This window comes from Saccharospirillaceae bacterium, from assembly GCA_022448365.1.
Taxonomy (GTDB): Bacteria; Pseudomonadota; Gammaproteobacteria; order Pseudomonadales; family Oceanobacteraceae; genus Bacterioplanoides.
Genome location: JAKVCS010000003.1, coordinates 864220 through 1094905, shown reverse-complemented (window position 1 = coordinate 1094905; position 230686 = coordinate 864220). Strand labels below are relative to the sequence as shown.

The 230686-nt window shown below is 48.0% G+C and carries 205 protein-coding genes, 1 tRNA gene, 1 other RNA gene and 1 riboswitch (2 of these 208 running past the window's edge); of the genes, 116 read left to right on the top strand and 91 right to left on the bottom strand.

Annotation, left to right across the window (positions count from 1 at the left end; all coding sequences use genetic code 11):
- The 6 genes from MK185_08660 to MK185_08635 all read right to left on the bottom strand — a co-directional run.
- Positions 1–5075, bottom strand: partial view of an OmpA family protein gene (locus MK185_08660; GenBank protein MCH2040691.1) — the 5' portion only. The gene continues 829 nt to the left of window position 1, outside the view; the window shows 5075 of its 5904 coding nt (coding positions 1–5075); its start codon is at positions 5073–5075; the stop codon falls past the left edge of the window.
- Between the two features lie 4 nt (positions 5076–5079).
- On the bottom strand, positions 5080–6330 hold the full coding sequence (locus MK185_08655; GenBank protein ID MCH2040690.1) for a hypothetical protein: 1251 nt from the start codon (positions 6328–6330) through the stop codon (positions 5080–5082).
- A 19-nt stretch (positions 6331–6349) separates the two neighbouring features.
- A complete protein-coding gene (locus tag MK185_08650; GenBank protein MCH2040689.1) occupies positions 6350–6811 on the bottom strand; it encodes a DUF11 domain-containing protein in 462 nt (153 codons plus the stop codon).
- Between the two features lie 10 nt (positions 6812–6821).
- On the bottom strand, positions 6822–7853 hold the full coding sequence (locus MK185_08645) for a hypothetical protein (protein MCH2040688.1): 1032 nt from the start codon (positions 7851–7853) through the stop codon (positions 6822–6824).
- Positions 7854–7863: 10 nt separating this feature from the next.
- Positions 7864–10962: a DUF11 domain-containing protein gene (locus MK185_08640; protein ID MCH2040687.1), complete on the bottom strand. Its 3099-nt coding sequence runs from the start codon at positions 10960–10962 to the stop codon at positions 7864–7866.
- Positions 10963–11460: 498 nt separating this feature from the next.
- Positions 11461–12588: a DcaP family trimeric outer membrane transporter gene (locus MK185_08635; GenBank protein MCH2040686.1), complete on the bottom strand. Its 1128-nt coding sequence runs from the start codon at positions 12586–12588 to the stop codon at positions 11461–11463.
- A 245-nt stretch (positions 12589–12833) separates the two neighbouring features.
- On the opposite strand from MK185_08635, the gene acs reads away from it, so the two are divergent.
- The 3 genes from acs to MK185_08620 all read left to right on the top strand — a co-directional run bounded on the left by acs (position 12834) and on the right by MK185_08620 (position 16140).
- Complete coding sequence (gene acs, locus MK185_08630; GenBank protein ID MCH2040685.1) at positions 12834–14786, top strand: acetate--CoA ligase; 1953 nt, start codon at positions 12834–12836, stop codon at positions 14784–14786.
- Between the two features lie 154 nt (positions 14787–14940).
- The gene (locus tag MK185_08625; GenBank protein ID MCH2040684.1) at positions 14941–15612 is read left to right on the top strand and encodes a response regulator transcription factor; all 672 of its coding nucleotides are present in this window, start codon (positions 14941–14943) and stop codon (positions 15610–15612) included.
- A gap of 201 nt (positions 15613–15813) precedes the next feature.
- On the top strand, positions 15814–16140 hold the full coding sequence (locus MK185_08620; protein ID MCH2040683.1) for a hypothetical protein: 327 nt from the start codon (positions 15814–15816) through the stop codon (positions 16138–16140).
- Here MK185_08620 and MK185_08615 read toward each other — a convergent pair whose 3' ends face one another.
- Positions 16141–19605: a hybrid sensor histidine kinase/response regulator gene (locus MK185_08615; GenBank protein ID MCH2040682.1), complete on the bottom strand. Its 3465-nt coding sequence runs from the start codon at positions 19603–19605 to the stop codon at positions 16141–16143.
- A gap of 294 nt (positions 19606–19899) precedes the next feature.
- On the opposite strand from MK185_08615, the gene MK185_08610 reads away from it, so the two are divergent.
- On the top strand, positions 19900–20757 hold the full coding sequence (locus tag MK185_08610; GenBank protein MCH2040681.1) for a sterol desaturase family protein: 858 nt from the start codon (positions 19900–19902) through the stop codon (positions 20755–20757).
- A gap of 62 nt (positions 20758–20819) precedes the next feature.
- On the opposite strand, the gene mqo is transcribed toward MK185_08610, so the two are convergent.
- The 4 genes from mqo to MK185_08590 all read right to left on the bottom strand — a co-directional run bounded on the left by mqo (position 20820) and on the right by MK185_08590 (position 25923).
- A complete protein-coding gene (gene mqo, locus MK185_08605; GenBank protein MCH2040680.1) occupies positions 20820–22292 on the bottom strand; it encodes a malate dehydrogenase (quinone) in 1473 nt (490 codons plus the stop codon).
- Positions 22293–22789: 497 nt separating this feature from the next.
- Entirely contained in the window at positions 22790–23275 is a 486-nt protein-coding gene (locus MK185_08600; protein MCH2040679.1) for a GNAT family N-acetyltransferase, read from the bottom strand.
- A 12-nt stretch (positions 23276–23287) separates the two neighbouring features.
- Complete coding sequence (locus tag MK185_08595; protein MCH2040678.1) at positions 23288–25132, bottom strand: ABC transporter ATP-binding protein/permease; 1845 nt, start codon at positions 25130–25132, stop codon at positions 23288–23290.
- A 158-nt stretch (positions 25133–25290) separates the two neighbouring features.
- Positions 25291–25923 (bottom strand): hypothetical protein, encoded by a 633-nt coding sequence (locus tag MK185_08590; protein MCH2040677.1) that lies wholly within the window; start codon positions 25921–25923, stop codon positions 25291–25293.
- Positions 25924–26092: 169 nt separating this feature from the next.
- Between MK185_08590 and MK185_08585 the strand changes: the two genes are divergently transcribed.
- The 10 genes from MK185_08585 (at position 26093) to MK185_08540 (ending at position 39407) form a co-directional block, all read left to right on the top strand.
- Positions 26093–27067, top strand: a complete 975-nt coding sequence (locus MK185_08585; protein MCH2040676.1) for a LysR family transcriptional regulator — start codon at positions 26093–26095, stop codon at positions 27065–27067.
- A 107-nt stretch (positions 27068–27174) separates the two neighbouring features.
- Positions 27175–29058 (top strand): GAF domain-containing protein, encoded by a 1884-nt coding sequence (locus tag MK185_08580; GenBank protein MCH2040675.1) that lies wholly within the window; start codon positions 27175–27177, stop codon positions 29056–29058.
- A 272-nt stretch (positions 29059–29330) separates the two neighbouring features.
- A complete protein-coding gene (locus MK185_08575) occupies positions 29331–32231 on the top strand; it encodes a TonB-dependent receptor (GenBank protein MCH2040674.1) in 2901 nt (966 codons plus the stop codon).
- A gap of 98 nt (positions 32232–32329) precedes the next feature.
- Positions 32330–33910, top strand: coding sequence for a hypothetical protein (locus MK185_08570; protein ID MCH2040673.1), 1581 nt, complete (start codon positions 32330–32332; stop codon positions 33908–33910).
- 246 nt (positions 33911–34156) lie between these two features.
- On the top strand, positions 34157–34933 hold the full coding sequence (locus MK185_08565; protein ID MCH2040672.1) for a DUF3450 domain-containing protein: 777 nt from the start codon (positions 34157–34159) through the stop codon (positions 34931–34933).
- Between the two features lie 12 nt (positions 34934–34945).
- Positions 34946–36322, top strand: coding sequence for a MotA/TolQ/ExbB proton channel family protein (locus tag MK185_08560; GenBank protein ID MCH2040671.1), 1377 nt, complete (start codon positions 34946–34948; stop codon positions 36320–36322).
- 19 nt (positions 36323–36341) lie between these two features.
- Positions 36342–36863, top strand: coding sequence for a MotA/TolQ/ExbB proton channel family protein (locus MK185_08555; protein MCH2040670.1), 522 nt, complete (start codon positions 36342–36344; stop codon positions 36861–36863).
- A gap of 140 nt (positions 36864–37003) precedes the next feature.
- The gene (locus tag MK185_08550) at positions 37004–37414 is read left to right on the top strand and encodes a biopolymer transporter ExbD (GenBank protein MCH2040669.1); all 411 of its coding nucleotides are present in this window, start codon (positions 37004–37006) and stop codon (positions 37412–37414) included.
- A gap of 1 nt (position 37415) precedes the next feature.
- The gene (locus tag MK185_08545; GenBank protein ID MCH2040668.1) at positions 37416–38054 is read left to right on the top strand and encodes an energy transducer TonB; all 639 of its coding nucleotides are present in this window, start codon (positions 37416–37418) and stop codon (positions 38052–38054) included.
- A 12-nt stretch (positions 38055–38066) separates the two neighbouring features.
- Positions 38067–39407 carry a tetratricopeptide repeat protein gene (locus tag MK185_08540; GenBank protein ID MCH2040667.1) on the top strand — a complete coding sequence of 447 codons (1341 nt, stop codon included), beginning with the start codon at positions 38067–38069 and terminating at the stop codon, positions 39405–39407.
- A 118-nt stretch (positions 39408–39525) separates the two neighbouring features.
- Here MK185_08540 and MK185_08535 read toward each other — a convergent pair whose 3' ends face one another.
- The 6 genes from MK185_08535 to MK185_08510 all read right to left on the bottom strand — a co-directional run bounded on the left by MK185_08535 (position 39526) and on the right by MK185_08510 (position 43929).
- Positions 39526–40233, bottom strand: coding sequence for an ABC transporter permease (locus tag MK185_08535; GenBank protein ID MCH2040666.1), 708 nt, complete (start codon positions 40231–40233; stop codon positions 39526–39528).
- A complete protein-coding gene (locus MK185_08530) occupies positions 40230–40940 on the bottom strand; it encodes an ABC transporter permease (protein ID MCH2040665.1) in 711 nt (236 codons plus the stop codon). The genes MK185_08535 and MK185_08530 overlap by 4 nt, the downstream gene beginning before the upstream one ends.
- Positions 40941–41018: 78 nt before the next feature.
- Positions 41019–41777, bottom strand: a complete 759-nt coding sequence (locus tag MK185_08525) for an ABC transporter substrate-binding protein (protein ID MCH2040664.1) — start codon at positions 41775–41777, stop codon at positions 41019–41021.
- Between the two features lie 104 nt (positions 41778–41881).
- Complete coding sequence (locus MK185_08520; GenBank protein ID MCH2040663.1) at positions 41882–42655, bottom strand: ATP-binding cassette domain-containing protein; 774 nt, start codon at positions 42653–42655, stop codon at positions 41882–41884.
- 256 nt (positions 42656–42911) lie between these two features.
- Positions 42912–43400 carry a DUF4442 domain-containing protein gene (locus MK185_08515; GenBank protein ID MCH2040662.1) on the bottom strand — a complete coding sequence of 163 codons (489 nt, stop codon included), beginning with the start codon at positions 43398–43400 and terminating at the stop codon, positions 42912–42914.
- A gap of 106 nt (positions 43401–43506) precedes the next feature.
- Positions 43507–43929, bottom strand: a complete 423-nt coding sequence (locus MK185_08510; GenBank protein ID MCH2040661.1) for an N-acetyltransferase — start codon at positions 43927–43929, stop codon at positions 43507–43509.
- Between the two features lie 170 nt (positions 43930–44099).
- Here MK185_08510 and MK185_08505 point away from each other — a divergent pair, with 170 nt between their 5' ends.
- The 4 genes from MK185_08505 to MK185_08490 all read left to right on the top strand — a co-directional run bounded on the left by MK185_08505 (position 44100) and on the right by MK185_08490 (position 50328).
- Positions 44100–45137, top strand: a complete 1038-nt coding sequence (locus MK185_08505; GenBank protein MCH2040660.1) for a metallophosphoesterase — start codon at positions 44100–44102, stop codon at positions 45135–45137.
- An 81-nt stretch (positions 45138–45218) separates the two neighbouring features.
- A complete protein-coding gene (locus tag MK185_08500) occupies positions 45219–46850 on the top strand; it encodes an alkaline phosphatase D family protein (protein ID MCH2040659.1) in 1632 nt (543 codons plus the stop codon).
- A 191-nt stretch (positions 46851–47041) separates the two neighbouring features.
- Positions 47042–48565: a hypothetical protein gene (locus tag MK185_08495; protein ID MCH2040658.1), complete on the top strand. Its 1524-nt coding sequence runs from the start codon at positions 47042–47044 to the stop codon at positions 48563–48565.
- A 101-nt stretch (positions 48566–48666) separates the two neighbouring features.
- Entirely contained in the window at positions 48667–50328 is a 1662-nt protein-coding gene (locus tag MK185_08490; GenBank protein ID MCH2040657.1) for a hypothetical protein, read from the top strand.
- 75 nt (positions 50329–50403) lie between these two features.
- Here the strand turns inward: MK185_08490 and MK185_08485 are convergent, their stop codons facing one another.
- Positions 50404–51117 (bottom strand): hypothetical protein, encoded by a 714-nt coding sequence (locus MK185_08485; protein ID MCH2040656.1) that lies wholly within the window; start codon positions 51115–51117, stop codon positions 50404–50406.
- 424 nt (positions 51118–51541) lie between these two features.
- Here MK185_08485 and trxB point away from each other — a divergent pair, with 424 nt between their 5' ends.
- Positions 51542–52498 carry a thioredoxin-disulfide reductase gene (gene trxB, locus MK185_08480; protein MCH2040655.1) on the top strand — a complete coding sequence of 319 codons (957 nt, stop codon included), beginning with the start codon at positions 51542–51544 and terminating at the stop codon, positions 52496–52498.
- A 72-nt stretch (positions 52499–52570) separates the two neighbouring features.
- Here the strand turns inward: trxB and MK185_08475 are convergent, their stop codons facing one another.
- From MK185_08475 to bioF, 5 genes are all read right to left on the bottom strand, one after another.
- Positions 52571–53599, bottom strand: a complete 1029-nt coding sequence (locus MK185_08475; protein ID MCH2040654.1) for a cyclic nucleotide-binding domain-containing protein — start codon at positions 53597–53599, stop codon at positions 52571–52573.
- Positions 53600–53667: 68 nt separating this feature from the next.
- Positions 53668–54375 carry a dethiobiotin synthase gene (bioD, locus tag MK185_08470; protein ID MCH2040653.1) on the bottom strand — a complete coding sequence of 236 codons (708 nt, stop codon included), beginning with the start codon at positions 54373–54375 and terminating at the stop codon, positions 53668–53670.
- 20 nt (positions 54376–54395) lie between these two features.
- Entirely contained in the window at positions 54396–55259 is an 864-nt protein-coding gene (bioC, locus tag MK185_08465) for a malonyl-ACP O-methyltransferase BioC (GenBank protein MCH2040652.1), read from the bottom strand.
- Complete coding sequence (locus MK185_08460; GenBank protein ID MCH2040651.1) at positions 55259–56005, bottom strand: hypothetical protein; 747 nt, start codon at positions 56003–56005, stop codon at positions 55259–55261. Before MK185_08460 ends, bioC begins: the two co-directional genes overlap by 1 nt.
- Positions 56002–57171, bottom strand: a complete 1170-nt coding sequence (bioF, locus tag MK185_08455) for an 8-amino-7-oxononanoate synthase (GenBank protein ID MCH2040650.1) — start codon at positions 57169–57171, stop codon at positions 56002–56004. Before bioF ends, MK185_08460 begins: the two co-directional genes overlap by 4 nt.
- A 222-nt stretch (positions 57172–57393) precedes the next feature.
- Here bioF and bioA point away from each other — a divergent pair, with 222 nt between their 5' ends.
- The 3 genes from bioA (at position 57394) to MK185_08440 (ending at position 60117) form a co-directional block, all read left to right on the top strand.
- Positions 57394–58698, top strand: a complete 1305-nt coding sequence (gene bioA, locus MK185_08450; protein ID MCH2040649.1) for an adenosylmethionine--8-amino-7-oxononanoate transaminase — start codon at positions 57394–57396, stop codon at positions 58696–58698.
- 91 nt (positions 58699–58789) lie between these two features.
- Entirely contained in the window at positions 58790–59599 is an 810-nt protein-coding gene (locus MK185_08445) for a hypothetical protein (protein ID MCH2040648.1), read from the top strand.
- 11 nt (positions 59600–59610) lie between these two features.
- Positions 59611–60117 carry a DUF1456 family protein gene (locus MK185_08440; GenBank protein MCH2040647.1) on the top strand — a complete coding sequence of 169 codons (507 nt, stop codon included), beginning with the start codon at positions 59611–59613 and terminating at the stop codon, positions 60115–60117.
- 15 nt (positions 60118–60132) lie between these two features.
- On the opposite strand, the gene MK185_08435 is transcribed toward MK185_08440, so the two are convergent.
- Both MK185_08435 and MK185_08430 read right to left on the bottom strand, forming a co-directional pair.
- Positions 60133–60753 carry a TetR/AcrR family transcriptional regulator gene (locus MK185_08435; protein MCH2040646.1) on the bottom strand — a complete coding sequence of 207 codons (621 nt, stop codon included), beginning with the start codon at positions 60751–60753 and terminating at the stop codon, positions 60133–60135.
- 642 nt (positions 60754–61395) lie between these two features.
- Positions 61396–62175: an SDR family oxidoreductase gene (locus MK185_08430; GenBank protein ID MCH2040645.1), complete on the bottom strand. Its 780-nt coding sequence runs from the start codon at positions 62173–62175 to the stop codon at positions 61396–61398.
- Positions 62176–62288: 113 nt separating this feature from the next.
- Here MK185_08430 and MK185_08425 point away from each other — a divergent pair, with 113 nt between their 5' ends.
- The gene (locus MK185_08425) at positions 62289–62627 is read left to right on the top strand and encodes a helix-turn-helix transcriptional regulator (protein MCH2040644.1); all 339 of its coding nucleotides are present in this window, start codon (positions 62289–62291) and stop codon (positions 62625–62627) included.
- A 70-nt stretch (positions 62628–62697) separates the two neighbouring features.
- Here MK185_08425 and MK185_08420 read toward each other — a convergent pair whose 3' ends face one another.
- Positions 62698–63222, bottom strand: a complete 525-nt coding sequence (locus tag MK185_08420; GenBank protein ID MCH2040643.1) for a DUF1439 domain-containing protein — start codon at positions 63220–63222, stop codon at positions 62698–62700.
- Entirely contained in the window at positions 63219–64031 is an 813-nt protein-coding gene (locus tag MK185_08415; GenBank protein ID MCH2040642.1) for an ion transporter, read from the bottom strand. Before MK185_08415 ends, MK185_08420 begins: the two co-directional genes overlap by 4 nt.
- A gap of 548 nt (positions 64032–64579) precedes the next feature.
- Here MK185_08415 and mraZ point away from each other — a divergent pair.
- The 20 genes from mraZ to mutT all read left to right on the top strand — a co-directional run bounded on the left by mraZ (position 64580) and on the right by mutT (position 88201).
- Positions 64580–65035, top strand: a complete 456-nt coding sequence (gene mraZ, locus MK185_08410) for a division/cell wall cluster transcriptional repressor MraZ (protein ID MCH2040641.1) — start codon at positions 64580–64582, stop codon at positions 65033–65035.
- Positions 65032–65982: a 16S rRNA (cytosine(1402)-N(4))-methyltransferase RsmH gene (rsmH, locus tag MK185_08405; GenBank protein ID MCH2040640.1), complete on the top strand. Its 951-nt coding sequence runs from the start codon at positions 65032–65034 to the stop codon at positions 65980–65982. Before mraZ ends, rsmH begins: the two co-directional genes overlap by 4 nt.
- Positions 65982–66266, top strand: a complete 285-nt coding sequence (locus MK185_08400; protein ID MCH2040639.1) for a cell division protein FtsL — start codon at positions 65982–65984, stop codon at positions 66264–66266. Before rsmH ends, MK185_08400 begins: the two co-directional genes overlap by 1 nt.
- Positions 66267–66306: 40 nt before the next feature.
- Positions 66307–68034 (top strand): penicillin-binding protein 2, encoded by a 1728-nt coding sequence (locus MK185_08395; protein ID MCH2040638.1) that lies wholly within the window; start codon positions 66307–66309, stop codon positions 68032–68034.
- The gene (locus MK185_08390) at positions 68031–69515 is read left to right on the top strand and encodes a UDP-N-acetylmuramoyl-L-alanyl-D-glutamate--2,6-diaminopimelate ligase (GenBank protein ID MCH2040637.1); all 1485 of its coding nucleotides are present in this window, start codon (positions 68031–68033) and stop codon (positions 69513–69515) included. Before MK185_08395 ends, MK185_08390 begins: the two co-directional genes overlap by 4 nt.
- Complete coding sequence (locus MK185_08385) at positions 69505–70887, top strand: UDP-N-acetylmuramoyl-tripeptide--D-alanyl-D-alanine ligase (GenBank protein MCH2040636.1); 1383 nt, start codon at positions 69505–69507, stop codon at positions 70885–70887. The genes MK185_08390 and MK185_08385 overlap by 11 nt, the downstream gene beginning before the upstream one ends.
- Position 70888: 1 nt before the next feature.
- On the top strand, positions 70889–71971 hold the full coding sequence (gene mraY / locus MK185_08380) for a phospho-N-acetylmuramoyl-pentapeptide-transferase (GenBank protein ID MCH2040635.1): 1083 nt from the start codon (positions 70889–70891) through the stop codon (positions 71969–71971).
- Between the two features lie 23 nt (positions 71972–71994).
- Positions 71995–73392: a UDP-N-acetylmuramoyl-L-alanine--D-glutamate ligase gene (gene murD, locus MK185_08375; GenBank protein ID MCH2040634.1), complete on the top strand. Its 1398-nt coding sequence runs from the start codon at positions 71995–71997 to the stop codon at positions 73390–73392.
- Positions 73385–74656, top strand: coding sequence for a putative lipid II flippase FtsW (gene ftsW / locus MK185_08370; protein MCH2040633.1), 1272 nt, complete (start codon positions 73385–73387; stop codon positions 74654–74656). Before murD ends, ftsW begins: the two co-directional genes overlap by 8 nt.
- Positions 74649–75713, top strand: coding sequence for an undecaprenyldiphospho-muramoylpentapeptide beta-N-acetylglucosaminyltransferase (gene murG / locus MK185_08365; GenBank protein ID MCH2040632.1), 1065 nt, complete (start codon positions 74649–74651; stop codon positions 75711–75713). The genes ftsW and murG overlap by 8 nt, the downstream gene beginning before the upstream one ends.
- Before the next feature lie 31 nt (positions 75714–75744).
- On the top strand, positions 75745–77160 hold the full coding sequence (murC, locus tag MK185_08360) for a UDP-N-acetylmuramate--L-alanine ligase (protein ID MCH2040631.1): 1416 nt from the start codon (positions 75745–75747) through the stop codon (positions 77158–77160).
- Positions 77161–77192: 32 nt separating this feature from the next.
- The gene (locus MK185_08355) at positions 77193–78086 is read left to right on the top strand and encodes a D-alanine--D-alanine ligase (GenBank protein MCH2040630.1); all 894 of its coding nucleotides are present in this window, start codon (positions 77193–77195) and stop codon (positions 78084–78086) included.
- A gap of 5 nt (positions 78087–78091) precedes the next feature.
- Positions 78092–78844, top strand: coding sequence for an FtsQ-type POTRA domain-containing protein (locus tag MK185_08350; GenBank protein ID MCH2040629.1), 753 nt, complete (start codon positions 78092–78094; stop codon positions 78842–78844).
- Positions 78841–80076, top strand: a complete 1236-nt coding sequence (gene ftsA / locus MK185_08345; GenBank protein ID MCH2040628.1) for a cell division protein FtsA — start codon at positions 78841–78843, stop codon at positions 80074–80076. Before MK185_08350 ends, ftsA begins: the two co-directional genes overlap by 4 nt.
- 63 nt (positions 80077–80139) lie before the next feature.
- Complete coding sequence (ftsZ, locus tag MK185_08340; GenBank protein MCH2040627.1) at positions 80140–81300, top strand: cell division protein FtsZ; 1161 nt, start codon at positions 80140–80142, stop codon at positions 81298–81300.
- Positions 81301–81412: 112 nt separating this feature from the next.
- Entirely contained in the window at positions 81413–82321 is a 909-nt protein-coding gene (gene lpxC / locus MK185_08335; GenBank protein ID MCH2040626.1) for a UDP-3-O-acyl-N-acetylglucosamine deacetylase, read from the top strand.
- Between the two features lie 170 nt (positions 82322–82491).
- Entirely contained in the window at positions 82492–83442 is a 951-nt protein-coding gene (locus tag MK185_08330) for a peptidoglycan DD-metalloendopeptidase family protein (protein ID MCH2040625.1), read from the top strand.
- A 101-nt stretch (positions 83443–83543) separates the two neighbouring features.
- Positions 83544–86288 carry a preprotein translocase subunit SecA gene (secA, locus tag MK185_08325; protein ID MCH2040624.1) on the top strand — a complete coding sequence of 915 codons (2745 nt, stop codon included), beginning with the start codon at positions 83544–83546 and terminating at the stop codon, positions 86286–86288.
- Positions 86289–86484: 196 nt separating this feature from the next.
- On the top strand, positions 86485–87702 hold the full coding sequence (argJ, locus tag MK185_08320) for a bifunctional glutamate N-acetyltransferase/amino-acid acetyltransferase ArgJ (protein ID MCH2040623.1): 1218 nt from the start codon (positions 86485–86487) through the stop codon (positions 87700–87702).
- 88 nt (positions 87703–87790) lie between these two features.
- Positions 87791–88201, top strand: a complete 411-nt coding sequence (gene mutT, locus MK185_08315; protein ID MCH2040622.1) for an 8-oxo-dGTP diphosphatase MutT — start codon at positions 87791–87793, stop codon at positions 88199–88201.
- Positions 88202–88205: 4 nt separating this feature from the next.
- Here the strand turns inward: mutT and MK185_08310 are convergent, their stop codons facing one another.
- Positions 88206–88571: a DUF6164 family protein gene (locus tag MK185_08310; protein ID MCH2040621.1), complete on the bottom strand. Its 366-nt coding sequence runs from the start codon at positions 88569–88571 to the stop codon at positions 88206–88208.
- 317 nt (positions 88572–88888) lie between these two features.
- Between MK185_08310 and MK185_08305 the strand changes: the two genes are divergently transcribed.
- Entirely contained in the window at positions 88889–89731 is an 843-nt protein-coding gene (locus MK185_08305) for a GntR family transcriptional regulator (GenBank protein ID MCH2040620.1), read from the top strand.
- Here the strand turns inward: MK185_08305 and lnt are convergent.
- The 6 genes from lnt to MK185_08275 all read right to left on the bottom strand — a co-directional run bounded on the left by lnt (position 89655) and on the right by MK185_08275 (position 96213).
- Positions 89655–91217: an apolipoprotein N-acyltransferase gene (lnt, locus tag MK185_08300; protein MCH2040619.1), complete on the bottom strand. Its 1563-nt coding sequence runs from the start codon at positions 91215–91217 to the stop codon at positions 89655–89657. The genes MK185_08305 and lnt overlap by 77 nt on opposite strands.
- Positions 91218–91262: 45 nt before the next feature.
- On the bottom strand, positions 91263–92105 hold the full coding sequence (locus tag MK185_08295) for a CBS domain-containing protein (GenBank protein MCH2040618.1): 843 nt from the start codon (positions 92103–92105) through the stop codon (positions 91263–91265).
- Entirely contained in the window at positions 92102–92587 is a 486-nt protein-coding gene (gene ybeY / locus MK185_08290; protein MCH2040617.1) for an rRNA maturation RNase YbeY, read from the bottom strand. Before ybeY ends, MK185_08295 begins: the two co-directional genes overlap by 4 nt.
- 4 nt (positions 92588–92591) lie before the next feature.
- A complete protein-coding gene (locus MK185_08285; GenBank protein MCH2040616.1) occupies positions 92592–93650 on the bottom strand; it encodes a PhoH family protein in 1059 nt (352 codons plus the stop codon).
- Positions 93651–93738: 88 nt separating this feature from the next.
- Positions 93739–95088 carry a tRNA (N6-isopentenyl adenosine(37)-C2)-methylthiotransferase MiaB gene (miaB, locus tag MK185_08280; GenBank protein MCH2040615.1) on the bottom strand — a complete coding sequence of 450 codons (1350 nt, stop codon included), beginning with the start codon at positions 95086–95088 and terminating at the stop codon, positions 93739–93741.
- Between the two features lie 180 nt (positions 95089–95268).
- On the bottom strand, positions 95269–96213 hold the full coding sequence (locus tag MK185_08275) for a hypothetical protein (GenBank protein MCH2040614.1): 945 nt from the start codon (positions 96211–96213) through the stop codon (positions 95269–95271).
- Positions 96214–96412: 199 nt separating this feature from the next.
- On the opposite strand from MK185_08275, the gene MK185_08270 reads away from it, so the two are divergent.
- A complete protein-coding gene (locus MK185_08270; GenBank protein MCH2040613.1) occupies positions 96413–97009 on the top strand; it encodes a hypothetical protein in 597 nt (198 codons plus the stop codon).
- A gap of 13 nt (positions 97010–97022) precedes the next feature.
- Here the strand turns inward: MK185_08270 and MK185_08265 are convergent, their stop codons facing one another.
- The 12 genes from MK185_08265 to MK185_08210 form a co-directional block, all read right to left on the bottom strand.
- Complete coding sequence (locus tag MK185_08265) at positions 97023–97166, bottom strand: hypothetical protein (protein MCH2040612.1); 144 nt, start codon at positions 97164–97166, stop codon at positions 97023–97025.
- Between the two features lie 98 nt (positions 97167–97264).
- Positions 97265–97828, bottom strand: coding sequence for a TetR/AcrR family transcriptional regulator (locus MK185_08260; protein ID MCH2040611.1), 564 nt, complete (start codon positions 97826–97828; stop codon positions 97265–97267).
- 96 nt (positions 97829–97924) lie between these two features.
- Positions 97925–99097, bottom strand: a complete 1173-nt coding sequence (locus MK185_08255) for a Bcr/CflA family multidrug efflux MFS transporter (GenBank protein MCH2040610.1) — start codon at positions 99095–99097, stop codon at positions 97925–97927.
- Positions 99098–99272: 175 nt separating this feature from the next.
- The gene (locus tag MK185_08250; GenBank protein MCH2040609.1) at positions 99273–102080 is read right to left on the bottom strand and encodes a hypothetical protein; all 2808 of its coding nucleotides are present in this window, start codon (positions 102078–102080) and stop codon (positions 99273–99275) included.
- 188 nt (positions 102081–102268) lie between these two features.
- Positions 102269–103363 (bottom strand): redox-regulated ATPase YchF, encoded by a 1095-nt coding sequence (ychF, locus tag MK185_08245; protein MCH2040608.1) that lies wholly within the window; start codon positions 103361–103363, stop codon positions 102269–102271.
- 53 nt (positions 103364–103416) lie between these two features.
- Entirely contained in the window at positions 103417–104001 is a 585-nt protein-coding gene (gene pth / locus MK185_08240) for an aminoacyl-tRNA hydrolase (GenBank protein MCH2040607.1), read from the bottom strand.
- Positions 104002–104087: 86 nt separating this feature from the next.
- Positions 104088–104723, bottom strand: coding sequence for a 50S ribosomal protein L25/general stress protein Ctc (locus tag MK185_08235; protein MCH2040606.1), 636 nt, complete (start codon positions 104721–104723; stop codon positions 104088–104090).
- Positions 104724–104857: 134 nt separating this feature from the next.
- Positions 104858–105799, bottom strand: coding sequence for a ribose-phosphate pyrophosphokinase (locus MK185_08230; protein MCH2040605.1), 942 nt, complete (start codon positions 105797–105799; stop codon positions 104858–104860).
- 51 nt (positions 105800–105850) lie between these two features.
- Positions 105851–105925, bottom strand: a tRNA-Gln gene (locus MK185_08225).
- 4 nt (positions 105926–105929) lie between these two features.
- On the bottom strand, positions 105930–106811 hold the full coding sequence (gene ispE, locus MK185_08220) for a 4-(cytidine 5'-diphospho)-2-C-methyl-D-erythritol kinase (GenBank protein ID MCH2040604.1): 882 nt from the start codon (positions 106809–106811) through the stop codon (positions 105930–105932).
- Complete coding sequence (lolB, locus tag MK185_08215; GenBank protein MCH2040603.1) at positions 106804–107385, bottom strand: lipoprotein insertase outer membrane protein LolB; 582 nt, start codon at positions 107383–107385, stop codon at positions 106804–106806. The genes ispE and lolB overlap by 8 nt, the downstream gene beginning before the upstream one ends.
- A gap of 5 nt (positions 107386–107390) precedes the next feature.
- A complete protein-coding gene (locus tag MK185_08210; GenBank protein ID MCH2040602.1) occupies positions 107391–109151 on the bottom strand; it encodes a tetratricopeptide repeat protein in 1761 nt (586 codons plus the stop codon).
- Between the two features lie 170 nt (positions 109152–109321).
- On the opposite strand from MK185_08210, the gene hemA reads away from it, so the two are divergent.
- Genes hemA through moeB form a run of 4 tightly spaced genes read left to right on the top strand, consistent with a single transcriptional unit; the run spans position 109322 to position 113362 of the window.
- Positions 109322–110620, top strand: coding sequence for a glutamyl-tRNA reductase (hemA, locus tag MK185_08205; protein ID MCH2040601.1), 1299 nt, complete (start codon positions 109322–109324; stop codon positions 110618–110620).
- 16 nt (positions 110621–110636) lie between these two features.
- Positions 110637–111722 carry a peptide chain release factor 1 gene (gene prfA / locus MK185_08200; GenBank protein MCH2040600.1) on the top strand — a complete coding sequence of 362 codons (1086 nt, stop codon included), beginning with the start codon at positions 110637–110639 and terminating at the stop codon, positions 111720–111722.
- A gap of 18 nt (positions 111723–111740) precedes the next feature.
- Entirely contained in the window at positions 111741–112604 is an 864-nt protein-coding gene (gene prmC, locus MK185_08195; GenBank protein ID MCH2040599.1) for a peptide chain release factor N(5)-glutamine methyltransferase, read from the top strand.
- A complete protein-coding gene (gene moeB / locus MK185_08190) occupies positions 112601–113362 on the top strand; it encodes a molybdopterin-synthase adenylyltransferase MoeB (protein MCH2040598.1) in 762 nt (253 codons plus the stop codon). Before prmC ends, moeB begins: the two co-directional genes overlap by 4 nt.
- Positions 113363–113471: 109 nt before the next feature.
- Here the strand turns inward: moeB and MK185_08185 are convergent, their stop codons facing one another.
- From MK185_08185 to MK185_08175, 3 genes are all read right to left on the bottom strand, one after another.
- Positions 113472–114008, bottom strand: a complete 537-nt coding sequence (locus MK185_08185; protein MCH2040597.1) for a phosphoheptose isomerase — start codon at positions 114006–114008, stop codon at positions 113472–113474.
- Positions 114009–114148: 140 nt separating this feature from the next.
- A complete protein-coding gene (locus MK185_08180) occupies positions 114149–114568 on the bottom strand; it encodes a YraN family protein (protein MCH2040596.1) in 420 nt (139 codons plus the stop codon).
- Between the two features lie 41 nt (positions 114569–114609).
- Entirely contained in the window at positions 114610–116403 is a 1794-nt protein-coding gene (locus MK185_08175) for a penicillin-binding protein activator (GenBank protein MCH2040595.1), read from the bottom strand.
- Between the two features lie 64 nt (positions 116404–116467).
- On the opposite strand from MK185_08175, the gene rsmI reads away from it, so the two are divergent.
- From rsmI to hemH, 4 genes are all read left to right on the top strand, one after another.
- A complete protein-coding gene (rsmI, locus tag MK185_08170) occupies positions 116468–117328 on the top strand; it encodes a 16S rRNA (cytidine(1402)-2'-O)-methyltransferase (GenBank protein MCH2040594.1) in 861 nt (286 codons plus the stop codon).
- Positions 117329–117412: 84 nt separating this feature from the next.
- Positions 117413–118357, top strand: coding sequence for a DMT family transporter (locus tag MK185_08165; protein ID MCH2040593.1), 945 nt, complete (start codon positions 117413–117415; stop codon positions 118355–118357).
- Between the two features lie 105 nt (positions 118358–118462).
- Positions 118463–118818, top strand: an RNA gene (gene rnpB / locus MK185_08160) — RNase P RNA component class A.
- Between the two features lie 241 nt (positions 118819–119059).
- Complete coding sequence (gene hemH / locus MK185_08155; GenBank protein ID MCH2040592.1) at positions 119060–120055, top strand: ferrochelatase; 996 nt, start codon at positions 119060–119062, stop codon at positions 120053–120055.
- A gap of 140 nt (positions 120056–120195) precedes the next feature.
- On the opposite strand, the gene MK185_08150 is transcribed toward hemH, so the two are convergent.
- Positions 120196–120642, bottom strand: coding sequence for an acyl-CoA thioesterase (locus MK185_08150; protein MCH2040591.1), 447 nt, complete (start codon positions 120640–120642; stop codon positions 120196–120198).
- Between the two features lie 336 nt (positions 120643–120978).
- Here MK185_08150 and MK185_08145 point away from each other — a divergent pair, with 336 nt between their 5' ends.
- The 3 genes from MK185_08145 to MK185_08135 all read left to right on the top strand — a co-directional run bounded on the left by MK185_08145 (position 120979) and on the right by MK185_08135 (position 123681).
- Positions 120979–121794: a crotonase/enoyl-CoA hydratase family protein gene (locus MK185_08145; GenBank protein ID MCH2040590.1), complete on the top strand. Its 816-nt coding sequence runs from the start codon at positions 120979–120981 to the stop codon at positions 121792–121794.
- Between the two features lie 149 nt (positions 121795–121943).
- Positions 121944–122603 (top strand): hypothetical protein, encoded by a 660-nt coding sequence (locus MK185_08140; GenBank protein MCH2040589.1) that lies wholly within the window; start codon positions 121944–121946, stop codon positions 122601–122603.
- Complete coding sequence (locus MK185_08135) at positions 122593–123681, top strand: rhomboid family intramembrane serine protease (protein MCH2040588.1); 1089 nt, start codon at positions 122593–122595, stop codon at positions 123679–123681. Before MK185_08140 ends, MK185_08135 begins: the two co-directional genes overlap by 11 nt.
- A 103-nt stretch (positions 123682–123784) precedes the next feature.
- Here MK185_08135 and MK185_08130 read toward each other — a convergent pair whose 3' ends face one another.
- A complete protein-coding gene (locus MK185_08130; GenBank protein ID MCH2040587.1) occupies positions 123785–124648 on the bottom strand; it encodes a LysR family transcriptional regulator in 864 nt (287 codons plus the stop codon).
- Positions 124649–124816: 168 nt separating this feature from the next.
- On the opposite strand from MK185_08130, the gene MK185_08125 reads away from it, so the two are divergent.
- Both MK185_08125 and MK185_08120 read left to right on the top strand, forming a co-directional pair.
- A complete protein-coding gene (locus MK185_08125) occupies positions 124817–126013 on the top strand; it encodes an MFS transporter (GenBank protein ID MCH2040586.1) in 1197 nt (398 codons plus the stop codon).
- Positions 125997–126596, top strand: coding sequence for a glutathione S-transferase (locus MK185_08120; protein ID MCH2040585.1), 600 nt, complete (start codon positions 125997–125999; stop codon positions 126594–126596). Before MK185_08125 ends, MK185_08120 begins: the two co-directional genes overlap by 17 nt.
- Positions 126597–126834: 238 nt before the next feature.
- Here MK185_08120 and MK185_08115 read toward each other — a convergent pair whose 3' ends face one another.
- Both MK185_08115 and MK185_08110 read right to left on the bottom strand, forming a co-directional pair.
- Positions 126835–127950: an NADH:flavin oxidoreductase gene (locus MK185_08115; protein MCH2040584.1), complete on the bottom strand. Its 1116-nt coding sequence runs from the start codon at positions 127948–127950 to the stop codon at positions 126835–126837.
- 54 nt (positions 127951–128004) lie between these two features.
- The gene (locus tag MK185_08110; protein MCH2040583.1) at positions 128005–128622 is read right to left on the bottom strand and encodes a TetR/AcrR family transcriptional regulator; all 618 of its coding nucleotides are present in this window, start codon (positions 128620–128622) and stop codon (positions 128005–128007) included.
- A 205-nt stretch (positions 128623–128827) separates the two neighbouring features.
- Here MK185_08110 and MK185_08105 point away from each other — a divergent pair, with 205 nt between their 5' ends.
- From MK185_08105 to MK185_08095, 3 genes are all read left to right on the top strand, one after another.
- Positions 128828–129094, top strand: coding sequence for a type II toxin-antitoxin system Phd/YefM family antitoxin (locus tag MK185_08105; GenBank protein ID MCH2040582.1), 267 nt, complete (start codon positions 128828–128830; stop codon positions 129092–129094).
- A 3-nt stretch (positions 129095–129097) separates the two neighbouring features.
- A complete protein-coding gene (locus tag MK185_08100; protein MCH2040581.1) occupies positions 129098–129388 on the top strand; it encodes a type II toxin-antitoxin system RelE/ParE family toxin in 291 nt (96 codons plus the stop codon).
- Between the two features lie 105 nt (positions 129389–129493).
- A complete protein-coding gene (locus tag MK185_08095; protein ID MCH2040580.1) occupies positions 129494–129793 on the top strand; it encodes a hypothetical protein in 300 nt (99 codons plus the stop codon).
- A 469-nt stretch (positions 129794–130262) separates the two neighbouring features.
- Here MK185_08095 and MK185_08090 read toward each other — a convergent pair whose 3' ends face one another.
- Genes MK185_08090 through MK185_08075 form a run of 4 tightly spaced genes read right to left on the bottom strand, consistent with a single transcriptional unit; the run spans position 130263 to position 136573 of the window.
- Complete coding sequence (locus MK185_08090) at positions 130263–131864, bottom strand: dipeptide ABC transporter ATP-binding protein (GenBank protein MCH2040579.1); 1602 nt, start codon at positions 131862–131864, stop codon at positions 130263–130265.
- Between the two features lies 1 nt (position 131865).
- Positions 131866–133347, bottom strand: a complete 1482-nt coding sequence (locus MK185_08085) for an ABC transporter permease (protein MCH2040578.1) — start codon at positions 133345–133347, stop codon at positions 131866–131868.
- Complete coding sequence (locus MK185_08080; protein ID MCH2040577.1) at positions 133344–134315, bottom strand: ABC transporter permease; 972 nt, start codon at positions 134313–134315, stop codon at positions 133344–133346. The genes MK185_08085 and MK185_08080 overlap by 4 nt, the downstream gene beginning before the upstream one ends.
- Positions 134315–136573: an ABC transporter substrate-binding protein gene (locus MK185_08075; GenBank protein ID MCH2040576.1), complete on the bottom strand. Its 2259-nt coding sequence runs from the start codon at positions 136571–136573 to the stop codon at positions 134315–134317. The genes MK185_08080 and MK185_08075 overlap by 1 nt, the downstream gene beginning before the upstream one ends.
- Before the next feature lie 127 nt (positions 136574–136700).
- Between MK185_08075 and MK185_08070 the strand changes: the two genes are divergently transcribed.
- The 8 genes from MK185_08070 (at position 136701) to MK185_08035 (ending at position 144172) form a co-directional block, all read left to right on the top strand.
- Positions 136701–137222, top strand: a complete 522-nt coding sequence (locus MK185_08070) for a DUF3087 domain-containing protein (GenBank protein ID MCH2040575.1) — start codon at positions 136701–136703, stop codon at positions 137220–137222.
- Positions 137223–137328: 106 nt separating this feature from the next.
- The gene (thrC, locus tag MK185_08065; protein MCH2040574.1) at positions 137329–138738 is read left to right on the top strand and encodes a threonine synthase; all 1410 of its coding nucleotides are present in this window, start codon (positions 137329–137331) and stop codon (positions 138736–138738) included.
- A gap of 224 nt (positions 138739–138962) precedes the next feature.
- A complete protein-coding gene (locus tag MK185_08060; protein ID MCH2040573.1) occupies positions 138963–140237 on the top strand; it encodes a diguanylate cyclase in 1275 nt (424 codons plus the stop codon).
- 76 nt (positions 140238–140313) lie between these two features.
- Complete coding sequence (locus MK185_08055) at positions 140314–140790, top strand: DUF2947 domain-containing protein (GenBank protein MCH2040572.1); 477 nt, start codon at positions 140314–140316, stop codon at positions 140788–140790.
- A 249-nt stretch (positions 140791–141039) separates the two neighbouring features.
- Positions 141040–141504 (top strand): bacterioferritin, encoded by a 465-nt coding sequence (gene bfr / locus MK185_08050; GenBank protein ID MCH2040571.1) that lies wholly within the window; start codon positions 141040–141042, stop codon positions 141502–141504.
- A 21-nt stretch (positions 141505–141525) separates the two neighbouring features.
- Positions 141526–141993, top strand: coding sequence for a bacterioferritin (bfr, locus tag MK185_08045; GenBank protein MCH2040570.1), 468 nt, complete (start codon positions 141526–141528; stop codon positions 141991–141993).
- Positions 141994–142485: 492 nt separating this feature from the next.
- Complete coding sequence (locus MK185_08040; GenBank protein MCH2040569.1) at positions 142486–143412, top strand: NAD(P)-dependent oxidoreductase; 927 nt, start codon at positions 142486–142488, stop codon at positions 143410–143412.
- Complete coding sequence (locus tag MK185_08035; GenBank protein MCH2040568.1) at positions 143375–144172, top strand: TIM barrel protein; 798 nt, start codon at positions 143375–143377, stop codon at positions 144170–144172. The genes MK185_08040 and MK185_08035 overlap by 38 nt, the downstream gene beginning before the upstream one ends.
- A 21-nt stretch (positions 144173–144193) precedes the next feature.
- Here the strand turns inward: MK185_08035 and MK185_08030 are convergent, their stop codons facing one another.
- Positions 144194–144667, bottom strand: a complete 474-nt coding sequence (locus MK185_08030) for a DUF1289 domain-containing protein (GenBank protein MCH2040567.1) — start codon at positions 144665–144667, stop codon at positions 144194–144196.
- A gap of 171 nt (positions 144668–144838) precedes the next feature.
- Positions 144839–145048 carry a cold shock domain-containing protein gene (locus MK185_08025; protein ID MCH2040566.1) on the bottom strand — a complete coding sequence of 70 codons (210 nt, stop codon included), beginning with the start codon at positions 145046–145048 and terminating at the stop codon, positions 144839–144841.
- 360 nt (positions 145049–145408) lie between these two features.
- On the opposite strand from MK185_08025, the gene MK185_08020 reads away from it, so the two are divergent.
- A complete protein-coding gene (locus MK185_08020; GenBank protein MCH2040565.1) occupies positions 145409–146296 on the top strand; it encodes a class I SAM-dependent methyltransferase in 888 nt (295 codons plus the stop codon).
- On the opposite strand, the gene MK185_08015 is transcribed toward MK185_08020, so the two are convergent.
- The 6 genes from MK185_08015 to MK185_07990 form a co-directional block, all read right to left on the bottom strand.
- Complete coding sequence (locus MK185_08015; protein MCH2040564.1) at positions 146293–147261, bottom strand: bile acid:sodium symporter family protein; 969 nt, start codon at positions 147259–147261, stop codon at positions 146293–146295. The two genes, MK185_08020 and MK185_08015, sit on opposite strands and share 4 nt — an antisense overlap.
- Before the next feature lie 110 nt (positions 147262–147371).
- Entirely contained in the window at positions 147372–147569 is a 198-nt protein-coding gene (locus MK185_08010; GenBank protein ID MCH2040563.1) for a hypothetical protein, read from the bottom strand.
- A gap of 19 nt (positions 147570–147588) precedes the next feature.
- Positions 147589–148395, bottom strand: coding sequence for an ethanolamine ammonia-lyase subunit EutC (eutC, locus tag MK185_08005; protein MCH2040562.1), 807 nt, complete (start codon positions 148393–148395; stop codon positions 147589–147591).
- Positions 148396–148428: 33 nt separating this feature from the next.
- Entirely contained in the window at positions 148429–149814 is a 1386-nt protein-coding gene (locus MK185_08000) for an ethanolamine ammonia-lyase subunit EutB (GenBank protein MCH2040561.1), read from the bottom strand.
- 85 nt (positions 149815–149899) lie between these two features.
- Positions 149900–150070, bottom strand: coding sequence for a hypothetical protein (locus tag MK185_07995; protein MCH2040560.1), 171 nt, complete (start codon positions 150068–150070; stop codon positions 149900–149902).
- A 65-nt stretch (positions 150071–150135) separates the two neighbouring features.
- The gene (locus tag MK185_07990; GenBank protein MCH2040559.1) at positions 150136–151482 is read right to left on the bottom strand and encodes an ammonium transporter; all 1347 of its coding nucleotides are present in this window, start codon (positions 151480–151482) and stop codon (positions 150136–150138) included.
- Positions 151483–151840: 358 nt separating this feature from the next.
- Between MK185_07990 and MK185_07985 the strand changes: the two genes are divergently transcribed.
- The 8 genes from MK185_07985 to MK185_07950 all read left to right on the top strand — a co-directional run bounded on the left by MK185_07985 (position 151841) and on the right by MK185_07950 (position 161530).
- Complete coding sequence (locus MK185_07985) at positions 151841–152452, top strand: flavin reductase family protein (protein MCH2040558.1); 612 nt, start codon at positions 151841–151843, stop codon at positions 152450–152452.
- A 243-nt stretch (positions 152453–152695) separates the two neighbouring features.
- Positions 152696–153856, top strand: coding sequence for a fatty acid desaturase (locus tag MK185_07980; GenBank protein MCH2040557.1), 1161 nt, complete (start codon positions 152696–152698; stop codon positions 153854–153856).
- 188 nt (positions 153857–154044) lie between these two features.
- A complete protein-coding gene (locus tag MK185_07975) occupies positions 154045–154725 on the top strand; it encodes a hypothetical protein (GenBank protein ID MCH2040556.1) in 681 nt (226 codons plus the stop codon).
- A gap of 108 nt (positions 154726–154833) precedes the next feature.
- Positions 154834–156111 (top strand): DUF2236 domain-containing protein, encoded by a 1278-nt coding sequence (locus MK185_07970; GenBank protein MCH2040555.1) that lies wholly within the window; start codon positions 154834–154836, stop codon positions 156109–156111.
- A 222-nt stretch (positions 156112–156333) separates the two neighbouring features.
- Positions 156334–157068 carry a TetR/AcrR family transcriptional regulator gene (locus MK185_07965; GenBank protein MCH2040554.1) on the top strand — a complete coding sequence of 245 codons (735 nt, stop codon included), beginning with the start codon at positions 156334–156336 and terminating at the stop codon, positions 157066–157068.
- Between the two features lie 38 nt (positions 157069–157106).
- The gene (locus tag MK185_07960; GenBank protein ID MCH2040553.1) at positions 157107–159437 is read left to right on the top strand and encodes an MMPL family transporter; all 2331 of its coding nucleotides are present in this window, start codon (positions 157107–157109) and stop codon (positions 159435–159437) included.
- Positions 159438–159455: 18 nt separating this feature from the next.
- Positions 159456–160259, top strand: a complete 804-nt coding sequence (locus tag MK185_07955) for an outer membrane lipoprotein-sorting protein (protein ID MCH2040552.1) — start codon at positions 159456–159458, stop codon at positions 160257–160259.
- 23 nt (positions 160260–160282) lie between these two features.
- Entirely contained in the window at positions 160283–161530 is a 1248-nt protein-coding gene (locus tag MK185_07950; GenBank protein ID MCH2040551.1) for a hypothetical protein, read from the top strand.
- A gap of 89 nt (positions 161531–161619) precedes the next feature.
- Here MK185_07950 and MK185_07945 read toward each other — a convergent pair whose 3' ends face one another.
- Positions 161620–162075, bottom strand: a complete 456-nt coding sequence (locus MK185_07945; protein MCH2040550.1) for a hypothetical protein — start codon at positions 162073–162075, stop codon at positions 161620–161622.
- Positions 162076–162545: 470 nt separating this feature from the next.
- Here MK185_07945 and MK185_07940 point away from each other — a divergent pair, with 470 nt between their 5' ends.
- Positions 162546–163217 carry a DUF4334 domain-containing protein gene (locus MK185_07940; GenBank protein MCH2040549.1) on the top strand — a complete coding sequence of 224 codons (672 nt, stop codon included), beginning with the start codon at positions 162546–162548 and terminating at the stop codon, positions 163215–163217.
- A 391-nt stretch (positions 163218–163608) separates the two neighbouring features.
- On the opposite strand, the gene MK185_07935 is transcribed toward MK185_07940, so the two are convergent.
- Positions 163609–164070, bottom strand: a complete 462-nt coding sequence (locus MK185_07935) for a hypothetical protein (GenBank protein MCH2040548.1) — start codon at positions 164068–164070, stop codon at positions 163609–163611.
- A gap of 219 nt (positions 164071–164289) precedes the next feature.
- On the opposite strand from MK185_07935, the gene MK185_07930 reads away from it, so the two are divergent.
- The 3 genes from MK185_07930 (at position 164290) to MK185_07920 (ending at position 166268) form a co-directional block, all read left to right on the top strand.
- Positions 164290–164961: an SDR family oxidoreductase gene (locus tag MK185_07930; protein MCH2040547.1), complete on the top strand. Its 672-nt coding sequence runs from the start codon at positions 164290–164292 to the stop codon at positions 164959–164961.
- Between the two features lie 218 nt (positions 164962–165179).
- Complete coding sequence (locus tag MK185_07925) at positions 165180–165539, top strand: hypothetical protein (protein ID MCH2040546.1); 360 nt, start codon at positions 165180–165182, stop codon at positions 165537–165539.
- Between the two features lie 57 nt (positions 165540–165596).
- On the top strand, positions 165597–166268 hold the full coding sequence (locus MK185_07920; GenBank protein MCH2040545.1) for a hypothetical protein: 672 nt from the start codon (positions 165597–165599) through the stop codon (positions 166266–166268).
- A gap of 46 nt (positions 166269–166314) precedes the next feature.
- Here the strand turns inward: MK185_07920 and MK185_07915 are convergent, their stop codons facing one another.
- Positions 166315–167205 (bottom strand): LysR substrate-binding domain-containing protein, encoded by an 891-nt coding sequence (locus MK185_07915; protein MCH2040544.1) that lies wholly within the window; start codon positions 167203–167205, stop codon positions 166315–166317.
- A gap of 128 nt (positions 167206–167333) precedes the next feature.
- Between MK185_07915 and MK185_07910 the strand changes: the two genes are divergently transcribed.
- Complete coding sequence (locus MK185_07910) at positions 167334–168107, top strand: hypothetical protein (GenBank protein ID MCH2040543.1); 774 nt, start codon at positions 167334–167336, stop codon at positions 168105–168107.
- A gap of 90 nt (positions 168108–168197) precedes the next feature.
- Here the strand turns inward: MK185_07910 and MK185_07905 are convergent, their stop codons facing one another.
- The 5 genes from MK185_07905 to MK185_07885 form a co-directional block, all read right to left on the bottom strand.
- Positions 168198–168674, bottom strand: a complete 477-nt coding sequence (locus MK185_07905; GenBank protein ID MCH2040542.1) for a hypothetical protein — start codon at positions 168672–168674, stop codon at positions 168198–168200.
- A 64-nt stretch (positions 168675–168738) separates the two neighbouring features.
- Positions 168739–170919: an adenosylcobalamin-dependent ribonucleoside-diphosphate reductase gene (locus MK185_07900; GenBank protein MCH2040541.1), complete on the bottom strand. Its 2181-nt coding sequence runs from the start codon at positions 170917–170919 to the stop codon at positions 168739–168741.
- Positions 170920–170991: 72 nt separating this feature from the next.
- Positions 170992–174177: an efflux RND transporter permease subunit gene (locus tag MK185_07895; protein ID MCH2040540.1), complete on the bottom strand. Its 3186-nt coding sequence runs from the start codon at positions 174175–174177 to the stop codon at positions 170992–170994.
- Positions 174167–175657, bottom strand: coding sequence for a hypothetical protein (locus MK185_07890; GenBank protein MCH2040539.1), 1491 nt, complete (start codon positions 175655–175657; stop codon positions 174167–174169). The genes MK185_07895 and MK185_07890 overlap by 11 nt, the downstream gene beginning before the upstream one ends.
- 67 nt (positions 175658–175724) lie before the next feature.
- Positions 175725–176387, bottom strand: coding sequence for a TetR/AcrR family transcriptional regulator (locus MK185_07885; protein ID MCH2040538.1), 663 nt, complete (start codon positions 176385–176387; stop codon positions 175725–175727).
- 380 nt (positions 176388–176767) lie between these two features.
- Here MK185_07885 and MK185_07880 point away from each other — a divergent pair, with 380 nt between their 5' ends.
- The 5 genes from MK185_07880 (at position 176768) to MK185_07860 (ending at position 181472) form a co-directional block, all read left to right on the top strand.
- Positions 176768–177883, top strand: a complete 1116-nt coding sequence (locus MK185_07880) for a DNA alkylation repair protein (GenBank protein ID MCH2040537.1) — start codon at positions 176768–176770, stop codon at positions 177881–177883.
- A gap of 162 nt (positions 177884–178045) precedes the next feature.
- The gene (locus MK185_07875) at positions 178046–179380 is read left to right on the top strand and encodes a response regulator (GenBank protein MCH2040536.1); all 1335 of its coding nucleotides are present in this window, start codon (positions 178046–178048) and stop codon (positions 179378–179380) included.
- A 3-nt stretch (positions 179381–179383) separates the two neighbouring features.
- Complete coding sequence (locus MK185_07870) at positions 179384–179917, top strand: heme NO-binding domain-containing protein (GenBank protein MCH2040535.1); 534 nt, start codon at positions 179384–179386, stop codon at positions 179915–179917.
- A gap of 22 nt (positions 179918–179939) precedes the next feature.
- Positions 179940–180875, top strand: coding sequence for an ATP-binding protein (locus MK185_07865; GenBank protein MCH2040534.1), 936 nt, complete (start codon positions 179940–179942; stop codon positions 180873–180875).
- A 180-nt stretch (positions 180876–181055) separates the two neighbouring features.
- Complete coding sequence (locus MK185_07860; protein ID MCH2040533.1) at positions 181056–181472, top strand: GNAT family N-acetyltransferase; 417 nt, start codon at positions 181056–181058, stop codon at positions 181470–181472.
- Positions 181473–181646: 174 nt separating this feature from the next.
- Here the strand turns inward: MK185_07860 and MK185_07855 are convergent, their stop codons facing one another.
- The 3 genes from MK185_07855 to MK185_07845 form a co-directional block, all read right to left on the bottom strand.
- Complete coding sequence (locus MK185_07855) at positions 181647–182486, bottom strand: peptidoglycan binding protein CsiV (GenBank protein ID MCH2040532.1); 840 nt, start codon at positions 182484–182486, stop codon at positions 181647–181649.
- The gene (gene mfd / locus MK185_07850) at positions 182483–185956 is read right to left on the bottom strand and encodes a transcription-repair coupling factor (GenBank protein MCH2040531.1); all 3474 of its coding nucleotides are present in this window, start codon (positions 185954–185956) and stop codon (positions 182483–182485) included. The genes MK185_07855 and mfd overlap by 4 nt, the downstream gene beginning before the upstream one ends.
- A gap of 285 nt (positions 185957–186241) precedes the next feature.
- A complete protein-coding gene (locus MK185_07845) occupies positions 186242–188254 on the bottom strand; it encodes a beta-propeller domain-containing protein (GenBank protein MCH2040530.1) in 2013 nt (670 codons plus the stop codon).
- A 176-nt stretch (positions 188255–188430) separates the two neighbouring features.
- Here MK185_07845 and MK185_07840 point away from each other — a divergent pair, with 176 nt between their 5' ends.
- The gene (locus tag MK185_07840; GenBank protein MCH2040529.1) at positions 188431–189117 is read left to right on the top strand and encodes a hypothetical protein; all 687 of its coding nucleotides are present in this window, start codon (positions 188431–188433) and stop codon (positions 189115–189117) included.
- A 30-nt stretch (positions 189118–189147) separates the two neighbouring features.
- Here the strand turns inward: MK185_07840 and MK185_07835 are convergent, their stop codons facing one another.
- Positions 189148–189450 (bottom strand): hypothetical protein, encoded by a 303-nt coding sequence (locus MK185_07835; protein ID MCH2040528.1) that lies wholly within the window; start codon positions 189448–189450, stop codon positions 189148–189150.
- A complete protein-coding gene (locus MK185_07830) occupies positions 189440–190270 on the bottom strand; it encodes a DUF6502 family protein (protein MCH2040527.1) in 831 nt (276 codons plus the stop codon). The genes MK185_07835 and MK185_07830 overlap by 11 nt, the downstream gene beginning before the upstream one ends.
- Positions 190271–190497: 227 nt before the next feature.
- On the opposite strand from MK185_07830, the gene MK185_07825 reads away from it, so the two are divergent.
- The 3 genes from MK185_07825 to MK185_07815 are packed head-to-tail and all read left to right on the top strand — an operon-like array spanning position 190498 to position 192932.
- Positions 190498–191553 carry a DUF3080 domain-containing protein gene (locus tag MK185_07825; GenBank protein MCH2040526.1) on the top strand — a complete coding sequence of 352 codons (1056 nt, stop codon included), beginning with the start codon at positions 190498–190500 and terminating at the stop codon, positions 191551–191553.
- 40 nt (positions 191554–191593) lie between these two features.
- The gene (locus MK185_07820; GenBank protein MCH2040525.1) at positions 191594–192064 is read left to right on the top strand and encodes a DUF4124 domain-containing protein; all 471 of its coding nucleotides are present in this window, start codon (positions 191594–191596) and stop codon (positions 192062–192064) included.
- Complete coding sequence (locus tag MK185_07815) at positions 192057–192932, top strand: hypothetical protein (GenBank protein MCH2040524.1); 876 nt, start codon at positions 192057–192059, stop codon at positions 192930–192932. The genes MK185_07820 and MK185_07815 overlap by 8 nt, the downstream gene beginning before the upstream one ends.
- Positions 192933–193845: 913 nt before the next feature.
- Here the strand turns inward: MK185_07815 and MK185_07810 are convergent.
- Positions 193846–194682, bottom strand: coding sequence for a pseudouridine synthase (locus tag MK185_07810; protein MCH2040523.1), 837 nt, complete (start codon positions 194680–194682; stop codon positions 193846–193848).
- Between the two features lie 158 nt (positions 194683–194840).
- Here MK185_07810 and MK185_07805 point away from each other — a divergent pair, with 158 nt between their 5' ends.
- Together MK185_07805 and MK185_07800 are read left to right on the top strand one after the other, a co-directional pair.
- Entirely contained in the window at positions 194841–195983 is a 1143-nt protein-coding gene (locus MK185_07805) for a major royal jelly family protein (GenBank protein MCH2040522.1), read from the top strand.
- 31 nt (positions 195984–196014) lie between these two features.
- Positions 196015–196329 (top strand): DUF2007 domain-containing protein, encoded by a 315-nt coding sequence (locus MK185_07800; GenBank protein MCH2040521.1) that lies wholly within the window; start codon positions 196015–196017, stop codon positions 196327–196329.
- A gap of 53 nt (positions 196330–196382) precedes the next feature.
- On the opposite strand, the gene MK185_07795 is transcribed toward MK185_07800, so the two are convergent.
- Positions 196383–196910 carry a DinB family protein gene (locus MK185_07795; protein MCH2040520.1) on the bottom strand — a complete coding sequence of 176 codons (528 nt, stop codon included), beginning with the start codon at positions 196908–196910 and terminating at the stop codon, positions 196383–196385.
- A gap of 113 nt (positions 196911–197023) precedes the next feature.
- Between MK185_07795 and MK185_07790 the strand changes: the two genes are divergently transcribed.
- The 4 genes from MK185_07790 to MK185_07775 all read left to right on the top strand — a co-directional run bounded on the left by MK185_07790 (position 197024) and on the right by MK185_07775 (position 202840).
- The gene (locus MK185_07790) at positions 197024–200005 is read left to right on the top strand and encodes a hypothetical protein (GenBank protein ID MCH2040519.1); all 2982 of its coding nucleotides are present in this window, start codon (positions 197024–197026) and stop codon (positions 200003–200005) included.
- 43 nt (positions 200006–200048) lie between these two features.
- Positions 200049–201341 carry an FAD-dependent oxidoreductase gene (locus tag MK185_07785; GenBank protein ID MCH2040518.1) on the top strand — a complete coding sequence of 431 codons (1293 nt, stop codon included), beginning with the start codon at positions 200049–200051 and terminating at the stop codon, positions 201339–201341.
- Positions 201342–201365: 24 nt separating this feature from the next.
- Positions 201366–202259, top strand: a complete 894-nt coding sequence (locus tag MK185_07780) for a class I SAM-dependent methyltransferase (GenBank protein ID MCH2040517.1) — start codon at positions 201366–201368, stop codon at positions 202257–202259.
- Positions 202260–202345: 86 nt separating this feature from the next.
- On the top strand, positions 202346–202840 hold the full coding sequence (locus MK185_07775; protein ID MCH2040516.1) for a thioesterase family protein: 495 nt from the start codon (positions 202346–202348) through the stop codon (positions 202838–202840).
- Between the two features lie 8 nt (positions 202841–202848).
- Here MK185_07775 and MK185_07770 read toward each other — a convergent pair whose 3' ends face one another.
- A complete protein-coding gene (locus MK185_07770) occupies positions 202849–203574 on the bottom strand; it encodes an SDR family NAD(P)-dependent oxidoreductase (protein MCH2040515.1) in 726 nt (241 codons plus the stop codon).
- A gap of 331 nt (positions 203575–203905) precedes the next feature.
- Here MK185_07770 and MK185_07765 point away from each other — a divergent pair, with 331 nt between their 5' ends.
- Positions 203906–204844, top strand: a complete 939-nt coding sequence (locus MK185_07765) for a Dyp-type peroxidase (GenBank protein MCH2040514.1) — start codon at positions 203906–203908, stop codon at positions 204842–204844.
- A 63-nt stretch (positions 204845–204907) separates the two neighbouring features.
- The gene (locus tag MK185_07760) at positions 204908–205444 is read left to right on the top strand and encodes an isochorismatase family protein (protein ID MCH2040513.1); all 537 of its coding nucleotides are present in this window, start codon (positions 204908–204910) and stop codon (positions 205442–205444) included.
- Positions 205445–205449: 5 nt separating this feature from the next.
- Here the strand turns inward: MK185_07760 and MK185_07755 are convergent, their stop codons facing one another.
- A complete protein-coding gene (locus MK185_07755; GenBank protein ID MCH2040512.1) occupies positions 205450–206382 on the bottom strand; it encodes a fructosamine kinase family protein in 933 nt (310 codons plus the stop codon).
- Positions 206383–206665: 283 nt separating this feature from the next.
- Positions 206666–207568 carry an alpha/beta hydrolase gene (locus tag MK185_07750; protein ID MCH2040511.1) on the bottom strand — a complete coding sequence of 301 codons (903 nt, stop codon included), beginning with the start codon at positions 207566–207568 and terminating at the stop codon, positions 206666–206668.
- A gap of 395 nt (positions 207569–207963) precedes the next feature.
- On the opposite strand from MK185_07750, the gene MK185_07745 reads away from it, so the two are divergent.
- The gene (locus MK185_07745) at positions 207964–209115 is read left to right on the top strand and encodes an iron-sulfur cluster-binding domain-containing protein (GenBank protein ID MCH2040510.1); all 1152 of its coding nucleotides are present in this window, start codon (positions 207964–207966) and stop codon (positions 209113–209115) included.
- 22 nt (positions 209116–209137) lie between these two features.
- Positions 209138–210304, top strand: coding sequence for an acyl-CoA desaturase (locus tag MK185_07740; GenBank protein ID MCH2040509.1), 1167 nt, complete (start codon positions 209138–209140; stop codon positions 210302–210304).
- 133 nt (positions 210305–210437) lie between these two features.
- Here the strand turns inward: MK185_07740 and MK185_07735 are convergent, their stop codons facing one another.
- The 3 genes from MK185_07735 to norR form a co-directional block, all read right to left on the bottom strand.
- The gene (locus tag MK185_07735) at positions 210438–211091 is read right to left on the bottom strand and encodes a cyclic nucleotide-binding domain-containing protein (protein ID MCH2040508.1); all 654 of its coding nucleotides are present in this window, start codon (positions 211089–211091) and stop codon (positions 210438–210440) included.
- Between the two features lie 248 nt (positions 211092–211339).
- Positions 211340–212659 (bottom strand): aminotransferase class III-fold pyridoxal phosphate-dependent enzyme, encoded by a 1320-nt coding sequence (locus MK185_07730; protein MCH2040507.1) that lies wholly within the window; start codon positions 212657–212659, stop codon positions 211340–211342.
- A 92-nt stretch (positions 212660–212751) separates the two neighbouring features.
- Positions 212752–214380 (bottom strand): nitric oxide reductase transcriptional regulator NorR, encoded by a 1629-nt coding sequence (gene norR / locus MK185_07725; protein ID MCH2040506.1) that lies wholly within the window; start codon positions 214378–214380, stop codon positions 212752–212754.
- A 205-nt stretch (positions 214381–214585) separates the two neighbouring features.
- Between norR and MK185_07720 the strand changes: the two genes are divergently transcribed.
- From MK185_07720 to MK185_07695, 6 genes are all read left to right on the top strand, one after another.
- Complete coding sequence (locus tag MK185_07720; GenBank protein ID MCH2040505.1) at positions 214586–214894, top strand: hypothetical protein; 309 nt, start codon at positions 214586–214588, stop codon at positions 214892–214894.
- A 61-nt stretch (positions 214895–214955) separates the two neighbouring features.
- Positions 214956–216137, top strand: a complete 1182-nt coding sequence (locus tag MK185_07715; GenBank protein MCH2040504.1) for an NnrS family protein — start codon at positions 214956–214958, stop codon at positions 216135–216137.
- A 59-nt stretch (positions 216138–216196) separates the two neighbouring features.
- Entirely contained in the window at positions 216197–217381 is a 1185-nt protein-coding gene (hmpA, locus tag MK185_07710) for an NO-inducible flavohemoprotein (protein MCH2040503.1), read from the top strand.
- A 422-nt stretch (positions 217382–217803) separates the two neighbouring features.
- Positions 217804–218232, top strand: coding sequence for a diaminobutyrate acetyltransferase (gene ectA / locus MK185_07705; protein ID MCH2040502.1), 429 nt, complete (start codon positions 217804–217806; stop codon positions 218230–218232).
- Between the two features lie 24 nt (positions 218233–218256).
- Positions 218257–219522 (top strand): diaminobutyrate--2-oxoglutarate transaminase, encoded by a 1266-nt coding sequence (gene ectB / locus MK185_07700; GenBank protein MCH2040501.1) that lies wholly within the window; start codon positions 218257–218259, stop codon positions 219520–219522.
- 37 nt (positions 219523–219559) lie between these two features.
- Complete coding sequence (locus tag MK185_07695) at positions 219560–219955, top strand: ectoine synthase (GenBank protein MCH2040500.1); 396 nt, start codon at positions 219560–219562, stop codon at positions 219953–219955.
- A gap of 82 nt (positions 219956–220037) precedes the next feature.
- Here the strand turns inward: MK185_07695 and MK185_07690 are convergent, their stop codons facing one another.
- Positions 220038–220493 carry a DUF1772 domain-containing protein gene (locus MK185_07690; GenBank protein MCH2040499.1) on the bottom strand — a complete coding sequence of 152 codons (456 nt, stop codon included), beginning with the start codon at positions 220491–220493 and terminating at the stop codon, positions 220038–220040.
- 175 nt (positions 220494–220668) lie between these two features.
- Here MK185_07690 and MK185_07685 point away from each other — a divergent pair, with 175 nt between their 5' ends.
- Positions 220669–221115 carry a MarR family transcriptional regulator gene (locus MK185_07685; GenBank protein ID MCH2040498.1) on the top strand — a complete coding sequence of 149 codons (447 nt, stop codon included), beginning with the start codon at positions 220669–220671 and terminating at the stop codon, positions 221113–221115.
- 71 nt (positions 221116–221186) lie between these two features.
- Complete coding sequence (locus tag MK185_07680) at positions 221187–222038, top strand: alpha/beta hydrolase (protein MCH2040497.1); 852 nt, start codon at positions 221187–221189, stop codon at positions 222036–222038.
- Positions 222039–222503: 465 nt separating this feature from the next.
- Here the strand turns inward: MK185_07680 and MK185_07675 are convergent, their stop codons facing one another.
- The gene (locus MK185_07675; GenBank protein MCH2040496.1) at positions 222504–222902 is read right to left on the bottom strand and encodes a hypothetical protein; all 399 of its coding nucleotides are present in this window, start codon (positions 222900–222902) and stop codon (positions 222504–222506) included.
- Between the two features lie 36 nt (positions 222903–222938).
- Positions 222939–223361, bottom strand: coding sequence for an MAPEG family protein (locus MK185_07670; protein MCH2040495.1), 423 nt, complete (start codon positions 223359–223361; stop codon positions 222939–222941).
- 42 nt (positions 223362–223403) lie between these two features.
- On the opposite strand from MK185_07670, the gene MK185_07665 reads away from it, so the two are divergent.
- Entirely contained in the window at positions 223404–224045 is a 642-nt protein-coding gene (locus MK185_07665; GenBank protein ID MCH2040494.1) for a TetR/AcrR family transcriptional regulator, read from the top strand.
- A 232-nt stretch (positions 224046–224277) separates the two neighbouring features.
- Here MK185_07665 and MK185_07660 read toward each other — a convergent pair whose 3' ends face one another.
- The gene (locus tag MK185_07660; GenBank protein ID MCH2040493.1) at positions 224278–224634 is read right to left on the bottom strand and encodes a hypothetical protein; all 357 of its coding nucleotides are present in this window, start codon (positions 224632–224634) and stop codon (positions 224278–224280) included.
- A 592-nt stretch (positions 224635–225226) separates the two neighbouring features.
- Here MK185_07660 and phnW point away from each other — a divergent pair.
- The 3 genes from phnW to MK185_07645 are packed head-to-tail and all read left to right on the top strand — an operon-like array spanning position 225227 to position 227789.
- A complete protein-coding gene (phnW, locus tag MK185_07655) occupies positions 225227–226345 on the top strand; it encodes a 2-aminoethylphosphonate--pyruvate transaminase (GenBank protein ID MCH2040492.1) in 1119 nt (372 codons plus the stop codon).
- Between the two features lie 30 nt (positions 226346–226375).
- Positions 226376–226969: an HD domain-containing protein gene (locus MK185_07650; GenBank protein ID MCH2040491.1), complete on the top strand. Its 594-nt coding sequence runs from the start codon at positions 226376–226378 to the stop codon at positions 226967–226969.
- Complete coding sequence (locus MK185_07645; GenBank protein ID MCH2040490.1) at positions 226962–227789, top strand: phosphonoacetaldehyde hydrolase; 828 nt, start codon at positions 226962–226964, stop codon at positions 227787–227789. The genes MK185_07650 and MK185_07645 overlap by 8 nt, the downstream gene beginning before the upstream one ends.
- Before the next feature lie 83 nt (positions 227790–227872).
- Here MK185_07645 and MK185_07640 read toward each other — a convergent pair whose 3' ends face one another.
- A complete protein-coding gene (locus tag MK185_07640; protein MCH2040489.1) occupies positions 227873–229231 on the bottom strand; it encodes a DUF4397 domain-containing protein in 1359 nt (452 codons plus the stop codon).
- A gap of 349 nt (positions 229232–229580) precedes the next feature.
- On the opposite strand from MK185_07640, the gene MK185_07635 reads away from it, so the two are divergent.
- Positions 229581–230078, top strand: coding sequence for a DUF2147 domain-containing protein (locus MK185_07635; protein ID MCH2040488.1), 498 nt, complete (start codon positions 229581–229583; stop codon positions 230076–230078).
- A 102-nt stretch (positions 230079–230180) separates the two neighbouring features.
- Positions 230181–230290: riboswitch (TPP riboswitch) on the top strand.
- Positions 230291–230468: 178 nt separating this feature from the next.
- On the top strand, positions 230469–230686 hold the beginning of the coding sequence (thiC, locus tag MK185_07630) for a phosphomethylpyrimidine synthase ThiC (protein MCH2040487.1). Its footprint extends 1681 nt past the window's final position; the window shows 218 of its 1899 coding nt (coding positions 1–218); it begins with the start codon at positions 230469–230471; the stop codon falls past the right edge of the window.

The following is a 230686-nucleotide window of genomic DNA, read 5'->3' as shown; positions in this document are numbered from 1 at the left end:
CTTAAACCAGACACACTGAATAAGCGGTAGGCATCGTCTTGTTTAACCTGCTCGATAGATTGCTGCGCTTTGGCTCCGGCCCAAGGAGTTGCACGCAAACCAATAATGGTGCGCTGGGGTGCATTCTTCTCGAAGCCCAATTCGTGTTCGCCAAATACACTGTAGTCGTTGTTTATCCGGTAATCGGCTCCAAGGCGCAACTGATCTTTTGCATCAGAGCGAGCGGAGATACGCGCTAATAACTGTGCATTCAAAGTAATACGATCATTGAAGAAGCGATTACTGAAACCTGCGGTAAGCTGATCGCTGTATAAGTCGCTACCTTCATTTTCTTCGGCTGACGATAACGCGCCAAAAGAGAATTGCTGGTCACTGTTGAGACGGTGAATCCAGTCCAGTTGAGTCTGATACTTATCGTCACCTGTGCTGATTTTATAATGGTGGAATGCGTTCAGTTTCAGACGATCACGATCAGACAGGTACCAGGTACCTTCGATGCCTTCTTTTCGGAAGTCATTTTCCGCTGAAGAGGATTGATCGACACCAAAGTTTTCTTCCTGACGACGAACATAAGCTTTGGCTTCGATGTTGTCTGTTCGGTGAGTTGCTTCCAGTAAATGTGCTTTTGCCGAAGTTTTCTCACCCTCAACCATACGGTCACTGAACGCGGTTTCAGCTTTAATCTCAGTGTTTCCCAGTTTCAACTTAACATCGGCTGCCTGCAGCGCACGACCATCGCCTTGCTGGTTTTGTTTGATGACAGTGACACCGGCCTTTACGGTGTTATCGAGTAACTTAATGCCTGCCCGACCACCGGCAATGTGGCCAAGCTCACCGCCTTGATCAACATCATATTCGGCAATTATAAAGCGGGGATTAAAGCTATCATCGGTACTCAGTATTGGCTGTTTAAAATAAACCGTACCGTCCTGATAATCGATTACATAGTCGCTGTCGCGTTGCAGCTCCTGACGTGAGATAACGATTTCGCTACGGAAACGATCACGTATTTCAAGATGAATTTTTTCGCTGTTGGCAACAAGCTGTTGGTTGCTGAAACGATAGAGACCGGAAGTTCCGTCACCCTGAATTTCGTCACGTGCATAACCGTTATCACTTTCAGCTGCGAATGCTGAGAATTCAAACACTTCACCCTGATACGCTGTTTGTGCACCCGTCATTTTACGGCTGTAGCGGCCCAATTCGGTAACGGTTAAATCCGTATTGATGTCGCCGAATAATGCATAAAAACGTTCGCGCTCGATTTTCACATACAGTTTTTTGGCTGAGCTGGCGTCAAGGCGTTGCTGGCTGGCATCACCATATAAGGTGTAATACCGGTTGGGTTCGATCGTGCGAGCAAATGCTTCAGCTTCTGGTTTTCCTGAGTCATAAGCGGCAGTAATTAACCAGTCGCCAGGTATTTGTCCCTGAGTGAAAAATGCTAAGCGTCCATCATGATAAATATTATCGTCGATACCTTCTGCTTTGCGACCAGCAGAATCACCACCGCCTGCATTGTAACCGACGGCCAAATCACCCAATCCCACAAGAATCCAATCGCGTTTCGGCGCCTGCATCCAGATACGTAGTTCATCTTGTTGGCCATTGTTATGGCGGAAACGCAGAACAGCTTCACCCGAGGTACTGGTAGGAGCTAAACGAATCAATGCGATACCATCTGCGCCAATGCGGTAGCGCGGCTTCGTGGTACGACCTAACGGGTTGGCTTCGATTTCAGCATTTTTATCGTACAGTTGATAAGGTGCCTGAATCTCCAGCTCACCTTGTACGTCTGCCCGAATCGGGAATCCGTCCTTATCCGTCAGTTTGACCGCAATCACGGCCGGAGTAATACCATCGGCGATTGCGCTGGATTGGTCTTCTACTAATTCGGCTTTGGCCGGGTCCTGTGCGTATTGTACGGTACGGTTAAATTGGCTGATGATATCGCCGTCTTTATCAATTACGAATACGCTGAAACGGTTTGGGCCTGGTTCAATATCAACACCACGCCAGGTACTGACGGCCAGGTCCCGTTGACGACCTTTAACAACGCCATCAAAGTTCAGTGGGCTGACCGGTTTATTGTCCAGCAGCAGCTTGATACGTTGACCTTTCTGGTGAGAAATGGCGATTTTTACTGAGCCAATACTTGGGCTACGATCAAGCGGTGGCCATAACCATTGTGCGTTATCAGCCGCGCTGTTAAACCAGTTATCATCAAATTCCGGCATCAGTGGCTCAACAGGCAAAGCAGCAGGGTTTCCTGAAGCGGTTGCCGGCAAGTCACTGAGGAACCCCTCAATATCTGTTTGCACACTTGCGACCTGAATGTCGCTATCGATGCTGGCCAGCTGGATATCCGGATCGCCGGATAATACTTTGACTTCAACACGGCGGTTCAGCGCACGACCATTTCGTGTGGCATTGGACGCAACTGGTCGCGTTGCTCCTCTACCGGTGAAAATAACCTGCTCTTGGGTAACGCCCAATTCAGCAGCAACGTATTCCGCGACCGATTTCGCACGTGCTTCCGACAATACCTGGTTATTCTCAAAAATATGCCGATTACGTCGTGCGATTGGGGTGCTGTCGGTATGACCCACAACTTCGACTTTCAGATTACGTAGCCCAACCAAACGATCAATGACTGATTTCAGGTTAGTTTTATCCTGTAGCGTGAGCACGTCAGAAAAATTATCGAACTTTGGCGGTTTAATTGGCTTCACTACGCCATCGTCTGGTGGCAACTGCAGCACAGCCGTCGTACTTGCTGGTTTAATTTGCTGAGTACTTTTACCTTTTACGTTAAAACGGGTAATGGCTTTGGTTTCTAAAATACCACTTTTGGCTTTATCACTCACGACCGCAGTAAATTGCAATTGATGTTGCCACTCTTTCGGTTTGTCACCCAGCTTATAAATCAAAGTGCCATAAGTAATACGCGGATCTTCCCAGGGTACGTTGTCCAATACCGAGCTTCCCGGTTCATAAATCACACCGTCTGGCAGAGCAATCATCTCCATCAGGTTGAAGATATCCAAACCGCTACCATCGATGTCGAGAGTAAACTTCAGTTTTTCAGGGACTGGAGAGTTGTAGGGCATACTGCCATCGGCCAGTGTCGACAGTGGCACCAACTGGTGGCTCAGGCGCTGGCGAACTTCCCCTTTCTCAGGTTCTTTGACTTTTAAAGCAAAATCAACGCGCCAGAAGCTGCCAGGCTGTACATCGACAAATTGTGAATAGGCACGACCTGCATGGAAACCGCGATTGTCGCAGGCAACAGCTTCCATGTAAGGTGGAATGGTTGAGGTATCAAGCTGCACTACATGAGTGCCCGGGCGCACATCTTCAATATGCCATTCACCGGATTCATCGGTAACCACGTAAGTGCCATCTTCCATATACAGACGCACGTTAGAAACGGCCTCCGCATCCAGATTGCCGTTGCAATCATCGAGATAAACCCGGCCGAACAAGCGTGACGTATCTTTGAAGAAGTCATCACGTATCAGTACTCTTGCCTGAGCAATATTGGAGCTGACATTATCGTCCTCCAACCAGGCTTTATTAATTAACTCACCTTTGGCGAGATTTGTTACCTGAGTAACATAAGACAAAGTAACGCTTTGTTCTTCGGCAATGTTGCCAATATCAAATGTAAGCTGTTGTGCATTGCCACTGATGACCGGATCGGCAATTTTCTGACTGTTCAGTTGTACTGAACCAGGTTGGAAGCGCAGCCCCGAGGGGAGTTGGTCAATAATTTTACCATCGGTAATTTCAACTTCATTGTTCTTGAGCACGATGCTGTATTGCAGAAAATCACCAATACCGACTTCGTTTTTACTGGCGCTTTTAGTAACCAAAGCACCGCTGGTACGAATGTCTACAGGCACATCGGCAATAAAAATATTCTGCTGAATGACAAACGGCTGACCGCGGGAAATTTCTGTTAAACGAAACGGATTGTCAGTGTTCGAAGGTACTTCGGATAATTCATCGTTGGATCTTTTCGATGGAACACGAAGATCTACCGGGGCTTCGAACTGCAACTGGTAGCTGCCAGGTCTGACGAATGGGAAACGGAATGAACCCGCCGGTACATCTTCCTGATTATTGAGTGTCATCAGGTTCTGAGTGCTGGAAGGGCAGGATGGTTGACCTGCTACAGCATCCGTTGGTCCCTGGCCGCTGATAAAGGCATTTTGATAACAAACCGCTGCGTTATCATCCAACACTTTGCCTTGAGCTGGTTTGCCGGTATTGGTGTCGATCAGGGTTACTTTAATGCCGTCTATCGGCGTACCCGTCTGAGAGTTAAAAATACGACTGTAAGGATCGAAACGGGTTTGCAGGCTAACGCTATCCGTGTTGTCGTTTGCGTCGATGTAACTAACTTGCAATCGGTCATTGCGGTCTAATGTTAAAGCGCAATCATAAGATTGTGGGGTATTCAGTCGGGTTTGAATAAAGCCCACAAATACACCGGTATTAATGTCGGTCTCGGATAACCGAATGGTTTCCTGATCTGAACCTTTGGTGTTTGTTACGGTAACGGTAATCTCATCATTACGTAACGGATTCAGATTTTTGTCCGCCTCAGTTACCTGAATAAATAACGGTTCGCCAACTTTAAAGCCAAACTGAGAATCGGCCAGCTGGTAATTGCCTGGAATATTATGCGGTGCTGCGTCACCCAATTGGGTAAAGCTGGTTTGTTCAGTAAAGCTGTCAGCTGCTGCGCTGGTCGCACAGGCACTGTTGGTAATTGGAGTGCTCTGGCTGCCGCCCCCAGCAGACTGGAAGTGTTTAATTTCTATTGTTGCTTCGGTTGGAGCAACCGGGCCCGGAAAAATTTGTTCAGTAACAAAACGGGCTGAATCTTGTTCGGTTCTTTCAACGCCATTAACTTCATACGTTGCTTTGGCGATGTTGGTGATTTCGGTATTAACCGGTGTAACTGCTAATACCGAAACCGGCGTTACCGTCACGCACGCGCATGCAAAAGCCCGAAGCCAGTTGGCTCCGGTCTTTTGCAGGCGAGTGAGTGGGGTAATTACTCGCATTGTCTTACTTAATCTTAACCGTGTACTTAATCACAGCTTTTTGATCAGCCGGGTAAGTAGCGAATACTGCTGAGATATTTCCACTTGGTGTAGTAATAACAGCTTCAACAGGAGTGGCTGGGTTCAGGGCCGGCGCCGTTGTATCGGAACTGATTTGTTCGCGGGTTTGGTCTGCCGCGGTACCGTTTTTATTGTCGTGTACAACATCGAAACATGTACCACCTGTAGTTTGAGCACTATTGTCTGCTGATTGACAAAGTTCAGTGTCTGAATCCAAAGTATCACTGATTGTCATTTGGCCAGCTACGCTACCAAAGTTTCGTAGTGTAATGGTGTACTCGACAACAGCGCCAGGAATTGCTTTTGGATACACCTCACTGCCTGAAGTTGTATTCAATGCTCCATTGATCGGATCCCAGATTACACGAGAAGACTTAAATAAACCCTTTTCAGTTTCCGGGGCGGTAGGATCTGTTGGTTCTGGGAAATACGGTAAATCAAGTTGTACTGCTTCCAGAACTTTTTCCGAGTTATCTCCTAACACACCATTGCCATCATCAGCAAATACAATCTGAACATCACTTGTGTCAGCAGTGCCGTTATTATCGCTGGCACCGATAGCTTGAGTGCTGTTGTCGGCGAGCGTTACTTGTACTGCTTTTGCTTCAAATTCTTGAATTGCAACAGTAGAAGAGTTCAGGCCATTGCCAGTGAATGCTGCTTTTGCGACGGTTACATCAATACTGATATTTGTGTCTACCGCAAGGCCGCTAACAGTAATGATTGACGTTGAGTCATCAACACTGATTGTTGCACCGCTGCTGCCACCTGTCGTGTCTTCAGTCACGCTGTAGTCAGCTGATACCAGATCATAGGTATCTTTTGTTGTATTGGGCGCAGATGCACCATACAAAAGATGGTCTGAATTCTCAGCCAAGTCAGTAATCTTAATTTCAAAGTTACCTGCAGCGTTACCGGTGTTGCCGAGCTTGATACTCGCAATTTCGACACTAGAACCAGAGAGGTCATCGGTATAAATAACTGAGTTGTTGGTCTCTAAGTTGAAATCAATTTTGACGTCGACTGCAAAATTATTAGTCGAGTTTGTAGTTTGATTTGAACCATTAACGCTGTAGCTCAAGTTCGCTTGGTTTGTGATAGTCGTGCCTGCGGTAGTTCCCGCAGCATGAGCATTTGCCACTGCCAAACTTAATGCACCGAAGACTACCGGTGCGACCATATTTCTTAGTTTCATCGTTTTTGTCTCCTAGAAGTTATTTCACACGCACTTGGAATTCCACTGAACCGCTTGCTTTCGGCGCAACTGCTTCTGGCAGCGTCCAGCGGATGTGGGTGATATCTTCGGCGCGGGCTTTTCGTTCTTTGCCGTCTTTAATAACGACTAATTCAGCAGTGCGGGCAAATTTGTTACCCGCGTCTGCAGAATAAGTAATCTGGCTGCCAGCACCATCAGCGCTGTTAGCCACGTATAACGTATTTTCAGGTACCGGGTTATTAATCACTACGCCAGTCGCTGGCTGATCACCGGTATTCTGATAAGAAATTTTGTAACCTACTTTGTCGCCAGGAATGATTTCCTCGGCGGCTACCCATTTTTCCGAAACAGAGCCATCATCGTTCTGAACAGGAACAATTTTAAAGGCTTCCGTCACCAGAGTAACCTGGGCAAATGCAAAAGCAGGTAAAAATAACAAGGCCGTTAACAGAAAACGCATAGTGCTTTCCTTATTTAATTTCAGCTTGTAACTGAATGTTGAAGTTATCACCGGCATTAGCCGTACCCAGGTTCACAATGACTTCGCCGTCTTTGAATTCACCCTGGTCGTCGTTGAGTGCCGGTGTAAGTGTCGTTGCAACCGCGCCATTTTTGGCTACTGTGAAGGTGCCCGCAGCGGTGACAAAATTCATTTCATTCGGAATCTGGTCGGTAACGACTAAGTTATTTACTGAACCGGTAGAACCTGCCACAGAAACAGCGATCTGATAAGTAACGATGGAACCCGGAACGTACTGGTTAACACCACCTGGAGCAGAAGGGTTACCGACGTGGAAAGGGTCCTCAATTTGCAGAATTGTCTTGTTGATATTGACTGTCAGCGGAGTGGTCGGTGTACCAACAACAAAGGTATCTGTCTTGTTGTTAAACGGGTTGTTACCAACTACTTCACCGGTCGGGAGCAAGGTACCAGCAATTGCAGTTGTGGCTCCGCTTGTATTCGAACTCACTTCCACTTTTACTTTGGCTTGTTGGTTCGACGTTGCGCCAGCAGGAATATCATTCAGGATGAATATTTTACGCGAAGTTTCTGCTGGAAGAGTCAGCAGATCACTGACGTTGTAAACAATGTCGTTCGCATCATACACACCTTGCTCGACTGAAGTGCCATTAGGGTTATCAATGAATACACGGATATTGTTTACGTCAAAGTTATCGGAAACTTCGTTAGTCGCAGAGATTTTAAAGCTCTCTTCGCCGTTACCATTATTGGTTACGGTGTATGTCAGAACTTGATCATCATCGCCTGCGTCAACACTTTGGTTACCGCTGTTATTCGAAGTTACGTTCACTTCAATTCTTTCGAGTACCGTGAACTTTGCTTCATTACTGGTTGCTGTTACACCAGAAGCACCACCAGGGATATCGTAGGTGGCAACTGCCTGGTTGATAATTTCATCGCCCGCAGGTGTTAACGAGAATGCAGCCGAGCTGGCAACTGCTCCGATAGCAAACAGGCTTGTTTTTACCAGGTTCTTCATAGGTTTCTCCTTATTGAACCTTCACTTTATAGTTAAATTGAAACTGTGGCTGAATTGTGTCCGCGGCCTTAAAGATTCCTTTCGGCTTTAAGCGGATATGAGTTACGTTGCCGTCATAACCATCACCGGAGGGGGTCGGGGTATAACTGAACGTATTTCCATAATCGTTTGAAAAATCGATGTCGTCATTGGCGGCATCTAACGAAATAAATGTATAACTTAATCCACTGCTATCGGGGGCAGTACCGTCGATAAAGTCAACCGGACCTAGCAGGGACAAGTCACCAACAAACAACGGGAAGCCCTCAGGGATTTGTTCATCAATAATGACGGTGTCAGAATCCGGGCTGCCTTCTCCTGAATTAATGGCCAGTAGTTGATAGATAATTTCCGCACCTGGGATCGCTTTAGGATTATTCGTACCATTAATCGGATCGTTTACCACCGTTGATGATTTTGTGAGCGCGACGTTGGGCATTAATTGAAGAATCTCTATCAACTGCTGTCGCTGATGGCTGATTTCATTTTCCGTTCCCTCTTTTGCGGTAACGGAGAATCTCCAGTCGCCCGGATGATCGATCAACGCAGGAATGCTGTAGTTGTACTCATAGATTTTTTGACCTGAAACCGTATCGTCGACAATAGTCATATCGGTTGCCGCCAGTATTTCTTCATCAGCCGTATCATTAATAGCAACATTGGCAGAGGTGATATCGAACCGGCCGAATGGATCAGAAACTGTGGCATTAATATAAATATTTCGATTCAGGTTACTGCGACTGATTTGCTGTCGGGTATTATCGGCGAACGGTTTATCGAAGAACTGAATCTGATCAACATTAATCACATTGCTGACGGGAAGAATCAGTTTGGATGTATCGAAGCCGTCATTAATCTGGATTGCCATACCATCCGGAATACCAACACCATTGTCCGGACTCGACATCAGGTCCTGAGTTATTCTCAGCGTGAGAGTATCTCCGGCCGCAATGGTTAAATCCTCAACCGTTGGCGCAGTGCTGGTGTAAGGGATGTGGAAATCGAATACCGTCAGTTGCTGATTAGCAGGCAGGACACGATCACGAACGGCACTGGCTAATAACGTACCATCGCTTTTTTCCAGGCGGAAAGTGATATCGTGATTACGCCGGATTTGACCGAGCCGTCCGTTGCGGTTGGAGCCGGTATGACGTAAATGCAGTCTGACAACGACCCCTTTTGCTGTGGGCGATAACTGCAGATCTTTTTCAAGAGCGGGTGTGATCACCCAGCTTCGTGATTCGCCTCGGGCAAAACTGATTTCAGGCAGTGCGCCATAAGGCGTGCGTGTCATAGAGGTGACATTATTTAAATACAGCGCTTTATTTCCCGGTTCGGCTGTAAACTTGGCAGCAACTGTCAGATCGGGTGCCTGAATCCAATGTTGACCATCACTGATGCTGAGCAGCGCACTGTTACTGATTACTGTTCCGGTGGCTATATCATTTTTAATTACGGCATCTATTTCAATGGTGATTGTATTGCCAACTCCAGCCGGAATGGTGATGCCAGAGCGAGTGAATACATTCCCTGAAATTGGTCCGGTGGTACCACCCTGAGAAGAAACAACAGCAATCTCGCTGAATGCATCTTGAAAGGTATCCTGAATCGTTACGCCGCTGAGGCTGGCACCATTGGCTTCATTCAAAGTAATGGTGTAGCGCAGAATATCTCCCTCTTCGACGTTACCACCATTAAGGTCCGTTACCTGCTTAGTCGATAAGCTGAGGTCAACAGCACTGACATCAATGCTGGTTGTTGAACTGTTATTCAGCGGAATATTATCAAACTGACTGTTACTGGCCGTTACCTCAATATTGTGGGTGCCAACGGAAGCAACGGTGGTATTCAGAATAATAGAGAGGTCTTCACTCTGATCGTTGCTGTTAATGATGGGCGCGTAAGTACAGGTCACCAAACTGGATGTTGCAGCACAAGACCAGCCACTTCCGGTTTGAGAATTTAACGACAAGCCTGTAGGCAGGGTGAATTGAATCTGCGAATTCGCCAATGTTGCATTGGGACCGTTGTTACTCAGGGTTAAGTCGATGGTGGTTTGGCTATTAACCAATGCATTGCCTGATGATAACGATGAGATAGAAAGATCGGCAACTTCGAGGTTGGGTACACTGATAATTTCGGCAGAGAGAAAAACACGGTCTTGCCCGGTTGCATAGGTGGTGGAAACGGAGGTTGCTCCAGAAATCAGGTAGTTACCAATTTCATAGACATCCAGATCCACGCCGTCAGTGTCTCGAGTCGCCGCACTGATATTAGCATTCGAGTAGGAATTAAATTGATTGCTGCTTGGGTTGTTGGCATCCGAAAGTGTTTGACCATTGAAGGTAAGTGTTTCTGTGGTGCCAGTCGACGGGTGCTGATACGAATTCCCCTCGTCACCTTCCCATGTTATGTGAGCGTGTTTTCCTCCCAATGCAGCTGGGTTATCGGCAATGACAAAATTGTTCGGTGTCAGTGTGATTGATGTACCCCAAAAATTTTTGAAGCCATCAAATATATTCACAATTCGCAGCGGTTCTAGGCTGTTTTCATAAATAACAACCGCTGCCCAGCCGCCATAGGCGCGACCGCCATTACAGTAAGAGGATGAGCCGTCAAAGTTCAGACCGGATACTTGATAGCTTTTGTTCCCGGATATGCGACTCGTAATGTCTGCGCGGTTACTGTAAAAATCTTGCGTACCCACCTGCTCGGTATAGCGTTTATCGAAGCTGGCTGTAACGGATTGGCCATCAAAAGTTACGGTGTTGTCCGCACTACCAGATCCTGACCAATAGAGGTATGCAGCTTTAACTGTCGAGCCTGTTGGCAAACTCAAAGAGGCTGAAGAGCTACCCAAATTAGAACATCCGTTACGCATTGTATTGCCAAACATGGCAAACGAAATATTACCTGCGAAGCTCTCTCGTAACAGAATTTCTTCTTCAGAATTGGCGGTTAGCGAAATGGTCACAAAAAACAGCCACACAAACCCCTGAGTCGTCAGCTTATAAAAGCCGAGCCACTGCCGCGTTGGGTTGTTGCTGTGAATTGTGATGCTGTGAACCAAGCCGCAATTCCTATTAATGAGGTTTACAAAAATCAACCGTTACAATTAGTAATTTTGCGCAATCAGTGAATGGTATTGCCCCGTCATGGAACAGTCAATTTACCGACAAGGTACGTTATAACCAAAAAGGGGGGGCGCTAAACCTATGATTTTGTAAAATATTTTTGAATAGACCGAAAAACCCCGCTAAAACAGCGGATTTAGGCCTGAAAAGGATGAAAAACACATTTCTGACGCAAAAACAGCGTCAATAATCGGGATTAAGTGACGTTTATTGTCACCGATCGGCATGAAAGTCAGGTTAAATGAAAGATGTTAAATTATGTAAAAGCTGTTACAGGAGAGCGCAATTTTCACTGCAGGGATGCGGTTGCGTTAAAAAAGACCGGAAAATGGTAAACCTGGTACGATGGTGCTTGCAATAGGCATTGGTATTTTTTCCGCGCGTTAACGGTAAAAAATAGCGGCTCAATGGCCGCCTTATTTAACAATAAAAAATCAGAAAGCGTATTTTGTTGTGAAGTGAACACGGGTTAAATTGCCTTCTTCGTCGGTATCCAGTTTATGAGTGGCCTGGCTCAATTCGATGCCGTAAGTCAGTTTATCAACCGGGGAGAACATCAGATTTAAACGGACGCTGTAGGATGATTCTGTGTCACCGGTGTTATCCACATCGTAATCTGCTTTCAACATGGAATAAGCAAGCGTACTGCGCAGTTGTCTGTTCCAGAAGTGACGGTAGCCAACAAATGCAGCGGTTACATCAGTCGCTGATAAATCACCGTCTTTTATAACGGCATCTGCAGCTTCACTCAGGCCGACATAACGACCAATGGCACCTTTGTTCACTGCAAACTTAATATCATCTCTGCCCAGTGCGATCTTACCCGACAGGCTGATACCAAAGCCAAGAGTGGATTCGGCTAATTTAGGCACATTGCCGTTTGCCGCGGTGTAGGTATTCAATTGGCGACCGATTGCTGCCAGGGCAAAAGCACTCTTACCAGCTCGGAAATTATAACGCGCGACAACGTCGGGCACAGTGCCATCATCGTTGGCGTCAGGAGTGGTTGTTTCCGAATTCTCTAACGCGAACTGAAAGTTTCCATTGGTGTAGCGGATCATCGCCTGGCGGTTGAATACCGTGCCATCACTTACACCCACAAAATCAACGGTTTCTGGCAGCGCGACAATGTTCATAAAGGTTGACCAGGTTTGACCAAACAGCCAGTTTCCTGTCTTGATGAAAGCATGGCGCAGACGTGGGTTGTAGGAGTTGGAGACCACTTCATTACCGCCCGGCGCCAGCATAAAGTCTAATTCGACAAAGCTGGTGATTCTCCTGCCGTGTGCAAAATCGGTGACGGTTTTGAAGTTGAATCGCGAAGTTTTGGCGTGAATATCGAAGTTGGTCACTGAATCCCCATCGCCACCCTTCGGGCTGGTGGGGATCGTCGCCGGTACATAAAAATCACGACCAGCGCTTGCGGCAGCTATTTCGCCTTCGGAGTACTGGCTGATGGTTGCATCCAGCTTGATGTAACCGCCATATGAAAACTCTGTGTTTGTTGCATGAACAGCCATCGGAAGGGCTGCGGCCATTAGGACTAGAGGGGTCTTGCGCATGTTCGCTCTCCGTTTATTATTGGTGTGCATCACCACTATGGTGCACGGATTCCACCGGTTGAAATTAGCCAAAGGTCGAAACGCAGCGAGATTTAAGTATAAGTACTTAGCATTGATCGGCGACGTATTGCGTGAATAGACCATTGTCTAATACTTAGAATAGCCAGCCGTGACCAATATAAAGAACAAGAAAAACATCAGCTGTGATTCACACACGGCAAATCTAATCAAATAGGGGATTCGCTATGAGCGAACAGAAAGTCTATCCGGTGAAGCCAGAGTTCTCAGACTCGGCATGGATTAACACCGAAAAGTACCAGCAAATGTACCAGCAGTCTGTTAGCAATCCAGAGGGTTTCTGGCGCGAGCAGGCTGAACAGCGTATCGATTGGATACGTCCGTTTACTCAGGTTCGCAATGTATCCTTTGATGATCACAACGTTGATATTCGGTGGTATGAAGACGGTACTCTGAATGCTTCGGTTAATTGTTTAGATCGTCACCTTGAAGCGCGTGGCGATCAGACCGCAATTATCTGGGAAGGGGATGATCCGAATCAGGATAAGCACATTACCTATCGCGAATTACACGAGCAGGTGTCACGTTTTGCCAATGCATTACGTAGCCAGGGTATTCAGCGTGGTGATGTCGTCTGTATTTATATGCCCATGATTCCTGAAGCCGCTGTTGCCATGCTGGCTTGCACCCGAATTGGTGCCATTCACTCGGTCGTATTTGGTGGATTTTCTCCGGATGCACTGGCAGGACGTATTGAAGACAGCAACGCAAAAATTGTCGTGACGGCTGATGAAGGCGTGCGTGCTGGGCGTGCTGTTCCGCTGAAGGCGAATGTCGATGAAGCGCTGAACAACCCGAATGTCTCTTCATTGGAAAAAGTCATCGTGGTTAAACGCACAGGTGCAGACGTTGCCTGGCATGCAAGTCGTGACGTCTGGTACGAAGAACTGGTGGCTCAGGCTTCATCAAACTGCCCGGCAGAAGAAATGAATGCCGAGGATCCGCTGTTCATTCTTTACACCTCAGGTTCCACCGGCAAACCAAAAGGTGTGGTGCATACCACGGGTGGTTATATGGTGTGGGCTTCGATTACTCACCAATATGTATTCGATTACCACGACGGTGATGTATATTGGTGTACTGCCGACGTCGGTTGGATTACCGGTCACACCTATCTGTTGTACGGACCGCTGGCCAATGGCGGCATCACATTAATGTGTGAAGGTGTACCAAATTACCCGTCTGTTAACCGTGTATCTCAGATCGTTGATAAGCATCAGGTTAATATCCTTTACACCGCGCCAACCGCTATCCGTTCTTTGATGGCTGAGGGGAGCGCCGCAATTGAACAAACTCACCGCGAATCGTTACGTTTGCTGGGTTCCGTAGGAGAGCCGATTAACCCGGAAGCCTGGGAGTGGTATTACCGCACCGTGGGTGAAGAGCGTTGCCCGATTGTAGATACCTGGTGGCAGACTGAAACCGGCGGCATCATGATTACACCACTGCCCGGTGTCACGGATATGAAACCTGGCTCGGCAACCCGACCGTTCTTCGGCGTACAACCAGCACTGGTGGACAACTCGGGTATGTTGTTGGAGGGCGCCACTGACGGCAACCTGGTGTTGCTTGATAGCTGGCCGGGACAGGCACGAACCGTTTATGGCGATCATGAACGCTTTGTTCAAACTTACTTTTCAACTTTCCGCGGCATGTATTTTACCGGTGATGGCGCGCGTCGTGATGAAGACGGTTACTACTGGATTACCGGTCGTGTCGATGATGTGATCAATGTATCCGGTCACCGCATGGGGACCGCGGAGGTTGAAAGCGCCCTGGTTGCCCATGAAAAAGTTGCTGAGGCTGCGGTCGTCGGTTATCCCCATGACATTAAAGGCCAGGGTATCTACGTGTATGCAACGCTCAATGCCGGTGAAGCAGCCACTGAAGAATTGGCTCAGGAGCTACGCGGCTGGGTACGACAGGAAATTGGTCCGGTGGCGACGCCAGATCTGATCCAGATTACTGCGGGGCTACCAAAAACCCGTTCAGGAAAAATCATGCGTCGAATTCTGCGTAAGATTGCTGCCAACGAGCATGATACTTTAGGTGATACTTCGACATTGGCCGATCCGTCGGTGGTCGACATTCTGGTCGAAAATCGCATGAACCGTGACTAAAGCGGGTCGTGTTGTGAGGTGAAATGCAAGGCTACTCAGGTATGGTATCTGAGTAGTTTTTGTTGTTTTAACCCGTTAGAAAACGCACTTGGGCCGGTCTTGGCATTGTGTATAAAGCGTGTCACGGCAAAGGCTGATGAGCAGGAGGGGAACTATGCAGCTCGCAAAAAAAATAATTATCGCTGACGATCACCCATTGTTTCGTACCGCGATGCAGCAGGCGGTAAGACAACTGGTGCCGGATGTTGTTATTGAGCAGGCAGAGTCATTGCCGGAACTTCAGCGGCAGGTAGAGCAGCATAAAGATGCGGATTTGGTTTTACTGGACCTGCAAATGCCTGGTGCGCACGGTTACTCCGGGCTGGTATTTTTGCGGTCCCATTTTCCTGAAATCCCGGTCATTGTTGTTTCAGCCTGTGAAGATCCGGCGATTATGTGTCAGGCGATTGATCATGAAGCATCGGGCTACATTGCCAAATCCTCGAGATTGGAAAGCATTGCCGACGCCATCGAACAGGTATTACAGGGCGATATCTATCTACCGGAACAAGCCAGACGCCATCAACATCAGCCTGATCAGAGGGCGTTGGATATGGCCGAACGCCTGGCTAGTCTGACACCGCAGCAGTTCCGGGTTTTAACCATGATGACCGAGGGGATGCTGAATAAGCAGATTGCTTACGATCTGGAGGTCAGTGAAGCCACCATCAAAGCGCACGTGACGGCTATTTTCCGCAAGCTGGGTGTGCGTACCCGGACTCAGGCGGTGATTGCTGTGCAGGCACTGGATATCGAAAAACCGGATGCTCTGATTGCTCAAGGTTAAGCCTTTTGCTTTCAGTGGTGACGTGAAGGTTCGGAGGATGGGTGACAACTCATGTAACCCATGAGTCGCGCAAGATTCGCTGGCACGGCTTATTCCCTGCTGTTGTATCAGTCGGATGGGTACAGAACTGAGTGCTACATCGCAAATATTGAGACGCACATACACTATACTGGCCCATTAAACATTCTTACGGATTAATACGTGTTTCGACATCTCGCCAGTATCTGCCTGTTAATCATCCTGACGCTGCCATCGGGTTGCGCTTTTTATCCGCAGGTGGCAGAACACCAGTCTTATTCCGAAAACTGCCAGATGATTACCCGCCAATTGACACTGGAATCCCAAGTGTTGGGTGCGCCTGAGTGCGGAGACAGCGCTGAGGCCTGTTTGGTGCTGTACATTGGAATACCCGCTGCCTCTTTGGTGGTTTCCGGTAGTGCGGTACTGGCTGGCAATACTCTCCATTGGCTGGAATATCATGGGCGCTGTGAGGAGGGCATGGTTAATACAGCCCTGTCAAAGTTCTGATCACTGCGTTTTCACCAGCCGTCGGATCAATGCCCGCAGTGCCGCAGGCCGAACCGGTTTGCTGAGGAAATAGAAGCCGAGACTCTTTGCCTCCAGGGCGACTTCAGGACGTGGATCGGCTGAGATTAAGATCCCGGGTAATTGTCTGTCGTTAAACTTCTCCTGCAATAGTGACATGGTCTGAATACCAGTTTCGTCATTGTCGAGCTGGTAATCACACAGCATGATGTCGGGTTTAAACGGGACTTCCATGGCAGAAGTGATATCGCTGCAACTGTATACATTACACATCCAGCTGCTCAGTAACGCAGTCATCCCGGTTCGTACTTCCGGGTCATTATCAATACAAAAGATTTTCATCCCTTCAACGCTGCCCGCTCCGGCTGCCATATTCGTTTTAACTGGTTTGGCCTGATGCTCGGCTGCGGTCAGCGATAAACTGACACTGAAGCGGGTACCCTTGCCGATAGCGGATTTAACCGCAATTTTATGCCCCATTTGTGTTGCCATTCGTTCGACAATCGCCAGCCCAAGACCAAGTCCTTTTGTATTCTGGCCTTCTTGATTCAAGCGTTTAAATTCGCCAAATATTTCGCTCAGTTTCTCTCTTGGGATACCTGGGCCAGTATCCCAGACTTCGATCGACAGCAGGTCACCGCGTTTGCGACAGCTCAGAAGCACACCACCAATCTGGGTGTAACGCACAGCATTGCTAAGTAAATTCTGGATGATACGCCGCAACCAATGAGCATCACTCATGACCCAATGGTTGCAGTCGCGGAAACGCAGCTCCAGCCCTTTGTCTGCTGCCAGCGCTGTAAATTCATCGCGCAATGGTTTTAGTACGGCGCTGAGATTGATGGGGCGAATGTCTGGCTCCATGGCTCCGGCATCCAGTTTTGATATTTCAACGAGAATAGATAACACGTCTTCCGATGATTGCAGCGAGCCTTCGAGGTGTTCCAGTAATTGACGCTGTTCATCAGTGAGTTGGTGCTGCGCCAGCGTAGAGGCAAACAATTTTGCGGCATTCAATGGCTGCATCAGATCATGGCCGGTCGCGGCGAGGAAGTGACTCTTACTGGTATTGGCTTCAATCAGCTGTGAAGTCAGATCTTCCAGTTCCTGACTGCTTTCTTCCACCCGGCGTTCCAGTTTTATATTGGCCTGTTTAAGGGCCTGCTCCGCCCGGCGATGGGCCGTAATATCGGTAAAGCTGGTGACAAAACCACCGTCTGGCATAGGATGTCCCTGCATTGAAATAACCAGGCCACCGGGCAGCGTGCGTTCGAACTGATGAGGCGAGCCATCGCGCAGGAATTTCATGCGACGGCTGATCTGCTGCTCTGTGTTGCCAGTGCCACAGAACCCTCTTTTGGCATTAAAATCGATCACTTCCTGAATGGGTTTACCAACGTGGATAAAGCCCGGTGGATAATCAAACAGCTGCTGATAACGGCGATTCCAGGCCACTAAATTGAGATGGCGATCAACCACACTGACTCCCTGGTGCAGGTTTTCAACAGCGGCCTGCAATTGTTCACGGCTCATTGAAAATGCCTGACTTGCCTCACTGGCGATAAAGGTGAGATCCCGAATCTGTAGTTGTTCACCGCCTAATAACGTGGAGAAAATAACTCGGGCGGAGGAGGCGCCAACTACCGAAGCCAGGGTTTTTTCCGCTTCGGACAACAGTGCACTGGTCGATTGAGAATGATCGTATTGAACACCGTTACGCTTCTGATAATCGCTGAAAAAAACCTCTGTTTTCTCTAAACCTAATACGCGTTCAAGCACTACCCGTACATCATCGACTTTACAATCAAAGCCAGGGGCAATGTCGTTGCTTTGCATTATTGGTTTAGCGCTGCTGAAATCACTGGCCAGCATACGTTCTCGAACGGAGGCATTAGTGACCACCGAAAAGAACACAAAGCAGCACAGATTAACCGTCAGACTGAGAATCACACCAAAGCTGAAGTCATCCATATTGCCATTAATGAAGGAAGCACTGGTTGCCGCCAACCCCTGATCTGAGTGGCTGGTGATGACCGGTAACAGCAGCGCATAGAACCAAATAAAGGTACCGCTGATAATACCCGCAAGGGCCCCTCTGAGGTTGGCGCCCTGCCAAATAAGACCGCCAATTAATGCCGGGGTAAACTGGGCAACGACGGCAAAAGATAACAAACCGATCGCTGCCAGAGATTCAAACTCGCCGACGCTGCGATAAAACAAGTAGGAACCAAAGATCATGACGACAATGACCAGTCGACGGACGGTCAATACCAGAGCCCGAACGTTGGACGACAACTGCAGCTCGGTTTTTGGTTGTGACCTGCGAAATACCACTGGCAGAATCAATTCATTGGAAACCATGGTGCTGATGGCAATGGTTGCCACAATAATCATACCGGTGGCTGCGCTACCGCCGCCAATAAAGGCAATCACGGCCAGCGCATCCTGGCCAAATGCCACTGGCAGGCTGAGTACATAAGTATCGGCAGTGAAGCCCAGGTCTTTCATAAACAGATGGCCGGTGAGCGCAATGGGTACCACAAATAACAGCATCAATACGAGGTAAGAGGGGAAGAGCCAGCGGGCTGTTTGTACATGGCGAACGGATTCGTTTTCGATTACACCGACCTGAAACTGACGGGGTAAACATAGCATTGCCATACCCGCCAGAAATGTCTGCAATACGAAGGCAAGCGAGATTAGATTGCTGCTCAGCAGCGGGTGATCGGGAGCAACGCTGTTACCCAGTTCAATCACATCCAGCGGGCTTTCAAATAAATAGGTGACGACCCAGATGCCAACCGCCATAAAGGCAATCAGCTTCACCAGCGATTCAAACGCGATCGCCAGCATCATGCCCGGATGCTGCTCGCTGGCATCAATATCCCGGGTGCCGAAGATGATGACAAATACCGCCATCGCGGCGCTGATGTAAAAAGCGGTGTCCTGCCAGAAAAATGCCGTCACCGATGAGCCGCTGACCAATGGCGTTGTGATCAGTGTAAAGCTGGTGGTAATGGCTTTGAGTTGCAGGGCGATGTACGGCACCACGCCCAGAATAGCCACCAAGGTGACCAGAATCGCCAGGCTATGATCGCGACCGTAGCGGGTTGCAATAAAGTCGGCAATTGATGTCATGCGTTTTTCATTGGCGATGCGAATAATTTTGCTCAGCAAACGCCAGAACAACAGCATAAACAGAATGGGTCCAGCGTATACCGCTAGAAAACTCCAGCCGCTGGTTGCCGCTTGTCCAACCGCACCATAGAAGGTCCAGGAGGTGCAATATACCGCCAGTGATAAGCTGTAGACCAGGCCGGTATTATGAATCGGACGACCCTGATGCGCTCTCCGGTCTCCAAACCAGGCAACCCAGAACAACACGCCAATATAGAGTACCGATATCGATATCAGTTGCCATGCCGGAATCATAATTGTCCTTACCATTGTCAGACGATACTGCTGGAATACTAGCACTGAGTCCTGTCAATCCGGTCAGCTTTCTGGTGCAAATTGTCTGTGTATAAGACTAAGGTCTGTGCGATTCAACCGGCACTTTGTCGCCAGAGAAAGTGAGATGTCGGCGATGATGGGGTGACCTAATTGGCGGAAGTCCGCGTCCATAACAACAAGGAAAATCAAATAGCTGGCAGGAAATGTCAAAAAAAAAGGCGGTTTAAGTCAATCTCTGCTGGATACTCAGGGTTATTATTTCGAGCATAACAACAAGAGGTATTCACAATGGAAGATTTGATTCGTGCATTAGCATTCATATTCGGCGCTGGTGCTGTTTTTATCCTGCTGATGTTTCTCGAAGCCTGGTATATGCACCGCAAGACCGGCCACTCCGGATATTACATTAAAGAAACCCTGGCTAATCTGACCACCGGTGCTTCTTATAAAATTGTTGATGGCATCGCCATCGCGCTTTTTATCACCGCGTTTGCCGATGTTATCGCGCCTTACGGATTGCAATGGAACCCCGAACCTTCATTGCTGACCTTTATCATCCTGTTTGTGCTTGCTGACTTTTTTATGTACTTCAATCACCTTGCTATGCATAAATTACGTTGGTTCTGGGTTGTACATGTTACCCATCACTCATCGGAACATATGAATCTGTCTACGGCGTTACGTCAGAATTTTCTGAATGCGTTAAATGGAAACTGGCTGTTAATGTGGGTACCACTGGCATTGATAGGTTTTGATAAAGACTGGATTCTGATCGCGATTGAGGCCAACCTGTTCTATCAGTTTTTTATGCACACCGAAGCCGTTGGTCGCTTGGGGTGGATTGAAAAAATCTTTAATACGCCCTCTCATCATCGGGTGCACCATGGTAGTAACCCGGAACAGATCGACCGTAACTTCGGCGGTGTATTTATTATCTGGGATCGCTTATTCGGCACTTTTCGTGACGAAGATGATGCGGGTGAGATTAAATACGGTGTTACCCGGATGCCAGAGAAGCCTCTGAACCCGTTTTTTATCCAAACCTACGAGCTGGCATCGATGCTGAGAGACGTATGGCGCCATAAAGATCTGCGCATTCTTTATAAACACCCGGAATGGGTATCAGAAAAATACGGCGAGCAATAACGACCGGCATAAAAAAACGGAGGTATGACCTCCGTTTTTTTATGCTTTCACTGAGTCTGAGATTAGCCCAGCTGAAGGGTATCGAGCGTTTTTTCACGAACCTTTGTCAGTAACTCGCCATCATCAACCAGCGATTGCCCATAGGATGGGATCAGCTCTTTCAGGCGTTCAGACCAACCGGATTCCATTTTTTCGGAGAAGCATCTTTCCAGGACTTCAATCATTGCCTGCGCCGCCACCGAAGCGCCAGGGGATGCACCTAACAGGGCAGCAATACTGCCATCCTCTGCGGCAACCAGTTCGGTGCCAAATTCCAGTTTGCCTTTGCCCTGTTCGTCTTTTTTGATGATCTGAACACGTTGCCCGGCTGCGGCCAGTGTCCAATCTTCGTCTTTACAGGAAGGGAAGTAATCACGTAAAGAGGCAACCCGTTCGCTGTGAGACTGACGAACTTCGTTGATCAGGTATTTGGTCAGGTCCATATTATGCAAACCAACCGACATCATTGGCATCAGGTTGCTTGGGCTGACAGATTTAAGCAGATCCAGTTTTGAACCTTTCTTCAGGAAGCGCATGGTGAAGCCGGCAAACGGACCAAACAGCAGTGCTGGCTCACCGTTAATAATTCGAGTATCCAGGTGCGGAACGGACATTGGAGGTGCACCAATCGCAGCTTTGCCGTAAACCTTCGCATGGTGTTGTTTTACGATCTCCGGATCTTTACACACCAGCCACTGGCCACTCACCGGGAAACCACCATAGCCGTTGGCTTCCGGAATACCGGATGCCTGAAGCAATGGCAGTGCGCCACCACCGGCGCCAAGGAAAACAAATTTTGCTTGAACCTGGCGTGGGTTGTCACCGTCACGGCTGTTCAGAGTGACCTGCCAGCCATTATCCAGTTTTTTGAACTCGTCCACTTCGTGATTCAGAATCAGCTCGAAGTTATCGTTTTGTTCCAGATTGGCGACCATATTACGGGTCAGAGAACCGAAGTCGACGTCAGCACCGTAGTTAACCCGGGTTGCAGCAACTTTTTCGGCTGGGTCGCGGCCTTCCATAACCAATGGCATCCACTCACGCAGTACTTCATGGTCTTCGCTGTATTCCATATCTTTGAACAGATGATGGGCATTCAGCTTCTCGAAGCGCTCACGCAAGAAAGCAACGTTGTCTTCACCCCAGACAAAGCTCAGGTGCGGTGTGGTGTTAATAAAGTTTGTTGGTTCAGGTAAGCCACCCTCACCAACCAGACTGGTCCACAGCTGCAGCGAAATTTCGAAGTTAGCGTTGATCGTTAATGCACGATCAATTTCGACGCCGTTGTCGCCTTGCGGTGTGTAGTTAAGCTCGCAGTACCCTGCGTGGCCGGTACCGGCGTTGTTCCAGCCGTCGGTGCTTTCATGGGCAACACGGTTCAGGCGCTCTACCATTGCCATGTTCAGGGATGGATCCAGGCGCTTCAGCAGGGTACCCAGTGTGGCGCTCATGACGCCGCCCCCAACCAGAAGCACATCGACTTGTTGCATCGTCATACGTTCCGCCTTTAACTCAAATCAAATCTGGTGCGTTTTGTTGCGTCTCACAGGGTGGCTTTTGGCCAGTTTCATGTGAGTGAGTACGCGAAATCCGGGCTGTTTTATACGGTTACTTTGCGGCTGACAATTGCAAAGCATTCAATGTTTACCAGTATAGTTTCAGTCGCCGTCTTTCCTGAATTATCTGCGCTTATTGGCGTGTGGCCCTTGGCAGATAGTCGCAATCCTGGTCCGTCGTTTGGGTTTACCAACAGACGTCCCCGGTGTTGTCTGTTTGCCTCATTACCGCCTGAACTGTTGCTCTTTCAGGGTGTTTTATGAGGCTGAATTTCTCTGCCGGAGAAGTAAACCGGAGAAGAATTCAGGGCGCGCATTCTAGGGAAAAAACCCTTGTAGGTCAATGATCTGGCTCCTTGTAAAGCGCCAGAAGAGGACAAGATGTTACTGAAGGTGACAGCTTTATGATCAAGGGTTGCTTGCGGTTTGATGGGTGATTAATCGAGGAATTTTTGCCAGAACATGGCGTTACCCATCTCCGGATCCAACTCGTAGCCGGCAAAACCCGATTTGCGATAGCTGGCCTGAGCCGCCAGGTTGCCTTCCAGAACTTCCAGTGTCAGTTTGCAGCAACCACGCTGGCGCGCGACATCTTCAACTTTGTCCATCATCTTCTGAGCGATACCCATACCGCGGCACGCGCTGCTGACAATCACATCGTGGATATTGATCAACGGCTGGCATTTAAAGGTAGAGAAGCCCTGCATGGCATTAATTAAGCCAACCGCATTTCCTTCGGCTATCGCCAGCACCGTAAAGGCATTGGCGACTTTGGCCAACTCAATGGCGAGATTATCGATTACCTGTTGTTTCAGGGCTTCGCCACCGCCCATTGGGTCCTGAGCGTACTGGTTCATCAACTGACCAATAATCTGTTGATGCTCTACATAGTTATAGTCAGCAATAATGATATCTGCTTGCATGTCATCTTATTCCTATTCTTCGCCGATAAACCCGCCGGTCTGGTGAGTCCATAATTGAGCGTAGATACCACCAAGCTCAAGCAGTTGTTGGTGGCTACCTTGTTCAACAACTTTCCCCTGATCCATTACGATCAGTCGGTCCATTGCCGCGATGGTAGACAAGCGATGCGCGATGGCAATGACGGTCTTGTTCTCCATCAGTGTGTAGAGACTTTTCTGGATCGCGGCTTCGACTTCAGAATCCAGCGCTGAGGTGGCTTCATCGAGAATCAGCAGTGGCGCATCTTTCAGTAACACCCGTGCGATGGCAATTCTCTGACGTTGACCACCCGACAATTTAACACCACGTTCGCCTACCTGAGCTTCCAGGCCGCTGTTACCCATCGGGTCGTATAGCTCCTGAATAAACTCGTTGGCTTCGGCTTTTGTGATGGCATCCATGAGTTGCTGTTCTGTGGCATCCGGTCGTCCATAAAGAATGTTATCCCGCACTGACCGGTGCAGTAGGGAGGTATCCTGAGTCACCATGCCGATCTGTGCGCGGAGACTATCCTGAGTCACGGTCTTAATGTCCTGGCCGTCAATGCGAATGCTACCGCTACTGATGTCGTAAAAACGCAGCAGCAGATTCACCAGACTGGATTTACCGGCACCTGAGCGACCAACCAGGCCGATTTTCTCACCCGGTTTGATGTTCAGATTGAGGCCTTCAAATACCGGTTTATCCTGGCCACTCTGTTTACCCGGATAACTGAAGTGGACATTATCCAGTTCAATATGCCCTTGTGTGACTTCAAGTCGGGTGGCGCTATCGGCATCCTCAATGTGTTTTGGCTGCGACAGGGTATTCATGCCATCGGCGACTGTGCCGAGGTTTTCAAACAGAGCACCAACTTCCCACATGATCCACTGGGCCATGCCGTTAATACGCAATGCCAGACTGATAGCGATAGCAATAGCGCCGACGCTGATAGCGTTATCGTGCCACAGCCAGATGGATATGGCGGCAACGGCAAATGCCAGCAGATAATTGATCAGGTTAACGCTGAAATTCAAGCCTGTTGCCATACGCATCTGACGGTGTACGGTTGCCATAAAGTTGTCCATGCTGTCACGGGCATAGCTGGCCTCTCGCTGGGTGTGCGAGAACAACTTGACGGTTTGAATATTGGTATAGGAGTCCACCACCCGGCCAGTCATCGCTGAACGCGAATCGGCTTGTTCAGTGGCAATCTGTTTTAACCGGGGAACAAAGTACATTTGAATCAGGACATAACAGCCCAGCCAAATGACAAACGGAACCATCAGGCGAATATCGGCGGAAGCAACAATGGCCAATACCGCGGTGAAATAAACCAGAATGTACATCAGCACATCAAGTAACTTCATCACCGTTTCACGAATCGACAGTGCCGTTTGCATCACTTTGGTTGCCAGACGACCGGCAAAATCGTCCTGATAGAAGCTCATGCTCTGGCTCAGCAAATACCGATGCCCAAGCCAGCGTATCTTCATTGGGTAGTTACCCAGCAGTGTCTGATGAACCAGCAACGCATGTAGCAAAACGATGGCTGGGAGACCAATAATCACCAGTGCCGACATCCACAGCAGCTTGTCACCTTGTTCATCGAACAACGTCTCTGGGTTTTGTTTGGTTAGCCAATCAACCAAATCACCCATGAAACTGAACAATGTTACTTCCAGTATTGCCAGCAGTGCGGTCAGCACTGACATAACAATCAGTGGTGCCTCCATTCCCTGAGTGTAATGCCGACAAAAAGCATACAGACCAGTAGGGGGTTGGTTGGGATGTTCTGGTGGGAAAGGATTAATGAGTTGTTCAAAAAAGCGCAGCATAACGAGGTAACAGAACTATCAAAATAATCCGGCACAGTAGCCGATAATCTCAGGAATTGTAAGCCTCATGCCCGGCAATCAATGATTGTTGCTGCGGAAACAGAGAGCATGAGCCACTGCAGACCTGCTTAGCGCTGAACACAGATCCGGCGATTAACTCAGATACGAAACGAGCGAATGGATTTGGGCATGCCATGCGGAAGTGGCGCTGGATTATTGTGAGCAACAAGGAACTCAAGTTTGCTGTCGATGACCGGATTCAGATCGGCAATTTGGTTGTTGTCAGCATACAGCTTTTTCAGGTTTTGCATGTCTGCTACGTCGCCAATTTCAGTCACCTTGTTGTGGGTAATAGACAGCGTTTTCAGACTTTGTAACGGACTAATGGGAGAGAAGCTGGAAATCTCATTATGGTTGATCGTCAGAGACGCCAGTGTCTTAAGAGCGGCGACAGGCGCTAAGTCGGTGATGTTGTTATTGGAGAGATTGAGCACCACCAAGGATTGAAATTGCTCCAGACCCGACAGGTCGGAAATGCGACTGTCAGTACATTCAAGAATCTGCAATTGATCAACGGTTTGAACACCGGTTTTCTCGACACAGGATTTTAAGGCAGCGTCGCTGATCAGCGCAGGTTGTACCTGCTTGTCGAGAGCCACAGGCAAAGATGTATCGGGACCTTCTGATGTATCAGAGGTTGCGTCGTTTGATTGGCTTTTGGAGCCTCCACACGCAGTCAGCATAGTAACAACGAGCAGTGACAATCCAGCGTTGACCGGAGAATGTCGCATCAGAATTTACCAATTATTATTTTTGTGGGACTAGAGTATCACAAGGCAGTTTTCAAACCTATATCTGGCGTTAACTGACCGAAATAATCTAAGTGATTGATTTCCAGAGGTAATTACAGATACTCGGCGGAAAAGTTGTTGGCTCAGTGTAAATGGAATGTAAGACGCAATGCTCGATATTAATCAGTTGATGGTATTTATACGTGTGGTTGATGAAGGAAGCTTTACCTCTGCAGGTAAGTCTCTGGGTATGCCAAAATCGCGCGTCAGCCGCATGGTGTCCGATCTTGAAGCCAGCCTTGGTTCGCGTTTACTGCAGCGAACAACACGTCAACTGAGCCTCACTGAGGTTGGCAACGACTATTACAACCGCTGTCGCCATTTGATTCATGAAATTCTCGAAGCACATCAGGTGATCTCTGACCGCGAACATACCCCTCATGGCGTGTTGCGTATTATGGTGCCTATGGTTGCAGGCAGCGGTTCAATGGGACATTTTATTGCCAAGTTCCAGGCATTGTATCCTGAGGTTCGGGTTGAGGTCGTCCATACCGACCGCGAAGTAAATATGATCCAGGAAGGATTTGACATCGGCTTTTTTCTCGGAGAGTTGCCGGATTCCTCGCTGATTGCCCGAGTACTCACCGAAACTGACAGTTTATTGTGCGCCAGTCCAGATTATCTCAAAGAGCATGGCAGACCACAGGTTCCGCAAGACCTGATTTCTCTTAATTGTGTGAAACTGGGGGAAGGGATCCAGCCAGAGATATACAACCTGATTAATACCGAGACGGGTGAAACGATGGAGGTAAAAGTTGAGCCGACCATTGTGACCAATATGATGGCAGGTATGGTGAACAGTATTATCAACAGTGCGGGCATTGGACGGGTACCTTACCTCTTGGCAGGCGAATCGATTCTCAACGGCGATCTGGTGCCGTTGTTCAGCAATTGGGTCAATCGTCCGGAGCCCATCTCACTGGCTTACCCATCGCGCCAGTATTTGCCGAAAAAAGTCCGTATGTTCATCGATTTTATGGTGGATGAAGTTGATGAACTCAATCGCCTGCTTGATGAGCTGCCAACGCCTGAAGAACAGCTATCTGCGTTTTCCAAACGGGTTAAAGCTTCCCAAGGGATCTGATGGTGTTTTCCAACAAGCGACAATCTATTCAATCAATGACCGCAACTGGTATTTAAGGGGTGTCCTGCTAGGCTGAAACTTAAGTATTCGGCGTACGGAAAAAACCTGTGGCGGAAGCAATTTCACTATACTGGTCCGGCTTGTCAGAACAGGCTTCAGACTGCTTACGGGGGCTTGCCGGCGAGCAGGGTTTCAGTCGGTCTGCTGAAGGCGACGCAAGCCTGTGCATTTATGGTCAGGGTGCATCGGTGGATGCAATTGAGCCTTCGCAGAGTGCGGTGATTATTGCCGAACAGTCCTCGCCGTTTTCCGACTCCCCAATTATCGACTTCTTACTACCTTGTGATGCGCCTGTGGCAGTGCTGCGTCAAATTCTCAATCAGGCAATCAGACAGCTGCAGCTGAAACGTGATAACGAGCGGTTTCAGTCGCGAGTTCTATTTCAGCAAGAACAATTTCAGAGACTCATGGATATTGGTCTGGCCTTATCGGCAGAGCAGGATCACCAACGCCTGTTGGAACGGATTCTGGCCGAAGCTCGTCGGTTTGGAGAATGTGATGCAGCGTCAATCTTTCTCGTCGACCGCAGTCATGATGAAGCGGAACTGGTGTTTAAATTGACCCAGAACGATTCACTCGAGGTGGATTTTAAGGAGCAGCATTTCCCGCTGGATGAATCATCCCTGGCAGGCCATTGCGTGTTGTCGGAGGAGATTTTGAATGTCGAGGATGTTTATCAGATCGATCCTGACAGTGGCTTCCATTTTAATCGGGACTTTGACCGTAAAACCGGGTACCGGACCCGATCCATGTTGGTGATTCCGATGCGTACCCACGATGGCAAAATCGTTGGTGTTATTCAGTTTATCAACCGCAAGCGCGCTAATGTTGGTGTGCTGGATCCGACCAAAGCAGAAGAACAAACGCTGGCATTCAGTGCATCTCTGGTAGCGTTATTGAAAGCAATGGCCAGTCAGGCGGCAGTTGCCATTGAAAATAATTTGCTGATTGATCGGGTAAACCAATTGTTCGAGGGTTTTGTGCAGGCGTCGGTTCGTGCCATCGAGCAACGTGACCCCACGACCAGCGGCCACTCATTTCGAGTAGCGGAGCTCACCACATCATTAGCTCAGGCTGCCAGTGATGCGGTTGCTTCAGAGTTTCAAAGTGTTCATTTTTCGCCCCCTGAACTGCGTGAGTTACGCTACGCCGCTCTGTTACATGACTTTGGCAAAGTAGGGGTGCGTGAGCATGTGCTGGTGAAAGCGAAGAAGTTAACCCCTCAGGAACACATGCGCTTTCAATATCGGGTAGCGTTGCAACGGGAAACACTGAAAAATCGCTATCTACAACGACGTTTGGCACTGAGCCGCGGCGGCGAGCTGACTTCAGAAAAAGAGGAACAACTGGCGTTGGAAGAAATCGGCCAGTTACAGCATCTTGAGCAGATGCGCCTGGCTGTTGAGGAAGCGAATGAGCCTAACATTCTTGATGACGGTACTTACGAACATCTGCAACAGGTAAAGGAGCTGATGTTGCAGGATATTGATGGGACGGAAAAGCCACTGCTCAAAGATCGGGAGTTTCTGGCTCTCGCCGTTAAAAAAGGCAGCCTGACACAATCCGAGAGGCTGGAAATTGAAAGTCATGTAAAACACACAATTAACTTCTTAGAGACCATCCCCTGGACGCCGGAACTGTCCGGTATCCCCAAAATTGCCGGAGCCCATCATGAAAAACTGGATGGTAGTGGCTATCCCTACGGCCTGCAGGAACGAGAGATTCCGGTTGGCGCAAAAATCATGACCATCTGTGATATCTTTGATGCGCTGACAGCCTCAGATCGTCCTTACAAACCCGCGCTACCGCTAACAAGGGCGCTGGACATCCTTGGCTATGAAGCCGCTGACAAAAAAATTGATAACGACCTGTACGCGCTGTTCTGCCAGCTGCCCCATCAAATAATCGTGCCGTCACTGAAATCTATCTGACAATTACGCGTCAGCTCGTTTCGGTTTTCTGTAATTTTACTGTCACATTTTCGCAACATACTGCCCGCCATTAATGTGCAGGTCAGCATCGGCCTGCCTGAATCCTGGTATTCCTTTTAGGGGGCAAAATGAAACGCAATCGACTATTGCTGGCAATGGCTTCAGCAATGCTGGCTTCAAGCGTTATGGCTGGCGAAGCGGTTTTCTACGTAACTGAAGATGGTGAAGCGGTACAGGATCTGGCTGTATCGGTTAACGGTAAGAAAAAGCTGGTGGGCAAATCCGGTTTCGTTTCTTTTGCTGTTCCGGCTGGTAGTCACAGTGTGGAGCTGTCTCAGTATGGTGAATTTTTGGGTGAGTTCGATTTCGCAACTGCCACTGCAGATCAGAATGCAGAAATTCAGGTAGAGATGATTGGTGGTGAAGCCCTGCCGGAAGTAAATCTGTATACGCCGGGTCAGGAGCAAGCTGCTGCGTTAGGTCAGATTTCCGGATACCTGGAGTCTGAAGACACCGGTGGTGCGATTTCCGGTGCACGTATTTCTGTTACTGGTACTGAACAAGCGGTTGTTACCGATGAAGATGGTTTCTTCTCATTCGAATTACCCCGCGGTGAGTACGATCTGGTTATCTCCGATCCGAATTACGGTAAGCGTGATGTGAGTGGCGTTCGTGTCATGAGCAACGTGAACACCGGCGTTAATTTAAACCTGAGCCTGGAAGGTGAAGGTGTTATCGAAGAAGTGGTTGCTGTTGGTTCTTATATTCCTTCAACAGCCACTGCTCAACAACGTGACGCCTCTGCAGTACTTGATGCAATTGGTTCAGAACAGTTTTCTCGATTCGGCGATTCTAACGCTGCTTCTGCATTAAAACGTGTCACTGGCGTGACGGTAGCTGATGGTAAGTATGCGGTTGTTCGAGGTTTGAATGAACGTTATACCTCTGTTTTATTTAATGGTGGGATGGTACCAAGCCCAGACCCTACACGTCGGGTAGTTCCTCTGGATCTTTTCCCTTCCGGTATTATTTCTTCCGTAAATGTTGAAAAAACTGCTGTTGCAAATAGGCCAACCGATGCTGCTGGTGCAACGATTGATATTTTAACAAAAGACGCACCGGAAGAGTTTGAAGGAAAGTTATCTGTTTCTCTTGGCTATACCGATGGAACAACTGGGGAATCAGTCAATGCTCAAAAGACATCTGGTAATGAATTCCTTGGTTTTGGTAGTTCAGACCGAGATCTTTCTTCCTCAGCGAAAAACCTAACCGGTGAAGCTTTAGGAAAGGACGGTGCAGATACTCTCGAATTATCACAATGGAAAACCGCCAAAAAGGATATCTCTCCTGATGTCGGCATCGAATTGAGTTTAGGCGATTTAATTGCTGAGACTGAGACCGGAACAGTCGCTTACAAGGTTACTGGTCGTTACTCTAATAGCTGGGAATACAACGAAACTGACCGGGCAAACTACCAAGCAGCGAGTCGAACGAAGGTTCAGGAAGCCGATGAATATATTCAGTATCGCTTGGTTAATCTTATTGATCTAAGCTTTGGTGGAACATTATCTTTGGTCTCTGATAATTACACCATAAACTCTAATACATTAATGCTGCGCCAAACACAGGCAGATAATGTTGAAGAAGTTGGTGTTCGAGGTGAAGACCGAGACTTTGTGATTGAACGCGAGTACACATGGCAAGAGCGCAAGTTCTTCACACAACAATTTGTTGGTGAACATTTCTTTGATGATTTCTATGGTGCTGAATTAGGCTGGGGCTTAACTCTGGCAAATGCGTCGATGTACGTGCCAGACAGTCGTTCTTATCGCTTGTTTGATGCAGATGTTAACAACCCGATTGATAATAGCTTTAATCCACTGGCTGATGATCGAAGCGCAACATCCGAAATCGATTTTTCTACGAAGCCTAAGCGTGACTGGACGGATTTGGATGATGATTCTGTTCATTTCAGGTTAGATGGCCTGATTAATTTGATCGAAGAATCTGAATATCAATTAAAGCTGGCCAGTGGTCTTAGTGTATTAACCCGAGAGCGTGACGTTGAAAGTCATTCCTTTCAATATGACCGTGAAACAGCTTTACCTGAAGCTGTTAGAGCAGAGCAAGATATCGCCAACGTATTAACAAATAAAAACTTCGAGGCAGGTTACTTCAGCGTACGTAATAATTCTGATGACAATGCTTCTTACACAGGTAATTGGGATTATTCTGCTTTATATCTGATGCCAACGCTGGAGTGGTATGACGTATTTACTGTCGAACTGGGTGTTCGCTTGGAAGACAGTAAGATGGATATAAAAACTGCAGGCGATACACCAACCATTGCAAAGATCGAGGATAATGATGTTTATCCTAGTTTGAATAGTACTTACTCCGTTACTGAAGACTCCCAGGTTCGATTCGCTTTTAGCACTGCTGTTAACAGACCTGACTTCCGTGAAGTTGCACCTGCCCAGTTTACAGACTCAGTTTCAGGTGATCGGTATGTTGGTAATGAATCATTAACAGAGTCTACTGTGACAAGTCTTGACTTACGTTATGAGTATTATTTTTCAGACGATGAAAGTATTAACGTCGCTATCTTCAGAAAAGACTTCGAAGATGCCATTGAACGAACTTCTACCGTTATTTCGGGTAGCTCAAATGATGTCTTATATTCGTTTGATAATAATGGTGATGCATACGCCCAGGGAATCGAGTTTTCAGCATCGAAGAGTATTGATACCGAAAATATAGGATATCGATTAACAGGTAATTTTGCTTACTTCGACACCGAAATTGATATCTTTACTGATTCCGGAAATTTCGATCGGAGCCGTCGAATGCAGGGGCAGCCGGATATGTTGGGTAACCTACAGGTTGCAATGGATGAGCTTGAGTCCGGGCGCGAATATACATTGGTTGTTAACTACACGGGTGAGAGTTTAAGTGCTGTAACTACCAGCGATGTTCTCAAGGATGAATTCAGAGAGCCAAGAATGGTTGTTGATGCAAACTTTAAGCAGCCATTGCTTGACGATCAATTGGCTCTAAAACTATCTCTAAAAAATATTACTGATTCTGAAGTTAAGGAAACTCAAGGTGGATCTTTGACCAAGAGCTATAAGCCAGGTCGCGAGATTAACCTGAGCCTTTCTTACCAGTTTTAATATTTCTGTATTCGTCACATAAACGTCATATGCTGCGCATAATATTGCGCAGCAATTAAAATTTAGACATTAATATTGCCTTAATAAGGAAGATTCTAATGAAACAAGAACTGCTGAAAGCTTTATCTGTAAGCCTGTTGGCTGCAGCTGTTGTTGGTTGTGGTAGCGACGACAATAGTGATAACAATAAAGATGATAATAAAGGTGGTGGCAACGCTGCAGAATACAATACCAGCGCTAACCCTAACTTCACTTTTGACCAAACGACTTATGTAGGTGCTGTAGATCCAGCGGCAACTACTGAGTGGTACAGCTTCGCGCTGCCGGGTTCTTACCCTGCAACTGCTGCGGCAATCGATACTGCTTCAGGTTCAGCAGGTACATTCACTCCGAATGTTACTTATTCTCCAAGCATGGCTGGTATTACACCTGCAACTGCATGTCCTTCAATCGCTGGTGACCTGGTTGAGGTTCAGCAATCAGAAAGCACTGCAACGGTTACTTTAGATGGCAAACAATTCGTTGTGTGTGAAGTCTCAGGCACACTGACTTCAAATGCGACTCTGAACAACAATGTTGTTTGGTCTATGGTTGACCGTGTGAATGTTGGTAATGGTAATGGTGCGCAAACCTCATCTACTAAATTTGCAAACGTTACTTTGACCGTGGAAGCTGGTACTCAAATGATGAACAAAGCAGGTTCATCACTTGTAGTTACTCGTGGCTCGAAAATCATGGCTGAAGGCACAGCATCTCAGCCTATTGTAATGTCTGGTATCACTACCACAGATAACTTTGGTGCTGATGAAGAGTGGGGCGGTTTAGTTCTGCAAGGTTATGCCTACCATAACAAATGCGGTGATTTCAAAACTGAAACTGTATGTAACATCGCTGGTGAAGGTGCGTCTGGATTCTTTGGTGGCTTCGATAACTCAGATAGCTCTGGCTCACTGAAATACGTAATCGTAACAGAGGCTGGTCTTGAGATTGCCAATGGTGATGAGCTGAATGGTATTGGCTTTATGGGTGTTGGCTATGGCACAACCATCGACTATGTCCAGGTACACAACAATAAAGACGACGGTGTTGAATTCTTCGGCGGCGCTGTAGATGCTAAACACTTAGTTCTGACGGCAATTCGCGATGACAATATCGACTGGGACGAAGGTTACGTTGGTAACATTCAATATGCACTGATTGTTCAGACTCAAAACCAGAGTAAATCTAGCAACCATACATTTGAAATGGATACTGCTGGCGATGCAAATGAATCTGACTACCAAGAGTCTAACCCGACAGTTGCAAACGTGACTGCTATTGCTGACCTTAGCACTGCTACTTACGGTGCAGGTAACATTGGTGATGGCATCCACTTGAAGAAAGGTTCTGAGGGTGTATTTGTAAACACTTTGATTGTTGGTGATATCGACAAGTGTGTTTATATCGATGATGACACTGTTCAAAGTACTGTGGCAAAAGCTAACAGCAACGCTATCGATAAAGCATTCGTTAACGTTTACTGTGGTACTACCGCTACTTTGGAGAACGGTTCTAGTTACACTTTAGGTAGTCTGAACTCTCTGACTTCTGTAACTCTGAATGACAATCTGGCTGAAACTGCTATTGGTGCAGTATCCGCTAATATCGCTTCTGTTGAAGTTGACGGAACTGCTAAGTAATTCAAACTTACTGAATGACTGAACGCTGATAACCCCATCCTCACTTGAGGATGGGGTTTTTTTATTGCCTGTATTTCTAATCGTTTTTCACCTTATTTCCCGTTTAATTTGTCCCCAATAAAGCCTGTCATATATCTGAAATCTAACTGTCATGTCACATAAGTGTCACAGAACTGCAGTATCGTGCGCTCTGAATTTGGGGGCCTGCCAATGCAGGCAAAGAACAGTTTTAACGGGTAAAGAATTATGCCTACGCAACTGCGAACTCGTAATATCCTGGCAGCCGCTGTATTAACCGCAGGTGTTACTTTCGGTGCAACTGCAGCCAACGTTGATAGCGCTCTGGATAAAGGCGTTAAGCGCGTAAACAAAGCGCAGCAGTCTCAGCAAAAAATCGACAACATCGATAACAGTATTCGTTCCAGTGAGCGTGAATACCGCGGACTGGTAAAAGAAGTTGAAGGGCTGAATGTATATGTAGAACAGCTGAATAAGCAGCTGGCGGCCCAGGAAAAAGAGCTGGTTTCAATCGAAGCCAGTATTAAAAACGTGACGCTGGTTGAGCGTCAGATCACGCCATTGATGCTGCGTATGATTGATGCGGTGGATCAGTTTGTGCGCGCCGATGTGCCGTTTCTGAAAGAAGAACGTGCTGAGCGTGTTGAAAAGCTGAAGCGCATGATGGGCCGCAGTGACGTCACGGTTGCGGAAAAATACCGCAAGGTTATGGAAGCCTATCAGGCAGAAATCGATTACGGTCGCACCATCGAATCTTACCGCGGTACGCTGGATGTGAACGGTCAGCAACGTGAGGTAGATTTCCTGCGCGTTGGTCGTATCTCTCTGATGTACCAATCTCTCGACGGTCAGGACCTGGGTGTCTGGAACACCGTAAACAATGCCTGGGAAACATTAGACCCAGCTTACAAGAGCAAGCTGATGGCGGGTATTCGTATCGCCCGTGAGCAGGCTGCTCCGGATCTGATCAAAGTGCCGGTTGCTGCACCATTGGCTGCAAACTAAGAGGAAAATGTCATGAAAATTAAAGCATTATTTTTATCTGCCGCTCTGGCATTTTCTTTCAGTCCAGCCACTCAGGCTACCGATTCTGTATCTGTTGATGAGCTGCTGAATCTGGTTAAACAGGGACAGGCACGTGATGATAAAGAGTTCAATCAACGTCTGACTCGTTTCAACCGCTCTAAGGCTGAGCAGGAGCGTATGGTTGCAGAAATGACTGCAGAGCGCGCGCGTCTGGAAAGCCTGAGTGCGCAAAAAGAAAAACAATTTCAGGAAAATGAAACCAAAGTTGCCGATGCTCAGGAGCGTCTGACTAACCGTTTAGGTTCGTTAAAAGAATTGTTTGGTGTGCTGCAGCAAGTGGCTGGCGATACCAAGGCGGTATTTGAAGGCTCTGTGGTTTCCAGCGAATTACCCGGCCGTAATGAATTCCTGACTAACTTGATTAAAACCGCGGGTTCTTCTTCTGAATTACCGTCGATTGATCAGCTGGAACGTCTGTGGTTTGAAATGCAGCGTGAAGCGACGTTCTCTGGTCGTATCGCACAATATAACGCTGATGTGGTTATGCCTTCCGGTGAAACGGTTAAAAAAGAGGTGATCCGTGTTGGTGGCTTTAACGTTGTATCCAACGGCAACTACATTAACTGGGATCTGGAGTCCGCACGTCTGGTAGAACTCGATAAGCAACCGGGTTCCCGTTACAACGGTCCGGCGGCCGAATTAGCAGGCACCTCCGGTTCCGCTCTGACCGGTTTCTGGATCGATCCTTCCCGTGGTCAGTTATTAAAAATTATGGGCCAGTCGCCTGAGCTGGGTGACCGTGTAGATCAGGGCGGTGTGGTTGGTTACATCATTCTGGGTCTGGCCGTTATCGGTATTCTGTTGGCGGTATGGCGCATGATTGTTCTGTTCGCTGAGCGAAGCCGTGTTTACAAGCAAATGCAATCGGACACACCGGACGAAGGCAATTCACTGGGCCGTGTCATGGCGGTATTTAAAGCCAACCAGAGCGCTGACACTGAAACACTGGAATTACACCTGGGCGAAGCGATTGCCGCAGAGATTCCTCGTCTGACGCGCGGTATCGGCTGGATCAAAATCATCTCTGTCGTGGCACCACTGCTGGGTCTGCTGGGTACGGTAACCGGCATGATCGATGTATTTGAAACCATGTCTCTGTTCGGCACGGGTGATCCGAAACTGATGGCCGGTGGTATTTCTCAGGCACTGATGACCACGGTTCTGGGTCTGGTTGCAGCAATTCCATGTGTATTCCTGCATACCTTAACCAACAACCGCTCTCGTGAACTGATGATGATTCTGGAAGAGCGCGCCACCGGTATCCTGGCGCGTCAATCTGAACAGCAAACGTCTGCGAAAGCAGCTTAATAGCGGATTGGTGAGATAGATGTTCACTGAAATTTACGAACCGGTCTATCTGTTTATGGAGCGTGGAGGAATCATCCTCTACGGCATCTTCGGACTGATTTTTATCCTGTGGCTACTGATTTTAGAGCGTGTGGTGTTCTTCTCTTTTGTACACCGTTCTGATTTGAAAAAAGCCGTTTCAGAATGGGAAGGCCGTGCAGAGCGTACTTCCTGGCATGCCCATCAGATTCGTCAGGATCTGATCGGCAAGCTCAGCAGCGATCTGACTGCCAACATGAGCACCATCAAAATGGCGATTGGCCTGGCACCGTTATTCGGTTTGTTAGGCACAGTAACCGGCATGATCGAAGTTTTCGATGTGATGGCGTTTATTGGTAACGGCAGTCCGAAAGCGATGGCATCCGGTATTTCCAAAGCAACGATTCCAACCATGGCAGGTATGGTTGGCGCCATCACCGGGGTATTCGCCCAATCGTTATTAGACCGTTACATCAAGCGTGAAAAAATTCACCTTGAAGACCAACTAACTTTTGACCACTAAGTAAAGGGAGCTACCTGCGTTGCTGCTATGGCGTTAAAAATTTCTCGAAATTTTTGTCTTGTATCAACTGCCTCGGAAATGCTCCTTAAACAAAGGTTATAGGCACTGAATCAGAAGTGCTTAAAAATGAGAATGAAATTATGAGACGTAGTTTTTCAAACATCGCTCAGGAAGCTGAAGACGGCGAAATCGACATCACTCCAATGTTGGACGTGGTTTTTATTATGCTGATCTTCTTTATTGTTACCGCTTCTTTTGTAAAAGAATCCGGTATTGAAGTGAATCGTCCGGATGCCAGCACTGCGCAAGCTAAGCCACGTGCCAACATTCTGATTGCGATTAATGACATTGGTGAAATCTGGATTGATAAACGCCGGGTGGATGAATCTCAGGTTCGCGCCAATATCGAGCGTTTACGTGCTGAGAATCCACAAGGTTCGGTGGTTATTCAGGCTGACGAAGAAGCCAAGACGGCTAAATTGGTTGCGGTAATGGATGCTGCGCGGGCAGCTGGTGTCTTCGACGTGTCGTTGTCCACGGAGGCAAACTAGCATGTTGCAGTCCTCCCTGGTTCGTTTTGGTTCAGCGCTGGCGGTTGCCGGTGCAGCAACCTTCGCGGTGTTTTGGGTGATGCAAAGCCTGATCAGCAGCGGAGGCTCGGTACTGAATGAACAGGATTTCGGTCGCATTGAGAGTTTTGTAATGCAAAAGCCGGATGATGACGTTCAGACCAAAGAGCGCAAACCACAAAAGCCACCGGCGCCGCCACAAGAGCCGCCAAAACCGGATATGCCAGCGCCGGATCTGGCCCAGGCATCGACCGACGGTTTTGATATTGGTGGTTTTGATATTGGCACTGACCTAAATGTTGATGCCGGTTTAGGTGGCGGTTCAGGGGATGGTGAATATTTGCCCATCGTCAAAGTTGCGCCCACCTATCCACGACGCGCTGCGCAAAAAGGCATCGAAGGTTATGTGGTGGTTGAATTTACCGTATCCAAGCTGGGTACTGTGATTAACCCAATGGTGATCGAAGCGGATCCAGCAAATATTTTTAATCGCGCTGCGTTAAATGCCGCGAAGAAGTTTAAGTACAAGCCAAAAATCGAAAATGGAAAAGCCATCGAAGTGACCGGTGTGCGTAACATTATTCGCTTTGAGCTTGATAAAAGCAGCAAAAAGAAAAGGTAACAGGAGGCCGTTATGAAATTTCCGGTTGCTACCGTGTCATCAAAAGCTCTGTCTGTAAAAGCACTCGTCGCCATGATATTGGTGCTGATTTTTGCGACAGCGCCCGTCAGTCAGATTCAGGCCGCTCAATCGGGCGGTGAAAATGCTGAGAAGCAGGTTGAAAAAAAGAAGAAGCGTCGCGTAAAGCGCGCTCAGACTTTACGGCCGAAAATCTACAAGAAGCTTGAAGAAGCTCGTGTACTGGCGGACGAAAAAAAATACGATGAAGCCTTGGGAAGTCTGACGTCTCTGGAAAAGCGTAAGCGTAACAGTTATGAAAAAGCGATGACGCATAATATGTTCGCTTACGTTTACTTTAACCAGGAAAACTACGACGCTGCAATTCAGTCGTATGAAAAGGTGGTTGCGAGTAAGAAAATTCCTGACAGCCTGATGCAGGGCACGTTATACAGTATTGCCAAGCTGTATCTGATGCAGGAAAACTATCAAGCAGCACTGAAACCGCTGAATGAATGGTTCTCTCTGGTTGAAAAGCCAAGCGGTGAAGCACACATTTTACGTGCTCAGATTTATTTCCAACTCGAGCAATACCAAAAAGCGTTGCCAGACGTAAAAGTGGCGATTGCCGGTGAAAAAGCCAAAGGCAAAAATCCACGTGAAAACTGGCTGATGCTGGAACGTGCGGTGTATTACCAGAATAAAGACTTTAAAGCGCTGGCACGTTGTCTTCAGGATCTGGCAACGCTGTACCCAAAGGCTCAGTACTGGGTGCAGCTGGCGGCGGTGTACAGTGAATTAAATATGCCATTAAAGGAACTGTCAGCGCTCGAAGCGGCACACGAGCAGAACCTGCTCACCAATGAGTCTGAACTGGTAAATCTGGCCCAGGCTTTGTTAGGTCAGGAAGTACCTTATAAAGCGGCTCAGATTATGGCTGATGGTATGAAAGCCGAGCAGATCGAGATTAATGCGAAAAATCTGTCGCTGTTAGGTGATGCGTGGATGATTGCTAAAGAATACGACAACGCCATCAAGGTTATGACTCAGGCGGCTAAAATGTCATCCTCCGGTAAAGACTTCTACAAACTGGCACAAATTCATACCGAGCGCCAGGAGTGGGATGAGGCACTGAGCAATGTCGACTCAGCGTTGAATGATGCAGACTTTAAAAAGAAGGCCGATGCTCAGGTGTTGCGTGGATTGGTTCTATTTAATCTCGATAACCTAGCGGATGCCCAGGGAGCATTTGAAGCGGCTTCTGAGTTTGAAAGCGCTGAGAAAATGGCAAACCAATGGTTAGCTTACATCGAAGGTGAGCGTAAACGCCGCGAATATATGGCAGGCACGTTATAAGCCATCGTAATAGCGTAATCATGGTTATGCATCATGGGTTACAGAGCACTTATCTGTAGCGCATACAAAAACACCCCTTACGTCGCAGACGCAAGGGGTGTGATAGGTTTCAGAAAACCTATTTTGCCGTATCCGGATTATAAAATTGATAGCGATTAATTTTATGCTCCAGTAATTTAAAACAGCCAATCATCACTGCAGCAATAATTAAGTACACCATGCCTGCAGCAAAGAACATTTCCAGTGGCGTGTAAGTACGGGCAATAATGGTCCGGGCCATGCCAGTCAGATCCAGTAGTGTGATGGTTGAGGCCAGAGCACTGCCTTTCAGCATCAGTAATAACTCGTTGCCATAGGCTGGGAATACAATACCAAATGCACGCGGCAGGATAATTCGGCGAATCATAGTTGGCTTGCTCATGCCCAGTGCCTGGGATACTTCAATCTCACCTTTTGGAATCGCCTGAATGGCACCTCGGATTAGTTCAGCACTGTAGGCCGCGGTATTCAGTGAAAAAGCAATAATGGCACACCAATATGGTTCACGCAGAATCGGCCATATCCAGGATTCTTTAACCACGTCAAACTGTGAAGCACCGTAATAAATCAGGAAGATTTGTACCAGCAGAGGCGTGCCACGAAAGAAGAAAATATAACCCACCGGAAGAACACGTAACCAGACATTTTCAGACGCACGCATTAATGCCAGAGGCACGGCGAGAAATACACCAATCAAACCTGAAACAAAAACCAGCTCCAGTGTTAACCAGGCGCCTTCCATCAGTTTTGGCAGGTACTGCCAGATAATTTCCCATTCCCAGTTCATACTTTACCTCCGCTGAGTTTGGCCTGTTGGTATTGCTCCGGTTTACTCAGACGCTCAAGATACGTCGTTACGAACGTCGCAATTAATGTCAGGCCCAGATACAGCACTGCCGCAGCCAAATAAAAATCAAAAGGCTGTTTGGTGTTCGCAGCCCCGACCGCGGCCTGACGCATTAATTCGTTTAAACCCACTACCGAAACCAGCGCAGTATCCTTTAATAAAACCTGAAATAAATTGCCCAGACCGGGCAGGGAATAACGCCACAATTGCGGCATAATAATGCGGAAAAAAGTCTGGATGCGAGTCATACCAATAGCCTGGGCAGATTCCCACTGACCTTTTGGAATTTCCAGCATTGCCATGCGGAATACTTCGGTGGCGTAGGCACCAAAAGCGATCGCCAGTGCAGCAACACCGGCGGCAAATGGTCCGACTTCAATATACTCGTCGTAGCCAAAGTAGCCCGCAATCCACAGTAAAATCTGTGACCCGCCAAAATACAGAGTCAACACCAGTAACAGTTCAGGTACACCCCGGACAACGGTGGTGTAAGTTGTGGCGATACCGCGGGCAATACGATTGTTTGAAAGTTTTGCTGAAGCACCAATCAAGCCGATGATCAGACCAATAACAAGGCTGGCGAGTGCCAGTTGTATCGTCATCCAGGCGCCGCTGAGCAGCAAATGGCCAAAGCCTTGTAGATCCATAGTGGAATCCTGCAGATAAATGAAAAAAATCAGCCCGACTCCTGTTAAGAAGCCGGGCTGATTTTTGTTCAGTGGAACTTAGTAAATGTCGAACGGGAAGTATTTAGCGTTAATTTTTGCGTAAGTACCGTTGTCCACAATGGCTTTAATTGCAGCGCTCAGTTTGCCTTTAAGCTTGTCGCCCTTACGGACTGCGATACCAATCTTATCGTCGATATCGATGTCTGCGCCTTTAAATTCAAAGCCTTTTCCGTCTTCAGTACGCAGCCAGTCATAAGCAGGGAATTTATCGGACAGGATTGCATCCAGACGACCAGAGTTCAGATCCAGATAAGCATTATCCTGAGTGTCATACAGTTTGACGTTCACTACGTCAGCGTAAACATCTTCCAGACGCTGACCAGCAATAGTGGCACGCTGGGCACCAACAGTCAGGCCTTTCAGACCTTCTTTGGTTGTCTCGAGTGTTTTACCTTTGGGAGCAACAAATGCCAGTACGTTGGAGTAGTATTTTTCAGAGAAGTCGACAACACGAAGACGCTCTTTGGTGATCGACATTGAAGCAATGATGGCATCGTATTTACGTGCGCGCAGACCCGGAATGATGCCGTCCCAGTCCTGGGCAACAATTTCACATTCTGCCTTCATTTCTGCGCACAGAGCGTTGGCGATATCTACATCGAAACCAATCAGCGCACCATTCTTGTCAACCATATTGAAGGGGGCGTAAGCACCTTCCGTCGCGATACGAATCTTATCTGCAGCCAGCGTTGCTGGTGCAGAAATTAGAGAAGCCAGTACGATACCGGCAGTCATCAGTTTACGGATCATATTCATTCCTCAGAGTGTTATTTGCTTTCAAGCTATTATTAAGCGCCAATCAGGCTGGCGCGATGTATTTCAACAACAGCGACTACCACATTGCCTGTTGCACCAACAGATTACTGGTGACTGGCCATAAAGTCGCGGACACGCTGCGACTGTGGGTTATCGAATACCTGTTCCGGTGTGCCGATCTCTTCGATCTGGCCCTGATGTAAGAATACCACTTTACTCGATACTTCCCGGGCAAAGCGCATTTCATGAGTTACAATCAGCATCGTTCGGCCTTCAGCGGCGAGGTCACGCATTACCGCCAGCACTTCGTTCACCAGCTCGGGATCGAGTGCTGATGTTGGCTCGTCAAACAACAAAACCTGTGGTTCCATGGCCAGGGTGCGGGCGATGGCTACACGTTGTTGCTGACCACCTGACAGATTGCCTGGATAAACGCTTTCTTTGTCAGCCAGGCCGACTTTTTGCAGCAATTCGCGTGCTCGTTCAATGGCTTCAGCTTTTGGCAATTTCAGAACGTTGATCGGCGCTTCAATGATATTCTGCAGGATGGTCATGTGTGGCCACAGATTAAACTGCTGGAACACAAACCCCAGTCGAGAGCGCATATTCTCCAGCTGCTTATGATTGCTGGCATCCAGCTCACCTTGCTTGTTGACTGCCAGACCTAACTCTTCACCGCCAATGAAGATCTTGCCCTTATTAGGCTTCTCAAGCAGGTTGATACAACGTAGCAGGGTACTTTTGCCTGAGCCGCTGGAACCGAGAATGGAGATTACGTCGCCGGTATTGGCTTCCAGGCTGACACCTTTCAGAACATCAAGTTCACCATAGGATTTATGGATGTCTGTCAGTTGAAGGGCCGTTTTCGAGTCGTTCATTCACACTATGCCGTAAGTTACTGGAATCTGGAAAGTTATCTGACCAGTTCGTCAAAACCCGCTATTGTCGGCGGTAACTGCTGAGAACACAATACGCAGAAGCCGCAAGTGTGTGTGACATTGTCGCTAATGTGCAGAAAATGGTCGCGAGCGACCTGAGATAGGAAAAATCGGGCGATTCGTTAATATTTGCTGACATTTTATGCGCTGGTAAGGTCAACACCCGGCATGCAAGCCGGGTACTGATTACGAGGCTTTATTTCTTCTTCGGCGTCCAGGCCCAAACCATCGTTGCTTTAACGGTTTCGGTGCCGGTGGCGTCAGTAATAACAACCGGTACTGAGATATCACCTTTTGGGTTGTCTTGAATAAATTGCAGTTGTTCATCTGAAAAACTGGCAACAGCTTTCATATCGCCAGTAGCACGCTTTTGATATTCCAGTTCCATGGTGCGGATTACAATAATGCGATCATCAGGAACCGTCATGCCGGTCATAAAGCCGGTGGCGGACTCTGCCAGCAGTCCCATGGCGGCCGCGTGAACTGAGCCAATGTGGTTCTGAACCTTCTTTTTATTGCGCATCACGATGACACATTCGTTCGGTGTCAGTTTTTCAACGCGGGTACCAGAGGTACCGGCAAAAGGAATGACTCTGCCCATTACGAAGGACAGGGCTGGCGTTTGCCAGGACTTTGGTAGCTTCTGAACGAAGCCAACGACTTTACTGAGTTTGTTGTTAGCCATAGCGGATGTCTTCTGCTTAATCTGATTTCAATGGTATTGCTGAATGTTTCTGCACATGCATAAACAAGGTGGATCACACGTGAAACAGCGGCGGAGTCTATCCGAGTTATGGCTGGCTTACCATGACTTGAATGCCGCTGTGATGGCGTCGGATTTGCCGCAATAGCTGTTGCAGTTCGGAGCAAAGCTGTTGTTGGTCGTAGCAAACGAACCCGTACTTGAGATAAAAAGCATCGAGATGCGGAAGCGGAAACGTAACGATTGGTTTGCTGAGCTTCAGCCGTGGCAATTGTTGCAACAGCGAACCGGCCAATCCCTGCTGACGATTCGATGGCAGTGTGCATAGATTGCGCAGTAGCCAATGTTGAGGGTACTCCACTAACCGGGCTCCGCAAACTAACTCTTCCTGTTGCTGCAGACCAATCAAACGATTATGGGGCGCAGCGCGCCCCTTATCATGACTGATTTTATAAAGGCGGTTCAGTGCTGCGACCGAAGCATTCTCAAGGAAAGTGGCACGAGTGTTCATATTGGCTCATGACGTCCTTTAAAGGTGTTAGCTGATATGCTCAGATTCTGTCCGATGACGTTCTGTCTGATCACACTTTTATCAGAAGAATGTATGAAATATAACAATAACATTGATGTAACAATTGGCCGCTAATCTGCGCCGCATCAAAACTCACCGGAGATAAAATAATGAACCACGTGATCTTGTCTAGCATGATCGCTGCGACCTTGATGAGCTCAACGGCTGTCGCCATGTCCAACAAACCAGCACCTGCGCCGGAACCGACACCTGCGCCGGGTAAGGTAGTTCGCTTCATTGCCATTGGTGATATGGGCACTGGTGAAGACGGTCAGTACAAAGTGGCTGCGGTTATGAAAGACGTGTGTGATCAGCGTGGCTGTGATTTTGCTATCGGCCTGGGTGACAACGTGTATGAATCCGGTGCAGATTCAACTGACGATATTCAGTTCAAAACCAAATTTGAAGATCCTTATAAAGACCTCAACTTCCCGTTTTATATGGCCCTGGGCAATCATGATAATAGCTGGATCATTGGTGGTGATGGCCTGAATAATGACAAAGGTGACGTACAAGTCGCATATCATTACAAGTCTGACCGCCCCAGTGATAAATGGAACATGCCAGCTCGTTACTACAACTTCAGTGCGCCAAAGGGAGACGTCAATCCATTGGTTGAATTTTACGCATTGGATTCTAATCCATTGGCCGGTGTGGCAGATGCCGATCCTGAATACTGGCAATTCCCATACCGTAATAAGCAGGCTAACTGGTTTAATCTGGGCATTCAGAACTCCACAGCACCATGGAAAATTGCCTTCGCTCATCACGCGTATTTATCGAATGGTAAACACGGAAATGCCGGTATTTATGATGGGTTTCCGGGGGCCGGTATCATTTACCGTAACTTCTTAAAGGACAATGTGTGCGACCGCGTCGATGTGATGATCGCGGGTCATGACCATGAACTGCAGTGGCTGAAACCAACCGAAAGCTGCGGTAAAACCTTCCACATCGTTTCGGGTGCTGGCGCAAAAACCCGTGATCTAAAAGGTACAAAGAACCCTCACTACTGGCAGAAAGACGGCGTGTTAGGTTTCTTTTACATCGAAATTGAAGGCGACGAGTTCCGTGGCACCGCTTATACCGTCAATAAGGTAAGCGGTGAATACGAGGCTGCCTTTAGCAAGACACTGACCCGCCAATAAGCGGTTCAGAGCACCACGTAAATAATCACCATAAGTAAAAAAACAGCGGCATTTTGAGAGAGTGCCGCAAAGGGAGTTGTTATGTCTGTTTCTCGTCGTTCGTTATTAAAAAACCTGGGTTTGGCCGGCGCTGCTGCTACGGTTGCCGGTCCAACGGCTGCTATGTCCTCGAAGCCAACACCCGATCCACTGGCTGATAAAGATATCGCCGATTTTGGTCATGGTGTTGCTTCCGGTGATCCACTTGCTAACAGTGTGATTATCTGGACCCGTATATCACCAAAAGTAAATGCAGCGATCGATGTGACATGGCGCATCTGTCGTGATGTAGAGATGACCGATGAAGTGAACAGCGGTATTTTCTCAACCAATGCGGATCGCGATTACACCGTTAAAGTCGACGCTGATGGCCTGATGCCAGATAGCTGGTACTACTATCAATTCGAAGCAGGTGACAAAAAGTCAGCGATTGGCCGCACCAAAACTGCAGCAGAAACCGGGCTGGATCGACTGCGTCTGGCGGTAGTTTCCTGTTCCAGTTTCCCGCACGGTTTCTTCAATGTTTATAAAGTGCTGGCTGAGCGTAACGATCTGGATGCGGTGGTTCATCTGGGCGATTACATCTACGAATATGGCGAAGGTCAGTATGATGATAAAGACCTGCGAGCTGAACGAGCGCTGCTGCCTAAGCACGAGATCATTTCTCTGTCGGATTATCGCCAGCGTCATAATCTGTATAAGCGAGACCCTGACCTCCAGGCGGTGCACCAGCAATATCCGTTTATCGTAACCTGGGACGACCATGAATTTGCCAATGACACCTACAAAGACGGTGCCGGTAATCATGATGACAGTGAAGGGGATTTCTACGCACGTAAGCGAGCTGCGAAAAAGGCCTATTTCGAATGGATGCCAATCCGTAACCAGCCAGATGATCTGGAAGCGGTCTACCGTAAACTGCAATTCGGTAATCTGGTGGATCTGATGGTTCTGGATACTCGCGTTGAGGGGCGTGATGAACAGGTTGGCTTCTTCACGCAATCGGAGCGTCATGATCCAAACCGCACATTACTGGGTTTTGATCAGGAGCAATGGCTGCATAACCAGCTGTCTGTTTCGACTGCTAAGTGGAAAATCTGTGGCCAGCAGGTTCAGATCCAGCATATTGGACCAGTGGCTTTGCCGGATAAACTGGGTGGCGGTGCGTCGTTCTTCCTGGACACCTGGAATGGCTACACGGAAACACGTCGTCGCTTATTTAATCACCTTGAAGACAATAATATTGATAACTTTGTGGTGCTGACTGGCGATATCCATTCGACCTGGGTGGCAGACCTGGCTCAGGACCCATACGATCGCCACAAGTACAACGGTAAAACCGGTGACGGTTCATTGGGGGTGGAGTTTGTTACACCGTCGGTAACCTCTCCGGCTTTACCGCCGGTTATCGGTGATGTCGCAGCGGCGGCTCTGAAAGCATCCAGTCCACATCTGAAATACTGCGATATGGTTCATCACGGTTTCTTTATCCTCGATGTCACTGAAGAACGTGCACAGGCTGACTGGTACTTCGTTAACACCATTGAGAAGCAAAGCACTGCTCACTATCACAAGGTTTCCTATAAAACTGACAACGGTGCTAACCGTGTCAGCAAGGCTGGTAGCCCTGTGACCGGAGTCGGCAATCCGGTGCCTCTGGCACCAAAAGCGTAAAAACAAGGCCACAGTGATGTGGCCTTATTTTTTGCTCATTCGATAAAAGTGGTACTAAAGTTCAACGTGGCATATTTTGTCCTTTGGATGATAATAATTATCATTTGTTGGCGCATATTCACACCTCTGATGATAGACTCAGCCCCTTTGTGCGACTAACTTCTTGCCTCAAACTGTGGAGGATAAAAATCATGAACATCGTCATACGCCTGTTCGCCATCTGCTCATTAACATTGTTGACTCAGCTTAGTTTGGCTGCCACCGATGCTGCTAAGGGTGCAATTTACCCGGTTGAAGTCGAAGCGGTTGGTGGTGAGTCTGAGGGCAGCAGGTTTCTGTCTGTTATTGGTAAGGTGAAAGATAAGATCGATACCAGCGTTGCTAAAATAGAACGTCCGTTTGAAGAGTGGGCGTACAATCGCGGTGTGGGGAAAATTCCGAGCGTTTGTCCCGTGGGCTACAGTAATAACGCTGGCCTCTGCGCGAAAGATTGTCCGGCAGGTTTCAGCTCTGTGGGAGGTGTGTGCTGGCAACAGTGTCCTCCTGGTTACTCCGACACGGGTGCTTTTTGTACCTTGTGGAAGTGGTGGCCGAAAACCATCACTAAGCAATCCTGGATTCAGGAACGCAAAGTTAAACAGTGTCCATCCGGCCAGGTGAATGAAGCGGGTCTGTGTTACCAACCCTGCGCAGATACGTTCAAGGGTGTCGGTCCGATGTGTTTTGGTCGTTTTGGTGCTGGTATGGCCAGTCTCATTCGTAATCAGGCGGATGCTCAACACCAGACTGCATTGGCGAATGCCGGTCAAGGCGGCATCCTGGTGCCGAACGGTCAGACTCCGACTCTGAAAACCGATATGTCTTTTGCACCAATCGTCTGTGGTCTGGATGCCATTGAAGGTTTTGCCGGTGTTCCGGTTCCTGATGCAGCTAATCTTGGTGCTTTAGGTGTTGATGCTGCCGGGGGCGCGATTATTGGTGCGATTTCGGATCAAACTAAAGATGAAAATAAGGCATGGTTTGTTCCTACTCTGTCTGAAACCGTGTTGTTCGACTTCTCTGCCGAACTGAGCTGTGAAGATGACGGCACGGTCGCCACGGCGGGTCTGATGATGAAGCCGAGTATTACGGTTAAAGCCTCTACCCGAACCTTCGACCCTGCTTTGCATGCGTTGGCAGGTGTTGATCTAGGGATAATGACGGTATCCGTGTATGAGCTGATTCCATTCCGCATCTACGGCACCGTTGGCACGACTTTGAGCGCCGAGACGACTCTTGAATCGGTTGTTGATCGTGCTCAACCTGCTGTCATTATCAACGACGTGCAGCATGCGAACAGCACCAGTCTGGAAGTAATTCCGCGCATGGAGCTGTGGTTGTCTTCTACCGCATACCTGCGCATCACCTCCATTCTTAACTTCCTTCCTGATCTGCTGCAAATTGGCGCTGACTTTAAATTATGGGTGATGGATCTGGCGATGCCTTACGCTGTTGAAGAGGGTGTTCGTGAGTCTTCAGAGGGGGGCTATGAAACCTATAAAACGGAAACTCTGAAGCGTGAGCTGAGTTCAGGTAATGGGTATGTGAACACATTCCTGAAAGTCCTGGGCATCGATATCAACGCCTTTGGCGACGAAGCGGATCTGAAATGGACCGGCGTCGAAGACAATGCGGTTGAGTTTGTGCGTGAAGAATCTCAGGCGATTGCACAGTAATCAACTACAGCACGTTTAATACATCACTGTATTAGTCATGATATAAAGCCCTTTGGCGCCCAAATAAGGCGCGAAAGGGCTTTTTTGTATCAGGTTTTGGCATGGCTATTTTGAAAAGAATAACAATTGTAATTATCTCTCTGCTGCTGATATCGGCTGGCGCGCTGTATCTATACATCCAATCGCTACCAACCGGAGCGCCTGAATATGTGAACGTACAGGATTTGAATGATTCCGGGCAGCTAATGGCTTTTTCCTGTTCTGCCGGGCAGTCTCTGAATGTGGCTTACCAAGTCACTGTGACGGTCGCGTCTGAATTAAATGGTCACGCCGTTTACGACTCACGCTTAGGTTTTAATATTCATCTGCAGCAAGCCAATGATAATGTCGTTAAAGGTCTTGCTGGTGATATCCGTGTGAATGAAGGTGAGGGAGACTTACCCTTGCACGACGTCTTGTTTCTTACGAAAGCCAATGCTGATCAATATCTGGTGTTTTCCTCGTTTAATTCGCTGGGGTTGATTGAGCGTCATCCCATGGCGATTTTGTCTCAGCTGATGAAAGCACTGTCTGTCGGTAATGATCGGGATAACTATTTTTTCCCATATGACGCGATGCAGCGCACCTATCGTTATCGTCACGATGCCGGGCGTGTTGCGCGTGCCGTGTTTCCGACGACTGCCAACATCGATAAATTTCTGAATTCCTTTAACCAATATCAGAGCGATTGGCAGGTTACTCTGGATAATCACTGTTTGCCGAAAAAAATGCTATCCAACGAGCAACAGCCAATTAGCGCGGCCGGACAACAGGGCTTTATTCGTTTTCGTATCGAAGCTGAGCGTATTGCTGCGACAAAAGATCTGGATCAACTTGAATACAGTGCTTATGCGAACAGTGGTAATCACTGGAATGTTAAACAGGTAAACGGCGATGAGTTCACAGCTGATATCGACGATGAGCAGCAGATGTGGGACGCCATTGCAGGCTTTGGTAACAGTAAAAATGTTGCAGCCCTGAAACAGGCTGCTGATTATATGCTCGACAATTTTTCGGCGTACGACACACGCGATGCTTTGATGGAGGATAATCTTGATGATGCAACCAAGCGCGACTTAATTTTTGCGCTTGGGCTGACAGGCCGCGAGGATGCTGAAGCATTTATGCTCGATATTCTGGCAGCAATGCCACTCAAGGCAGGAACAGCAGTGGATCTGCAAAAAGTGAGGTTGATGGTCTCTTTGTCGAGCAACGATAAGGTAACGCCGCAGACGTTTGATCGTTTCTCGGTATTGGCTAATCAAGTTGATGAATCGGCAAACGTGCGCAATAACGCTTTGATCAATATGGGTACGACGATTCAGACTTTGGAAGTAGCAGGTGAGAGCACAGCAGATCTGCGTGATCGTCTGACAGGTCAACTTAGTAATACCATCGGTCAGGGTGGTAGTCAGTCTGCCAGCGCAATTCTGGCGGCGGGAAATGCTAAAATCTCGGGATTAGAAAATAAAATGGTGGCTGCCCTGGCGAATGGTTCCGATAAGGAGCGTTATGCATCCGGCGCGGTGTTAAGTCGTAACCCTGATTACCGTCAGTCGCTGATCGATCACATCGCGGACGAACCTTCGAATCTTGTAAATAATGCAATTTTGTCGAATTGGGAAGTCAGTGCATTAACGCTTACTCAACGTCAGCAATTAGTCAGTATTGCGGCGAGAGCCGATGCTGAAAAAGCGCAGCTGATTCAACAATTCCTGAATTAACGGGTTGCTATCCGGCATAAAAAAGCAGGGAGTCCGCTAGGGTGTCTCCCTGCTTTTGCCCGGTATGGCTAAACCTTAAGGGCGCAAACGAATTTTCACGTCAACTCCTTCGAGGTTGATATTACTCATCGTAACGTCCCCAAAGTGGGCCCCGGTTGCGCCAGCAACCCGAACATTCTTAAACGCGATCTGTTTAATTTTGGTGGGTACCTTAACATCCAGAGAGCCATCAGCATTGAGCGAGGTCTTTGGGCCTGGTTCGTATTCGATGCCAGTGATTTCCATATCTGCGTCGAGCAAATTAGTCCCCGGAATCAGCGCGCCGGCAAGAGACTCCAGGCTGGTTAAAGCCAGATCATCCTCTGCCGAGGAACTGCCGTTGATAATATCGATCAATTTGTCGTAGTTGGAGCCGACCGCTTGGCCCGTGACGGCACTGAGGTCAGAGTCGGGTATGGATTGAAGCCCGATACGCTCAGATAAGGTTTGCTCGGCGATGGCACGATTGTTATCGATCGCGGCATTGGCGCTGGCTACGAAAGGTTGAATCGGACCTAGCAGTATTGCGCTCACAGCTGCAACCAGACGGTAGCGTGATTGCTTTTTCAATACCCTGCTAAGTTGTTTTTCGGTGATCCAGTTGTGTTCAACTAACACTTCACCCAAACGTTTACCGCTTTTGGCCTGATGAGTCAGGGCCTGATCCAGCTGTTGGCGAGTAATCAGTCCTTTATGAATTAACAGTGTTCCCAATCTGGACTTCTGCTGGATTTCTTGCCGCTTTTGCATGTTGAGGCAACCCTTTTATTGTTGGTTTTTGCTGCGATGTTATGGTGCAGCACAAGCTGAACGACAACAACACATAAAAATTGACGTATCCATTTCGGCTCTGCTGATATCTTTTTAAGCTACTGAAATACATGCAAAAAAATCTATCTGATTACTTTGTAACCTTCGTCAAAAAGGTTCCTGAATCCAGTGTCGGAGTGGACACTCTGTGTATTCTCTCAATTATAGAAGTCGGATACATTTTTGCTCAGCAATAGCTTGTCTATATAGATAGATTAGGAATATTAATTTAACGCTAGAAACCAATAGCGATAAGCTTGGACAAGATTAGTCTTGATCAGACCGGGAAAGTCATTGGGCCAGGCCATCAATACCCCTATAATGCTGATCAAATTTTGAATATTGTGGATTTGGAGACACCAAGGTGAGCGAAGCACGTCATGTTAAGTTATTGATTCTCGGTTCAGGACCAGCGGGCTACACCGCGGCAGTGTATGCAGCGCGCGCCAATCTGAATCCTGTGATGATTACCGGTATGCAGATGGGTGGTCAGCTGACCACAACAACCGATGTTGATAACTGGCCGGGTGATAACGACGGTGTTCAGGGTCCTGCACTGATGGAGCGGATGAAAGCTCACGCAGAACGCTTTGATACTGAAATTATTTTTGATCAGATCAACGAAGTAGAGCTGCAGCAACGGCCGTTTCGTCTGAAAGGCGATAGCGGTGAATACACCTGCGATTCTCTGATTATTTGTACCGGCGCTTCTGCTAAATACCTGGGTCTGGACAGTGAAGAAGCCTTCAAAGGCAAAGGGGTCTCCGCTTGTGCAACTTGTGATGGATTCTTCTACCGCAATAAGCGAGTTGCAGTGATTGGTGGCGGTAATACGGCGGTCGAGGAAGCTCTGTATCTGTCGAATATTGCCAAAGAAGTGGTTGTGATCCACCGCCGTGATAGCTTCCGCAGCGAAAAAATACTGGCCGACAAATTGTTAGATAAAGCGGCAAACGGCAATGTGACTATCAAGTGGAACAGCGAGCTTGATGAAGTACTGGGTGACGATATGGGTGTCACCGGCATGCGTATTAAGAACCGTGATAGCGGCGATACCGAAGAAATCGATCTGGAAGGTATCTTTGTGGCAATTGGTCATCAGCCAAACACCGGTATTTTTGAAGGGCAGCTGGACATGAAAGATGGCTACCTGAAAGTGCAGAGCGGTTCTGAAGGAAATGCGACACAAACCAGCCTCGAGGGTGTTTTCGCTGCCGGTGACGTAATGGATCATATCTACCGTCAGGCAATTACTTCTGCTGGCACTGGTTGTATGGCCGCATTGGATGCTGAGCGTTATCTGGATAATCTGGAAGATTGATTACCCTGATTGCAAAAAACCCGCTAAGGCGGGTTTTTTTGTGCTCTGAATCATGGTTGCAACAGCGGACGACTAAGACTGTTCTGTTGCCGGTTCTGCCAGTGTCAACACTTTCGCCTGGAAGCCGGCTTCGCTAAGAATATAAGCCGCCGCCTCGCCACGTCCTTCCCCCATCAGAACGTGTACGAATTCCTTCGATAATTCGTCGAGATGACCTCGTAATTGTGCCAGAGGAATATTTCGTGCCCGGGCAACGGGATTGGCGGATGCTTCCTGCCGGGTTCGCACATCGATAATCACCGTGCCGGTATCACCATCATCGATCAATTGCTTCAGTTGTTCTTCATTGAGATATTCCAGTACCGGTTGTTTCAGCAGGGTATCAAAGTCTTCTTTGGTTAATACCATCAGTTCGCCATCGCTGCTCATGGTAATGCTGGCATTCCGTGGCATGGCACTGACCAGTGCATCCTCACCAAACAACTGACCTGTGGATAAAGCCGCGAGTGTCTCCTGCTTGTTGCCTTGCTTCCGGCTCACTACGGCTTTGCCGGTTTTGATAACGTAGCACTCGGTACCTTCATCACCTTCTTTAATGATTTCTTCACCCAGTGTTGTGCTGCGCTCCTGAAACTTGGCCAGTAATTGTTGGATGTTCGCCGGAGGAATACGATTGAACAGGTTGGACGTCAGCAGCGCTTCAAGCCAATCTGCTTGTTCGTCTATCTGTTCATAAGATTGGCGCAGCTCTGCCCAGGTGGTGATCAATTCCAGATACTGACGCTTGATCGAGAAGAAGGTACAAGCCGATTGGGTAATACCCGAGCAGCGATGAATCGGATGACTGCTATCCAGAGCCAGAAAGTTCTCATCATCATTACCGGTTACTGTGGTGATGTTAAAACTTTCGTCCGCCAGATCGATTTCCCCTGACAGCAAAAAATGGCATTCATCGTCATGAACGCCGCGTTTAAACAGAATCTTTTTTGCGCCCAGTTGATGTTGACGGAAATGAGGCAGCAGCTCTTCGATAGCGTGTTCGGATAACTCGTCGAACGGCACAAAGTGCTGAATCTGTTCAATATTAATGGCATCTTCCATGGATAAGCTTCACGGTTGAAAGTTCGCCCATGATAGCAAAGCCGTGAATTAATCGTCACGTGCAATATTTACGGCAGTGTCAGGCAATCGGTGATTTGTTGCAGTTGTTCCGGATCGGTGCGATCAATCGCTGCAATAAAAGGCGTATGACCAAGAAAGCTGATACCCTGTTCAGTAAACCATTGCTTTAGAAAAGCCAGGTTTCCGGCCTGAGCTTCCATATTTTCGGACAGGCTATTGGCGACCCAGCCAATCAGTCGGGCGCCACTGTTTTGAACCATGTGTGCGGTCAGTAATGCGTGGTTTATACAACCGAGGCGGAGGCCGACAACCAGAATGATCTCGGCGTCCAGCTCGCAGGCAAAGTCTGCCAGGGTTTCAGTGTTGTTGAGAGGCACCAGCCAACCGCCTGCCCCCTCAACCAATTGAAAATCGACAGTGGCATCTAAACCGGGTTGGCAGGCTTCAAATAATGACGCCTTTGATAGCGAGTTATTCTCTAACTCAGCGGCAATATGGGGAGCAATGGCGGCTCTTAAGGCAACCGGATTATGGGTCGAATAAGGGTGTTGCTCGGAACTGTAGCGACGTAGCAGCTGAGCATCCTCGTTCTGCCACTCTTTGCTGTTATCACCATCGGTTAATTCACAACCAGCAGCAACCGGCTTTAAACCAAACGTGGTTTGGCCTTGTTGTTGGGCTTTTTGTAGCAGGGCAGAGGAAACAAGGGTTTTACCTGCGTCAGTGTCGGTACCGGTAACAAAATAGCGTTTCATGATTTCCCTCGTGAATATGGTTAGCTTTTGCGTAAAACCAGCCAAAATACCTGATAACTCACCGGTAGCTTGCCGTTATTGTCGCGCGGATAAAACTGATCCAGTTGTTTTAGGGCTGCTCGGCCACCCAAACCGGATTTACGACCAGAGTTAACATTAGTCGCCCCAATGGCTTTTAAGCTGCGCAATAATTCCGTTAATGAATCATAATGCTCTATCAGGCGCTCCTGATGCTGGGTAATAATTTCCAGGTTCAGCTGAGCACAGATATCCACCAGGCGCTGTTTTTCGACAAACTGATTTACATGCGGTCGTTCATCAATCTGGTGCCAGGCGTCACTTAATTCCTGCTGTGTTCCGGGCAATAATGTAGCAATCGCCATCATGGAGCCTGGTCTTAATACCCGTTGCCATTCGTTCAGGGTGTGTAACGGGTTTTCACTCCACTGCAGCATCAGGCTGGAAAAAATACCGTTTTTACTATCGTCGTGGAAAGGTAAGTCGTCAGCATCCGCCTGAACAAATTCAAGGCGGTTAATAATGTTGGAATCTGCTGTTTGTTGCTGGGCAAACTGCAACATCCCTTCGGCTAAATCAACACCGGTTAAATGTCGAATGCCTCTTTCCAGCAATGGCTCAAATGCTGCACCCGTTCCACAGCCAATATCCAGCCAGTGACCCAGGTCTTGATTAACCACAGCAGGCAGAAACGTTAATAAACGCTCAATGGCTTGTTGCTGAATCGTTGCGGCACTGTCATAACTTGCCGCAGCACGACTGAACTGTCGGGCAACCTGTTTTTTGTCACGACTGCCACTGTGAGCAGAATGACCCTCAGTATTTTTTTTAGGAGAAGACCGCGAATCAATATTGACAACATTCATTAACAGACTTCTCCCGAATTCAGCTGATATTGCAGTGACTGTATCACTTTGAACAACTCTTTCTGGCTAGGCTCAGCTAAAAAGAAAGCATGGCTGCTTTGCGATGATTCGAAGGCCGGTATTAAACGTCGAGGATTAAAGCTGTCCTGTTGTGCATACCAGTGTTGTTGCGGTATTTCTATTGCTGGAAGCCTGGCGTAATTCAGCCAGTTTAAAGACTCGATTAATATTGTTGCGTCACACAGTTGAGTATTCGACAGCTCACGCATGAATGCTCTTGGTGCGTCTGCATATTGAGTACACAGACCTAAAAAGCGTTTGCCAGTTTTTGCCGGAAACTTTTCCAGATTTTCTGAAAACGCCGCAAAGACTTCTTGCTGCATTCCTTGTGTTGAAATCTCTGGCTGCTGCACAAAGCGCTCACCGGTTGCGAGGGTAATCAGAGCAGTTGGAATATCAGAAACCATCTGAAATTGTTTCAAGGTATGAATGGCTAATGCGCCCCCTAGTGACCAGCCAATACAGATGATTTTTTTGATCGATTGTTGATGACAAATTTGGTTTAACTGATCGGATAGATTCAGGGCGTGAGGCTCCAGGTTGGTTCCCGCAATGTAGTCTGCCCCCAGATGCCTGCCCGACAATTGCTGGTAAAGCGGCGAGAATACTTCAGCAGAAAAACTCCAGCCGGGAAACCAGCAATAAAGCATGTCGGATTCGCTAGCGTTTAATTCTGTCCAGCTCATTGCGTTACCTCAGCAAGCGCTTTTAACAGTCGGTCGATTTGTTCACGAGTGTGACCAGCCGTCAGGGTAATGCGCAAGCGAGCACTGCCAGCCGGAACGGTTGGCGGACGAATGGCACTTACCCACAAACCGCGCTGTTTCAGTTGTTCGCTGATTGTTAGGGCTTTATCGGCATCACCTATTAATAAGGGTTGGATCGCTGAATCGGATGGCATTAACGCCAATCCCAGTTGTTCAGCTTGCTGGCGGAAATACGCAATATGCTGGCTCAGGGTGTTACGCCGCTCAGGCTGTTTCATCAATTCCAGATTAAACAACATGGCTTCCGCCAGAGCAGGGGGCAACGCGGTGGTATAAATATACGACCGGGCAAACTGAACTAAATAATCGATCAGCTCTTCACTTCCCGCAACAAAAGCACCATAGCCACCTAAGGCCTTACCGAGCGTACCGACATAAACCGGCAATTGTTTGTCGCTCAGACCAAAATGATCACGAACGCCATTGCCTTGATTCTTTTCTTCACCACCGAGAATACCCAAACCATGGGCGTCATCGATCATTAAGAGCGCCTGATGCTTATTGGCAGTGCGGGCGAGTTCAGCAACGTTCGCCAGATCACCATCCATGCTGAAGATGCTGTCGCTGACGATCAGTTGCTCTGCGCTGTCCTCGGACACATGTGCCAGCATGTCATCAAGCTGGGCGTAGTCACAATGGCGGTAACGCAACAGTTTCGCGCGGCTCATTTGTGCGCCATCCAGCAGCGATGCGTGGTTTAACTTATCCTGAAAAATCAGATCACCGCGTTGTGCCAGCGCTGAGATGGTTCCCACGTTCGCCATAAAGCCACTGGAGAACAGCAGAGCACGGGGATAGCCAGTGTAATCCGCCAGCGCCTGTTCGAGTTCATGGTGAGCACTTGAATGACCACACACCAGATGCGAAGCGCCACTGCCAAGATTCCACTTGCTGGCGGCTTTCGCCAAGGCATCGCCACCCTCGCTTGCAAGGCCCAGATAATCGTTGGAGCAAAAGTTAATCAGGCGCTGACCATCGAGTTTGACTTCGGCATGTTGCGGGGTTTCCAGCGACACCCGGCGCCGTAACAAATGCCGCTCGTTGCGTTGCTCAAGGGCCTGATGGATACGTTGATTCCAGCTCATAATGATTGCATTGGGTTGGACTAACTCGGTACTGAGCCTGATCAACAGGCAGGGTGATTAATCAAAGAACCGACATCATAAGCAGCACTGAACAGCGGTCAACTAGACAGTAGTTTCCCGGTTTACTGCTTGTGGCAATACAGTCATTATGTCCGCGGTTATTGTTCCACCATGTTTTGTAACCTGGTTTTATTGCTTGCTTTATTGTTTTAGGAGAGCGTTATGTCTGCCACTGAATCTAACTTTCACTCAGCGAATGTGGACCTGGCGTTTGATCGCGAACATATCTGGCATCCCTACAGCTCCATGACCTCACCAGGAAATATCTGGCCGGTAAAAAGCGCCTCGGGTGTGCGTTTGATGCTGGAAGATGGCCGCGAGCTGATTGATGGCATGTCCTCCTGGTGGTGTGTGGTTCACGGCTACAACCACCCGCGCTTAAATGCAGCTGCAACCGAGCAACTGCAGCAAATGAGTCATGTGATGTTTGGTGGCCTTACCCACGCGCCGGCGGTTGAGCTGGCTAAACGTTTGGTCACATTAACCCCAGACGGTCTGGATAAGGTATTTATTGCCGATTCGGGTTCGGTCGCGGTGGAAGTGTCAATTAAGATGGCGATTCAGTATCAGCATGCCCGTGGTAAACCGAATAAAAATCGGATGCTGGCGCTAGAGCATGGTTATCACGGCGATACGTTAGGGGCGATGTCGGTGTGTGACCCTCAGCGCGGCATGCACCATTTATTCTCTGGCATTCTGCCGCAACAGTTTTTTGTACCAGCCCCACAAACGGGCTTTCACGATGACTGGAACCCTGACGATATCGGGCCATTGCGCCAAAAACTGCAACAACATCACGATGAAATAGCTGCGTTAATCCTTGAGCCTATCGTTCAGGGGGCGGGTGGTATGCGTTTTTATCACCCGGAATACCTGCGCCAGGCCAGAGTGTTGTGTGATGAGTTTGATGTGCTGCTAATCGCTGACGAAATCGCTACTGGGTTTGGCCGCAGCGGTAAGTTGTTTGCCTGTGAACACGCAGGAATCACACCGGATATTTTATGTGTCGGCAAAGCCATCACGGGTGGTTATATGAGCCTGGCAGCAACGATGGCCACCGCCCATGTGGCAGAAACCATCAGTAATGGAGAAGCGGGTTGTTTTATGCATGGCCCGACCTTTATGGGTAATCCACTGGCGTGTCGGGTGGCGTGTGAAAGCATCGATTTATTGTTAGAAAACGATTGGCAGGCTCAGGTCGGCCGTATTGAGCAAGGCCTGGAAAAAGGTCTGGCGCCAGCCCGAGAACTCGATTCTGTCGCTGATGTACGTGTATTGGGTGCGATCGGTGTGATTGAAATGAAGCACCCGGTGGATATGGCGACGTTGCAGCCGGCTTGCGTTGAACGTGGCATCTGGATTCGACCATTCGGTAAGCTGGTGTATGTCATGCCACAGTTCATTATGAGCGATAATGACGTAGCGCTATTAACGGCGGGTATGGTTTCTGCTTTGCAGGCTGAATAGTTTGTGTAGATCAATCTGGTTTCTATTTTGCAAAAATTCGTTTTAATGCGTGGATTTTAAGGTCATTAAATAAAAATTATAAAGGTATAGCGTGCTGAGTTTTTTTAAGTCCAAACCTCTGGTGGATCAGAGAACAGCTGATTGGGTTTTTGATACCTTTGCCTGGGCATTACAGCATTTTGATGCGGATGAGTTTTTTAACCGCACGCAACTGGTATTGCCAAGCAACGATTTTTTCCCAGGCAGAGTCTCAAGTGTCGAAGAAAAAGCGGCCAATATTTTTCAACATAGCCAGCGTTATGCCGGTTTGAATCGTTGGCCATTTCAGCTGTTATCGAGTCAGCAGTTGCGGCAGGAGCCTCAGTGCCAGATACCGCCAGCACCTCAACCTGGGCTGGAAAAAATTCAACGCAACTCGCTATCCGTTTCAAACCCCGTTGAAATGAATAACGAACGGATTCAGTCACAACAACCGCTACAGGTTTTTTATAATCCTCAACAAACGTTGAAGCCGGAAGACATGGCCGCCAGTTACGCCCATGTGTTGGCGCAACATCTGGTTATTCAGGGGCGGATATTACCACCGGGTGGTCAGAATCTGTTTATGGAGGCCAGTGAGCTGTTAGCCGGGTTTATGGGCTTTGGTGTGTTACTCGCTAATTCTGCTTACACCATTCGCGGTGGCTGTGGCAGTTGTTATAACGCCATGGCCAATCGTCAACCAGCACTCACAGAGTATGATAGTGTTTTTGTGCTGGCGCTGTTTTGTCAGCTAAAAAGCATTGATCGTAAAAGCGCTACTCGTTATCTGAAAAAACACTTACACGGCCCCTACAAGTATGCGGTGAAGCAAATTGAAGCCGAGCCTGATAAACTGGCAGCCTTGCAACAGTTGCGTTAAAACCCGGGCCTATGACTAATAACGATATTCTGCGTCGCTTGCGTTACAGCTTTAATCTGAATGATACAGAGATGACGGCAATTTTTTCTTTGGGTGACTGTAAAGCCAGCCAGGAGCAAATAACCGGATGGCTGAAAAAAGAAGAGTTGGAAGGTTATATTCGCTGCGACGACGATAGCATGAATGCGTTTCTCGATGGTTTTATTATTGAAAAACGAGGTCCGCGTGAAGAGCCTGAAGCTGCTGATAAATCGGCTAAGAATACGAAGTCTGCTGTTGATCCCTGGAACAAAGCCCATGCTCGCATCAATAATAATATTATTCTGAGGAAGCTGAAAATCGCGTTAAACCTGCGCTCCGAAGATATTCTAAAATTACTGGCACTGGCCGGGTTTAAACTGGGGAAATCCGAGTTGAGTGCATTCTTTCGTAATCCCGGCCATCGCCACTATCGCGAATGCCAGGACCAGGTGTTGCGTAATTTTTTGCAGGGAGTGCAGAAAAAGTACCGCAGCTAAATAGGCAGACGAAAATTATTTGCTGCTAATGCCCAGACCCCCGATCACAAACTGAATAATTTCCTGGCGCCAGCTCTGCATTTCATCATCGCCAAATTGGCCAATAGCTACCTGTTTGACCGCCTCCATTAACATGGAGGTAATCAGATTAGCGGCAATTTTCTGATCCATGCTGGCGCGTAAGAAACCCTTATCAACGCCATTTTTCATATACGCTTGGGTAAATTGCGCAAATATTGAGATAAAGTGCTCGACGGAATCCCGAATATCACCATCGACGCCGAGTGATTCGTAGAAGGCGATCTTTGCCAGACGTGGATCACGATTAAAAATCGCCATCATGTGATCTGCAATTCGCTCCAGTTGAGCCTGGTAATCGTCGAGTGAATTGGTGATAGGAGGCTCTTGCTGCACAACTGCTGCCATTTCTGCCAATAAATCAGCCAGAATTGCATTAAAAATATCGCGCTTATTTTTATAATATCGATAGATAGTACCGTGACCAATATTCAGGATTTTAGCGATATCAGCAACACCGGCGGCGTGAAAGCCCTTGCTGGCAAATACTTCAACCGCTGCTCCAAGAATTTCTGAACGGCGTTGGGCTATTTTGGCTTCACTGGCGATATTGGCCATATCAATCTCTTTCTACTAAAACGGAATGGGCTGTCACTTTCAGACAATAGCATATTGAATACGGATTTGTGACTTGGTTATCTATTAATAATTCAGCAGAATACGCTGCTGATATCGGTGTAGTTAGTAAGGGAGGTTATGATCAAGTGCCCAAGCAGGGAAGAAATTGACGCTATTAAGTTACCTTACGTTACCCGTAGGGATGAATATCGGGATGCAGTTGAAACCTATATTTCGCCCTGAGCTAATGCACAGCGCGAAAAGCTGGCGGTATTTGCATTCAGACTGCTATTGCGAATCAGTCCGTTATTGTTGAATTAAGCGGTTATTGTTGCCCTGCTGGATGGGCTGCTGGCCTCTGCTGGTATCGGGACTAAGGTTGCAACGTATCCAGCAGGGTCGCGCCAGCCGTTATGATATTCCCGTATTACAGCAGCAGCCGTCACAGGCGTTATGATCCGATTCGTTATGGGCAGGCGATACATTTAAGTACACGAATGCATAGACTCTATGGCAACAAGATCAGTGGAATCACTGACCGCATATGCCGGATATAAACGGACGTCAGGCGCTGCTGTTGTGTTTGTTGTTCTCCTCGCTGGGGATAGTCTTACCAGAGCATGTTTTAGATGTATTGGAGTTCTAATTGCGACCCGCCATAACACCACCATCAATATCCCACACGGCGCCGGTTACCCAGTTGGCGTCTTTACTTAACAAGAAGTCGATGGTTTTGGCTACTTCTTCCGCCTGGCAAATACGACCAATTGGATGGAAGTCGTTAAAACCGGCTAATGCTTCGTCCACTTCATCCGGGTTAATAAACGCTTGATAAATCGGTGTGGCGACCACTGCCGGAGAAACCGCATTTACACGAATATTATGCTCAGATAGTTCCATGGCCATATGTTGAGTTAATGCATTTAAACCGGCTTTCGCCATGGAGTAGGCCGAAGAGGGTGTCGCTTTAATTGCTTGTTTGGCCCACATGGAACCAATATTAACAATGCTACCACCACCGTGTTTTACCATATTGCGGCTAACTGCCTGGCTGATAAAAAAGGTCGCCTGGTTTAAGTCCATATAAATGCGGTAATCCTGTTCTTTGTGCTCGAGAAATGGTGTCGGGTTAAAATAACCGGCTGCGTTCACCAGGTACTGAATCGCGCGGGGAGACTGATCAATAGCATTTATTAACTGCTGTACGTCCTCCTTCTGGTACAAATCCACCTGAGCAATAAACACCTTAGCTGTTGCTGTTGATAACTGCTGTGCAACAGTCAGTTTTTCTTGTGAACGTCCTACGATTAATACATCTGTGTTACGTTCAATTAATGCATGAGCAGTTGCCAGGCCCATGCCGCTGGAGCCGCCAATAATAATGGCCAGTGGGTTGTTGGAAGCAGGAATTGAAATTGTCATTGTAAACCTCTATGGGTGTGTCTGTGTATTCAGTATGAAAGAGGTTAATGCAGTGCTGGTTTTGGTAAAACCGGGCACAAATTCGTGGGGTAGGTACTTTTGGGTACAGTTTTATGAAAACTAACGAAAAAATATTTTCCAGAAAATCGGCACCGGAACGCAGTGCCCGTATGGTGGAAACCATTTATGGCTGTAAATGGTCGTTAACGGTGTATCAGTTGTTGGCCAACGGTATTAACCGTCCGGGAGAAATGGTGCGCAGGGTTGAAGGTTTAACCACTAAGGTGTTAAACGAATGTCTGCGTAAGAATATTGAGTTTGGCATTTTACACAAGCAGGAGTTTGCGGAAATTCCGCCGCGGGTCGAATATCAGGTAACAGAATTTGGCCAGAAGTTTTTGCGGATATTGGATCAGCTGGAAATGCTGCAACAGGAAATTGACCGGTTGTAACACCGGTCGCTTAACCAGGGATTTGGGTATTGAGGGTGCTGGTACCGCGAGTATGAGTATCTGAGTGTACTCAGAACGCACTCAGCGTTGCTTTTAATATCTGGTTTTCAACGTTGATCGATTTCAGCATCGATTTCGCCAGTTTCTGTTTCAGATCTTGGTCATTGAGCGTATAAACCGGCTGCTTTACCAGAGATTTTGCCACGGCGTTTTGTGCCAGTTTTTTCATCGTCGGCATGAGGCCAGGGTCTAACTGATCAATTTCGATTTGTTTGATCTGCGGATTGTTCAGATAAAACGCACCTTCTTTAGCTTTGTAGACCAGGGTGCCCGCTATTTCGGCTCTGCCGGTAGCACGGATGTTATTGGGGGCATCCAGGCGCACCTGACTAAACAGGCTGATTTCGTTTTTACCTTCGACCAGGTCCACTTTGGCATCACTTAAGGTCACCAGGAAAAACAGCTTCTTACGCTCCAGCGGCATCAGCGCATCAATTTTTTGTTGAATCTGTTGTTCGCTGATTTCCACTGTATAACTGAAGCCCCAGCTCAGGCTGCTTAGGAACAGCAGGGCGGTTGTGAGTAACGCTTTCATGAAGACTTTCCCTGCTGGTTGATAATCAGTTGTTTCAGTTCCTGAATTTCGGCCTGCAGATCTTCGATAGTGGCTTTGCCTTCTGCTTCATCCTGCTTGGCGCGCTCGCGGGCATGCTCGTCTTCCAGCACATTTACCACAATACCAATCACCATATTGAGGAAGGCAAACGCAGTAAGGAAAATAAAGGTGAGATAATAAATCCACGACAGTGAGTATGTGTCCATGGTTTCGTACATCACGTCAGTCCAGTCTTCAAAGGTCATGACACGAAACAGGGTCAGCAGCGATATTGAAATATCGCCCCACAGCTCCGGATTGATGGGAGCAAAAAAAGTCGCTCCAACGGCGGCATAGATGTAAAAAATGATGAACATCAGTAGCAATACATATCCCAGTTGAGGTAAGGCGCGGAACAGGGAATTCAGTAACGTGCGCAATTCAGGGATAATCGATACCATCCGCAGTACCCGGAATATTCTCACCAGCCGGCCAATCAGAGCCATGTCGCTGTTTTCAATCGGCACCAGGCTGACCACCACCACCAGAGTATCGAACACGTTCCAGCCATTGTGGAAGAAGCGTTTCTTGTTTGGTTCGGCGATAAAGCGCACAACGATTTCGAACAGGAAGATAAAGGTGATACCGACATCCAGCCAAATCACCACCTGCATGACGGTATCCGGAATTGGATGGGTTTTGGCACCAATCAGCAACGCTGAGATGACGATGACGGACACAACAAACAGTTCAAACAACTTGTTATCGCGTAATTTTAGGGAAGCAGCCTGGATTTGTTCGATGGTCATAGCACAGGAATTGGTTGTGGTTCACAGAGGAACGGTGGTTGATGTCAGCGCGCATGTTAATCAAGCAGAGCGGGCTTGGCGACTGAAATTGAGTAGAGTGCGATGCGACTTTGCAGTTCTTTATTCTCAGTGAATGTTTTACTATTACATTAGTGTTCACTAACTAAAGTAATGAGGCGAAAGTTAGTAATTACTTCATATAGCTAAAATTTCTAAAAGAAAAAGTTAGTGGGTGCTAACTTCATAAATTACTTTAACTATGCGCGTTAGATGGAACACTCTGTTCAGGTTTTGTTCACCACAATTCCCCACCATTCTCTCCCACTTAGCTAAGTCATTGTGAAATAACGCAAAATTGTACAATTTCGTCCAGTTCATTAGCTTGCAAAAGGCTAGGGTGATTCCTATAGTGTCAATATGTGGAAGATAGTGGGTATTTGTGGAGTCTCCTTGCGCTGCATGAGAGATTCACAGGATGTTAGTACTTACTATCATTGCCAGAAAGAGTTACCCAATAAACAAACAACAGGTCAGAGACGGGCAGACGCATGTTTCGGGGGCTACATACGATCAATCTGGATGCTAAAGGGCGTCTGGCGATCCCGACTAAATACCGGGAACCGCTGACGGAGCTCTGTGGTGCCCGTTTGGTAGCCACCATTGATACTGAAGAACGTTGTCTGTTGGTGTATCCCATTAATGAGTGGGAAGAGATTCAAAAGAAAATTGAGGCGCTACCCAGCTTTAATCCGGTTGCCCGGCGTATTCAGCGGCTGCTGATAGGTCATGCAACAGATTTGGAGCTGGATGGCAGTGGACGAGTGCTGTTACCGCAACCTTTGCGGGAATACGCCGGTTTAGAAAAAGAAAGTGTGCTGGTCGGTCAGGGTAAAAAGCTGGAACTTTGGAGCAAGGCGCAATGGGAAAGCCGTCGTGATGACTACCTGGATATGGTGAGCCAGCCAGATCAGCTGCCGGAAGAATTACAGAGCTTGTCGCTATGAGTTTGACAGACACAAATTTAGAACACTTTTTACACACCACGGTATTGCTGGAAGAAACGGTCGACGGTTGTCTCACTAGACCCGACGGTGTGTATGTGGATGGCACTTTTGGCCGCGGGGGCCACAGCCGTTTGTTATTAAGCAAGTTATCCGATAATGGTCGCCTGATTGGGTTTGATAAAGATCCTCTGGCGATTCAGTCGGGCAAAGAGTTAGAGCAGGAAGACAATCGCTTTCAGATTGTGCAGTCCAGTTTTGCCGAGATGAAAACCGAATTAGCGCGCTTAGGTATTTCTGAGGTAGACGGGATTTTGCTCGATCTGGGGGTGTCGTCTCCCCAGCTCGACGATGCTGAGCGTGGCTTCAGTTTCTTGCGCGACGGTCCGCTTGATATGCGTATGAATCCGGATGCCGGACTCAGTGCAGCCCAGTGGCTTGAGCAAACCCCGGAAAAAGAAATTGCCCGGGTATTAAAGGAATACGGTGAAGAGCGTTATGGCAAGCGTATCGCAAATTGGCTGAAAAAAGCGCAGGCGGAAGAGCCGATTACCACCACTTTGCGTTTGGCTGAAATTGTAAAGGCAGCCAACCCGAATTGGGAGCGTCATAAGCATCCGGCCACCCGTGCATTCCAGGCGATTCGTATTGCCGTGAATAACGAACTGGGTGATTTGGAAAATGTATTGAATGAATCAGTGGATCTGCTCGCTGCTGGTGGGCACCTGGCGGTAATCAGTTTTCACTCACTGGAAGATCGCATGGTGAAACGATTTATTCGTGCGCAGGAAAAAGGTAAGGATGTTCCGGTGGGTATTCCGCTAACGGATGACCAGCTGGGTAAAACCATGAAGCGGGTTGGCAAAGCCATTATGCCAACTGAGGAAGAAGTAAAACGCAACGCTCGTTCCCGAAGCGCCGTGTTGCGAGTTGCTGAGCGTTTGGCCTGATGACAACTGTCATTAACATCAAAGCCGGACTAAAAATTGTGCCGCTCCTTTTGTGGTTGTTGGTATTGATCACTGCGGGTATTCAGGTGGCGCAAGTGCATCAGCATCGCAGCTTGTTGGTTCAGTGGCAGAAGCTTGACCGTATGCGCATGGATTTAATGCAGGAGCAGACCCGATTGTTGCTGGAAATCAGCACGCTAACGGCTCTGGGGCGAATCGATCAGCGCGTACGCAAACAACTCAATATGACTGAAGCGACCGATATTCAGATGTTGCAACAGTAATTATAACAAAACAGACAGAAACAAAAGACGGAGCCAGGCGGTGACGGAACAACAAGAATCAACAACACGCGGAATTGCCCGCTGGCGCTTTGCGCTGGTGATGGCGGTTTTTGCTGCTTTGTTGTTAGCGATTCTGGCACGACTGGTTATGTTACATACGGTTGATCAACCGTTCTTATTCGAGCAGGGCGAAAAACGTACGGTGCGCTCTGAAGTTCAGCCTGCCAGTCGCGGCAAAATTCTCGATCGGCATGGACGACCCCTGGCCATCAGTACGCCGGTAATTACATTATGGTTGAACCCACAGCAGGTGAATTTGCAGCAACTTCCGCTATTGGCAAAGCCTTTGGGTCTGAAAAAGAAATCGCTACTGGAAAAAGTAGAAAGAGCGGCCACTCAGGGCCGCTCTTTCATTTATTTAAAGCGCCAGGTTGAGCCTGAGTTGGCGCAGCGCGTCCTGAAAATGGGTATTAATGGCGTGTATGGTGATGACGATTTCCGTCGTTATTATCCCGCAGCGGAAGTGACAGCGCATACGTTAGGTATCGTGAATATCGATGGTAAGGGGCAGGAAGGTCTGGAGCTGGCATTTGATGATTACCTGAAAGGCACCGAAGGTTCCCGTCAGGTCGTGAAAGATTTATATGGCAATGTCATCAAACAATTAAATGTGGATGAAGTTTCGCAGCCAGGCAGTGATCTGAACCTGACGATCGACCTGCGATTGCAGTATCTGGCTTACCGCGAATTAAAAGCAGCCGTTTCCTCCCACAAGGCAAAATCCGGATCTGCAGTGTTATTGGATGCTCGCAATGGTGAGGTATTGGCTCTGGTTAATCAGCCATCCTATAACCCGAATAATCGTGCCAAATTAAAAGCGGAGTTCATGCGGAATCGTGCTCTAGCTGATCTGATTGAACCCGGTTCAACCATGAAGCCATTTACGGTGGCAGCAGCGCTGGATTCCGGTCGTTACTCGCCGACCACGAAAGTAAATACAGCGCCGGGTTTTATGCGGGTTAAACATAAAACCATTCGTGATCATCGTAATTATGGTGAGCTGGATGTCACCGGTATTATCACTAAATCCTCCAATGTTGGAGTGACAAAATTAGCTCATAACCTTGGCGCCGATCATATCTGGCGCTTTTTTCATGATACGGGCATGGGTACTGCAACGGCTTTGGGTTTTCCGGGTGAAGCTGTGGGACGCTTGCCCTATCCGGAGCAAATGGATGATCTTCGTTTAGCCACCATGTCTTATGGCTATGGTTTATCTGTCACTCCTTTGCAGTTGGCCCAAGCTTATACCAGCTTAAGTCAGCAGGGGTGCCGTCAGGCTGTTCGTCTACTGATGCAGAAAAATATTGAAAACAGCCCGGAATGTCAGCGGGTGATGAAGGCTCGTACGGCCAAACAAGTATTAAATATGCTGGAGACAGTGACGTCAGCAAAAGGAACAGGTCGTCGCGCCCGGGTTGAAGGTTATCGTGTAGGTGGAAAAACCGGCACAGCACACAAAGTGGGTAGTGAGGGCTATGAAGACTCCGAATATACCGCCATTTTTGCCGGAGTTGCGCCCATTTCAAACCCGGAACTGGTGTTGGTGGTTGTGGTGGATGAGCCTCAGGGTCAGGAATATTATGGCGGTGAGGTTGCGGCTCCGGTTTTCTCAAGAATTATGGAGCAATCACTGCGTCTGCGCCAGGTCGCTCCGGATAACAGTAATATCAAAAAAATTATTATAAATGAGCGAGGTGCAGCATGAAGTTATCTGCATTAACTCAGGGTGTTCCATTTATTCCGCCGGAATGGGATCGTGAAATCAATCATATTCACGTTGATAGTCGCGACGTACGGGCGGGGGATTTATTCATAGCCCGTTGTGGTTCCCAGCAAGACGGTCGTACGCATATTAATGATGCTATTCAGCGTGGCGCAATCGCTGTGCTGGCGGAAGGACCAGTTGCATTCGAGTGTATTGGCTACGAATTCGTCAGTGGTGGTGTGCCGGTATTTTCTACACCGGATTTAAAATCAGAAACACCAGGCTGGTTGCAGCGTCGTTATAACACCAATGGTGAATTACCTTTAATTGCAGTCACCGGAACCAATGGCAAAAGCTCAGTTACTCAGTACATCGCCCAACTGGCAGTGGCCATTGAGAAAAAAGCTGGTGTGTTAGGAACATTAGGGAACGGCGTCTGGCCAGAGCTTGCAGAAACCCGCAACACCACGCCGGATTTATCCGTAGTGGCGCGTTTATTAAATGACATGCAACAAAAACAAGCTGACCTGGTGGCGATGGAGGTGTCATCGCATGGCATTCATCAAGGCCGTATTGACGGGTTAGTTTTCGAAACCGCAGTGTTAACTAATCTCACTCAGGATCATCTGGATTATCACGGTGATATGGAGGCGTATTTTGCCGCTAAATCATCTTTATTCACCGATTTTTCAGTTAAAAATGCACTGATTAATATCGATGACGAATACGGCGTCAGATTGGTAAAAAGCACGGCAGCAGATACCAGGATTATAACCTATGGTGCAAGTAAAGATGCTCAGGTTCGTTATGACGATATTAAATATTGTGATGGCTTACTAACGGCAAATTTGTATTCGCCTTGGGGTGACGGTGTTGTTCGTTTACCACTGATTGGTGATTTTAATCTGGCCAATACGGTGGCGGCGATCAGTGTTTTATGCCTGCATGGCTTCAATTTTAATCAGTTATTGTTGGCTGCGGAGAAGTTACAGCCGGTCGCAGGTCGCATGGAACTTTATCGTCGTCAGGTAAATGCTAAAACGCAGCAAGCGGTGGTGGATTTTGCTCATACTCCGGATGCTTTAACCAATGTTATGCAGGCGGTGAATCAGTCAGCCGACAATATTGCTCTGGTCTTTGGCTGTGGCGGAGATCGCGATCGTACAAAGCGTCCGCTCATGGCGCAGGCGGCTTTGGACAGTAAAGCTCAGGTCTGGTTAACCGACGATAATCCTCGCACCGAGAGCGCAGAGCAGATTTTTTCTGATGTGCTCAGTTGTCCTGGATCGGAACATTTCTCTTGCGAGCATGACAGAAGTGCTGCCATTCAGCGGGCTTGCGAATCTGATGTCGAGCTTATTGTGATTGCGGGTAAGGGCCATGAGAACTATCAGGATATCGCCGGGGTAAAACAGCCTTACAGTGACGAAGCGGTTTTGCTGAAGCTGGGATTTGAGAAGGCGGGAGGTCATGATGCTTAAGTCTTTTACAGTCAGCGAGATTCTGCCGGTCATCAAGGGTATTTTGACTCAGGGTTCAGAGACTGAAATCAGGGGTATTTCAACCGATACCCGTACTATTTCAAAAGGTGATTTATACATCCCGTTAAAAGGTGAACGTTTTAATGGCCATGAATTTATTCACCAAGCAAAAGCGGCAGGCGCTGTTGCCGCCCTGATTGACGAAGATATAAATACTGATGGGCTGAACAGTTTCCCGTTAATCCGTGTATTTGATTGTTTATTGGCACTTGGCCAGATTGCTCAGTATCAGCGTCGTCAATTTACAGGTCAGGTCGTTGCTGTTACTGGCAGTGCTGGAAAGACGAGTGTGAAGCAGTTGATGGCGAATGTATTGCGTCAGCAATTCAGCACCTGGATGACACAGGGAAATCTGAATAACCATATTGGTGCACCGCTGACATTATTAGCCATTCAGCCTGAACATGAAGCGGCGATGATTGAATTAGGTGCCAGTGGCTTAAAAGAAATTGCTTACACCGCGCAGTTTGTTGAACCTGATATCAGCATACTGACCAATGCCAGCGAAGCGCATCTCGAAGGTTTTGGCAGTCTTTCGGGGATTGTACAAACCAAAGGGGAAATAATCGATTATGTCCGCCCTGGCGGGCGTACTATCTTAAATCGCGATGATGAATTCTATGATGTTTGGCAACAGCGTGCAGAGCGCCAAGGTATTGCCGTAACCAGTTTCGGGTTATCGGTTAATGCAGATATTCGAGCTGTGAATATAGAGACTAGCCTCCAGGGGTGCCATTTCACGCTGGTGGTCAATGGTGATTCGTCGTATTCCGTCGATTTGCCTTTGTTAGGCGAGCATAACGTCCGTAATGCGTTAGCCGTAGTTGCTGCTGCTTTAGCCGTTCCCATGCCTATTGAGAAAGTTATTTATGGTCTCGAAACTGCTGAGGCGTATAAGGGTCGTTTGCGCTGGTGTGACGGTGCCCAGAATCAACGTATTTTGGATGATAGTTATAACGCCAGTCCTGCGTCTGTTTATGCTGCTATTGATGTACTGGCCAACGCTGAAAATAGTTGGTTGGTGCTTGGTGATATGGCGGAGCTTGGTGATGACGCAGAGAGTATTCACTACAAAATAGGGCAGTACGCTCAACAACAGGGAATTAAGCGCCTGGTTGCTACCGGAAAATACAATAAAAACACTGTAGCGGCCTTTGGTGATAAAGGAATCTGGTACGAAAAGCGTGACGAATTGGTTCATTACTTAAAACAACAGACCTCTGCAACCGATGTGTTGCTGGTGAAAGGGTCTCGTAGTGCAGGCATGGATAAAGTCGTTACTGCATTACAAATTGGGGAAGAGGAAAACTAGTATGTTGCTATGGCTAGGTGACTGGTTGGCACAATTTCATTCGGGCTTTGGTGTGGTTAACTACCTAACATTAAGGGCTATTTTGTCGGTAATTACTGCGCTGTTGGTATCGTTACTCTTGGGTCCCGTTGTTATTCGCAAATTACGTGAATACCAAATAGGTCAGGCTATTCGTGAGGTTGGTCCTAAATCGCATTTAAGCAAGGCCGGAACACCCACTATGGGCGGTGCATTAATTCTGCTTTCTATTGCGATCAGTACGGTGATTTGGGGAGACCTCGAGAATCGCTTTGTCTGGGTTGTGCTACTGGTTACTCTGGCATTTGGTGCAATTGGCTGGGTCGATGATTATCGCAAAGTGGTTGAAAAAAATTCCCGGGGATTACCAGGCCGCTGGAAATACTTCTGGCAGTCGGTATTCGCCATCATAGCGGCTGCGTATTTGTTTTATAGCGCTCAAAGTCCACAAGAGACACAACTGGTGGTGCCTTTCTTTAAAGACGTAATGCCACAGCTGGGTCTGATGTTTCTGGTATTAACCTATTTTGTAATCGTTGGGTCCAGTAATGCGGTTAATCTAACGGATGGTTTGGATGGTCTGGCGATCATGCCAACAGTGATGGTTGCAGCGGCTTTAGGCGTTTGTGCCTATTTGGCGGGGCACGTAAATTTCGCTGATTATCTACACATTCCTTATATTGCTGGTGCTGGTGAGCTGGTGATTTTCTGCGCTGCTATTGTCGGCGCTGGTATTGGTTTCTTATGGTTCAACACGTATCCGGCTCAGGTGTTCATGGGTGACGTTGGCTCTCTGGCTTTGGGAGCCGCGTTGGGTGTTGTTGCTGTTATCGTTCGCCAGGAAGTCATCCTGTTCATTATGGGCGGAATATTTGTAGCGGAAACCGTCTCGGTTATTTTACAGGTAGCATCTTTTAAAATGACAGGTAAGCGAATTTTTCGTATGGCGCCTTTACACCATCACTATGAATTAAAGGGTTGGCCTGAGCCTCGGGTGATTGTCCGGTTCTGGATCATCACTATTATTCTGGTGTTAATTGGTCTTGCGACGTTAAAGATTCGATAACCAACTAAGGGATAAATTGAGCAATGAATCTGACGAAAACATCCGCAACTAAACGTATGATTGTTGGACTGGGTATGTCCGGACTGTCGTGTGCGCGTTTTTGTCAGCGTCGTGGTTGGACCTTTGATTTATGTGATAGCCGCGACGAACCCACAAACCTTGATTCCATTCGACAAGAGTTCCCTGAAAGTACGATCTCCTGCGGGGTCTTAGATGGCGAGTTGTTAAGCCTGTACGACGAGTTAATTGTCAGCCCGGGGGTAGCTCTGGCAGAACCTGCGATTCAGCAAGCGATAAAGGCCGGGGTTAAAATCTCCGGCGATATCCAGTTATTTAAAGAGTTCGTGACCAAGCCTGTAATTGCTATTACCGGATCCAATGGCAAAAGTACGGTGACTTCACTGACTGGTGATATGTTAAATAGCTGCGGTGTTAAAGCTTTGGTTGGTGGGAATATTGGTTTACCAGCTTTGGATCTGATTAGCGATGTGGCGGCTGACGGTAGTGATAAAGACAGCGATGTTGATGTCTATGTACTGGAGCTTTCAAGTTTTCAACTGGAAACGACGTCTCAGTTAAATGCGGCTGTCGCCACTATTTTAAACCTGAGTGAAGATCATATGGATCGCTACTCAGGCATGGAAGATTATCTGGTTGCTAAACAACGCATTTTTGCTGGTGCTTCTGCGATCGTTGAAAATAAGGATGATGATATGACTAAAGCATATTCAGATTCTTCAGTGGTTCGCTTTGGTTTGAATTCACCAGAAACCGGTGAGTTCGGCCTTCGTCTGGTGGATGGGCAGGATTGGATTTATTTCGGTAGTCAGCCGTTGTTGTCAGCAGACCAGATAAAAATCAAAGGGCAACACAATTTGGCGAATGTGATGTCGGCTTTGGCGCTGGTGCAGGCAGTAGTATCGACGCTTAATATTCAATTGACCGATAGTTTTTCAGCCATCAAAACCTTTGCTGGTTTAGCTCATCGTTGTCAGTGGGTTGCTGATATTAATGGTGTGGCTTGTTACAACGATTCCAAAGGAACCAACGTTGGCTCGACCCTCGCAGCGATTACTGGTCTGGGGGCAAGCAGTAAAGGAAAAATATGGCTGTTGGCTGGCGGCGTTGATAAAGATCAGAATTTTTCCGATCTGACTCTGCCTTGTAAAAAGTACGTGGCAGAGGTTTTGTTATTTGGTCGCGATGCGATCAATATTCAGAAGGATCTGGGTGATTGTAAAACCGAGATTTTTACAACCATGGATCAGGCCTGGAGTTACGCATTGCAGGAGGCTGAGCCTGGAGATCTTGTCTTGTTATCACCAGCTTGCGCGAGCTTTGATCAATTTAAGAATTTCGCAGTGCGCGGTGAGTATTTCCGCCAGCTGGTGATGAGTTCGCAAGAGGTGGTAGATGATTGAGCTGACTCAAAAATTACAAGCATTGCCGCTTCAACGCTTATCGGCACGGTTGTTGTGGCAGCTTAAAGAGACGCTCTTTCTGCCCTGGTTTGGACTGATGTTTCTTGGCTGGCTTATGGTTGCTTCAGCGTCAACGGGTATTGCCGAATATTACACCGGAAATGAACAATATTTCGCCATGCGTCACGCTGCGTATTTATTGTTGGGTGTGACGGTAACTTTTGTTGTGAGTCAAATTCCATTGCGTTGGTGGAGCCAGACGGAGCCATTATTTTTATTGTTTGCCTTTATGGGGTTGATTCTTGTTTTCGCACCTGGGATTGGTCATGAGGTGAATGGTAGCCAACGCTGGTTAAATCTGGGGCTGATTAAGATTCAGGCATCGGAGATCGCCAAGCTTGCTGCTGTTTTTTTTGTTGCGGGTTATCTGGTTCGTCGAAAAGAGGAAGTTCAACGACATTGGAGAGGGTTCCTAAAGCCTTTTATTATCCTTGGCGCCATGGTTGTACTGTTGCTGTTGGAACCAGATTTTGGTGCGGTCGTTGTATTGATGGGTGCAGCATTGGTTCAACTGTTTTTGGGTGGTGTAAAAGCCGGTCAGTTTTTTCTGTTACTGATTGGCACCCTGATAATCAGCGGTTTTGTTCTAACGGCAGAAACCTATCGCATGGAGCGCTTGTTAGCCTATCTGGACCCGTGGGCTCCAGAGCATGTCTATGGCACGGGCTATCAGCTCACTCAGTCTTTGATTGCTTTTGGTCGTGGTGAACTGTTTGGTGTTGGTCTGGGGGAAAGTGTCCAGAAACTGTTTTATTTACCAGAGGCTCATACTGATTTTGTTTTTGCAATCTGGGCTGAAGAAACGGGGTTATTCGGCGGTATTGTCGCCTTGTTACTGCTCGCTATTCTGATTGGTTTTATATGGCAGGTTGCCTGGAAAGCGCAGCAGGCAGGGCAGCTTTATGGTTCATACATTGCTATTGGTATTGGCGCATTGCTTGCACTCCAGATCATTATCAACCTTGGGGTTAACATTGGTCTTTTACCCACAAAGGGACTCACTCTTCCATTTTATAGCTATGGGGGGAGTAGCCTGCTGGTGTGCTGCGCAATGGTGGCTGTGGTAATGCGCATATCTTATGAAATCGAACACCCCTCAATTGATATTGAAGATGAGAAACCTGTTGCTGGTTCGAGAACCAAAAAAGCGAAAGCGATGACCAAGAAAAAAGATAGTGTGAGTAAGGAGTCGTTTGATGTCTAAAGCGATTCTGTTTATGGCGGGTGGTACCGGTGGGCATGTATTCCCTGCCCTTGCCGTTGCCAAAGAAATGGCTGAAAAAGGGTATGACATTCATTGGTTGGGCACTTCTGGCGGTATCGAAAAAGACTTGGTACCTGCTGCTGGTTATCCATTGCATTGCATCGATATTGCCGGGCTGCGGGGCAAGGGTAAATTGGGTTTGCTGAGCGCGCCATTTCGCATTTTGAAAGCGATCTGGCAGGCTAAAAAAGTTATTAAAATGGTGAAACCTGTTGCCGCGCTGGGCATGGGTGGATACGCCACTGGTCCAGGTGGTGTAGCAGCTCGTTTAACGGCAGTGCCTTTGTTGATTCATGAGCAAAATGCGTTTGCCGGTATGACCAATAAGCTATTACACAAAATTTCGCAGACTACGATGCAGGCATTCCCCGGCGCATTGGAAAATGCCTTGGTTACAGGTAACCCTGTACGAAAAGATGTTCAGCAAATCAGAAATCAGATTTCGGCTTCCGAGCAACGTTTAAAGGTACTGGTTGTTGGTGGAAGTCTCGGTGCTGTTGCATTAAATCAGACAGTTCTGGAAGCCATGACTGGTCTGGAAGAAGCGCTTCAGCCAGATTTATGGCATCAGGCTGGTAAACGCAATATTGAGGATGTTCAAAAGCAATACCAGTTGGCAGGTATCGATGCCAGAGTAACTGCTTTTATCGATGATATGGCAGCCGCATACGAATGGGCTGATCTGGTCGTTTGTCGCGCTGGAGCACTAACGGTGTCCGAAGTAGCTGCTGCAGGTAAAGCGGCTATTTTTGTACCTTTTCCGTTTGCTGTGGATGATCATCAGACGGCCAATGCGCAATACCTAGCGGATAAAAATGCTGCGCTGATCTGTCAGCAAGAAGATCTGTCTGCTGGTTGGTTAGCCAGTCAATGGAAAGAATTCAGCAACAATAAAATGGCACTGCAGCAGATGGCGGATACTGCTCGTCAACTGGCAATGCCCAACGCTACTCAGATGGTAGTGGAACAGATTGAGAGATTTAGTCGTGAGTCATAAAACAAATACACTGACCCATTTAATTCCTGAGATGCGCCGGATCCGTTGTATCCACTTTGTTGGTATTGGTGGTGTAGGCATGTGTGGAATTGCCGAAGTGTTGTTGAATCAAGGGTATCAAATCACCGGCTCTGATTTGCGTCAGAGTGCTGTAACAGAGCGTTTGGTGAGTATGGGTGCGAAGGTATTTATTGGTCACGATAGTGAAAATGTTGAGCAAGCTGATGTGCTGGTTGTATCGACTGCGATTGACGAAAATAATCCGGAGATTAAGTCAGCACTTGAGCAGCGGGTTCCGATTGTTCGTCGTGCTGAAATGTTGGCGGAACTAATGCGTTTTCGTCATGGTATCGCGGTCGCTGGTACTCATGGGAAAACGACAACAACAAGCTTAGTCACGTCCATCCTTGCGGAAGGGAACTTTGATCCAACATTCGTGATCGGTGGCAAATTAAATAGCGCGGGTACTAATGCTCGTCTCGGTGCAAGCCGTTATCTGGTAGCCGAGGCCGATGAAAGTGACGCCAGCTTTCTGCATTTGCAGCCAATGGTTTCTATTGTCACAAATATCGATGCGGATCATATGTCAACTTATGATGGTGACTTTGAAAAGCTAAAAAATACCTTTGTTGAATTTCTACATAATTTGCCATTCTATGGTTTGGCTGTTGTGTGTATTGACGACGAAAACGTCCGTTCTATATTACCGCGTATCAGTCGCCAGTTTGTGACTTATGGATTCTCTGAAGATGCGGATTATCAGGCCGTTAATTTGACACAAGACGGTATGTACACTCGCTTTACTGTTAAACGTAATAGCGGAAAAGCAGATCTTGATATTCGTATGCGTATGCCAGGAAAACATAACGTACTGAATGCACTGGCTGCGATCGCTGTATCAGATGACGAAGGTGTTAGTGATGACGCTATGCAGTCTGCACTGGAAAAATTCGAAGGCGTTGGTCGTCGTTTTCAGGTGTGCGGTGAATTTCCGCTAGCTGATGGTGATGTCATGCTGGTGGATGATTATGGTCATCATCCACGAGAGCTTGAGGTCACACTTGAAGCAATTCGCAGTGGCTTCCCCGAACGACGACTGGTCATGGTCTTTCAACCACATCGTTACACCAGAACCCGTGATTTGTATGAAGACTTTGTGCGTGTGCTGTCACAGGCCGACGTTTTATTATTAATGGACGTGTATCCTGCAGGCGAAAAGCTGATTGCAGGTGCTGATGGTCGTGCGCTTTGTGGCTCGGTTCGGCAGCGTGGCGTTGTTGATCCTGTATTTATTGCACGTGATGAATCCGTTGAGCAATCTTTAAAAAATGTACTGAGACCGGGCGATCTATTGTTGACCCAAGGCGCCGGTGATGTGGGCGCTTTAGCACAGACGCTGGTGAACAAGTTACCTGACTTGTTAAAAGATATAAGAGGTGATCAGTGAATATCACTTCTTTAGGAAAAATTGCTGTATTAATGGGCGGTAATTCTGCAGAGCGTTCAGTATCTCTGAATAGTGGTCGTGCAGTATTTAATGCATTACAGAATGCCGGAGCAGATGTTATTGCAATTGATATACAGGGACATGCGATTGCTCAACTGACCGAAGCTGATTTTGATATTGCATTTATCGCATTGCATGGTCGAGGTGGAGAGGATGGCACCATTCAGGGTGTCCTTGAATGGTTGGATAAGCCTTATACCGGAAGCGGCGTTATGGCTTCAGCATTGGCAATGGATAAATGGCGGACCAAGCTGATTTGGCAAGCTGCAGGGTTAGCAACACCAAAAGCAGTATTGTTGGATAGCAATTGTGATTGGCAAGCTACCACTGAAGCTCTGTCAAACAATGCCATCGTGAAGCCAGCCCGAGAGGGTTCAAGTATCGGTATGCGCCGTGTATATACAGCTGAGGAACTGAAAAAGAGTTATGAGTTTGCCAGCGACTATGATGCTATGGTTCTGGCCGAGCAATGGGTAAGTGGTCCTGAGTTCACGGTTGCTATTGTTGATGGTATAGCTTTGCCCGCTATTCAATTAAGAACGCCCCATGATTTTTATGATTTTGATGCGAAATACCAAGCCAACGATACTGAGTATTTGTTGCCATGTGGGCTGAGTTCTGAAAAAGAGTCGGAATTGCAGGAATTGGCACTAAAAGCATTTGATGTTCTTGGGTGTCAGGGGTGGGGACGAATCGATGTCATGCAGGATGCGGATACGGGTAATTTTTGGTTACTGGAAGCTAACACCAGTCCAGGTATGACGGATCACAGTTTGGTACCCATGGCTGCGCGCGCGAGTGGCGTTGATTTTCCGCAGCTGGTCGTAAAATTGTTAACAGAAACCAGAAACCGTCAGGCTGGCTGATACGTATGAGAAGGAATAAAGCAACGGGCGCGACCAGAATTGTTGAGAAGCAGCCAATACAATTTCGTTTTCCTCGTGTGAACGTTTATTGGTTTGCTGTGCCGCTGCTATTTATTGCCTTGTTTTTTTGTGGTCGTTGGGTATATCTCAGTTGGCCAGTGAACACTGTTGAGGTTCAGGGTCAGTTTAGTCTGTGGAAGCCGGAACTGATTGTGGAGCAGCTTGACTGGTTAAGGGATGAAAGTTTCTTTTCTGCGGAGTTGCAGCAAGTATTTCAGCAAGTTGATGATTTGCCATTATTAAACGTGGTTAATGTGAAAAAACGTTGGCCAGATACAATTTTAATTAATGTACATGAAGATGTGCCAATGGCAATTTGGAATGGCGAAGAAATATTGACGGTTGGTGGCGATATTTTGCCACGGCCAGGATTTGTGACCGGCGAAAAATTGGCACGAATGCGCGGGAATACTCATTATTCAGAAAGTGTGATGCGGAATTATCGAAGATTGCATCAAATGCTTAAAAACACTGGTGTTTCGGTACTGGAACTGGAAGTATCAGATGTAGGTTCTATCACTGGCAAATTATCAAATGGCTGGAACGTTGTATTTGGTCGTCACTATTTCGAAGAGCGTATGAAGCGTCTCGAATTATTATTAAAAGCCTTGCCCCATAAAAATGTGGCAGGGATAGATTTACGTTATGTCAAAGGTGCTGCAATTGAGTGGTTGCCAGTTGGGGAGATGGAAGCATGAATCAGGTACAACAAAAAAATATGGTGGTTGGCCTGGATATAGGAACATCAAAAATTGTCGCTATTGTTGGTGAAGTGGGTGAGGACGGACAGATTGATATTGTTGGTCTCGGTAGTTGTCCGAGCCACGGTCTGAAAAAGGGCGTTGTAGTAAATATTGACTCCACAGTGCAATCAATTCGGCGTGCAGTTGAAGAAGCGGAACTTATGGCGGGTTGTCGTATTCATTCGGTAAACGCGGGTATTGCTGGCAGTCATATTCAATCAATGAATTCACACGGTATTGTTGCCGTCAGGGATCGTGAAGTTACTCATACTGATATCGAACGTGTCATTGATGCTGCTCAAGCGGTTGCAATTCCGCAGGATCAGAGAATCCTTCACGTGTTACCACAGGAGTATGTTGTCGATTTTCAGGAGGGCATTCGTGAACCGGTGGGAATGTCTGGTGTTCGTCTTGAGGCAAAGGTTCATTTGGTGACAGGGGCTGTAAATGCGGCACAAAATATCGAGCGTTGTATTGAGCGATGTGATTTACAAGTAGACGACCTGGTTCTTGAGCAATTAGCGTCGAGCTATTCGGTACTCACAGATGACGAACGCGAACTTGGTGTTTGTATGGTAGATATTGGTGGCGGGACTACTGATATTGCGATTTTTATTGAAGGTGCAATTCGGCATACGGCGGTTATTCCAATTGCCGGCGATCAGGTTACCAACGATATTGCGATGGCATTGCGGACACCAACCCAGCATGCAGAAAAAATTAAAATTAAATACGCATGTGCACTCACTCAGTTAGCCAAAGCAGACGAGACCATTAAGGTACCAAGTGTGGGGGATCGTCCACCGCGAGACTTGTCGCGCCAGGCGTTGGCCGAAGTGGTTGAACCACGATATGACGAGTTATTTACGCTGATTCAATCTGAGTTACGACGCAGTGGTTTTGAAGATCTTGTTGCTGCTGGAATTGTATTAACCGGTGGCACCGCAAAAATGGAAGGTGTTGTCGAACTGGCTGAAGAAATTTTCCATATGCCGGTAAGATTGGCACGTCCTCATGGGGTTTCTGGACTGCAGGATGTGATTAACAACCCGATTTACTCAACGTCCGTTGGCTTGCTGCTTCACGCAGTTAAGCAGCAAGAAAATAAAGCGCTGAAAAAACTCGATGAAAATCAGGAAAAAAACGGTTTTTCGCGCATAAAAGATTGGATTAAAGGCAACTTTTAAGATTAAATATTGATCGCGCGCGCGGAAGGAGATAAAGCGATGTCTCAACAAAGAGAAGGGGATATGTTCGAATTAGCAGATGACTTACAGCAAAACGCCGTTATTAAAGTGATTGGCGTTGGCGGTGGTGGCGGAAACGCTGTGCAGCATATGGTGGATGGCCAGATCGATGGTGTCGATTTCATTTGTGCCAATACTGATGCTCAGGCACTGCGTAACGTCAGTTCCCGTTCCATTATTCAGCTGGGTAATGGTTTGACCAAAGGTCTGGGTGCTGGTGCGAATCCTGAAGTTGGCCGGCAGGCCGCACTGGAGGATCGTGAACGTATCGCTGAAGCCTTAGACGGCGCTGATATGATTTTTATTACAGCTGGGATGGGTGGCGGTACAGGCACTGGCGGTGCGCCGGTGGTTGCCGAAGTAGCGAAAGAAATGGGTATTCTTACTGTTGCTGTTGTCACTAAGCCATTTCCGTTTGAAGGTCGCAAGCGCATGACGATTGCTGATCAGGGGTTAAAACAGTTGGCAGAAAATGTCGATTCTTTAATTACCATCCCAAATGAAAAGCTGCTGTCTGTTATGGGAAGCGGTACTACGCTGCTGGACGCTTTCAAAGAAGCGAACGATGTTCTGCAAGGTGCCGTTCAGGGGATCGCTGATCTTATTACCCGGCCAGGTATGATCAATGTCGACTTTGCCGATGTTCGTACTGTTATGTCCGAAATGGGTCAGGCGATGATGGGTACGGGTGCTGCAAGTGGCGAAAATCGTGCCCGCGAGGCAGCTGAAAAGGCGATTGGAAGCCCGCTGCTTGAAGACATCGATTTGCAAGGAGCACGTGGCATTCTGGTAAACGTGACCGCTGGCTTTGATTTGTCATTGGGTGAGTTCAGTGAAGTGGGCAGTGTTGTCGAGGAGTTTGCCTCTGATAACGCTACCGTCGTAGTCGGCACTGTTATGGATCCTGATCTGTCCGATGAGCTGCGTGTCACTGTGGTGGCAACGGGTCTCGGCCAGGAAGAAGCTGCTGTTGCTCCGATGCCAACTGAGGCAAAGGTTGTGGTCGATAATACTCCTCAGGTAAAACCTGAGCGGATGAATCCGATGGACCACCCCGCAGCAGTATCATCAGATATGAGTAACGCGGTTAAAAAACCCGCCGCTGATATGGATTATGACAGTATTATGGATATCCCTACGTTCCTGCGTCGTCAGGCCGATTGAGTCATAATGTAGCAAATTGCAAACAGCCACTGGTAGCTTTGCAATTTGCTGTTATAATCCCGGCCATTGTTAAATTGTTTAAAAATTGCTCAGTATTGGCAGGAATGTCCAGATGATCCGACAGAGAACACTTAAAAATACAATCCGCGCAACGGGCGTTGGTCTCCATTCAGGTGAAAAAGTTTACCTGACCCTGAAGCCAGCACCTGTTAACAGTGGCATTGTGTTCCGTCGTGTCGATCTGGACCCGGTTGTTGATATTCCTGCAAACGCACTAAGCGTCGGTGAGACAACGTTATCCACAACTCTTATCAAAGAACACGCCAAAGTCGATACTGTGGAGCACTTGCTGTCAGCCATGGCTGGTCTAGGCATTGACAACGCTATTGTAGAACTCAGTGCTCAAGAAGTGCCTATTATGGATGGGAGTTCAGGACCATTTGTTTTCCTGATTCAGTCGGCAGGCCTTGCAGAGCAAGAGGCTGCTAAGCGTTTCATCCGCATCAAACGCAAGATTGAAGTTCGCGAGGGGGATAAAGTTGCCTCTTTCGTTCCCTATGAGGGGTTTAAAGTCAGCTTTGAAATCGACTTCGACCATCCTGTACTCAGGCAAAGCGTGCAGCGTGCTAGTCTTGATTTCTCTTCCACTTCTTACGTGAAAGAAGTTAGTCGCGCCAGAACCTTTGGTTTTACCAAAGATATCGAGTACATGCGGTCTAAGAACCTTGCCTTGGGCGGCAGCGTAAAAAATGCCATCGTCGTTGATGATTACCGCGTCCTCAATGAGGACGGTCTGCGTTACGACGACGAGTTCGTTAAGCATAAAATTCTTGATGCAGTGGGTGATCTCTACCTGTTAGGCCACAGTTTGATTGGCGAGTTTGTAGGTTATAAGTCAGGCCATGGCCTGAATAACCAGCTTCTGCGTGAGTTATTACAACAGGAAGATGCCTGGGAATTCGTCGAATTCACAGAAGAAACAGCGCCAATTTCTTACATGCGCCCAGCCGCAGCTGGATGATCCAGGTTAACTAAAATACACAGGATTCCGTTGGAGAATCCGTACACAAAGGCCATACTTATATGGCCTTTGTTGTGTCTGGATGATTGAATTCAGACGAGTTTGTAAAATTATTGGTAAAAACACACACAAATGAGTAGGGTAAGCCCGAAAATTTTGAACCTGATCCTATGAATATAATAATCGTCGGTCGTCGCCATGGAGAGTCCAGAACCTATACGCTTAGCAGTACTGCTAAGGCGGTGATGTTCGGGTTTTTGTTTGCCTTACCGTTTGCGATGGGGGTGTCAGGATATTGGTTGGCAGAGCGTTTGGCGGATGAAGGTCTTCTTGATCTGAATGCTGCTAAAGCCTGGGAACACGATTTGGATATGCAGCGTCAGGAACTGCAACAGATTCGTAAACAGACCGATCAGGAGCTGGAAGCTCTGACACTCAAATTAGCGGAATTGCAAACGAAGTTATTGCGCCTAGATGCCCTCGGTGAGCGTTTGGTTGATGTCGCTGACTTACATGCTGAAGAATTTGACTTCACAGCACTACCGGCTGTTGGTGGACCCGAAAATGGTGTTATCGGTGCAATCGAAACGCTTGGCGAAGCTTATCAGTCTCCTGAAATCAGCAGTGTTCTCAATGAGCTTGCTGAGCGCATTGACAATCGTGAACAGCAGCTTGAAGTTCTTGACGATCTGATGTCTGCCAACAAGCTAAGTTCGGATACGTTTGTTGCAGGGCGTCCAATCACCAAAGGCTGGATGTCTTCTCGTTATGGTAAACGTACCGATCCATTTACCGGACGTCTTGCCTGGCATGCCGGAGTCGATTTTGCCGGTAAGATGGGTTCAGACATTGTATCTGTAGCCTCAGGTGTTGTGACCTGGTCTGGTCCCCGTTATGGCTACGGCAAGCTGGTCGAAGTTAACCACGGCAATGGTTACAAAACACGTTACGCGCATTGTAAAGAACTCAATGTCAAAGTCGGTGAGGTCGTTCGCAAGGGTGATATCATTGCCCTAATGGGTAGCAGCGGTCGCTCTACCGGGCCACACGTTCATTTTGAAGTTTACAAAAACGGTCGCACCGTCGATCCTTCTTCATATATCCATCGTAAGCCGCGATAAAACTTCTGCTCAATACGCTTGTCATCATAGTGGGTAAACAGTAGCCTTTAGCACTGTTTCGGCCCAGCGCCAGTATTTTTTATTCGGATAATCATAAAACCATGATCGGTAATCTGTTTCGCAAGATTTTCGGCAGTAAAAACAGCCGTGAACTTAAGCGCATGGGCAAAGTTGTAGCCCAAATAAACACTCTGGAAGAGGGTCTTAAAACTCTCTCGGACGACGAGTTAAAGGCCAAAACCGCTGAATTTAAGCAGCGTATAAACGATGGCGAGACATTGGATCAGTTGTTGCCAGAAGCCTTTGCTGTTTGTCGTGAAGCATGTACGCGCGTGATGGAAATGCGTCACTTCGATGTACAGATGATTGGTGGTATTACTCTGCACGAAGGCCGCATTGCGGAAATGCGCACGGGTGAAGGTAAAACACTGGTTGCTACCCTGCCAAGTTATCTCAATGCATTATCAGGTAAAGGCGTTCACGTTGTTACCGTGAATGACTACCTTGCCCGCCGGGATGCTGAGTGGAATCGCCCTTTATTCGAATTCCTGGGTATGAGCGTGGGTATTGTGGTACCTGGCCAGAATCCGGTTGAAAAGCGCGAACAGTATCAGGCCGATATTGTCTACGGAACGAATAACGAGTTTGGTTTCGATTACTTGCGCGACAATATGGCTTTCTCTCTAGATGATAAAGCTCAGCGTGACCTTAATTTTGCCATTGTGGATGAGGTTGACTCGATTCTTATCGATGAAGCTCGTACTCCTTTGATTATTTCAGGCCCGGCAGAGGACAGCTCAGCGCAATATCGCGCTATTAATGAGTTGGTGCCACAACTCGAAAAAGGTGAAGAAAACGAAGACAGTGGTCAGGCGATTACTACCGGACACTACATTGTTGACGAAAAGCAGCGCTCTATCGAACTTACCGAAGAGGGCCATGAGTATGTTGAGGAATTGCTCACTGAAGCAGGTATTCTTGGTGAAGGTGAGAGTTTATACGCAGCGGCTAACCTCACGTTGTTACACCACGTCCATGCGGCTTTAAAAGCTCATGCTGTGTATCAGAAGAATGTCGATTATATCGTCCAGCAAGGGCAGATTGTCATTGTCGATGAGCACACAGGGCGAACGATGCCCGGCCGTCGCTGGAGTGAAGGCCTGCACCAGGCCGTTGAAGCGAAAGAAGGTGTGGAAATTCAGGCTGAGAGTCAAACGTTGGCATCAACCACGTTTCAGAATTACTTCCGCTTATACGGTAAGCTGGCTGGCATGACGGGCACCGCGGATACTGAGGCGTTTGAATTTCATCAGATTTACGCTCTCGACGTGGTTGTTATTCCAACAAATAAACCGATCCAGCGTATCGACTTTAACGACGTGATTTATGCCACCCAGCGCGAAAAATACGATGCTGTTGTTGAGGAAATCCGTGAAGTTATTGCACAAAACCGCCCGGTATTGGTTGGTACCGCTTCTATTGAATCATCCGAGTATATTTCTCAGGTGTTGCAGAAGGCTAAGGTTGCTCATAACGTTCTGAACGCTAAAGAAAATGCTCGTGAAGCTCAGATTATCGCTGAAGCGGGTCGCCCGGGAGCCGTAACCATCGCTACCAACATGGCTGGTCGAGGTACCGATATTATGTTGGGCGGTAACTGGGAATCCGAAGTTGCAGCATTGGATAATCCAGCCGACGACAAGATTGCTGAAATTCGCGAAACCTGGCAAAAACGCCATGACGATATCCTTGAGGCCGGTGGTTTACATATCATTGGTACCGAACGCCATGAGTCACGTCGTATTGATAACCAGCTACGTGGTCGCTCCGGCCGTCAGGGGGATGCTGGTTCGACGCGTTTCTTCTTATCTCTTGAAGATAATCTGATGCGAATTTTCATGTCTGAACGAATGAGAGGCATGATGCAGGCATTAGGCATGAAAGATGGTGAATCCATAGAACATAAGATGGTGACCAACGCGGTTGAGAAAGCGCAGCGAAAAGTTGAAGGTCGCAACTTCGATATTCGTAAACAATTGCTGGAATATGATGACGTTGCTAATGATCAGCGCCGTGTTGTTTACGAGCAGCGTAACGATCTGATGGCTATGGCTGATATTTCTGGTGTCATTGCAAATATCCGAAAGGATGTGGTTAACGAAGCGATTAACGGTTACATAGCACCGCAAAGTCTTGAAGAGCAGTGGGACGTTGCTGGATTGGAATCGCACCTGAAGTCTGAATTTGATATCGATCAGCCGATCCAGGCGTGGTTAGACAATGAAGACAAGCTCTACGAAGAAACCCTGCGTGAGCGTATTCAGGAGAATATTCAGACAGCCTATGAGGATAAAGAGGCCTCTGTCGGTTCTGAACCGATTCGTATGTTCGAAAAACAGGTCATGTTGCAGATTCTGGATAACTTATGGAAAGAACATCTGGCGACAATGGATCACCTGCGTCAGGGGATTCATCTGCGTGGCTATGGACAGAAGAATCCGAAGCAGGAATACAAGCGGGAGTCGTTTGAACTATTTCAGGAGTTATTGAAGAACATCAAGCATGAAACTATCCGGGTACTTTCTCATGTGAAAGTACGTGAAGAAGAAGAAGTGCGTGAGATGGAAGAGCAGCGACGTGCTCAGGCCGAAGCTCAAGCTAAAGCTGCCAGCTATCAGCATGATGAAGCGACCTCAGCGGTTGCCGCCGACAAACCTCGCGAAGCAGCGGATGACGTTGAAGCAGCAAAACCCTTTGTCCGGGATGGTGTAAAGGTAGGTCGAAATGATCCTTGTCCATGTGGCTCCGGTAAGAAGTTCAAGCATTGTCACGGTAAGCTGAATTAATAGATCTGTTTTCCTGTGATTGAAAAATATGCAGCCAACTGGCTGCATATTTGTTTTAAAAGAGACGAATTTAAGTAGCAATTTTTGTCATTTCCAACTACTGAATTGGTTTGCAGAGTCACGTTCTGACGCTGGTTAGGAAATTACACATATCGCTATTTGGAAGCACTGAAAATAGTGGTGTAAGAGGTAAATTATGGCTGTTAATTTCGAAGTATTTAAAGATTTTTGCGCGGTTGATGGAATTGAGTTAGGCATTACCCAAGCCGGAGTCCGCTATCAGAATCGCGACGATATGGTTTTGATTCAATTGGCTGAAACGGCCGTTACCGCAGGCGTTTTTACACTCAATGCATTTTGTGCGGCGCCTGTGACGATTTGTAAGGACCACCTGTCTAAGCGTGATCCAAGGTATCTATTAATTAATACCGGCAATGCTAACGCTGGAACCGGGCCTGATGGTTATCAGAATGCGATTGAAAGCTGCACATTGGTGGCACAGACAACCGGTTGTTCTGTTGATCAGGTTTTACCATTTTCTACTGGTGTTATTGGTGAGCCGCTTGATATGGCAGCATTTGAACGCGGTATTCCAGCGGCGTTCTCCGATTTAAGCCAGAATAATTGGGAACGTGCTGCGTCAGGTATCATGACGACAGACACTTTGCCAAAGGGATTCAGTACTCAATGCCAAATTTCGGATGTGACAACTACGATTACCGGCATTTCAAAAGGTGCAGGCATGATCATGCCAAATATGGCGACTATGTTAGGTTTCATTGCAACGGATGCGGCTGTTGAGAAATCAGTATTGCAGGCCTGGTGTAAGCAATTAGCCGATGCTTCGTTTAATCGCATTACCATCGATGGTGATACCTCAACCAATGACTCTTGCATGCTAATCGCAACGGGTAAATCTTCGTTAGTTATCAACGATGCAGCTTCTGCTGAGGCACAGCAATTATTTGCAGAATTAAAAAATGCGTTTCAGGTACTGGCACAGGCAATTGTTCGTGATGGAGAGGGAGCTACTAAATTCGTTACGGTCGAAGTATCAACTGCGGCTGGCCAGAAAGAAGCGCTAGACGTTGCTTATACCGTTGCGCACTCTCCTTTGGTAAAAACTGCGCTGTTCGCGTCGGATGCTAACTGGGGTCGCATACTCGCTGCTGTTGGACGCAGTGGTGTCGAGGACTTTGATCTTAAAAGGGTTCAGATATTTCTCGATGATGTTCAGATCGTAGAAGACGGTGGACGTTGTGCCAGCTACACAGAAGAGGCTGGTTCTGCAATTTTTGCTAAAAGCGAATTCGCTATTCGTATTCAGTTGGGACGGGGCGATATTGCAGAAACGTTATGGACGACTGATTTGTCTCATGAGTATGTATCGATTAATGCGGATTACCGCTCTTAATCAGTCTGCTATCTGGTGAGCATCTTTTACGTTTTTCCGATAGTGAGAATGTCGGATTGAAATTAATTAAGTAGTGAATATTCGGTTTATGAAAGAAGTCCATGTTGCCGTTGCTGTAGCTGTTGTAAACGATGCTGAAGTATTAATTGCCAAGCGACCAGATGATAAACATCAGGGCGGTTTATGGGAGTTTCCTGGCGGTAAAGTCGAGGATGGTGAGACGGTTACAGCAGCGCTGGTGCGTGAGTTGGATGAAGAGGTAGCTCTGCCGACGGCGGAGTCTAATATGTCTGAGCTGATGCAAATTCCATTTGAGTATCCAGATAAAAGAGTATTTCTGGATGTGTATTGGGTCGAAATTGGTATTAATGACGCCCTGCTAGCTCATGGTGCCGAGGGTCAGGAAGTACGCTGGATAAAAGCGCACGAATTAGATGAATACCAATTCCCGGAGGCAAACAGACCAATCATTGATGCTATTGCAGCACGTTTGAGTTAATTCACTATTCGAAGATGGTTAAAAAGGGCCAGAGCATGATTCCAAGAATAAATGCGATGGCCAATCCAGCCGCAATAAAATCGATTGGTCTTTCCCGTAAGCGCTGGCGCCAGTCAGGAATTTCACCATTCAATCGTTGTTTTTCGAACTCTGTTCGTAAGCTTATTTGTCGTTGCCGCTGACTCGCCAGTATTAACTCCCGTGCGGATTCAAACTGATCATTGTTTTTGATCCAGACCGCCGCCAGTGAAATTCCCCAACGTCCGGAATGTGTCTCGTAGTAATCAACATCATGTTCGTCCAGTAGCTCACGAATTTCATTCGCCTCTTCTTCACTAACACCATTGAGTTTAAATAGTAGTTTCGCCATAACAGATCTGATTGATTTCGGAAGGTTATTGTAAACGGGCATAAAAAAACCGCCAAACGATTAACGCGGCGGTTGGGTGGCACTTATCACATCAGGCCAGAACGAATGGAAGTTCTGCGTCGTACCAAACGAAAAGAGAGTGTGCATGTCTCTTAATTGGGTTAACCAATGCTAGTGAAGGCGTGTTACATTAGCAAGACAGAATTTGTATTGGCGATGTAAGTTTTTACAACCCAGGCCAGTTTGTCGGCTTGCACTGTTGTTTGATTTTAGCCAGACTTGTGCTGTATCTCACCAATAATTAAAAGAAAAACGTAATGGCAAAAACCCTGCCTGATCAGATTGCGGATTTACTCATCGCACTGATTTTTACCGGCGAACTCAAAGCCGGAGACAAACTCCCGCCCGAGAGACAACTGGCTGAGCTATTGTCTGTTGATCGGACTTCATTACGTATGGCGCTTCGTACTCTCGGACGCATGAACGCTGTGAACAGTGTTCAGGGATCTGGTATTCGGGTGTGTAATATCCATACCGATATGGGGCTGGACTTCCTGGATAACCTGTATCGGATACCTGAACTTGAGTTAGGTGGTCGCTTATTGCTGGCAGGGCTGGAGCTGTTCAATCGCGCTATTCCGACAGCGGTAAAGCTGGCTTTGGAAAAGCGTCGGCGCGATGGCATAACTGACGACGACCGAATGCTTGAAATGGTACAGGCAATGTACCGTAGTGTGGAGCGGGGTCACAGTACTCAAGAACTGGCAAGGATGGAGGTCGATATTATTGAAGCGCTGATGGAGGCGACCGGTAACCTGGTGCTTCAAGCATCAGCAAACAGTTCCCGGCGCATCCGCACTTTGCTAACCGAGAAACTGTTTGAGTTGATTGATGTGAAGCAGCACCTGACTTTTCAGGTCAGTATTGTCATGAAAGCACGTCAGGCCAATGTGAACCTGGATGATCTTATCAACGAATATCTGCAATACATTGAGCAGCTCACAGAACCTTTGTATGAACATCTGCGTAATGTGCCGGAAGAACCGCGCCTCGTCAGTTCCCCACTAAAGAATGATCGCAACATCAGGAGCTGGCAGCAGGTGCTGGCCGGCCCTGACGCGCCGCTTGAAAGCGTGCAAATAGTAAGACCAATACGCTAAAAGTGAGCAGAGGCCAAAGACCGAATCGCATATAAGGTGTTTGGCCCTGACGCATTTCGGCAATCCCTGTTAATGTGCCACGAACTTCCAGCGGCAACGTATCAATAATTTCGCCCTTTTCGTTCACAAGCGCGGTGATGCCGGTATTGGTTGAACGTAATAAGTAGCGTTGTGTTTCCAATGCTCGCATCTGAGCCAGAGCCATGTGTTGTTTGGGCCCGAGAGAGTCGCCAAACCAGGCATCGTTGCTGACTGTTATCAGCATATCAGCGTTGGTTGCCAATCTGCTTACCAGCTGCGGATAGGCGATTTCATAGCAGATGTAAGGTGCAATCAGGAATAACTCTTCTGTGCCCATGGTGCTGGTCTTAGTCACTTTGAGCGGTTGTTGCTGTGGCTCCCCATGTAAGAAGCTTGACATTTCCAGGTCAAAAAATGGGATCAAGCCACGAATTTGCTTTTCTAATGGAACAAATTCGCCGAACGGCACCAGTTGTTGTTTGTGATAAATGCCTTCGCCGTTGCCTGAGGCAATGATGCTGTTGTGAAGCTCACCGGCTAGCGGATGGCCCTTCGGGTAACGATAGGGGATGCCCGTGATTAATGTCGTTTGATGTTCGGACGCCTCCCGTGAGAAGGCGTCCAGGTATGGCTGAAACTGGTTGAGCAGCAGGGTTACAGCCGTTTCAGGCCACAGTACTAAGTCAGCTTCCCAATGAGCGCGGGTTTCTCCGTAGTAGGCGTTTATGGTCGGAGTTACCATTTCAGGTAACCACTTTTTATCCTGCGGGATATTGCCCTGAACGGCAGCTACGTTAAGTTCACCGGTTTTTTCAGTCCACTGTTGCTGTTGCAGTAACAGCCCAGCTGGCCAAAGTAAAAATATCAGCAAGTAAACCGGTTTGCGCGTCTGCCATGCCTGATAACCAGCCGTTACACTCAGCAGTAAAATCAGAGATAAACCATAGCTACCAATCACCGGTGCCCAGCCTGAAATCCAGCTTGATAAATGCGCATCTCCGGCGAACAGCCAGGGAAAGCCTGTCATAAACCAACTGCGGAACCATTCATGTAAAAACCAGAACACGGGAATCGTCAGCCACGTCAGTGCTGAAGAGAAAAAGCGCTGGCGCAGAGCGAACCAGAATGCCGGGAAGGTCGCGAGAAATGCGGCAAATAACCCAATAAGTATGATGGCTAGTGGTGCTGGTGTGCCGCCATGATCGTGCATGCTGACATAGATCCAGGATACGCCGGATGAGAATTTCCCGAAACTGAACCACCAGGAGCGCCAGAATGCCTGCTTTGTACTCTTGCTTTGCCATATCGCGTGGACAAAAACAGCAATACTGAACAACCCCAGTGGCCACCAGAACAAAGGTGCCAAAGCAATGGGGAAAAGTAACCCGGCAGAGAGCAAGAGCAGGGGAGCCAGCCAGCGAACGTTCGACTGGCCGTCTTTCAGATAGGTGAGTAACTGCGACATAATGCACCGCTAATAGTTATTGTCGTAATAGTCGCGAGCGAATATTCAGTCCGCGACGGCGGTTACTTCCAGCAGATTAATCTGGCGGCTGGTGCCATTCACCACTTTGAAACTCAGATTATCGACCCGGATGCATTCGTTGCACTCTGGCACTCTGCCAAAGTGATGTACAACGATACCACCGATGGTATCAAAATCCTGGTCCTGAATTTTCGTGCTGAAGTGCTCATTGAAATCTTCGATCGGTGTCAGTGCTTTCACCATAGTGATGCCTTCTTCGACCTCTTTTATCATGCTGTCATCTTCGTCGAAATCGTGCTCGTCCTCGATTTCGCCGACAATTTGCTCCAGCACATCTTCAATGGTAACCAGTCCGGCAACGCCACCAAACTCATCAACCACAATCGCCATGTGGTTACGCGTCGCCCGAAACTCCTGGAGTAAGACATTGAGGCGTTTGCTCTCGGGGACAAATGTGGTCGGGCGCAGTACCTGCTTCAGGTGGAAGTCTTCACGATTTTCATTAAGGATTAATGGCAAAAGGTCTTTTGCCAGCAAAATGCCAAGCACTTCATCCTGATCTTCACCCAGTACCGGAAAACGCGAGTGAGCAGACTCAATAATCTGAGGTAAATAATCTTTCAGAAGATCATTCAGATTGATTGAAATCATCTGGGAGCGAGGAATCATAATATCCCTGACCTGCATCTCCGATACCTGCAGGGCGCCCTCAAGAATTGTCAGGGTTTCGCTATCAACAATGCTACGTTGTGCCGCTTCTCGGACAATTTCTTTGATGTCCTGACGGCTTTGAGGGTCGTCAGAAAATAAGTCGGTGATTTTTTCCAGCCAGCCTTTATGCTGGCTGCTCGGTCGCTCTTCGCTCATAGTTTCTCTTCAGAATAGGGGTCGCCAAATCCGAGCTGTGCCAGAATTGTGCGCTCCAGACTCTCCATTGCTTCCGCTTCGTCATCCTTTATATGGTCGTACCCCAATAAATGCAAGCAGCCATGTACGACCATGTGTGCCCAGTGAGCCTCACTGGTTTTATTTTGCTCAATAGCTTCCTGTTCGACTACCGGGACAGCGATGATCAGGTCACCTAGTAAGGGTATCGGGACTTCGGGCGGCGCTTCAAACGGGAAAGACAAGACGTTGGTTGGTTTGTCTTTACCACGGTATTCGCTATTGAGTTGCTGACTTTCCGGATTATCGACCAGGCGAATGGTCAGCTCCGGATCTTCCAGCTGGCAGCGCCCTGAGATAGCGGCATCGGCCCAAGCGGTTAATGTCTCTGCGGAGGGGAGTTTGTGATGATCGCCGATGTCATCTGCAATCTGCACATCAACAAACAGTTCTGATGCGTTCATGTGCTCAATCATTACTCTGACTATCTTTGTTTGATTCGCTTCGCTGTTGACGGCGCTCACGTTCTGCCTGTTTTTCCAGTTCATCATGCTTGTCGTAAGCATCGACAATTTTCTGGACAAGCGGGTGACGTACGACGTCTTGATTATTAAAGCGAGTAATTCCGATGTCTTCGACACCGTCGAGCACACTCAGACCATGTTTCAGACCAGAGTAGACACCACGCGGCAGGTCAACCTGAGTAACATCGCCGGTAATCACCGCCTTAGAGCCAAAACCGACGCGAGTAAGAAACATCTTCATCTGCTCTTTGGTGGTATTCTGACTCTCATCGAGAATCACAAACGAATGGCTCAGTGTCCGGCCACGCATGTAAGCCAACGGCGCTACTTCAATGACGTTGCGCTCCATCATCTTCGCAACTTGCTCGAAACCAAGCATTTCGTACAACGCATCGTACAGTGGGCGAAGATACGGATCGATTTTTTGTGCCAGGTCTCCGGGCAAGAAGCCCAGCTTTTCGCCGGCTTCAACCGCCGGGCGGACCAAAAGGATGCGTTTAACTTCATCACGCATCAAGGCTTCAACAGCCGCTGCCACGGCTAGGAAGGTTTTACCCGTGCCAGCCGGACCTATACCAAAATTAATATCGTACTGACGAACCCGTTCAAGGTATTCCAGCTGGTGTGGGCCGCGAGGCTTGATCAGCGCTTGCGGTGTTTTGATAACCCCTGCCTGGTGGCCTTTTTTAACTTGAGCGTAAGCCGCTTCTGCAGCGTCTTCCTGCAACAGCAGATGGATGAGGTCAGGTGTGATCTGAGTACCGTTATGGGTCTCTTTGTAGAGACGTTGAATCAGATGGGCAGCTCGTTTACTGGCTTTTGCACTGCCCTCGACTTTGAATCTGGAGCCGCGGTTGTAGATTGTCAGTTGAAAGTGTTCAGCAATCTGGCGAATGTGGCTATCGAGATTGCCACACAGGTTAGATAGCCGCGCAGCATCATCGGGCTCCAGCGTAAAGCTGGTCGCATGTTGTGTTCTTTGCGGTTGTTCAGCCGCTTGTATCTGTGCAGTTGTCTGGTTTACAGGAGTCTCTGTACTCAAAAGGGTCTCTGTTGCCTCTTTCTAGGTTCGATGATTGTCATGTGACAAATCAATAAGCCAGTTCCGGATTCAGTACGATGCCGCGCAGGCTGTTTGGATACGCGTCTTCGATACTTACTTTAACAAACTTACCGATCATATCGTGGTCATGGTGACGGAAATTCACCACACGATTGTTTTCGGTACGGCCTTGCAGCTCGCCCGGGTCTTTCTTGGATACTCCGGTAACCAGAATCGTTTCCTCGTTACCGACCATACGACGGCTGATCTGCTGTGCGTGCTGAACGATGCGGGCTTGCAGGATACGCAGGCGGTCTTTCTTCACATCTTCTGGCGTATCGTCTTCCAGGTCAGCTGCCGGGGTACCTGGGCGTGAGCTGTAAACAAAACTGAACGATGTATCAAAACCAATTTGTTCAATCAGCTTCATAGTATCTTCAAAGTCTTCAAGCGTTTCGCCAGGAAAGCCAACTATAAAATCGGATGAGACGGAGATGTCTGGACGTAATGCACGCAGACGTCGGATTTTATCAATATAGATATCGATTTCGTGGCCACGCTTCATCGCTGCCAGAATTCGGTTTGAGCCGCTTTGTACCGGCAGGTGGATATGACTGACCAGTTCTGGTACTTCTGCATACACATCAATCAGACTGTCACTGAATTCCAGCGGATGCGATGTTGTGAAGCGAATTCGGTCGATGCCCTCAATATCAGCAACTTCGGTAATTAATTCCGCTAAATCAGCAACATCACCATCGACTGTGTCACCACGATAAGCATTTACGTTTTGTCCGAGCAGGTTGACTTCACGTACGCCCTGATCAGCCAGTGACTGAACTTCTTTTAAAACGTCTGCCAGAGGACGGCTGACTTCTTCACCACGGGTATAGGGTACAACACAGAATGTACAATACTTGGAACAACCTTCCATGATCGAGACGAATGCGCTACAACCTTCTACTTTTGGCTGTGGCAGGTGATCAAACTTTTCAATCTCCGGGAAAGTCACATCGACGATTTTGATGGCATTGTCTGCTTTATTGACCATATCCGGCAGGCGGTGAAGCGTTTGCGGGCCAAATACCATGTCGACAAATGGCGCCCGTTTCATGATGGCATCGCCTTCCTGAGAAGCAACACAGCCACCCACGCCAATCTTGAGGTTTGGATTAGAGGTTTTCAGTCCCTTCCAGCGTCCCAGTTCATGGAATACCTTCTCTTGGGCCTTTTCACGGATTGAACAGGTATTGAGGAGGATAACATCCGCTTCTTCCGGATTGGTGGTCAGCTCCATTTCATGGCTTTCACCGAGCATATCGGCCATGCGCGCAGAATCATATTCGTTCATCTGGCAACCGTGGGTTTTGATAAAAAGCTTTTTCGCCTTCTCTGTCATAGCCTGCTCTGTCATGTGAAATGGATGTATCGAGGCGGAAGACCGCCCTTACTGCTGAAAAAAGCGGGGCATTATACGTTGGCAGAAGGGAAAATTGCTACTTTTTGACCTGCGATAGTTAACTGAACGAAAGGGAGAACAGGCAGTTGCGATACTGCCTGTGATTGATTTTTGTTTCGTTTATTTATTGCGCATCACTGCCTCGATCGCACTGGCATATTCTGCTGCCTGATCAGCTAAGGGTTCGTGCCGAATGTCGTCGTGTTTCAGCGCCACACTAATACGGTACAACCAGCGTTCCATACGCAGAGCAATACCTTCTGCCACATCAGAGTCAGCATCCAGAATTTCATTACTCAAATCAGTAATCACAGCCGCATGCTCTGCAGCGCGTGTTGCTGCGACGGTGGCTTTGGCGATTGCTCCCTTGGCTCGCGGCGTTTTAGCGATTAATGCCTGACTCTGCATCAAAGCCTTTTGTGCTGTATCCCAGCTGATCGGGGCAACGGATGAGCCGCCTCTGGCATCAATACGTTCAAGTTGATCTTTTACGGGTTTCAGCTGGATGTATTCAATGGTGTTGACTTCAACCTGGTGCATGCGTGCCAGCAGTTCTTTCTGACGTTTGCGAACTTCAAGGGTCTGGCTGTCTTCCATCAGGTCAATCATTTCACGTAACGTCTGCTCCAGGCCGGCAAAGTCAGTGGGGAAAAACTGGTCGGCTTTGATTTTCAGCAGAACACCGCGGTGATCAAGCGTCGGTTTCAGTTGCTCGAGAATATTACGCTTGGTCTCCAGGCCTGCGTCCAGTGTTCTTATTGAAGTCATTGCAACGGTTTTAACCGGGCCATCGGGCTCTCCGCCGGTGTGCATCTCTTGTGCTTCGAGCAATTGCTCCTGAGCCAGTTCGAGGTGGCGTGGAGCATAAAACTCCAGTTTTTCACTGCGTGCCAGATCAATTTTGGACTGAGCGTGTTGGATCGTGCGCGCTGCAGACTCATCGGCAACGGCGGCGTCGCGCTTTGCGGTTTGGCTAATGGCTTCAAAGTTAGCAATTTTATTGGAACAACCACTGAGCAGCACTAGGGCCAATGTGGCGATGGCGGTTTGAGAAATCAGGTTCATGTTTCTTCCTTATACAACGATCCACAGCGGATTATTTTTTTGCCGATATTATCATCTGTACACGAGAATGCGACCAGTTAGTGCTTGTTTCTGCGTGACTTGGCTGATATATAGAAAGTATGCAAACCAAAGAGGATGCCTTGTTTCATCGTTCGAGAACCTGTAAACCGGTGTAAGCGAAGACTAAGGAGTGATCCCTATGAATGCAGAGATGCAACCCCTGTTTTGGCGAATCAGCCAGACCAAGCAGCAGGGAATAAATGTTGTCAGTTTATTGATGCCTGCGGACGCTGGCGGCGATGTTGCCGAAGTACCTATGGACGTCAGTTTCCCCTCTAAATCTCCCTGCTATGAACCCCAGGACCTGCGTTGGTCGGAGGAAGACAGTAGCCTGTTTTTAGATCTAATAGAGCGGGTCGTTGATACCAATGATCGTCCGGACATTGAACTGGATTTGAATGATGATGTGGTCCAGGGAATTGTGCAATTAGTCGCACTGCATCGTTTCCAAACGCCAAGACCGTTAGACGAGTTACTGGCAGATGACGTAATCACCGAGCGGGAAGAACTGGAAATCGGCGATCTGGTGTCGCTGAATACTCACTTTGGTGCACCGTTGGCGATCATTGTTGGCTTGGATGCTATCGACGCCACATGCGTCTTACTCGATCCCTTGATCAACGCGGAGGGGGATATCCTCATTCCTGACCACAGTGTACTGATGGTTAATCGTCTGGCGGTTTTACCGGCTGCGTTTGCCGTTACCGACAACGGTGAGGGTGCAATACTGCACTAGAACAGCCTGACAATCAGGCTGCTCGTTGGCGACGTTTATTGGTCAGAGCCAGTTGTGTCAGCATTTCATAGTACCCTGTGTCGACGCGCGGCTTCTGCGCCGGACGAATAGTATCAGGTTTGTTGGTGACTGGTTCTGCGACAGCGCTTGTATTCATCGTAATCTCCTGGTCTGTTTGCTTAAGAGTGAATATTCATTCACTAGCGTAAAACAATGCTCTAATTGGTTTTTCGGTAGCTCTTGGTATTTGGTGTGTTATGCCTTAATGGCATCCCAACACAGGTTCAGTAAATCATCGGTTTCAAACTGACCAGCCAATTTCTCTGGCATGGTGTTTTGTTTCTTGGCAATGGTTGTCAGGCTGCCATAGATGAACATGATTAATGTTTCATTGGGCAAATTTTTGAATAGCTGCTGCTCTTTACCATCATCCAACATGCGGTGCAGCAGGCTATACATTTGTTCCATCGCTTTTTCTTTAAAATCACCGCATATTGCTGGCGATGCAGAAAGCTGGTCCATCAGCGTGCAATCTCTGGGATTGGAATACATGTAACCGTAAAAGTTCCCCCAGAAACGTGAAAAGCGCATCTTTATGCAAGCAGTCTCATCGTATTCGCGCAGACACTCGGACGACAGACGTTGGACGAGGTCAACAAACAACTCCTGGACCAGTTCATCTTTGGTTTCAAAGTAGCGATAAATCGTACCTGCGCCACAACAGGCACTTTTAGCAACTTTTGACATGGGACTGGCCTGCAGCCCACATTCGGCAATCAGGTCGGCTGTTGCATCGAGTATCTGTTCGCGTTTGTCCATAAGTTTCTGTGATTGTGACTGAATGTTCATTCTGGTCTACCTGAGTGGTCAGTACTAGAGGTCATAACTGAATCAGATTGTTTCATCAATGAAACGTTAGCAGCTTTCCTCAGCCGATTTGCTGGCCCTCAAGGCAAATAGCAGAGCTAATATCGCAGAGACAGCCATGATCACCATCATCGGCAAAGGGGTTGCGTTATGCAGCAGGGTCCAGAAGTAACCAAACAGTGCACCTATACAAAATTCGGTTACTCCAATTAACGCGGTGGCTGAACCGCTGATATCCTGGAAGTAATGCAAAACCAGGCTCATGGCATTTGCAGCAATCAATCCCAGGCTTCCGACAGCAAGAGCGATCAAAGGCACGGTAATCCACAACGATGGGGGAACCACCAGGTAGAGCATCACAAGGCTCAGTATTGCCAGAAGTTGAATGATTATTCCCATGGTCAATAACTGCTTACTGCTATAACGATTGAGCAGCACCATATTCAGCCGATTCATTGTCATCATGACAACGATGTTGGAGCCAAATAACCAGGGAAACACTGACGGAGGTTGGTTGAAATACTCCAGATATAAATACGGTGATGCGGTGATGAAAACAAACATGGTGGCGAAGGCAAACGCCAGCGACAAAATAAATCCTCTGGCCCTTCGGTGGCGGATTACCCTCAGGTAGTTCTGCCATGGTGACGCTTTTTGGCGATTCTCCTTCGGGTGACTTTCTTCCAGTTGCCACGTCAGTATTATCAGTACCAATACTGCATAGATAGAAAGGAAGGTAAATATCTCCCGCCAGTGCCCAAACTTCACCACCAGAGAACCTAGCATCGGTGCGATAAGTGGAGCCAACATCATGATCATGGCAACCATCGACAGCGTTTTAGCGATATCGTTGCCTTGATAGCGATCACGGACAACGGCAGCTGAATTAACAGTGGCGATTCCCCCGCCAACTGCCTGAAACACCCGAAGTGCCAATAAGTTCTGTAAAGATTCAACAGTAATCAGTAGCAAACTGGCTATCGAAAATAACGACAAGCCTAATATGATCACAGGTCGCCTGCCAAAGCGATCCGATAATGGGCCGCCGGATAGCTGGCCGATGGCGTAACCTATTAAAAAAGTACTCACCGATAGTTCAACTTGATGAATATCAACCCTGAGATCACCCGCCATCAGTGCCATTGCGGGCAGGTACATATCAATCGCCAGTGGTGGAATGGCAGACAGAAAGGCAAGTAGGAAGGGAAGTGGAATGCGCACTGAGATAGCTCAAAAGGCGCATAGTATAACTCAATCGGGTAACTGCATTGAGTTTGATTACCGAGATGATTTGTTGCAATCGTGTTTGTGCTGACTAATCCGGAGAATTGTATAACAGACTACTGAGACAGCCCTGCTGTTACCAGCAGGGCTTAAGTAGGCAGTCATTGGTTCGTTACTGGGCGGTCTGATCTTCGATCAGCGTTGCAATAACATAGCCATGGCGCGCTTCATCTGCCTGACTTGCAGGCGCATTGGCACTGTCTACTGCCTCTTTGCTAATTAGGCGCAATACCATGCGTTTTTTATCGGTGCTGACGAAACCTTCCAGTGTGGTGTCAATATCACTGAGCGTAATACGACCATTCGCCGCCGTTGTGACAGTGACCGTGCCACTATTTCGCTCACCCGTAACGTTTACACCGAAGAAATTGTTTTCCGTAACCAGACTCACGTCATCCGACTGAACATCAAATTCAGCCGCAGAGCCATTGAATGACAGTGTGCCATTCAGAGCAGCGACCTGAACGCCAGGGCTACCTTTGCGAATGCCATACTCAATTCCCTGGATGCGATATTCTCCGCTAATGGTCCCCGGATCTGCGTTATCGATCGCAACCCCGATATTACGGTTGAGAACCTGAGTAACGATGTTTGTGCCATTGAACTGGCCCAGAGACCCTTTCACCATCAGATTGACATTAATCACCTCGCCCTGCGGGCTGAATAAGCCTTCAAAAATCGCGCTGGCATTACTGTATCCATCGAGAACTTCATCGAGCAGAGACGAGGGAATATTGAATAGCGAACTTCCATCGGAGAGGAAGAATGCTGGTAGAGCATCACTATCGTTTGCTTCACCGCTGGTGTCTTTGTTGCTGGTCACTGAATCGCGCAGAGTCGGATCGGTAATCTGCGTGTAGGTGTTGCCGTCGAAGGTCAAGCCTGCTGAAAATCTTGAAATAATCCGGCCAACTTTGTTCAGACTGGAATCGGTTTTTCGCTTGAGGTTGAAACCACTATCAGTAGCAACGGTTTCCCAGGTTTGCAGCTCCGACGCAATCGCTTGGCCATTTGACTCATCGGATCCTAACTCAACACTGATTACGCCATACTCAGGTTGAATATTCGTTCCGGTAAAGCTTCCGTCATCCTTGTTAAATATCAGCGTATCAACAATCGTACTTTCACGTTTTCGATCACTGAAGTCCGGTTGGTTGTCCGCCGTTTTACCAACTTCCGACTCTCGGGCCAGCTGAGTCGATACGTAACTGCCAGGTGCTACCTCAACAAGGTCGACCCTGCGCGCAAAATAGTAATTAATACGGTCACTCTCTATGTTTAAGTCGGCGCCCGCATCAATTGAGATATTCCCCTCCGAGTCAACTTCTCCTGGCTCCGACCCGGCCCCAGTATCAATATCGGCATTTGATAAGTTACCTGAAATTGTAGATTTAGGCGCATCTGTTCCACTAAACACTGCGTTTGTGGTGAACGATTGGGTTAAATCCCAATCATTTTCTATTGTGCCATCAAAATTCAACGTCAGGTTACTGCCTGATCCCGCCTCTAACTCAAAGCCTGTTGTGCGCTCTGTACCGAGTTCAAGTGCGAGTGATCGGTTTGATGTGCCAGGATCATTGACGGCAAAATCGGCAGTTCCTGCAAGTAACGAGTACTTACCAGCAACCAAAGATGCCGCACCTGGAAGGCTCTCAACCGTAACTCGTACACGAGCTGATCCGGTTTGGCCCGCTTTCGAGACGGTCAGGTCAAACTCATAATCTCCGGCGATATTTGGGGTAATGTCCAGGTTTTGTGCCGTGACAGGAAAGCTAACATCCGGGATCACTGGGCCGCTGATCTTTGACCAGCTGTAGCTAACGTCGCTCTGATCGCTTGAGCCTGACAGTATCGCCTGATTGCCCACGATAATTTGCTGATTTGCCGGAGGGATGGCGGTCGGTGGATTAAAGTCGCTGATACTGCCAGGGCCATCACCCGGACGGCCATTGGCGTTGGTGATCCCTCCGACCACAACCTGATCGATGAGAGTAAAGTCAGAACTGCTGTTTCTCTTGAGCTCTGTAATAACGCGTTGAGCTGCAGCGAGAATCTCTTCAATGGATATCTTGCTGGTATCTGTTTTGTTATTCCATAGCAATTGGCCTTCCGCCGATAGCGAGTTGGAAAACTGATTTAATACTTCTCCAACCGTAATATCTTTTTGTTTGGCAATGTCCGCCAGTGCAGCAGTCAATGAGCCGTAGAGCGCAGCCTGATCCGCTGTGACATCGCTGTTTGTTACGTCGGTCGGTTCAGTCAGTAATAGGTCAACATTACCGCTTAAACCAAACATGGTTCGGATGCGGTTGTTGAGTTGACGAATCAGAGTTTCATCAATGGTGCTTTGTGATGAAACAAACTGCGCAGAGGCATGGGTCAGGGAGGTAACGTTGGCTGAAAATACCTGTTCAGTCTCTTTACTAGTGTTGACTCGCGGTAAAATCGCAGTCATTTCAAAATCGGTTGGCAGATCGAATAATTCGTTGAACTGAATGCCATCAGGAGCCTGCTGATCATCAGCTTGTTGCGTACCAACACAGCCAGCAGGTGAATCACACACCATTTTAGCTCCCGTACGGTGGCTGATTTTTACCAGTGCTGGTCCGTTGTAGGGTGTTTCAGACACAGCCAGCAGGCTGTAACGTCCATTGGAGTCGGTGGTTCCTGTTGCAAAAGCGGTGGTGTCCACAGTCCCGTTCAGAATTTTGAACATCTCAACCTGTGCGTTGAGCACGTTGCCTTTTACCGCCAGCCCCGTCAGGCTGACGCGTTCAACAGTAACGGCTTCAGTCTGTTGGTTGTCATCGCTACCATTATTCGACGGTTGGCTGTCATCGTTGCTGGTGGAGCCGCTACTGCAAGCGGTCAATGCAGTGGTAATGGCTGCCGCGAGTGCGGTCTTTGAATAGGCGTTCATCGATACTCTCCGTGTGGACGTTTTAATCTCAAACAGGAATTATAGAAAGAGTATGGATTATTTGGCGAGTCGATTTTGCTAATTTATTGAACAGTTTGGCGTTTTTATGTGCCAAACGATCAAAGTAAAGATAATGAGGTCACTGGAGCAAAAAATGCCACCTCGGGGTGGCATTTTTAAGGTTTGAGTTACACGTTAAAGAGGAAATGCATCACATCACCATCTTTCACGATGTAATCTTTGCCTTCTACCCGCAACTTCCCTGCAGCTTTACAACCAGATTCGCCATTATGAGCGATAAAGTCATCGTAAGACATGGTCTCAGCACGGATGAAACCGCGTTCAAAATCGGTGTGAATCACACCCGCTGCCTGAGGGGCAGTAGCACCTTGTTTCACGGTCCAGGCGCGCACTTCTTTTTTGCCGGCAGTGAAATACGTCTGCAGCCCTAACAACTCATAACCGCCTCGAATAACCCGGTTGAGACCCGGTTCACTCTGGCCCATTTCTTCAAGAAACATGGCAACGTCTTCGGCATCTTCCAGTTCAGAAATTTCCTGCTCGATCTTGTTGCAAACCGGCACAACGACGGCATTTTCATTCGCAGCAATTCCTCGAACCACATCAAGATGTGGATTATCGTCGAAACCATCTTCCGCCACGTTGGCGATATACATGGTTGGTTTGATCGTGATCATGTGGAATAGTCGTATGCGACTCTGATCGTCGTCGTTCAATTCCATCGTGCGAACCGGTTGATCGCCTTCCAAATGCTCTACGATACGTTCCAGCAGCGCCTTTTCGGCGACGGCGTCTTTATTACCACTTTTTGCGGTGCGGGTAACGCGCTGCAGCTGTTTTTGCGCGCTGTCGAGGTCTGCCAGGATCAGCTCCAGATTGATAACATCAATATCGTCTGCCGGGTTGATGGTGTTTTCAACATGGATCACATTGGGGTCTTCGAAGCAGCGGACGACGTGCGCAATGGCATCCGTTTCGCGAATATTAGCGAGGAACTGATTACCCAGGCCTTCACCTTTGGAAGCGCCTTTTACCAGCCCGGCAATATCAACAAACTCCATGGTGGTTGGAATGACTTTCTCAGGATCAACGATGGCAGCTAATGCATCCAGGCGAGGGTCCGGCATAGGCACGATACCGCTGTTCGGCTCAATGGTGCAGAAAGGGAAATTTTCTGCGCCAATGCCTGACTTGGTTAAAGCATTAAACAGAGTCGATTTACCGACGTTGGGAAGACCCACGATGCCGCATTTGAAGCCCATATCAGATTCCTGCTAATAAAATATTTAAATTCAGATGAAAATTTTCGGGTATTTTACCCTTTATACGAGTGAAGTCGATTCATCGCTTTGGCTATATCACCTGCCAGAGCAAAAGGAATGACGCGGATTGCTTCATCAATCGCATTATCGATGGCTTGCTGCTCACTTTTACTGGCTTTACCCAACACATGGCCCGTAACTTTGTTCTTATCACCCGGGTGGTCGATGCCAATCCGCAGGCGATGAAAATTCTTGTTGTTCGCTAATTTAGAGATGATGTCACGCAATCCATTTTGTCCACCATGACCGCCGCCTTGTTTGAATTTAGCGGTCCCGGTTGGCAGATCCAGTTCATCGTGAACGATCAGAATCTGTTCTGGAGTCAGCTTGTAGAAGTTGGCTAATGCCTGAACAGCTTTGCCACTGGCATTCATGAAGGTAGTTGGGATCAGCAGCCAGACTGTTTTGCCATCAATAATCCCTTTGCCCGCTTTCCCGAAGAACTTTTTATCGGCAGATAATGGAATACGATAGCTTTCGGCCAGGCGCTCAACCACCCAGGCTCCGGCATTATGACGGGTGCTCTCATACTCGGTGCCAGGGTTTCCCAGACCAACGATCAGCTGAATATCAGACATGACTTTATTCCAACGTTTACAAAACAATCAGGCATAAAAAAGCGGAGACATGCTCCGCTTTTTCAGACAAGGTCTGCAGACTGATATTACTCAGCTGCTTCTTCGCCTTCCTCTTCGTCATCAGCACCGCCTTTTGCAGCAGCAACAGTAACAACAGACGTGTCATGATCTTCACCATGAGACAGAGCCAGAGACTCAACACCTTTAGGCAGTTTCAAATCAGACAGGTGGATAACGGTACCAGCTTCAACGTCAGCCAGATCAATTTCGATGAATTCTGGCAGGTCGCCTGCAGCGCAGATGATATCGAGGCTGGTCAGCTGGTGAGAAATCTTACCACCGCCCAGTTTTACGCCAACACAGCTGTCTTCATTCAGGAAGTGCAGTGGAACGTGAGCTTTGATCTTAGTGCTCTTGTTCACACGCAGGAAGTCAGCGTGCCAGATCAGCTGTTTAGCCGGGTGACGTTGCAGATCTTTCAGGATTACCTGCTCAGCTTTATCACCGATGTTCAGGGTGATAATAGAGCTGTAGAAACCTTCGTTTTCCAGAGCTTTGTTTAACTCATTTGCAGCAATGGTAATTGCAGTAGGCTTACGGTCGTTACCGCCAGCTTTACCGCCATAAACGATAGCTGGTACGCCATTTTCGCGACGCAGGCGGCGGCTCGCACCTTTCCCCGCATCTTCACGAACTACTGCATTCAGAGAAAATTCTGACATGGTTCTTTCCTATATCAAGGTTATATAAATGTACTTCTCAGTACGGAAAACCGCCCAAGCTTGCGACCAGCTCAGGCGGTGTAAAAATCTTAATGTGCAGTGACTTCTGTTATTGGTTCCTAACGGAAAACCTGTTAACGGAACATCGCACTGATGGATTCTTCGTTGTTTACTCGACGAATCGACTCTGCCAGAAGACCTGCGATCGTCAGTTGGCGAATGCTGCCAACGTTACGAGCGGCTTCTGTCAGAGGAATGGTATCAGTAACAACCAGTTCATCCAGTTCTGCCGAGGCCAAGCGCTCAACAGCGGGGCCGGATAATACAGGATGGGTACAGTATGCGACAACTTTATTTGCGCCAAATTCTTTTAACGCCTTTGCTGCCTGACACAAGGTACCGGCGGTGTCAACCATATCGTCTACCAGAATACAGGTGCGGTCTTTTACATCACCAATGATGTGCATAACTTCTGAGACGTTGGCTTTTGGACGACGTTTGTCGATGATGGCCAGATCCACACCCAACTGTTTGGCTACCGCACGGGCACGAACAACACCGCCTATATCGGGTGAAACAACGACCAGGTTTTCGTAGTTCTGACGCTCAATATCGTCAATCAGGATAGGGGAGCCGTAGACGTTATCTACCGGGATATCAAAGAAGCCCTGAATCTGGTCCGCATGAAGATCAACCGTTAGTACACGGTCGATGCCGGCACCCGACATCATGTCGGCAACCGCACGCGCGCTGATAGGCACACGTGCTGAGCGTGGACGACGATCCTGACGTGCGTAGCCGAAATAAGGCACAACAGCGGTGATACGACTTGCCGAAGCCCGGCGCAGACCATCGGCCAGCAACAAAACTTCCATTAGGTTGTCATTGGTTGGCGAGCAGGTGGGTTGCAGGATGAATACATCCTTACCACGCACGTTTTCCTGCAGCTCAACGGTAATCTCTCCGTCACTGAACTTGTCAACGGTGGCTTCACCGAGGGGAATATCAAGACGTTCAACGACCAGTTTGGCCAGTTCCGGATTGGCATTGCCGGTAAATACCATCAACTTAGACACGGTTGTCCCCTTTGATGCAATAAGTCAGTAACAGATAAGAATAGAATAAGATGGCTGGGGTGGCAGGACTCGAACCTGCGGATGACGGGATCAAAACCCGTTGCCTTACCACTTGGCGACACCCCAACTTTTAAGACGGTCTGAATAATATCCTGTGAGCCGGCGAAGTATTAACTCCTTTGGCTACAAACGACACATATTCAGCCGGTAGCTGATCAGAAACTTCGATAGCTTCTTTCTCAGAACCGAAGCTTGAAAATATGCAAGCTCCAGTGCCCGTCAGCTTAGCAAGTTTGAATTTGTTTAGCAAATTCAATGCTTTACCGATATCTGGATAAAGCTTCGAAACAACGTCTTGGAAGTCGTTGTTTCCCTCTCGCCTCAGCGCGGTGCGTATATTAATGATCGGTGTATCTCGTGTCAAACATTTATTTGAAAAAATTTTCCCTGTATTAACATGGACTTGCGGCACTACGACCAGGTACCAGGGTTCATCCAGTTCAGGCGTTGGGGTAAGCACTTCGCCAATACCTTCGCCGAATGCGGCTTGGCCACGAACAAAGACCGGTACATCGGCTCCAAGGGTCAGACCAATCTCAGCCAGCTCATCAAAAGACAGACTCAGTTCCCAGATTGTGTTCAAAGCAAGAAGTGTCGTCGCCGCATCGGAGCTACCTCCGCCCAAACCGCCGCCCATTGGCAGAATCTTTTGCAGACGAATATCGGCACCCAGCGTTTTATTCGTTTTGGTCTGTAACGCCCGTGCGGCTCGGATAATCAGATTGTCCTCGAATTCAACACCCTCTATACAAGGTTCTAGGGTTAATCGATCATCGTCGCGTTTGCGGAAGCTAAGCTCGTCGCAACGATCGATGAATTGAAACAAGGTTTGCAGGTTGTGGTAGCCGTCCTCACGACGACCGGTGATGTGTAACATCAGATTCAGCTTGGCGGGCGCCGGAACGGTCAGCCACTCGGGTATTGAGTCGTCGGCAGTCATAGAGTCAGCCATTGATGGTCCATTCTTTGATCGAAAATACAAAACGAAAGTGATGGCCGGTGACCTTGATCAAGCCCGGTAGCCAGACACCTTGTTGCTTACTGTAGCGGGAGTAGCGTACTTGCCAGCCGTGTTGTTTGAGTTCTTGCAACAGACCTGATTCATCAAACCGGGTGTCAGCGTGATCGCCAGGTGCAGGTTGTCCTTTAACCCAGTGACGAACATCGTTCACCGGAAACTTCCAGCCCATATAAGTCAGCATTAACTGTTCAGCGCTGCTGGCTTGTTGTGGTTGGTCCCAGCCGGGTAGCAGCAACTCTGCAATGTCGTCGCTACCTTTTAATTGCGAAGACCCCTGGCCGAACGGTCCGGTAATAAACAGCTGGTAATCGCTATCTTGCTGATTCCAGGTCAGATAGCCGGTGATACTATCATGTGGCGAAGTAACCGATAATTTACCTCGGACCTGCCAGTTATCAATTTCTGAAAGCTGTTGTTGCAGGCTTTGCTGCCCTATTTGCGGAGATAATAGAGTGCAGCTGCTGAGTATCAGTAACTGCATTAAAAGCATAAAACGAGTGATCATAGATATTATTCGGATTGAGCCTGAGGTGGGTTATCAACATTCAGACGCTCAAGCGTACGCTGGATGATTTCACTGTCGGGTTTGTTGTTCAGTCCCTGTTGCCACACGGCCCGAGCCTGAACTTTGTCCCCCGTAATCCATAGAATTTCACCGTAATGTGCTGCAATTTCATGATCAACCAGAATCTCAAAGGCCTGCTTCAACAATGGCAGGGCACGATCGAAATCGCCGCTGCGAAAATAGATCCAGCCGAGACTGTCTATAATTGCCGGGTTGTTTGGTGACAGTGATAGCGCCTTTTCTACCAGTGGCAGGGCTTCATCCCAACGGTCCGTCCGGTCTGCAAGAGTGTAGCCCAATGCATTCAGTGCTTCGGCATGGTCAGGTTTCAAGCTGATCAGGAAACGCAAATCTTGTTCCAGTAATTCCAGATTGTCCAATTGCTCGGCCAGCATCGCGCGGGTATAGAGCAGGTCGTAGTCCTGTGGAGCAACTGTGAGTGCCTGAGACAACAGTATCATTGCTTCTTCTTTTTCATCGGCATTGGTCAGCAACTGTACTTCGATACGAATAAGCGGGGTTGTCTGCTGCGGGTAGGCGCCACGCAATTCGTTAAGATACTCTCTGGCAGCGTTCAGACCCTCAAGCTCAGCAATCAGCTCGGATGCCTGCAAGTGTGCTGCAAGAAACTCGCGGCCGCCTTTCACCAAACGATAATGGCTAAGAGCCGTTTCCTTATCGCCCCGTTCCCGGGCAATGTTACCCAAGTAGAAGTTCGCTTCATTTTCATGGCTGTTGGAATCTAGCAATTGCTGCAGGTGTGTTTTGGCTGTGTCGCTATCGCCCAGCTCTTCCTCTAAAAGTGCCAGTGATAACAAGATCGCCATATCATCCGGAAAATTACTATTCAGATTAGCGAAAGCTTGCAGCGCTTCATCCATTCGACGCTGCTGCAATAACAACCTTGCTTTCAGAACAGCGATCCCTTTGTGTTGCGGCTTTTCTTCCTCCAGTTCATCGAGCCATTCGATGGCGTCATCAACGCGTTGCATTTGTGCCAACAAGCGGGCTTTCTGGATCTTGGCACTCAGATAAGATTGCTGCAGAGACACCGCATAATCTGTATGAGCTAATGCCTCGTCATACATCCCCAGTTGCTGTTCTATGATGGCACGCGCCTGAAACAGATTAGCGTTTTGTGGATATTGGTCAGATAAGCTCTCCAGGCTTTTGAGAAGTCGGCGCTTACGGGTCTCTGGCTGTCGTGCTGCGTTAGCCGCCAGATAATCAAACTGACTGATTTGTGCAAGTTGAAACAAGCTTTCCAGGTGATTCAGCGCTTCATCGAATTGACCACTGTCCATCGCCAGTTGCGCTGCGGCCTGATGCGCTGCCGGGTCTTCTGGCTTGCTGCTGAGCCATATCGTAATGGCTTCGTCGGCCAGCTCGCTGCTGCCAACGTACTGAGCGATGCGGGTCGCGCGTTCTGAAATATCCGCATCCTGCGTTTTACGTGCCTGATCCATGTAATGATAAAGCGAAATATCAAAGCGCTGACGTTGGCCTGCGACTTCGGCTACTAACAGCGAATACAGGGTGTCTGCGGGAATTGGCCGATAGACCTCGACGGTTTCGGACCGGGCAGAACTATCAGTCTGGGACGGCTGGTCCGTTTGCTGTGGACTCGACAATTCTGTTGTCGAAAAAGAAGCACAGCTAATCAGCAGGGATGTAGAAGTAATAAGAGCAAGCAGGCGTAATGTCACAAACGGCCTCAATGTGATGTTCCATGTCAAATATCGCTTTCAAACTCGTTATATCAGAGTCTTTGGCCATATTTACGGTCAGATAGCGAGTTAAGTCAAAGATTTCAGCAGCAAAGCTCTGAATAGCTGTTTATAATCGGCGCTTTTTAACGTGGGGCTACTTCAGCAGTATGGGTATCTGGGCACTGGGCATTAACCACAAGACGGCACCGGTTTCGGTTCGCGAGCGCGTTGCTTTCGATCCGGCTCAGATGTCAGATGTGCTTAATCAGGTGCAACAACTGGATCCGGTGTCTGAAGTGGTGATCCTGTCGACTTGTAATCGTACCGAGATTTATTACTCCTCTGCGATGGATACTGACGCCTCGCTGCCGCAAGAACAGCAACGAACGATTCTGACTCAGTGGATGTCGGAGCACCACAACATCGAGCTGGCAGAATTGCATGGTTCGTTGTATTGCCTGGGCGATGACGATGCAGTTCAACACACGATGCGCGTTGCTTCCGGTTTGGACTCACTGGTCCTGGGTGAGCCACAGATTCTCGGACAGATGAAATCGGCTTATGCCGTCGCTCAGGAAGCCGGTACTGTAGGGACCGAACTGGGTCGTTTGTTCCGACAGACCTTTTCTATCGCCAAGCGTGTACGGACGGATACTGCCATCGGTGAAAACCCGGTGTCCGTAGCCTTTGCTGCCGTGCGTATGGCGCAACATATTTTTGCCGATTTAAGTGATAGCCGTGCGTTGTTGATTGGTGCTGGTGAAACCATAGAATTGGTGGCCCGACATCTACATCAGGCCGGTGTAAAGAATATGACGCTGGCAAACCGAACCCTGGCGCGGGCGCAAAATCTGGCAAAAGAATTCCGAGCCGAAGCGGTGTTACTCGAAGACATCCCGACGGCATTGGCCGATGCCGACATCATTATTTCATCGACAGCCAGTCCGCTGCCAATTTTAGGTAAAGGTGCGGTGGAAAAAGCGCTGAAGAAGCGTCGTCATAAGCCGATGTTTATGGTGGATATCGCTGTACCACGTGATATCGAAGAGGAAGTGGCTGAGTTATCGGATGTCTACTTGTATACCGTAGATGATCTGCGCGACATAATTGAAGAGAATGTGCGTTCTCGCGAAGACGCGGCTCGCCAGGCAGAAGAGTTAATTCTGTCCGGTGTCGAGCATTATATGCGAGAGTTGAAAACTCTGGACGCGGTCAACACACTGACCGATTTACGCACTCACGTTGATCAGGTGAAAGACGATCAGCTGCAAAAAGCGCTGAAACAATTACAAAACGGTGGCGATGCGGAAAAAGTATTGCGACAGTTTGCTCATACCTTCTCAAATAAATTACTACATGCGCCAACCAAATCCCTGCGTAAAGCCGGGGCCGAAGGACGGTTGGAAGCACTGGACTGGACCCGTGAGCTGTTTGAGCTGAACTCGGCGCCGGATTCCGACCAATAACCCCATAAGAACAGTCATGAAAGAATCTATCCTGCTAAAACTTGAACACCTGCGCGACCGCTACGAAGAAGTTGGCCATCTGTTATCCGATCCCGACGTGATTGGCGACCAGGACAAGTTCCGCAAGTTATCCAAGGAATATGCCGAGCTGGAGGAAGTCGCCAATACCTTTGGAGATTATCAGCAGGCTCAGGAAAATCTGGAAGAAGCCGAGATACTGGCCCAGGATTCTGACCCGGACATGAAAGCAATGGGTGAAGAAGAATTGGTAAGTGCCAAGGGTGAGATTGAAGATCTGACGGCCAAAATCGAAATTCTACTGCTGCCAAAAGATCCGGATGATGGTCGTAACGTGATCGTTGAAATTCGTGCCGGAACCGGGGGGGACGAAGCCGCTATTTTCGCTGGCGACTTATACCGTATGTACACCCGTTTTGCTGAAACTCAGGGCTGGCGTGCAGAGCTTATGAGCGCCAACGAAGGAGAGCACGGTGGTTTTAAAGAAGTCATCACCCGTATTTCTGGCACTGACGTATATTCGCGCCTGAAATTTGAATCCGGCGCTCACCGGGTACAGCGTGTCCCGGAAACTGAAAGCCAGGGTCGTATCCATACTTCTGCCTGCACTGTGGCCATCATGCCTGAAGTGGAGAGCGAGGAAGAGGTGGACATCAACAAAAATGATTTGCGTATTGATACCTTCCGAGCCTCAGGTGCCGGTGGTCAGCACGTCAACAAAACCGATTCTGCTATTCGTTTAACTCACTTGCCAACTGGCGTGGTGGTGGAATGTCAGGATGAGCGTTCCCAGCACAAAAATAAAGCCAAAGCGATGGCGTTACTGGCGACCCGTTTGCGCGATGCGCAAATGCAGGCCGCGCATGCGGAACAAGCGGCGACTCGTAAAAGTCTGGTTGGTTCCGGTGACCGTTCCGAACGTATCCGTACCTATAACTACCCACAAGGTCGGGTTACCGACCATCGCATCAATCTGACTTTGTATAAGCTGGATGAAATTGTGCAGGGTGATCTGTCTCCGGTGATTGAACCTCTGATCCAGGAGCATCAGGCAAACTTGTTGGCGGAAATGGCGGGTAACTAAGGCTTTGCTATGTCTGACGTGACCATTGATCAGTGGCTGAAACAAGCCAGGCAGCAGTTACAAGCCGCTGGTCACGATAGCCACAGTCAAGAGTCGGCATTGTTGGATGCACAACTTTTGCTTACTCATGTGCTGCAGCAAAGCCGAACCTATCTTTACACCTGGGGAGATAAAGTACTGACGGATGAGCAGTGCTTTCGGGTGAATTCCCTGTTCGAGCAGCGCCTTAGTGGCGAACCGCTGGCATACATTCTTGGCCAGCGTGAGTTCTGGTCGTTGCCACTTAAAGTGGCACCTTCGACGTTGATTCCACGCGCGGATACCGAAACTCTGATTGAGTGGGTATTGGATCTGGCAGCGCAGCAGCAATTCCCATCTCTGGCTTCGGCATTGGATTTAGGTACCGGAACCGGTGCGATTGCTTTAGCGCTTGCCTCAGAATTCCCGCAGTGGCAGATCATTGGTGCTGATTTTCAGCCAGAGGCTGTGGTGTTAGCGAGTTCTAACCAACAGACATTGGGTCTCAACAACGCGAACATTATTCTGAGCGATTGGTACCAGGCTGTAGCGGCTCAGAGCTTCGATCTGATTGTTTCTAATCCACCCTATATCGATGGTGATGATCCCCACCTGGATCAGGGTGATGTGCGCTTTGAACCCAAATCGGCATTAGTGGCTGAAGATGCCGGCATGGCTGATCTGGCGCATATTATTTCCAAGGCACCTGAGTATCTTAATGATGGTGGTTGGCTGTTGCTGGAGCATGGTTTTCAGCAGGCTGAAGCTGTGTGTGACTTATTAACGCAACATGGGTTTACTCAGGTTGAGAATCGCAAAGATCTGGGTGGTAATCCGAGAATCTCTGGCGGGAAAAAATTATGAATGACCAACAACTCTTGCGCTTCAGCCGCCATATTTTGTTGCCACAAATGGACATCGAAGGGCAGCAGGCGCTGCTCGACGCCCGGGTGCTGGTGGTCGGAGCTGGCGGTTTGGGTTGTCCGGTGATTCAGTATTTAGCCGCATCCGGTGTTGGCGCTGGTGAGGGTGAATTAATGGTGGTGGATGACGATGTGGTGGAGTTATCCAATCTGCAGCGTCAGACCGCTCACGGTACTGACGATATTGGTAAAGCCAAAGTTGAGTCGGCCAAAGAAGATGCTCTGCGCCTGAATCCAGATTGCAATGTGACAGCGTTACAGCAACGCGCCGATCTTGCTTGGTTAACAAAAACGCTGTCTGCTGGAAACATCGATCTGATTATTGACTGTACAGACAACGCCAATATTCGTTATCTGTTAAATCAGGCTTGTCTGGAACACAAAATTCCCTGGGTTTCTGGCGCAGCCGTTGGACTGAGCGGCCAGATTACGGTGTTCGATCCGCGCCAGGCGCAGTCCCCTTGTTATCGCTGCTTGTATTCCGATCTGGATGATCAGCAGCTGACCTGCTCTGAAAATGGTGTGCTATCACCTCTGGTTGGTGTGATCGGCAGCATGCAGGCAATAGAGGCGTTAAAGCTGATCGCTGATATCGGTAAGCCAGCCGTAGGCAAACTCATGACGTTTGATGCTGCTGGGGCTGAATGGCGCAACTGGAAATTATCGAAAAGCGAAAACTGCCCGGATTGCTGCGACTGACTGAGTCTGAGCCAAATAGACCTCAGTCTCTGCCAGCCGTCTTCATTGAACTTGCGATTCCTGCGAAACATCAACCCGGTGCTTCGGCTATTCGTACTAGCTGAACCGCTTATTCTTCGCCAAACAGAGAGCAATCGATAAAATCACACAGCGAGTGAATCACAACCAGGTGGACTTCCTGAATGCGAGCGGTAATGTCACTGGGAACGCGAATTTCAACGTCTTCGGCGGTGAGTAGTGAAGCCATCCCACCACCGTCTTTGCCAGTCAGCGCAACGACCGTCATTTCACGCTCATGAGCCGCTTGTATTGCCTGGATAACATTGGCTGAGTTACCGCTGGTGGACACTGCCAGCAGTACATCACCCGGATTACCCAGGGCGCGTATCTGTTTCGAAAAGACTTCGTTATAGCTGTAATCATTAGCAATCGAAGTGATGGTGGACGGGTCGGTAGTTAACGCCACTGCGGGCAGGCTTGGACGCTCGCGCTCAAAACGGTTGAGCAGTTCAGAAGAGAAATGCTGTGCGTCACCGGCAGAGCCACCATTACCACAAGTCAGAATTTTTCCGCCACTGACCAAGCTTTGCACCATAACCTGGCCACCTTGTTCGATGTAGGGCGGTAGCTCTTCTGCGGATAACATTTTGGTTTCGATACTGGCGCCAAAGTGGCCGATGATTCGTTCTAACACAGCTGAACTCCATAGATATAAGCGGCAATAATAAAGAAAAAGCCCGGCGCTGAATAGCCGTTAAGAGTCATTCTTATTGGCTGAGAAAACGATCAGAAGGCATTTTTGATCCAATCGAACACCACCGGATTGCCGCTGGCAGAAATGACATCAAAACGGCAATCGGGTGGCGTATTGCCAAACTGCTTCTGCAGATAATGTTCTGCGGTTTTGCGTAATTTGCGCTGTTTCTGGTAAGTGATTGATTCGGCACCACTGCCGTGTTTATCGTCGGCACGATAGCGTACTTCAACGAACACCAATACTTGCTCATGTTGCAGGATCAGATCAATTTCACCCGCTTTTATACCGTAGTTACGCTCGATGGGCTCAAGCCCTTGCTGCATGAGCCAGTTCTCAGCCAGTTGCTCGATGCCCTCACCGTAGTGGCGTTTCTGCTGCGGCTTTCTGGCATCCAGCTGCCGCGACTGAGTGACATCTGGCTGTTTGCCGGAAGAAGATTTGAACCACATAACACGTCCTTGTGTTGGTTAAACGGGATAACGGGCGTTTGTTAGCGCACAGCTAGGCGCGCGGGCTTACCGGAACGGAAGCGTGTGCATTCGGTTTTGCGGTGAATGCGGCGTTGTTTATCCAGCGTCAGTGCGCCGGTGCTGCCGTACACCTGACTGTTCGGGAAGGCTTCCAGTTGTTTCAGGCGCGGCAATAAACGAAACGCATCAACGCCCATAGCGTACAACCTGGCGTAACCACGCTGACCGTTTTCCAGTGTATTTTCCAGTTGTTGATGAAGCTCGCTACTCTCTAACAACCAGGGCACATCACAAAAACGAATTCCGTTTAAGTCACGGTCTTTACGTTTATTCACCACACCTGAGAATACGTGGGATGTGGCATAAACGGGTAAATCTGAAGCGAAATTAAACGCCAGGGTAGGCTTTATCTGACGCGCCTGTTTTGGCAATGCCACCATAAATACCCAGTCAACATCCTGGCGACGACGGGGTTCAAACTCGGTGTTTTGGCGCAGAATGCGACGCATGGTTTTGAAACGTTTCTGGCTATCATCCACGTTTAACAGGGCCTTAATTTCCGGGTTGTAATCTTTGCGATTACTGTAATAGCGCTGTTCACCAATTTCACCGCCGAGTTCCAGCCAGCGTTGTTCAAACGCGGCATAGATACGCTGGCCCCAGTCTCCTTTAGGCATCATCACCAGTGCACGACGATGACCGTCATTCCAGGCTTGTTGGGCAATCTGTACCGCCTCATCCTCTGCCGCCAGGCCAAATTGATAAAGATTGGTTGCCGGTTGTTGTTCGGTCTGTGCCATTTCTTCATTGGCGTAGTGCTGAGCGCGTTCACCATAATTTAACGCCAATGTTGGCAGGGGTAATGATTCACGTTGCTGCAACGCCTGAACCGACAGTTTATTGAACGGTCCGATCAGCCACTGGGCACCATTCGTTTGGGCATCTGAATAGGCATTATCAATGTCTTTGTATTGTTGCGAGTCATAGATGCGAATTGCAGGGATATCGTACCCCTTGTTCAGTGACTGATAATACGCCGCCATAAAGCCATCTCGTACCGCGCTACCCGTCTTTTTCAGTGGGCCGGATAAGGGTAACAGGAGAGCAATATTGGTGGGCCGTTCGGCGGCGATATCTGCAAGGATGGCCAGACCACCTGGCAGTTGCAACGCTGCTGGATGTGCGGGATTGGTTGTGCGCCATTGATCCAGCTCGGCGAGATGTTCATCCAGCGTGAGGCGAGAGTTCTTGACGATCGCCGCCAGTTGCAACCAGTGACCAAATTGGGTCTGTGGCGACTTTTCTGCCCAGGCCAATAACTCGACTTCCGGCAGTTGCATCAGGTCCTGCCAGATCTGGTTATGATTACGCAGCTGCTCGTTTGGCAGAAGAATAGCGCTGAGGAAATCACGTTCGCGGGCGGCAGCGAGGAACTGTTGTTGCGCCTCCAGAACCGCAGCTTTGAGCAGCCCGAACCGGCGATCTTGTGCCGCGGTAGCGAATTGTTGTTGATTCTGTGCATCACTCAGATAAAGGGAAGCCTGTTGCGGATCACCATCAAGTAATTGCAGTTCCGCTGCCAATAACAGGTATTCCAGCTGATCGCTGCCGCTTAGTTGTCTTTCTGACAAGAGTTGCAATTGCAGCGCAGCATTGCGAAACTCGCCGTTCTGCAGGCTGGTGGACGCGGTGGTCAACAATTCCTGATTCGACTGGCCAACGGTTTGTTCATTCAGACCGGATGCAGGATAGTCAGGTGTTGTGCTGCAACCGCTGAGTCCGGCAACACTGCTTAACCCAAGACCAATGGCCAATGACCAGGCGCGCCATGCCGGTGATCTGAGTTGGCCCAATCTGTTAATTGAAGAGTTTCCCCGCATGACCTCTGTTCCACTGTTGCAGTCCGGCACCTTATTTGTAGTGGCCACCCCGATTGGTAATCTGGCCGATTTGAGCGAACGTGCCCGTCAGGTGTTGACTGCGGTTGATCTGATTGCTTGCGAGGATACCAGACATACCCAAAAATTACTTCAGCACCTTGGACTGAAAAAACCCTTGTTATCGGTTCACGATCACAACGAACGTGATCGTATTGATCAGGTAGCAGAACACTTAAACGGTGGTCGTACCATGGCGCTGGTTTCTGATGCCGGAACGCCGTTGATTTCTGACCCAGGTTACCCGTTGGTTCAGGCACTGCGCCAGAAAGGGTTTAAGGTCATTCCCGTGCCGGGCGCAAGCGCGGTTATTACTGCATTATCGGCCGCGGGTTTACCAACCGATCGTTTCACCTTTGAAGGATTCCTGCCTCATAAGAGTGGCGCAAAAAAAGAACGCCTTGAAAGTTTGGTGCAACAAACTGCGACGCAGGTGTTCTATGAATCCAAGCATCGTATCCTCGATACTCTGGCTGTCATGGCAGACGTTTTTGGTGAAGAACGCGAAGCGTGTGTGGCCCGTGAATTGACCAAAACTTTCGAGAGTTTTTATCACGGTACCTTGCCCGACATTCTGCAGCAGCTACAAGTCGATTCGGACCAGCAGAAAGGCGAATTTGTCGTGATGGTTGCTGGTAATAAACATCCGCAAAGTGATTCTGCCGTCAATATCGATAAATTATTTCGTTTATTACTGGCCGAACTGCCACCGAAAAAAGCGGCTGCGATTGTTGCTGATATCAGTGGTGAAAATAAAAAGGCGCTGTACCAGAGAGCACTGGAGATACAGGGAAAAACCTGACGACCTCTCATCCTCGTTATTAATAGTCGATAGCCGGATGGGAAACCCTCCGGCTTTTTTGTGTTTAAAACAGAAGTAAACATTATGATTCAGAACAATCAATTAAGAGCCCACTCGGCGCTGGTATTGGCCATGCTGATCTGGGGCTCTACTTTTATGGCGATGAAAGTCGTCATCACCGATATTGCCCCAATGGTCGTGATCTTTCTGCGCATGATTATCGGTAGCATGGTATTTATTCTGGCCTGGCGCTGGATTCGCCATAACATTGAATACCGCCAGGGCGACTGGAGATATCTGGCGGTGATGGCATTGTTTGAGCCTTGTTTGTATTTTATTTTCGAAGGTCTGGCGTTGAAATACACCAGTGCCGGTCAGGCTGGTATGGTCACTGCAATGTTGCCTTTAATGGTCGCGGTGGGTGCTTTTATTTTTCTGAAGGAACGCATCAGCAAACGTCAGTTAGCGGGTTTTCTGTTGGCTATGGCCGGTGTGGTGTGGATGACGTTAGGCAGCGTTCAGAATGAACATGCCAGCAACCCGCTGTTGGGGAATTTTCTTGAATTTATGGCGATGGTTTGTGCCATGGGTTACACGTTGATGATGAAACACCTGACCGAACGCTATCCCGCCATTTTTCTCACGGCAATACAGTCTTTTATTGGTGCATTTTTCTTTTTACCACTGGCGCTGGGTTCTGAATGGCCGGCGAGTATTTCCATTGAGCAGTGGGGCATTCTGTTGTATCTCGGTGTGATTGTGACCATAGGTGGGTACGGTTTATTTAATTATTCACTGACCTATGTAAAAGCCACAGTGGCGGTGGCGTACATTAATTTGTTACCGGCAATCTCACTGATTTACGCCATGATTTTCCTTGGTGAACGGATGAATCTGGAACAGTGGATTGCCGTTGCTGTTATTTTCTCCGGGGTGTATCTCAGTCGCGGTGGTGCGCCTGAAGCGGTATCAGAGGAGCAAGACAACGAGGATAAAGTGAAAGACGATGTTAACCCGGCGGTAGGCTGAACCGTGCTGATGTTGAATTCAGGTAATTTTTTCACGCGGGTATTTCGAGGCAATACCCGCGTGAAATACTCGCTAGATCCGATCACCTTTGATAGACTCCGCCGCCGAGATGCCCTGGCAATCGTCGCTCACTTTGGTGAGGGGAGGAAAGTCCGGGCTCCACTGGGCAGGGTGCCAGCTAACGGCTGGGCGGCGTGAGCCGACGACAAGTGCAGCAGAGAGAAGACCGCCTACTTCGGTAGGTAAGGGTGAAAGGGTGCGGTAAGAGCGCACCGGGCCACTGGTAACAGTTGGTTGCAAGGTAAACTCCACCCGGAGCAAGACCAAATAGGTTCCCTACAGGCGTGGCCCGCGCTGGGAACGGGTAGGTCGCTTGAGCCTGTGAGCGATTGCAGGCCTAGACGAATGATTGTCGCCTTCTCCGGAAGGAACAGAACCCGGCTTATCGGGCATCTCAAATCATTCCAAAAAACCGCTGAAGCGTGAGCTTCAGCGGTTTTTTTATGGCTGATCTTCCGTTTGTATCCGGTAACCGGATGCTGATTCTCGTCAGAGTGCTGCTGGTTTATCTTCCTGAAGCAGTTCGCACATGGGTTAAATTTCCAGCTCAACATTAACAGCGACGCCAAGTTACTATAAACTCATGCAAAACTTATACAGGCAGTCCACAACGGAGCTGCCGACTGCAAAACAAGGTCGCGTGTGAGCACAAAATCTCGTCCCCCATTTGGTGTGTTATTGGCTAATCTGGGTACCCCTGAAGCCCCAACTGCAAAAGCCGTTCGTGAATACCTGGCCGAATTCCTGTGGGATCGCCGGGTGGTCGACGTTCCACGGCCTATTTGGTGGATGATATTGCACGGTATCATTCTGCGGTTCCGGCCCCGTATGGTTGCTAAAGGTTACGCCAGCATCTGGACCGATGACGGTTCTCCGTTAATGGCGATTTCCAAGAGGCAGCAAAAGGCATTAAAAAAACAGCTGGCTGAGGCTTATGGCGAGGAAATTCCGGTGGCGCTGGCGATGACCTATGGCAAACCAACCATGGAGCAAGCGGGTCTTGAGCTGCGTCAATCCGGTGTTGAAAATATGTTGGTGCTGCCCCTGTATCCCCAGTTTTCATCATCAACAACGGCGGCAGTTCATGATCGCCTTGGCAGCGGTCTGAAGCGCTGTCCACATTTGCCGCAAACCCGCTGGGTAAACGAATATCACCAACATCCGGGGTATATTCAGGCACTGGCAAATTCAGTCAGGGAGTATTGGGCGGAACACGGTCAGGGTGACAAGCTGTTGATGTCTTTCCATGGAATTCCACAGCGTTACGAAGATCGTGGCGATCCTTATCCATCTCAGTGTCGGGCGACAGCAAAAGCGGTTGCTGAGGCGTTGCAACTGGAAGAGGATCAGTGGTTCTGTGCGTTCCAGTCCCGCTTTGGCCGGGAAGAGTGGGTTAAACCCTACACCGACTTTACCCTCAAAGAATGGGGCGAAGCAGGCATCGGCCGGGTGGATGTTATCAGCCCGGCATTTTCCGCGGACTGTCTTGAAACGCTTGAAGAACTGGAAGAAGAAAACCGCGAAAACTTTATGGAAGCGGGTGGCCAGGCATATCACTATATCCCTTGTCTGAATGACCGCGATGATCATATTCAAATGATGGTGGACTTAGTGAAACAGCACACCCAGGGCTGGTAAAAAGGCTACCAAAGCTACCTGCGTTGCTCCTACTGTGTCAAAAGCAGACTCGAATGCTCATTTATTACCTATAAACTGCGCGTTCTCGTCTGCTTTTTTCGTGTAGGCGCTACCTCGGTTACGCTTTTTATATAGGTTTATTAGTTACTCAAACCGGTTTCCTGATCAAAACCGTCGAGAACCGGTACTGGCTTTTTGTCTTCATCGATGGCAACAAAGCTGAACACACCGGTAATGGCCTTTTCGCTGCCATCACGGTACATGTCCTCAACATAGATGTTTACCTCTACCTTAATGGAGGTTCGGCCAACGTGAATAATGTCGGCGACCAACTCCACCATCGAACCTTCTGGTATCGGGTGTTTAAAATCGACTTTATCAGATGAAACGGTCACCAGGCGTTTACGGCTGAAACGGGTTGCTGCAATAAATGCGGTTTCGTCCATCCAGCTCAGAGCCTGACCACCGAATAAGGTCTCATGATGATTGGTGGTAAAGGGAAACACGGCTTTTACGACACTGGTTTTGGCGGCGCTGATACGTTTGGCAATTAACTCTTCACGCAGGCGCTGTTGTTGTGGGCTCATATACTTCTCTGGCTGGGTAATCGGCTAAGGCGTTGGTTAGTCTAATGACTCGCATTGCTGTTGGTGGGTGAGACATCGTGCCGCTTATGATATCAGTCTGATGCTGTGCGGCTGGATTCAGGAAACGCATTGTATTCGAGTAAAAACTCTACTGCACCTGAGAATTCTTCATATCGGGTTGAAAACCGCTACTGATCGGGCGCATTGATCAATTTGGCAGCAGAATCGTGCAGATCGGTCATAGCAACCCCGGCGCCTATGTGAAATCATGCGGCACAAGCAGCCGGTGACAGGCTGCCATTAATAAGACAACCGCTACCCGGCCGTGAGAGTACCATGACAGATAAGCCACGCGTATTGTTAGAAGTAAAAGACCATATCGCATACGTAACTCTGAACCGTGAAGAGAAACTGAACGGTCTGGATATGCCAATGTTTCGCCAAATGATTGCTATGGCGAAAAAAATCCGGAAAGACCGCAGTATCCGCTGCGTGATTTTGTCGGCCTGCGGCCCGTCTTTTTGTGCCGGACTCGACTTTAGCGCCTTGAATAAAGAACCCAGCATGATTGCCAAGGTGTTTCTGAAGTTTCCATGGACCAAACAAAACGTGGCACAGGAAATCGCTCACTGTTGGCGAGATTTGCCGATTCCGGTGATCTCGGTGGTGCACGGAAACTGCTTTGGGGGTGGTATGCAGATTATCCTGGCAACGGACTATCGCATTGCCAGGCCTGATGCCAACTTGTCGATCATGGAGATGAAGTGGGGTTTGATTCCGGATATGAGTGGTATGGTGACGTTGTCACAGTTGACGCGTATCGATATTGCTCAGGAGCTGACCATGACAGGCCGCCAGTTCAGCGCCGAGGAAGGTTTCGAATACGGCTTAATTTCAAAGCTCTCGGATGACCCTATGGCGGATGCCGAAGCGCTGGCGGCAACCATTGCAGAAAAATCACCGGATGCCATTGCGGCAACAAAATATCTGTTTAAGAAAACCTGGAAGGCCGATACCTGGAAAGCATTACGGTGGGAGCGTTGGGTACAAGCGCGTTTATTGGGTCGCAAGAACCAGATGATTGCGATGAAAAATGGCATGGCCAAAGGCACAGAGCCAAAGCCGTTCGTTAATCGTAGATCATTCCGTTAACGCACTCTGAGAGCACCGGGATGCCGCCCCCTGCAAAGTGGGCGGCATTTTTTATGGCGGCTTCACTGCCGGCTCCGGCAATCGTATTTTACTTTCTTCTTGATAACTTACTTTGTTAGTATGTCGGCCTCAACAAAAGGGTACAGGTTATGGCACAAGCAATCAGACCTAAGAAAAAAATGAATCACCAGGATCTCTCCAGTTCAGGTTTCTGGATTGGTCACGTACTTATGATTATTGCCACCATTGCCGGTGTTTATCTGGCTGCTCAGGCAGGCTTACATCAGGCCATTTTGTTTGACGATGTGGTTTCTCGTCAGCACAATTATTTTCTGCGACAGTCGTTGTACGAAGAGTTGCAGGACAATGTCGCGATTCTCACTGAATACGATAAAGAATATCTGGGACGGGGTATCCCTGAACATGTTCTGAAAGCTAATTCACCAAAAATCAGCCGTTACGTCTGGGAAACGATGAAATACTCCCAGACTACACTTGAAACACCGAGTTATTTCCTGGGCGAAACCCGTCGTTTTTATGCTCAGGTCGATGACATCATCACCAAGCGAGAATCGTTTACTTACGGCCCTTCATTTGCCAGTAAGCTGATGAAGCAGCAACTGGCAAACATGAGCAATCACGTTTTACCCAAGTTGAAGGCCAACACCGACTACCTGGAAGAATATTTAAAAGCCTACGATGTCAATGTGGTTGAGATTAAAGGTGTACAGCAACCGAATACTGATGCATCAGCTGATGCGGCACAGAAGGATATTAATCATCAGGCTGTGGTGAAGCATGAGTCATAAGTATTGTCCTCACTGCGATAACCAGCAACTTCAGGTTACCCACTACCACAGCGAAGAACTTGATATCTGTCGTCGTTGCGGTGGGGCATGGTTTGAAAAAGGCGAATTAAACAGCCTGCTTTCTACGGTCGATAACGGTGAAGATGATGCCGACTTCGAACAATTTTTGGGAAAAAGACACGGTCGTACAGAGCACCTGTGTCCAACTTGTCCCGAGCATCTGCATAAATACCAGTTGCTGACTGACTTTGATGTCGATGTGGAACTGTGTGTGGCGTGTGATGGTGTTTGGGTAGAACACGCTGATCTGGAAAAAGTCGAACACTCTCCGCGTATTCGTACGGCTCTGGACGAGCTGAATAAAAAAATATCGGTAAAGTCCTGGTTGTTTCAGGCACTGGCCAGATTCCCGGTTGAATACAATCTGAAACCGCATCGCTTTCCGATTGTCACCTGGATGTTATTAATCCTGAATACGTTGATTTTTCTGAGTTACGCGTTTTCTATCGATACACGTTATTGGGTATTCGAACACTTTGCCAGCCGTCCGGCTGATCTGGCTGCGGGAATGGAATTGTGGACACCACTTACTGCGACCTTCCTGCACGGTGGGTTTATGCATTTGATTGGTAACATGTATTTTCTCTATGTCATTGGCGATAACCTGGAGGACGTCCTTGGGCGAAGTCGTTATTTACTGGTTTACTTATTAGGTGGTGTTGGCGCCAGCGTAATCAGTGTTGCGATGAACTGGAACAGCCCAATCATGAGCGTGGGTGCCAGCGGTGCGATAGCGGCATTGTTTGGGATGTATCTGATTTGGTTCCGTTTTGCCAGCCTGACATTTATGTTTCTGGTATTTCAGAAAAAGTTGTCGCCGCTGTGGTATTTCGCCCTCTGGTTAGTGCTGGATAACATCATTGCTATGGTCTCTTCGCCGGGGGGCGTTGATTACTGGGCGCATATTGGCGGCTTCGCGGTTGGCTTAATGATCGGTGTCAGTCTCAAAGACTGGGTGTATCGCCATAATCCGGTGGTACGTATTCTCGCCGACCCCAATCATAGGGTGGCGCGTTAGTGTTCGCCTCGCGTTGTCAGGCAATCCTGCGTGGCTCAGCTCAGTGAACCTCCACCACTGGAAACTGGTTAAGTCTGATTCAAATCATTATGCCAGTTTGTGGTTATTTAAGCCGCGGCAATAGTTCAACAAATTGTTTTAACGCCGGTGACCAGCTTTGCGGGTTGCCGGTGCTGAAGTATGTATCAACCAGAGCTATATCATCTGCTATCTCCTGATAGCCGATATTAAAGCGCCCCTGGTGAGAGAGAACGACTGATAGTGGCATCAGTGCATAACCCATTCCCCCGGCGACACAACCCAACATGCCATCAATACTGCCGAATTCAAAAATACGGGTAGAGTGAATGCCCTGTGACGCAAGAAATAATTCGATGCGCTGGCGATAGCTGCACCCCTGGCGAAATGACAGAAAAGCCGATTCTAGTAATTCTTCTGCTGCAGGTATGTGGGTGAATTCACCCGGACCAACCAACACCAATTGCTCGCTGAACACTTTTTGATGATAGAACTGCGAGTGGCGGGTTTCTCCGGCGACAAAAATGCCGTCGGCCTCACCTTTAATCAGACGCTCTACCAGCTGCGCACTGGGGCTGGTTTCCACGGTTAAATCGACCTGGGGATAACGCTGATAAAACGCCGCCAGAATCGCTGGTAAACGAATGGCGGTGGTGGTTTCCATCGATGCGATGCGTAAGCGGCTATTGGCGCTGTGTTGTTGCTGAAACAGCCCCAGTACATCATCGTGGCTGCTTAATATCTTGCGTGCATGGTCGACTAAGGTTGTACCAGCGCCAGTCAGTCTGATGCCACCTTTACGCTCAAACAGTTTGGCATTTAGTTCGCTTTCCAGCTTTTTGATATGCGCCGTCACGTTCGATTGAACAGTATTGGCACGCTCAGCGGCAGCAACAAAACTGCCACTTTCGGCGGCTTCAAGAAATAACCGTAACGACTTAAGTTCCATTGTGTGTGACCTGCTGAGTTGATAATCATGATGGTGGTACGCATCGATAAATCACGATAAGTGATAGTTGAAATCACTATAAATCATTTCTAATGAAGTCTGCTAACACTTAATCTGCATTCGCACTGAAGCTTCAGCTATCAGGCATAAGGTCTTGGGAGAGTCGAAGTGATCAAACGCGCCGATCTGGCCATTCTGCAACTGGGTATTGCTGCCACGCTGGCCGGGGTTGGCATCGCCCGCTTTGCTTATACGCCGCTGTTACCCCAGCTGGTGGAGCAGGGTTGGTTCAGTGACAGCCAGGCGGTGTATCTGGGGGCCGCGAACCTGTTGGGCTATCTCGGTGGTGCCATCAGCGCCCACCGTTTATCACAGCGCTTTGGCAGCCCATTATTGCTGCGCTTGAGTTTTGCCGCTGTGTTTCTCAGTTTTGCTTTGTGTGTACTGCCGGGCTGGTTCAGCTGGTTTTTCTTCTGGCGCTTTATGGCGGGCATTGCCGGTGCATGGCTAATGGTATTAGCGCCATCGGCGGCATTGGCCCAGGCACCGGTTGAGCGTCGTGGCAGCATTGGTGCCATGGTATTTGCCGGTATTGGTATCGGCGCTGTGATTGCCTCCAGCGTGGTGCCTTTGCTGATTCATCAGAGTTTATCCGTTACCTGGGTGGCACTGGCCATCGCTTGTCTTGTGATGGTGTGGTTGGGGGAGTCCGGTATCCGCCGTCTGAATTGGGTGCCATCACAAACCCAAGCCACTGCTCAGCTCGACAAGCGGATGATGTGGCCAGTGTGGCTGGTGATTCTGGCCTACGGCCTGGATGCCATTGCGTATGTGCCACACACCTTATTCTGGGTGGATTATCTCGCCCGTGAACAACGATTAGGAATGCAGGCGGCATCGTTACAGTGGTTAATTTTTGGCATCGGTGCCTGTTGTGGCCCTTTTATCGCTGGCTGGTCGTCGCAACGCTGGGGAATTAAAAACGCACTGGCATTCGCCTATCTGGCGAAAACCAGTGGCATTGTTTTGTCGTTGCTAGTGGTTGGCAGTGCTTTGCCCGATTTTATCAGCCGCTCGTTGTCGTCATTCATAGTGGGCGCCATGATTCCCGGTGTTGTGGGATTAACTTCTGCACTGCTGGCCGAGTGGCTGGGAGCAGCAAGTCACAAGAAATTCTGGGGATTGGCGACGGCGGTATTTGCTTTAGCTCAGGCGTTGTCCGGCTATGGTCTGTCGGCCTTGTTTGTGGAACTGGGCAGTTATCAGTCGTTATATGTTATCGCCGCTATGATTATGGCTGCGGGTTTTGTATTGGTCGCTTGCAGCGAATTAAGCAGAGGAAAATCCCATGAAACTATTACTTAATGCCACTTCACCCTATGCCCGTTTTGCCCGGATTGTGATGTTGGAAAAAGGGCTGAAATCCCAGGTTGAACTGGTGTGGGTTGATCCGTGGAATAACGACGCGATGTTATTAGTGGCTAATCCAGTAGGGCGAATTCCGGCGCTGATAATGGACGATAACGTTGCGATTTCAGAGTCTTTGCTGATTGCCCAGACGCTGAATGGCTTGACTGGTACCGATGAATCGGTGGATCTGTCTGTAAAAACGTCGGCGCAATTATCCCAATTGGGTCTGGGCATCGGCCTGATGGACATGGCTTTTAACAGCGTTATCAACGCCAAATATTACGGCGATGAAATCAATAGCACCTATCTGGGTGAACGTCGTTTTGCTGCGATTGAACGCACTTTACAGCAATTAAATACCGTATTGGCAGTCAACCAAACTACCGATTTAACCCTGGCAGATATTGCGGTTGCTGTAGCGCTGGACTATCTCGATTTTCGTTTGGCACAGTTGGGCGTGAATAAACACTATGGCCATATCGCGCTGTGGCGCCAGGCTTTGGCACGGCGCGATAGTTTTGCGACGACCGCGTTTTAAACGCGTAATCAGGTTCTGCTGTGCATCTCGGCCAATAGCTTAGAATCACAGGCTTTCAGCTCGGGTTTTCACCTCAGGCATGACGCTGTCCTTTAATCAATCTTATTAAAATGGTTGTTATTGAATCGATGGGGACATTACAGAGTTGTCATCTGTGCAGACGATACAATTCCTGTTATCGAAAAAGCACCCCTTCAGGGTGCTCTCAGAGACGTTAAAGCTGCCGTTAAAAACGTGATTAGACCAGCTGCATCAGCGATTGCTTGGAATAATCTTCCAGTTCGTCGTAACGACCTCCTTTAATTTTTAATACCCATTCCGGATCTTGTAACAAGGCACGACCTACCGCGACCAGTTCGAACTCATCGTCGTTCATACGCTGGTTCAGTTCTTCGAAAGAAGTTGTCTGTACGCCGGACGCGTCGATCATGTCTTTCTTTTCTTCGTCGATAAAGCTGGCGTTCAGACCAACGCTGCCCACAGTGATGGCCGGCTTACCGGTGATTTTTTTGGTCCAGCCAGCCAGGTTCAGATCCGAACCTTCGAATTCTTTTTCCCAGAAACGACGAGTAGAGCAATGGAAAATATCCACTCCGGCTTCAACCAGTGGTTTCAGGAAAGCTTCTAACTCTTCCGGCGTATTCGCTAAACTTGCGGCATAATCCTGTTGTTTCCATTGAGAGAAACGGAAAATAATCGGGAAATCTTCACCCACACGTTCACGAATGGCGGCAACTATTTCACAGGCAAAACGAGTACGGGCGACTAAATCACCGCCGTATTGGTCTTCGCGTTGGTTGGTACCTTCCCAGAAGAACTGATCGATCAGGTAACCGTGAGCACCGTGAACTTCTACTGCATCAAATCCGATATTTTTCGAATCTTCTGCAGCCTGAGCAAAGGCTTCGATCACATCGTTAATATCGTCCTGGCTCATGGCGACGCCATTTTCCTTGCCCGGCTTTACCAAACCGGAAGGGCTGTAACCCGGTACTGACGCATCTGGCTCAACACCTTCTTTACGAATGGCGCCGACGTGCCACAGCTGTGGTGCAATTTTGCCGCCATTAGCGTGTACCGCATCGACCACTTTTTTCCAGCCTGCTAAAGCTTCGTCACCATAAATAAACGGCACCCGTGGATATCCGTTAGCGGCTTTATGGCCGACACAGGTACCTTCGGTAATAATCAGGCCTACTTCGTTTTCTGCACGTTTGGCGTAATAAGCCGCCACCATATCGTTGGCAACGTTACCCGGAGAATAAGTACGAGTCATTGGCGCCATTACGATGCGGTTTTTTAACGATAATGGGCCTAATTCGATTGGCTGAAATAAAGCAGCGTTATGTGTCATAGCGATATCCTGTTTTTTGTTCGGTCTGTTTTTGTCGAATTATTTGTTGGCACGTTAGTCGCGCCATTGATTAATTAATAATTCCATACTGTGCTGGAAATATTGCTTTCCGGTTGCAACGTTGTTCTGTAAGCGACCATAGTAGAGCGCACCTTTGCAGCTATGAATAAACAGCTGGGCCATCTGTTGCGGGCTGGCGATGGGTTTTAATTCACCAACTTGCTGAGTATTGGCAATAACCTGTTCAATCCATTTCAGTTCGAAAGTGGCTAACTTCGCCAGCCGCTGTTGCATGGCTTCCGGCAGTCGCATCAGTTCGCTGTTTAACGCACTGACCGGGCAAATCTTTTGTTCATTAAAAGTATGACGCGCAGCCGTTGCCAGATAATGATTCAGCTTCTCGAGTGGCGACTGGTTACTGGCATCAAAATGCTCAAACCCTTGTTGCAGCCACTCCTGAGTCCAGTCGCACAGCGCCAAGCCCAGATCGACCTTCTGAGCGAAATGGTGGTGTACACTGGCTTTGTTAATGCCTAATGCCTTAGCCAAATCCTGATAGCTGAAACCACTGAAACCTTTCTCGCGCAATAAATCGGCGGATAACTCGACGATCTGCTGCTTACGGTTTGGCGCGGAGCTGGGTTTGATATCGGTGGCGTGGTTCGCGGACATGGTTCAACTCATTCGTCGTTAGCTGCTTTGTGCAATCGTTTATTGAATGGCTATTAGCCTACCTACTGGTAGGTAGGCTTGAAGCGGGTCAAAAGTGCCAAGGTAGGAGGTGAAAACGGTTGGCCAGTCGTATTTAAGCTGTCAGCTGGATTGACCGCACCTGTTAACAGGTGCTAATTATTGGTCTTATTACAGGAGAGATCAGATGGCTGTTAAATTTTCAGAAGATGTTGTGCCTTTGTCTGACCTTAAGGTTAACCCCGGTAAGGTTGTTGGCCATGTTCAGGAAACCAGCAGGCCCGTGCTGCTAACCAGTCGTGGTCGTGGTGTTGCCGTGGTTCAGGGGTTGGAAGAATACGAAAAAACCGCTGAAGAACTGGCGTTCGTCAAAGCTGTCGCTCAGGGGCTGATGGATGTTAAAGAAGGCGATACCGTTTCCTTAGAAGATGCAAAGGCGGCACTGGGAATCTAATAAATGGATGTTCGTATCGCCAATTCGGCGTTGCAGGATTTAAAAGCCATTCAGCGTTATTACCGCGATCAGGGCGTTCCTGCTGTTGGTCAGGAATTTGTGACAGATATTGTTCGCAAGTTGGAAATGCTGAAAATGCATCCGGAATCAGGCCGTGTGGTACCTGAGTTTGAAGCGCAGCATATTCGCGAATTAATCCATCCACCGTTTCGGGTGGTTTATCTTCTTCATAATGATGAGATCGTTTTGATTCGGGTCTGGCGTAGCGAAAGGCAGCTGGAATTACCGGAATAGGCTTATACTGAATTTATCTGTAGCAGAATTCTCGATTTGCTTCGTGGTAGCCTGAAAGAGTGCCTAAAGGCGAAGAGGTCGGGAGCATGAAGGTGAGGAGGAAGTATGAGCGACGAAGGTAACGTCATTCCGTTTCCGGCTGAGCGCTGTGACAGCCCACATTCCAGTGATGAATACAGCAGGCTGTTTCTGGCGGTACTGCTGAAAAACATCAGCCAAACTTATCACTTCAATCATCAGTTTGCTGCCGAGCAACTGGTGCCCTATCTGCCCGGGCTGCATAGCCTGACCAAAGCGGTTATCCAACAAATTCAAACCGAGCCTGCGACGTCAGGGCTGGCTAATAAGCTATTGGCAGAGTCGATTATTAATAGCTTCAGGGATGCGGGGTTGGTTTCAGAGTGAATCTTGCAAATAATTGTCTTCTATTGATTGAAATGATAGTTTGAGCGCTACGAAAGCAAGGTCAATTTTCAATCATTTGCTCTCTTGTATGGTCACGGTAAATAGCCTGTAAATGAACTTAATTCCTCGATACGTAAAAATTAATGCTGTTATCTTTGGAATACTTATTCCGAGTTTATTAGTACTTCATACAATACTTCATTTGTTAAACGAAGAAGCAATCTTTGTTGGGCGAGGAAGCACAGTTATATATCATGGAACTGAGGCTTATTGGGTTTCGCTAACGTGGTTCGGTCTAAGCGTACATTTGTTTGCGCAGTTTCTACTCGGGCCATTTAAGTTGATTGCTTTGAACAAATATCGTTGCATATTATGGCTTTCGGCACTGAGTATGTTACTTGGATTGATGGCAGCGATTTTCGCGTTATAGGTGGACTAAGCGGCCAATCAGCCGCTTATGGATTGACAATCATTTAATTCTCGGCGCCGCCGCCAACAACTCTTTTGTATAAGAATGCTGTGGATCGCGCATTACCTGCTCGGTTTCTCCCTGCTCAACAATCTGTCCATTCTTCATCACCGCCACTTTATGAGCGAGATGCGGAATAATGGATAAATCGTGAGTAATAAACAGATAAGAAACGCCCAGCTCCTGTTGCAGTTCGCGTAATAATTCCAGTACCTGGCCACGAATAGAAACATCCAGAGCCGATGTTGGTTCGTCACAAATAATCAGTTTAGGGTTGACCGCTAAAGCACGGGCAATGGCGATACGCTGGCGCTGACCACCAGAGAACTCGTGTGGGAAGCGGTCCAGATGTTCCGGTAACATACCAACTTTAACCAGCAATTCCTGCATGGTTTGCTCGCGGTTAGCCGCATCTTTTTCCACGCCCAGCGATAACATACCTTCTTCGATAATTTCACGAATGCTCATACGTGGATTCATCGATGAAAACGGATCCTGGAAAATCACCTGAATCTCTTTGCGCAGCGGCATAAAGTCATTGCGGGATAGTTGATCAATACGTTGGCCACGGAAATACAATTCACCGCTATACACTGGGTTTAACCGTAAAATCGCTTTGCCGGTGGTGGTTTTGCCGCAACCGGACTCACCGACCAGTGCCAGGGTTTCGCCTTGATCCAGCGACAGGCTGATATCGTTCACCGCCTTGGTATGACCCACGGTACGTTGCAGAATGCCTTTTTTCTGCGGGAACCAGACTTTCAGGTTGTCGATTTTCAGCAACGCCTGATCTTTTTGCTGATGCTGTAAAAACTGATCCTGACGAGGCAGAGAATGAATCAGTCGGCGGCTGTATTCATGCTGAGGGTTAGCAAAGAAGCTATCACGATTGGTTTGTTCAAGGATATCGCCGTGTTGCATTACCGCGATACGATCAGCCATCTGATACACCACACCCATATCGTGGGTGATTAATAATACGCTTAAATCACGTTTTTTGCGTAATTCATTTAACAGCTCCAACACCTGTTTCTGAATGGTGACATCCAGAGCGGTGGTGGGTTCATCAGCAATTAACAGTTCTGGCTCACAAGCCAGTGCCATGGCAATCATCACACGTTGTTTTTGACCACCTGACAGTTGATGTGGATACCAGCTTAAGCGCTTTTCAGGTTCGGGAATCCCGACTTCGGTTAATAGCTCAACCAGGCGTGTCTGAATATCGGTAGCCGAAACGTTCTGATGCAGCTCGATCACTTCACGTAATTGTTGGGCAATGGTCTGTACCGGGTTCAGCGAGCTTTGAGGCTCCTGAAAAATCATCGCAATCTTGCGACCACGTACGGTGTTCATACCCATTTCAGTGCGGGCGAATAAATTATCGCCACGCAGGTGAATCGTACCGCTGCTGATTGCCAGTGCTTCATCCAATAACCGCATAATCGCCAGCGAGGTCAGCGATTTGCCGGAGCCGGATTCGCCAACTAAGGCAAAAATTTCATCTTGCTTGATGTGAAAGCTGATGTTTTTCACCAGCTTCACGTCCGGATTTTGACTCAGCGAAATGGATAATTTATCGACCGATAAAACATGTTCGACCATCTTAGTTCGCTCCCTGGGTTGTCGCAGAAGACGAATCCGACTCGTCGTTATGTCCGGCTTTTTCTGTGTTATGTGCCAGGCGTGGATCAAACGCGTTGCGTACCTGATCTGAGAACAGGTTAGCCGCTAATACCAGGCTGAACATAAAGGCAAAGGCCGCAGATACCGACCACCATACAGCGGGATCACGGGATAATTCGGAGCGAGCGGCATTTATCATATTGCCCCAACTGCCCATGCTGGCATCAACGCCCACGCCAATGTACGACAACACGGCTTCGGCTAATACAAAGCCGGAGAAATCCAGTACCAGAGCAATCAGAATGATATGAGTAACGTTGGGCAGAATGTGTTTGCCAATCACCCGAGGATGCGACACGCCAAACGCATGGGCGGCTTGAACATAATCCAGCTGGGAAATTTTTAACGTTTCAGCCCGTAATAAACGGCATAAGCTGGTCCAGCTGGTTAACCCAAGAATGGCGCACAGTGCCAGAAATTTAAAGTCGGCACGTAAAATGGTCAGATCGAATTCTTCAGAATGCGTTTCGATATAAACGTCGATTAATAGCACCGATGCGGCAATCAGCAAGATGCCTGGGATCGAGCTCAAGGTGGTGTAAATGTATTGCACGACATCATCGACCCAGCCTTTAAAGTAGCCAGCGCTGATACCAAGAATAATGGCGATTGGCAGAGTCAGCAGGGTGGCCAATGTGCCAATTAATACACCGGTACGAACCGCTTTCAGGCTGTTCACCAATACGTCGTGACCGACTTTGTCGGTACCAAAAATATGATAAACACTGCCCAGTTCGAGCATCCAGAAACTGATGATACTCAGCAGTGCAAATGTCCAGTAGGCGGTTGTCCAGGGAATGGCTGACGGGCCGTGGGTTCTTTCCCGACGACGGTTAAACCACCAGTGAATACCCATTACAAGCACCGTCAGAATCAACGCTTTAACAATGGCTTGGGCGCTGCGGGTAATCACATCGGCGAGCACTTCGTCAGCGTTGTTAACATGCTGGCCAGCGCTTTTTAACCTTGGGTATTCACGCACCACATTGCCAAATTCATCCTGGCTGTTTTCCTTGGCAAAGGAATAAATCGCAAACGGAGCCGAATAGGTTTTTTCGTGATTTTTTTCGATATCGCTGAGGATGACATCGAGCACGGACTTCACTTCGTTATCGTAAGCCACCACTTCACTGGCGGTGTTGTTTTCACCGTTACTATTGATGATGTCAGCACTGACGGTGGCAGGTGGAAGGGCTTCGCGGAAGTGGATGGAATCCAGCAGAGCAATCAGTACATAAAATACAATCACCATAAAACTGGATAAGCCCACTTTGGAGGTGAATACCGAATGCCAGCGCTTACGTGCCTGTGGGTTCTGGCGCAGTTGCCAGGCGAATAAAAATAACGACATCACCAATAAGAAGATCAGCGCATCGCTCCACAACAGAACAGGTTTAATCATGACAGACGCACCCTTGGATCAACTAAGGTGTAAGAAATATCGGTTAACAGCAGACCAATGATGTACAGCACCGAACCAAGGAACACCATGGAGCGAACAATGGCGAAGTCCTGGGCCTGAATGGCATCTAAGGTGTAACTGCCTAACCCCGGAATACCAAAGAAGGATTCCATCAACAGGCTGCCAATAAACAGCGAAGGAATCACCACCACGACGCTGGTTAAGATCGGGATCATGCCATTAGGAAGCAGGTGCTTAAATAACACGTTCAGTTCTGCTACGCCTTTTGCCCGGGCGGTACGGATATAGTCTCGGGTGGCTTCTTCTAGAAATACCGTGCGATATAAGCGGGTTCCAGCGCCAATGCCACTTATCACACCAATAATCACCGGCAGAATTAAAAACTTGGTGGCCTCCGCTCCGGGTAAATAACCGGATATAGGCACCAGACTCCAGAGTTTGGCAAACAAATACTGGCCACCAATGATGTAGAACACGCCTGAAATTGACAGCATAACGACGCATAACGTCACTGCGGCGTAGTCAAACAAGCTGGAACGGAACATTACAATGATCAACGCAAATACGATGTTGACGTAGATGCCGATTAAAAAGGTAGGTAACTGAACCGCCAGGCTGGGCCACATGCGCTCCTGAATATCGGCACCAATTGAACGACCTTCATCGGATTTACCAAAATCAAACGCTAGCAGACGAATCGATTTATCGAAGAAGATGGTATCGGTTAATGGACTATCGCTGTCGGAATTAACAAACAGCGGTTTGTCGTAACCGCGTTGTTCCTTCCAGCTCTGGATTGCTTCTTCACTGACGTGTTTATCGCCCAGATGAACACGGGCCATTTGATCAGGGCTGTTCACCACAAAAAACAGGGCAAAGGTGATGATATTAACGCCCAACAAAATCGGAATGGCGTATAACAAGCGGCGGACAATATAAGCCAGCATCAGTTATTCTCCTTCACCTCAGTGGCTGTTGATGACGTTTGATCGGGCTTTGTGTCAATCTGGTGGTTTATCACCCGAGTCTGGCGGTGTTTATAGGCACGATAACCAGGAACTGCCATAACCAGAGTAATCAGCAGTACCAGCACCAGTGGCCACAATACCGGTTGATTCCATTGCTGTTGTTTCTGACGGCGCTGCTCGGTATCCAGACGACGATATTTAAAGGTGGTTTTCGAAACTCCGTGGGGCTTGGTATTTTTTACCCAGCTGTTATTCAGTGCATAGCTATGGCCATGAAACCCGGTTGCCCAGGGAGTATCGCGATGCAGAATATCGAGCATCTGATCGATAATTTCAGCGCGTTCGGGAGAATTTTCCATCAGCTGCATTTTTTTAAATAAGCGGTCGTATTCCGCACTTTTATAGTTGGCCGAGTTTACTCCGGACTTGGAATCGATCTGAGCATTTTTACCGTATAGCAGGAACAGGAAGTTTTCCGGATCCGGATAGTCAGCCAGCCAGCCCCAGAAATAAATCTGAGCGTTGCCATTTTCCATTTTGTCTTTAAAGCGGTTGTAGTCGGTGCCACGAATATTGAGTTGCAGGTTGAGCTTCTTAAACTGTTTTTTGATCCACTCCATACGTGCCTGCGAACCGGACCCAGAAATGGTATCAAGGTTTAATACCAGCGGTTTACCGGTCTTGGCATCTCGGCCTTCTGGATATCCGGCTTCTGCCAACAAGCGCTTGGCAACGTCCAGTGGTTTTCGTACCGCTTTGCCGGAAGCTGGATCATTTGCATCTTGCTGCCAGTCGAAAACATAATCATTGATGCCATCTTTACCGGATTGATAACCAAAAATACCCGGAGGTATAGGGCTCATGGCTGTTTCACCACGGCCGTTGAGGAAGATACTGACAAATTCTTCCTGGTTGTAAGCAATGGCAATGGCCTGGCGTAATTTGCGTTGTTTTTCGCTGTAACCACCAAGCACCGGGTCAAGCATATTAAAGCCGAGGTAATAGGTAGAAGGCTGAATTGATTTGTTTAAGGTGATGCCTTTTTCGATCATTTCTTCTGACAGCGTAATACCTTCGCCACCGACTTTGACTGCCTGATCAAAGCTGTCGCTGCTGATGCCGGAACGATCGTAGTAACCTTGAAGGAATTTGGTCCATATCGGTATGGCCTCTTTCTCTAAACGGAAAATGGCTTTATCGATGAAGGGCATTGTTTTTCCGGCATCATCCAATAAACCGTTATCTGCGTCGCTCGCTTCTCCTTCTGATGGATACAATTCACCGCGATAGTTTGGGTTCTTGCTCAGGATAATTTCAGAGTTTGGATTGTTCTCTGTCATCATAAATGCACCGGTGCCAACCGGATGCCAATCGAGGGTGATATTTTTATCCGGTAATCCCGGCAGATGATAAAAGCGATCCACTGCCCAGGGAATCGGCGCAAAAAAATGGAACGCCAGCCAGTAATTAAACTGTGGGTATTTGCCTTTTAACTTAATAGTGAAGGTGTGGTCGTCGATCTTTTTGACCCCTTCCATATTGAACTGACGTAAATCCAGCCAGGTGTCATCGCTAGCGCCATCTTCTTTCAGTTGTTTGCGCGCTGCACTGATGGCTGTGCTGGTCTCGGTCATACCCACAATATACTGGCTCAATAAACCTCTTAAAGGTGCCAGTCGTTTAGGATCGGCCAGGCGATTAATCTGATAGATGTAATCGTCTGCGACTAATTGTTGGGAGCCTGTTTTTTTGAAGTCTTTCAGTGAGGTATAGGCTGCTGATTGGGAGGCATCGTCAAACCTGTAAGTGAACTCTCCGTTCTCCGTGCGTGCGAACGCCGGGTGGGGTTGATATCTGATGTCTGGTTGAATCCTCAGGGTATACAGACTGTAGGCTGGTGTTTCTGCGTCGTCAGCCAAGGGCTGGTTTTGCTCATCCAGCAGCTGCACCTCTGGCATTGAGGTCAATGTCAGGGGAATCAGCTGGTAAGGTCGTTTTAAATAATGATATTGCAGAGGCGGCTCATAGATCTGATCGATAAAGGTCGATTCGTCAGAGCTGTAAGCCCTGGCGGGGTCCAGATGTTTGGGGCGTTCTGAAAAGCTGGAGTAGAGAATCGTCTCGTTGTCCGGGTTCTCCGGATGAGGATCGTTCCAATTGCTGTCGGAACAGGCGCTTAAACCGAGCAGGCTTGCAGCGCTCAGCATCAATGCTGAAAGTCGTCTGGCCAGTGTCATTATTGATCCCTGATGGTCAGGCAATTTTTTGTAGTTTGTCAGGACTTTAACACAACTAAAGCGCTTGTCAGTGTTAAACTCCGCTCGTCATTGAAACGATAAGACTAGCACTCAACAGGAATTTACGGTGGAACTGAAGCAGATTGACAAAACTTTGTATAAACAACGCCTTAACCGTTTTCAGGGTGGTTTAGTGGTCATGTTGTTTGTGGTTGGGCTCGCAGCTTCGTCGCTCTATATCGAGCTGTTTGGCAACCCTGATGGTTCCAATTTTATTTACAATCTGGCCGGAGTGATCACTGCAGTACTCAGTGCCATCGCGTTGTTCATTGCGATTAAAGAAAAACCGTACATGGCTGAAATCCGTTATGTCTGGAAGCTTAAGCAGGAGCTGAATCGTATCTATCGCGCCAGTCAAAAACTTGAAGCTGCGCTGCAAGACGAGCAAAACAGCGAGGTTTTCCAAACGGCTTTGGTCATCCGCTATTTCAGTCTGCACGGTTCCAGGCATCTGTATCAACTGGAAGACAATACGTTGACCCTGGATGATCTGAATCAGCAGATTAACGAGTTTGATGAGCGATTGAGCCGTCTTGATGTCACCGTTAGCACCGATGATTACCGTCAGGAGCTGATTAAGCAGCTCTGATTGGCAGCGTGGAGCGCCGATATGGTGGATGCTTTATAACCGCTGTGCATGTAGAATACGCGCAATTTTCACAATGACTTTTTAACTTACCGGCTTTAAGACCATGATGAAGTACATATCCACCCGCGGTGATGCCCCGGAACTGACCTTTGAAGAAGTGCTATTAACTGGCCTGGCAGCGGATGGGGGCTTATATGTCCCGAAACAAGTTCCGACTTTTTCCAAAGAAGAAATTGCTTCCTGGCAGGACCTGTCTTACGTCGAATTGGCCCATAAAGTGGTTTTCCCTTTCGTTGAAGGATGCGTGGATTCTGATGCTCTGAAGACCATGATCGAAGAGATTTACTCCGGTTTTGGTCATAAGGCGGTCGCACCCCTGCAGCAGATCGATCATAACGAATATGTGCTTGAACTGTTTCAGGGCCCAACTCTGGCGTTCAAAGATTTCGCACTGCAGTTGCTGGGTCGTTTGCTGGACTATGTTCTTGAGCGTCGCGACGAGAAAGTTGTGATTATGGGGGCAACCTCCGGTGATACCGGTTCGGCAGCGATTGAAGGCACCAAAGCCTGTCGGAACGTTGATATTTTCATCCTGCATCCACACGGGAAGGTATCTGAAGTGCAGCGCCGTCAGATGACGACGGTTGTGGGCGATAACATTCATAACATTGCTATCGAAGGCAACTTTGATCAGGCACAGGATATGGTCAAAGCCAGCTTCGGAGACCAGCAGTTCCTGCGAGGCGAGCGCAAACTGGTTGCGGTAAACAGCATTAACTGGGCGCGAATCATGGCTCAGATCGTTTACTACTTCTATTCCGCACTGAATCTGGGTGGTCCGCTGCGTCCAATGGCCTATTCGGTGCCGACCGGTAACTTCGGAGATATCTTCGCCGGTTATATGGCAAAGAAGATGGGTCTGCCAATTGAACAGCTTATTATCGCTACCAACAGCAACGACGTACTGCATCGCTTCATGAGCAAAAATCAGTACGAAGTGCGTCCGCTGAAGCATACCATTACGCCATCCATGGATATTGCGGTATCCAGTAACTTCGAGCGTCTGTTGTTTGATCTGTATGATCACGATGGTGCTCAATTGGCTGATTTGATGGCACGTATGAATGCTAAAGAAGATATTGTGTCTCTGGACGAGTCCAAGCTGGCTAAAGCCCGTGAAGTGTTTGATAGCTACGCGGTTGATGAGCAAGCCACCATTGATGCCATGCAGGACGTTTATAAAGAAACCGGGTATCTACTGGATCCTCATACTGCTATCGGCGTGAAAGCGGCGCGTGAATGCCGTCGGAACAAGCGTATTCCAATGATTACTCTGGGCACGGCTCACCCGGTGAAATTTGCAGAGGCCGTAGAGCGCGCAGGCTTTGAATTACCGGCATTGCCGCACCACCTGAGTGATCTGATGGATCGTGACGAGAAGTTTGATGTGTTGCCTGCCGATTTGAACGATATCCAGGCATATATCGCGAAAAATACCTTTAACGATCAGGGTTGAGGCAGGGCTGGTTGGTACAACCAGCAGCCAATGTCCATATGAGGCCGTGTCAGTTTGCTGATACGGCCTTTTTTTTGCCTCTCATTGGCCGGGTCGCCATCAAGAAACAACAAAACAACAAAACAGGGGTCTCTCTGACTTTAGTTTGAATTATCTGGGCTATGCTTGTAAGTAATATGACTTATCGCACCTCGTGCTCTCCTCTAACTTTTCAGGTTACTTAAATGAGTTCGCAGTCAGCTTATATCGAACAGTGCTTTGATGCTTATAGCCAGTTGGTTATTGGGATATATCTGATTGATCTGAACGACGGCGCAATTCTCATGGCCAATCAGGCAGGCCTTGATCAGTTAAAGATGACGCTTCCCGAGATTCGCCAACAAACGGTTTTCAACTTACGCCAGGACATCACGGACCTGGCACACTGGCGTGAAATTATCCAAGCTATTCGGGCTGAATCTCCATACACGTCTCTTTGTCAGCATGTGAGAGGCGATGGCAGTGGTTTTCCGGTCGAGGTTGTCAGTCACCTGGTGGAATGGGGTGACAGCGAGTATCTGCTATCGGAAGTGTCCGATATTTCACGTCGCCAACAGCAGGAGGATGATCTTCGTCAGCGGGAGCCGTTACTGTCTTTCGCATTGAATGAAGCAACCGATGGCATGTGGGATTGGAATCTTGAGACCGATGAAGTTTTCTTCAGTCCGCGGCTGAAACAAATGCTGGAGTACGGTCCTTATGAAATGGCTCCGGTACTTGAAAGTTGGAAAGGTAAGCTGCATCCAGAAGATCTTGATCATGTTATGCATGCAATGGATCAACATCTACAAGGACACGCCTCTCGTTATGAAGCGCAATATCGCTTGGCTAACCGTAATGGCAAGTACCTGTGGATGGAAGACCGTGGCATGGTTTGCCGTACAGATGATCACGGACAACCGCTGCGTGTTGTTGGAATGGTGCACAACATCAATGAGCAAAAGGAGCTTGAGCAACGATTACGCAATCTGGCGACCACTGATGAACTGACCGGACTACTGAACCGACGTGCCGGCTATGCGGCATTTGAGCAGCTACTGAAACTGGCGGTACGACATAACAATGATTTGTGCATAGCAATTATTGATCTTGATAACTTTAAAACCATTAACGATAACCATGGGCATCAGGTTGGCGACAAGGTGCTGAAAAGTGCCGCGGATACGTTTGCCTCAAGGGTTCGTTCCAGTGACGTTCTGATGCGTTGGGGTGGAGAGGAATTTTTATTAGTAATGCCGCAAACCCGGCCTGAGGATGCCTTCCATGTATGTGAAGATCTGAGACACCAGCTGGCCGAGCAAATATTAAGAAGCAGTCGTGGAGATATTCAGTGCACGATATCGATTGGTATGCAGCACCTGACGCAACAAAATAACAGCATCAAAAAGCTGGTTAAAGACGCGGATGCGGCTTTGTATCGGGCCAAGTCTCTGGGCAAAAACCGAATCATCACGGCCTGACTCCTGACTGGCAGTGCATTATCCCTTTAGCCTCACTGGATGCGATGTTACCCTCTGGCCAAATTGAGAGGCTGATATGAACTATATTGCATTGCAAGATTACAAGCAGGGCTGGATATTCCGCCATAAAGACATGCCGGTGCCTGATGAGACCCTGTTACACATCAAACCTTTGGCAGACGATTCTGCCCAGCAATTCTGGCGTCAACAACTGAGCAAAGAGGCAACGCATGCCAGTCACTTCCTCGGTGATGACTGGCCCGCAAAAAATGGTATCTGGCTTGAAAAAGGGGAGTGGCAACCTCTTTGGGAGGCGGATGATAATCAGTTACCAGAATTGATTCAGCAGCACTGCCAATGGGACGATAATACAGTGGTGTATTTCTGCTATGACTTACATAATATTATCCAAACCACCTGGAAAATATTTAAACAGCATTGGAAGAATTTCTTATTTTATGATGATTCTGTTTTTTTATTGGCCAAAAAACGACATCAGGTAGTTCGATTTGAGTCCGATGGTTATTTTGAAATCGGTAATAAACCGAAATGATTTCTATTTGGTAACTTTATTCTTAAGAAATAGAAATATATCTCAGTTATATTTATGAATGCTTCCGCTTACGTTTTTTAATAGCCCGAATTATTTCGGGTTATTTGTGTTGAATATGGTTCTTTTATTGATTTTATGCAAATGAGAATAAGCCTGTTTTCTATTATATTTGGTATCTTCTCAATAAGCTTGCGTTCGTTATAAACGCTTTATACACTTGCTTAATATTAAAAGAGAGGAGGTCAGCTGATGAAAGGTGATGCGAAGGTAAATGAGTATCTTAATCAGATACTCAGTATTGAGTTAACGTCGATTAACCAGTATTTCCTGCACGCGCGGATGTTCAAAAACTGGGGGCTTGGTACCCTCAATGAAAAAGCCTATAAAAAATCCATTAAGGATATGAAGCAGGCTGATAATCTGATCGAACGTATTCTTTTCCTGGAAGGTTTACCAAATTTGCAGCGGTTAAACCGATTGCGTATCGGTGAAAATACCGAAGAAATGCTGCAATGCGATGTCGATCAGATTGAAGAACAGTTGGAAGTGCTGAAAGAAGCAACCGTATATTGTGAATCGGTAAAAGATTACGTAACCCGTGATCTGCTGCAGGATATTCAGGAATACGAAGAAGGATACCTTGACTGGCTGGAAACTCAGCAAGAGCTGGTTCGTCAGGTGGGTATTGAAAATTATTTACAGTCTATGATGTAAGGCATTTGAGGAGGCAATATTATGCGTGGTAATCAACAGGTAATCGACAAACTGAACGACTTGCTGGCGGGCGAACTCAGTGCCATGGACCAGTACTTCATCCATTCCCGTATGTACGACGATTGGGGTCTGAGCAAATTATTTGAACGTATCGATCACGAATTTGAAGATGAAAAAGGGCATGCTTCAAAGCTGGTAGAACGTATTTTATTCCTGGGTGGTACGCCGGACATGGTAACCCGCGAGCCACTGAATATCGGCCGGGACGTGCCAGCAATGTTACAAAGCGACCTGAATCTTGAGTACAAGGTAATTGGTGATTTGCGTGAAGTGATGGCACTGTGCGAACAGGTTCGTGATTTCCAGACCCGCGATATGCTGCAGGTGTTATTGGATGATACCGAAAATGATCACACCCATTGGCTGGAGCAACAGTTGGGTCTGATCGATAAAATTGGTTTGCAGAACTACTTGCAGTCGCAAATGTAATTTATCTGGTTTAATCAAAAAAAAGGGCTCTTCAGAGCCCTTCTTTACAGGTGAACATCTAGCTTCGGTTATCTTGATCAATTATCAAGGCTTAATCCAATCCGTAATAACTCAATGATTTTTGCCATATTTTTCAAGCAAAGTCCCATCACTCCTCGATAGCAGTGCACTAAAATACTCGACAAAAATTATCGGAATATTGCGCCAGAACTAAAGTTCGGCGTGTTTAGTGTGTCTGTTTAATATTCAGGAGAGGGCATTCGACATTAAGATGGCTATTTAACGGCTCAAGATACTGCAGAATGCGCAGTGTCTTTATTAAAATCAGATGAATACCCTTTATCGTTTCATATCACTTTTCTTTAGTTGGCTTCACCATAAGTTCTCTTGGTAAGACCGTTAGCGTAATGTGTGTGATCTGTAAATAACCGTTCAATTATTGGCTGGCTATTTGATATTATTGGCTTCAATATGAATTTGGAGCGAATCGGGATGCAACAGTTCAGTAAACAACCACGCATCGGTTTCATTGGTATGGGGCTGATGGGTGCGCCCATGAGCACTCGCCTGCATCAGGCAAATTTTGATGTCGCTGTGTGGAATCGCAGTCCGGATAAATGTCAGCCTTTGGCAGCTGCCGGTTTGACGGTTTGTGAATCATTGCAGCAGTTGGTTGAGTGCAGTGATATTCTGATGTTGTGCGTAACCGACACACATGCCGTCGATACTCTCGTGTTTGGTGATTCCGGAATCGCTGAGTTTGCCCGAGAAGGGCAACTGCTGATCGACTTCTCCAGTATTGACCCACAAAAGACGCGTGATATGGCGGCGCTACTGGAAAATTCGGGTGTTCGTTGGATTGATGCTCCGGTCTCCGGTGGCGTTGCCGGAGCCGAACAGGGTACGCTGGCAATTATGGCAGGTGGTCGTGAGCAGGACATTGACTCAGTTCGCAGCATACTTAAACCTTTGAGCCAACGCGTTACCCGAATGGGCCATGTAGGCTCTGGTCAGGTAACCAAGATATGCAATCAAATGCTGGTAAGCTGTAACGTTTTGGTAATGGCTGAGGTTATGGCACTGGCTGAAAAGTCTGGTGTGGATGCCGCACAGATACCGGATGCACTGAAAGGCGGGTTTGCCGACTCGATTCCGTTGCAACTGACTGGACCGCGTATGGCCAGCAGAGATTTTGAGCCGGTAAAGTGGCACGTTAAAACGCTACTAAAAGACCTGGACATGGCTAATACGTTGGCTAAATCCATGCAGAGTTCAGTTCCGATGGCTGGATTAGGCGCTGAACTTATGAGACTTCACGGCAGTCAGGGATATAACGAACACGACCCTTGTACTCTGGTGGAAATGTATACGGAGAAAACGATTGAAACTCACCGCCAATTTGTCGCTGATGTACCTTGAGCGACCTTTCCTAAAGCGCTTTGAAGCTGCTCGAAAAGATGGCTTTACAGCGGTTGAAATACAATTTCCATACGACACCCCGCTGGCTGATGTACAGCGGGCGTTGAATGATGCTGGGCAGCGTTGCGTTTTAATCAATGTTCCTGCCGGAGATCTGATGCAAGGCGGTGAGGGCCTGGCTGCTGTTCCCGGAAAGCAGGCTGAGTACGCTGCTTCGCTGGTCGAATGTCTGGCTTATGCCCGGGCGCTAAAAGTTTCTTGTGTGAATGTGCTTCCGGGGCGTTGCCATGACGACCGCCAACGTAATTTTTATCTCGATACTTTTAAGACAAACCTGGTTAAAACAGCTGAAACGCTTGCGCCATTTGGGATTACTACCACGTTTGAAGCAATTAATACCCGTGATATGCCCGGTTTTTTGATTTCCTCCAGTCAGCAAATGTTCGATATTATGCGACAGTTGGATAAGGCCGATATCATCAAGGCTCAATTTGATGTTTATCACATGGCGCAGATGGGAGAAGACGTTTGTGACGTGATTACCCGCAATGCGGAACATATTGGCCATATACAATTTGCCGATACTCCAAATCGCGGTGAACCCGGAACGGGTGATCTGGATTTTCAGGCAATATTTCAGGCAATAGAGACGTCCGGCTATAAAGGGTGGGTAGGAGCTGAATATAAGCCGACTGGGCTGACGTCTGACACATTAGGTTGGAAAAATGAACTGGCGAGTGCGGTGGCTCAGTGCTCGTGAGCAATGGATTGTGTTAATCCGTTAAAACAGATCAAACTGGTCTGGTGTCGTTTTCTTCTCCGGTTTTGCATTTTGATTTTGGGGTTGTTGGACCTCTGAGTGCCTAGCTTGTGATGATTCTGGTGCTGTTTTGGCCGGTCTATCGCTATCGGAAGCGGTGATATCCTCTGTAGCCAGCTTTTGATCTTCAGCACTGTCGTTACTGACGAACATATCGAGCTGTGGGATAACAACATCTTCATCAGGTAATCCATGTTTGGCTTGCCATTGGGCTTGTTGGCGAGCAGCGATGGCTTTGGCGCGACGGCGTCCACACAGGTTGACAATCAGCTGTTGCTGAAACGGTGAGAACTCATTCCAGTGAAATCGCTCTTCGCGTTTGCGTAAACACCCTTTGCAATAACCTTTGTTATTTACTTCGCAAATACCCCGGCACGGGTTTGCGATTTCAAACATTTCACCCTGATCAATCATGCCGTTGCAACTATCCGTCATACACACATTTCAGATTAACAGTTTACTGCTAAATAGCGAGTTGCAATCAGGATGAAAAGCCATTCGTAATAGGATTAAAAGACCGGGTGTACGGATTAGTGCTGAGCTGGATTATGGGGAGGTGGGGCAGGAGGCAAACCAGCAGCGAGAGCTGCTGGTTCGGGATAAGACTTATTCAGGCGTTACATTTTCTGCCTGAGGGCCTTTCTGGCCAGTAGTCACTTCCATAGTCACTTTCTGGCCTTCAGCCAGAGAACGACGACCAGTGCCATTGATAGCGCTGAAGTGAACAAATACGTCTTTACCAGATTCTTGCTCGATGAAGCCGAAGCCTTTTTCATCGTTGAACCACTTAACGGTGCCTTGAACTAATTCTGCCATGTTTCTTTCCTAACGGTTATGCCATATATCTGGCTTGGGTGTTTCATTTGGCCGACTTTGTCAACAGAGCTGGGCTGTTGAACAATGAGTCTTGCCTACTATCGACCAGTATCTAGCATATCCTTCAAAATATGGAGCACTCGCCAATCATGCTCGGGATCATTCCCTAAGCAAAGCCATAGTAGCTCAGTTATACAGACCGACCAAGTGTCAATTGGTATTTATCGCTACTATTTTTCACATATTGCTTGCAATCGGTCCTATTCGGCCGGACAAAACGATTGTTTATGTCATTCCTATTACTTTTGATCACGATTTAGCGGAAAATCGCGCCAATCTGAACCGAAGAGAGATTTTGCCGTGCTGGAAGTGATTCGTTGGCCAGAAAACAATGATGCACAGCGACTGTTTCATGGTCGGGGCCATGCTTATCCCGGGTATGAACATGTGAATATAGATTGGTATGCGCCGCTGGTTTTAATCACTCTGTACCGTGATGTCAGTGCCAGCTGGTTAGCGGAACTGGCTCAAAATATTTCCCAACAGTTACCTCAGGCACAGCAGATTGTTGCGCAACAACGGCACGTAAGAGACGGTCCGTTTACCTGGTTGCACGGTGACATGGTCGAAAAACTGCAAATTACAGAACATCAATTGACGTATTGGCTAACGCTGGGCCAGCAACAAAACACCGGTATTTTTCTTGATATGGCCAATGGTCGGCGTTGGTTGCAATCAGTTTGTTGTGGGAAGTCGGTGCTCAATCTGTTTGCGTATACTTGTGCATTTTCTGTTGCTGCCCATGCGGCGGGGGCAAAGAAGATTGTGAATGTCGATGTCAGCAAGACGTCGTTAACACGGGGTCGTGAAAATCACAGACTAAATGGTCAGGATTTAGGTCGGGTTGTTTTCGAGGGACTCGATATTTTTAAATCTTTCGGTCGCCTGAAAAAACACGGACCGTATGATGTGATCATCTGTGATCCACCGACGCGTCAAAAAGGCAGTGTTATTATCGAGCATGACTATCAGAAAATAATTCGTCGCATTCCTCAGCTGGCTGCCCCCGGTGCTCACTTACTGATGTGTTTAAATTCTACTAAGCTGGATGAACACTTTCTTAAGCAACAAATGATGCAGCACTGCCCGCAGTGTCAGTTTGTCGAGCGCCTGGCAAATCCGGAAGTATTCGTTGAAGCAGTGCCGGGTAAAGGATTAAAAGCCCTGTTGTACACCTACAACCCCTAATCCGGAGTGTAGGTATTAACGGAGGTTCGTTTTTGAGCAGGAATCCGCTTAATAGTTTGTTGCGTCCGCCATTTCCAGAATGCAGCTAATGCTGAGCCACTGATGTTGTGCCAGATACTGAATAATGCGCCGGGCAGCGTGGCCAGGGGGCCGTAGAATTTTAACGCCAAAGCAACCCCTAAACCGGAATTCTGCATACCGACTTCCAGAGCGATGGTACGTGCTTCCGCTTCGGTATGACCATTCCAGCGGGCAATGCCATAGCCGCCTGCAAGTCCAAGCAGATTATGTAATATCACAGCCGCTGCTGCACCGGCACCCAGCGTGGCAATTTCATCAGCATTTAATGCGACCACAATAGCAATGATGATGAGAATGGCGCTGCTGGCAATGTCTGGCAGATATTTGTTCAGACTTTTTCCCAGCTGCGGCACGTAGCGATTGGCCAGCAGCCCCAGTAAGACCGGTACAATCACCATTTTGGCGATGCTTAAAATCATACCCTGAATATCGACGTCGATTTCTGCGCCGGAGTAGAACCAAACCAGATAGGGCGTTAATACCACGCTCCATAGTGTTGACATCAACGTCATGCTGACGGATAGCGCAACGTCTCCGCCGGCAAGATAGGTCATGACATTGGAAGCGGTTCCGCCAGCACAAGCGCCGACCAGAATCAGACCTACGGTCAGCTCCTGTGACAGGCCAAAAGCCTGAGCCAGACCCCAGGCAAGGAGTGGCATTAACGCAAACTGCAACATGACACCGGTTGCGATGGGTTTGGGTTTATTCAGCACCCGTTGAAAATCCTGCAACCTGAGCGTCAGACCCATGCAGAACATAATCACCATCAGCAGCGGCAGGATGGCCCCTTTCCAGGAAATTAATGGTTGTGGCTCGTGCCATGCCAGCAGGCTGACGGCGATAGCTAGGAATGGAAAAAACCGATTTACAGAAAACATAATGGCACCGGGTTGATGTTCTTGAGCATCGGGTTATATCGGTTTTTATTCAGGGGCGCCAGCCTGAATGACCAATAAGCGTCTGAGACGGCTGCTGTTACCGGGATGCTGTTTTACGATGCCTGATTGTTATTACGCTTTTGTTGCCAGATTTCGTAACCGTTCACACCAATGTGCAGTAACAGAGCTAACGCTGCTGCAACGGCCAGCGGAATAAAACCTCGCCAATTGAGTAGAAAAAAACCGCTGGAAAATAATAAGAAGGTTGGATAAAACAACGTTCTCTTCAGGAGCAGGGGGAAATGTTTCATGATTAAACTCCGGTAAAATTCATTGAGATTGCAGCAGTAAGTTAGCCGGACTCTTTTCCAGCCTCTGTTTGCCGTTATCGGATTCATCTTTCAGGTTAACGCCCGACAGCTGGCGTCGATGCGCTTCCAAAATCAGATACATCAGTTTGTGTGTCGCTTCTTCGTAGCTCAGCCCTTCAAGCCGGATATTAGAAATACAATTACGGTGAGCATCGTTTTTGCCACTTTGTGGCTGCCAGGTGAAATAACATCCTAAGGAATCGGGTGAACTCAGGCCCGGACGTTCGCCAATTAACATCACTAACATACGTGCGTTTAACGCTTCTCCGATTGGATCACCAATGGCGACCCGTGCCTGTTCTGCCAGAACAACCGGACCGGCAGTTAACGATGTGGCGGCCAGTGCCGAGGTAATCGCCAACAACATATTGCTGGCATGATGACTGACAGCCGCCGATGACAAGCCATCAGCAATCACAAATGCGATATCAAACTCCGTTGGAGTTACCTGTTGCAGTTGCCGTTGATCCTCCTCATGCAACAGTCTGCCCAGATCCGGGCGTTGTAAATACATTGCACGATCTGATGCCTGGCTGCGTACCTTAAAAATGGATGACGAGCTTGTACCGCAATCCTCCAATTGTTGTTTTAATGCAGTAAAATCCAGCGGCAGGTGCACCGCATCTCTGGCTCTGGCATGAGCCAGCTGAAATTGCAGATGCACATCAGTAGTCAGACTGATGCCAGCCCGGCCTAAGCCAATACGGGCATCGGTGTAGCGACGCAGACTCTGCCAGGGGTTATCGTGAATAAAATCATTGGTCATCGAGTTGCTCCTGGTGATTTTTTACGCAGGCTGTCATTGAGCAAGTACGTGCTTAAAAGCGTCAGGCAGTTGTTGACCACCAAAAGCCAAATGATTGTGCTGATTAAAAATTCCAATTTGCTTCAGCCAGGCTTCAAATTCCGGCGCTGGTTTTAACCCCAGCAGTTCACGGGCGTACAACGCATCGTGGAAGGAGGTGGTTTGATAATTCAGCATAATGTCGTCAGAACCGGGGATTCCCATAATAAAAGTTCCTCCTGCGGCAGCAAACTGAGTCAGTAACATATCCATATCGTCCTGATCTGCCTCGGCGTGATTGGTGTAACAAATATCGCAGCCCATCGGCAGGCCTAACAATTTGCCACAAAAATGATCTTCTAATCCCGCACGAATAATCTGTTTGCCGTTATACAAATACTCCGGACCGATAAAGCCCACCACAGTGTTCACCAGCAAGGGATTAAACTTGCGTGCCACAGCATAGGCTCTGACTTCACAAGTCTGCTGATCAACACCGTGATGAGCGTTGGCGGAGAGGGCGCTTCCCTGGCCAGTTTCAAAATACATCAGGTTGTTACCCACTGTGCCGCGCTTGAGGCTCAGGCCAGCATCATAGGCTTCTTGCAGAATATTCAGGTTTACGCCAAATGAGTCATTGGCGCCCTGGGTGCCGGCAATGGACTGAAAAATCAGATCAACCGGCGCTCCGCGGTTAATGGCTTCAATATGGGTGGTGACGTGGGTTAATACACAGCTTTGAGTCGGAATCTGATAATGCTGAATAACGTCATCCAGCATGGTCATTAATGTAGTGACGGCTTCAATATTGTCACTGGCGGGGTTGATACCAATAACGGCATCGCCGTTGGCATATAACAACCCATCTAATACAGAGGCGGCGACGCCAGCAGGATCATCGGTCGGGTGATTGGGCTGAAGTCGGGTGGACAGGTGGCCTTTTAGCCCGATGGTATTGCGGAAGCGTGTGACCACTTCACATTTATTGGCAACCAGAATTAAATCCTGGATGCGCATTATTTTACTGACGGCGGCGACCATTTCTGGTGTCAGTCCGGGAGACAGCTGTTGCAGACTGGCTGTGGTGGCTTGTTCACTCAATAGCCAGTTACGGAAATCTCCTACCGTTAAATGACTCACTGGTTTAAACGCATCGGCGTCGTGTTCGTCGATAATCAGCCGTGTCACTTCATCGTCTTCGTAGGGAATCAGACATTCCTGCAGAAACGTTTTTAAAGGCACCTGAGCCAGAGTTAATTGTGCTGCTACCCGCTCTTGTTCGTCGCGGGCGGCAACTCCAGCCAGGCAGTCACCCGAGCGTAATGGTGTGGCTTTGGCCATCAACGTTTTCAGGTCATTAAAAACAAACTGCTGTTGTCCCAGGGAAATCTGATAACTCATGTATTATTTCTGCGTTTTTACTTTCTAAATTAAGCCATGCCTGTCACACACTGACAGGCATGGTCTAAGTGAGTTTTAGTGACTGTTACTCTTTGTGCTGATCGAAGCTTTCATTTTCGTGTTTGATAATGGCACCCATAAAACCACAAAAAATTGCAACGGCGCCAATACACATCGCGCCGATGACGACTGGATTATCGGCGAAGGTAAAATAGGCAGCAACGCCTTCCCAACTGGTTAACGGTGATGAATTCATACAGCTCTCCTGGCCCGCATCAGGCGCGGGCGGTAAAATTAAAAGACAAATAACGATGGTGTGGATCAGCCCGCTGCCGGAGTGAGCTTTTCCGTTGCCGGTGTGGTTTGCGTAACCACGTCCTGTGCCGGTACGGTTTCCGGATATGGCACCGCCGGAATTTCTACCAGGTCGAGACCTTTTGCCTCAACTTCCGGTGGTACACGCAACATGCCGAGTTTTTTCAGTGCCAGAGAAATCAGGTAACCCGGTACAAAGCCTAATGCCACCATAATTGCTGCGCTGGTTAACTGACCCGTGAAATTAATCTGCGGAGCACCTTCGATCACGTTCGGATAGCCGGATGCGAAAATACCAACGAAAACCACGCCCAACACACCACACCAGCCGTGCACCGCAACGGCACCTACAGCATCATCGATACCTTTGCTTTCCAGAAATTTACCAAACAACGGCATGGTGGCGCCGCCAAATACTGCCAGCATAAAGGTCAGGCCCGGGTAATACAGATCGAGACCTGCTGCAATGGTGATGATCCCAGCTAAGCCGCCGGACATGGTCATGAATGGTTCACGGGAAGTGAGGTATGCGCCAATAACGCCTCCGGCAAAACCCATCAGAGTATTAAAAGCGAAAGCAGATAAATTGGTTGGGTTGTTATAAATGGTTGTCCAGCCGGTATCGCCACCATTAAAAATAATGCAACCACCAAGGAAGCCGAAGAAACCAACAATAATCATCATCAGACCAATCAATGCCATTGGCATATTATGTGGCACAATCGCCATGGCTTGTCCGTCGACGTATTTACCGATACGTGGCCCCAGATTGATTAGAACACCAAGAGAGAAGAACCCGGCCACTGCATGAACCACACCGGATGCACCGACGTCGTGATACCCAAGAACGCCGGTTAGCCAACCATCCGGGTGCCAGCCCCAGGCAGCCGCCAGGATCCACAACACCGAACCCACGGCAATGGTCAAAATTAAATAAGCACTTAAGCGAATGCGCTCGATTACGGCGCCAGACATAATCGACCCGGTTGTTGCACCAAATAACGCAAATGCAGCCCAGAAAATACCGGTACCCAAATCTTTGGCATCAGGTCCCATACTGGTTGACCACGGCAATGCAGAAGTTGCATCGACAGGAATAAAGCCACCGGGAAAAGCGTTATAAATCCACCATCCGAAAAAGTAGAAAGTTGGGATAATAACGGCAAGGGTGAGGATATTTTTCATACCGGATGCCAACGCGTTTTTAACCCGTGAGGCACCAATTTCGTAGGCTAAAAAACCCGCATGAATCATAAACATAATGGCAGTACACCACCAATAGAACACCTCAATGTTCATTTGCTGATGCATTTCGAAAGCACTTTTCAGCGCTTCCAGTTCGGTAGGTGTCATAGATAATTCTCCTGATCTGATTGTAATAAACTGAAAAAACCGCGGTTAGTTGACCGGTTTGTTGCAGTTGTGATGCCAGAGTCTTGATACAAAAAATTACATTTTAATTGACCCCTTTGTCATCAGCTCCGGGTTGAGACTTGTTCGATTGGGTCATAATTTTTACAATTTTGACCGCTTTGTAATTTGGGCTGGTAAATCTGTTTTATTTACGCTGGCCAAACCCAGCGTCGCTAAGTGATTTTATTGAATAGGTGTTCAATGACGGTGCACGCCAGTCCCTCATGTGCGCCTTTGTTGATCGTATTTTCAGACAGCAGCGACCGGATTTATTAGCTTTATTAAAGGAAGCATTATTATGAAACTGAACCTGACCGAGTTATCACCTACTCAGATTTATCATCTGCTAGTACAGACTGTATTGCCGCGACCAGTGGCCTGGATTCTTTCCGAGCAGGCCAACGGCAAGCGGAATCTGGCGCCGTTTTCTTTTTTTGCTCCGGTTTGTTCCAATCCGCCAACGCTGGTGGTTTCGATTGGAAACAAGATGGCACGGCAACCCAAAGATACGTTTGCCAACCTGAAGCGCACTGGCCGCTGCGTGGTTCATATTGCTTCCTTAGCGCAGTTGGAGGCATTGAACCAGAGTGCGATGACGCTGGGCGATCATGAAAGTGAAGTGGAGCACCTGGGTCTGACGATCGAACCCTTTGCAGAACATGGCCTTGGGCGCATAGCAGAAGCACCGGTTGCTTTTGCGTGTAAGTTTCAGCAGGTGGTCGAGCTGGGCGATGCGCCGCAGCGCGTTGTCTTTCTCGAAATTGAGCAGGTCTATCTGGATGACGCGATTGCCAGCGAAGTTGACGGACGTTTAACTGTATCGGCGCAAGAGCTTGATCCCGTTGCGCGGTTAGGTGGCACGGAATACTCGGCATTGGGAGAACTGATCAGTAAGCCCAGGCCGCAATAGCCGACTGTGCATTAAAAACGGACTTTGGGCGTAACAGTCAGTAAGCTAACCTGGAAATAGACTTGTGCTTTCCTGGAATAAATTGTCGGCCATTGGGATGTTTGGTTACCCACAGCCCGCCTCTATGGCTTATGTCCGCTTTTTCTATCCACAGAGATCATGTCCGTGATCAGCCTGATACCACCGCGCAGCGGGATAAGGTATGATCTCATCACCTTCATTTGGATGTGATTACAACCGATCATGAACAATAACAATTCTCCCCAGCAACAAGGTAAGGCACCGTTGAACTGGGTGCCTGTGATTATGTTTACGCTAACCACACTGGTATCCGTTACTTTGGTGCCCTGGTATGGCATTGCCTATGGGTATGAAGCATCCGCCTGGGCCGCTTGTGTCATCATCACGTGGATGACTGGCATGGCAATTACAGGTGGCTACCATCGATTGTGGTCACATAATGCATACCAGGCTCACTGGTTACTGCGTTTGTGGTACGCCTTGTGGGGAGCAATGGCGTTTCAGAATAGCATCCTGTCCTGGAGTTCCGGCCACCGTGTTCATCATCGCCATTGTGATGATGTGGATCTTGATCCTTATTCGGCTAAGCGTGGTTTATGGTTCTCTCATATGGGTTGGATGTTACGCAAATACAAAAGCGGCGAAGTTAACTTCGACAATGTTAAAAATCTGATGAAAGACCCGATTGTGGTCTGGCAGCACAAATACTACGTCGTCATTGCTATGGGAATGAATATTGGTGTGCCACTCATGCTGGGACTATTGACGGACGATCTTTGGGGGATGTTGTTGCTGGCGGGATTCCTACGTATTGTGATGGCTCACCACATTACTTTCTTTATTAACTCCATCGCTCATAAATGGGGGTCGCAGCCTTACACAGACGAGAATACCGCTCGCGATAACGCTTTTTTCGCTTTTCTCACCCACGGTGAGGGTTACCACAACTATCACCATATTTTTCAGACAGATTACCGCAACGGTATTCGTTGGTTCCATTGGGACCCAACCAAATGGTTCATTAAAGTCTGCTCCTGGATAGGGCTGGCCTCCGATCTGAAAGTTGTACCGGATTTTAAGATTCGTCGCGCCATGGTAAAAATGCAGTTTAAACGTGCTCAGGAAAAACTGGCCGTTTCCAAGTCCAGCGATCCAGCAGTATTGGCGCAATGGTCGGTTCAACTGGAAAAAGAGTACGAAGAGTTTAAAGCCATGCTGAATGAATGGACCGATCTACAGGCTGGCAAGTATGAGCAGACCAAGCGTAATCTGTTCGTAAAATGGGAGAAAGCAGCGCTGCGTACCCGTTATAAAGAGCTGGAGTATTCACTGAAGATGCAGCATGAGCGTCTTCGACTGATGACGGCTCAATTTGCAGGTTAACGGTGATAACGACTGATGAAACCGTCAGGATGTTAACGTCCTGGCGGTTTTTTTTATGGCTCTGTTGTGAGAAATATCACAGAGATTGCGGACGCAGGTCTCAGACTTTGTTGATAACTTAGTTAAACTTTCAACTGTTGAGAATTTAGCTCAATACTCAGGATCATAACTTATTTAAGGACGAAACCATGAAACACCTTATTCCTCTAATGATGGCATCATCACTTCTGGTAGCGTGTGGAAGCGACTCAGACTCAGATGGTAGCTCTAATCCCAAATTACCAGCCTTCAGCTTTGCAAGTGGCCAGAATTCTCAAGCCAGTGCTTTCTCGGCGAAAGGCCAGGGTATTATGTCCGGTCTCCAGCAGGAACTTGATCAACTCGGTGATGCGAATTATGCCAAGTCTGGTGGCAAAGAAACCTGGACCTACCGCAATGGTAATGCCTTTCTCACCTTCGAATACGTTGATGGAAGTGGCCAGGATACCTGGAAGATTATCCTGGATGGCGAGGATGACGGTGAGTTTTACAACAATTGGGTTGTAACGAAAATAACTCAGAATGATGATGGCGATTCCGGTTCAATTGAGACTTATTATGATGGTAAGACACAAATAGAAAGCCGTCTGGAAATGTCAGAGGACCGATTATTGGTCGAGGAATATAATGAGGATGGCGGTACTTCTGAAAAAGCCCTGATATTGAGTGAATCTGAAACCAAAGGACGTATGTTAGTTCAAAGTGGATCAGAACCATTTTCCGGGGTGACCTGGGATAACGATCTGGTCGTCACCTACAGCAACTGCTCTGGTACTTTCAATGCGGCAGAAACCGCTGATCTCGCTGTTATTTGTGAGACCGCTCAGTAACTCTGCATTGATGAGCAAAAAACGACAAAGCCCAGTCTTTGTCGTTTTTTATTTTCCCGCCCTTGTGCTCCAATAACCATAAATAACAACTGATACTAAACGTTAATTATGGCCAGCTCTCAGCAAGCAACTCACTCTTCCACCAATGTGGTTATCCCCAACCGTTTTGTGTTTGCCGACGGTCATCGTACTTTTCGTGCGAGTAAGATTCGCTGGGGTTTTAAAATACTCTTTGGTCATAAACCCAACCCGGATGATGCGCTTATCCAGCGTTTTGCGGAATCGTATATGCAATCTGATACGGTTGCTGACGCAGTGGCGGAAGAGTTGTTCGCCAGCATGAAACCTCAGCAGGGGATGCAGCTATTAAAACAGGGTATTGAACAGGGGGCAGACGCCCTGATTTATGATGACGGTGAATGTCAGGCTCCGGCGTTATTCAATTTAATTAAAAAAGCTGAACACACGCCCGACTGGGTTGACCAGAGTAAGCTTGATCTGGCATGTCGCACCATTCACCGTTGTGGTCGCCACGCCATGTATGCGCTGGGAGATCTGGCGTTGTTAGGTGGCTACGCCAATGCTGATATCGCCAAACCACTGGCCTTTACCGGGGCATTAAATGGGAATAGTTCATTTGATCGGGTATCGGAGACCACATCATTCTGGTTTGACGTTACCACACCGGGTGGGTTGGATGTTCATGCCAAAGGTTACAACTCAGCGATTCGTGTGCGCATTATGCATGCGCTGGTGCGCCGGCGGTTATTAGCGCACCCTGATTGGAATTCCGCTGAGTGGGGGTTACCGATTAATCAGGGTGATTCGCTGGCAACCAACGTTGCCTTTTCGATGTTGATGATTCTCGGCTGTAAAATGTTGGGCTGGCGTTTTGACGATGAAGACATCGAAGCCGTGTTGCACCTCTGGCGTTACACCGGTTACCTGATGGGAGACAATTACCAGTTATTGCCACAAACCCGTCAGGACGGTGTGAACTGGTTGTACATGATCGCGATTGCCAGTCGCATCAATCCTGATGGCGACAGTTTGGAACTGGCCAGTTCCTATCTTGAAGCTTTTCGCGAAGTTCCTGGCAGCCCGCTTTACCAAACCTTTGTTTACTGGTTGCATCGGGCGTATGCCGGCTTTTTTATACCGCGGGATATTCGTAAAGCGCTGCATCTGCCGACAACATATGGTTTGAAGCTGCTGCCAGCATTACAGGCGCCGCTGATCTGGAGCCTCGACTGGCTGAGTCGCCGCTGGTCAATGCTTGATAAGACACTGATGAATGTTGGCCGCCGCGGCCAGGCCACTATTGTTTCAAGTCGACTGCAGGGGCGCGAAGTTGATTTTCGTGACAAACAAACCTTAACCCGCTGATCATTGTTTTTATTTATACCGTTATCTATTTGAGTTTACGGAAAAATAGACCGTTATTGGTTTGCTATAAGAAACAATGCGTTCTGAAAAGGTGCGTATTTCCCGCTTCAAATTCCGTTGATTGACATATAATCTGACGACTCGTCAAAAATGACGAGTCGTCAATAAGCCAGTTCGTGGCACAAATATGCCAGTGGCTGTCGCAATACGGGTATCAGTAATGTGAGTCAGTTCAGTAAAGCAGAGCAAAAACGTCACGCTCGGGAAGAAGAGTTAATTGATTTGGCGGTTGATATCATTGCAACCGATGGGCCGGGCTCGTTAACTCTGGAGAAGTTGACGTCCCGCTCTGCTTATTCCAAAGGCACCATCTACAACCACTTCAGCAGTAAAGAAGATTGTTTGATCGCACTGTGCTGTCGTGCGGTGTCGTCAATTATGGCGTTTTTCCAGCAAGCGGTTGAGTTCGATGGCAACTTACGTGAAAAAGCACTGGCGGTGCATTATTCCTATCAATTGTATTCACGTATTCATCCAACCTTGTTCCAGGTGGTATTGATCAGTAAATCGCCGGGCGTGCGCGACAAAACCTCCGAAAAACGCCTTGAATCAATGGACCTGCTTGAATATCAAATCAATGGCTTCAGCGATTCGATGCTGATGCACGCTCTACAGCAGGGCGCCATTAAAAATCCAAACGTGAATGTAGAATCTGCCAGCTTTGCCAATTGGGCAATGTCATTTGGCACATTAGCTTTGGCCAACTCTGCGGCAGAGGCAACCGCCGTATCCCGTTTAGACCAAGAGGATATTCTGCTCAATAACGTCAACTTACTGATGGATGGTATGGGTTGGCACCCGTTATCCGGCGATTGGAATTACAGCGATAGCTGGAAGCGTATCGCCGAATTTTTAAAGCCACTGACAGTTCAGCAAACAACCAAAAAGCACGATTAAAAACAACAATTTTATAACCCTCAACGGGAGGAAACGTTATGAGGCAGGTTTGGTTAAACAGTATTCTGCGCCACCCCTGGATCACCATTATGCTGGTATTTGTACTCGGCATTGGTGCAGCCGCAGGCGGCAAAAATCTGTATTTCCGTGGCGACTATAAGGTGTTCTTTGAAAAAGAATTCCCGCAGCTGGTTGCCTTCGAGGAAATGCAGCGTCTATTTAATAAAAACGATAATGTCTCCATCATTGTTGTCCCTAAAGAGGGTACGGTGTTTGAGCCGGATATGATCGCTCAGATTAAAGAGCTGACCGATGAAGCCTGGCAAACACCGTTTTCTAGCCGGGTTGATTCGATCACTAACTATCAACATACCTGGGCAGAAGAAGACGACTTAATTGTTGAAGATCTGATTCTCGAACTGGATATGATTGATGATCAATCGATTCAGCGAGCGAGACAGGTTTCGACATCGGAGCCTAACCTGCTGAATCGTCTGGTTTCTGCTGATGGTAAAGTAGCGGTGGTAAATATCACAATTCAGCTACCTGACCAGGAAAATAATACGCTTGAGGTTATTGAGGTTACTGAGTTTGCCAAGAACTTAAGTGAACAATTCTCTGAGAAATACAAAAGCGCTGACTTTTATCATACCGGCGTCATCCTGATGAACTACAGCTTTGCTACCGAGGGGCAGAAGGATATGGCGACGCTGATTCCTCTGATGTTCCTTGCAATCATCATTATGCTGGCCATTTTATTACGCAGTGTGATTGGTATGTTATCAACGCTGGTGGTGATTATTTTAACCATTGCCGCAACCATGGGCGTAGGGGGCTGGCTGGGATATTTCTTATCCACGGGTACCATTAACGTACCAATTGTGGTGATGACATTGGCGGTCGCTGATTGTGTGCATTTGGTGGCGTCGATGCAGTTTGCGATGCGTCAGGGGAAATCCCGTGAAGAAGCCGTGGCGTTTGCTATGGATCTGAATTTAATGCCTATTTTTATCACCAGTGCGACGACAGCCATTGGTTTCACCACTCTGATGTTTTCAGAATCACCGGTATTAGCCGACTTCGGAGAACTCAGTGCGATCGGCGTGATGATTGCCTTTGCATTATCTGTAACCGTTCTGCCTGCGTTATTGCGGGTACTACCAATGAAGGTAACGGTTGCACCGGAGCACCATGGGGGGATGGAAAAACTGGGCGATTGGGTGGTCAAGCACCATAAAATGCTGCTACCTATCACCGGTGCAGTGATGTTAGGGTTTGCTGCATTAGTGCCCCAGAATCAACTGAACGATGAAGCGACGAAATACTTTGATACCACCACCGACTTCCGTCAGTCAGTGGATAAACAGGAAGAATTAATCTCTGGTATGTCGTCAATCAACTGGGCGTTATACAGTAACGAGCCAAATGGCATTGCCAACCCGGAATTCCTGCAAGTGGTTGAAGACTTCAGTCAGTGGTTACGTCAGCAGCCGGAAGTCGACCATGTTGCAACCATCTCCGATACTATTAAGCGTCTGAATAAAAGCATGAACGCCGATAATGAAGAGTTTTATCGTTTACCGGGTGATCGTGAATTAACTGCGCAATACCTGCTGATGTACGAGATGTCTCTGCCTTATGGTCTGGATTTAAACAACCAACTGAATATTGACAAATCATCGACCCAGATAGTCAGTACTCTGCAAAATCTGGGTAGTAAAGAATACGTTGCCCTGGAAAAACGTGTACTTGACTGGTTCGCTGAGCGTGCTCCGCAGTACCGTATTGCAGGTTCCAGTCCAACGCTGATGTTTTCTCACATTGGTGAAACGAATATGGACAGCATGATCGTCAGTATGACGGCAGCGATGTTCCTGATTTCACTGCTGCTGATATTTGCTTTGCGCTCGCTACGTTTAGGTGTGATCAGTTTAATACCTAATATTATGCCTGCGGCAGTCGGTTTTGGGATATGGGCACTGATTTCCGGTGAAATAAATCTAGGTTTGTCGATCGTTGTTTCGATGACGTTGGGCATCATTGTTGATGATACCGTACACTTTTTATCCAAATATCAGCGCGCCCGTAACGAAGGTCGTGATGCCGAAGAAGCGGTACGTTATGCTTTCTCCAGTGTGGGACGGGCACTTGTGATCACCACTTTGGTATTATGCGTTGGTTTCTCACTGCTGGCACTATCTTCGTTCCGTATGAATGCAGATATGGGTACAGCGACGGCGCTGATTATCTTTATTGCGTTGGTGGTCGATTTCTTATTCCTGCCAGCCTTCCTGTTGGTGGCGGATAAACGTGACACTTCCGCAGGGGTGGCTATAAACGATAATATTCAATCTCAAGCGGCAAAATAAAAACTGAGGATAGCAATCATGAAATTTTTAAATACACTGGCAAGCTCGATTATTTTATTAACCGCAGCATCTTTTACTCAGGCATTGGAGCTGGAAGGCAAGACCCCGGAAGAGCAGGGTCTCGCCATTGCTCAGGAGCGTAAAACCCGCGATCTGGGTTGGGCGGATTCCCAGTCGGCCGTGACCATGATCTTACGCAATGCTCAGGGTGAGGAGAGTGTGCGCGAAATGCGTATGAAAAGCCTTGAGATTAACGACGACGGTGATAAGGGTTTAACCATCTTTGACAAGCCACGTGATGTAAAAGGTACTGCCTTTTTAAGTTTCTCTCATATCGAAAAAGCTGACGATCAGTGGTTGTACCTGCCAGCGCTGAAGCGGGTAAAGCGTATTTCTTCACGTAATAAGTCCGGTCCATTTATGGGCAGTGAATTCTCTTACGAAGATTTAAGCTCGTTTGAAGTGGAAAAATACAACTTCAAACTGCTGGGTGAAGAAACCGTAAACGGTGTGGACTGCTATAAAATTGAGCAGACTCCAACCGATAAGTATTCGGGTTATACCCGTCAGGTTGCCTGGTTAGATAAAGCTGAATTCCGTGCCCAGAAAATTGATTTCTACGATCGTAAAAAGTCGCTGTTAAAAACTCTGACCTTCAATGATTACAAGCAATACCTGGATCAGTACTGGCGTCCGATGGCGATGAATATGGTGAATCACCAGACTAAGAAAAGTACCGATCTGAAAACCAACAGCCTGGAATTTAAAACCGGTCTGAAAGACTCTGACTTTAACAAAGCCACGCTGAAGCGTGCCCGTTAAGTATTACGGAGCCAGAATCAGACATGAAATATTCCAAAACTATACTGCTGCCTGCGCTGTTCAGTGCAGCATCGGTTCAGGCGATTGATACATCAAGCATCGAAGTCAGTGGTAATATCGGTGCTGAATGGCGCGAGTTCATTGAAGCAGGGCAATGGAATAACGGCGAGGTTGAGCAGGCCCGCCATCAGTTCAGCATCAGTGCTGAACCGGAATTCGCCTGGGAATCAGAAAGTGGCGACCACGTTGTGGTATTTAAAGCCTTTGGTCGTTACGACAGTGAAGACGATGAACGTAGCCACGGCGATATCCGCGAAGCTTCCTGGTTAACTTACGGTGATGACTGGGAATTAAAAGCCGGTATCAGCAAAGTGTATTGGGGGGTGACTGAATCCCAGCATCTGGTGGATATTGTTAACCAGACTGACTTTGTAGAAGCACCGGACGGTGAAGATAAACTCGGTCAGCCAATGGTGAAATTGTCATTGGTACGAGATTGGGGCTTAGTAGATGCTTTTATTCTGCCAGGCTTTCGCGAGCGGACTTTCCCCGGAGAAGATGGTCGTTTTCGTCCGCAGCTGGTGGTAAAAGATGCGCAATACCAGGACGACGATAAAGATAAACACATCGACTATGCCTTACGCTGGAGCCATACCATTGATGATTACGATATTGGTTTATCGTATTTTAACGGTACCAGTCGCGATCCGTTATTAAAGCCGTCAGGTTTTAACGGTCCACAACCAACGGAATTCTCTGCCTTCTACGCGCAGATTAATCAGTTTGGTTTGGATTTTCAGGCGACGTTAGATTCCTGGTTATGGAAATTGGAAACTATTTATCGAACTTTTGATGAATCGGTCAAAGATTCTTTTCGCAGCCAGAAACTGGAAGATTACAGCGCGGCAACCGGTGGTTTTGAATATACCTTTTATGGCATTGCTGAAACCGACTGGGACTTAGGCGCGCTGATGGAATATCAGTACGATTCACGTGACCAGGCCAATATCAGTCTGACCCAGAACGATCTTTTTGTGGGTGGCCGCCTGGCGATGAATGATGCTGACTCCACTGAAATTCTGTTTGGTATGACTCAGGACCTTGATCACAGCAGTACCCGCAGCATGTTACTGGAAGCCGAAACCCGCCTGGGTGAAAGCGTTAAGCTGAATGTTGAAGGTTTGCTGTTCTCATCGGACGACGAAGATAACCTGAGCTATCAGTTCCGCCGTGACGATTATATTCAGGTTTCTTTGTATTATTACTACTGATACAAAACACTGAATTATTGATCAGACAAAAACGCCGCTATGGGTTTTCCGATAGCGGCGTTTTTTATTGTGTGTGATGTAAGGTTGGGTTATTGCAAATCGTGCTGTTGCTGCACACTTTTTCCCAGTGGCGTAATCGACCAGATTTCACCGTTCGAGCCTTTGGTGTTCATGGTAAATCCACGCAGCATTAATGCCTCCAGCGCTTTTTCAGTTTCCAGCTCTGGTTTTGATATTTCCCCGGCGATAGTCTTAGCGTATCGCCAGGTATAACCCGGCTTTTGCAAACGCTTCAGAATCTTTTTATCGGTACCGGATAAATTGTCTTTACGTTTGGCTTCTTCCTGTTGATCGGTGCTTGGTTCGGTCTGATTTTCGATCATGGTTTGTACCATCTTCATCTCGGCTTCGAACCCGGCGCCTTTAAAACGCGCGATTTTATCCAGGTTAGAGAATGCCAGACCAATTGCGCCTGCCAGAACCGCAACTCCCATCTCTGTGGTTAATCCCAGGAAGCCGTAAACACTGCTGACGCCCAGCAGCATGGTGTATGACGCAAATTGAAATGTCGTTTTGATGAGCGTTTCCTTTGTTTCTCGTTAGCTGAACGTTGTCAGAGAACAGCAGTGTTGTATAACGGCGGTTAGCTTGGAATAAAGCAGCGTAAAAAGCAATTCGGTGACCGCAGTTCAGTGGCGCTTACATCGTCTTTCAATGGGTAGCGTACCTGCTCAATGGTTGTAGTCATGGCAATACTTTCTGTTGTTTGAATGAGTTTGCCAGTGGATGTCATCAATCTGTACGGATGTTTGTATCCGACCCATGAATAGTACGGCGGCCCTCCTGACAACTGTTTGTCAGCAGAGGTTCGCGGTTTTGATTGTTTGACACGGCCAATACCCTATGCCATTCTAATTCTAAGAATGACATGTCATTCAGTTTTGAATGGCACTCACCACAACTCTGAACAGACCCAGTAGAACAAATAGAACAAATAGAAAACAGAGAGGTTGCTATGAATACACAAGGTAAAACCGTTATTAACCTGCCCGGTATTGTTTACGATCTGGCGCAATGGCTGATGTTTCCGCTGAATATGCTGATCAGCGGCTTATGTCACCTGCAACCGAAAGTGTCGGTATGGAACGAAGAGGGCAGCCAGAAGTTAAAGCTGGAAGGTTCGGGCAGATCTCTGGAAGAAATAAAAGCTGATATTCTGGCTGAGAAAGACGTCGCCTATAACGAAGAAGACCTGGTGCTGTTATATGACTCGCTGCCGAATGTGAACGCCAAAGAAGACCTGGTGGGTCGTGCCTGGAAAGGCAAAATTATGCGTACCAATGCCTCAGTGCTGGATATTGCCGAATGGGCAATTGTTCGTCCGCTGAGTTACCTGGGTGTTCGTTGGGGTAAGCGCTACCGCACTCAGCATCAGGGCGATCCACTGTTATTCCGCTGGATGGACAAAGTTTATCTGCCAATCCCGATCTGGGGTAATGTAGGTATGACGGATATTCGTTGGCGTGAAGATGCGACGGCAACCATGAATTACGACCATCAGCCGTGGAAAGATTATTTTAAGCTGGTGAATGATGAAGACGGCAAGGTTGTGTTGCTGGGTGTGTGGACTCACAAGCATATTGCCGGTGGTTGGTTCACGCTGACTTTGGAAGGTCCGGCTGGCTGATTTCATTACAATATCGCCACTATTTTGATCGGTAAATACGGCAGGCTTCAGCCTGCTGTTTCTTTTTTTAGCCAGATATTACTGATCGCGCAGGATTTCAAACTCCCAACGCTTGGCCTCAAATTATCTCCATATCGTTTTATTTGCTCAGTTCAGCTATCTCTTTGAAGGGTTTTTACGCGAAACTCTAAATCCATCCAAGGCTTCGCTAAGTGGTTACAGGTCATGATTATCATGGTGTCAGCTCCGTTGATATATGAGTTTCAGAGCAGGAGATTAGGGACCGTTTTATCTATGTTGACCGGCTGTTCTAGTGAGGAGTTTCGATACCTTTAAGTTACTTGAATGTGTCCAGATTATCGAGTAGCTAGTATTCGGTAACATCGTTTTGTTAGTTTTGAGCTCTGACAGTGTATTGTAGAGTCGTAGCTTCGATGCTTGAAATAACTTTTTCAAATTCAGTTGCACCTAATTCAAAAATAACTTTCCACTCAGCTGTGGATAAACCAAACTGTTCAAGATCAAAATTTGGTTTCAATTCATGGCTTAGAGAAATTGATATTCTGACCAAACTGTCTTCACTGGCAAGAAACTCAAACTCTAAACCAGGTTCTATAAAGCACAGTCTTGAATAACGCGGTAATTTTCGCTTGGCCAGACATCTGAACCATTCTAGAGTGCTTAACAGATCTGTAGTTTCCAGAGCCGGATCAATAGCTTCAAAAGCATTGTCACCTTGTTTAACTACCACTTTGACAAAACACCAGTCATCCGTAGGACTACCGGGGAATTGGTAGCCTTCGATTGAAAGAGCTAGCTCTACTTTATTTTCCACATTGAGTAACTTGAACATATATTTATCCATGAGAGGCTAACGCTTAAAGCCGCGGTTCATTTGGTGCCTTTGTTTGCTAAACTACGCCATCAAAGTAGGATAGTTATTATATCTGAGACTGCACATAGAACAGTGCCACTCTTAAGCATCGTGAGTTCCCAATCACCAAGCTTTCATTCCCCCTCAATTTCATTACTATGTTGGCCATCCAACACTTCCACCAAGCGGAGACAAAACATGGCAAATGTAGTGATTACCGGTGCTAACCGGGGTATTGGCCTGGAGCTGGCCAAGCTGTACGCCGCTCGTGGCGATTTAGTAACTGCGATCTGCCGTGAGGCAGGTGACGAGATCGAAGATATCGCTGATCAGACCATCAGCGGTATTGATGTAACCAACGAGCAGATTGGTCCGGGTCTGCAGACCATTCTTGCTGAGTTAGTAGAAGGTAAAATCGATCTGCTGATTAACAACGCTGGTCTGTTCAAAAACGAAACACTGGACGCGATGGATGCAGACAGCATCCGTGAGCAGTTCGAAGTGAACACCATCGCGCCACTGATGATTGCCCATGGCCTGGTGCCATTAATGGGTGAGGGCAGCAAGATCGCCAACATCACCAGCCGTATGGGCTCTATCGAGGACAACACGTCAGGTGCTTATTACGGCTATCGCGCATCGAAAGCGGCATTAAACGCAGTCGGCAAAAGCCTGGCGATGGATTTAAAGCCTCATGGTATTGCGGTGGCTCAGCTGCATCCGGGTTTTGTACAAACCCGTATGGTGGGCTTTAACGGGGATATCAGCCCGGCTGAAGCGGCGGCAGGTCTGGCGCAGCGTATCGACGAGCTGAATCTTGAGAATACCGGTGGCTTCTGGCACTCCAATGGCCAGCAACTGCCCTGGTAATAGCGCTATTTAATCGAAACAAGAGCGGAGCAGGGTAGGAATTATCTTGTTCCGTAATGCACAGAAATATAGGCTTAACCCTTAACGGATATTTTAGCAGCACCCATCGTAAGGCACGTCCATGTGCCTGCGATGGGCACGCGATAGTCCAATCGCTGCTTAAAAAACATCCGATAAGGGTTAATCTAAGCAAACAACTACAACCGAATGGGAAGGCTATGGCTAACCAACGTATTATTAAAAAGCGTCACACGACCTACTTAGGTGAATTTCTGGTTGATGCCAGCCAGGATGAATCCTGGAAAAAGAAACTTCAGGAATTAAAAATTGAAGACAAGCTGAATACATCTGAAATCGGTTTTCCTTCGGATTTTAATGCATTCTTCCCGGAGACCGTGGGTATGGAACTGCAATACTGTATCGAACGAGTGAACCTGGAAGATGTGCCTCGTGCGGCGTCTTGTTGGTGGCCGGTTGATGAATCGACGCATTTCTACATGGCTTACCCGGCAGGTTTTCCACAAACCTCTATTTTTATGGCCATCGATTTTGAAGAGCATAGCGACTGCTGCGCCTAATGGTTGCTGTGGATTTTGGATAGCATCAGAAATATTTAGCACCGAGGAATGTACTTGATGACAACACAAACTGAATTATCGTTTGCAGTGCTGAAACAGCGGTTACGTGATCAGCGCGATTTGTTTAATCAATTACATTCTACTCGCTTGCACCGAGCACTCAGTTGGCTACAGGCGGCTGAAAATCAGTCTGACGATAAAGATATGCAGTTTATCTCGGCCTGGATCAGTTTCTCTGCTTGTAGTTTTTCCAGCGCCGACACTTCTGGCAGTGCGTATTCTTTAGCCGAACAGAAGGACTTTCAGCATTTTATTCAGCAGCTGGTTGAGCTGGATAAACAGCAGAAAATTTATCATTGTTTGTGGCATCAATACTCCGGTCCGGTAAAGGCGCTTATTAAAAATCCGTACGTGTTCGCACCGTTTTGGCAATCTTTGCGCGAGAATAACGAAGACTGGAACGCCAAATTTGATCGTTCTTCTGTCGATGCGCTGAATTACCTCAGCCGTAAAAAGATTCCGGAACTACTCGGTATTGTGTTAGACCGACTGCAGGTATTGCACAACCAGGTTGTCGGGGGCGGAGCGACCTATCAGAGCCAAATTAACCGTGAGCAGGTTGAAGATGGTGCGCGACTGCTGATGACCCTGATGCCTATTATTATCGATATTATGCTGGAATCATCGGATCATGATTGGGGTGAACTAGCCTATCCGGTGATTACCTGATGTTCCTGAATCTGCTTATCGCATTAACGTTCGCCTGCGGAGTGCTTTAAAGCTCCGAAAAAACCTGCTTTAGCCAGTTATACAATTGCTGGTATCGTTTTTCTTTCTGGTCGTTAGGCTTAGTGATCAGATAAAATTTTTCTTCTGATGCAAAACGTTTGTCTCTCAGCGTTTGTAGCTCGCCACTGCGAATATCCATTTCAGAAATCGGAAAGCTTGCCAGCATTAATCCCAGACCATTTTTACTGGCTTGTATCGCACTTTCATAACTATCGAACCACAAATTCTGCCTCGCATTTAGCGGATAACCGAGCGCTTGTTCCACCCGTTGCCAGTCATTGATGCTGCGTCGGGCGTGAATTAGCGTTTGTTTTTGCCAACACAGTCGGCTATTTATTGGGTGCTGCTGCAGATAGCTAGGCGAGCCAACCGCCGCAATATCGACTTCAGACAGCAATCGGGCCTGATGGTCAGGCCAGGGTGGCGTGCCAAAGCGAATAGCCGCATCCAGTGTGGTTGCTTGTAAATCCTGATAGCCCGAGCTGGTGTGAATATCCAGCTGAATACCGGTCTGCTCAACAAACTTCGCCAGGCGCGGAATCACAATCCGGTTGGCGACATAATCCGTCATGCTGATGCGAATGTGTTTGGCGATGTACAAATCCGCGAAGCCTCGCCAGCCCTTTTGGTAATGCGTCAGGGTGGTTGCAGCAAACTGATAAAAACGTTCTCCGGCCTGAGTCAGCTTTAATTCTTTACCTTGACGACTGAACAGGGTTAAACCGATGCGGGTTTCCAGACTTTTAATCTGTTGGCTGACCGCTGACGGTGTGATGTTCAGCTGCTCTGCCGCCAGCTTAAAGCTGTTATGTTCGGCGGCAGCAACAAAGGCGGGTAAATACTGAATCGGCGGACTGGGGAAGACAGGCTGGTTCATAGGATTAGCTTTGGTTGAATTAGAAAATCTAACTTATGATCAAGATATTATCGTTTGTGCTACACGCATAACAAGTGAAATATACCCCTTAATTACGCAGACGATTACAGATCAGTTAAGGAACTCTAATGTCATTTGAAACTATCAGCCTGGAGCAGGCAATCAGCGCAAGTGGACTACGTATGGTGGTGCCGCAGGGCATTCCCAGCCCGTGGAGTGAGGCGGTTAAAGGATTCTTCCATCTGCGTGGCATTTCATGGCAGGCGTTGTACCTCGATCAGCGTAACGATGCGATGAAGCAGTGGACCGGCAAGCGCAGTGCACCGGTATTAATGGTCGACAATCAGCCGCCTGTTCACCACTGGCAGGATATTCTGACGTTTGTTCACTCTCAGGGAGAGGGTGCTGAATTATTGCCGCAGAATTTACAAAAAAAGCAACAAGTGATGGCGCTGTGTGGCTCCCTGATGGATAAAAACGGTTTGGCCTGGAATCGTCGCCTGGTGTGTATCGATAAAGGCCTTAAACAACAGCAGGGCGGCTATCCCGAGTTTATTGCCAAGTACCTGGGCAAAAAATACGGTTACGATGAGTCGCACAGTAGTCACTATGTGTCGCAGGTGTGTGTTCAGTTGCAGCAGTTAAGCCAACAGTTGTTGCAGCAGAGTCAAGTGGGCAGTCGCTTCCTGGTCGGTGAACAGTTGTCGGCAGCCGATATTTATTGTGCTTGCGTGATGGCCTTCTTTAAACCGCTGGAACACGAGCTTTGTGCTATGTCACCCGTGATTCGCGAAGTATTTGAGTCGTTAAGTGAAGCAGAGCAGCAAGCTTTGGACCCAATATTAATTCAGCACCGGGATTTTATTTATCATCAGTATCTGGAATTGCCGCTGAGCCTTTAAAAATGCAGGGCCTGTTAACAGGCCCTGGCAGAGCGAATAAAAAACCAGGCTGAAGTGCCTGGTTTTTTATTGGTTGGGATATTGCTGAAATCAGGCTGTTTTCAGATGGGCTTCCAGCCGTTTGCCAATGGCCGCCAACATCGAGATATGTTGCTGGTTGGATTCATCAACAAAACCTCCCGCCGGGTCAAAAATTACTTTCAGTGAATCGGCGATGTTGGCCAGGTCACCACCTTGCTGCAACAAGGCACTGCTTAACCGGGCAATTGCGGTTGTCCAGGAATAATCTTCTGCCTTATTCGTGTGAATCAGAATCTCATAGGGTCGGTTGGAGCCGTCAGCCAGGGTCTGATCGTTAATGGTTAATAGCAATTGTTGTTGCTGGTTTTTGATCTCGTAGGTTTTACCATGTAATGCCGCTGGTCGGCCTTGTGTCTCAGCGCCGTTCGCCGCCAGGTCGCTGTCTTGGCTGCTATCCAGAGTTTTGTCTTGAGTGTTATCTGGAGTGTTTTCATCACTGTTAACCAGCTCGAATTTAACAATGCCGTTATTAATTTTAATAGTCATATTCTTCTCCGTCGTTCGGAATTCTTTTAATACAAATCAGGCTTATTTCGGGTTTTGGTATTATTTATAGTTTTCCGTAATAGCCTTCTTTCAGCGCATCAAATAAGTTGGCGGCGCTGTGTGTTTCCCCTTCGTATTCGATCATGTCGTTGCCTTTGGCTTCGACCACTTCGCCGTTATCCAGCGTGAAACGGTAGGTGGTGTTTTCCAGATCCTGCTCTTTAACCAATACGCCCTGGAATACTTCTGGATTAAATCGGAAGGTGGTGCAGCCTTTTAAACCCTGTTCGTAGGCGTAGCGATAGATATCTTTGAATTCATCAAACGGAAAGTCAGTGGGTACATTGGCCGTTTTTGAGATGGCTGAGTCGACCCATTTTTGTGCCGCAGCCTGGATGTTGACGTGTTGCTTGGGGGTCACCGAATCCGAGGTAATAAAATACTCCGGCAGAGGCTGATCTTCGCTGAAGGGCATTGCTTGTGGATTAACCAGCTTACGATAGGCCAACAGCTCGTATGAAAAAACATCGACTTTATCCTTGGTTTTACGTCCTGGCTTAATAATATTTCGGGCGTAGTGATGGGCAAAGCTGGGTTCAATACCATTGCTGACATTATTTCCCAACGACAGACTGATGGTACCCGTTGGCGCAATGGACATATGATGACTGAAGCGACTACCAACTTTGGCCAGTTCGTTGACCAGTTTGGGTTCCTGTTCATGAATCCGTTGCATATAACGGCTGTATTTCGCGTGTAACACTTTACCCGGCAACTGATCGCCTATCTGATAGCCATCCTTCTTCAATTCCGGACGCTGTGCGAAATGGATTGCAGTCAGAGTGAACATTTCGTCCATCATCGGCGCGGGCCCTTTTTCTCTTGCCAGTTCTAATCCTTGCTGCCAGCCAGTAATGGCCATTTGTCGTGTGACTTCTTCAGTAAAGCCTTGGGATTCACTGTCTCCGTACTTCATACCCAGCATCGTAATGGCTGAGCCTAGACCGAGATAACCCATTCCATGACGCCGTGTGCGTATCAGTTCTTGTTGCTGATCTGGTAGTGGCAGTCCGTTAATTTCTATGACATTGTCCAACATACGGGTAAATATCGTAATAACGTCTTTGAACAGTGACCAATCAAAGCTGGCCTGATTGGTAAATGGTTGTCGGACAAAGCGTGTGAGATTAACGGAACCTAAAATACAGCCGCCATATGGTGGTAGAGGTTGTTCACCGCAGGAGTTGGTTGCTCGGATATTTTCGCTGAACCAGTTGTTATTCATCTCGTTGACCCGGTCAATCAGAATAAAGCCTGGTTCAGCATAATCGTAAGTGGATGTCATAATCACGTTCCACAAACTGGCAGCAGAAATAGTTCGGTAAATACGGCAGGCAACTTCACCGTATTCGTTATAAAAGTAGTCACCCGCCACAGGCCAGTATTTCCATAACACCTGTGTGTCATCATTGAGATCTAACGGCGTGATTTGCTGTTCTTGTTGGCTTACAGGAAAAATTAATGGCCATTGTGAATCGCTGGCAACAGCATTCATAAATTCATCGGTAATTAATAACGATAAATTAAAATGGCGCAACTGTCCGTCTTCACGTTTGGCTTTGATAAATCCAAGAACATCCGGATGGCTGACATCCAGTGTTGCCATCTGTGCACCGCGTTTTCCTCCTGCGGAAGAAATATTCCCGCATAATTTATCGAATATTCCCATGCTGGCTACCGGCCCAGCCGATTGGGCGCCACTGCCGTATACAAAACTACCACTTGGTCGCAGGGTAGAAAATTCGTAACCAATACCGGCACCTGACTTCAGGGTTAAACCCGCTTCCTGAACTTTCTCCAGCACTTGCTCCATGGAATCTTCCAGGTGATCGGATACGGTAGTATTGACGGTTGAGGTTGCTGCTTTATATTGGTTAACACCGGCATTCGCAATAATACGGCCTGCTGGAGTCGCTCCGTGGTTCAGTGCCCATAAAAATTTTTTCTGCCAGAATTTTTGTGATTCGGGTGTTTTTTCTACAGCGGCAACTGCTGCAGCAACACGCTCATATGTGTTGCTGATGCTATCTTCCTGAATATCTCCATGAATATCTTTTAAGCGATATTTCTGATCCCAGATTTCAATGGATGTCTCTTGAAGTGGAACGCATAGATCCGCAGTTTTACCGGTAATACGATTATTTTCAGATGTGACAACATCTTCAGTTAACACTTTATCTTTCATAATATCCCCCGACTGTGTTTCCATCCGAACGAGATGGCTACGTACTGCAGGAGCATGAAAAATGCCAATTAATTACTTTTCATAATTGACAATAGATGAGCCGTTTTTAATTACAGTTGATCCGATTTTCAGATCCTGAAAGATCGAATACAGACAAGGCAGGACAATGAGTACCAAAACAGTGGATGCCAAAAGACCAAAACTAATACTTATTACTAATGGAATCAGTACCTGTGCCTGTAAACTCGTCTCAAACAATAAAGGCAACATTCCGGCAATCGTTGTGCTTGTAGTCAATAAAATGGCGCGAAGTCGATCCTGACTCGCCTGACGAACGGCACTGTGCAGCTCCATTCCTGCCGAAACATGATGTTTTACGAACTCGACTAATAAAATAGCATTATTCACAACGATGCCTGCCAGAGATACGAATCCCACCATGCTTGGCATACTCAGGTCGTATCCCATGATCAGGTGGCCCCAGATGACACCAATCAGCGCCAGCGGAATCGACAGCATCACCAGCATTGGTTCCGAATAGTTACGAAACTGGAAACTCAGCAAGGCAAATACGCCAAATAAACCAATGATTAATCCGGTTTTTAACGAACCTTGTGTTTGTGCTGCATTACTTACTTCACCTTCAATGGCGATGTCTAACCCGGGGTATTGTTGTGTTAAGTCCGGGATAAATCGCGTAAACGTATCGTTAAGTATTTCCTGAGTATTGGCGATCTGAGTATTTACAGAACCAAATATCGTCACGGTAGGTTGGTTATTAATTCGTTGAATACGAGAGACATCCCGCTGCCATTCGATATCCGCCAGCGTTGCCAATGGTACTAGGGTCGTTCTCCCTTCTGATGTGGTTAACTGAATCGGAAAGTCGCGTAATTCATCCAGTGATTGGTCGTTTTGTTCAAGCTGAACCACAATTTCGATATTGTCGGAAGTAGAGCCCAATGACGGCAGGGAGGCATGAATCGGGCGATAAAATTCATCGATGACAATGCCGGCGTAAGCGCTGCGTACCTGATTGGCAACGTCATTGGCATTAATATTCAACGAGCGCGACTGGGGCTTAAAATGCAGTATCAATTGGGGTTTGCCTGGTCGATAGTCGTCCAGTAAGTTGTATGCCCCCTGGTATTGCTTCAGCCAGTTTTGCAGCTGATAAGAGGCTTGCGACAACTGATGACGATCAATACCGGATAAACGCAACTCAATGGCACGGCCAGCCGGCCCAAGTGAGGGTTCGGCAATGACCAGATGAGATGCCTCCGGCATGTCTGGCAGGTTGCTCAGCCAGGTTGACGTTAGCGTGTCTAGGTTGGTGTTGCGTTGCTCTGCGGGTAACAAATCAAGGCTGATGGTTGCCAGGTGGGGACCGCTGTCGAATGCGTCCTGATTTTCGTTAAAACGCACGCTGCTATGGCGAATTAAATCGCTGTTTTCGTTTTGTTGTAGCGGGATTATTGCGTGTTGTAAAGCATCAAGGATTACCTCAACTTGTTGCTCAGTTTTAACCAATGAGGTACCGGCAGGCATGATCAACCGGGCTTCCAATACATCGCCATCCATGTCCGGGAACGCTTTAAATTTAACAATTCCCCCAGCCATTAATGCGATACTGGCAAAGAATGATGCCATGGTGAAACCCACCACGGCATAGCGATAATAAATGGCTTTTTCGAGAAAGCTTCCGAGTTTACTGCGGCGAATCTCAAACCAGCCATCAACCAGTAATTGTACACGTCCGGGTTGTTGATTTATGCCGTGTTTCTGATTGTGTTCCAGTGTATGGCGCAGGTGAGACGGTAAAATCAAGAAGGCTTCAATCAGACTGATGCTGATTACGATCAGTAATACCAGTGGAATCACTCGTAATACCTGACCAAGGTCCCCCTGTAATCCAAGAATGGATCCAAACACAAATACCGTGGTTAAGAATGACGAGAACACTCCACGAGCGACTTTTTGAACACCTTGAGTGACCGCATCTAATGGCTTCAGGCCTTTTTTACTGTGTGCCGCAATACTCTCTGCAATGACAATGGCGTCATCCATCAGAATACCCAGTGCCAATAGCAGCGCCACCATACTTAACATATTTATGGTGATACCCAGCTGAACCATCACAAATAGAGCGCCAATGAAACTCACTGGTAAGCCCATAATCACCCAAAAGCTGTAGCGAAGACCAAAAAACATCAATAAGGTAATAAATACCAGAATCAAACCCTGCCAGGCATTCTTGAGTAACATGCTGAGACGGTCTTTAACAATGGTGGTGAAGTCCTGAGTCAGGGTGAAATTCACTCCTTGCGGTAAAACCAGTTGCTCACTTAAATTCTTCACCGCTTGTAGTACCGTCAGGCTGTCGTCATTGGAATTTTTTGAGACCTTCAATAACGCGGCACGCTGGTTATCAAAGACACTGTAATCTTCGACTTTATCAAAAGCATCGCGAATATCCGCTAATTCCGACAGGCGAATCTCAGCGCCGTTACTGCCGCTTAACAATGTGAGATTGGCTAATGTGCGAGCGCTCTGGCGTTCATCAACAAACCGCAATTCCCAGCTTTTGTCTGGGGTGGTTAAGTCACCCAGGGGTAAATTAATATTTTGCTTTTGTAGCAGCGTCGCAATCTGTTGCAAACTGACCTGATACTGACGCAGCTTTTCCGGACGCAGGCTGACAATTAACTGTCGCTGGCTGAAACCACTGAGTTCGACCAGTGGAATACCCGGGTCTTGTTGCATTTTTGCCTTAATCAGTTCCGCCAGATCTTTTAACTGATTGGTGGAAAACTGTGGGTCATCTACCGTCAGTGCCAGAGTAACCACAGGAGCGGTACGACCCGTCTCGGTAATAATCGGTAATTTGCTGTTAGCGGGAAAATTATCGATGCGATCGACAGCCGAACGAACATCATCGAGGAAAACATCGAAGTCGCCGTTCTGTAACATTTTTAACGTCATAAAACCAATGTTTGAGCGGGCTTCACAGCGCTTCTCATCAATAAAGCTAATACCGTCGGTGGCGTTTTCTAAGGGTAAACAAATACCTTGTTCAACTTCGGTGGGACCAGCACCGGGATAGGTGACCGACACTCTTACTTCGAATTTATCGATGTCAGGAAAGGTTTCTTTTTGCAGTAGAGATAAGCTGTTAATGCCAACCACCAAAAAGGCCAGCATCAGCAGATTAGCCGCGGTTGGGTGGCTGGCAAAGGTGCGTATCATATTACTGAGCATGACTGGACTCCTGCTCAGTACTTATCACTTTTCCTGTTTGCCCCTCCTGATACTGCTTCAGAGAGGGCGCAGCACTCAGCCGCATATCGGCAATTGCCGGAGTCAGATCGGTGGTGACCAGCTGGTAATTTTTATTGGCAAAAGGTTGCAGTTGTTGTTTGGAAAACAGTGCCTGATGATCGCTGATTAATAACGGGGTAACAGGCTGCTTTTTCAGACGAAAATACGCGGAGTTTTCATTTGCTTCAGGCGCAGCCAGATACAGCAACTGTTGCTTGTCGGTTCCGGCGTGTAATGCTGTTAACGGTACACTGATAAAGTCTGCCGGATTGCTTAACAATTCTGCCTTCACCTGAAGCCCTGCCAGTAATGGCGGTCTTTTCCCGGGAATTACACCGTCGTAATGTTTATTAACGCGGATGACCGCACCGAGTGTATGACTGGTTAGATCGAGGCTTTCACGCAAGGCGATCACGTCACCTTGCCAGAATTGCCCGGGTGCCAGCGGCACAGAAATACGTGCATGCAGTCCGGCTTGTTGCAACATTTTACTGAGGCTACGACCATTCGCTTGCAGCGCTGCTTGTGACGCTTCAGTCTGTGCTGGGCTTGCAGACTGGTCAGATCGAGGTACCCTATTGGCAAATGCCAGCTGAATAAACGGCCTCAGTTTGTCCAGCGAAAACTGGGCTTCGATCTCAACCTGATCAATACCAATCGCCTGGAATAAAGCCTGGCCCTGTTTAACGTATTCGCCGGTTTCAACATCAATCGAACGGATACGGCCATCAAACGGCATAAGGATTCTGGTTCTTGCGATATTTCGTTGTTGTTGATTTACCGCAGCAACAGCCGATTCTAACTGAGCTTGTAAACTCTGTTGTTGCGCAGGCAGCGCCTCAATTTGTTGTTGTAGCGACGCCGCTTCCTGTTGCAGGCCAATCAGTTTTTGTTGTTCGGCATCCAGTTGAGACGCCGATAACGATTGCACTTTTGCGAGGTCTTGTTTGCGTTTTAATTCCAGGCGCGCGAGCTGAATTTTTTCCTGCACCAGCGTCTGGCGCTGCAATAAACTGTGTTTATTACTGTTTAATTCACTGCGTTGGGCGTCAACGCTTTTTTGTTGTGCTTTGGCTTGCGCCAGAGCCAAACGGTAGTCTTTGTCATCCAGCTGAATCAGCTCAGCACCTTGTTTGATGGTGGCACCGGCAACTAATAAAGGATTCAGGTGAGTCACCCGAGCAGCAACTTCAGCGGTTTGATGTAATTCAACCGCCGCTTTCACTATGCCATAACCGGATACCGACGGTTTGATCGCTCTACTGGTTAATGGCATCAGGCTGACAGCAACAGCATCCTGCTTTACGACTCGCTGTTGTGGTGGCTCGGCGCTTTGTTTAGCAATGACCAGTGCAAGTATTCCGGCAATAACCAGTATGGGCAGGGCTTTTTTATCGGCTAACCGTTTAGCAAATGACATGGCTTTCTCCAGCTCAGTTATTTGTATGATCGTTGCTTGACTGATGGGTACTTGATTGATTTGCGCTTTAGCAATGGCTGTTGTGGTTGGTTGCCGGACTCAGCATCAGACCCTGGCTCAATACCTGAGTAACGTGTTGCTTCCAGGCATCACTGCGAATAACGTCGCGGTTGATATCGATGGCTTCGCTCATTACGGGTTCAGCCAACAACGGGAACATCAGATTGCTCATTAATGATGCTACTGCAAAGCGCGGATTCAGCTCTGGACGCAGAATCTTGTGTTGAATCAATATCTCAAGTAATTCAATTAATCCGCGAGACAGAGGCTTGGGAACGGCTTCGAGAAAAGCACTGCGCAGTTCAGATTGCTGAGTCAGAATTTCGTCCTGTAGCAACCTTACCAGCCAGGGCTCCGATGTAATCAGGTCAATCATATTATTGACCAGCAAGGCCAGCGCCTGATTCGGCTGTTGCAGAATCTCGGCGGCAAGCTGCTGGAAAATGTTCTGGCGGTGTTCGCCACTTTCCTCAAGCAGGCTGATAAACAGGCCCTGTTTGCTACCAAAGTAGTAACTCACCATCGCCGATTGCATACCAGCCTTTTGCGCCAACTCCCGAATACTGATGGAGCGGTAGGGCTTTTGTTGCAACAGATCACGTGCTGCCTGGCGTAAAGCTTGTTTGCTGAGCTGCTGCTTTGTCGGGTCCTGAGGTCTGCCACGGGTCATAAATGGAGAATCTGTTTTAATTCATTAATCAGTTGATTAATAAAATAGACTTAAGCGGAGTACGGTGCAAGCTTTGAGTTAATTTTTTAGGGTGAATTTGTTGTGTGTGCAGAGGTAAGGAGTGACAGCGCGGGCCATAATCGTTGACGATGGATTTTTGTAAGTCGTTGACCTCAACTGGCTCAGCCAACGACCAGCTTATGGTAAAACTCGCTGATGATGCAGCTGTAATCCAGCAGCGTGGCACTGCTACAGGGGAGCAAACTGCTGCCAGGTATTGTCAGTAATCGCGGCGCTTGTCGTTGTTTTCAGCGGATGTGGTTGTTAAAACTCCCTATCAATAACCCAGGTAGCGATTCTCATATTTCAGATGGAAAATTATGGCAGAAGCATTGAAAGATCAATACGGCCCGGAAGTCCCGCGGAAACTGGCAAACGATATTCTGCAGGTGTTTCCACAATTTGATGCAGCGGGCTTTCTGCAACAGGTTCTTCCAGGGTTTGAGCAGCTTGAGCTGATGCCAAGGGGCAAACACATTGCCCGTGTCTTACATGGCTTTTTGCCAGAACACTACCCGACCGCTATCGATATTCTTGTGAGTTCAATGGGGGCGCCACTGTCCGATAGTCGCAGCTTTGGCATGTCGTCGTTTTTCTATTTGCCACACAGCTATTTTATTGCTGAATTTGGTCTCGATCATTTTGATGAGTCCATGGCCGCACAATATCAATTAACGCAGCGTTTTACCGCCGAATTTTGCATTCGCCCCTTTTTATTAAAGTATCCGCAGCAAACGCTGGCTCGTTTAGCACAGTGGTTGGACGATCCAAATGAACATGTTCGTCGGTTAATTTCTGAAGGCACACGACCACGTCTGCCCTGGGCGATTGCCCTGAAACCCTTTAAACGGGATCCATCGCCGGTGCTGGAGTTATTGGAGCGGTTAAAAGACGATGCGTCTTTGTATGTGCGCCGTTCGGTGGCTAATAACCTCAATGATATTGGTAAAGATCACCTGGGAGTATTGTGCCAGACCTGCGAAAACTGGTTACAGGGTGCCAGTAAAGAGCGTCGCTGGCTGGTGAATCACGCATTGCGTTCCGCCGTCAAGCGGGCTGAGCCTGAAGCGCTGGCGGTGTTAGGTTATGGCCAGGATGTCGAGGTAAACGTAGGCGATATTCACCTTACTCCTGAACAGGCAACATTGGGTGATAACCTGAACATCACCTTTTGTATTACAAGCTGCGCTGCAACAACTCAGCCGTTACTGGTTGATTTAGTGATTCATTATGTCAAAGCCAATGGCAGTGCCGGTCCTAAAGTGTTCAAGCTGAAAACCGTGGAGCTTGAACCAGCGGGTAGTGCGCAATTCAGTAAAAAAGTGTCGTTGAAAAATATGAGCACGCGTAAGCATTATCCCGGCGTCCACAGAGTTGAAGCGTTGATTAACGGGGTCCGCTTTGCGCTGGGCGGGTTTGAACTGGCCCTGCCTTAATCAAAACCTTGTTGCCAGACGCGCTTATCGCGTTCTCTGAAACTCCGGTTTTTAGTGAGATAACGCCTCTTTGCTTAATGGCCTTTCTGTGTGATGCCTGGAATAGGGCAAGCTGGATTAGTTCAGCTAGACTGTTAAGACAGGTATCAACGGAGCTTGAGAATGCAGGCAGAGACCGCCCCATCAGAAGTTCAACATGTGGTTAAGCCAATTGTGCTGCTGGTGGATGATGAAGAAAATATCCTGAAGTCGTTAACCCGCACGCTGCGTAAATGCGCTGTTGACGTCATTACGGCAACCTCCGGTAAGGATGCGCTGTACATTATGGAGAATACCGAGGTTGATCTCATCATCTCGGATATGCGTATGCCTGGTATGAGCGGTGCCGAGTTTCTTGAAATTGCCGCGCGTGATTACCCCAAATCCATTCGCATTCTTCTTACCGGTTATGCTGACCTGGAATCCACCATTGCGGCGGTTAACAAAGGCAAAATTGCCTGTTACATGAATAAGCCCTGGAATGATGATGAAATCCGCCAGATTGTTAACGACAATCTTCGCTCAAAAATTTTAGAAGTTAAAAATCAACAGCTTAGCCGCGAATTGCTGGATAAGAACAGGCAATTAGAGGAGTTGAACGGCGACCTCGAAGTAAAGGTGGCTCAGCGCACTGAACAGCTTGATCAGGCTTTGAAAGAAATTAATCAGAGCTACCAGCATCTGGTGACACTGGCATCCAGTATCGCCGCCATGCGGGATGAAAAGGCTGCAAAAGCAGCGACTGTCAAAGCGGCGATGGCTGAGGAAGTTGCGCTAAAGCTGGGCATGCCTGACGACGAAGTGGCTGCTGTGCGCGATGCCATGCTGCTGTGTGATCTCGGTAAGATGTGTTTCTCTGATCGGATGTTGTCCAAACCCTATAGTGAGTTTGACAGTGAAGAGCTGAAGCTGTTTAAGCAATATCCCATTCTGGGTGAAGCTGCTCTATTGGGCATCCCTGATCTGTTCATGGCCGGGGTATACATTCGCAACCAGTTCGAGCGATTCGATGGCTCCGGTTTTCCGGACAAGCTGGCTGGCGAACATATTCCCAACGGCAGTCTGATTCTGGCGGTTGTTCGCGATTATGTTGATCTGGTTCTGGGCAAATATACCGGTTTTGAATACGAAGAAAACAAAGCCAAAAACGAAATTGTTCGTTTTTCCGGCATTCGTTATGACCCACGCATTGTTGATATTTTCATTGAGACTTATCAAGACTTTAATATCGATAAGCTGGAGGACGGGGAGAAGCTGATTCCGGTATCGGCATTGAGACCATCCATGATGCTCAGTCGTAACCTGTTATCTGGACGCGGAATGGTATTGCTGAAACGCGGTCATATCCTTGATGAAAACGTTATCAATAAGATTGTTAACTTGGAACATATGTCAGGTGATAAGTTAGATGTCTATGTGCTGATTGAAGAGATTGAGCCTGGTATACCCGAGGGATAGCGAATGAAAGGCATGGTATTCGATATGTTGCGTGACATGGTTGAAGAAAATTATGGCCTTGATGGCTGGCAGGCGGTTCTGGATGGTGCTGATTCAGATGGTATGTTTATTTCGACCGAAACCTATCAAGACCAGGCACTTATGGATTTGGTAGTCTCAGCCTCAAACGTTACCGGCATAGATAACAATGATCTTGTTTACGCTTTTGGGCAATATATGGTCAAGCAGTTTTATCAGCGTTTCCCACAGTTTTTTGATCATGATGGTTTATTCCCATTTTTACTTTCCGTGGATCACTTGATTCATGTCGAGGTCAGGAAGTTATTTCCCGACGCCGGTGTTCCACACTTTGAATATCACGAACAACTGCCTGACAGGCTGACGATGGTTTATCAATCACCGCGAAAATTATGCAAATTGGCGGAAGGTCTGATCGACGGCAGTGCTAAACATTTTAACCAGGCATATCATTTAACCCACGATGTGTGTATGCACAAAGGGGATGACTGCTGCCATTTGTTAGTGACGTTGCAGTAATTCTGCCAACCAGGAGCTGACATTGGCCGATTATAAAAAAGCCTACTTTCGCGAAAAAGAGCTCCGCAAACGTGCAGAGCAGTTACTTGAGGACAAATCGCGAGAATTGTATTCATCATTTTATGATTTACAAAAAGCTCACTATGATCTTAAACAACAACAAAAACAACTGGTGTCTTCTGATCGTATGGCATCACTCGGTCTGATGGCGGCAGGAATTGCGCATGAGATTAATAATCCGATTGGCTTTGTCAGCTCCAACCTGAATACTATAAAAGAAGCGTTTAATGATATTCACACATTTATTGAAGTGTTAGAACAGCAAGTGGATGTGAATCCTAACAATGAGATGGCACAAAAAATACGTGAATCCCTCGATAGATTCGACATTGCTTATTTATTGGAGGACTTTGGTGAATTATCAAAAGAGACGCAAGAAGGCCTTGATCGCGTGAAACAAATTATCATTGATCTTAAATCCTTTTCCCGTGAAGAGAGCGGTGAAATGCAGGAAATTGATGTTAATGATTGTCTTCGTGGTGCACTGAATATTCTTAATAATCAGTTAAAATACCACGCTGTTGTTGATGTTCGGTATGGGGAAATTCCGGTAATCAAGGGTTATTACGGCAAGTTGAGTCAGGTGTTTATTAACTTGATTGCCAATGCCAATCAGGCTGTTGAAGATCAGGGCAGTATTAACATAGAGACCTGTATCAAGAACGATAAAGTGCATATTTCGATTGAAGATGATGGTCCTGGTATCAGCCACGAAAATATCGATAAACTGTTCACGCCATTCTTTACCACTAAACCAGTTGGAGAGGGGACGGGTTTGGGACTTTCCATTTCTCTGGGAGTTATTGAAGAGCAGGGTGGTACTATCGAGGTACGCAGTACTTTAGGAGAAGGTGCCTGCTTTACCATCGTTCTGCCTGTCCCTCAGTCGTCGATCTAAAGACGCCTTATACACCAGACGACTCATATGATGTATCAGAGTTGTATGATTCCATTTGGGGTTGGGAACACTCTAAAAAGACAACCCTCTGACTTACCCATAACAAAAGCAGAACTCTGTTTGTGATCATGTTACAGTCGAATCCTGTTAACGTTATTGTCAGGAGTATTATTCGTGAGTATGGCAGAATCTGAAACGGTTATCTCTTTGCATGATTCGATTGAATCATCTGAGGTGGTTGAGTTATATCGTGCCAATCAGTGGTCTTCAGCGGATAAACCGCAACAACTTTTGGCCGCGTTACGTAACTCTCATTCCCTGGTAACAGCGCGATTAAATGGCAAGTTGGTGGGTATTGGTAACGCCATTTCTGACGGTCACCTTGTGGTGTATTACCCTCATATGCTGGTAGATCCCGCATACCATGGGCGGGGAATTGGCCGTTTGATGATGCAGTCGTTACAAACCGTTTATAGCAACTTTCATCAGCAAATGTTAACAGCCGATGGTGAGGCCGTTGATTTCTATCGGGCATTGGGTTTTGTCCGGGCAGGAAAAACCGAGCCAATGTGGGTATACGCCGGGACCGAACATTAAAGCCACTAACGATAGGACTTAAAAAAGAAGAATTGCCTGGTTGTCAGGATATTTCAGTGTTCGGCATCGACAAGAAAATTTGAGGTCAGGCTGCTATGTTGCGATATTTTTCAAGAATACTGAACGCAAAAGATATGGCCTGACCCTGATACCGACCTGCTTAGGTTATTTATTTTAATTTTTGTCAGGGTTAAAAACATCCTCTTTGGTTTCAATCGGAATAACCTTTACGACCAGGCCTAACATCGGGTGATCCACATAATGCAGTTCTTTACTGCGCATTCGGCGGCTCTGTTGAATTTTAGCGGAACGAACTGGTATCAGTTGAGGTTCGCTTAACGATATCTCACTATCCCCTAATAAACTGACACGATAATCTGATTTTTCATTATGGGAAGCGGCTAGTGTCAGCGCTGCTAATTCATTCGGCTCCATCAGTTCATAATGTTGGATCTGAAGATCGGTATTGATGTGCAGATAGCGGCTAACATGCAGCTGTACAGTCCCACGCAGCTGGATATTCAATTTGTCTTGCAGAGAGACGTCAATTGGATGCTGGATGGCCTGATCTTCATTCTGGATGGGTTCGATCCATGCCTGATGCCAGATCACTTGCATATCGCTACGGCGATTGATCTTGGTGGCCTTGTCGGCAAAGATCAGATCTTCCAGTTGGGTTAACGGTTGCAGGAACTGACTGTCTGGCGTCTCTTCTACGCCAAACTTTGACCAAAGTTGCGACGGGTCATTGGTTGTTGCCTGTACGTCGCCAGCTTCTGGTTTTAGCCACCACTCGTAGCTGTGCTGGGCTTTATCAATTTTATCGGTAATTTCAACAGCGGGCGGTTCGCTGACAATGGCATCTGGCCATAGCTCGTGGTCGATGGTTTCTTCGTCCTGGTAGGCAACCAGCATCACCTCGACGCGATACCAGGGGTTCGCCTGTACCGCATGAGATAACAGCAGTATTGATGAAACTGCGGCAATTCGTCTCAGAGAAGCGAAAAAACTCACGAGTTAGGTTCCTTTTGCAATTCGGTGACCACTTGTTCGATCATATTAAAACGTTGATCCATGGTGCGCATATTAAAGAAGAAGCGCAATGTATGGCCGCCTTCGAGTTTATAGCTGCCGGGTTTAGTTTGCACCAGTTTAACCAGAGTAAATGGATCGATGCTGGTTTGTGCGGCGAATTCGATACGACCGGCTTCGTCACTGGCATCCAGTTTGGCTATGCCCAGTGGTGTCAGCTTTAGCTTTAATGCAGTCTGGCGAAACAGATTTTTTACGGCATCGGGTAATAAACCAAAACGATCAATCATTTCTATCTGAAGGTCTTTTAAATCTGCTTCATCTTTTGCACTGGCGATGCGTTTATACAGGGTCAGACGTCCGTTAACATCAGGCAGGTAATCTGCAGGTATCAGCGCTGGTACATGCAGATTTACTTCGGTGCCCTGATTCAGTACCAGATCATCTCCGGGTTGTTTTCCGGATTTAATTGCATTAACTGCCTGCTCCAGCATCTCCATGTACAGGGTGAAACCAATTGTTTCTATCTGACCACTTTGCTCGTCGCCCAATAATTCACCCGCACCACGAATCTCTAAATCGTGGGTGGCAAGCATAAAACCGGCACCCAGGTCCTGAGCGGAGGAGATGGCCTCTAAGCGCTTTTCCGCATCTTTGGTCATGGTTTTCGGTGGTGGTGTTAATAAATAAGCATAAGCCTGGTGATGTGAACGGCCCACTCGGCCCCTTAACTGGTGCAGCTGTGCCAAACCGAATTTATCAGCTCGTTCGATAATCATTGTGTTTGCCGATGGAATATCGATACCGGTTTCAACAATGGTGGTACACACCAATACGTTGGCACGCTTGTGATAGAAGTCGCCCATCACACCTTCTAATTCGCGCTCAGTCATCTGGCCATGAGCATATGTGACGCGTGCCTCAGGAATGGCTTCGCTTAATTCACGTGCCACTTTTTCGATACTTTTGACTTCATTGTGCAGGTAATACACCTGACCACCACGTAAAATTTCCCGCAGAATCGCTTCTTTAATGGTGGCGTCGTCATGCTGGCGAACAAACGTTTTAACACTTAAACGTTTGGCTGGTGGTGTGGCAATAATCGATAAATCACGAATACTCGCCATGGCCATATTTAACGTACGCGGAATAGGCGTCGCGGTTAAGGTCAGAATATCAACGTTAGCCCGTAGCGATTTAATCCGCTCTTTTTGTGTCACGCCAAAGCGGTGTTCTTCATCGATAATTAATAACCCAAGCTGGTCGAACTTAACATCTTTCTGCAGCAGCTTATGGGTACCAACCACGATATCGGTTTTACCCTCAAGCATTTTATCCAACGATGCCTGGGTTTCTTTCGCCGATTTAAAACGCGATAACACGTCCACTTTGACTGGCCATTCGGCAAAACGGTCAGCGAAGTTCTGATAGTGTTGTTGCGCCAGCAGGGTTGTGGGTACTAACACTGCGACCTGCTTACCGCTTTGTACCGCCATAAAGGCTGCACGCATGGCAACTTCCGTTTTACCAAAACCCACATCACCGCACACCAGACGATCCATTGGCCGTTTGCCGGTCATGTCTCCGATGACGGCCTCAATTGCTGCTTGTTGATCCGGGGTTTCTTCAAACGGGAAACCGGCAGAAAAACGATGATAGTCATCGTCGGGTTTATCAAAGGCGAAACCTTTTTTCGCTTCACGGCGGGCGTAAATATCCAACAGTTCAGCGGCGGTATCGCGGATTTTTTCTGCCGCTTTACGTTTCGCTGCGGCCCATTTTTCACTGCCGAGTTTATTCAGTGGTGCGGTACTTTCATCACCACCGCCATAACGGGAAATTAAATGCAGTGATAATACCGGTACGTATAATTTTGAACCGGTGGCGTATTCCAGCATTAAAAATTCGTTGGTCTGACCACCGGCTTCTAACGTTTCCAGGCCTAAATAACGGCCAACACCGTGATCCAAGTGCACGACCGGGGAACCCGGTTGTAATTCAGATAGATCCCGGATCATTAAATCCGTATCGGTGGTTTTCTTCGTACGGCGACGGCGCTGCTGAATACGCTGGCCGAATAATTCGTTTTCGGTGATGATGACCAGCTGATCTTCGGTTAGCTGAACGCTGCGCTCAATCGGGCCGATAATGATACCCAGTGGGTCATTTCCGGTTGCAAAGTCATCCCAACTATCGATTTCCCGTGGACGAACCTCTATACGACGTAATAAATCCTTTAATGCTTCGCGACGCCCAGCGGACTCAGCGCAGAATAACACTCGTTGATTGCCGCCCTGATCAGCGGCATTCTCTTTAAGCCAGAATTCCAGTCGTTGTGATGGCTGTTCCAGACGGGAGTCAACGCTGATATCAGCGATCTTCTCTGCCGCAAAAGCAATGGCGCCGGCACGATCCGGTAAGTCGTTATCGTGCCATTGCGCGCGTGGGAATTCGTTTAAGCGGCTGAATAACTGATCGGCTGCCAGGAATAAGTGACTGGGGGCCAGAATCGGGCGTTGAATATCGTAGCGTCGGCTTTCGTAACGTTGTTCCACATCGTTGCGGAAATGTTCAACAGAAGCTTCTAATTCGCTGTCGTGAATCACCAGAGTATTTTTTGGAAGGTGATCAAAGAAGTTGCCTAAATCATCGTCAAAAAACAGCGGCAGATAATATTCAATGCCGGCTGGCGCAATACCATCGGCAATATCGGTATAAATTGGACATTGCTTACCGTCTTGTTCAAAAAAGTCGTACCAGCGACCTTTAAAAGTACGGATGGCGGTGGTGTTTAGTGGAAATTCCCGTGCTGGTAAAATACGAATGGAATCGACTTTATCAACTGTTCGCTGGCTGTCTGGATCGAATGTGCGCAAGGTTTCAATTTCGTCATCGAATAACTCGATACGGAATGGCATCTCCTGGCCCATTGGGAAAATATCCATAATCGAGCCGCGTACCGCAAATTCACCGTGTTCGTATACCGTATCGACGCAATGATAACCGGCTGCTTCCAGCTTCAAACGTGTCGCGTCAACGTCAAAATTCGCGCCGATATCCAACGCAAAACTCTGGCCCTGATAGAAATTAGCCGGTGGTAAACGATGCAATAGGGTGCTGATCGGCAGAATTAATACACCTTGTTGCAAATCGCTCAGCTGGCTCAGTGTTGCAATACGCTGTGAGACGATATCCTGGTGCGGCGAAAATACATCGTAGGGCAGGATCTCCCAATCCGGGAAGTGCAGCACTGGTAGGTCGCTGGCGAAGAAACGAATTTCGTCTTCCAGCCGCAGAGCCGTGTTCGGATCGCAGGTAACGACCAACGTCAGCCCTTTTTGATTGCTCGCTGCACTGGCAATGGCCAATGCCTGGCTGGCACCGTGCAGATCTCCCCAGAAGCGGCGTTCTGCGGCTTTACTTGGGCAATTGGGCTGTAACGGGCTGACCATGCAATGACTCCATCAATGTATCCGAAAAGTACAAATAAAACAGCGCGCTAGTTTAGCGAATTGAAGCTGGAAAGTTGAGCGTCTGATTATTAAAAGTCTGCGATGGAACCGTGGCTACCGACGGCGGCTGACAGCAGGGGAGGATTCGCTTGAGGTGAAGCAAAGACGGCCGCGACGGAAGCCAGACAATGGCGGATGAAAAAAAGCTCACGGATAGCAACCTGCCACCACAACAGGTTTGCTATCGGTGAGCCGAAGGGAAAAGGATTACGTCGTCAGTCGTGCTCAGTGAAAGCTGGAAACCGGCCCTGAGGTCACTTCACCATCCTGAACCAGATGCACACCATCGCCGTGTAAGACCGCCCGGCTGTAGCGTTCGTAGGATTGCTCGCCACCATTGGCGTAAACATGGTCGGTCACCAGGTTCATCGATTTGCTGAGTTTATTGATATCGATTATGCGCAGGTGGTTAATGCGAGCGCCGTTCCAATGGCTCCAGGTAAAGGCAACGCGGGTGGTTTGTTGATCTGCGCTGTCGAGAAAGTTCACAGCCTTGTGATCGTAAAGGTAGGCTGCGTGGGAATCATCATCAGCAAACAGCTGTGAGCTGATTTCGGTTGGAGTAGCGGGGTTGCTGACATCAAATAAGGTCGCTTTTAAACCCTGCGTGCGACCGGCACTGTTCGCATCAATGCCGAGGCCAAGCAATAACGTATCCGATAGCGGATGCAGATACTGTGAAAATCCTTCAATTTCCAGTTCGCCTTCAACAAACGGTTTATCGGCCTGGCTGAGATTAATCACGTACAAGGGGTCTGTCTGGCGGAAAGTAACGATATAGGCTCTATCGCCACGGAAACGCACCGATTTCACTTGCTCGCCGGGTTTTCCAATGATGGTGGTTTGTTGGCGATTAGGAATGACGGCAATCTGATCAAACTGCTGCTGCGCATTGGCTTTTAGCACGTATAACCGGTGGTGCGCTTCTGCCCAGGAGGGTGGGGTGTTGTCACCGTTTGATACCGTGTCTGATGCTAATGTAACCGGACTATCGATAGGCTCAGGCAGTGCGCTGAAGTTGCGGTTAGAAACCAGAACCCGGAGATAACCGTCTTTTTCACTCATCCGCAAGGCGGGCATTGGCCACTGTAAAAAGCCGGGAATCCGACCACTGGCCTGCAGCGCCAAATCGTCCATTGAGAACTGATCGATGCGTGTCCCGTTGTGGTAATAACCGGCGGCCAAAAATAAGCTATTTTCCGATGCATAGACATCATTTACCCGGCCACTGCTGCACTTGGCTTGCCAGCTGGCTGGATTGGATAAATCGATTTTCAGCAGGGTGACGATATTGTGATAGCCACCTTGCTGTTGGAGATCAGGCAGGTAGCAGCCGGAACCATCGAATAGTGTGCCTTTTAGCTCGCCATTAACCCAATAACGTGGCAGCAGTTTTTCGAGAGGTGTATCGATGACTTTGCGGATCCATTGTTGTTGATCGCGGTAATCATCCTGAGTGCGTAACACCAATGGCTGGAAACGATTCACCACATAAAGAAAGTTGCCCACGCGCCGGCTGGCGACGATTTCACCTTCAAATTCCAGCTGGGACTGTTTTTCGGGCTGTGCGGGGTTATCGAGATTGAGGAATGTCAGTGATGCTTTAAGTGCTTGCTCAGCGGTTGGCACCGGGTTGATGTTTGCAAGATCGGCGCTCCCTGATACGGGTTCGACCGTCGCATCAATGGCAACAGCAGGGCCGTGATAAATTGAAACAGTGCCTTGCTGGGATAAAGTGATCAGTCCCTGATCATGCAGGAACATGCCATGAAATTCGTAAAAGTGCTGCGGTAATTCATAGTCGCCAGCCAGAGTGCTGCGCAGCGGGTTAGTGTGCGTTCTATAAACTCGGATAGCTTGTTGGTTATCGACGGTTTCGTTTTGGGAAGCTGAGAAATGACGGGGTGAATAGGCGTACAAATAATCTCCGTTTTGCTTCACCAGATCCGCTTCATCGACCTTATCTTCCTGGGTGTTGGTGGTTGAGCTGTTGTTACCAAAATTGGGTTGGCTTGTTCCACTGGTGGAATCTTGAGCGATCTCTACGGCCGTATCATCGAATTCGCGCCATTGACCATCCATATCGTCAATCAGGCCCTTTTTAAGGTAGGTCTCCAGTTGTGTGCTGTTTTTCAGGGCTTTGTCGACATCAATTTTATCTGAATCTCTATCATCCGACATGCAAGCGACTAAACCCAGGCTGGACACCAAAATCGCGCTGATCATGTAATTGTGCATAATATTCTCCAATCCATATATGGGAAAAATTACCATTTATTGATCGGATAATAAGTGGGAAAAATTTCCATATCAAGTCAGTGGTGTGTAAACCCATGCGTTCGAGCTTCTGGAACAAAAACACTGCTGAGCTGATACAATCAGCGCCTTTTAATTGCCGGATATCAGGGATCGTGGTGCGTTATTGGTTTGTGATGATATGGGCTGGATTATTAAGCGGCACAGGTACTTTGGTGCACGCCAGTGGATCGAAGACGGATGGTCTGCAGTTCAGCGTTACTCAGCTGGGCGTTCACTACGGTGAGGGCGATGACATCCGCTCGGATGCCTGGGGTCAGGCCAGCTTCAGTGGCAGCTGGCGACTGCAGCATTGGCGTTTAAAAGCCGGCTCCGGTTGGTTACGTTACCGCGACGGTAAACAAGGAATCACTGACAGCTGGTTATCAGCCACGTACCTGGTCCAGCGATCCTGGTTATCACATTGGTGGGACGTCCGTTTTCGTCTGAAATTACCAACTGCCGAAGCGCAGGATTCATTGGGTACCGGCAGTGTTGATCAGGGTATTCGGGCACAACTGTTACAGCAATGGCAGCACGGGATTTACTGGTCGTATCTTGGCTATCGCCAGCGTGGTAAAAGTCGCGAGTTTGATTTACAGAACAGCTGGCGCTGGGGAGCAGGCATTAAATTGGCCGGCTATTCTTTCTCTTATGACGGCAGTGAAGCCAGTCAGCCCAGACGTGATAACACGCATGCTTTCACGATGATGGTTGGTTTTGACGGCCAGGAAGGTCACTGGTCACCCTATGCCAGTGTTGCATTGGACGGTGACTGGAACGTGGGTTTAAGCTGGCGTTTCTGAATTCCTGGCTGGCATTCAATCAGTATTGAATTATCGGCGTAGATCGCCGGCTGGCGGCTCACTGGCGTCATCAGATATTTCACCGGTATCCGGGCGTATGATTTCAGGACGCAATGTTTCTGGACGGTGCGGTCTTTCCAGTACCGGCAATTCCAACGTTTCAGGACGCTGCAAGAACTCCGGGCGCTGAGTATCCTCTGATTTACCGGTGCCACCAAAGCCATCCTCGCCTGGCCGTTGACCGGTTCCACCAATGCCTTCTATTTCAGTACCTGCCTGAGCGCTCATAATGGCTAACAGCAGCATAGGAAATATCGCGATGTTAATCTTCATTATTTTCCTCATTGCGCTCCTGGCAATAATAAACGCCGGCATTCATTCGACAGTGACCGGGCGAGGTTTGTTTTAACTCGCGGGCTTTTTCATTCACTTTTTTCAGCAGTTCCATACTCTGCTCGCGATAGAATTGATGCAATTCTTCGACGGCTTCAGCCGATAAACTGCCGTAATATACACTGCGTTCCAGCCACGGATTGTTGTTGGGCATTAAATTGTGGCTGCTGGTTTTAATGTGATCAGACAAATTTCGTCCGAAGTAAAATAATTTTTCGTCCTCGCCGTCGCGTGGAATGAATGCTTCATTGCACAACTCGATGTGATCGTCACTGTCGCTTCTCTCTATCACCCGCACAACGCCGAGACGCAGCCATTCATCCAAGACCGCGCGTGGGCGAATATCCTGACGACCAACGGTTTCTACCAGAGTTTCAAAACTGATGTCCCCCGGTGTTTGTGACTGGCGTAATAGCGGTTGAGGTTTGCCTTTCTTCTGATAGCCCGGAGTGCTGAGCCAATAGGCCACCATCTGACCTCCGAGTGAGACTGAGACCGGCACTTCAATATGCTCTGCAGCCTGCTGGCGTAAGCGTTTAACATCTTTACGGTGAATGCCAGTCAGAAGGCTCAGACGGCTTTCTGTCTGCTTTTTACCGTCGATAGGGAAGTCATGTTCTGCCACATCCACGTATAGCTGCTTGAGAATTGGCATGAGCACAGGAAACGTTACCTGATAGCGGAGTAACAAATGGACCAGTGGTCGCAAAATGGTGCGAACCACGGATAACAAACGGGAAGGAGTCTGCAGCTGATTCATTCTTTTATTATGCAATAAATGGGAAATTTTGCCATTGTATGATTGCGATGTTTAATCCGTCTTTACCAAGCTTGTCAGAATACGGTGGTTGATCAATATTGGATCGCCATTCTCATGTCAGAAAGCCACTACTGTTTGTTTGAATACTGACGGCGCTGACTGTTCGTCTGGTCAATAAACTTTTACACTGTAGGGAATATTGATTGCCAGTATCGGACGGTAAATCTATGAAATTGCTGTTAGTTCTTATGTCTCTGACGTTGGCTGCCTGTAGTCCTTCCCCGGATGAAATAGCCCAGGACTATCTTGAACGAATCGCGCGGGTGACTTCCGAAAATGTGCCGGATATCCCCGAATTTCTTAACACCCCACCGCCACTGACTCAGGTGAAGCAACAAAGTTACCTTATCGAATCCGGAAAGGTCTCGTTGTTGGATTTTCTGAAGCTGCAATCTTGCGAACTGGCGCAGTCTCTGGGTTACAAAAACAGTCAGTTAGGGAAGCTGGCACCCGCCAGTCAGAAAATGCATCTGGAACGGGATTTCATGTTGCTGGCACCGGCCTGCATCGAAACATTGCAAAGCAGTAATGCTGATCTGGCGCAATTATTGGATCAGGCACTGCAACAAAAACGTCAGCAGGCATTAAAAATCTGGTGGAACGCCTGGTTTGCGGAGGCTGAGTGGCAAGCGTATATTTCCGGCAGTCGAGATTTGATGGAGCTGGGCGGGGCGACACCGGGTCATATTCGACCGGGATTGGTAGCGTTAGATTATGCATTGGATCAGGGAGCTAACTGGCAACAGCAGGCCTATGACTATTCCGATTCTGATATGGAGCAGCAACTGCAGCAGTTACATCTGGCTGAATCGTTAAGTCGTTGGCGCAACAGTCTGAGAGTTATGACGCTGAGCTTATACCGTGTTGCCTCGATGCTTGAGCAGAGTCAGCAAAAGAAAACTCTGTGTAGCGACGGTGTTGAGAAGAAACAGGCTGAATATTTGCGTAATGTTTTTAATCAGTTTTATGTGGCTCAGATTCAGCCGTACCTGGGTCGTATTTATAATTTCGGTAACGAACTATGGCCGCGATTAAATGCGGTTAAATCATTAGCAAAAGAACTCAATAGCGAGCAGACGGCTCACCCATTATTTTTGTTATGGTACGAGTCGCTGAAGCTTGAGAAACAGCAGTTTGAGCAAATGAATCTTCGCCATGTTAAGGCCTGGCAGACCTTGCTGGAGGAGTGTGGCCAGTCACCGGGCCGCAATGACGCAAAGTAACCGGCCCATGGCTATCAGGTATAAAAGGAAGTTAATAGCAATGAATTACACAGTTACCCTGCTGCTCAGTTTTTGGCTGACAGCAGGAGTTGTCGAGGCTCAGGTATACAAATGGGTTGACGATAATGGCAAAGTGCATTTTGGCGATCAGCCGCCTCGTAACAAACCTGTAGCGGCTGAGAAAGTAGAGTTAAAAATTGCACCTCGTCCTACGAACGAACCATTAGCAAGCGAAGCAGAGCGTGTCCGGCGCCAGCAACAACTGCTGCAAACACTGTCGCAAGAGCGTCAACAGCGTGAAGAAAAACGCGCTAAGGCCAAAGTTGCGAAAGAGCGAAAGGCGGCTTTGTGCAAACGTCTGGCTGCGAAACGCGATGAGATGTTGCGTGCTAATGCCATTTACACCACCAATGAGAACGGTGAGCGAGAATATATGGATGAATCCAAAGGTACCGCCTATCGCAAAGATCTGGTGGCACTGTACAAAAAGGAGTGTGCTAACGGTGGTTGATACGCATTCGCAAAAATTATCAACCACACGTCTGGCTAAAAAAGCGGGTATCGATAGCCGCTTATTATTTGAACGGCTGATCGAAAGGCAATGGCTGACTCGTGAGAAAGGCAACGATGGTAAACATCATTACCAGCTGACAGCTAAAGGCGAATTTGAGGGCGGAGAATATCTGCAATCGGATAAATTCGGGCGTTACATTGTCTGGCCACAATCGCTTTTGCAGCATCGCTTACTGGCAACCCTGGAAGCGAAACAGCTGAGTGCCACCGCTTTGGCGAAACCGGTTGGTGCTCCGGCAAGATTGGTAAATCTTCTGCTGGCTGAACTGGGCTGGATAGAAGCGGTCGCATCGGGCTGGCAACTGACCCCCACGGGACACTCGCTAGGTGGTGTCAAAAAAGAAACTGAGCAAGGCGTCACCTACGTCAGCTGGCCTCAGGCCATCGAACAGCGTTCCGATTGGCTGGCTGCGATTGCGCAGCTTGACCCAGACAACTCTGACTGCCGCAGTCTTGATGGGCGGCTATGTCGCAACCCCGGCGAGCGACTGATTGCCAACTGGTGTTATCTGCATCGTATCAGCTACGCCTGTGAGCGCGTTGTTGACGCTGGGCAGATCGTTGGTGATTCGACAGCACAAACGGTAACGGTTGATTTTTATCTGCCGCAATCGGGACTGATCATAGAATTCTGGGGCTACCCCAACGGCCATCAAAGCGCAGATTATCTGCGACGTAAGATGCAGCGATTGGAATCTTTAGCCGCCGCAGGGTTGGTCGTATCCGAGATACGCGAGCAAGACCTCGCACAGCTCGATAATCTGCTGACGAAAGCGTTGTTAAAGCTTGGAATCCGAGTTTATTAACACCGTCCGACAGCGTTGCTGCAGAGACTACGATATTTTGGCACATCCGTTTGATTGTTTTCTAATCTGTTGTTTTTCAAGCTTTTTTCTAATTGCGTAAAAATGCATCAATTTGTCGTGAACCCTCTGAAACCGGGCGCTTAACGCGGTTTTCTATAGTTTTTGCACAAACTTATCAACAGAAACTGTGAAGAAGTATGTACTTACCCAATAAACCACTCTGAATAGCAATCCGCGATGCAATGGATTTCCACCTGACTGAGTTCCTGGTTATTGCATATTGATGGCACTACTTTTGCGCAGTCAGTAATTCTTATGCACATTGGCGAAGCAGTGCCGCAAAGCCGAGAGATTTTCTTTCAATTTTTCTTTAAAGCGCTATTGCAATTCATAAGCTATTGAAAAATATAGAAATTATTCTGCTGGTTAAAAAATGAACAATTTAACCCGGGGTTAGGCGCTATCACGCTTTGCGAGCTTTTTATGATGGTTAAGCACAGAACTATCCACAGAAACTGTGGGCAACCCAATGGCACAAAAGCACACCATAAAGAATTCGTATGGTTTTCAGATAAGGAAAATTAAGGAATCAAAGTCAATAGCCCAAAATCGACAAAAACGGCCTTATGCACAGGAAATTTAAATTGATATTGATAATTATTTGTATTTTTGTGTATCGTCGCAAGTTTGACGTTTTTCTTAAGTGATTGAAAATATTAAAGAAAAATTTAATCGCCATTTTGCACATTTGGCTGCAGGGCGCGTGATTATTGGGCTGCAGTGGTTTGCAAAAAAACTATCCAGATTTTTATCCACAGTCAGTTATTCGCCGCCACTGGAAGCTTTGGATCATTGTTCATTCTGGCAGCGAAAATTGAAGACCTACTGCCAGGTTGTTACGGGGGAGTTGGACCTATCCCGCCAGCGGCGGAGGCGGTGGAATATCGGATACTGCCGTCGGTTCGTCGCGCTCGACAAAAAAGTCGTCCATACAAGGATCAACTTCACCACTGAAATCCCGCAGTGGTTTCGGTAGCTGTTGTTGCCAGTCAAAACGCTTCACCAGGCGGCGAAATACATTATCCAGTTCGGCGGTCAATACCAGTTCTGCACCCGTGACCGGATGCTCCATGGTCAGCTGCCAGGCATGAAGTAATAGTCGTGGCGCTTCAAAGTGATCGCGAAAATAGCGACTGTGTTTACCTTTGCCGTACCGGGCATCTCCAATAATCGGATGCGCCAGGTGCTTCAGGTGGCGACGGATCTGATGCTTACGGCCAGTTTTCGGGATAGCCTCCACCAGCGAGTAGCGAGACTGCGGATACTTATCAATGGCAATCGGTAATTCGATTTGTGCCAGGCGGTGGAAATCCGTGATGGCTTCTTGCGGTGGCTTTATGGTTTCGTGTTTGGCGTATTTATCGACGGGTGGTGACATCGCTTTATCGAGGTGAACCGATTCCGGTAAATAGCCCCGTGTTAATGCCAGGTAGCGTTTCTCAACCGCTCGTTCTCGCCACTGATCCACAACAATGCTGGCGATCTCTGAACGCTTGGCAAACAACAATACACCGGAAGTGGGTTTATCCAGCCGATGTACCGGAAATACATGGTGACCGAGCATATTGCGCACCAACTGCAGTGCGAACCGGGTTTCATGGCGATCAATTTCACTGCGATGAACCAATAACCCACTGGGTTTGTTGATAGCGATCAGATGCTCGTCCTGATAAATCACCGGTAACGACATAATGAATTCCCGACTGAAAAAAGGCGTGCACTTTACCTTAAATAGCGTCATAGCTCACCCGCTTAGGGTGATTGAGATAATTCGGCGTCGGTTGCCTTAACAGGTGTTCCGTTCTTTGTTAGTGTGCGCGCAGTTAACAAAAATAAGAAGGATGCCGGATGTTTGCTCGTTGGTTGATGTTCATCGTTATATTACTGGTTATCGGATTTACCGGGGTACGTTATACCTATTTTACCGGCGGTCAGTTTCCTGATTTGACCTCAACACCCATGCTGCCCTCAACGGAATTGGAACTGGTGGCGGAGTTACCATCGCCTCCGGGAAACATCGCCGTCGCTGAAAATGGTCGTATCTTCTTTACCTTTCACCCGGAAGCCGGGCCTGAGTTTAATGTTGCAGAATGGCGTGATGGCGTTGCCCGTGCTTTTCCGGGGGCGCAATGGCAACCCGGCGGTGAACACGAAAAAGCACTGAATGAGGTGTTGTCACTGCGCCTCCATAATAATGAACTGTGGCTGCTTGATAACGGTCGTCATGGTCTCAGCCGTGTACGCCTTCTGGCTTTCGATATTAATTCTGGCGAGTTACTGCAGGAATATCGCTTTCCACGCAACGTTTTCCCATTAGGTTCCCACGCTAACGATTTTCGCATCAGCCCGGACGGACGTTTCTTTTATATCACCGATGCCAGCCTGATTGCCCGCACTCCGGCGCTGGTTGTGTTTGATCGCCAACAGCAGGACAGCTGGCGCCATCTGCATGACAGTCATACCGTTTCCGCAGGTGATTACCAGCCTGTGGTTCAGGGACGTGCTATGACGTTGTTTAACGCTTTTACCGTCAACCCTGGTGTGGATGGCATTGCATTGGATCAGCAGGGGCAGTGGTTGTACTTTGCTGGTATCAGTGCTGAAAACTTGTATCGGGTTAAAACGGCCGACCTGCAGGATAAGCAATTACCCTATGCCACGCTGGAGTCACGGGTTGAGGTATTGGGCGAAAAAACCATGACGGATGGCATGGCGATCGACGCCAGTGGTAACCTGTATTTATCCGATCTGGAGCATTCTGCCATTGTTCGGCGTACCCCAGATGGTGAGCTACAGACATTACTTCGGACAGTCGATTTGCGCTGGCCGGACGGTTTCAGCTTAGCGGCAGATGGTTATCTTTATATTACCTGCTCTGCATTACATCAGGTGCTTGGTGTGTCGCGGGATGAGATGCAAGCACAGGGACCGTTTCAGATATACCGTTTCCATCTGGGTCGTGCTGAACAGATTGTCGCGGGGCATCTATAATGAGAATTCGGTAATACAATAAGAATCGCGTATGAAGTGTGTCTACAATGCGGCCGATATGCTTGAGGCTCATGTGATCGTGGGCATGATGCAACAACACCGCATCAGTGCGTTTATCGAAGGTGAATATCTGACCGGTGCCATCGGCGACTTGTCGGCACAGAATTACGTGCGCGTGATGGTCAATAACGACGATTACGATAAGGGCCGGGAATTGGTTCAGCAATACGATAAAGCGAATGCAGTTGAGCCTTCGGCTTTGCCCGAACCCATCTTCCGCCATTGGCATTGGGTTGCGTTAGCTATAGCAGGGATTGTGGCTGCGGAATTGATGCGTTTTCTCTGACGGGTTTCTGCCCCAGCGCCATTAGCCCATTACGCAGTCGCTGGCGTGCCAGGCTATTCATCATCTAAGGGAGCAAACAGTAAGTCGGTTGAGCCAAAATCGACCTGCAGTACACTGAGCGCCGCGCTGATCTGGCCGCGATGGTGTGTTTGGTGATTAAACAGGTGTTGTAGCACCTGATCGAGTGTTTTGGCGTAATCGTCGCCCGCTGTGGAGCGGTATTCAATCACTGCAGTGGCGTCATTCTGGCGCAGTAAATCACACCAGCGTATCAACACATCATCAATGGTTTCCCTCAATGCCCACAGTTGTCGAATATCATCGCTGATGTGACCATCGAGTTTGTGCGGAAACTCAATATGGCGGAGCTCTTCGAGAATTGGATAAGCATTGCTCATTCGTTTTAGCCACAATAAGTCGGTAATGACCAGATGATTCCAGCAACCATTGATAGAACCGAAGAACAATCCTACATTCCGGTTTAGCTGCTGATCATCCAGGGCCATACAGGCCTGGTACAACGAATGGTTGATCCAGCGGTTGTAGCGTGCGGCACGACGGTGATGGTCTGACCAGGGCATATCAACCTCCTGAGAGCGGTCTGTGAATGAGCCGTGAAAAGAAAATCGTATGACAGACAATTTACACGCGCAAGCTGTTCGCGGTCGTTGAGTTGTTTATCATAGGTGCCCCTATGGATAATTCTGACAGGCTGTTTTGTATGCACGTGTGGTTGTTTCTGGTATCGCGAATTCTGACTGGCGTTGCAGCCTGGTTTGGTTTTGTGGTGATGATTTCCAGTGAGGCAGTAGCGCTGCCGGTTGCCTGGGACTTGGATCGTGAGCCGGAGCCGTCCGGTTGGTTAAGCAAGCGCTCGGAAAATTTTGAGATTTTTTATCAGCCAGAACTGGCGGCGATGGCTCAGCGTTCATTATTGCTGGCCGAAGATGTGCACAAAGAACTGGTGCCATTTTTTACCAGCCCTGCCGGAAAAGTCACGTTACCGTCGGAACCGACACGCATGGTGCTGGTGGATGAATTTGATTTATCCAATGGTTGGGCAACGCCCATTCCTTTCGCTCAGATGCGGCTATACAGTTCACCGCCGCAAGATGTCAACAGCCTCGAAAGCAGCGATGATTGGTTACACGGTTTAATCCGACATGAATACGTTCACGTGTTACACACTGAGATGGCACGCGGGTCGGTAAAAATAAGTCGTAATATTTTTGGCCGTACACCATTACTACCCGTATTAGTGCCACTTTCACCATTTCCTCACGCATTAACGCCTTCGATGTTACTGGAAGGCCTGGCGGTTTATCTGGAGACGGATAAAAAGGCAGGCTATGGTCGCTTGCAAAGCAGTTTTTACAGCATGTTAATGCGGTCGGAGGTAGCCAGTGGCGAACTGCTGTCGTTGGGTGAGGTGGTCGTCACCGGACGTCATTTTCCAACGAATCGGGCTTATCTGTACGGCGCCTTTTTTATCGAATTTCTAGTGTCTGAATACGGCGAGGATGCCGTACGAAATTACCTGCAGCATTACAGCGGCCAGGTTATTGCGTTTTTTATGCAGCAGTCCAGCGCTAGGCGAATTTTCCGTAAAGATTTTTATCAATTGTGGTCTGATTATCAACAGTATCTGATTGCCCGATTCTCCCCCGAGATACAGCGTCTACAGCAGCAACAGCCGCGCCGTGAAAGCATTGAAATTCTGGCTCAGAAAATTCCGGTGATGCCAGTTTTCAGTCATTATGATCAGCAATTGCTGATGTTGCGTAATAATCGTGAAGATCGCCAGGCGTTGGAGGTTGTCCCCTCTGATTCTGCCGCCGGGGCGCAACTGTTAACGCCGGAAAAAGGCATTCGTTACATTGACGTAGCGGATGACCGTACCCTGGTTGCAGCGCGTTTATTAACCCGTGCCAGCGGCCGCATGTGGAGTGATTTATTTATCTGGCGTGAACACGATGGTTGGCAACAGATTACCTTTGATCAGCGTTTTCGTAAGGCACGTTGGCTTAATAATCGTCAGCTGCTTGCCTCTCGTAATATCGCCGGTATCAGTGAATTGATGTTGTTGACGCTGGGTAGTAATTTTCAGCTGATATCGCAGCAGTTAATCTGGCGTGGTCAGGATGGAGACGTGTTGGGTGATTTTGATGTTAATGACAATGCCGATATCGTGGCGGCGATCAAGCGACGTGGTCAGGGCTGGAATCTGGAACTGAGTCGTCTTGGCTCCGAACAGCAACGATTAATTCCGGGCTGGCAAAAAATTACCGATACCCGTGCGGTGGAAAATTCTCCGGAGTTTTTAGCCAATGGCGATATTATCTTCAGTGCGGACTACCATCGGATTTTCAATATTTATCAGCTGACACCAGCCAACGGCGAATTACGACAATTAACCCATACACTGAGCGGCGTATTTAACCCTCAGATCATCGTTGATAAGTCTGGCCAATGGCTGCAATACGCGCGTTACTCGGATGACGGTTATCAAATCGTGCAGCAGCGACCAGCGCCCATTGCCGCAGGGAATGTTGCCGATTTTTCTGGCCGATACAATTACCGTTATATTGGTCTTGAGAATAATGAACATGCAGATGTTGGCGCTTCGTCAGGAAAATTCTATAACCTGCGCAGCCGTGCTTTCTGGCACAGTATTCGTCCTCATACCTGGTTGCCGGTGGCCATCTCAAGTGATGACCAAAATCGTTTGGGAGTCATTACGGCAGGGACCGATGCGTTGGGTCGCCATCGCTACAGTGTGATGGTGAATCACGACAGCGAACAAAAACAGTGGAATACTCAGTTGTTGTATCAGTACGACAATCGCTGGACGTTTGCATTCAGTCGTGATCACGACACCGTCAGCAGTTACACCACAGAGAATGGTGAGTTGGTGCGTAATATTCAGCGTGATGATTTATGGCTGTTGCAACGCAATATGATCTCGCCAGTGTGGCAGGATCAGCTGCGATTCCACTTAGGTCTGGTACGTGAGCATAAAGAAATTATCGATTTTCCGGTGGATCGCGATGAATCTCTGGTAGGGGTTGCAGCGACATTTGATAATCGTCAGAGTTTTCTTGATGTTCCAGGCGTTGGCTGGGGAAGTTATGCCGATCTGATTATCGAAACTAACGATATGGTTGCCTCAGAGTTCGACGGCCATATCTATCAGGGACGATTTGTCCACACCTTTGATTTACCAGGACGCGCCGCCTTGAGTTACGACCTCGCCGGTGGTGTTGCTGATCGGGGTGCCGAATCTTTTGTACTCGGCAGCAACAGTGGTGAAGAAAGCCGTTTATTTGCACGCAATAAATACCGTTTGCGTGGCTACAGCAGTGGTGTTCAGGAAGGTCACCGGGTGTTTCGTCAGAGCCTGAGTCTGGCGTTTCCATTAGCAAGAATTGAAGATAACTGGGGATTAAACCCGTTAGGGTTGGCTGATGTTTCTGCCAGGATATTTGTCGATCACGGCAGCGCTTGGTTTCGATATCAGCAGGCGACACCCTTAACCGGTGTCGGTGTCGAAATTACGACTGAAATCGTGCTGGGATACCGGGCATTACTGCCAATTAAAATTGGCTACGCCCGAGGATTGGATGACGCCCATGGTTCAACAACTCAAACCTACCTGTCGGTAGGGTTGTCGCTGTAATGCTTCTGCGGTAAGTTGACGCTGAATACATAGGAGTCTTGGTATGTCTGCTGGTGCAGAAAAACCCCGCTTGGCCGTTATAGGCAGCGGGATTGCCGGATTATCCAGCGCCTGGTTATTAAAACAGAAATATCAGGTGACCCTGCTGGAGAGTCATGAACGAGTGGGTATGGGGGTGTATACCATTGATTACGATGCAGATGGTATTCGTAACCGGATTGATATCCCGTTACGGGTGTTTTGCGAAGGCTATTACCCCAATCTGATGGCGTTGTACCGATATATCGGCGTAGAGGTTGAGTTGGGTGATCACTCGGGTGTATTCCTTGATGCCAGCGGCAATGAGATTCTGCATTACGGCAATATTCAGTTTGCCGGTCGACATATTTCTTATCCGAAGCTGCGTTCCTTGTTTCGTCCTAAAGCCTGGCAGTTAATTCTTCAATACAAAAAATTCACACGGTTGGCGCAGCGCGCGCTCAGGCAAAGCAGCGATATCAGGCAGCAGACGCTTGGGCAGTTTCTGGCACAGCATCAGGTGTCAGAGGATTTTACTGAAACCGTGTTGTTACCTGTGTTGTCGGTCACGTGCACTTGCGATTATCAGAGCTTGCTGAATTATCCGGCGGAGATCATTCTGGTTTACCTCACCAGTGGTATCTGGAAGTTTGGGATCACCAATGCCCGCAAGGGCGTCGACGATATTGTGCCGCGATTAACTGACGGTATTCAGGTGCAAACCGGGAAACGGGTAAAGACGGTTCGTTGTGCTGAACAAGGTATCGAAGTTCACAGCGCCGATGGCGATGTACAGGTGTTTGATCAGGTAGTGATTGCCTCTCAGGCTCAGCAAGCCGCGAACATGTTGCAAGGCTTTGAACAGCAAAAGCAGTTGCTGAATACGGTGGCTTTTGAGCGCTCAGATATGATGATTCATACCGACAGCAGCTTTTTGCCGCAGCAGGGCACAGGTTTTTCGGCGGTGAGTTATTGTTTGCCAAAACAGGGACAGCAGCGTCCGCAGGTGAGCGTCGATCTGACCAAAGCCATTGATAAATATCGCCAGCAAAGCACGATTTTTCAGACCTGGCATCCAGCCTTTGAACCGGATGACGATAAACTGTTGGCCCGGATTGAATTTACCCGGCCAGTGGTGACTTTGGAAAGTCGTGAAGCGATGCAGCAATTGCGACAATCGCAGCAGAACAACCCGACCGGAGTGTGGTTTTGTGGCTCGTATCTGGCGGATAAAATACCGCTGCTGGATGCGGCGGTCGATTCTTCGGTTAATATTGCCCAAGCGCTGGGAGTCGATATTCCCTGGCACTCGGCGTAACTCAATATCCAGTGACACTAAGCCATGGCGCGACAGGAATTTCATAACCTGGCTGAGCAGTATCTGAATCCGCCTGGCCGTTATTGGGGGAATCTGGGGTTGTGGTCGCGATCGACTGACGACCCGGTGAATTTGCTTTCGGACTCCGCTGATATGCTGCATGGGGAGCCACAACAATATGCCGATGCCTGTTGTGCGCTGGCAACAACCCTGGCGCAACAGTCAAAGTTAAATGCGCAATCCCGCGTGTTGGATATTGGTTTTGGTTGCGGCGATCAGCTGCTATTTTGGCTGCAGCACTACCGGATCGAATCGCTTCACGGTTTTAATAAATCCCACAGTCAGACAAAACTGGCGCAGCAGCGACTGCGAAAGCAGGGCTATGATTGCGCAGCAAACCAGTGTTGTTACGGTGATATTGCAGAACTCAGTGAATTGCAATGGCGACAATTAGGATCTCAGTGTATTGATCGGGTGATGGCGCTCGATTGCATCTACCATTTCTCTCACCGTCAGTCGTTTTTGCAACGCAGTCAGCAGTTATTAATATCGGGTGGATGCCTGGGGTTCACGGATCTGGTGTTGCTCAAACCGTTCTCAGCGATGACCCTAAAGCAGCGACTGTTGTTGCGTTTGATGTTGGCTGCTTCGCGTATTCCACAACACAATCTTAAGACGCTTGAGCAGCAACAACAGTCGTTGCAAAGTGCCGGGTTCCAACAGATTCGTTACCACGACTTATCCCAAAATGTGATGCTGGGCTTTGCCAACTGGCTGACGGCTTTTAAGTCGCGTTATCAGTCACGTCATGGCCGTTTTTTCTGGTTCAAATATCAGGTGACGGCCAGTTTTCTGACATGGGCCTGGGAGCAAAGGCTACTGGGTTACGGCGTTCTTGTTGCTTATAAAACGGATTAACTGCTCACTGCGTCGAATCAGCCAATGGACTGCTGTGTTCGCTGTCTTAGACTCCGTCTCATGCTTGTGTGTGAGAAATGTATCGTATGAATCTGTTTGGACGTCTGTTGTGGGTGCTGTTGGCTTCCTGGGGCACTACTAAGAAACCGCTGCAACATGTGTTTAGCCTGCAGTTTCGCGTCTGGCTGCACGATCTTGGCTGGCGTGATCATTTACCGAATTACCGTTTTTACAGCTTTATGGAACTCGGTCGTTTTAATTTCTGGCATGGCACGCGACTGGCGCAATCGGGTCGTTATCAGGTGCGTATGATCGCCGCCCAGGATTTTACCTATCTGCGCCCGGTTTCACCGCTGGCAAAATTCCGTTGCGATACGCAATTGATCAGTTGGGATCATAAGTACTTTTATTTCCGTCATAACTTCTATGTTAAGGGCAAGCTGGTGGGCATTGGCCTGGTAAAAGAAGCCTGTTTGAATAAAGGCAGGGTAATCAATCCGGCATTGATGATCGGCAATGAAAATGGACAACATCCGGTGATTGATGCCTGGCAAACATTGCAGCAACGGTTGAAGGATTAGCCATTAAACTACCAATCGATATCATGACCATCAAAACTGGCGAAGCGCCCGCTGTCCGTGGCTGAAGAGTCGTCAATCAAATCCAGCAGTGCATGGGCGGTGACGTCTGCAGAATGCAATTGCCCTGCGGGCAGGTTTTTCTGAAACGGTTTGGAGAAACCGGTGTCGGTGGTTCCCGGATGAAATAATAAAACACAGCAGTTCGGCAGAGTGCGTTGCCATTCAATAGCGATGGTTTTCATGGCCATATTTAATGCGGCTTTGCTGCAGCGGTAACTTAACCAGCCACCGGTAAGATTGTCGCTAATGCTGCCGATCCGCGCCGATAAAGAAACGAAGACGCTTTTACTGTCAGATTTCAGTGCGGCTGAAAAATGCTTTGCTAATAGTATGCTGGGAAGGGTGTTGCTGTTTATATTCTGCTGAAAGAAATCGGCATCAAATTGTTTTAAGGCTTTCTCTGGTCGTTTTTCGCGACTGTGTAAAAAACCAATGGTGTTGATTAAGATATCTATTTTGCCTAACTTTGTCGCCAGGTCAGCCAGTGACTGCTCTCTATCACTACCGTTGTTAATATCAATGTCGAGTAAATGCCACTGTACCCTTGGATGATCCAATACTGGCTGGGTTGTTCGGTAGCTGGCGTGAATCTGTGCGTCCGGGTAACGTTGCAGGCAGGCATGTATGGTTGCTAAGCCAATACCGCCGGAACCTCCGGCTATTAAAATCTTCATATCAGCACCTCAAACTTATGGGATACACAGAACGTTGCCAACGATTTTCTGCCAGGGCACTTTGTTATGACACCTCTGAACAAACGTCCTCAGTTTAGTGTCAGGTTCAGGCAGCATTTTGGGTCAGATTCGCCAATTTTATAGTAGGCTTGAACGACTGTCAGTGGTTAATCGGAGGATTCACTCAAGTCGGGAATCATTAGGCTGATTTAGCCATTTCCTTTTGCACCGATTTCGCCAACACTGTTATGAAACCGTTTGATGAAGTAATCACAGATTTTATACCTGCTGATTCGTACAAATTTATAATCCCCTGATTGAGAGAACACCGATGAGCAATACTGAATCCAGTCAGCCATTCCCGGCACCGCAAGCCGGACTGTTTCATGAGTCGAGCGTCCATGCACATTATCTGGAAATGACGCTACGAGACGGTATCGCCACTGCGGATATAAAGCGTGCTCTGGCGCTGGCGTTACTGCAGGATCTTGATACTCACATTGCGCTGGCGTTTGGCAGCCAGTGTTGGGATAAGTTACAAGGCGATTGGCGACCGGCGGACTTACAGTCTTTTACTACATTGGAGGCGAAACGCGAGATGCCTGCAACCCAGGCTGATCTGCTGTTCTGGATTCATGGCGAAGACCGCGGCGAAATCATGGCGGCGGTGATACATATTGGTCAGTGCATGGCGTCTGTGGCTGATATCCAATTGGACATCAGTGGTTTTAAAAATCGAGAGTCGCGCGATTTAACGGGCTTTGTCGACGGTACCGCCAATCCCAAAGCAGACAAACGTATTCTTGCGGCACAAATTCCGGTGGGCCAGACAGGAGCCGGGGGGTCGTATGTGTTCACTCAGCAATGGCGTCATAACTTGCAGGGTTTTCAACAATTAAGCGTCGGGCAGCAGGAAGCGGTGATTGGTCGGACTAAAGTCGAGAATGTTGAATTGGAAGGTGATGAGATGCCCGCCGATTCTCACGTCAGCCGGACCGATGTTAAGGTTAATGGTGTTGGTATGAAAATTTATCGTCGCAGTATGCCTTACTACAGCAGTGTGGAAGATCGCGGCCTGTATTTTATTTCATTCGCCTGTGAGCTGGAACGGATCAGTATTCAATTGCAGCGTATGGTTGGTGCGACCGATGATGGTATTTCTGATCATGTTATGGAGTATTCACAACCGCTGACCGGCAGTTACTGGTTTATGCCAGCTCAGGCAGATCTGATGCAATTGCTGAAAGCGCAGGGTGCAGATATCAGCTGATTAAAAGGCAAATTGGGGTTTTAATCAGGCGCAATAGAATTCGTTGTCACAGGAGTACATGACATGCTGGAAATCGATAATACAGGTTTAATCCTGGTGGATGTTCAGGGCAAACTGGCCGATCAGATGGTCGATGCTCCACAATTATTTCAGCGCTTACGCACCCTCATTTCCGGTGCTGACTTACTGCAGATTCCGATTGTCTGGCTGGAACAATTGCCAGAGAAACTGGGTGAAACTCGCGAAGAAATTCGAGATTTATTGACAGGAAAGCCGTTGATTAAAAAAACATTCTCCGGTTTAGATGACCGCGACATTGTTGCTCGGATACAGCAATACGAGCGCAGCCACTGGCTAGTCGCCGGCATCGAGGCTCATATTTGTGTGTATCAGACCGCCGCTCAGTTGTTGGAGCAGAATTATCAGGTACAGCTGGTGACTGATGCGGTCAGCTCTCGCACCGAAGCAAACAGAAATCTCGCCATCGGTACACTGGAAACGCTGGGTGCACAGTTAACCTCGGTAGAGATGGCTTTGTTCGAATTGCAGCGCATCGCCGAAGGCGAGCGCTTTAAACAACTCATTAAACTGATCAAATAGATCGTCTAATTATCTGCGCCATCGTGCTGCAGAATTTCCATCATCAGCGCTTCACTTTGCTGAATATAATTGTGTCCGAACAACAGCGCATGGTTGAGCAAATGATAAAGCTGATATACCCGTACACGTTGCGGATAGCCATCACTGACAGGGTTTATACTTTGGTAGCCGTCATAAAATTTTTTTGGAAAGCGACCAAAAAGTTCCGTCATAGCCAGATCACTTTCGGCATCGCCATAATAACTGGCCGGATCAAAAATCATGGGGTATGACAAATATCGATCCGGATTAAAACCAATGTTACCGGACCATAAATCGCCATGTAACAGCGATGCTTGAGGTTGATGTTCACTCAGTATGGCGGCACAACGAATCAGGCATAATCGACTAACACTGAAGCGTATGCCTCTGGTCGCCAATTGATCGATTAATGGTTTTAATCGTTGTTGTATAAAAAAGTCGCTCCAGCTGTTATTCCAGCGGTTATCCTGGGCGGTTTCGCCACAATAGGTTGTGCGTGGGAAGCCATATCCCAGGTCACAGTGATGTTGGTGCATCTGTGCCAGCTGTTGACCAGCACTGAACCAATCACCGTGCACTGCTAAGGGCAGGTGTTGCAGAATTATGTAGCTGAAGTGGTCACATTGTCCCACTGCCAGAGGCGCACAGGTGGCGATGGTCTGGGTTGCCATCAGGGCTTTCAGGCTGGCGTCTTCAGCCTCGAAATGATCGGCGTACTCACTTTGCTGACATTTGATAAAGTAAGCTCCGGCAGCCGTTTGTACGCTGTATTGCATCTGGTTTTTATTGTTGTGATGGCTGAATCCCTGAATTTCGCAAGCGCTCGGTAACAGCTTTCCTTCAGCAATGGCATGATTCAGAAGGGTGAGCAAAGTGGCAGGGTAATGTTGCTGATTCAAAGCGGCGGCTGAGTTCATAGTTACCTCACGGGGTGCAAAAAGCCTGATCGTCTAAAAGTGCATCAATCCATATTAGAGCAGCCGGCTTGGTGAAAGTGAGGGCTGTTTAACAGTTAATGGCGACAGGCCGCTTTAGTCCGCCGAGGCTTACCGGAAAGAGCGGGATGGTAACGTGCAGCGACGCTTTGTTAACAGAGAGTTACGCGTCAAAGCGGTAGCGGCTTTGTCACTGAACAACCTTGGATGCTTTTCTGAAACGAATCGGTTGCGGTTGTTATGTGAGGGAGTTCAGTCTCGGCAATTACAGAGTTTGCTGAAGCTGCATCCAATGCACCAGCTGCGGAAAATGGTCATCAACACATTCTGGTGCCGTCAGCATATTAATGTGGTCGTAATCGAGTGCATGACCGGTATCCTGTGATAACAAACGGTATTCGCTGCTGTGGGGGCCAGATTCCGCCATAAAACGTTTTACGTCGTAACGGTGGCCAAGGCTGTAATCCCGTTGGCCAGCATAATATAAGGTGTTGGGTAAGCGTGTGTACTCTGCCGCAGCACCATAATCAAACCCATCATCTGTATCGATCCATTCATCATGCATCACCCAATCGACGCACTGCTGATGGGTTTTACGAGTTTCGTTGTCTGAGCCGAGTTTGTATCTGACCGCCGGCAAGTAACCATTGCGGCGGGTCAGAAACGGCGATAGGCGATTCCAGACAATTTCGATACGGAAATAACGATCCAGAGTATTCGCTCGCACGCTTCGTTTGGAACCAAAATACACCGATGAAATCACCGATGGCACCAGACCTGGCGAGCGTAATAGGGCTGAATTGAGATAGACCCCGCCCCAGGAGTGGGCCACCAGATGCAGACGTGGTTGATCACTGGTTTGTAGCACAAATCGAATCAGCGCTGGCAGATCATCCCGAATGGTTTCAGTCTGTCCATGCTGACTGTGCTTGTTAATCTTTGGTGTGCTTTTGCCAATGCCGCGCAAGTCAGCAACATATACATCGTAACCCTGCTGCGCCAGATAATGACCCAGACCTTTACCACTGGGGTGATAAAAAATTCGTCCGTCTTCAACCATGCCATGCACCATCAGTACTGGAATGCCCTGATGGCCAGGTTGGCTTATATGCATCAGATGCAATTTATGATCATGATTTACATCGAGAAAAACGGATTGAAAGCGCACAAAAAGCTGCCAGCAGAAAAACGGACGCTAAGTTTAGGGATATCAGGGTATTTATCAATGGCCCGAATGGTACAGATGTATGACATTTCGTTTGGCTCGATGGGTTACAAAAAGGTCCAAAATAGTACGCGTGTCGGCAAGATATAATTTCCAGATTGGAAATAGTCGATGTGCTTTGTGTGGTTGGGTAACCCGGTATAAATCAGAGTTATTTGTGAATTTTACGCATAAGTTGATGCTTTTGGGGTATGTGCTTACTAACTAACTGTTCTTGGTGGCGTGTGGGTTAAGACAAAATCATTACTTTTCATTCAATAATATCGATTGGACTTCAGCGCACTCTCTGGGTAAAAAACACAAAAATAGTATCAACCGTTTGATGACCCGGGACCGCCATGAGCATATCCGATGTTGCCATAAAAGGCCGAAGTTCACTGCGTCAGAGTTTCGCCTGGCGCTGGCTGGCTGACAGTCTGACTCAGCAGCAACAGTTCAGTGATTACGCCGAACCGCTGATGCAGATGATTACGCCGAACTGGAGTAGCGTGTACAGTCGTGCTCGTATTCTGATGGTACGCCCTGAATCCGATGATGTATTTTCTTTGATTATCCGTCCGCAAAAAAACTGGGCAAGGCACACATTCACTGGCGGTCAACACCTGGAGCTGATCACGGAGAGAGATGGCGCTCGTCATCATCGTACCTTCAGCATTTCCTCTTCCCCGGATTATTTCCGTAAAACCGGATTGATCGAGCTGACCATCCGTGTTCAACCCGAGGGTAAGATTACCCCCTGGCTGCGAACGCATTTTGCTGATGGTGGGCTGGCGAATATTTCCGCAGCCAAGGGCGACTTCCGCTTAGCCGCCAGTGACGACAATAAACCTTTACTGATGATTGCCGGTGGCAGTGGGATCACACCGTTCCGCTCAATGCTGCAGCAGCTACGAGACCGTCAGTCTGATCGTGCGGTTCATCTGTTGTATTACGCCAGAAATAAAGAGCAGTTTTTATTCCCACAGGAATTTCTGCGTCTGCAAAACGAACTGGCCGATTTTCGCGTCAGTCTGATGGATAGTTCGCAGCTGGGTACCATCACTGACAGTCACTTATCGCGTTGTGACTTTGATCTCAGTGATGACGATACTCGGGTCATGATTTGTGGACCAACGCCAATGATTCAGGCGGCCAAAGAGGTGGTTGCTGGTTTGGGAGCCAGCGAAGATCGGGTGATGTTTGAGTATTTTGGTGCCGCGCCCATTGATCAGATCCAGGGAGTTGAGGGCCGCCAATATATTTCCTGTCAGAGCAGCAGCACACAATTCATCAGTGACTCTGAAAAGCCGCAAACCTTACTGGATCTGGCTGAGCAAGCCGGACTCAAACCGGTCAGCGGTTGTCGAATTGGTGTTTGTCATCAATGTATTTGTAAGAAACAAAGCGGCGTGGTCTACAACACCAAAACCGGACAGACTTCAGACACCGGTCCCGGGGAAATTCAATTGTGTGTCTCGGTTGCTGTATCTGATGTAGCACTGGATTTATAAGGACGATTTTAAGGATATTATTATGACAATTTCTCTTTCTTCTGCACGTCCCGACCCGGATACGCTCAATGCCTTTCAGCAAGACTTGGACGCTATTCGAGATGAGGCGCTGGCCCGCCGTGGTCAGCAGGATGCTGATTATATTCGTAAGATTATTCGCATTCAGCGCGGCTGCGAAATTGTTGGTCGCATTGTTTTAGTGGCTGGATTTATTCCACCATTGCTATCTGTTTGGTGGTTATTTTTATTGGCAGGGATCGCGCTATTATCGCTGGCAAAAATCCTCGATAATATGGAAATCGGGCACAACGTGATGCATGGTCAATACGATTGGATGAACGATCCCCATATCAACTCACGTAATTTTAACTGGGATATTGCTGCTGATAGCGATTCCTGGAAGCGCTATCACAATTACGAACATCACACTTACACCAATATTATTGGTAAAGACCGCGATTTTGGTTACGGCTTATTACGGTTGAGTGATGACCTTCCATGGCGTCCGAAAAATCGCTTTCAGTTTATTACGTACGTTCTACTGAGTGTCCTGTTTCAGTGGGGGGTGGCGTACCACGAGGTTGCAGCCGAGCGTATATTCATGGGTAAACGCCGCTTAAACAGCTCACTGCCGATCAGTCGTCAGCAATTGAAAAAAGACTTTTTTGCCAAAATCAATAAGCAGGTATTCAAAGACTATATCTTCTACCCATTGTTGGCGTTGCCGATTGGTTTATTGGCGGGTGCAGGCTGGGCAATCTTTGGCTGGGTATTGTTGGCGAATCTTATGGCGAATCTGATTCGTAATTTATGGACTTCGACGATTATTTTCTGTGGCCACTTTACCGAGGAGGTACATACTTTTGATGAAAAAGAATGCCAGAACGAAACCCGAGGGCAGTGGTATTACCGCCAGATTCTGGGTTCTTCTAACCTGGAGGGTAAGCGCTGGTTCCATATTCTTACCGGGCACTTGAGCTGTCAGATAGAGCACCATTTATTTCCAGACGTGCCAGCACCGCATTACGTCTGGATGGCCAAGCGAGTGGCGGCAGTGTGTGAAAAATATGATATCCCTTATAACGTTGGCAGCTTTGGTCATCAGTATCTGACTGTGGTTAAGCGGGTATGGAAATATTCCTGGCCGGATAAAAAAGATCGTCCGCGTGGTTCTTTAGCCGCGGGATAATTCATGGCCTTTTTATTGATACCGTTGATTTGGGCAACCGTTTGGTTGCCCATTTTTATGGCGCACAGTTTAAATGCAGCGCTTTCCGGACAAAACTAAAATCCGGATGTATGCGGTGGACGTTTAAAATAACTTAAAACCTGAGCCATTCGCCCTCACGATCTTCCGATAGTGATTCGTTCCATTCCCGCACCAGATCAGCCAGAGCGTGTGTTTGCTGATGCAGTGCCTGTAATTCTTCTTCCGTGTTTTTCGGCGCACTGATCAGGGGGATTTTGCGCAGGCTTGCGACCAGTGGATGGTCTGGCATCTGCATCTTGTTGCGCTCTAATGTCCAACGCAGATTGTTAGCCAGCATCCGGAAGAAACTGATTTTCGTTTCCATTGAAAATAAGCTGAAGTCTTCGATATCTGAAAAGTGCTGAAAGTCGATTCCCACCAGCAGAGCATTTTTGCTGTTTACTTTGATCGATGCAGAGCGCTTAAAATTCAGCAGCATAGCCATTACGCCAAACATTTCACCTGGATTAATTTCGCCAATCACTTCGCTGCGTTCGTCGCCCGATAGCACCGTTAGCTGACCTTTCAGCAGGAAATACAGAATGTTGGCGTTTTCGCCTTTTTTGATGATTACTTCTTCATTGTCGGCGGTGACAAACTGCGTGACACTCATCAACAGTTCAAACTGGGCGCTGTCGTGGTGAATCAGATCTTTGAAAAATGTGACACTATTCACAGCACGCTGCAAAGTTTCCAGAGGGTATTCTTCGCGGGTCACACGGCGCATATTTTGCCCTTGTTCAGTATTTACAACAGGCTGCAATATAGCATGCCAGGCACAGTAATAAAGCTTCAGAAACAGCTTCTGTGAGGTGGATTGTTGTATTTTTGTTGGTGGTTGTCGTGATCTGGCTGCCGCGGCGCTGACAGTGGAAGTGAGCGGGTGTCGCTACTACCGGTTATTGAAGGGAAATAAAAACGGCTCTCAGGCCGTTTTTATTCGTGTGATGTGTCATGCAATAAACCAATGCAAGGCTATTGCGCGTCCAGGGCTTGTTGCATCGATTGCTCAGCCACGCGTGCCAGCCAATCGAAATCCATCTCTTTATGCGCTTCGCAGATAAACCATGGCTCGCGAGAGTCCGGTTCCAGCATAACGCCGTGTCTAATCAGGTTGTGTGCAAACTCGGTATACAGATCGCTGTTGGTTTGTTTCCAGTCGCGGTAGTTCTGCGGCACGATCGTGCCCAGGTGAATACCAAACATGGAATCCGGACCAGCAAAGCGGTGATCAACGCCAAACTTATCGAACACGTTCGCCAGAATGCCCTGAATCTTTTTACCGGTGGCGTTGATGCTGTCTAACGCATCGGTGTCACGTAATGTGCTCAGGGTCGCTTTGGCAGCGCTGAGAGCAATGAGGTTTGCTGTGTAGGTTCCGCCGTGGGTAACGCCATCTTTCCCAAAGCTGATTTTATCCATAATGGCGGCTTTTCCACCAAAGGCTGCAACCGGGTAGCCGTTACCCATGGCTTTGGCGTAGGTGGTCAGATCGGCGTAAATTCCGTATAGCTGCTGTGCGCCCCCTTTGGCAACACGGAAACCGGTTTTTACCTCATCAATGATCAGCAGTGAGCCGTTCTGATCACAGATATCGCGCAGTTTCTGCATGTAATGCGGCGTTGAGGCTATCGAACCACAGTTTCCCATAATTGGCTCAATCACGATGGCCGCAATATCATCTCCAACACGGGAGAAGACCTCATCCAGGGCATCGCCGTCGTTCAGAGAAACAGTTTCCAGATGTTCACGACTGGCCTCTGGAATTCCTCCTCCGAATGATTTGATCTCCGGAACTGTGCCTGACTCCGGGTTCCAGCTGTCTACGTCAGGTTTCCACATCATTTCATCGTATAGACCGTGGAAACCACCTTCGACCACAACCACTTTATTGCGGCCGGTATAACCGCGCGCGGTGCGGATAGCTCCCAACACGGCTTCGGTGCCTGAGTTAGCGAAACGCATTTTCTCGATCTGAGGGCACATGGATTTCACCAGCTCGATCACGTCGGAATCCATCTTAGTGGAGAAGCCCGTCATGGTGCCGATATTCCGGATGCTGTCGATCACCGCATTGTCGATGCGCTCGTCGCGGTACCCCAGAATGATTGGGCCATAAGCCAGACGGAAATCCACGAAGGTTTGCTCATCTTCATCAGTGATGGTGCAGCCTTTCATGTTCTTAACGAATACGGTGTTTTCGTCGCCCCAATAGCGGTAGCTGTCGGCAACGCCCATTGGCATATGAGTGTGAGCGGTAGCCAGCAGGGCATCGCGATTGGGTTTATTACTCATGTCAGATCCTGAAATTTCGGTCCATCTTAAGGGAAGACGCGATTATAACGTGGGATCAGCGAAATATAAGGGGTTTGCAATACGCCGCAACATCAGCCGCGGACAGAGCGTTCGACCTGAATATTCAAACGTTTCGCCATTCGCGATAAATTGGCCCGATCCATATCCAGCTGACGGGCTGCAGCGGCCCAGTTCCCCTTGCTGAACTCCAACGCCTGAAGAATACACTGGCGCTGAAATTGTTCCGTCGCATGCTTCAGGTTATTGACCGGTTCGATAGCATGATTGGCCTGCGCAGTCGGACTAGCAGACGCAGCGCTGAGTTGCGCCGATACGCTTTCGCTCTGCAGGCCCGTATCTGGCAGCATTTCGTGATCCGTCTGCAATACGCCAATATCACCTTGGGTAATGGCGATAATGGCTTCGTTTACCGCGCTGCGGCTGCGTGCTTTCAGCGCCGCTCGATTGATGCAATGTTCCAGTTCGCGGATGTTGCCAGGCCAGTCGTAACGACTGAGGTAGGGCATCACTTTCGCCGCAAATTTGATTTGTTGTAAGCCCAGCTTACGACGCATCAACTCAACAAAATATCCGCTCAGCAATACGATATCTTGCCTCCGCAGACGCAGTGGTGGCACCGTGAGTGGGTAGACACTCAAGCGATGGTATAAGTCGGCGCGGAACTCTCCGTTTTCAACTTCTTGCTGCAAATCACGATTCGTCGCTGCAATGATACGGACATCCACTTTGTGCGTTTTATCCTGTCCTACCGGCTGAATTTCCTGACTCTGAAGCGCACGTAACAATTTGCTTTGAACCTGCAGCGGCATTTCACCGATTTCGTCGAGAAATAAGGTGCCGTTGTTCGCAATGGTGAACTTGCCTGAGCGGTTTTGACTGGCACCGGTAAATGCGCCTTTCACATGGCCAAATAATTCACTTTCGATCAGGTTTTCCGGCAGTGCGGCGCAGTTAACGTAAACCAGGGGGCCGTTATTCCGGTTTGATTGCTGATGAATGGTGCGGGCAACCAGTTCTTTACCCACGCCGGTTTCTCCCTGAATCAGTGCCGTGAAGTCAGACCCTGCAACAATCTGTATTTCCTGCTTCAGGCGCAGCATTGGCTCACTATCGCCAATCAGTTCACCACCGTCTTTGGTCAATGCTGTCTGGGTCAATTCCTCGACCACAGCTCTGGCATGACTGGCATCGCGCTGATACAGCTCCAGCGTCAGGGCATTCTTTAATGCCGCTGAAGAAATGGCAGAAATAATATCCAGCGTGCGGGCGGGAATATCGTCAAATTCGTTGGGTGTCAGGCTGTCGAGGGTTAGTACACCAATTAAATTGCCTGCAAACAGCAATGGCAGCCCCATACAGGAATGCACCGGCAAATCGCCTTCCGTGGCCAGTAACAAGCCATCGTAGGGGTCGGGCAGTTCGGACTCACTGTCGAATCGAACTGGCATTTTAGCCTGACAAATTTCGATAAAGCGTGGGTGTTGCTGGATGTCGAAACGACGGCCCAGTACTTCAGTCGTCAACCCCTGTTGCGCCAGCGGTTTGAGGAAATCGCCTTGCAGCGTTAATAGCACCACAGCATCGCAGTTAATGGCTTTGCGGATATGCGTAAGCAGGCGTTCGAAGCGATCGTCATCCACCAGGCTATGACTCAAATCGATAGCCAGTTCAATCAGGGCGTTCAGGGATATCGGACTCATAACAGTTCACCGGGTGTTGATAGTTATGAGTCTATATAACATATTGAAGTCAAAATGACTCATAAATTATGTAGTCAAAATGACTGCGATAGAGGGGATTTTTCTTTTAAGTTATTGAAATGTATGGGGTAAATTTGGTTGGCATGGTCTTCGCTAAAGACAATACATAAGCAGTTAACTTGCACTGATATGTTGAGGTTTATGTATGTATTCACATTTTCACCTGGGTGGCCAACGTCCCGATATTCACAATGCTCGTCAGTTTCACTGTCTGTTGGTGATCGGCAACTGGGGCATGATATTGGGTCTGACCTTGACCGTGTTGTCGGTGTTAGTCAGCTATACCTATGCGCACTGGTTTTCCATGTCGACTCAGGTGCTCGCCCATATCGGCACGTTATTGTTCGCCACCGTGGTGAAGTTTGGCTACATCATGCGCTCCATCGCATTAAACCGCTTTGCCGGGCTGAAGGCGCTCGCGTCTCCTGAATCAGCGGTGCAGGAGCCATACTGAGATGAGCCAACGCAGCCCCCCTTTGTCCGCAACCAAGACAGCGTCTGGCGGACATTTTGTAATGAATTCATCTGCACCAATCTGGGACCTTGCATTCAGGCCGTTGTTTTTATTGGCCAGTGGTTTTTCTGTGATCGCCGTTTTGTTATGGGCGGCATTGTTAAATTCGGCTACCAGCTGGCAGCCGAACTTCAATCCGGTGTTGTGGCATATCCATGAGATGGTATTCGGTTTTGTATTGACGATTGCGGCGGGGTTTTTATTAACCGCTGTTCAAACCTGGACCAATTTACGCAGTATGCACGGTAAGGCATTGATGTGGCTAACTACAATCTGGCTTGTGTTGCGGTTATTGATCTGGCAATCGTGGTGGCCGTTCAGTCAAACGCTGATGCTGATTGTCCTGCTGTTGCAATTCAGTTGGTGGGCGCTGGTGATTGGCTTTTTCGCCCAGCTGATAATACGTGCGCGTAGCCGGCGTAATTATCTATTTTTGCCTTTGCTAAGCGTCATTGGCTGTTTAAATCTCCTGTTTATTTTTCTGGCCTACGGTAACGTTTTTAGTCATGCGCTACATATCGGCCAGAGTGCTATTTTATTTTTTGGTGTCATTGTTTCGGTAGTGGCGGGGCGTGTAATACCAATGTTTACCCGCAATGGCTGTCGCATGGTTGGCATTGATGCCAATGTGCGCAGCAATCAAAAGCTGGATGCTGGTTTGCTACTTGTTTCGTTGGTCGCGGGACTCTGTTTTTTATTCGATGGCTGGCTGGAAATCTTTCGCAACGATTTCTTTAAGCCCGAGTGGTTATTGGCTCTGGTTGGTGTTTTGCATTTATACCGACAATCGCATTGGGCGCCGTTCAGTACGATTAAGATTCCATTGTTGTGGTCATTACACGCTTCGTATTTCTGCCTTGGTGTCGGACTGGTGCTGGTTGGTGTTAGCCAGGAAACTCATTTGATCGGTCGTAGTGATGCTTTTCATCTTATTACCATTGGCACGCTGGGTGGAATGATTCTGGCAATGATTAGTCGAGTTTCCCTCGGTCATACCGGGCGAGCCCTGAGTGTCGGAAAATGGATGACAGCAGCTTTTTTACTGATTTTTATCGCGGCCTCAGTACGTTTCATTTTTCCGCTTATTCAACTGTCTTTATGGGGGTGGAATATTTCAGCGTTATGCTGGGCAATTGCCTTTTTAGTGTTCTGTTATATCTATTATCCGATATTGAGGCAGTGAAAAAAACTGTATTAATACGAAATTTATTTGAATTTTTTACTCAGAAAAATGGAGATTATATGTTATCTCAACATCATATCGATCTTGTTAAAAGTACCGTGCCAATATTGGAAAGTGCAGGTCCGGCGGTAACCGAGTATTTTTATCAGCGTATGTTTCGCGATAATCCGGAAGTTAAGCATATCTTTAATATGAGTAACCAACACTCCGGACGTCAGCAGTTTGCTTTGTTTTCTGCCATCGCTGTCTATGCCAAACACCTGGATACGCCAGAAACTCTGTTGGCTATGGTGGAGCGGATTGCGCAAAAACACAGCAGTATGAACATTCTTGCTGAACATTATCCCATTGTTGGTCATCACTTATTGGAAACCTTACGTGAACTGGTCCCGGACCAGTTTACTGCCGAAATCGAAGAAGCCTGGAAATATGCTTACCAGCAATTGGCTGATATTTTTATCGGCCGAGAGCAACAAATTTACCAACAAAATTCGGAGCGACAAGGCGGCTGGAAAAATGGTCGGGAGTTTTTTTTAAGCGGGAAACGCATCGAATCGGAGCTGGTAAAGACACTGGTATTTGAGCCGGTCGATGGCGGTGACGTTGCAGCATACTTGCCAGGCCAGTATGTCGGCATTGAAGTTCAACCAGAGGGTAGTAAATACCGGGAAATACGCCAATATTCGTTATCATCCGCAGCACAAACTGACCGCTATCAGATTTCTGTTAAGCGTGAAATTTTAGGGCGTCCGGGTGTGGTTTCGAACTTTCTGCACGATAATTTACGCTTGGGGGAGCGGGTTACTTTGTACGCTCCTGCAGGAGAATTTTATTTAAAGAGCGATGATAACCCCTTAGTCCTGATTTCAGCCGGTGTGGGTTTAACACCTATGCAGGCCATGTTGGAAACCGTTGCGGCAGAACAACCGCAACGCCTGGTTTATTACCTTCATGCGTGCGAAAACCCAGGGCAACACAGCTTTCGTAAAACCAATCGAAATCTGGCGAAGGACGTGAATCTGACAGTCTATAGCTGGTATCAGACAGAGGCGCCGAAAGCGGAGAATACGTTCCACGGATATATGGATATTTCTTTGATTGATGATTTGCCATTGGCTGACGGCGACTTTTATTTGTGTGGCCCAACCGGCTTTATGAGTTTCGCCAAGCAGCAATTGCTGGCGCTAAAGGTGGATGAATCACGCATCCATTATGAAGTATTCGGGCCTCATGAAGATCTGTAATTGGTCACCTGATAAAACCCGGGTAGGGCGGTGCATCCATTGGATGCGCCTCAGCTCTTTTGAACTCAAAAATATACAGCACTAAGTAATTGTTTCCAGGTTGTGTTCCGTCAAAAACTTAGTGCTCTAATTAGGTTGTCTTGGTTGAATGGCCATTCAATCAATATTTCAGGGTTGTGATTTTGTATTGATTTGAAAAAATACTTAGGGTTGTAAATAATATTGGGCGCGGTATTATATTTAGAACACTAAGCAAATTTGAGGGCGTAACGGTATTCCCGGTAAGCGTCGCTCTGTATTCCATGGACTCTGTGAGCCCAACATCCGATCTTTCTTTACCCAGTAAAACCGCCCAATCTGTCACTACTTCTGAGTACCACTTTCGTTCTCCGCAGCCCTCCGACGGCAGCCAGGTATTTCGCTTGGTTCAACGTTGCAAACCGCTCGATGAGAATTCTATGTACTGCAATCTGCTGCAGTGCAGCCATTTCAGTGACACCAGTATTGTTGCAGAAGTGGCTGGAGAGATGGTGGGATTTATCTCCGGTTACCGGTTGCCGCAGCAAGCCAATACCCTGTTTATCTGGCAAGTTGCCGTAGACAGCCGTCAGCGTGGCAAAGGCCTAGCCAGTCAGATGCTGGAGCAATTGGTGCGTCGTGTGGGTGGTGTGACGTATTTGCACACCACCATCACCGCCGACAATACCGCCTCCTGGAGCACCTTCAGGCGCTTCGCTCTGAATCTCGGTGCGCCGCTAATTCACAAGACGTTTTTTGATGAACAGCAACATTTTGCTGGTGAACACAACAGTGAAGAACTGGTGGTGATTGGCCCCTTCACACTTTTTTAAAACACTCTCATGAAGAGGTTTAAGATGGAAATTTTTGAGCAACTGGAATCAAATGTCCGGGGCTATTGTCGCGCTTTTCCGGTAGTATTTACCAAAGCACAGAATGCATTATTGACGGACAGTGAAGGGAAGGAATACATCGATTTTCTCGGTGGTGCCGGAACGTTGAACTATGGCCACAATAATCCGAAATTTAAGCAAGCCCTGGTTGATTATATTAACTCGGACGGTATGACGCATGGATTGGACATGCATACTGATGCAAAACAGGCATTTCTCGAATCCTTTCAACAGCGCATTCTTAAGCCCCGTAAAATGGACTATCGCATTCAGTTTACAGGTCCTACCGGCACCAATGCGGTGGAAGCGGCGTTAAAAATTGCGCGTAAAAATACCGGACGTCATACCATTGTGTCTTTTACTAACGGCTTTCATGGTGTGACGCAGGGATCGGTGGCGGTTACTGCTAATCAGAAATATAAAGAATCGGTGGGTATGCCTCTGCCAGGGGTCCAGTTTATGCCGTATGACGGTTATCTGGGTGACCTCGACACGCTGGAATATTTTGAAAAAGCACTGGTAGATCAGTCATCTGGTCTGGGTCATCCTGCCGGCGTTATTGTTGAGTGTATTCAAGGTGAAGGTGGTTTAAACGTTGCCAGTAAAGCCTGGATGTTACGCCTTCAGGAAATCTGCCGCCGTCACAGTATGGTATTAATTGTCGACGATATTCAGGCTGGTTGTGGACGAAGTGGCACCTTTTTCAGCTTTGAAGAATTTGGTATCAAGCCGGATGTAATTACTTTGTCGAAATCGCTTGGTGGTTACGGTTTGCCAATGGCCATCGTTCTATTAAAAGAGCAGCTCGATAGCTGGAATCCGGGCGAACACAACGGTACTTTTCGGGGCAACAACCACGCCTTTATTACTGCGCGACAGGCGCTGGAACACTATTGGTCTGATGATCATTTCTCCCACGAGGTTCAGAAAAAAGCAGCCCATTTACAGGCGCGATTAAAGGAGATTCAGGCGAAGCACGGCGGTCAGCTGAAACACAAGGGGAAAGGGATTATGCAAGGCCTGGAGTTTAAATCCGGGAATATGGCCGATGCGGTGACGACGTTAGCCTTTAAACGTAATCTGGTTATTGAAACCAGTGGTTCTGAGGGTCAGGTGGTTAAGGTGTTAGCGCCACTTACGATTGAAAATGAGCTGCTGGATCGTGGCCTGGACATCTTATCCGGCTGTATCGCAGATGCCTTATCAAAAAACGTTTCCCGAGCCAGTTAAATCGGCTAATAAATAACAGTGTGATTGGGGTTTTATTGTGATTGTTCGTACGTTAGATGAGTGTAAAAGTACCAACCGTGCCATTGATGGTGGCACCTGGGAATCGGTTCGTATGTTGTTGAAAGATGACAATATGGGCTTTTCATTTCATATCACCACCATTTTTGCGGGCACTGAAACCCCCATCTGGTATCAGAACCACCTTGAATCGGTTTACTGCATCAGTGGAACCGGTGAGGTTGAAACCTGTGACGATGGCAAAATTTATAAAATCGCACCGGGTACACTGTATATTCTCGATAAACACGATAAACACCTGCTGCGGGCTACTGAAGATATGCAGATGGCGTGTGTTTTCAACCCGCCGCTGATGGGCAAAGAAGTTCATGATGAAAATGGTGTGTATGCATTGGAGGCAGACACCATCGATTGAATCGGATAGTGATTGGATGGGTTGAGAGAAGCGAACGCAACGAGCCATTATGCCGCTCGTTGCTGATCTGATTGTTGACACGTCAACTGCCGCCTAAGCTCAGCAAAAATAAAGTCGCTGCAGTCAACGAACTCACTGCACGAATATGATTCCAGATGGTCCATTGGCGTAAATACTGGCCCCATATTGTGCTCAGTTGTTGCGCCGTTGCGTCTCGTAGTTGGTTATTCAGCGGCACGTTAAATACTGCAGTAACAACGAACATACCCAGCAGGTAGACTGCAGCAGCAAGCTGTGCCAGAACGTCCCCTATTATCAATAGCGTCAGGCTCAGCAGGCTGGAGCCAAAAAACAACGGCATAAACGTCGAGGTCAGAATCACTCGGTTGATACTGATCATGGTGTTGGCGCCCTGATGGTTCGGCTGTGTCTTCAGGGCGGCCATCACAAACGCAGAGAACGTGAAATAGACACCGGTCATCAGGCCGATGCTTATCAATGCTGACCCGGTCAGCCATTGCAATAATGAATACTCCATTTTTGTTCCTCTTATCTCGTTAGTCATACTGACCAGTATCTTCGCGAAATATTGGATTTTTAATGTCCTAACGTCTCTTTTATTTGACCGTCCGTCCATTTTTTACGGTTCTGGGGTTTGCAATAATATATTTATATACATATAGTTTGGCGATCTTATGAATCCGGTAAACCTGATGACTGACAGTATCGATCTGAGAGCCCTGGACAAGCGGGTTGAGCCTTGTTTTAACTTACGCTTGCGCCAGGCCAGCCGGGTGCTGACCAGTCACTACGACGGTTATCTGCGTGATTTGGGTATTACCATCGCGCAATTTTCTGTCTTGAGAGCGCTGTGGTACCTGAAAGCGACATCACAAAAGGATCTGCAGGGTGTGTTGGTGTTGCAGCAAACCACCCTGACACGGAACCTCAAGCTGTTGCTGAAGGCTGGTTACATCGAAACTCAGCCAGGCGAAGAGGATCGACGGGTCTCGGTCGTGTCCCTGACTGACGACGGTGAAATGATCTTTAAACAAGCCAGGGAGCGCTGGCGTCAGGCGCAAAAAGAGGTCAGCAACCATCTGGGTGAAGCGTACAATCAGCAGTTGGTTGAATTGACTGAGGCGATTATAGCGATGTAAAAATTTATCCAAAAGCATGTATATACATGTTTATTGGTTGAATGACTTAATATCCCTTGAGGACAATAATAATGAACACCCTGCAGTTATTGCGAAGTAAGAACAAAATCCTGGGGCGATTGATGCCACGGAAAACTGCGCAGCAGAGCGTGAAGCTATTTTTATCACCGCGAACGTTTCCTATCAAAGATTGGGAGTACCAGGCGGAGTGTGAAGCAAAAAGAGTGTGCTTTGGGCCTGTTCATGGGCATCAGCTCAGTGCGCTGAAATGGGACGGGACAGGGCAACGGATTCTGTTGATGCATGGGTGGGAAAGTCGCGCGACCCAAATGAGTGTTATTGCTGAGTCGTTATCTCGCCAGGGTTATGAAGTGATAGCCATTGATGCTCCGATGCACGGCAATTCAGGAGGATCGGCAGCCAACCCGGTGGCGTTTGCTGATGCCATTTGTGCAGCCAGTGAAGAGTTTGGTCCTTTTTCCGCAGCAGTGGGGCACTCGATGGGCTGTGTTGGCTTAGCCATTGCTTGCGATTTTGGTGTTGAAATTCCGTGTTATGCATTAATCGCCTCCCCGGCGAACATGCAGGAGACGTTACAGGCATTCGCAGATTTCACTTGCTTACCAAAACAACCAGCTGAGCTCTTTATTCGCGGCGTTGGCGAACAGGTGGGTCGAGCAGCTGTCGAACTCGATGTTGGTGATTTGTTGTCGCAGCATCAACCGAATGTGCTGTTGCTTCATTCGGAAGATGATCTTGAAGTACCATTCAATGCAGCAGAAACCATTCAGCGAAAGCTACCGGGAACCGATATCTTCAGAGCATCTGGTGTGGGTCATCGCAGGATTATTCGAGACCCTGAAGTGATTTCGGTGGTGAGTCATTTTCTATTGAACAGTTTAGAGAAAGTGCCTGGCGAGTGATTTGAAAATAATATCCAATCTCAAGCCGTTGCCGCTGTTCGGTTGAATGCAGATGCTAAAGCCTGAAATCCGGCTGTTGTGGTGCTGCTGTTCGGGAAGCATCAAAATGGTCGGGTAGCGTGATTTGTCATATTATCGACTCAGGCGTTTACCTTTTTATCATTAGCCTGGTCGGTTGAGTCGGGTTCTTAGTAACGCAGTTTCGTAAAACTAAAAATACGGTGGCAACTTCTAAAAAACTATGTTTTTAGATTTCTTTATTGTAATGGAAGCACGTTCATTCATTGCGGTATGCTTGAGAGTGATGATGTTGCTGAAAAAAGTTGTTTTTTATGGATTTATATACGATCAGAAAGCACCAATTATCAAGACTAACAGTAATGTTTTTTATCTATCAAAATTTTTTATTAATAGTTATTTAAATTAATCCGTGGCCTTATATTCTTGTTTAAGAATTCCTGTCAGTCAGTCATTGGCTTTAATTTCAAGAGCAATAGAAAACAATAACAGGATGACTGCAGCACCAAACCCTACAATACCGATATTTATGTCGAAAACAGTCTTTTCGCTACCATCAAGATACTTCATGGAACCACCATATATATCTTTAATAGCAAAGGATAAGAGGAAGCCGCTGGTTACTAACGAACTGATAATCGCTCCCAATATTACCTGGTTTCCTCTCCAGATGAGCCATAGGCTCAAAATACCAAAAGCCGAATTTGTGATTAATTGCCAGACGATGTGAACCTTGGTATGAGGTGGCCAAAATGGGTTAAAAACGTGTGTTGTATTAACTTCGAGTAAGGGAACAACCAATGCATAGAGAATTATACAAAACGTGATAATGAGTCTTTGAGTCATTTTTATACCAAATCTCCATTCAAATAACTGATAGTACTAAGCGATCAAGAGCAAGAACTGCAATAGTGTGATTAGTAACAATAACAAAGCACCAGCAGCAAATGACCAGAAGCGATAAGGTACATAGTTACTACTAATGTGAATGTATGTATGCAAATACCTGCTAGCGACAAAGCATCCCATCAATGCAAGCATAAAATTATCGGTGTTCTCCGTAAGGTAAGCGATAAAGGTAAGTGCATAAAATAGCATTGGTATTTGGAATTGGTTATCAATATTATTGGATACCTTGATTACAGCTTCTGGCCAAACGCGGTTGTCTAATGCCGCTGCGGCCCGATCTACGCTTCTCTCTCTGATAGCTTTCCCTTTCAAAATCCCAAGTTTTAAATACAAATAAAAGACCAGCAATATATGAAAGAGCAGGGGGATAAAGATAAGTGGTTGTTCGGCTGTCATTTTTTACCTCGGCTTTGCGGGTTCGTGTTAACGATATACTTTATGTTAATATGGACACTGTCAACTTTAACAGATATATGGACGGTGTCAACATTGAGGAATACTGCGAATTATCACCACGGAAACTTGAGAAACGAGCTAATTTTAAGTGCTTTGAAATTACTCGATGAAAAGGGTATTGAGGGTGTAGGTATTCGCCAGGTTGCCAGGGAGGCCGGTGTTGCGCACTCTGCTCCCGCTAATCACTTTAAGAATAAGCAGGCATTGTATACGGCCCTCGCGATAGAAGTCGTCTCAGGCCTTTTGCCTAAACTTCAAAGAAAAGTTGAATCCAGCTGTGGAATAGATGTGGCGATTCACGGTTTATGTCAATCTCTTCTCGACTTTGCTTTGATGCATCCAAATCGCTATAGCCTTCTTTGGCGAAAAGACTGTGTTGATTCTGATGATCCTGATCTTACTGCAGTTATGGAATCGCTTTATACGCTTCTGTTGGATGTGTGTAACGCTCAAGCAGCAGAAAAGAGGCTCGATGTAGAATCCTTGGCCATTGCTGTTTGGTCAATGTTACACGGCTATGTATCGCTGCGCCTTGACGGTAATCTTGCACAAGGCTTTGATGCGCTGACTGGAGCAGACCGTTCGAAAGCTGTCGTTGATGTAATGCTAAAAGGACTATTGTAGTGATAGCTCAGATCAGAGATAACAGCGGTAATACAATCTGAGCGTTACTGAAGATCAGCAGTTAATAAATACTTTGCAACGATATGCTTTTCTATTCACTGATGTATTGTAACGTTGAGGAGGATTTAACCCCAATACGCTTTGTATTTAGTCCGTACGAATACCAGGGTGAGGAAGAAGGATTGTCATGGCCTCTTCCTCGTCTCAGATCTCCGCGCTGTAAAATTCAAACTCAACAGGTCCAGTAGATCTTGTTTTCCAAATCCACGACTTCAGGTCCATCCGAGCAACCGCCGACTTCTTGAGCTTTTCGATCTTCGGGGGATGTAACAATAATCCATTGTTTGGTTGGTTTGTGCCACGCTATTTCCCCTTGAGCGATGATTCCAAACGGGAAGACACTGTTGTTATCACTGTTAGTGATTTTTACCTTGGGCCATTCGATATTTGCATGTAATTGAATGCTTTTGATTGTCGGGTGCTCTGCGAATCTGTGCGTAAAATTGTGTTCGCCATCAGGAATAGGCGCATTCTCCGCCCATGACACCGATGATAATACTATAGAGAGAAAAACCAATGTTCTAATCATCGAACTGCTCCGAATGCTGTATTTTGATATGAAATTCAGGCTAGTAGGGTCGATATGTGAAATCAAGTCTGTTCCAAAAATCGTTATGACCTTGGAATTATTTATACTGGATATTCGATTCATTGATGAGGGTTTTTCTTATTATTTATCAATGTATAAGGTAATAAATTGTGGTGTTAAACCATAATTTCAAGAGATATCTGAACTCACCATATTTGAAAGACCAAATTTAACTAAAGAATTTTGCGAGTTGGGAACGCGTGCGAATAGGATTTTTATAGAATACAGAGTGTGTCTATTAATTGTTTGCGAGATTTCCTTCTATTGATTCTATGTTTCTTCATTAGTCAGCCAAAATAGACTGCGGTGATAAGTTAACATGCAAATCGGCCTTTAAGTTGCGTATTGATTCAACGGTCTTCCTATCGACCGGTCCAACCCCAAGCGCCATTGTCATAAAAACTTCATCGAATCAGCATTGCTCAAGCGATATTACCTCCTTATAGTTGCTCCTGTCTTCTGGTCTAGACCAATAGTATCGAGATAACTGAATTATTTCGAAGGCCAGCATCATAAGTTAAGAGAATAAGTCATGAGCAACCCATACCTGCTGTTAACTCCTGGGCCGCTGAGCACCAGTGATACCGTAAAACAAACCATGATGCGCGACTGGTGTACCTGGGATGACGATTACAATCTGGGTGTGGTACAGCCGATTCGTCAGCAGCTGGTCGCGTTGGCACACTGTAATACCAGCGAATACACCAGTGTGTTAATGCAAGGCAGTGGCAGTTTCGCGGTGGAGAGTGCCATCGGAACGCTGATGCCGAAAGAAGGCTGTGAGAAAAAAGCTGGCAAATTACTGGTGCTGGTTAACGGTGCGTATGGTCAGCGCATCGCTCAGATTGCACAGTACCTGAATATCGAAACGGTGACACTGCATGCGGCTGAAAGTGATTGGGTCAGTAGCGAAGCCTTACGCCAGTTGCTGAATGAAGATGGCGCGATTTCTCATGTGGCTATGGTTCATTGCGAAACCACCTCCGGTATCTTAAATCCGATCGAGCATTATGCCGGGGTGGTAAAAGATGCAGGTAAAGTACTCATTGTTGATGCCATGAGTTCGTTTGGCGGTATCGATATTGATGTCGCCGGGTTAAACATCGATTGCATCATCAGCAGCGCTAATAAGTGCATTCAGGGTGTACCCGGTATGGGTTTTGTGATTGTGAGAACCGCGTTGTTGGCACAGTGTGAAGGCAATGCACGCTCGCTCAGTCTGGATTTATATGACCAATGGAAAATCATGGAGCATGGCCTGGGTAAATGGCGTTTTACTTCTCCAACGCATGTGGTGCGGGCCTTCCAGCAAGCGATAAAAGAACTCCATGAAGAGGGTGGTATTAACACCCGCGCCAAACGTTATGCCGACAACCATACAACGCTGGTATGCGGGATGAAAAAGCTGGGTTTCGAGTGCGTGGTTGACGATGAAAAACAATCACCATTTATCACCACCTTTAAATACCCGCAATCCAACCAGTTCGATTTTAAAATTCTTTATGATCGCCTGAAAAAATCGGGGTTTGTTATTTATCCGGGTAAGGTGACCGATACACCATGTTTCCGTATCGGGCATATTGGTGAGGTTTATCCGCAGGATATGGAGAACCTGTTGAGCGCGCTGGAAGCCAATCTTTTCTGGAAATAATTCGCTGCTTTTGAGTGAGAAGGAATCGATATGAGATTACGCACGCAGGCACGCAAAAAAGTCGATGCGGTATTAGAGCCGTTTAAAGAGTTTGGCCATATGAAACTGGGTGAAGACATTACTCAGATGCAGCATGCTTTGCAGTGTGCCTGGTTCGCTGAACAAGACGCTGCGCCAGAATACATTATTCTGGCTGCGTTGCTGCACGATGTTGGGCATTTAATTACCTGGCAGCAGCGTGAAGTTCATCCGGAAGCACATCTTGAAAACGGTTATCACGAAAAAGTGGGCGCACAGTTTTTAGCAAATTACTTTGATGACGATATTGTTAAACCGGTGCGCTTGCACGTTGCAGCCAAGCGTTATTTATTTTCCACCGATTCCTCTTATCGCGACACCCTATCGAGCGCCTCTGAGGAGAGTCTGATGTTGCAAGGCGGCTTTATGGATACAAGCACTTGTCGGGCATTTGAGTCGTCTCCCTGGTTTCAGGACGCATTATTAATCCGTAAATACGATGAATTGGGCAAACACGTGCATTTGGTTGTACCTGATTTGTCTCACTATCAAGAACGTTTAATTCAACACACCCGTGTTGTGAAGGAGAAACAGCAATATGCTTAAGTCGCAGCGTTATTTTGCCGGTCCGGTTGAGGCCATTATTCTAGATTGGGCTGGAACCACCATCGATTTTGGTTCTCTGGCGCCGGTGTATGCCTTTATGGAGTTATTTCAAACTGAAGGCATTACAGTGACTCAGGCAGAGGCACGCGAGCCAATGGGCACAGAAAAGCGTGTGCATATCTGTCGTATGCTGGCGAACCCCCGTATTGCCCAGGCTTGGTTGGATGTTAAAGGCAATGAACCAACGGACGCAGAAATTGACCGTTTGTACCACGACTTTGCCCCCATTCAGACGCGTATCGTTGGTGAGCGCAGTCAGTTAATTCCTGGATGGAAAGGTGCCTTAGATGTATTGCTGGAACAAGGTATTAAAATTGGCAGCAATACCGGTTATGGACCGGGGATGATGCAACCCGCGTTAGTGGCGGCAAAGGAACAGGGTTACGAACCGGCTTCCTGTGTGTTTGCTACCGACGTGGAGCGTGGTCGTCCGTATCCGGACATGGCGTTAGCGGTGGCGATGGAATTACAAGCGAGTCACGTACAGGGATGTATAAAAGTTGACGATACCATTCCGGGAATCGAAGAGGGTCTGCGAGCGGGCATGTGGACGGTTGCTGTGAGTGTGTCGGGTAATGAGGTTGGCCTGGATCGTGGTGATTGGCAATCTTTGCCTGTTACAGAACAACAGCAGCGTCGCCTCGATGCAGAGCAACGTTTATACGCTGCCGGCGCTCATTACGTGATTGATAGTGTGGCAGAACTGCCAGCCATTGTTGATGAAATATCAGCGCGGCTATCAGCCGGTGATAAGCCTTAATTTGTCAATCTGGAAGACAATATAAGATGATTAAAAATCGGCCTGCACAACACAACTGCAGGCCGTTTTTAATGGCGTAATGATCAGCGTTTATCGTTTAACAAAATTGCTGATAAACCTGAGCCGTTCCCCACAGCAATCGCAGTACTTAAGCTGCCCGCGGCCACTTCAACGGCGTCCGTTCCCGGAACCGCTGCAGCGGTTGTGCCGTCGGCGGCAATAACGACGGTATAGGTTGCCGCTGCCAGAGAAACGTAATCGGTATTTTCTCCCAGTTCGACATCACCAAAGCTCGGGGTTGCCGGTTGAGTACCATTTTGTTCATAAACAAAAATGTCGACCGGATCAGCCGCAGAAGCTGACGAAGCATGCACCAGTCGGACACTACCGTTGGTGGCTGAACTGTTGCTACGAGTGTCGTTCAGCGTAATCAATTCAGCCGCAGACAGATCACCGGTGTCACCGGCGGCGATCACGGTGTAAGACATTCCACGCTCCAGCGTCAGTGTCGCACTGAGATTCGTCAGCGCGTTTTCAATGCCTTGATTTGCCGCTGCGATGGCAACTGGTAGCGCGCCTGCGGCGACTTTGACGTAACCACTGGCGTTGCTATCACTGACGGTGGTGTCCTTAAAGTTGAAATCGCCTAACAGTTCCGCTCCGCCGGCAAATACGTCAACGCTGACTGAATCAACCGCGTGCACAATCCGGACTTCTGCCGTGTTGTCGAGTACTGCCGTCACCGGGCTGGCACTGTCTGCCCATACCAACAGGGAGACGGGCGAAGCACCTTGGGTGCTGTTGACGGCAACGGCGGTTACGTCGGAGGCGATAGCCAGTGCGCCTGAATCGTAAACAACTGTGGTGTTGTCAGCAGCCGTTGCACGCACCTGATAGTCGCCAGCCGCAGTATTTGGCAGTGTTGCATTTACATCAAACGCAACATTGTCGAGCGTTGCTGTATCTGGCAGCGCTGCACCGTTGGCGGTGACATACAGATCGACAGTACCGGCAGCTGGGGAAGCATGCACAACCGTGACGTCAATGCTGTCGTTGTCACGACGGGCGGTATCGTCGAGTACTTCCAGCTCCAGTGATGCAACATTATTTTGCGCAATGACGGAGTAGTAGCCGTTAGCGTCCAATGTCAGAGTTTGTTCCAGTGCAATGGTGGAAGTGCCGTTGACTCTCAGGGCAACGGTATTTTCACCTTCATTCAATTTCAGATAGCCTGAACCTTGCTGAAAGGTGACACCCGTCAGGGCAGCACTGCCATTCACCAAAACGTCTACGGCAGGTGCATCAGGCGATGCATGCAATACCCGCACGTAAGATGAAGCTTTTGTGTCGTTATCATTATCGTCATCACTACCACACCCGATTAAGGACAGTGCCAGTGCAGGAATCAGTACTAACGGTTGAGCGAACTGCTGAATATTCATATTAACCTCCTCTGGTTATAAGGCCCGGACAAACGCACTTATTGGGTTATACGTCGTGTACAGGGTGTGTATAGGAATGAGGGCGTTCGATAAAGTTCACAGAAAATTCATGAAATGTCGCAAGTTGTCACGAAAAACATGAAAGTTGGCACAATTGGGCTGGTTTATTGCGTCAATCAGGCTGTGGAATCTCTCAGGATTCAGCGCTGTAGCAGCGGTATTTGTGATTGAGTTGTTGGCAATTTGCGCCAAAAAGAATACAGTGTCTCATTCAGATTTGATCCCCGCTGCACATTGGTGGGGGTTGCAATAAATACAATAAAAACAACATCTTGTTTGAGGTCAGTTCATGAAAAAGCTAATCGCTACGGCCGTAATGGGCCTGTTCTCACTATCCACCCACGCAGACATCGCTGAAGGTCGTTGGGTAACCATCGATGATGAAGACGGTTCCAGAGCATCTGTGGTGGAAATCTCCATCGCTGAAGACGGCAAACTTCAAGGCACAATCGTTGAGTTATTACGCGAAGACGATAAAGGCAAAAGCTGTGAAGAATGTCCGGACGAATTCCATAATAAACCCATCAAAGGTCTGACGTTTATGTGGGGTCTTGAGCGTGAGGAGGAAGGTGTTTGGGAAAGCGGTCGTATTCTTGATCCCAAATCCGGCTCGATTTACAAGTCTCAGCTGGAAGTCGCCGAAGACGGTCAAACCATCGAAGTGCGGGGTTACATCGGCGTATCCTGGATTGGTCGTAGCCAGGAGTGGTTGCGTTATGAAGAACCGGCTGAGCCTGTTGTGCTTCCTGCAGCCGCCGAACCGACTGAAGCGGTAGCGGCGGAATAAATCATTTAATCGGCTCATGTGTTGAGCCATTAGTAGTAACAGCTAACGGCGACTTTGAATTTCGGGCTTGTAACCTGAAATCGGTCGCCGTATCATTTTCAGCGAATTCTGTCGGGGTGCTCTTGCTGCAATGCAGAGCTGAGATCGCATAAGCGGATCCCGTTGAACCTGATCTGGTTAAAGCCAGCGTAGGAAACAGAAAAGCCGTTGTTAATCCCGCGTAATATATCGGCCGGGTATTAACAACTCTCCTGGATGCGTCGCGTATTGTGCTGTGCGGCACGCCGTCTTTTTCTTTCTTGCTGCTGTCTGCCTGATCGTTTTTCTGTGATTACTTGATAAACGAGATTCAGCATGACAAATGATAATAACTCTCATAAAGATGACTCACTGACTTCAGGTGCTTTAAAAGACGCCATTAAAGTTGATGAATTATCGACACAGCCATTTCCAGCTTCCAGTAAGTTTTACGTAGAAGGCAGTCGCGATGATATTCGTGTGGGTTTGCGTCAAATTGAATTGACGCCAACCCAGCTTGCAGAAGGGAAGACCGAATACAATGCACCGGTTCGCGTTTATGACACTTCCGGTCCGTACACCGACCCTGA

Excerpts from the sequence above, each read along its gene's own strand:
- MK185_08655 (MCH2040690.1), bottom strand. The coding sequence starts at position 6,330 with ATGAAACTAAGAAATATGGTCGCACCGGTAGTCTTCGGTGCATTAAGT.
- MK185_08650 (MCH2040689.1), bottom strand. The coding sequence starts at position 6,811 with ATGCGTTTTCTGTTAACGGCCTTGTTATTTTTACCTGCTTTTGCATTT.
- MK185_08645 (MCH2040688.1), bottom strand. The coding sequence starts at position 7,853 with ATGAAGAACCTGGTAAAAACAAGCCTGTTTGCTATCGGAGCAGTTGCC.
- MK185_08635 (MCH2040686.1), bottom strand. The coding sequence starts at position 12,588 with ATGCGCAAGACCCCTCTAGTCCTAATGGCCGCAGCCCTTCCGATGGCT.
- acs (MCH2040685.1), top strand. The coding sequence starts at position 12,834 with ATGAGCGAACAGAAAGTCTATCCGGTGAAGCCAGAGTTCTCAGACTCG.
- MK185_08625 (MCH2040684.1), top strand. The coding sequence starts at position 14,941 with ATGCAGCTCGCAAAAAAAATAATTATCGCTGACGATCACCCATTGTTT.
- MK185_08615 (MCH2040682.1), bottom strand. The coding sequence starts at position 19,605 with ATGGTAAGGACAATTATGATTCCGGCATGGCAACTGATATCGATATCG.
- MK185_08610 (MCH2040681.1), top strand. The coding sequence starts at position 19,900 with ATGGAAGATTTGATTCGTGCATTAGCATTCATATTCGGCGCTGGTGCT.
- mqo (MCH2040680.1), bottom strand. The coding sequence starts at position 22,292 with ATGACGATGCAACAAGTCGATGTGCTTCTGGTTGGGGGCGGCGTCATG.
- MK185_08600 (MCH2040679.1), bottom strand. The coding sequence starts at position 23,275 with ATGCAAGCAGATATCATTATTGCTGACTATAACTATGTAGAGCATCAA.
- MK185_08595 (MCH2040678.1), bottom strand. The coding sequence starts at position 25,132 with ATGCTGCGCTTTTTTGAACAACTCATTAATCCTTTCCCACCAGAACAT.
- MK185_08590 (MCH2040677.1), bottom strand. The coding sequence starts at position 25,923 with ATGCGACATTCTCCGGTCAACGCTGGATTGTCACTGCTCGTTGTTACT.
- MK185_08585 (MCH2040676.1), top strand. The coding sequence starts at position 26,093 with ATGCTCGATATTAATCAGTTGATGGTATTTATACGTGTGGTTGATGAA.
- MK185_08570 (MCH2040673.1), top strand. The coding sequence starts at position 32,330 with ATGAAACAAGAACTGCTGAAAGCTTTATCTGTAAGCCTGTTGGCTGCA.
- MK185_08565 (MCH2040672.1), top strand. The coding sequence starts at position 34,157 with ATGCCTACGCAACTGCGAACTCGTAATATCCTGGCAGCCGCTGTATTA.
- MK185_08560 (MCH2040671.1), top strand. The coding sequence starts at position 34,946 with ATGAAAATTAAAGCATTATTTTTATCTGCCGCTCTGGCATTTTCTTTC.
- MK185_08555 (MCH2040670.1), top strand. The coding sequence starts at position 36,342 with ATGTTCACTGAAATTTACGAACCGGTCTATCTGTTTATGGAGCGTGGA.
- MK185_08550 (MCH2040669.1), top strand. The coding sequence starts at position 37,004 with ATGAGACGTAGTTTTTCAAACATCGCTCAGGAAGCTGAAGACGGCGAA.
- MK185_08545 (MCH2040668.1), top strand. The coding sequence starts at position 37,416 with ATGTTGCAGTCCTCCCTGGTTCGTTTTGGTTCAGCGCTGGCGGTTGCC.
- MK185_08540 (MCH2040667.1), top strand. The coding sequence starts at position 38,067 with ATGAAATTTCCGGTTGCTACCGTGTCATCAAAAGCTCTGTCTGTAAAA.
- MK185_08535 (MCH2040666.1), bottom strand. The coding sequence starts at position 40,233 with ATGAACTGGGAATGGGAAATTATCTGGCAGTACCTGCCAAAACTGATG.
- MK185_08530 (MCH2040665.1), bottom strand. The coding sequence starts at position 40,940 with ATGGATCTACAAGGCTTTGGCCATTTGCTGCTCAGCGGCGCCTGGATG.
- MK185_08525 (MCH2040664.1), bottom strand. The coding sequence starts at position 41,777 with ATGAATATGATCCGTAAACTGATGACTGCCGGTATCGTACTGGCTTCT.
- MK185_08520 (MCH2040663.1), bottom strand. The coding sequence starts at position 42,655 with ATGAACGACTCGAAAACGGCCCTTCAACTGACAGACATCCATAAATCC.
- MK185_08515 (MCH2040662.1), bottom strand. The coding sequence starts at position 43,400 with ATGGCTAACAACAAACTCAGTAAAGTCGTTGGCTTCGTTCAGAAGCTA.
- MK185_08510 (MCH2040661.1), bottom strand. The coding sequence starts at position 43,929 with ATGAACACTCGTGCCACTTTCCTTGAGAATGCTTCGGTCGCAGCACTG.
- MK185_08505 (MCH2040660.1), top strand. The coding sequence starts at position 44,100 with ATGAACCACGTGATCTTGTCTAGCATGATCGCTGCGACCTTGATGAGC.
- MK185_08500 (MCH2040659.1), top strand. The coding sequence starts at position 45,219 with ATGTCTGTTTCTCGTCGTTCGTTATTAAAAAACCTGGGTTTGGCCGGC.
- MK185_08495 (MCH2040658.1), top strand. The coding sequence starts at position 47,042 with ATGAACATCGTCATACGCCTGTTCGCCATCTGCTCATTAACATTGTTG.
- MK185_08490 (MCH2040657.1), top strand. The coding sequence starts at position 48,667 with ATGGCTATTTTGAAAAGAATAACAATTGTAATTATCTCTCTGCTGCTG.
- MK185_08485 (MCH2040656.1), bottom strand. The coding sequence starts at position 51,117 with ATGCAAAAGCGGCAAGAAATCCAGCAGAAGTCCAGATTGGGAACACTG.
- MK185_08475 (MCH2040654.1), bottom strand. The coding sequence starts at position 53,599 with ATGGAAGATGCCATTAATATTGAACAGATTCAGCACTTTGTGCCGTTC.
- bioD (MCH2040653.1), bottom strand. The coding sequence starts at position 54,375 with ATGAAACGCTATTTTGTTACCGGTACCGACACTGACGCAGGTAAAACC.
- bioC (MCH2040652.1), bottom strand. The coding sequence starts at position 55,259 with ATGAATGTTGTCAATATTGATTCGCGGTCTTCTCCTAAAAAAAATACT.
- MK185_08460 (MCH2040651.1), bottom strand. The coding sequence starts at position 56,005 with ATGAGCTGGACAGAATTAAACGCTAGCGAATCCGACATGCTTTATTGC.
- bioF (MCH2040650.1), bottom strand. The coding sequence starts at position 57,171 with ATGAGCTGGAATCAACGTATCCATCAGGCCCTTGAGCAACGCAACGAG.
- bioA (MCH2040649.1), top strand. The coding sequence starts at position 57,394 with ATGTCTGCCACTGAATCTAACTTTCACTCAGCGAATGTGGACCTGGCG.
- MK185_08440 (MCH2040647.1), top strand. The coding sequence starts at position 59,611 with ATGACTAATAACGATATTCTGCGTCGCTTGCGTTACAGCTTTAATCTG.
- MK185_08435 (MCH2040646.1), bottom strand. The coding sequence starts at position 60,753 with ATGGCCAATATCGCCAGTGAAGCCAAAATAGCCCAACGCCGTTCAGAA.
- MK185_08430 (MCH2040645.1), bottom strand. The coding sequence starts at position 62,175 with ATGACAATTTCAATTCCTGCTTCCAACAACCCACTGGCCATTATTATT.
- MK185_08425 (MCH2040644.1), top strand. The coding sequence starts at position 62,289 with ATGAAAACTAACGAAAAAATATTTTCCAGAAAATCGGCACCGGAACGC.
- MK185_08420 (MCH2040643.1), bottom strand. The coding sequence starts at position 63,222 with ATGAAAGCGTTACTCACAACCGCCCTGCTGTTCCTAAGCAGCCTGAGC.
- MK185_08415 (MCH2040642.1), bottom strand. The coding sequence starts at position 64,031 with ATGACCATCGAACAAATCCAGGCTGCTTCCCTAAAATTACGCGATAAC.
- mraZ (MCH2040641.1), top strand. The coding sequence starts at position 64,580 with ATGTTTCGGGGGCTACATACGATCAATCTGGATGCTAAAGGGCGTCTG.
- rsmH (MCH2040640.1), top strand. The coding sequence starts at position 65,032 with ATGAGTTTGACAGACACAAATTTAGAACACTTTTTACACACCACGGTA.
- MK185_08400 (MCH2040639.1), top strand. The coding sequence starts at position 65,982 with ATGACAACTGTCATTAACATCAAAGCCGGACTAAAAATTGTGCCGCTC.
- MK185_08390 (MCH2040637.1), top strand. The coding sequence starts at position 68,031 with ATGAAGTTATCTGCATTAACTCAGGGTGTTCCATTTATTCCGCCGGAA.
- MK185_08385 (MCH2040636.1), top strand. The coding sequence starts at position 69,505 with ATGATGCTTAAGTCTTTTACAGTCAGCGAGATTCTGCCGGTCATCAAG.
- mraY (MCH2040635.1), top strand. The coding sequence starts at position 70,889 with ATGTTGCTATGGCTAGGTGACTGGTTGGCACAATTTCATTCGGGCTTT.
- murD (MCH2040634.1), top strand. The coding sequence starts at position 71,995 with ATGAATCTGACGAAAACATCCGCAACTAAACGTATGATTGTTGGACTG.
- ftsW (MCH2040633.1), top strand. The coding sequence starts at position 73,385 with ATGATTGAGCTGACTCAAAAATTACAAGCATTGCCGCTTCAACGCTTA.
- murG (MCH2040632.1), top strand. The coding sequence starts at position 74,649 with ATGTCTAAAGCGATTCTGTTTATGGCGGGTGGTACCGGTGGGCATGTA.
- murC (MCH2040631.1), top strand. The coding sequence starts at position 75,745 with ATGCGCCGGATCCGTTGTATCCACTTTGTTGGTATTGGTGGTGTAGGC.
- MK185_08355 (MCH2040630.1), top strand. The coding sequence starts at position 77,193 with ATGGGCGGTAATTCTGCAGAGCGTTCAGTATCTCTGAATAGTGGTCGT.
- MK185_08350 (MCH2040629.1), top strand. The coding sequence starts at position 78,092 with ATGAGAAGGAATAAAGCAACGGGCGCGACCAGAATTGTTGAGAAGCAG.
- ftsA (MCH2040628.1), top strand. The coding sequence starts at position 78,841 with ATGAATCAGGTACAACAAAAAAATATGGTGGTTGGCCTGGATATAGGA.
- ftsZ (MCH2040627.1), top strand. The coding sequence starts at position 80,140 with ATGTTCGAATTAGCAGATGACTTACAGCAAAACGCCGTTATTAAAGTG.
- lpxC (MCH2040626.1), top strand. The coding sequence starts at position 81,413 with ATGATCCGACAGAGAACACTTAAAAATACAATCCGCGCAACGGGCGTT.
- MK185_08330 (MCH2040625.1), top strand. The coding sequence starts at position 82,492 with ATGAATATAATAATCGTCGGTCGTCGCCATGGAGAGTCCAGAACCTAT.
- secA (MCH2040624.1), top strand. The coding sequence starts at position 83,544 with ATGATCGGTAATCTGTTTCGCAAGATTTTCGGCAGTAAAAACAGCCGT.
- argJ (MCH2040623.1), top strand. The coding sequence starts at position 86,485 with ATGGCTGTTAATTTCGAAGTATTTAAAGATTTTTGCGCGGTTGATGGA.
- mutT (MCH2040622.1), top strand. The coding sequence starts at position 87,791 with ATGAAAGAAGTCCATGTTGCCGTTGCTGTAGCTGTTGTAAACGATGCT.
- MK185_08310 (MCH2040621.1), bottom strand. The coding sequence starts at position 88,571 with ATGGCGAAACTACTATTTAAACTCAATGGTGTTAGTGAAGAAGAGGCG.
- MK185_08305 (MCH2040620.1), top strand. The coding sequence starts at position 88,889 with ATGGCAAAAACCCTGCCTGATCAGATTGCGGATTTACTCATCGCACTG.
- lnt (MCH2040619.1), bottom strand. The coding sequence starts at position 91,217 with ATGTCGCAGTTACTCACCTATCTGAAAGACGGCCAGTCGAACGTTCGC.
- MK185_08295 (MCH2040618.1), bottom strand. The coding sequence starts at position 92,105 with ATGAGCGAAGAGCGACCGAGCAGCCAGCATAAAGGCTGGCTGGAAAAA.
- ybeY (MCH2040617.1), bottom strand. The coding sequence starts at position 92,587 with ATGAACGCATCAGAACTGTTTGTTGATGTGCAGATTGCAGATGACATC.
- miaB (MCH2040615.1), bottom strand. The coding sequence starts at position 95,088 with ATGACAGAGAAGGCGAAAAAGCTTTTTATCAAAACCCACGGTTGCCAG.
- MK185_08275 (MCH2040614.1), bottom strand. The coding sequence starts at position 96,213 with ATGAACCTGATTTCTCAAACCGCCATCGCCACATTGGCCCTAGTGCTG.
- MK185_08270 (MCH2040613.1), top strand. The coding sequence starts at position 96,413 with ATGAATGCAGAGATGCAACCCCTGTTTTGGCGAATCAGCCAGACCAAG.
- MK185_08265 (MCH2040612.1), bottom strand. The coding sequence starts at position 97,166 with ATGAATACAAGCGCTGTCGCAGAACCAGTCACCAACAAACCTGATACT.
- MK185_08260 (MCH2040611.1), bottom strand. The coding sequence starts at position 97,828 with ATGGACAAACGCGAACAGATACTCGATGCAACAGCCGACCTGATTGCC.
- MK185_08250 (MCH2040609.1), bottom strand. The coding sequence starts at position 102,080 with ATGAACGCCTATTCAAAGACCGCACTCGCGGCAGCCATTACCACTGCA.
- ychF (MCH2040608.1), bottom strand. The coding sequence starts at position 103,363 with ATGGGCTTCAAATGCGGCATCGTGGGTCTTCCCAACGTCGGTAAATCG.
- pth (MCH2040607.1), bottom strand. The coding sequence starts at position 104,001 with ATGTCTGATATTCAGCTGATCGTTGGTCTGGGAAACCCTGGCACCGAG.
- MK185_08235 (MCH2040606.1), bottom strand. The coding sequence starts at position 104,723 with ATGTCAGAATTTTCTCTGAATGCAGTAGTTCGTGAAGATGCGGGGAAA.
- ispE (MCH2040604.1), bottom strand. The coding sequence starts at position 106,811 with ATGGCTGACTCTATGACTGCCGACGACTCAATACCCGAGTGGCTGACC.
- lolB (MCH2040603.1), bottom strand. The coding sequence starts at position 107,385 with ATGATCACTCGTTTTATGCTTTTAATGCAGTTACTGATACTCAGCAGC.
- hemA (MCH2040601.1), top strand. The coding sequence starts at position 109,322 with ATGGGTATCTGGGCACTGGGCATTAACCACAAGACGGCACCGGTTTCG.
- prfA (MCH2040600.1), top strand. The coding sequence starts at position 110,637 with ATGAAAGAATCTATCCTGCTAAAACTTGAACACCTGCGCGACCGCTAC.
- moeB (MCH2040598.1), top strand. The coding sequence starts at position 112,601 with ATGAATGACCAACAACTCTTGCGCTTCAGCCGCCATATTTTGTTGCCA.
- MK185_08185 (MCH2040597.1), bottom strand. The coding sequence starts at position 114,008 with ATGTTATCCGCAGAAGAGCTACCGCCCTACATCGAACAAGGTGGCCAG.
- MK185_08180 (MCH2040596.1), bottom strand. The coding sequence starts at position 114,568 with ATGTGGTTCAAATCTTCTTCCGGCAAACAGCCAGATGTCACTCAGTCG.
- rsmI (MCH2040594.1), top strand. The coding sequence starts at position 116,468 with ATGACCTCTGTTCCACTGTTGCAGTCCGGCACCTTATTTGTAGTGGCC.
- MK185_08165 (MCH2040593.1), top strand. The coding sequence starts at position 117,413 with ATGATTCAGAACAATCAATTAAGAGCCCACTCGGCGCTGGTATTGGCC.
- MK185_08150 (MCH2040591.1), bottom strand. The coding sequence starts at position 120,642 with ATGAGCCCACAACAACAGCGCCTGCGTGAAGAGTTAATTGCCAAACGT.
- MK185_08145 (MCH2040590.1), top strand. The coding sequence starts at position 120,979 with ATGACAGATAAGCCACGCGTATTGTTAGAAGTAAAAGACCATATCGCA.
- MK185_08140 (MCH2040589.1), top strand. The coding sequence starts at position 121,944 with ATGGCACAAGCAATCAGACCTAAGAAAAAAATGAATCACCAGGATCTC.
- MK185_08135 (MCH2040588.1), top strand. The coding sequence starts at position 122,593 with ATGAGTCATAAGTATTGTCCTCACTGCGATAACCAGCAACTTCAGGTT.
- MK185_08130 (MCH2040587.1), bottom strand. The coding sequence starts at position 124,648 with ATGGAACTTAAGTCGTTACGGTTATTTCTTGAAGCCGCCGAAAGTGGC.
- MK185_08120 (MCH2040585.1), top strand. The coding sequence starts at position 125,997 with ATGAAACTATTACTTAATGCCACTTCACCCTATGCCCGTTTTGCCCGG.
- MK185_08115 (MCH2040584.1), bottom strand. The coding sequence starts at position 127,950 with ATGACACATAACGCTGCTTTATTTCAGCCAATCGAATTAGGCCCATTA.
- MK185_08110 (MCH2040583.1), bottom strand. The coding sequence starts at position 128,622 with ATGTCCGCGAACCACGCCACCGATATCAAACCCAGCTCCGCGCCAAAC.
- MK185_08105 (MCH2040582.1), top strand. The coding sequence starts at position 128,828 with ATGGCTGTTAAATTTTCAGAAGATGTTGTGCCTTTGTCTGACCTTAAG.
- MK185_08100 (MCH2040581.1), top strand. The coding sequence starts at position 129,098 with ATGGATGTTCGTATCGCCAATTCGGCGTTGCAGGATTTAAAAGCCATT.
- MK185_08095 (MCH2040580.1), top strand. The coding sequence starts at position 129,494 with ATGAGCGACGAAGGTAACGTCATTCCGTTTCCGGCTGAGCGCTGTGAC.
- MK185_08090 (MCH2040579.1), bottom strand. The coding sequence starts at position 131,864 with ATGGTCGAACATGTTTTATCGGTCGATAAATTATCCATTTCGCTGAGT.
- MK185_08085 (MCH2040578.1), bottom strand. The coding sequence starts at position 133,347 with ATGATTAAACCTGTTCTGTTGTGGAGCGATGCGCTGATCTTCTTATTG.
- MK185_08080 (MCH2040577.1), bottom strand. The coding sequence starts at position 134,315 with ATGCTGGCTTATATTGTCCGCCGCTTGTTATACGCCATTCCGATTTTG.
- MK185_08075 (MCH2040576.1), bottom strand. The coding sequence starts at position 136,573 with ATGACACTGGCCAGACGACTTTCAGCATTGATGCTGAGCGCTGCAAGC.
- thrC (MCH2040574.1), top strand. The coding sequence starts at position 137,329 with ATGAAGTACATATCCACCCGCGGTGATGCCCCGGAACTGACCTTTGAA.
- MK185_08060 (MCH2040573.1), top strand. The coding sequence starts at position 138,963 with ATGAGTTCGCAGTCAGCTTATATCGAACAGTGCTTTGATGCTTATAGC.
- MK185_08055 (MCH2040572.1), top strand. The coding sequence starts at position 140,314 with ATGAACTATATTGCATTGCAAGATTACAAGCAGGGCTGGATATTCCGC.
- bfr (MCH2040571.1), top strand. The coding sequence starts at position 141,040 with ATGAAAGGTGATGCGAAGGTAAATGAGTATCTTAATCAGATACTCAGT.
- bfr (MCH2040570.1), top strand. The coding sequence starts at position 141,526 with ATGCGTGGTAATCAACAGGTAATCGACAAACTGAACGACTTGCTGGCG.
- MK185_08040 (MCH2040569.1), top strand. The coding sequence starts at position 142,486 with ATGCAACAGTTCAGTAAACAACCACGCATCGGTTTCATTGGTATGGGG.
- MK185_08030 (MCH2040567.1), bottom strand. The coding sequence starts at position 144,667 with ATGACGGATAGTTGCAACGGCATGATTGATCAGGGTGAAATGTTTGAA.
- MK185_08025 (MCH2040566.1), bottom strand. The coding sequence starts at position 145,048 with ATGGCAGAATTAGTTCAAGGCACCGTTAAGTGGTTCAACGATGAAAAA.
- MK185_08010 (MCH2040563.1), bottom strand. The coding sequence starts at position 147,569 with ATGAAACATTTCCCCCTGCTCCTGAAGAGAACGTTGTTTTATCCAACC.
- eutC (MCH2040562.1), bottom strand. The coding sequence starts at position 148,395 with ATGACCAATGATTTTATTCACGATAACCCCTGGCAGAGTCTGCGTCGC.
- MK185_08000 (MCH2040561.1), bottom strand. The coding sequence starts at position 149,814 with ATGAGTTATCAGATTTCCCTGGGACAACAGCAGTTTGTTTTTAATGAC.
- MK185_07995 (MCH2040560.1), bottom strand. The coding sequence starts at position 150,070 with ATGAATTCATCACCGTTAACCAGTTGGGAAGGCGTTGCTGCCTATTTT.
- MK185_07990 (MCH2040559.1), bottom strand. The coding sequence starts at position 151,482 with ATGACACCTACCGAACTGGAAGCGCTGAAAAGTGCTTTCGAAATGCAT.
- MK185_07985 (MCH2040558.1), top strand. The coding sequence starts at position 151,841 with ATGAAACTGAACCTGACCGAGTTATCACCTACTCAGATTTATCATCTG.
- MK185_07980 (MCH2040557.1), top strand. The coding sequence starts at position 152,696 with ATGAACAATAACAATTCTCCCCAGCAACAAGGTAAGGCACCGTTGAAC.
- MK185_07975 (MCH2040556.1), top strand. The coding sequence starts at position 154,045 with ATGAAACACCTTATTCCTCTAATGATGGCATCATCACTTCTGGTAGCG.
- MK185_07970 (MCH2040555.1), top strand. The coding sequence starts at position 154,834 with ATGGCCAGCTCTCAGCAAGCAACTCACTCTTCCACCAATGTGGTTATC.
- MK185_07960 (MCH2040553.1), top strand. The coding sequence starts at position 157,107 with ATGAGGCAGGTTTGGTTAAACAGTATTCTGCGCCACCCCTGGATCACC.
- MK185_07955 (MCH2040552.1), top strand. The coding sequence starts at position 159,456 with ATGAAATTTTTAAATACACTGGCAAGCTCGATTATTTTATTAACCGCA.
- MK185_07950 (MCH2040551.1), top strand. The coding sequence starts at position 160,283 with ATGAAATATTCCAAAACTATACTGCTGCCTGCGCTGTTCAGTGCAGCA.
- MK185_07945 (MCH2040550.1), bottom strand. The coding sequence starts at position 162,075 with ATGCTGCTGGGCGTCAGCAGTGTTTACGGCTTCCTGGGATTAACCACA.
- MK185_07940 (MCH2040549.1), top strand. The coding sequence starts at position 162,546 with ATGAATACACAAGGTAAAACCGTTATTAACCTGCCCGGTATTGTTTAC.
- MK185_07935 (MCH2040548.1), bottom strand. The coding sequence starts at position 164,070 with ATGTTCAAGTTACTCAATGTGGAAAATAAAGTAGAGCTAGCTCTTTCA.
- MK185_07930 (MCH2040547.1), top strand. The coding sequence starts at position 164,290 with ATGGCAAATGTAGTGATTACCGGTGCTAACCGGGGTATTGGCCTGGAG.
- MK185_07925 (MCH2040546.1), top strand. The coding sequence starts at position 165,180 with ATGGCTAACCAACGTATTATTAAAAAGCGTCACACGACCTACTTAGGT.
- MK185_07920 (MCH2040545.1), top strand. The coding sequence starts at position 165,597 with ATGACAACACAAACTGAATTATCGTTTGCAGTGCTGAAACAGCGGTTA.
- MK185_07915 (MCH2040544.1), bottom strand. The coding sequence starts at position 167,205 with ATGAACCAGCCTGTCTTCCCCAGTCCGCCGATTCAGTATTTACCCGCC.
- MK185_07910 (MCH2040543.1), top strand. The coding sequence starts at position 167,334 with ATGTCATTTGAAACTATCAGCCTGGAGCAGGCAATCAGCGCAAGTGGA.
- MK185_07905 (MCH2040542.1), bottom strand. The coding sequence starts at position 168,674 with ATGACTATTAAAATTAATAACGGCATTGTTAAATTCGAGCTGGTTAAC.
- MK185_07900 (MCH2040541.1), bottom strand. The coding sequence starts at position 170,919 with ATGAAAGATAAAGTGTTAACTGAAGATGTTGTCACATCTGAAAATAAT.
- MK185_07895 (MCH2040540.1), bottom strand. The coding sequence starts at position 174,177 with ATGCTCAGTAATATGATACGCACCTTTGCCAGCCACCCAACCGCGGCT.
- MK185_07890 (MCH2040539.1), bottom strand. The coding sequence starts at position 175,657 with ATGTCATTTGCTAAACGGTTAGCCGATAAAAAAGCCCTGCCCATACTG.
- MK185_07885 (MCH2040538.1), bottom strand. The coding sequence starts at position 176,387 with ATGACCCGTGGCAGACCTCAGGACCCGACAAAGCAGCAGCTCAGCAAA.
- MK185_07880 (MCH2040537.1), top strand. The coding sequence starts at position 176,768 with ATGGCAGAAGCATTGAAAGATCAATACGGCCCGGAAGTCCCGCGGAAA.
- MK185_07875 (MCH2040536.1), top strand. The coding sequence starts at position 178,046 with ATGCAGGCAGAGACCGCCCCATCAGAAGTTCAACATGTGGTTAAGCCA.
- MK185_07870 (MCH2040535.1), top strand. The coding sequence starts at position 179,384 with ATGAAAGGCATGGTATTCGATATGTTGCGTGACATGGTTGAAGAAAAT.
- MK185_07860 (MCH2040533.1), top strand. The coding sequence starts at position 181,056 with ATGGCAGAATCTGAAACGGTTATCTCTTTGCATGATTCGATTGAATCA.
- mfd (MCH2040531.1), bottom strand. The coding sequence starts at position 185,956 with ATGGTCAGCCCGTTACAGCCCAATTGCCCAAGTAAAGCCGCAGAACGC.
- MK185_07845 (MCH2040530.1), bottom strand. The coding sequence starts at position 188,254 with ATGCACAATTACATGATCAGCGCGATTTTGGTGTCCAGCCTGGGTTTA.
- MK185_07835 (MCH2040528.1), bottom strand. The coding sequence starts at position 189,450 with ATGAAGATTAACATCGCGATATTTCCTATGCTGCTGTTAGCCATTATG.
- MK185_07830 (MCH2040527.1), bottom strand. The coding sequence starts at position 190,270 with ATGAATCAGCTGCAGACTCCTTCCCGTTTGTTATCCGTGGTTCGCACC.
- MK185_07825 (MCH2040526.1), top strand. The coding sequence starts at position 190,498 with ATGAAATTGCTGTTAGTTCTTATGTCTCTGACGTTGGCTGCCTGTAGT.
- MK185_07820 (MCH2040525.1), top strand. The coding sequence starts at position 191,594 with ATGAATTACACAGTTACCCTGCTGCTCAGTTTTTGGCTGACAGCAGGA.
- MK185_07810 (MCH2040523.1), bottom strand. The coding sequence starts at position 194,682 with ATGTCGTTACCGGTGATTTATCAGGACGAGCATCTGATCGCTATCAAC.
- MK185_07805 (MCH2040522.1), top strand. The coding sequence starts at position 194,841 with ATGTTTGCTCGTTGGTTGATGTTCATCGTTATATTACTGGTTATCGGA.
- MK185_07800 (MCH2040521.1), top strand. The coding sequence starts at position 196,015 with ATGAAGTGTGTCTACAATGCGGCCGATATGCTTGAGGCTCATGTGATC.
- MK185_07795 (MCH2040520.1), bottom strand. The coding sequence starts at position 196,910 with ATGCCCTGGTCAGACCATCACCGTCGTGCCGCACGCTACAACCGCTGG.
- MK185_07790 (MCH2040519.1), top strand. The coding sequence starts at position 197,024 with ATGGATAATTCTGACAGGCTGTTTTGTATGCACGTGTGGTTGTTTCTG.
- MK185_07785 (MCH2040518.1), top strand. The coding sequence starts at position 200,049 with ATGTCTGCTGGTGCAGAAAAACCCCGCTTGGCCGTTATAGGCAGCGGG.
- MK185_07780 (MCH2040517.1), top strand. The coding sequence starts at position 201,366 with ATGGCGCGACAGGAATTTCATAACCTGGCTGAGCAGTATCTGAATCCG.
- MK185_07775 (MCH2040516.1), top strand. The coding sequence starts at position 202,346 with ATGAATCTGTTTGGACGTCTGTTGTGGGTGCTGTTGGCTTCCTGGGGC.
- MK185_07770 (MCH2040515.1), bottom strand. The coding sequence starts at position 203,574 with ATGAAGATTTTAATAGCCGGAGGTTCCGGCGGTATTGGCTTAGCAACC.
- MK185_07765 (MCH2040514.1), top strand. The coding sequence starts at position 203,906 with ATGAGCAATACTGAATCCAGTCAGCCATTCCCGGCACCGCAAGCCGGA.
- MK185_07760 (MCH2040513.1), top strand. The coding sequence starts at position 204,908 with ATGCTGGAAATCGATAATACAGGTTTAATCCTGGTGGATGTTCAGGGC.
- MK185_07755 (MCH2040512.1), bottom strand. The coding sequence starts at position 206,382 with ATGAACTCAGCCGCCGCTTTGAATCAGCAACATTACCCTGCCACTTTG.
- MK185_07745 (MCH2040510.1), top strand. The coding sequence starts at position 207,964 with ATGAGCATATCCGATGTTGCCATAAAAGGCCGAAGTTCACTGCGTCAG.
- MK185_07740 (MCH2040509.1), top strand. The coding sequence starts at position 209,138 with ATGACAATTTCTCTTTCTTCTGCACGTCCCGACCCGGATACGCTCAAT.
- MK185_07735 (MCH2040508.1), bottom strand. The coding sequence starts at position 211,091 with ATGCGCCGTGTGACCCGCGAAGAATACCCTCTGGAAACTTTGCAGCGT.
- MK185_07730 (MCH2040507.1), bottom strand. The coding sequence starts at position 212,659 with ATGAGTAATAAACCCAATCGCGATGCCCTGCTGGCTACCGCTCACACT.
- norR (MCH2040506.1), bottom strand. The coding sequence starts at position 214,380 with ATGAGTCCGATATCCCTGAACGCCCTGATTGAACTGGCTATCGATTTG.
- MK185_07720 (MCH2040505.1), top strand. The coding sequence starts at position 214,586 with ATGTATTCACATTTTCACCTGGGTGGCCAACGTCCCGATATTCACAAT.
- MK185_07715 (MCH2040504.1), top strand. The coding sequence starts at position 214,956 with ATGAATTCATCTGCACCAATCTGGGACCTTGCATTCAGGCCGTTGTTT.
- hmpA (MCH2040503.1), top strand. The coding sequence starts at position 216,197 with ATGTTATCTCAACATCATATCGATCTTGTTAAAAGTACCGTGCCAATA.
- ectB (MCH2040501.1), top strand. The coding sequence starts at position 218,257 with ATGGAAATTTTTGAGCAACTGGAATCAAATGTCCGGGGCTATTGTCGC.
- MK185_07690 (MCH2040499.1), bottom strand. The coding sequence starts at position 220,493 with ATGGAGTATTCATTATTGCAATGGCTGACCGGGTCAGCATTGATAAGC.
- MK185_07685 (MCH2040498.1), top strand. The coding sequence starts at position 220,669 with ATGACTGACAGTATCGATCTGAGAGCCCTGGACAAGCGGGTTGAGCCT.
- MK185_07680 (MCH2040497.1), top strand. The coding sequence starts at position 221,187 with ATGAACACCCTGCAGTTATTGCGAAGTAAGAACAAAATCCTGGGGCGA.
- MK185_07675 (MCH2040496.1), bottom strand. The coding sequence starts at position 222,902 with ATGACTCAAAGACTCATTATCACGTTTTGTATAATTCTCTATGCATTG.
- MK185_07670 (MCH2040495.1), bottom strand. The coding sequence starts at position 223,361 with ATGACAGCCGAACAACCACTTATCTTTATCCCCCTGCTCTTTCATATA.
- MK185_07665 (MCH2040494.1), top strand. The coding sequence starts at position 223,404 with ATGTTAATATGGACACTGTCAACTTTAACAGATATATGGACGGTGTCA.
- MK185_07660 (MCH2040493.1), bottom strand. The coding sequence starts at position 224,634 with ATGATTAGAACATTGGTTTTTCTCTCTATAGTATTATCATCGGTGTCA.
- phnW (MCH2040492.1), top strand. The coding sequence starts at position 225,227 with ATGAGCAACCCATACCTGCTGTTAACTCCTGGGCCGCTGAGCACCAGT.
- MK185_07650 (MCH2040491.1), top strand. The coding sequence starts at position 226,376 with ATGAGATTACGCACGCAGGCACGCAAAAAAGTCGATGCGGTATTAGAG.
- MK185_07645 (MCH2040490.1), top strand. The coding sequence starts at position 226,962 with ATGCTTAAGTCGCAGCGTTATTTTGCCGGTCCGGTTGAGGCCATTATT.
- MK185_07640 (MCH2040489.1), bottom strand. The coding sequence starts at position 229,231 with ATGAATATTCAGCAGTTCGCTCAACCGTTAGTACTGATTCCTGCACTG.
- MK185_07635 (MCH2040488.1), top strand. The coding sequence starts at position 229,581 with ATGAAAAAGCTAATCGCTACGGCCGTAATGGGCCTGTTCTCACTATCC.